We start from the raw sequence: 230,686 nt of genomic DNA, 5'->3' as shown, positions 1-230,686 counted from the left end.
CGGTCTCGATGACCCGCATCGACGGCCAACGCGCCGCGACCATCACCGCAAAGCCGACGGGCGACAACACGGGCGCGGTGAGCACGAAGCTGCAGTCCAAGATCAAGACCCTGAAGCTCCCGGCGGGCGCCAAGGCGGAGATCGGAGGCGTCACGTCCGACCAGGACAGCGCATTCAAGAACCTGGGCCTGGCAATGCTGGCGGCGATCGCGATCGTCTTCATGCTCCTGGTGGCGACCTTCCGCTCCCTGGCTCAGCCCCTGATCCTCCTCGTCTCCATCCCCTTCGCGGCAACGGGCGCGATCGGCCTCCTGGTCGCCACCGGCACCCCGATGGGCGTCCCCGCGATGATCGGCATGCTGATGCTGATCGGCATCGTGGTGACGAACGCGATCGTGCTGATCGATCTGATCAACCAGTACCGGAAGCAGGGTTACGGCGTCGTGGAGGCCGTGGTGGAAGGAGGCCGCCACCGGTTGCGGCCGATCTTGATGACGGCGCTGGCGACGATCTTCGCCCTCCTCCCCATGGCGCTGGGCGTCACAGGCGAGGGCGGCTTCATCGCCCAGCCCCTGGCGGTGGTCGTGATCGGCGGCCTGATCACCTCGACCCTCCTGACCCTCCTCCTGGTCCCGACGCTGTACGCGATGCTGGAACTCCGCAAGGAGCGGCGGGCTGAGAAGCGGGCGGCGAAGCGGGGGTCCCAGCAGTCCGAGGAGGCAGAGGTGCTGGAACCCGCAGGGGTGTAGTCAGCGCAGCGGGCCGGCCCGCACGATCGTGTGAGCCGGCCCGCTGCGACGAAGTCAGAGGAAGTCCGTGGTGTCCAGTTCGAAGGCGAACGGTTCCGGGAGGGCGAGGGGCTTGCCGAAGGCGAGGGTGCAGCGCTGCTGGTAGTCGCTGTTCTCCGGGTCGCTGAACAGGGTGACCTCGGAGGTGCCGCGGTCGACAAGCAGATAGAGGGGGATGCCGCCACGGGCGTAGCAGCGACGTTTGGCCTCGCGGTCGGTCTTGGGTTTGCTGGAAGTCACCTCCAGCACCATGGCAACGCCCTGGCAGGGCATCCACGGGTCCGCGCCTCGGTAGAGTCGCAGCTCGAGGGGGGCGAACGTGCCGTCAGGGATGACGTGGTCCTGCGGTTGACCCTCTGCTTTCTCCAGCCTCAGTCCCTTGTTTCCGGAGAACTGCATGTCGGTCCGGGACCGCCTGATCACCTGGCTCACGATGAGGCTGATGTAGTCCTCGTGGTCCCCGTCCGGCGGCGGTGTCACGACGAGCTCTCCCTCGATCAGCTCGGCCTGGAAGCCCTCTGGGGTCTCCAGGGCGAGAAACCACTCCAGCAGGAGCTCCTGCGTGATCGGTTCCTGTGCCACGGCAGTCATGTCACGCCCCTCCTTCGGTCGCTCGCCAGACTGAGCCATCGGAAGATCACCTGTTCACGAGATCGGGAACCGTTCCCTCGATCGTGGCACAAGATGACGGTCGGGGGACGACGCCGGGGAGGCTTTCGGCGATTTCGACCAATCGCCCCCGTTGGCATTGCTGTAACTGCTCCGGCGCCACCGGACAGAGCTCAGCTCGGTCCTCGTGGAGGTGGCTGACCTCGATGCCCTCCTCGTAGGCCACGGTGGAGCTGTTGGGTGCACAGTTTGAACATGAAGTCCCTGCTGCCGACCGGTCGCCGCAGCACGGATTCGTCAAACCTATCGACGGATTGTCAATTCCGACGTCGGTGAGGAATTCAATTCGTCATTGGTCTGCCCGACCTGAACCCGGACGCCTTGAACGATTTCTCAACTCTCTCGCCAGTTTAGCGAATGCACTGCCGAGATATCCCCCCGGGACAGTTTCAAGAGAACGTCGATGACGCCTTGCCAGGAGCCAAGTGTGAGTTCACGTGGCCGAGTCGCATCATCGTTGACGTTTTCCCAGATCAGTGCCTTGTCCGGGTAGACGCTCAGGGACCATCCAGATTCATGGACGAGAGATACATCAAAGTGCTCATTGTCAGCCTCCTGTAGTTCTGTTAGAACTTCGCGAATTCTCGCTTCGTTGGGTTCATCAATTGATTCTCCCATGGTGTTGTTCATGAAGTAAGACATGTTTCATCCTCTACGATTGGGTGGTGCACCGTTAGGCACTGCCCACTCAGCGTACCCTCCTGCATTCCCAGGATGCAGAACATCCCACCATGGAGAGCCGGGGGAATGTTGGTACGTGGGAACCAGGCGCATTACTCCCTGATGTCCACCCGCGTTCGCCGATGGCTCGTGCTGCCATGTGTGGCCGATAGGGTTCCTTCGACCTCCGACCTCACTCACTTGATCAGCGATCCCGGGAGAGAATCGATCCAAATACTTACCTAGATCAGGGTCGGCCTTTATGGCTTCATCGAGCGCGGCGTTGGCTCGATTAAAATGTACGCTGCGACTTCTTCCGAAATCTGATGGGTCGAGCTGCATTTCAAAAAGTGATGAGTACCCCCTGGGATTAATTGCCTGGCCCGTTTGAGAGCAAATCCCGGGTGCCAGGCCAAGTGGGTCGCTCCAGACAACCGGATTGGGTACGTACGTTCCTGGGTTGGGTGCGGGTGCGAGGCCGAGCGGGTCGGGGGTTGTGTAGCGGGCGGTTTCGGGGTCGTAGTGGCGGAAGTAGTTGTAGTGGAGACCCGTTTCGGGGTCGTGGTACTGGCCGGGGAAGCGCAGGGGGGTGTAGGCGGCGGCGGTGCGGTTCCAGGTGGTGGTGCCCCAGAGGGTGGTGCGGGTTCGCCAGGCGATGTCGCCGTGTTCGTCGACGAGTTCGGCCGGGGTGCCGATGAGGTCGGTGACGATGGCGTAGAAGCGGGAGTCGATCTCTTCCTGGGGCGCGTCGGCCAGAGTCTTGCGCTCGGTCTGGGTCAGGGGGTGCAGGCCGTTGTGGTCCCAGGTGAGGGTGACAGCGGGCTGGGTGGTGCCGGGAGTGTGCGTGGTTTGTTCGCACAGGGTGGTGCCGTCCCAGGTGAAGTCCACCTGTTCCAGGACCGTTTCGCTGTCTGTGGCGAGGCGTTGTTTGGCGATGCGGCGGCCCAGGGGGTCGTAGCGGTAGCGCCAGGTGGTGTTGTCCGGGGTGACCACGGACGTGAGGCGGTCTTCGGCGTCCCAGGTGTAGCGCCAGGTGTCCGGTTTGCGGGACAGGCGGGTTTTCTGGCGCAGGGTGATGCGGCCCGCTTCGTCGTGTTCGTAGCGGACGTTGCCCGCGCGGGTGATGCGGGTGCCTGTGTAGGTGCGGTCGCCGGTTGCCTCCTGGCCCGGCATGGAGGTCGGCCAGGTGGCCTGGGTCTGGTTGCCTGCCGTGTCGTAGGCGTACGACTCCGTCCAGTTGTTGGCCTGGACCGCGGTGACCCGGCCTGCTGCGTCCAGTTCGAAGCGGCGAGGACCGTTGAGGTGGTCGTCGATGCCGGTCAGGTTGCCGTCCGCGCGGTACGTATAGGCGCGGTGCTGGAGGTGTCTGCCGGCCGGGCCGGTGAGTTCCTGTTTCGTCAGGCGGCCCACGGGGTCGAAGGCGTTGGTGAGGGTCAGGTTCTCGCTGATGTGCCGGGTGGTTTCGCGGCCCGCCGCATCGTGGGTGAAGGCGAGGGTGTGGCCGCACGTGGTCAGTTCGGTGCGGTTGCCTGCCGGGTCGTAGGCCCAGGTGCTGGTTGCACCGGTCGGTGTGGTGCGGCCGATGCGGCGGCCCAGGACGTCGTAGGTGTAGGTGAGCGTGCGGCCTTTGACCGTCTCGGATATCAGGCGGCCCGTCTCGTCCCGCTGTAGCTCCAGGACTGCGTCCGGGCTGGTTGCCCGGGACAGGCCGCCCGTCGTGTCGTACGCGTACGTCGTGACCGTTCCGGCCGCGTTCTTCTGCACCACACGGCCCAGGACGTCCCGTTCGAAGCGGATGGTCTGGCCGGAGGCCGTCGTGCTGGCGGTCAGTTGACCGGCCGTGTCGTGCTCGTAGGTCACCGCGCGGTCGTCGAAGTCCGTCTCCGCGATCAGACGGCCCGTCGCGTCGTACTCGTAACTCCAGGTCAGGCCCTGTGGGTTGGTGACCCTGGTCAGGTGGAGTTCCGTGTCGTGATCGAAGGTGTAGCGCACGCCGTCCGGGCCGGTGCGGGCCGACATCAGGTCGAAGTGCGTGTATTCGTAGCGGGAGACGGCGCCCATGGCGTCGGTGTGGGTGGTGCAATTGCCCTCACCGTCGTACGTCCAGGATTCGGTGGTGCCGTCGGCGGCGGTACGGCGGGCCGGGCGGCCCTCGACCGTCCACTCCAGGCGGGTCACCGCACCGGTCGGGTCCGTGATCGTGACAGGGCGGCCGAAAGTGTCACGTTCGTAGCGGGTCACGGCGCCCAGGGGGTCCGTGATCTCCAGGGGGAGGCCCGCGGGATTGCAGCGGACTGCCGTCGTCGCGCCCGTTGCGTCCGTTACCGCCGACAGGTGGCCGAGGGCGTCGTAGGCGAAACGGGTCGTCGCCCCGGAGGAGTCGGTCACCTGCGTGCGGTTGCCGAATTCGTCGAACTGCTGGCTGGTACGCGTGCCGTCGGCGCCCGCCATGGAGATCGGCAGGCCCCGGTCGTCGTAGCCGATGCTGGTGTAGCGGCCGTCCGGGCGGACGGCCATCACCATGCGGCCCGCCCCGTCGTAGGCGTGGCTCAGTGTCCGGCCCAGGGGGTCGGTGACTGTCAGGGGGCGGTCGTAGCGGTCGTACGTGGTGCGTGTGACCGCTCCGTCCGGGCCCGTCTCAGCGACCACCTGCAGTTCGCCGTTGACCTGGTAACGCGTGCTGTGGCCCAGGGAGTTGGTCGCCGTGATGATGCGATGGCCGGTCTCCGGGTCCACCTCGCCGTAGGCGAACGTGTTGCGCAGGTGGCCTGCTTCGCCCGACTGGGACGTGCAGCGGCCCTCGTCGTCGTAGACGTAGCCGTACGACGAGTTGTTCGTGTCCGTCCAGGCGGTGATGCGGCCGGCGGAGTCGTTGGTGAAACGGGTCGGGATGCCGGACGAGTTCGTGACCGCCGCCAGGTGGCCGTGCTCGTCGTAGCCGAAGCGGACCAGTTCGACGTCACCGCCCTCTGCGTCGGCGTCGGCCAGGTGCAGGGCCGTGATCCGCTTGCCGGACGTCTCGATCTTGAGGTGGTAGCCGGCCGAGTGCACGATCCCGGTGGGGGCGGCCTCGTCGTCATAGTCGAAGGCGAGCCACTGGCCCGAGCGGTCGGTGATCTGTGCCAGGAGCGCGATGCCGTTGCCGTCGCCGCCCGGGCCTGCGAAGTACCAGGTGCGGCCGGAGTCGGGGTCGGTGACGGTGTAGTCGCCGTATGCGTCGACGGTCAGGGGGTGGCGGCCGCCCTCCAGGGGCAGCGTCGGCACGCCGGGCGCCGGGTGCGGGTAGGCCAGCAGTGAGCCGTTGTCGCGGATGAAGATGACGCCCTCGGCGTCGATCTCCAGGCGCTGGTCGGCGGTGGACGTCCAGCTCGGGCCGAACCAGCGGCCCGCCCGGTACCAGGACTCGAACTGCCGGGTGAAGACCAGGGGCAGCTTGGCGGGCAGGGTCACGTCCGTCTGCGGGAGCACCATGCGGCCCGTGGCCATGTCGACGGGGTCGCCGAACAGCTTGCACCGGACCTGCCTGGCGAAGCCCTTGAGCTGCTCGCCGACGCTCCGGCGCGCCCCTTGCTCCACGGCGTCCTTCGCAGCCGCTCGCGCCGCATCGCGCACCGCCACGCGAGCGGCATCACCGGCCGCCGCCCGGGCCATCCCGCCCGCGCCCTTGCCGCCGACCAGATTCGAGGCGAGGTACCCGAGCGCGTCGCCCGGATCGCTCTTCCAGCCGGTGCCCAGCAACGACATGGGCAGGCGTTCGGGATGGGCGGCGGTGCCCACCAGCCCGGCCAGCACCATGTTGGAGTTCTTCAGCCACTCGCCGGGGTGGGTGAGGTTGTAGACGTCCAGCGGGTTGACCGTGCGGGCCAGCTTCAGCACGTCCGCGCCGCCTCTGAGGAAACCGCCCGCGAAATGGACCGAGTTCAGCTGCATGCCCACGAAGGCGTCCTTGGCGTCCGCGCCGAGGCGGTCGGTGAACTCCGGCTTCGGCGGGGCCAGTTCGAGGGCGTCGGCGATACGGCGCTGTGCATCGCGGGCGGCTTCGGTGCGCTGGCGGCGCGCGTGGTCCAGGATGTCCTCCGCCTCCTCCCGGCCCGTTGTCCCCGGGTCGGTGAAGGCGCCCGGCTCGGCCGGTTTCGGGCCGGGGTCCTGGCCCACCAGGAGCTTCGCGTTGTACTGCTCGGCCGCCCGGCCGTACGCCTGCACCCTGGCTTCGTGCTCATCCGCGGCCCGCCTGCTGACCTCCTGCGCATGGCGGTAGGCGTCGATCGCCAGCTGCGCCTGCTCCTGCGCCCAGCGCACCATGCCCGCGTACGCGTCCAGCGCCTTGGCCGCCTCCTCGCACGCATCGGCCGCCGTCAGCCACTGCTTGGGATGCACCTCGAACTTCGCCCGGAAGGCGTCCCCGGCCTCGCCCTGCCACTCACCGGCATCCAGCGACCGCATCCCCTGGCCGACGTTCTCGAACGCCTGGGAGAACTTCTGCAGATGCCTGGCCCGTGCCTCCAGCGCCCCCGCACTGCCGTGCACCAGCTCCCTGGGATCCTCGCTCTCGCCCAGCGCCCGCTCGGCGACCTCGCCGCCCAGCCGGTTGTTCACACCCTCACCGAAGTCGCGCACGTCCTCGGCCACACCGTCCGCGCCGACCGCCGACAGGACGTCCGCTCCCTGGTCCGCAGTCCAGTTGACGGCCTTGCCGACGCCCTTGTTCACGCTCTTGGCAGCGTTCTCCAGGCCGTCACCGGCCTTGTCGACCCAATCCCCCAGACCCATCAGCGCTCAGCCTCGCCGGACGTGTCGGCCTTGGGCTGGAACGATTCGCTCCTGGGTTGCGGCGGGCCGCCCCACTGCCAGTCCGTACGCGGATCGAACAGCGCGTCCGGGGTCACCGTCGACGTCTCCACGTCCTCCTCCGCCTGCGCCCAGGCCTGCCCGATCTCCTCCCCGCCCGAAGTGAACGACCCCGCGCTGTAATCCGCGCCCGCGACCTGGGAGACCGCGTTGTCCCTGAACGTCTCCGACCAGGAGCGCTGCTCGGCCTGCTCCGGGGACAGGCCGGGGTTGCCCATCGCCGCCGTCCACACCCCCTTCAGCGTGTTCGACGCGTACTGCTCCTGCTCGTGGTACAGCCCCGCCGACAGATTCAGCCGCTCCGCGAACCCGTTGGCGTCCTGCATCAGCGAGCGCACCCCCCAGCCCCACCGCTCGCAGAAGCCGGCGAAGACCTGATGCAGACCCGCATCCCCGACCTCCAGGCCCTCCAGCTGCAGACCGCCGAAACCGCGGCCCAGATTCGCCTCGATGTCGAAGCCGAAGTCCTTCAGCTCGTCCATCGCCTGGTTGATGCCCTTGGTTATCCGGGCCAGCGCCTCCGGATCGACCTGGTAGCCGCCGCCACTCATGAGGCCGCCCCCGCCGCATCCACGGCCACCGCGTCCGGCACGATCCCCGTCACCGGAGGCAGCACCAGACCCGCCGAACTGCCTGCATCCACCGCGATCCCGACCGGCCCGCCCACCCCCGGCACCACCTGATCCAGCAGCAGCGCCCCATACACGGCCACCCGCTCGGGCACCGCCTCACCGCGTGCCTCCGCGAACCGCGCCAGCGCCGCGTCGTCCGTGAACACGAACAGCCACCGGATGCCGCCCGCCTCGGCCGACAGCAGCGAGCCGTCCACCACCGGCACCAGCACCTCACTGCGCCGGAACTCGCCGACCAGCGCCCGGAGTTCGCCCTGCCCGGTCGCCGCCAGATTCGCCAGTCGCAGCCGCAAGGCTTCGGCGTTCACTCCAGCCCCTTCGTAGATTTCGTGGAGGTCGCAGATTTTCATTGCTCATCGCACAAGTGAACGATCATGCTATGCGGGCGAGTTCAAGGGGTGCCAGCAGTGGCGTGTCGGCCACGACGGGCTGGACCGGGCCGCGCAGGCGTCCCACCCGCCGCGGCCGTCCCCCTACGTATCCTGTGGGCTCGAACTGCTCTGCAGCGGAAGGGAATCCGGGCGGTGCCACTGCACAAGGACGACCCGAAATCGGTCGGCGGGTACAAGCTGGTCGACCGGCTCGGCTCCGGAGGCATGGGCGTCGTCTACTGGGGCAGATCCCGCTCCGGGCGTGACGTCGCCGTCAAAGTGGTGCACGCCCAGTACGCGGAGGACAAGGTCTTCCGCGCCCGCTTCCGGCAGGAGATCGAGTCCGTCCGCAAGGTCAGCGGCGCGTTCACCGCGCCCGTGGTGGACGCCGACCCGGAGGCGATACGGCCCTGGATGGCGACCCAGTACGTCCCGGGCAGCTCCCTCGCCGAACGGATCCGCGACCACGGCGCCCTCAAGGGCACCGAACTGCGCCGGCTGGCCCTGGGGTTGGTGGAGGCGCTGCAGGATATCCACCGGGCCGGAGTGGTGCACCGGGACCTCAAGCCCGCCAACGTCCTGATGGCCGAGGACGGTCCCCGCGTCATCGACTTCGGCATATCCCGCGCCGCCGAGAACCACCAGACCCTCACCGAGACCGGCCAGATGATCGGCACCCCGCCCTTCATGTCACCGGAACAGTTCACCGACGCCCGCACGGTCGGACCCGCCTCGGACGTCTTCTCGCTCGCCGCGCTCCTGGTCTTCTCGGCCACCGGACGCGGCCCCTTCGACGCCGACAGCCCGTACCTGACCGCCTTCCGGGTCGTCCACGAGCAGCCAGGACTGGACGGCGTACCGGGGCCGTTGCGCGCGGTCCTGGAGCGCTGTCTGGTCAAGGACGCCGCCGACCGGCCCCAACTGGACGTACTGGCCAAGGAGTTCGCCGAGGCCCTGCCCGAGTCCGACCCCATGGACCCGGACACCACGACTCTCCGCGTGGCCGACCTGAGGACCTTTGAGGAGACCTACGCCGGGACCGGCCACGCGGGGCCCGGAAAGGTCACTCGGTCCGGGCGCATGCGAGGCCGCAGGGTCCGCCCATGGCTGGCGGTCGCCTGCACGTTGGGCGTACTGGTCCTGGGGACGGGGTGGTACATGCGGTTCGGGCCCGGCTTCCCGGACGGTGCCCCGGCGGCCGGTTCCGCCGCGCCCGCGAACTCCCGCTGGGCGGCGCTGCCCACCGGCTGGCAGCCCTGGCAGACGACGGCGTTCAAGACGGCACAGCGGGGCGAGGTCAAGCCGCTGCAGGGGGAGCAGAGCGGCGACCCGGGCGACGCCACCTGCCAGAGGTACGAGGACGCGGTCTACTGCGCGGGCAGCGGCATCCTTCCGGTACGCCTTGACGGCCGTACCGGCAAGACCGTCTGGCGCTCCTCCCTCGCGTCCACCTACTCCGGAGAGACAGGGCTGAAGGCCTTCTCGCTCCTCGGCGTGCGGGACGGCGCGGTGCTCGTCCGTCAGGCCGTCTACAAGGGCGCCGCGAACGGCCCGGTCAGCATCGTCGCCCTGGACGCGGAGAGCGGCGAGCAGCTGTGGACCCGCAAGGTGAACGACACGAGCGTCGACCTGAGCCTGTCCGGCGACCTCGTCCTGACCACCGACACCAGCGGCCGGCTGCTGACGGCCCGTTCCCCGCGCACCGGCACCGACCGCTGGACCGTGCAGCTGCCCGTCGGCGACTACTGCCAGTTCATGACGGTCGGCTCCCGCCTGTACGAGCACTGCTTCCCGGACGACGAGACGCAGCCCGCCGTGGCCGTGGAGCTGAAGCGGATCGACGGGTCGGTGGTCCGGCGTCTGAAGACCCCGAACATGAGCGGCCTGCTCGGCGCCGTCGGCGGCCGGCCGGCCTTTGTGGTCGGGGGCGACGGCAGCGGCCCGGCGCGCCCCGAGGACCTGACCTTCGGCAAGATCTTCCTGGCCGACCCGGACACCGGTCGCGGCACCACGACGAAGCTGGCGAAGACCTACGAGGGCTCGGTGACGCTGGCCGCCGACACTCTGTGGATCACCGGGGCCGACGGCCAGGTGACCGCGGTGTCCCCGCTGACCGGCAGACAGCTGTGGCAGACCCGGACCAGCGTCGAGGGCTCGGGCCGGCCCACCTACGACGCCCGCACCCGCACCCTGTACCTGGCCAGCCCCAGCGGCCGGGTCGCGGCCCTCGACGCACGCAAGGGCACGCTGCTGTGGGAGACGGGAACGCACGCCGAGCGGCTCGTGGCCGCCGACACGGTCAGGTCCGAGGTGCTGCCGTACGGCGGCGCACTGATCGCGTCCACCCCGGACGGCACCGTCTTCTCCCTCGACCCCGCCCACCCCGACCGGAAGTCCGCCGCGGGGTGAGCAAAGGTCGCACGGGCCCTACGGCAGCGCCAGCATCCGCTCCAGCGCCAGCTTCGCGAACGCCTCGGTCTCCTTGTCGACCTCGATCCGGTTGACCAGGTTCCCCTCGGCCAGCGACTCCAGGGCCCAGACCAGGTGGGGCAGGTCGATGCGGTTCATGGTCGAGCAGAAGCAGACCGTCTTGTCGAGGAAGACGATCTCCTTGCCCTCGGGCGCGAAACGGTTCGCGAGGCGGCGTACGAGATTGAGCTCCGTACCGATGGCCCACTTGGAGCCCGCCGGAGCCGCCTCCAGGGCCTTGATGATGTACTCCGTCGAGCCGACGTAGTCGGCCGCGGCGACGACCTCGTGCTTGCACTCGGGGTGGACCAGCACGTTCACACCGGGGATCCGGGCGCGCACGTCCTCCACCGACTCCAGGCTGAAGCGGCCGTGCACCGAGCAGTGACCGCGCCAAAGGATCATCTTCGCGGCGCGCAGCTGGTCGGCGGTCAGCCCGCCGTTCGGCTTGTGCGGGTTGTAGACGACGCAGTCCTCCAGGGACATGCCCATGTCGCGGACGGCGGTGTTGCGGCCCAGGTGCTGGTCCGGCAGGAACAGCACCTTTGTTGAATTGGGCTCGCCCTGCTCGAAGGCCCACTCCAGGGCCTTCTGGGCATTCGACGACGTACAGATCGTGCCGCCGTGCTTGCCCGTGAACGCCTTGATGTCCGCGGAGGAGTTCATGTACGAGACCGGTACGACCTGCTCGGCGATCCCGGCCTCGGTCAGCACGTCCCAGCACTCGGCGACCTGCTCGGCGGTGGCCATGTCGGCCATCGAGCATCCGGCCGCCAGGTCCGGCAGGACCACCTTCTGGTCGTCGGACGTCAGGATGTCCGCGGACTCCGCCATGAAGTGCACACCGCAGAACACGATGTACTCGGCCTCCGGACGCGCCGCCGCGTCCCGGGCCAGCTTGAAGGAGTCACCCGTGACGTCGGCGAACTGGATGACCTCGTCGCGCTGGTAGTGGTGGCCGAGCACGAAGACCTTGTCGCCGAGCTTCTCCTTGGCCGCACGGGCGCGGGCCACCAGGTCCGGGTCGGACGGCGAGGGCAGGTCACCGGGACACTCGACGCCCCGCTCGCTCTTCGGGTCGGCCTCGCGGCCGAGCAGCAGCAGGGCGAGCGGAGTCGGCTGTACGTCGAGCTCCGTGGTCTGGGCGGTGGTCACGACACGCACCCTTTCTGTTCTGCGGATATTCTCTGCGGGAGTGCTTTTCGTCGAACTGACGCTATCTATCATAACCCGCTTCACGTCACTTTGACGATGGTCATAGCGTCGATGTGACATGAATCCCGGTGCCGCACCGGCCGGGGACCTTTGGGCCGCTGTTCGCTGCGCCTCGCATGTGCGAGCATGAAAGAACAGGCGAAAAGACAAGTTGCCCGGCCCGGAATGAATCCGCGGCCCCGACGGTTGCAACCGTCGGCAAGCAGTCTCCGTACAACCCGGGAGAGATGTAGATGTCCGTATCGGACGAGACCAGCACCGTCACCGACGGCATCATCCTGTCCGACGCCGCCGCGGCGAAGGTCAAGGCCCTGCTCGACCAGGAAGGCCGTGACGACCTGGCCCTGCGCGTCGCCGTTCAGCCCGGCGGCTGCTCCGGCCTGCGCTACCAGCTCTTCTTCGACGAGCGCTCCCTCGACGGAGACGTGGTCAAGGACTTCGGCGGCGTCAAGGTCGTCACCGACCGTATGAGCGCCCCGTACCTGGGCGGCGCCTCGATCGACTTCGTCGACACGATCGAGAAGCAGGGCTTCACGATCGACAACCCGAACGCGACGGGCTCCTGCGCCTGCGGCGACTCCTTCAGCTGAGCCCCCGGCTTGCTGAACAACTGAACAAGCCGAAGGCGGCGGCCCCCTCCGACAGGGCCGCCGCCTTCGTGTATCCGCCGGACAGGCCCTACTGCACCCCGGCCGTGGTCCGCGGCAGCCGCGCCCCCGGGTGCGGCTGCGTGATCTCCTTGCCGTCCGAGCCCACGACCGTGCGGTCACCGAGCGGCTTGTCCAGGTGCACGGTCCGCGTCATCTCCTTGGCGATCATGACGCAGATCTTGCCCTTCCACGGCGTCTCGGTCACCGTGACGGTCACCTTGTCGGCGCTCTCGCTCGCCTTCGCGGCGTAGTCGCCGCACACCCCGCCGGTGAAGGTCACGGTCAGATCCGTGCCGTCGGCCGTGTAGCTGTCCACCTTGATGTCACGGGTGGTCGGCGCCGTGGTCGGCCGGCCGCTCGGCGCGCTCGCCGAAGGGGTGGGCGCCCCGGAGGGCGAGTTCGACGCCAGGTACTTCGGGTCGACGGCCGGATACGTCACCGTGAAGCCGTTCTGCGCGCCCGCGCCCTTCACCTGGAACAGCCATGACGGCACCAGCGCCTGCCGCCCGTTCACCGAATGCACGGCCAGCCCGAAGACCGCGCCCCCGACGGTGACGGTCTCCCTCGCCGGCTGCTTCTGCGGCGACCCGCTCGCCCCCGACGTGGACTGCCCGCACGGCGCCTCCAGCCGGTCCTTCAGCGGTACGGCGCTGGCGCAGCCGCCGATGCCCATGCGGTGGTCGGTCGTGGGTGCCGCGTTCATCAGGTCCAGCGTCTTCTGCGCGCCCAGTACGGGGTACGTGTCGCCCTTCACCGGCGCCTTCAACTGCCCGCTGCCGCCGACCACTTCGCCCTGGGCGCCGACGGTCAGCCCGGTCGTCCAGCCGTATGTGGGCAACCCGCCGACCAGGGGGTTCGCATTCACCACCCGCTGAGCGCCCATGACCTGGCTCGCGTCCACCTTGGCATCGTCCTGGCCGACCGCCTTCAGCACCGGTGCCGCGGCCTTCTTCGCGGCGGCCTCGCTCACCGTGTCGCCGGCCGGGTTCGCGGGATCCTTCGTACACGCGGTGACGCTCTGACAGGCGTCGGTGCCGGCCGCGTACCGATGGAACGTCCATGTCCCGGGCGCCTGCTTGTCCACCACGAGGCTCGGCCCGGAACCGTCCTTGTCCGGCCCGACCTGCCAGGCCTGCCCCTGCGACACCGGCGTCCCGTCCAGCCCGAGGGCCTTCGCCAGCCGCGCCACCTCGTCCTTGCTGACCTCGCCCGTCGCCCGGTACACGGGTGCGGAGCCGGGGCCGTCGGGGACGCTGCCGGCGAGCTTGTACCTCACGCCGTACGGGTTGGGCTCCCCGGGCGCGATCCCGTTCGTACCGCCCTCGGAGTAACCGTCGAGCGCAAGCGGCGGGGGAGTGCTGCCGTCGCCGGACGACCCGGAGTCCGTACGACCTCCTGACCCGCCGGAGGCAGATGCGGCGAGGTACGCCCCGCCGCCTCCCACCAGCAGCACGGCAGCGGCGACGGAGGCGATGAGCACGGGGGAGCGGCGGCGGGACGGACGGGGCTGCTCCGCGTCCGGATCGGGGGTGGCATCGGGAATGTCGGCGTCATCCCCGTCGGCCGTCGGAGCCCCGGTGACCTCGGCCTTCTCGACCACGGGGGTCTTCTCGACCTCGGCACGGATGGCTTCCGCGCCCGCTTCCTCCCCCTGCCCTTCCACGGCACCCTGCTCCTCGGCGGAACCGGCGGCGCCGACGCCACCGTCCTCGTCCGGGGCGTCGTTGTCGGGTCGCTCGGTGTTCACCGCATCGCTCCTTCGGCTGCACAGCTGTCCTGTGACCCTGACCCGGCCCTGTCAAAACGGCCTGCTGGAGGGTCGTATCGCACATCCCCTTCACGGGGGACGGCGATGGGACGCAGCGGGGGAGCGCGCGGTTCCCTTCAAGTGCGCCGACCCGTGTCACCGGGTCGAATGCGCCGGCCCGGGCCACCGGGCCGCACCGGACTACAAACCTCTGCTCAGTCGCCGTAGTCCGACATCGAGTCCAGCAGACGGGCCGACTTCGGCGGCACGGTCACGCCGTGGATGAGTGACGGAGAGACCGGGAGGGAAGTGATGCGGTCGGGAGCGGCCCAGTGGGGGACCATCCGGGCACAGTCGCCACGCAGCGACGCGAGGTCGCCTTCCAGGTCGACCGGGGCCGGGGCATGGACCTTGAGGTTCGTCATAGCGGAACCGTATGCACGCAGAGGCCCGCGAAGAAAGATCTACTATCAGGTAGTTTTGGCCACTTCAGAGCCCGGCTACGACCCGGTAGCGTGAACTGTCAATCCGCCCTCCCGTCTCCCACAGGAGAGTCCCCGCCGTGCGCATCGCAGTCACCGGCTCCATCGCCACCGACCACCTCATGACCTTCCCCGGCCGTTTCGCCGACCAGCTCGTCGCGGACCAGCTGCACACGGTCTCGCTCTCCTTCCTGGTCGACAACCTCGACGTACGCCGGGGCGGCGTCGGCGCCAACATCGCCTTCGGCATGGGTCAGCTCGGCACGACCCCGATCCTGGTCGGCGCCGCCGGCTTCGACTTCGACGAGTACCGCGCCTGGCTGGACCGGCACGGCGTCGACACCGACTCGGTCCGTATCTCCGAGACCCTGCACACCGCCCGCTTCGTGTGCACCACGGACGCCGACCACAACCAGATCGGCTCCTTCTACACGGGCGCGATGAGCGAGGCCCGCCAGATCGAGCTGAAGACCGTCGCGGACCGCGTCGGCGGCCTCGACCTGGTCCTGATCGGCGCCGACGACCCGGAGGCGATGCTCCGCCACACCGAGGAGTGCCGCTCCCGCCAGATCCCCTTCGCCGCCGACTTCTCCCAGCAGATCGCCCGGATGAACGGCGACGAGATCCGGATACTGCTGGAGGGCGCCACCTACCTCTTCTCGAACGAGTACGAGAAGGGCCTCATCGAGTCCAAGACGGGCTGGACGGACACCGAGATCCTCGCCAAGGTCGGCCACCGCGTCACCACCCTCGGCGCCCGCGGCGTCCGTATCGAGCGGGACGGCGAGAACCCGATCGAGGTCGGCTGCGCGGAGGAGGAGCGCAAGGCCGACCCCACGGGTGTCGGCGACGCCTTCCGCGCCGGCTTCCTCTCCGGCCTCGCCTGGGGCGTCTCCCTGGAACGCGCCGCCCAGGTCGGCTGCATGCTCGCCACCCTGGTCATCGAGACGGTCGGCACCCAGGAGTACCAGCTGCGCCGCGCCCACTTCATGGACCGCTTCACCAAGGCGTACGGCGACGAGGCCGCCGCGGAGGTCCAGAAGTACCTGGCGTAACTCTCCGAGGGTCTACGACACCCGGCGGACCGTATAGGCCGAGCCCCGGTCCGCCGGCTCCTCACCGACGTACTCCTGCCCCCGCATCTCGCACCAGGCCGGGATGTCGAGCCGCGCGGCCTCGTCGTCGGACAGGACCCGCACCGTGCCGCCCACCGGCACGTCCCCGATGACCTTGGCGAGTTCGATGACGGGGATCGGGCAGCGCTTGCCGAGGGCGTCGACGACCAGGACGTCGCGCTGCACGGTCGCCGCCACAGCCGGCGCCCCCAGCTTCTCCCGCACCCCCGCCACCGCCCCCGGCAGCACCGCCAGGAACCGCTCGACGTCCTCCTCCGCCGTCCCCATCGGCAGCGAAACCCGCACATTCCCCTCACTCAGCACACCCATCGCCTTCAGCACATGGCTGGGCGTCAGCGTGCTGCTGGTGCAGGACGATCCGGACGAGACGGAGAAACCCTCCCGGTCCAGCTCATGCAGCAGTGTCTCCCCGTCGACATAGAGACAGGAGAAGGTGACGATCCCCGGCAGCCGCCGCTCCGGATCCCCGACCACCTCCACATCCGGCACCGACTGCGGCACCCGCACCCGGATCCGCTCCGTCAGCTCCCGCAGCAGTACCGCCTCTTGCTCCGCCGCGGCCCGCACCGCCCGCAGCGAGGCGGCCGCCGCCACGATGGCGGGCAGATTCTCGAACCCGGCGGCCCGCCCCGACTCCCGCTCGTCCGCGGGTCCTTGCGGCGCAAACCGCACCCCTTTCCGCACAACGAGCAGCCCCACCCCCGAGGGCCCGCCCCATTTGTGCGCACTGGCGGCCAGCACGGACCAGTCCCCTTCGACCGGCCCCCACCCCAACGACTGCGCAGCATCCACGAGCAACGGCACCCCGGCGTCCCGGCACAGGGCGGCCACCTCGGCCACCGGCTGCACGGTCCCCACCTCGTGGTTGGCGGACTGGAGGCAGGCCAGAGCGGTGTCCGGGCGCAGGGCGCCGGCGTACGACTCCGGCGTCACCCTGCCCTTCCGGTCCACCCCGACCTGCGTGACGCTCCCACCCCCGGCCTCATGCGCGTCAGCCGCATGCAGCACCGAGGAATGTTCGACCGCCGACACGATCAGGTGACGCCCAATCCGGTGACGCCCGGCCAACGCCCCCGCGACACCGGTGTGTACGGCCCGCGTGCCGGATGAGGTGAAGACCAGCTCGTCGGGACGGCACCCCACAGCCTCGGCAGCGGCCTCCCGAGCCGCATCCAGGAGCATCCGAGCCCGCCGCCCTTCCCGATACAGGCGTGCAGGGTCAGCCCACCCTTCATCAAGTGAGGCCAACAGCGCCTGACGGGCAACGGGATGGAGAGGAGCAGCAGATGCAGCGTCAAAGTAGGACACACGGCAACCGTAAAACGTGGGGCAGGGCAACAGGCGTTTAGGGGCGCGGGGAACTGCGCGACAAGCCACAACGCACCCGCACCCGCCAATCCAGCGAACCCACGGAGTGACTAGGCACCCCTCCCCGCGAACCCTCGGAGAGCGTCGGCTAGGGTTTGGTCCGCATAAACATCCAAACCCCTGCCCGACGCAGGGCGGCGACCGACCACCGAAGAAGGCAGGCCGCAGCCAATCCGCGCGGGCGAGACTCTCGGGAAGGCGCTACGTGAGTCCCAACGGCTCCGACCGCTCGCCGCGGCGCCCGATGCGGCGGAAGCTGCTGCAGGCAATGACTGCGGGCCTGGTCCTGGCGACAGCCACCGGTTGCTCGTACAACTGGGAAGACTTCCCCCGCCTTGGTATGCCCACCCCGACCACGGAAGAGGCTCCGCGGATCCTCTCCCTCTGGCAGGGCTCCTGGGCTGCCGCGCTGGCCACCGGCGTGCTGGTGTGGGGTCTGATCCTGTGGAGCGCGATGTTCCACAGGCGCAGCCGGACCAAGGTCGAGGTTCCTCCGCAGACCCGGTACAACATGCCGATCGAGGCGCTGTACACGGTGGTTCCGCTCGTCATCGTCTCGGTGCTGTTCTACTTCACGGCCCGCGACGAGTCGAAGCTGCTCAGTCTCACCGACAAGAAGCCCGATGTGACGGTGAACGTCGTCGGCTTCCAGTGGAGCTGGGGCTTCAACTACATCGAGCCCGTCGCCGGGTCCACCGGTAACGCGAAGACCGACACGAACCTGGCCGCCATTCCGGACCGGTTCAAGAAGGAGTTCCCGGCGAACGCCGGCGGTGTCTACGACGTCGGTACGCCGGCCACGAAGAACCCGCAGACCGGCAACCCGGGCCCGACCCTGTGGCTGCCCGAGGGCAAGACGGTCCGCTTCATCCTCACCTCGCGTGACGTCATCCACTCCTTCTGGGTGGTGCCGTTCCTGATGAAGATGGACGTCATCCCGGGCCACACCAATGCCTTCCAGGTGACCCCCAACAAGGAGGGCACCTTCCTGGGCAAGTGCGCCGAGCTCTGCGGCGTCGACCACTCCCGGATGCTCTTCAACGTGAAGGTCGTCTCCCCGGACCGGTACGAGAAGCACCTCCAGGAACTCGCCAAGAAGGGGCAGACCGGTTACGTTCCCGCCGGCATCGCGCAGACGAGCCACGAGAAGAACCGGGAGACGAACAACCTGTGAGCATCCTCAACGAACCCCAGGGTGCCGGGGCAGCGGAGACGCACTACGCGGATGAGCTGCCGGTAAGGCGCAAGCAGCCGGGCAACGTCGTGATCAAGTGGCTGACGACCACTGACCACAAGACGATCGGAACGCTGTACCTCGTCACGTCGTTCGCGTTCTTCCTGATCGGCGGCGTGATGGCGCTGCTGATGCGCGCCGAGCTCGCCAGGCCCGGTCTGCAGATCATGTCGAACGAGCAGTTCAACCAGGCGTTCACGATGCACGGCACGATCATGCTGCTGATGTTCGCGACGCCGCTGTTCGCCGGTTTCACGAACTGGATCGTGCCGTTGCAGATCGGCGCGCCCGACGTGGCGTTCCCGCGGCTGAACATGTTCGCCTACTGGCTCTACCTGTTCGGCTCGACGATCGCGGTGGGCGGCTTCCTCACCCCGTCGGGCGCGGCCGACTTCGGCTGGTTCGCGTACTCGCCGCTGTCGAGCGCGGTCAATTCGCCGGGTGTCGGCGCCGACCTGTGGATCATGGGTCTGGCCTTCTCCGGCTTCGGCACCATCCTCGGCTCGGTCAACTTCATCACCACGATCATCTGCATGCGCGCCCCCGGCATGACGATGTTCCGCATGCCGATCTTCTGCTGGAACGTGCTGCTGACCGCGGTGCTGGTCCTGCTCGCCTTCCCGGTCCTCGCGGCTGCGCTGTTCGCCCTGGAGGCGGACCGTAAATTCGGTGCGCATGTCTTCGACGCGGCCAATGGCGGCGCCTTGCTGTGGCAACACCTCTTCTGGTTCTTCGGCCATCCAGAGGTGTACATCATCGCGCTGCCGTTCTTCGGAATCATTTCCGAGGTCATCCCGGTGTTCTCCCGCAAGCCGATGTTCGGCTACATGGGCCTCATCGGCGCGACGATCGCCATCGCGGGTCTGTCCGTGACCGTGTGGGCCCACCACATGTACGTCACCGGCGGTGTACTGCTCCCGTTCTTCTCCTTCATGACGTTCCTCATCGCCGTACCGACCGGCGTGAAGTTCTTCAACTGGATCGGAACGATGTGGAAGGGGTCCCTGTCCTTCGAGACCCCGATGCTCTGGGCGACCGGCTTCCTGGTCACCTTCACCTTCGGCGGTCTGACCGGTGTCATCCTGGCCTCGCCGCCGATGGACTTCCACGTCTCGGACTCGTACTTCGTGGTGGCGCACTTCCACTACGTCGTCTTCGGCACCGTCGTCTTCGCGATGTTCTCCGGCTTCCACTTCTGGTGGCCGAAGATGACCGGCAAGATGCTCGACGAGCGCCTCGGCAAGATCACCTTCTGGACGCTTTTCGTCGGCTTCCACGGCACCTTCCTGGTGCAGCACTGGCTGGGCGCCGAGGGCATGCCGCGTCGTTACGCGGACTACCTCGCGGCCGACGGCTTCACCGCCCTGAACACGATCTCGACGATCAGCTCGTTCCTGCTCGGCATGTCGATCCTGCCGTTCCTCTACAACGTGTGGAAGACGGCCAAGTACGGCAAGAAGGTCGAGGTCGACGACCCGTGGGGCTACGGCCGCTCGCTCGAGTGGGCGACGTCCTGCCCGCCGCCGCGGCACAACTTCCTCACCCTGCCGCGGATTCGCAGCGAATCCCCGGCGTTCGACCTGCACCACCCTGAGATCGCGGCCCTCGACATGCTCGAGAACGCGCCTCACGGTGAAAAGGCTCTGGCTGGTGGCAAGGAGGCCGGCAAGTGAAGGTTCAGGGCAAGATGTTCATGTGGCTGAGCGTCTTCGTCCTCGCCATGGCGGTTGTCTATGGCGTGTGGTCGAAGGAGCCGGCCGGTACCACGGCGCTCTTCCTGGCCTTCGGTCTGTGCATCATGGTCGGCTTCTACCTGGGCTTCACGGCCAAGCGGGTCGACGCGGGCGCGATGGACAACAAGGAGGCCGACGTTGCGGACGAAGCCGGCGAGGTCGGGTTCTTCAGCCCGCACAGCTGGCAGCCGCTCGCCCTCGGGGTCGGCGGTGCGCTCGCCTTCCTGTCGATCGCGATCGGCTGGTGGCTGCTGTACTTCTCGGCACCGATCATCATGATCGGCCTGTACGGCTGGGTCTTCGAGTACTACCGCGGTGAGAACCGCACCCAGTAGCACGCGCTGAGCGCACTGGAGCCCGGACACTCCGACAGGAGCGTCCGGGCTCCTGCTTTTGCCGCAATGACGTTCCCTCGTACGAGTCACCCGGCGCGCCGTCCTTGACGAACGTCCATAGCGTCGGGGACATGAACCACTCTCCGCGCACCCGCACCGTCGTCAGCTGCACGCTGCTGGTGATCGCCCTCGGCGTGGGCGGCACCGCTTGCAGCGGCGGCGGCAACCCGCTGACCGCCAAGCCGTACGACGCGACGGACCAGCTCTCCTTCAACGGCGTCACGGGCGGCGGGAAGAAGGCCGACCCGGACAAGCCCCTGGAGGTCACCGCCGAGGACGGCGACCACATCACGGACGTCACGGCCACGGACGCCACAGGCCGCTTCGTGGCGGGCGAACTCTCCGCCGACGGCACCCGCTGGCACAGCACCTCCCCGCTGGCCGCCAACGCGCACTACACGGTGCGGGTGAGCACGGAGGACGGGGACGGGGCGCCGGGCCGCAAGGTCCTCGCCTTCGACACCAGCAACCCCACCGCCAAGAAGCGCCTGAGCGTGAAGTTCGGGCCCGACTCCGGCGATTACGGCGTCGGCCAGCCCGTCACCGCCGAACTGGACCGGCCCGTCAAGGACAGGGCGCAGCGCGCCATCGTCGAACGGGCGCTGCGGGTGGACTCCGTACCTGCCGTGCAGGGCGCCTGGCACTGGGTGGACGACAAGGAACTCCACTACCGTCCCAAGGACTACTGGCCCGCCCACGCCGTCGTCCAGGTGCACAGCAACCTGGACGGCATCAAGGTCGGCGACCGCCTGTGGGGCACGAAGAGCAAGCCGCTGAAGCTCACCATCGGCGACAGCATCGTCGCCGTCACCGATGCGTCAGCGCACTCCATGACGGTCTACCGGAACGGCGAGGACATCAGGGACCTCCCCGTCACCACCGGCAAGCCCGGCTTCGAGACCCGCAACGGTGTCAAGGTCGTACTGGGCAAGCAGTACTTCGTACGCATGCGCAGTGCCACGGTCGGCATCGCCGAAGGCAGTTCGGACGCCTACGACCTGCCCGTCTACTACGCCACCCGCCTCACCTGGAGCGGCGAGTACGTGCACGCCGCCCCCTGGTCCGTGGGCTCCCAGGGCTACGCCAACGTCAGCCACGGCTGCACCGGCATGAGCACCGGCAACGCCGAGTGGTTCTTCAACACCGTCCACGAGGGCGACGTGGTGAAGGTCGTCAACTCCAACGGCGACACCATGGAGTCCTTCGGCAACGGCTTCGGCGACTGGAACCTCACCTGGAAGAACTGGCGCACAGGCAGCGCCCTGGTAGGCGGCACACCTGACGGACCGAGCCCGGACGACGCGGCGCGCCTGCGCCCAACGGCGGTGTAGCGCCCCTTAAGGGGCGCGGGGAACTGCGCGACAAGCCACAACGGACCCGCAGTCGCCGAAAGACCCGCACCCCCGGGCCACTAGGCGCTCTGCTGAAGCGCCTTCTGCCGCAACAAGGAGGCCAGGGCAGCGGCGAACTCCACGGGTTCCACAGGCAACGTCACAGCGGCGTCTGCCCGACTCCACGTGGCCAGCCACGCATCCTGAGGCCGCCCAATCAGCACAAGCACCGGCGGGCAGTTGAAAATCTCGTCCTTGATCTGCCGGCAGACACCCATGCCCCCCATGGGCACGGCCTCCCCGTCCAGGACGACGACGTCGATGCCACCCTTGTCGAGCTCCCGCAGAACCGCCGGAGGCGTCGCACACTCCAGGAACTCGACGACAGGAACGTCGGGAGCGGGCCGGCGCCCGGTCGCGAGCCGCACCTGCTCGCGGGTGTTGGAGTCGTCGCTGTAGACCAGCACCGTGGCGGTCGGCTGCATTGTTCCTCCGATACGCAAGGACGTGTGTCGTCGTACGGAAAGGCCCGATGGGGCGGATGTTACTCCGTTCAACACCACGTCAACACCGGTATGGACGGCAGCAACACTCCGAACGGCACCCCCCGGAGTGAGGGCGGGATAAGCGACCGACATAATGTCGGTCGTGGCGACAGCAACGACAGTAGAAACCGGGCACGCGCACCCGTCGGTCAACCGGCCGAACCTCACCAGCGTCGGAACCATCATCTGGCTGAGTTCCGAGCTGATGTTCTTCGCGGCCCTCTTCGCGATGTACTTCACCCTGCGATCGGTGACCGGTCCGGACCACTGGAAGGAGATGGCCAGCCATCTCAACATTCCGTTCTCCGCGACCAACACCACGATCCTGGTGCTCTCCTCCCTCACCTGCCAGCTCGGCGTCTTCGCCGCCGAGCGCGGGGACGTGAAGAAGCTCCGGGGCTGGTTCATCATCACGTTCGTGATGGGTGCGATCTTCATCGGCGGTCAGATCTTCGAGTACACGGAGCTGGTGAAGAAGGACGGCATCTCGCTGTCCTCCGACCCGTACGGCTCGGTGTTCTACCTGACCACCGGGTTCCACGGCATGCACGTGACGGGCGGCCTCATCGCCTTCCTGTTCGTCCTCGGCCGTACCTACGCGGCGAAGAGGTTCACCCACGAGCAGGCGACCGCGGCCATCGTCGTGTCCTACTACTGGCACTTCGTCGATGTCGTGTGGATCGGCCTCTTCGCCACGATCTACCTGATCAAGTAGCCGGGCCAGTCCCGCGTGCGCCCCGCAGGCGCACATCCCAAGCATCGACGCAGAAGATCCTGACACCGGGGTAATCCGTGAAAAAGCTCTCCGCACGACGACGCCATCCCATGGCGGCGCTCGTCGTCCTACTCCTCGCGCTGGCATGCACCGGGGGGCTGTACGCCGTGTTCGCGCCCGCGAGCAAGGCGCAGGCCGATGACACCGCCCAGTCCCTCGCCATCGACGAGGGCAAGAAGCTCTACTCCGTGGGCTGCGCCAGCTGCCACGGAACCGGCGGTCAGGGCACCACCGACGGCCCGAGCCTCGTGGGCGTGGGCGCCTCGGCCGTCGACTTCCAGGTCGGCACCGGCCGTATGCCGGCCCAGCAGCCGGGCGCGCAGGTCCCGAAGAAGAAGGTCATCTACACGCAGGCCGAGATCGACCAGCTCGCCGCGTACATCTCGTCCCTCGGCGCCGGCCCGGCCGTCCCGAGCAAGGCGCAGTACGGCCCGGACGGTGCCGACATCGCCAAGGGCGGCGAGCTCTTCCGCACCAACTGCGCCCAGTGCCACAATTTCACCGGCAAGGGCGGTGCGCTGACGCACGGCAAGTACGCGCCGAGCCTTGAGGGCGTCGACCCGAAGCACATCTACGAGGCCATGCAGACCGGCCCGCAGAACATGCCGTCGTTCCCCGACACCACGCTGTCGGAGCAGAACAAGAAGGACATCATCGCGTACCTGAACGCGGTCAACGGCGACGAGACCGTGAGCAACGGTGGTCTTGAGCTGGGCGGTCTCGGCCCGGTCTCCGAGGGCCTGTTCGCCTGGATCTTCGGACTCGGCGCGCTGATCGCGGTTGCCGTCTGGGTCGCCGCTCGGACCGCAAAGGCCAAGAAGTCATGAGTAGCCAAGACATTCCAGAAGAGAACCTGCCCGCTGAGCAGGACGCGCACGGCGCCGTAAGCGTCGCGGACGAGAAGAACCCGTTCGCCGACCCCGGTCTGCCGCCCCACGAGCACCGGGTGCAGGACATCGACGAGCGGGCCGCCAAGCGGTCCGAGCGTGTGGTGGCCATGCTGTTCACGGTCTCGATGCTGGCCACGGTCGGCTTCATCGCCTCGTACGTGGCGATCCCGCACGACAAGTCGATCTACGTCTTCCCGATCGGCCACATCAACGCGCTGAACTTCGCGCTGGGCCTGACCCTCGGTCTTGCCCTCTTCGCGATCGGCGCGGGCGCGGTCCACTGGGCCCGCACCCTGATGTCCGACGTGGAGATCGCCGACGAGCGGCACCCGATCGAGGCGTCCCCCGAGGTCAAGGCCAAGGTCATGGCCGACTTCAGGGAGGGTGCCAAGGAGTCCGCGCTCGGCCGTCGCAAGCTGATCCGCAACACGATGTTCGGTGCGCTGGCCCTGTTCCCGCTCTCCGGCGTCATGCTGCTGCGCGACCTGGGACCGCTGCCGGGGACCAAGCTCCGCCACACGCTGTGGTCCAAGGGCAAGCTGCTCGTCAACATGAACACCAACGAGCCGCTGCGCGCCTCCGACGTCGCGGTCGGCTCGCTGACCTTCGCCAAGCCCGAGGGCCTGGAGGAGACCGACGAGGACTTCCAGACCCAGATCGCCAAGGCAGCCCTGATGATCGTCCGGATCCAGCCGGACAACATCAAGGACAAGCGCGAGCTCGCGTGGTCCCACGAGGGCATCGTCGCGTACTCGAAGATCTGCACCCACGTCGGTTGCCCGATCTCCCTGTACGAGCAGCAGACGCACCACGTGCTGTGCCCCTGCCACCAGTCCACCTTCGACCTCTCCGACGGTGCCCGGGTGATCTTCGGCCCCGCCGGTCACGCCCTGCCGCAGCTGCGCATCGGCGTGAACGACCAGGGCTACCTCGAGGCGCTCGGCGACTTCGAAGAGCCCGTCGGTCCTGCATTCTGGGAGCGCGGATGAGCACCAATACCGAAACCGAGGCACGCCGCGGCAAAGCGCCCGCCGGCGAGCGCGTCGCCGACTGGGCCGACGGCCGGCTGGGGATCTACTCCCTGGCCAAGAGCAACATGCGCAAGATCTTCCCCGACCACTGGTCGTTCATGTTGGGCGAAGTGTGCATGTACAGCTTCATCATCATCATCCTCACGGGTGTGTATCTGACGCTGTTCTTCCACCCGTCGATGAACGAGGTGGAGTACCACGGCAGCTACATCCCGCTGCAGGGCCAGCTGATGTCCGAGGCGTTCAACTCGACCCTGCACATCTCCTTCGATGTGCGCGGTGGTCTGCTGATCCGGCAGATCCACCACTGGGCCGCGCTGATCTTCCTCGCGGGCATGTTCGTGCACATGATGCGCGTGTTCTTCACCGGTGCGTTCCGCAAGCCGCGTGAGGTCAACTGGGTGTTCGGCTTCCTGCTGTTCGTCCTGGGCATGTTCACCGGCTTCACCGGTTACTCGCTCCCGGACGACCTGCTCTCCGGCACCGGTGTCCGCTTCATGGAGGGCGCGATCCTGTCCGTGCCGATCGTCGGCACGTACCTGTCGTTCTTCCTCTTCGGCGGCGAGTTCCCGGGCGGCGACTTCGTGGCCCGCTTCTACTCGGTCCACATCCTGCTGCTGCCGGGCATCATGCTCGGCCTGATGGTGGCGCACCTGATCCTGGTCTTCTACCACAAGCACACGCAGTTCGCGGGCCCCGGAAAGACGAACAACAACGTCGTCGGCATGCCCCTGCTGCCCGTGTACATGGCGAAGGCCGGAGGCTTCTTCTTCCTGGTCTTCGGCGTCATCGCGGCCATCGCGGCGATCGCCTCGATCAACCCGATCTGGGCCATGGGCCCCTACCGTCCGGACATGGTGTCCACCGGCGCCCAGCCGGACTGGTACATGGGCTTCTCCGAGGGCCTGATCCGTGTCATGCCGGGCTGGGAGATCAACCTGTGGGGCCACACGCTCGTCCTGGGCGTGTTCATCCCGCTGGTCATCTTCCCGCTGGTCCTGGTCACGATCGCGGTCTACCCGTTCATCGAGTCCTGGGTCACCGGCGACAGGCGCGAGCACCACATCCTGGACCGCCCGCGCAACGCCCCGACGCGTACGGCGTTCGGTGCCGCGTGGATCTCCTGGTACTTCGTGCTGCTGATGGGTGGTGGAAACGACATCTGGGCCACGCACTTCCACCTGTCGATCAACGCGATCACCTGGTTCGTGCGGTGCGCGTTCTTCGTGGTGCCGGTGCTCACCTTCGTCGCCACCAAGCGGATCTGCCTCGGCCTGCAGCGCCGCGACAAGGACAAGGTGCTGCACGGCCGCGAGTCGGGCATCATCAAGCGCCTGCCGCACGGTGAGTTCATCGAGGTGCACGAGCCGCTCAGCCAGGACGCGCTGCACACCCTCACGGCGCACGAGCAGTACAAGCCGGCCGAGATCGGCCCGACGGTCGACGAGAACGGCGTCGAGCGCAAGGTCAAGGGCTCCCAGAAGCTGCGCGCCAAGCTCAGCGAGGCGTACTACGGCGAGGAGTCCCAGATTCCGAAGCCCACCGTCGAGGAGTACAAGGAGATCACGAGCGGCCACGGCCACCACTGATCGCTGCTGATCGCTGCGCTCGCCACGCGCGACAAGAAGGGCCCCGTCCGGTGTTCGGACGGGGCCCTTCTCCATGCCCCTGAGCTGGATAGGGTGGGGTCGGACTCCTCAAGGAGTTTCCACTCTTCTACGACACCCAGGAGCGGCCTTATGAGCGCTGTGACCCCCGCTGGAGGCGACACCGCGGCGGGCCGTTCCTGGCCCGAGGTACTCAACGCCCTGCTGTCCGGCCGTGACCAGAGCGCCGACGCGACGGCCTGGGCGATGGACCGGATCATGCGCGGCGAGGCGACGGACGCCCAGATCGCGGGCTTCGTGGTGGCCCTGCGGGCCAAGGGCGAGACGGTCGAGGAGATCACCGGCGTGGTCCGGGCGATGTACGAGCACGCCAATGTGATCGAGGTGTCGGGCCGTACCGTCGACATCGTCGGTACGGGCGGCGACGGCGCGAAGACGGTGAACATCTCCACGATGTCGTCGATCGTGGTGGCCGGAACCGGCGCCAAGGTCGTCAAGCACGGCAACCGCGCGGCCTCGTCGGCGTCGGGTGCCTCGGACGTCCTGGAGAAGCTGGGCGTCAACCTCGATCTCACGCCCCAGCGGGTGGCCGAGGTCGCGGAGGAGGCGGGCATCACCTTCTGCTTCGCGGTGAAGTTCCACCCGGCGCTGCGTCATGTCGCCGCCGCCCGCGGCCAGTTGGGCATCCGCACGGTCTTCAACGCCCTCGGCCCGCTGACCAACCCGGCGAAGGTCAGGTCCCAGGCGGTCGGCGTGGCCGACCCGCGCATCGCGCCGATGATCGCGGGAGTCCTGGCCGAGCGAGGAAACTCCTCTCTCGTCTTTCGCGGCGACGACGGCCTCGACGAGCTGACGACGACGGCCACCTCACACGTCTGGGTCGTCCGCGACGGCAAGGTCACCGAGGAGACCTTCGACCCCCGCGACGTCGGTATCGAGCTGGTCCCGGTGGAGGCCCTGCGCGGCGGCGACCCGTCGTACAACGCGGAGGTCGCCCGCCGCCTCCTCGACGGCGAGACCGGCCCCGTACGGGACGCCGTACTGCTGAACTCGGCAGCCGCCCTCGTGGCCCTCGACCCGGGCCCCGGGACCCTGGCCGAGCAGATCCGGGCCGGCATGGACAAGGCGGCGGAGTCGATCGACTCCGGTTCGGCCAAGCGGACGCTGGAGCGCTGGGTGGCGGCCAGCAACGCATAGCAGTCACCGTGTGTCGTCCCGCGATCCGGACACGGGTTGCGGGACGACGATCATTTCACGTACGTTTTTGCACCAGGTCATGAGTGACAGTCATGAGGCCCCGGCCGACTGTCCGGCAACCCTCCGTCCGTGGCGGGGTGCCCCGGGTGAAGACCAGGCCGTAGGCACTGACGTCTACGGCAAGCGCGGACCCCTCGCACGCCAGGGGTCCTGGTCTCCGAGGGAGTCTTCCGTGAGCAAGCGAATGCGTTAGGGCGCCGAGCCCCGCCTCCGCACACCCATTTTCACTTTCTTCCTTCCTCTCACGGGAGTTCCCCCATGTCTGTCTCCACCGCTGCCTCCGTCACGCCTATTTGTGCTCCGCTGCCCGTTCTGGGCCGGGATGTCACCGTCCCGCTCGTCACCGGCGGCGAGGTCACCTACGCGGCCCTCGACTACGCGGCCAGCGCCCCGGCACTGCAGCGCGTCTGGGACGACGTGGCGGCGTACGCGCCCTACTACGGCAGTGTCCACCGCGGCGCCGGCTACCTCTCCCAGCTCTCGACCGACCTCTTCGAGAACGCCCGCAGGACGGTCGCCGAGTTCCTCGACTGCCGCGCCGACGACCAGCTGATCTTCACCCGCTCGACCACGGACTCCCTCAACCTCCTGGCGCAGGCCCTCCCGGCGGACTGCCAGGTCTTCGTCTTCGAGACCGAGCACCACGCGAGCCTGCTGCCCTGGAAGGACGCCCGGGTCACGTACCTCAACGCCCCGCGCACCCCGGAGCAGGCGGTCGAGACCCTGGAGCGTGCCTTGGCCGACCGCGACCCGTACGGCCCGGCGCTGGTCTGCGTCACCGGCGCCTCGAACGTCACCGGCGAGCTGTGGCCGGTCCGCGAGCTGGCCGCCGCCGCGCACGCCCACGGCGCCCGGATCGTCCTGGACGCCGCCCAGCTCGCCCCGCACCACCCGGTCTCCGTCCAGGACCTCGACGTCGACTGGGTCGCCTTCTCCGGTCACAAGCTGTACGCGCCCTTCGGCTCCGGCGTACTGGCCGGCCGCGCCGACTGGCTGCAGGCGGCCGACCCGTACCTGGCGGGCGGCGGTGCCAGCCGCAAGGTCACCCGGCGTGAGGACGGGGGAGTGGACGTGGAGTGGCACGACAGCGCGGCCCGCCACGAGGCCGGCTCCCCGAACGTCATCGGTGCCTACTCCATCGCCTCGGCCTGCAAGGCCCTCACCGAGGCCGGCTTCGACACCCTGGTCGCGCGCGAGCAGCAGCTGATCGACACCGTCCGCGCGGGCCTCGCCGAGGTGCCCGAGGTGCGGGTCCTCTCCCTCTTCGGCGACGACGCCCCCCGAGTCGGCGTGATCTCCTTCGTCGTCGAGGGCTGGAACAGCTCGCACTTCGCGGCCGCGCTCTCCGCCGAATACGGCATCGGAGTCCGCGACGGCCTCTTCTGCGCCCACCCGCTGGTCCGCACCCTCCTCGGCAGCGACCCGCAGACCCAGGGCGAATGCGGCGCCCCCGAGGCCGCCCCCGGCGAAAAGTCCCTCAACGCAATCCGCGTCAGCTTCGGAGCAGGAACACCGGACGAGCACGTCGAGCGCTTCGTCAACGCGGTCAAGGAACTGGTGACGGGCGGTGCGAAGTGGCAGTACCGCACGGAGGACGGCCGCTGCGTCCCCGCGGTGTGAGCAGCTGCCTTATAGGGGCGCGGGGAACTGCGCGACCAGCCACAACGAACCGGTAGTCGCAAACGCTCCGCGCCCCGCAGACGAATAGGCGCCGCTCACGAGTCCAACCCAATGGCAAACGCCGCCTCAAGGTCATGCTGTGAGTACGTCCGAAAAGCAACATGCGTATCCGTCGCCTCGACCCCGGGGATCTTGCTGATACTGCCGGGAATCACGTCAGCAAGATCCTCGTGCTCCTTCACCCGCACCATGGCGATCAGGTCATACGTACCGGTGACGGAAAAGACTTCACTCACGCTCTCCAGCGAAGCGATCCGCTCCGCGATCTCGGGGATCCGGTCCACGCTGGTCTTGATGAGGACGATCGCGGTGATCACGGCTGGTTCTCTCCCTCGGGGGCCGGAGCTGGGGCGGACTTCACTCTAGTCGTACGGCCGAACCTCACCCAGGCGTAGACGAAGCCCAGGCCGAAGCCCACCAGGTGGGCCAGATAGGCCACCCCCGGTCCCGTCGGCGCCTGCCCCGCCGCCAGCCACTGCAGGGCCGCCCAGAAGGGCAGCACGATCCATGCGGGGAAGCGCAGGGGGAGGAAGAAGAGGAACGGGAGCAGGCTGGTCACCCTGGCGCCGGGGAACAGGTACAGAAACGCACCCAGTACCGCCGAGATCGCCCCCGAGGCGCCGACCAGGGACTGCTGGGACGCAGAGTTGGCCGCCGCGTACCCCAGCAGGGCGAGATAGCCGCAGCCGAGGTAGAAGAGCGTGAACTGGACGCGGCCCATCCGCTCCTCCGTCATCACCCCGAAGACGTAGAGGAAGAGCAGGTTGCCGAGCAGGTGCACCCAGCTGCCGTGGACGAACAGGGCCGTGGCGGGGGTCAGGGCGGCCCGGGGGGAGCCCTGGAACAGCTCCGCCGGGACCACGCCCCAGCGGTGGAAGTAGGCGCGCTGGGCGGCGAGCAGTGCGTCGCCGGAGCCGTAGGCCGGATTGAGGCCCGCTGCCGGGCCGGTCACGAAGAGCAGACAGCACAGGGTGATCAGCGCGTATGTCACGGGTGCCGAAGGGCGCCGGGTCGCTCTGCTGACGGTCGGGCTCCAGTTGCCGATCATGAACACAGAGCATGACGTAACGGGACGCACTCGCACAGACCGCCTCGCCGCCGTGGACGGGCGGGCGGCGAGTCCCCGCCAGGCCGTAGGGTTACGAGCCACACGCCCCGGGAAGCTGGCGCGTCACGGACAATGGAAGACCTAGCAGGAAAGAGCACAGGCACGATGACGGTTCCCCTGCCGACCGCCACGACGCGGTGGCGCTGCACCCTCTGCGGCAACCTCACGCGTTTCGACGTGACCCGCTCGTCGAAGGTCGTCGAGTACGTCCACCTCGATCTGGCCGGCGAGCCGAAGGTCGAGGAGCGCGAGGTGGTCAGTGAGACCATCGAGTCGGTGCGCTGCCGCTGGTGCAACGCGGTGGATCAGGTGGAACTGGTGGACAGGCCGGGCGCCGACTCCTGAGCGGAGCGGCCCCACAGGTAATGGGGTGTGACGGATGGTGGAGACCACAGGCGGGGGGCCGGGCGACGGCACCGCCGAGGTGCTTGACCGTCCGCTGCCCGACGGAGTGCGCCGCCGGGTCGTCCAGATCGTCTCGGACGGGTTCGGCGGGCTGACCGTCGGTGAACTGCCCGCACAACTCAGGCAGTACGCCCGTTTCGCACCGAACCGGCGGGCCAAGTTCGCCGGCAACGCGATGGCATCCGCGCTGGAGACCGATCCGCTGTTCCGCCAGCGCATCGGAGAGAAGCTGAGAGAGGCCCAGCCGGAACTCACCGGCGCCCTCGACTCCGGCTCGCCGCCCCCGGCCGCGGATCCGCTCGACGTGGCGGCCGCGGCCTATGTTCTGCGGCCCACGGGCTGGGTGAAGCTCGTGACCGCGGCCGGCGAGGAGGCCCAGCGGGCCGATGCCGAGCGCGCCGACGAGGAGAGCCGGGCCGAGCTGGAGCGGCTGCGCGAGGAGCTCGACCGGGCCCGTGAGCAGACCCGGGTCGACACCGAGCGGCTGCGCACCGAGCTGGACGCCGCCAAGAAAGAGGCCGACTCGCTGCACCGGAAGCTGCGTGCGGCCCTCAGTGACGTCAAGCGGGGCGAGGCTGCCCTGCGCAAGATCCAGGGCGAGATCGAGGCCGTACGCGCCGAGAGGCAGGCGCAGGTGTCCGCCGCCGAGAGCGAGTCCCGGCGGCTGAAGTCGCGGCTCGGGGAGGCGGAGGCGGCCCTGGAGGCCACGCGCAGAGCAGCGCGCGAGGGGCGCAGTGTCGAGGACATGCGCGTGCGTCTGCTTCTTGACACCCTCCTGGACGCGACCCAAGGACTGCGCCGGGAGCTGGCGTTGCCGCCCGTGTCCGTACGGCCCGCGGAGACCGTCGATGCGGTCGAACCGGGACGAATGACCCCGAAGGACATTGCCGCGCGTGCATTGTCCGAACACGACCCCGCGATCCTGGACCAGCTGCTGGAGCTGCCGCAGGCGCATCTGGTCGTCGACGGTTACAACGTCACCAAAACGGGTTATCCCCAAATGCCCCTGGAGAAGCAGCGGTTGAGGCTCCTCGGGCAGCTCTCGCAACTCGCCGCACAGACCGGCGCCGAGGTCACCTGTGTCTTCGACGGGGCCGAGCTGGCCGCTCCCGTGCTGCTCGCGCCGCCGCGCGGAGTGCGGGTGCTGTTCTCCAAGCCGGGCGTCACCGCCGACGAGTTGATCCGCCAGCTGGTGCGGGCAGAGCCGCCCGGGAGGCCCGTCATCGTCGCCTCCACGGACCGCGAGGTGGCCGACGGAGTGGCGCGCGCGGGCGCGCGCCCGGTCGCTTCGGCGATGCTCCTGAAGCGCCTGTCCTGAGCCGTTTCCGGGCTGCTGTCCCGAAGGTCAAACTTCCAGGTTTAATGCCCGAATTGGCGCAATCGTCACGCAACGTAGCGTCAACCTGGCGTCACCGCACGTGGGTTATGTGCAAAGAATGCATTGCGTCACTAAGATTTTTCACGCGAGGATTTGATCTGATCACAGGAAGGTCACTAGGGTCTGGCCTCGAACCTCCGAACGGGTGATCACTCACATGAAGGAGCCCGCGTCCGTGGCGTCCCACCGTCGACCGAAGCAGCCGAGCCGGGCTCGAGTGACCGTACTCACCACCGCCGCTGCTGCCGCCGTTGCCCTCAGCGCCCAGGCCGCGAACGCCGCGCCGAGCGAGAAGCCCTCCAAGGACGAGGTCAAGGCGAAGGTCGACAAGCTGTACGAGGAGGCCGAGCAGGCCACCGAGAAGTACAACGGCGCCAAGGAGAAGCAGCAGAAGCTCCAGAAGGAGATCTCCACCATCCAGGACAACGTCGCCCGGGGCCAGGAGGAGCTCAACGGGCTGCGTGACTCGATAGGTCTGGCGGCGGCTGCGCAGTACCGCACCGGCAGCATCGACTCGTCCCTGCAGCTCTTCCTGTCGTCGAACCCGAACGACTACCTGGACAAGGCGTCCACCGCCGACCAGCTCAGCGCCCAGCAGGTGGAGGCGCTGAAGAAGATCCAGGAGAAGCAGCGCGAACTCGCCCAGGAGCGCGCCGAGGCCTCCGACAAGCTCAAGGACCTCGCCTCCACCCGCACCGAACTGGGCAAGAAGAAGAAGGACATCCAGGGCAAGCTCGCCGAGGCGCAGAAGCTCCTCAACTCCCTGACCGCCTCGGAGCGGGCGGCGCTCGCCGCCGCCGACGCCCGCGCCAGCCGCTCGGCCAGCCAGCGGGTGGATCTCGGCAACTCGACCGCTGCCTCCGCCCGGGCGCAGGCGGCCTTCGACGCCGCCAAGACCCAGCTCGGCAAGCCGTACGTCTACGGCGCCACCGGCACCGCCTCCTACGACTGCTCGGGCCTCACCTCCTGGGCCTACGGCCAGGCCGGCGTCTCCATCCCGCGCACCTCGCAGGCGCAGGCCAACGCCGGTACGCGGATCTACTCCGAGAGCCAGCTCCAGGTCGGCGACCTCGTCCTCTTCTACGGCGACCTGCACCACGTCGGCCTCTATGCGGGCAACGGCATGGTGCTGCACGCCCCGCGCACCGGCACCGTCGTGCGCTACGAGTCGATCGGCGACATGCCGTTCCAGTTCGGCGTCCGGATCTGACCCGCGGCCCCGGGCCTCGTTTCAAGATCAGGACACCACACCGCCCGAACGGGCGAATTGCACGAACCCGCACTGACTCCACGCCCCGCCGATGACCTGCGTCAGAGGCGGGGCGTCACGCTGTGTTGCCACCGAGGTCTTTGGCCGGTGCCCCGCCGCGGGGTTACTGTCTGCCGCGTTTCCCTGCTGCGCCGGGGAGACAGTCCTTGTCGCCAGCGGAAGGAGTGCGGCTTCCCGTGGGGTCTCATCGCCGACTTGCACCGACGTCCGGGTTCAACCGGGGCGCCGGCACCGCCCTTTGTGTGTTGTCCGCCGCGGCCTCCGCCCTCGGCGCCGTCCCGGCGAACGCCGCTCCGCACGACCACACCAGGGCCGACGTGGACCGCCTGTACACGGAGGCCGAGCAGGCGACCGAGGCCTACAACAAGGCCGACGAGACCGCCGACACGCTGCGCCGGCAGGTGCGCGACGCCCAGGACCTGATCGCCCGGCAGCAGGAGCGCATCAACACCATGCGGGAGTCGCTCGGTTCGCAGGCCGTCGCCGAGTACCGCTCCGGCGGCATCGACCCGACCCTCGCCCTGCTCTTCTCCGACAACCCCGCCGACTACCTCGACAAGGCCTCCGTGCTCGACCGGATCAACGTCCAGCAGGCCGGCGAGCTCAGGGACCTCCAGTCCGAGATGCGCAACGTCGCCCAGGAGCGCGCCGAGGCGGTCGGCAAGCTCGCCGAGCTGGAGAAGAGCCGCAAGTCCGTCGCAATCCACAAGAAGATCGTCGAGCGGAAACTCGCCCTGGCGCGCCGCCTGCTCAACTCCCTGCCGTACGAGGAGCGCGCCGCCTACGATCGTGCCTCCCGGGACGACCGCGGCGACCTCTTCCCCGACTTCGGCAGCGCGCTGCCGGCCTCGGCCCGTGCGGCCGCCGCGATGGCCGCGGCCCGCTCCGCGCTCGGCATGCCGTATGTCTGGGGCGCCACCGGCCCCTACGGCTTCGACTGTTCGGGCCTGATGCAGTGGTCGTACGCGCAGGCCGGGGTCCAGCTGCCGCGCACCTCGCAGGAGCAGGCGTACGCCGGCCGGCAGATCCCGCTCTCCGAGGCGCGCCCCGGCGACCTGGTCGTCTACCGCTCCGACGCCAGCCATGTCGGGATGTACATGGGCAACGGCCAGGTGATCCACGCGCCCTACCCCGGCGCGCCCGTGCGCTACGACCCGGTGGACATGCTGCCGGTGTCCTCGGTCACCAGGGTCTGACCAACCCGCCCCGTCGGCCTTACGATCGGGAAGTGGCTGGTCGTAGGCGGGCGTCGAGGTCCGCAGTGGTGGCGCTCGTGCTGCTGCTCGTCTCTCTGGTGGCGTGCGGCGGGCAGCCCACCGGCGGCAGCGCCAGGACCGCTCTGCAGCGCGTCCTCGACCGTCGGTCCACCGCCGTCCTCGACCGCGACCGGGCGGCCTTCCTGAAGACGGGCGCGCTGAGCTGGTTCGAGAACCTGCGCGGGGTGCCGCTGGCGGCCTGGTCGTACCGCGTGACCGCCCTGCACCGCACCGGCGACGAGGCCACCGCCGACGCCGAACTGCGCTACCGCATCGAGGGATACGACAACGCACCGGTCACCGTCGGCCGCACCCTGACCCTCTCCCGGGAGACCGACGGGCAGTGGCACGTGGACGCGGACACGCCCGCCAAGAAGTCCGCCCAGCAGCTGTGGGACCAGGGCGAGGTGACCGTCGTGCGCGGCAGTCACAGTCTCGTTCTCGGCACCGGGCAGTCCAGTGAGGCGCTGCACTCGTACGCGGACCTCGCGGACCATGCGGTGCCGGCCGTGTCCGGGGCCTGGGGCAGCGACTGGACCGGGCATGTGGTGATGCTCGTACCGGGGTCGGTGGAGGGCATGGCGGGGCTGCTCGGCTCGCCCGCCTCCCAGTACCGCGGGATCGCGGCGGTCACCACGGGCGAGGTGGGCGGCCCGCCGAACGCGCCCGCGGACCGGATCATCGTCAACCCGGACGCGTACGCCCTCCTCGGCCCCGTGGGCAAGCAGGTGGTACTCACCCACGAGGTCACCCACGTCGCGACCCGCGCCCACACCGACGCGGCCACCCCGCTGTGGCTGTCCGAGGGATACGCCGACTGGATCGGCTACCTCGGCACCGGCCGCACCCCGGGCGAGGCGGCGCCGGAGCTTGGGCGCGCGGTGACCGAGGGGCGGGCGCCGCGGAACCTGCCCACCGACAAGGACTTCGGCTTCAGCGGCGACGCGACGAAGCTCGCGCAGGCCTACGAGGGCGGCTGGATGGCCTGCCGGCTGATCGCGCAGCAGTGGGGTCCGGAGCGGCTCGGGCAGTTCTACCGCGCCGTCGGCGACCACAAGGAGCGGGCGGGCTCGGTCGAGGACGCGATGAAGAAGGTGCTCGGCACGACGCCGGAGAAGTTCCGGGTCCGATGGCAGGACTATCTCCGGGATCAGCTCGGCTGATCCGGCTCAGCGCTCAACTCCCCTGATCCAGAAGGTCGATGGCTTCCCTGAGCCAGGCTCGCTCCGCCGCGCCCGTGGCCCGCGCGACCCGCAGCATGCCCTGCCGGAACAGGTCGTCCGTCTCCTCCGCGCGTACGGGTTTTCCGTCGTCGTAGAAGAAGCTGGAGGCCGTCTGAAGGAACTCCAGGCGGCGGCGCAGGACGGCCGCCTGCTCCTGCCGGTCCGGCAGGTGGCGCAGGAACGCCAGGACCGTGTTGAAGCGGACGTGGTCGGTGATCTCCGCCTGTTTCGGATGACGCAGGCGCTGCAGCAGGTCCTCGCGGCCCTTGTCCGTGAGGGAGAGCATGCGGCGGGGGGCTGCGCTTGCGCCGGGTTCGGTGTGCTGGTCGAGCTTGCCGGCGGTGACGAGACGGGTGAGGGCGGGGTAGAGGGCGCCGTCGCTGACCGGGCGGACGTGGCCGCTCAGCGCCTTGATGCGCTCCTTCAACTCGTAGCCGTGCAGCGGTTCTTCGGCCAGGAAGCCGAGGATCGACAGCTCCAGCATGGTTCTCCCTTGCGGTGAATGACCCCGCCATGCTAACTCTTTTCGAGCTACCTCGAATCGAGCTACATCGAAAAGAGAGGATCCTGGCGTGAACGCCCACCGCAGGCAGCTCATCGCCCTCGCCCACCCCGTCTACTTCTCCCTCCTCGCCTCTGTCGCCGCCGGGATCATCAACACCGTCTGGGTCTCACGGCTCGGCGGAGCCGCCGTTGCGGCCGTCGCCGTGGCGACGAACACCGAGAACGTGCTGCTCGGTGTCGCCCTGGTCTTCGCCTCCGGTACGACCGTGCTGGTGGCGCACGCCAGGGGGGCGCGCTCGCCGGGGAGTGTGCGGGCGGCCGTGCGCGGGGGCTGGGCGCTGTGCGCCGTCGTGACACCCGTGGTCGTCGTCGGCGGTTTCCTGTTGCGCGAGCCGCTCGCCCGCCTGGTCCTCGGCGGCGACGAGAGCGCCGCGCTGCCGCTCGCCGTGGCCTACTTCGCGATCTCCCTGCCGGGCATCGCCGTCTTCTACGTCCAGCAGCTCGTCGACGGCATCCTCAAGGGCACCGGCGACACCAGGACTCCGCTGCGCCTGGCCCTCCTCGCCAACGGGCTGATCCTCGTCTGCGACCCCTTCCTCATCCACCTTTACGGCGTCCGGGGCGCCGCCGCCTCGACCGTGCTGTGCCGCTGCGTGGCCCTCGCCCTCGGGCTGCGTGCCCTGCGTCGCAACGAGCTGCTGCGGGCGTCGGCGCGGGTCCGGACCGCCGAGGGGACCGGCTCCGCGCTCCGCCGCACCCTCACCACCGGGCTGCCCATGTCCGCCGACTTCACCGTGCGGCAGGGCGGTGCGCTGGTCCTGGTCGCGATCGTGGCGAGGCTCGGGGTGACGGCCGTGGCCGCGTACTCGATCGCCTACAAGGTCATGTACGTGGCGACCATGGCCTTCTACTCGGTACGCCAGGCCGCCTCCATCCACACCGCCCACACCCGGGGCGCCGGGCGGGACGAGCGACGGGCCATCGGGCGGCAGGCGGTGCTCGTGTCCGGGACGGTCGGGCTCGGGGCGGCCGCGGCCCTGTTCGGCACCGCCCCCTGGATCATGGCCGCCTTCGGTGCGGGCCCCGGCGTCGCTCACGCCGGTGTGCTGTTCCTGCGCTGCATCGGGCCCTACCTGCTGCTGATGGCCTGCTTCATCGCGCTCGGCGGGGTCTTCGAGGGGAGCGGGGGAGCGCCGGTGCTGCTGCGGGTGACCGTGCTCGGCACCGCGGTCCAACTTCCGCTGGCGTACGGCCTGTCGGGGCTCGGCCTGCCGGGAGTGTGCCTGGCGGTGGCGCTCGCCATGGCGGTGCAGTGCGTGGTCGTGGCGGTGCTGTTCGCGCGCACCCGGCGTCAGGAGGAGGCCGAGGTCTCCCTGGTGCGGGTCGCCTGAGTGGGCAGGGGTGGGACGGGCTCGCGGGAGACCGTCGACTGCCACAGTTCCACCGCACCGAGCAGGGCGGCGATCACCAGCAGGCCGTTGCGGACGAAGAGGAGCGCAACGCCGAGGGTGTCGCTCATGACGACGTGCACGAACCAGATGGGGAACTCCAGCACCGTCACGAAGGCGGCCGCGAGGACCAGAGCCACCGGCACTCCCATCCGGCTGCTCCGGAAACACATGCAGACGGCCGCCAGAGCGACCAGCCACACCATGTACTGCGGGCTGATCACCCGGCTGGTGGCCGTGAACATCAGCACCGCAACGAAGGCCGCCTCGGCCAGCGTGTTCGGCAGGAACCGCGTCGCCATCAGCCGCCACAGCAGCAGCCAGCCGAAGGCCACGCCGGTCAGGAACAGGGCCGCCGAGCTGATGGTGTTCACCCAGGGGCCGACGAACTCGATCGAGCCGTAGTTCAGCAGCACCTGGCCGTCCCAGCCGAACTGGCGGGCGACATGGATGACCAGGGAACCCAGCGACTCCACCTCGGTGCCGCGATTGCGCTGGAAGGTCAGGAAGGCGAACGCACCGGGCATCGTCACCGCGAACAGCGCCGCCAGCGCGGCCACGGTCGCCACCGCCCAGGCCCAGGCGCCGCGCTTTCGGGCGCCGAGCAGCAGCAGTGCCGGCCACACCTTCAGCATCGCCCCGAAGCCCACGAGGATGCCCATCACCCGCGGATGCCGGGCGCCCGCCAGCAGCCCGGCCACGGCCACCGCGGTGACCATCACGTCGTAGCGTGCGTACACGGTCGGCCCGAGCAGCGGTACGCCCAGCACCCACACCCAGGCGCCGCGCACGGTCTTGCCGGGGCGCAGGCCCGCGTACAGGAGCAGGGTCAGGACGACCAGGTCCGCCAGGAACGCGAGGACGAAGAAGGCGGTCGCATAGTCGAGGAAGCCCAGCAGCGCGGGGGAGAGTATCGGGAGCGCGGCGGCCGGCGGGTACTGCCAGGTGACGTCGTCCAGCGGGAAGGTGCCGTGGCGCAGGGTCTCGTACCAGCCCTGGTAGATCACGGACACATCGCTCGTGACGTCCGGGCCCGGGAAGACGAACACCTTGAGGACGAACAACAGCAGCACGAGCCTGGTCAGCCCCCAGGTCACCAGCAGTCCCGTGAGGGAGCGCCTTCCACCCGCAATGTCCACCGGAGCCCCGTTTCAGTCCGCTTCCCGTTCCGGTCTTGAGGGGAACATGATGTCCTGCGCAGCTGTGTGCTTGCCATAAACGTGGCCGTGCCGAGCTGTGCGCGCCCGTTGGATAAGGTCGGCGGCGATGCACAAGACCCTGATCGTGACGAACGACTTCCCGCCCCGCCCCGGCGGTATCCAGGCGTTCCTGCACAACATGGCGCTGCGCCTCGACCCCGAGCGGCTCGTCGTCTACGCGTCCACCTGGAAACGCAGCCGGGAGGGCATCGAGGCCACCGCTGCCTTCGACGCCGAGCAGCCCTTCACGGTCGTACGCGACGCCACGACGATGCTGCTGCCCACGCCGGGCGCGACCCGGCGGGCCGTCGGGCTGCTGCGCGAGCACGGGTGTTCGTCGGTGTGGTTCGGCGCGGCGGCGCCGCTCGGTCTGATGGCGCCGGCCCTGCGGAAGGCGGGCGCGGAGCGGCTGGTGGCCACGACCCACGGCCACGAGGCGGGCTGGGCCCAGCTGCCCGCCGCGCGGCAGCTGCTGCGCCGCATCGGGGACTCGACGGACACGATCACCTACCTCGGCGAGTACACGCGCTCGCGGATCGCCACCGCCCTGACACCAGAGGCGGCGGGGCGGATGGTGCAGCTGCCGCCGGGCGTCGACGAGAAGACCTTCCATCCGGAGTCGGGCGGTGATGTGGTCCGGGCGCGGCTCGGGCTGACGGACCGGCCGGTGGTCGTATGCGTGTCCCGGCTGGTGCCGCGCAAGGGCCAGGACACCCTCATCCTCGCCATGCCCCGCATCCTGGCCGCCGAGCCGGACGCGGTACTGCTGATCGTCGGCGGCGGCCCGTACGAGAAGGACCTGCGCAAGCTGGCCCAGGAAACCGGCGTCGCCGACTCCGTGCGCTTCACGGGCGCGGTGCCTTGGTCCGAGCTGGCCGCCCACTACGGCGCCGGAGACGTCTTCGCAATGCCGTGCCGCACGCGCCGCGGCGGGCTGGATGTGGAGGGGCTGGGGATCGTGTACCTGGAGGCGTCGGCGACCGGGCTGCCGGTCGTGGCGGGCGACTCGGGAGGCGCGCCCGATGCGGTGCTGGATGGGGAGACCGGGTGGGTGGTGCGGGGCGGCTCCGCCGAGGAGGCAGCCGACCGCATCGTCGTGCTCCTGGGCGACGCTGAATTGCGGCGCCGGATGGGGGAGCGGGGCAGGGAGTGGGTCGAGGAAAAGTGGCGGTGGGACTTGCTCGCCGAGCAACTGAAGCGGCTTTTCTAGGGGCGCGGGGAACTGCGCGACAAGCCACAGACGGCCCGCAGTCGCCCGACTGAGCACCCCGCACCCCGGATGGCGTCCCAAAACCCGCACAACCCCTAGGCGGAACAGGAAAATCCGCACATGCTGCGCGCATGACAGCAAACCTGATGCAACGTCAGCTGACGAGACGTCAAATCCTGGGCATGGTAGCCCTGCAGACGGCCGCCGCGGCCGGCCTCACCCGTATCGGCCTGACCTCGGCCCAGGCCGCCGAGGAAGCCGCCGCCGTCGACAACTCCCCCGCCATCGTGGTCGGTTCCGGCTACGGCGGCGCAGTCGCCGCCCTCCGCCTCGGCCAGGCCGGCATCCGCACCCTCGTCCTGGAGATGGGCCGCCTCTGGAACACCGCCGGCTCCGACGGCAAGGTCTTCTGCAACACCGCCAACCCGGACCAGCGCTCCATGTGGTTCCGCAGCCGCACCGAGGCCCCGCTGGCCACGTTCCTGTGGCTGGACGTCGTCAACAAGGCCATCAGCCCGTATCCCGGGGTCCTGGACCGCGTGCACTACGACAACATGTCCGTGTACGTGGGACGGGGCGTCGGCGGCGGCTCCCTGGTCAACGGCGGCATGGCGGTCACCCCGCTCCAGTCGTACTTCGCCGAGCAGTTCCCGACCGTGGACGCGAGCGAGATGTACAACACGTACTTCCCGCGCGCCCGTTCCATGCTGGGAGTCAACACCGTCGACCCCACGTGGTTCGAGTCGACCGAGTGGTACCAGTTCACCCGGACCTCCCGTAAGGCCGCGGCCAACACCGGCCTGAAGACCACCTTCGTGCCCAACGTCTACGACTTCGACTACATGCAGCGCGAGGCGGCCGGTACGGCGACCAAGTCCGCGCTTGCGCAGGAGGTCATCTACGGCAACAACTACGGCAAGCGGAGCCTCGACAAGACGTATCTGGCCTCCGCGCTCGGCACCGGGAACGTCACCATCAACACCATGGAGCGGGTGAAGGCCGTCAGCAGGGCGAGCGACGGGAGCTGGACCCTGACCGCGGACCGGATCGACAACACGGGCGCGGTCGTCGAGACCAAGCAGTACAGCTGCACGTACCTCTTCCTCGGCGGCGGCAGCCTCGGCACCACCGAACTCCTCGTCCGCGCACGGGACACGGGCGCCCTGCCCGCGCTGAACTCCAGCGTCGGCGCCGGCTGGGGCACCAACGGCAACACCATGCTCGGCCGCGCCAACCACATCTGGGACACCACCGGCGCCAACCAGTCGACCATGCCGGTCATGGGCATCGACGACTGGGCCAACACCGCCAACCCGGTCTTTGCGGAGATCGCCCCGCTGCCCATCGGGTTCGAGACCTGGGTCAGCCTCTATCTGGCGATCACCAAGAACCCGGAGCGGGCGAGCTTCACGTACGACTCCTCGACCGGCGGGGTCAAGCTCGGCTGGAGTGCCGCGCAGAGCGCCGTCTCGGTCGCCATGGCCAAGAAGCTGTTCGACCGAATCAACTCGGCCAACGCGACCATCTACCGCTACGACCTCTTCGGCTCGTCCAACAAGGTCTTCGCCGACGACTTCTGCTACCACCCCCTGGGCGGCTGCGTCCTCGGCAAGGCGACCGACAACTACGGCCGGGTGAAGGGGTATTCGAAGCTGTACGTCACCGACGGATCGCTCGTGCCCGGGTCGATCGGCGTGAACCCGTTCGTGACGATCACCGCGCTCGCCGAACGGACGATGGCGCGGGTCCTCGCCGAGGACACCGCGCCATGAGCCGTCGTACGGCCTGAAAATACGGCCTCAAAAAGGGGCGTACTACTTCTGGTAGATCGCCTCGATCTCGTCCGCGTAGTCCTTCGCCACCACATTGCGCTTGAGCTTCAGCGACGGCGTCAGGTGGCCCGACTCCTCCGTGAACTGGGAGGCCAGAATGCGGAACTTCCGCACCGATTCCGCCTTCGACACCGCGGCGTTGCCGTCGTCGATTGCCGACTGGATCGCGGCCTGCAGGTCCGCGTCCTCGCGCAGCGACGCCGCGGTGGAGCCCGCCGGCTTGCCGTGCTCGTCGGCCCAGCGGCCCAGGAACTCCTCGTCGATGGTGACCAGCGCGCCCACGAACGGCCGCCCGTCGCCCACCACCATGCACTCCGCGACCAGGGCGTGCGCCCGAATGCGGTCCTCGATCACGGCCGGGGCGACGTTCTTGCCGCCCGCGGTGACGATGATCTCCTTCTTGCGACCGGTGATCCTGAGGTAGCCGTCCTCGTCGAGGGTGCCGATGTCACCGGTGTGGAACCAGCCGTCGGCCAGCGCCTCCGCGGTCGCCGGCTCGTTGTTCCAGTACCCCTTGAACAGGTGCTCGCCGTGCAGCAGCACCTCGCCGTCGTCCGCGATACGGATCACCGAGCCGGGCAGCGGCTGGCCGACCGTGCCGATCTTCTGGCGGTCCCAGGGGTTGAAGGCGGTGGCCGCGCAGGACTCGGTCAGGCCGTAGCCCTCCAGGACCGAGAAGCCGATGCCACGGAAGAAGTGCCCCAGGCGCTCGCCCAGCGGGGCGCCGCCGGAAATGGCGTACTCGCCCCGGCCGCCCAGGACCGCCCGCAGCTTGCTGTAGACGAGCTTGTCGAACGTCTTGTACTTGATCTTCAGACCGAGCGACGGGCCGGACGGCGTGTCCAGCGCGCGGCTGTAGGCGATCGCAGTGTCCGCGGCCTTGTCGAAGATCTTGCCCTTGCCGTCGGCCTGCGCCTTGGCGCGCGCCGAGTTGTAGACCTTCTCGAAGACGCGCGGGACGCCGAGGATCAGCGTCGGGCGGAAGGCCGCCAGCTCGTCGGTGAGGTGCTTGATGTCCGGGACGCAGCCCAGCTTGATCGGCGCCATCATCGGCGCGATCTGCACCAGCCGGCCGAAAACATGCGCAAGTGGCAGGAAGAGCAGGACCGAACACTCGCCGGTGCGGAACAGCGGACGCAGCCGCTCCACGATGTTCCCGCACTCGGCGAAGAAGCTGCGGTGGGTGAGCACACAGCCCTTGGGGCGGCCGGTGGTGCCGGACGTGTAGACGATGGTCGCCGGGTCGTCGGCCCTCGCCAGCGAGCTGCGGTCCTCGACCATCGCATCGGTGACGTCCTTGCCGAGACGGCCCAGCTCCTCGACCCCGCCGCCCTCGATCTGCCACACGCTCTTGAGCGCGGGCAGCGATGCGCGCACCGACTCGACGGCGGCCGAGTGCCCGTCCAGCTCCACGATGCAGGCGGTCGCGCCCGAGTCGGACAGGATCCACTGCACCTGCTCCGGCGAACTGGTCTCGTACACCGGCACCGTGACCGCGCCCGCGCTCCAGATCGCAAAGTCCAGCAGCGTCCACTCGTAACGCGTGCGGGACATCAGGCCGACCCGGTCGCCCGGCTGGACACCGGAGGCGATGAGCCCCTTGGCGGCCGCATGCACCTCGGCCAGGAAGGCCGTGGCGGTCACGTCCTGCCACTCGCCGCCCACCTTGCGGGCGATCACGGCGACGTCGGGATGCTGCGCGGCGTTTCTACGGACGATGTCGGTCAGATTGCCGTCCGCAGGGACCTCGTACAAAGCCGGAAGGCTGAACTCGCGCAAGACTGCTGCTCCTAATAAGGCGCCGGCGCCACGACGTTGTGTGATGCGACGGTGGGTCCAAGGCTCGGGCAGGTACTCAGGGATCTCAGAGGTTCGGTGGTTGAAATCCTGAGCACGACTGGACTGCCCGGACGTTACCCGCCGGTATGGCTTCTTCGACAGGGGGTCCCGGCGAGATGTTCGCTGCGTCACACAGATTGGTGTTCCTTTGCGTACGGTAGTCCACCGACTAACTGACTAGCCAGTAACCACAGGACCGGCCGCCACTGTTCACGTACACCCCACACGCTTACCCTTGATCGCCATGGCATCCACACCAGCCGGCAACCGCAGGACGCGTGTCCACGTGGTCAGTGACGTACACGGCAACGCCCGTGACCTGGCCACGGCCGGCGAGGGCGCCGACGCCCTGATCTGCCTGGGTGACCTGGTCCTGTTCCTCGACTACGCCGACCACTCGCGCGGAATCTTCCCCGACCTGTTCGGCAAGGAGAACGCCGACCGCATCGTCGAGCTGCGCACCGCCCGCCGTTTCGAGGAGGCACGGCAGCTCGGGGCCAGGCTGTGGGGCGGCATCGGCATGGACCGGGCCGCCGCGATCGAGAGGGCGGTACGCAAGCAATACGCCGAGATGTTCGCCGCGTTCCCGACCCCGACGTACGCCACCTACGGCAATGTCGACATGCCGCCACTTTGGCCGGAGTACGCCGGTCCGGGCACGACCGTGCTGGACGGCGAGCGCGTGGAGATCGGCGGCCGGACCTTCGGCTTCGTCGGCGGCGGCCTCAAGTCCCCCATGCGCACGCCGTACGAGATCAGCGACGAGGAGTATGCGGCGAAGATCGAAGCCGTCGGCGAGGTGGACGTGCTGTGCACCCACATCCCGCCGGAGGTTCCCGAACTCGTCTACGACACGGTGGCGCGCCGTTTCGAACGGGGCAGCCGCGCACTGCTGGACGCGATCCGCCACACCCGGCCCCGGTACGCACTGTTCGGCCACGTCCACCAGCCGCTGGCCCGGCGGATGCGGATCGGGGCCACGGAGTGCGTGAACGTGGGGCACTTCGCGGGGACCGGGAAGCCTTGGGCGCTTGAATGGTGAATGAACGCAGGTGGGGGTGAAGGCGGGTGCTCACGTGCGCGGTAGCCTTCACGCTGCACACACGTGCGCACCACGACCTGAGTACCGGCCCGCATCTGGAGGAGCCATAGCGATGGCGGAACACACCAGCTCGAGCATCACGATCGAGGCGGCACCGGCCGATGTCATGGGGGTGATCGCAGACTTCGCCCGCTACCCGGACTGGACCGGCGAGGTGAAGGAGGCGGAGGTCCTCGAGACGGACGCCCAGGGCCGCGCCGAGCAGGTCCGCCTCGTCATGGACGCCGGCGCGATCAAGGACGACCAGGTGCTGGCGTACACCTGGACCGGCGCGAACGAGGTCTCCTGGACCCTGGTCAAGTCGCAGATGCTGCGGTCGCTCGACGGGTCGTACATCTTGAAGGCGGTGGGGGCGGGGGCGACCGAGGTCACCTACCAGCTGACGGTGGACGTCAAGATCCCGATGCTGGGGATGATCAAGCGGAAGGCCGAGAAGGTCATTATCGACCGGGCGCTGGCCGGGCTGAAGAAGCGGGTGGAGTCGGGGGAGAAGTAGGGGTCTCGCCGTGGGGGTGCTTGCGGGAGTCCGGGTGCGGGTTCGTTGTGGCTGGTCGCGCCCACGCGGCGGAGCCGCACATTGACGCAGCCCCGCGCCCCTGGCGGGGTCTCGGTTACCGTTCAGCCTCATGCGCACCATCCTGATCACCGGGTCCGGTGGGGCCGGTCGTACGACCGTTGCCGCCGCGACCGCCCTGCGGGCTGCCGACAACGGCACCCGCACTCTCGTCCTCAGCGCCGACCGCACCGACACCCTGGGTGCGGCGCTCGGTACGACGATCGGCCCGGCGCCCACCCGCGTCGCCCCGAACCTCACCGCCTGGCGCCCAGACGCGGCCGCCGGGTTCCGGGACGATCTGACCGCCTTCCAGGAACGTGCCGCGGGCGTCCTCGACCTTCTCGGCGCTTCCCGGCTGGACGCCGAGGAGGTCACCCCCCTCCCCGGCGCCGAGGAGCTCACCCTCCTGCGGGCCCTGCGGGACGCGGTCCTCGCGGAGGCTCACGATCTCCTGGTCGTCGACCTCCCGCCGACCCCGCAGGCACTGGCCCTCCTCGCCCTGCCCGAAGAGCTGCGGCGCTATCTGCGCCGGCTGCTCCCGCCCGAGCGGCAGGCGGCCCGCGCCCTGCGCCCTGTTCTCGGGCGGCTGGCCGGGGTCCCCATGCCCTCGGAATGGCTGTACGAGACGGCCGCCCGCTGGGACACGGAACTCGGTGCCGTCGAGGCGGTCCTCGCCGACCGTGACACCGTCGTACGGCTGGTCGCCGAACCCGGCCCGGCGGGCGCCGAAGCCGTGCGCTCCGCCGGCCTCGCCCTCGCTCTGCGCGGCCTGCGCCCCGACGCCCTGGTCGCCAACCGGGTGCTGCCCGAGGCCTCCGGCGGCTGGCTCTCCGGGCTCGTCGCCCAGCAGCGCAAGGTCCTGGAGGAGTGGCAGGAGTCGTACGACATCCGGCCGGTCGCCCATTTCGGCCGCGACCCGCGCGGCACGGACGACCTCGCCGCGCTCGCCGTCCCCGGTGCCCTGCGCGTCAACGACACGACCTCCACCGTCGAGTGGCCCGTCACCGACCGGCTCGCCGACGACGGCGTGCTCGTCTGGCACATCCCCCTGCCCGGCGCCATACGCGACGATCTGGACCTCATCAGGCGCGGCGACGAACTCGTCGTCGCGGCAGGGCAGTTCCGGCGTATCGTCCCGCTTCCGTCCGTCCTGCGCCGTTGCACCGTCGACGGGGCCGCGCTGCGCGAGGGCGAGCTGCGCATCCGGTTCGTGCCCGACCCGGATCTGTGGCCCGACAGGCCGTGAACCACGTACGCCCATTCGGGTAACGTCGTAGAGACGAACCGTAGTCAGGAGGTCGTCATGAGCGAAGAGCTCCCCCCGTCCGACGCCGGTCAGCACGAGGTGATCGACGAGGTGCGGGCGACCGACGCCGATGCCTGGGAGAAGGCGTGCGCCGAGGACCTCGCGGCGGAGAAGGCCCGCCGTCGCGCCGAGTACGGCCAGCCGCCGATCTCGGCCGGTGAGGAACTTCGCAAGCTCGTCGACGCCGTCTCGGAGAAGCTGTCGTCGATCCAGTCGCCGCTGCTCGGCTCCGTCGCCGGACCCGCCGCCCAGCAGGTGGTGAAGCAGGTCGTCCAGCAGGCGAAGGCCGCGGTCGAGCCCGTCATCGAACGCAATCCGGACGTCTTCGACCACCTGGCAGCCGCGGGCAACGAACTGCTCGCCGCCTACCGCTCCGCGGTCCAGGCCCAGGAACAGCGCTGGACGACCCGTACGACGGACCTGCACAAGGACCTGGACGACCGCCGCGAGGGCGGCGAGGGGACCGGCCCCGGAGAACGCATCGACTTGGACTGACCCCCCGCGGATCCCTTCCCTCGGACCCCGTCCTCGGGCCCGCCGTCCGGTTCCCGGCTGCCCGGCCAATGGACGCCGAGGCCTTGGCGCGCGGGCCTCGGGTACGGTTGGCCGTAGCGGGGCTCGACCGAAACTGAGGGATTCATGGGACTCACCATCGGCGTCGATATCGGCGGTACCAAGATCGCGGCCGGTGTGGTCGACGAGGACGGCAACATCCTCTCGACCCACAAGGTGCCGACCCCGGGCACGCCCGAGGCGATCGTGGACGCCATCGCCTCCGCCGTGGAGGGCGCACGCGCCGGGCACGAGATCGTCGGCGTGGGTATCGGTGCGGCCGGTTACGTCAACCGCCAGCGCTCGGAGGTGTACTTCGCGCCCAACATCGACTGGCGCAACGAGCCGCTGAAGGAGAAGGTCGAGGCCCGCGTTGGCCTGCCGGTCGTCGTGGAGAACGACGCCAATGCGGCCGCGTGGGGCGAGTACAAGTTCGGCGCGGGCAAGGGCCACCGCAACGTCATCTGCATCACCCTCGGCACCGGCCTCGGCGGCGGCATCATCATCGGCAACAAGCTGCGTCGCGGGCACTACGGCGTAGCTGCCGAGTTCGGCCACATCCGCATGGTGCCGGACGGCCTGCTGTGCGGCTGCGGCAGCCAGGGCTGCTGGGAGCAGTACGCCTCCGGGCGCGCCCTCGTCAGATACGCCAAGCAGCGCGCCAACGCGACCCCCGAGGCCGCCGACATCCTTCTCGGCCTCGGTGACGGCAGCCCCGAAGGCATCGAGGGCAAGCACATCTCCATGGCCGCCCGCCAGGGCGACCCGGTCGCCGTCGACTCCTACCGCGAGCTCGCCCGCTGGGCCGGCGCGGGCCTCGCCGACCTGGCCTCGCTCTTCGACCCCTCCGCCTTCATCGTCGGCGGCGGCCTCTCGGACGAAGGCGAACTGGTCCTCGACCCGATCCGCAAGTCCTACAAGCGCTGGCTGGTCGGCGGCAACTGGCGCCCGGTGGCCGAGGTCATCGCCGCCCAGCTGGGCAACAAGGCGGGGCTGGTCGGGGCAGCGGACCTGGCCCGTGAGCCGGACCCCATCATGTGACGTTCGCCTTTTCGCGGTGCGGTAGGTCCACGTCTTTTCAGGGGCGCGGGGAACTGCGCGACCAGCCACATACGACCGGTAGTCGCCCACAGACCTCGCGCCCCCACCCCTTGGGCGTACATTGATCCACATGGAGCTGTTGCCCAACTCCCACACGGAACCAGACGGTTCAGCCGTCATCCGAGTCCTCAGCTACAACATCCGCTCAATGCGGGACGACACGCAGGCCCTGGCCAGGGTGATCACCGCCTGCGCCGCCGACCTGGTCCTCATCCAGGAAGCCCCCCGCTTCTTCCGCTGGCGCAAGAAACTCTCCCGCCTGGCGGCGGCCTCCGGCCAAGTGATCCTCACCGGCGGCGCCACAGCCGCGGGCCCGGCGATCCTCTGCACCCTCCGCGCAACCGTCGAGCGGGCGGAGGACGTCCTCCTCCCGCTCACCCCCGGCCTGCACCGCCGCGGCTTCGCCACCGCAGTGGTCCGTTTCGGCGGCGCCCGCCTCGGCGTGCTCAGCTGCCACCTCTCCCTGCAGGCGGACGAGCGGTACGAGCAGGGCGGCATGCTCCTCGACCGCCTGGCCGGCCTCGGGGTGGCGCACGCGATCGCGGGCGGCGACCTCAACGACCGCCCCACCGGCCGCACCTTCAGCCGCCTCGCCGACGGCCTGCAGGACTGCTGGGCCACGGCCCCCTGGGGCAGCGAGTACACCTGGACGCCCCCGAACCCGTTTCAGCGGATCGACGCGATCTTCGCCACCAAGGGCATCGAGGTGCTCGGCTGCGGTGTCCCGGTGGGGTATCCCGGGGTGACGGAGGCAGACCTGAGGGCGGCCACGGACCACTTTCCGGTCCTGGCCGCCCTCAAGATCCCTGCCGGCGATGTCCCCGCCGGCGATATCCCTGCCGGTTAGACGACGGCTCCGCGCCCCGGATCGCCGTCGTCCTCGTCGTCCGTCTTCATCCGCATCACCAGCGTGGCGAAACCGCCCAGGAAGCCGCCGATGCCGAGGGTGGCCAGCCACCAGGTCATGTCCCAGCTGAGCAGCACGGCCAGCAGAAGCAGGATCGGACCGCCGATCACCCCGAGCCAGGCGAACTTCGCGGTCGTGTCGGCGGTGGGCAGCGGCGGCGGCTCCGGCGGTACGAAGTGGCCCTCGTCGTCCTCGTCGAAGTCGTCCTCGGACGGCTCGGCGGCCGAGTAGTCGCGCGGGCCGACGCCGGGCGCGAAGGAGACGGAGCCGCCCAGGGGCCCCTTGGGCTTCTCCTGCTTCGGCGCGTCGCCCTCGTCGTCGTCGTTGGTCTCCGGCTCCAACAGCGCCAGGTCCTCGACCGACTTGAAGGGCTTGGTGCCCGGCGGGTCCTTCGGCTCGTCGCCGTAACCGGCGACGATCGCGGCCCAAGCGGCGTCCTCGTCGAAGGGGACGCCCTGCTCCTCCGGCTCGCGGTCCTCGCGGTCCGAGTCGTGCTCAGCCACCTGCGGCCGTCCCTTCCTTGCCGACACTGGGTGCGAGCCGGCCGATGAACGCGAGGCTCTCTTCGAAAATCCGGTCCGCATCGTGGTCCAACGTCGCCACGTGGTAGCTCTGTTCCAGCAGGACCTCCGTCACATCCCTGGACGAGACCCGGCCGAGGATCCGCGCCGAGTCGGCCGCCGGCACCACATGGTCCTGCGGGCTGCGCAGGACCAGCAGCGGCTGCGTGACCTGCGGCAACTCGCCGTCGACCAGCCGGAAGAAGTTCCGCAGGGAGTGCGCCGCGTGCAGCGGCACCCGGTCGTACCCCAGCTCGGCGCTGCCCTCCTTGGCGATGTCGCTGGCGATCCCCTTCGTCGTCCGCACGAGGTGGCGGGCCACCGGAAGGGCGTACGGGGAAAAGCCGTGCATGTGGTTCGCCGGGTTGACGACCACCACGCCGGCGACCGCCTCCCCGTGCTTGGCCGCCAGGCGCAGCGCCAGGGTGCCGCCCATGGACAGACCGGCGACGAACACCTCGCCGCAGCGCTCGCGCAGGGACCTCAGCTCGCGGTCCACCTCGGCGTACCAGTCCTGCCAGCCGGTGAGCTGCAGGTCCTCCCAGCGGGTGCCGTGCCCGGGCAGCAGCGGCAGCGAGACCGTGAGGCCGCGGTCGGCGAGATACTCGGCCCAGGGGCGCAGCGACTGGGGGGAACCGGTGAAACCGTGGCAGAGGAGGACGCCGACCTCCCCGCCCTCATGGCGGTACGGCTCGGCTCCAGGAAGGACCGGCACCTTCGGTCTCCTGTTCATGAGAGTGACTGTTCATGAGAGTGACGTGAAGTCCAGGTGCCTCACCGTACGCGACCGCACTGACACCGACCAGGGTCGTCGGCGCCTTTGACAGTGCTCCGGGTTAAGGTCTCATCGACGGAAACAGGAGGCACTCGGTTGTTGTACGGCACGATGAAGGTAGCCATCGGGGGACCGCTGAAGGTCGCCTTCAGGCCCTGGGTGGAAGGCCTCGAGAACATTCCCGCCGAGGGTGCCGCCATCCTGGCGAGCAATCATCTCTCCTTCTCCGACTCGTTCTTCCTGCCCGCGGTGCTCGACCGCAAGGTCACCTTCATCGCCAAGGCCGAGTACTTCACCACGCCCGGCGTGAAGGGCAAGCTGACGGCCGCCTTCTTCAAGGGTGTCGGCCAGCTCCCGGTGGACCGCTCCGGCGCGCGCGGCGCGGGCGAGGCGGCGATCAAGAGCGGCATAGAGGTCCTGGAGCGCGGTGAGCTGTTCGGCATCTACCCGGAGGGCACGCGCTCGCCCGACGGCCGCCTCTACCGGGGCAAGCCCGGCGGCCTCGCGCGCGTGGCGCTCGCCAGCGGTGCACCGGTCATCCCGGTCGCGATGATCGACACGGAGAAGATCCAGCCGCCGGGAAAGGTCATGCCCAAGCTGATGCGCCCCGGCATCCGCATCGGAAAGCCCCTCGACTTCGGCCGCTACCAGGGCATGGAGCACGACCGTTTCGTGCTCCGCGCGGTCACCGACGAGGTCATGTACGAGATCATGAAGCTCTCCGGCCAGGAGTACGTCGACATCTACGCGACCGCGGCCAAGCGGCAGATCGCGGAGGCGGCGAAGGCCGAGAAGGAACAGGCCAAGGAGCTGGCCAAGGAGCAGGCGAAGGAACTCGCCAAGAAGGAGAAGTCCGGGGCCTAGGCTCTCGGTCGAGGGGGGTGGGGGACATGCCCAAGCGCGAGCGTGTCATGAGGATGTCGGTCGAGCAGCCGCTCTGGCGTGCGCTCACCGCCTACCGGGTGCTCACGATGCTGTACGCGGTCGGCCTGTTCGCCACCGCCTACGACGAGTACGACCACGCGAGTGTCGCCATCGTCTACTACGTCGTCCTGTTCGTCTGGACGCTGGCCACCCTGCCGCGCGTGCAGAGCGCGGTCGCCTGCACCAAGCGCTTCCTCGCCGTCGACCTCGCCATCGCGCTCACCGGCATCCTCCTCACCCCGCTCGCGGTCAACAGCCAGCACGTCCAGAGCGGCGGCCCCACCCTGCCGTCGATATGGACCGCCGGCTCGGTCCTGGCGTACGCCATCAAGGGCGGCTGGCGCTGGGCCGCGTTCGCCTCCACGCCGGTCGCCGCCGCCAACCTGATCGAGCGCGGCTCCCCCGCCCGCGACACCGTCCACAACGTGATCCTCGTCTGGGTCGCCTCCATCGCCATCGGCTACGTCGTCGAGGTCGCCCGCGCCTCCGAGCGCACCCTCGCCCGCGCCCTGGAGATCGAGGCCGCGACGAGGGAGCGGGAGCGGCTCGCCCGTGACATCCACGACGGTGTGCTGCAGGTGCTGGCCATGGTGCAGCGTCGGGGCGCGGTCATCGGCGGGGAGGCGGCGGAGCTCGGACAGATGGCCGGTGAACAGGAGGTCGCGCTGCGCACCCTGGTCCTGGGCGGGCTGGTTCCCGTCTCCCGGGCGTCGGAGGACGCCGCCGAGGGAGCGGTCGTACGGGCCGTGGAGGAACCGTCGTACGACGAGGACGGGCCGGTGGACCTGCGAGCGTTCCTGGCGCCCTATGCCGCCGCGAAGGTCAGCTTCGCCGAACCCGGAGCCGCCGTTCTGCTGTCCAAGGCCGCTGCGAAGGAGCTGGCCGCGGCGGTCGGCGCTGCCCTGGACAACGTACGCAGGCACGCCGGCGAGCACGCGCGCGCGTGGATCCTCGTCGAGGACGAGCCCGGCGAGGTCGTGGTCACCGTCAGGGACGACGGCCCCGGCATCCCCGAGGGGCGGCTCGCGCAGGCCGAGGGGGAGGGGCGGCTCGGTGTGGCCCTGTCGATCCGCGGCAGGCTGCGCGAACTCGGCGGCAGTGCCGAGCTGATCTCGGTGCCCGGGCAGGGCACGGAGGTCGAACTGAAAGTACCGAAGGACGCGAAGGACCCACGGGGTAAGGCGGGGCGGCGATGACGGATTCCACCATCGGGCAGCAGGGCCCGATCAAGGTCATGGTGGTCGACGACCACCCCATGTGGCGCGACGCCGTCGCCCGCGACCTGGCCGAGTCCGGCTTCGACGTGGTCGCCACCGCGGGCGACGGCGACCAGGCCGTGCGCCGCGCCAAGGCCGCCGCCCCCGACGTGCTCGTGCTCGACCTGAACCTGCCCGCCAAGCCCGGCGTCCAGGTCTGCAAGGAACTCGTCGGCCACAACCCGGCGCTGCGCGTCCTCGTGCTGTCGGCGAGCGGCGAGCACGCCGACGTCCTGGAGGCCGTGAAGTCGGGCGCGACCGGCTATCTGCTGAAGTCGGCGTCCACGGACGAACTGCTGGACGCGGTGCGCCGCACCGCCGTCGGCGACCCGGTGTTCACGCCCGGCCTGGCCGGACTGGTCCTCGGCGAGTACCGCCGCCTCGCCTCCGAGCCCGCGCCCGCCCCGGACACCGACCAGCCGGGCGCCCCGCAGCTCACCGACCGAGAGACCGAGGTGCTGCGCCTGGTCGCCAAGGGCCTGAGCTACAAGCAGATCGCCGAACGCCTGGTCATCTCCCACCGCACGGTCCAGAACCACGTCCAGAACACCCTGGGCAAGCTCCAGCTGCACAACAGGGTGGAGCTCGTCCGGTACGCGATAGAGCGCGGACTTGACGACGAGTAAACCGACCGCCCGCTGATTCACCGGAATTGCCCTTCCCGCCCATCCCTCTGTGACCTGGATCACCATTAGCGTGGCTGTCACAGGCAACCGCGGCGAAGGGACTTTTCCATGCGGGTCGGAGTACTGACCGGAGGCGGCGACTGCCCCGGACTCAACGCCGTCATCCGGGGCATCGTCCGCAAGGGCGTGCAGGAGTACGGCTACGACTTCGTCGGCTACCGGGACGGCTGGCGCGGACCGCTCGAAGGCGACACCGTGCGCCTCGACATCCCCGCGGTGCGCGGCATCCTGCCCCGCGGTGGCACCATCCTCGGCTCCTCGCGCACCAACCCCCTCAAGCAGGAGAACGGCATCCGCCGCATCAAGGAGAACCTCGCCAAGCAGGAGGTCGAGGCGCTCATCGCGATCGGCGGCGAGGACACCCTGGGCGTGGCGGCCCGCCTCAACGACGAGTACGGCGTCCCCGTCGTCGCCGTACCGAAGACCATCGACAACGACCTGTCGGCCACCGACTACACCTTCGGCTTCGACACCGCGGTCGGCATCGCCACCGAAGCCATCGACCGCCTGCACACCACCGCCGAGTCCCATATGCGCGTCCTTGTCTGCGAGGTGATGGGCCGGCACGCGGGCTGGATCGCCATCCACTCCGGTCTCGCGGGCGGCGCGAATGTCATCCTCATCCCCGAGCAGCGCTTCGACGTCGACCGGGTCTGCGCCTGGATCACCTCGCGCTTCAAGGCGTCGTACGCCCCGATCGTGGTCATCGCGGAGGGCGCCATGCCCAAGGACGGCGACATGGTCCTCAAGGACGAGTCGCTCGACTCCTTCGGGCATGTCCGGCTGTCCGGGGTCGGCGAGTGGCTGGCCAAGGAGATCGAGAAGCGCACCGGCAAGGAGGCCCGCACCACCGTCCTGGGGCACATCCAGCGCGGCGGCACCCCGAGCGCCTTCGACCGCTGGCTCGCCACCCGCTTCGGCCTGCACGCCGTCGACGCCGTCCACGACGGGGACTTCGGCAAGATGGTCGCCCTGCGCGGCACCGACATCGTCCGCGTCCCGATCGCGGAGGCGACGGCGAAGCTGAAGACGGTGGACCCGAAGCTGTACGAGGAGGTCGGGGTCTTCTTCGGCTGAAGGGGCGGCGAGCGTCTGGGGGCCGCGAGCCCCCAGACGGCTACACGGTCGTGTTGCGCAGCTGACCCACCAACTCCCGTACGACAGCTGCCCCGTTCAGCGTCAGGACCGACTCCGGGTGGAACTGCACGCCGGCGAACCCGGGGCCTCGTACGGCATGCACTTCGCCGTTGTCGGCCCGGCTGATCTCGACCCCGTGCGCGGACAACTCCTGAGCCACCTCGTCGTCGCAGCGCGCCACGAAGCTGTTGTAGAAGCCGACGGTCTCGGCCCGCCCGAACAGCTCGATCGCCGTCTGCGCGCCCTGGTACGGCACTTCCTTCCGTACGATCTCCAGCCCCAGCTCGGCCGCGATCAGCTCGTGGCCCAGGCAGACGCCCAGCACACCGTGCCGGTGTCCCCGGATCACCTCGGCGGTCAGGTCCCGCAGGAACCGCATCTTCGGATCGTCCAGGTCGGACGGGTCGCCCGGACCGGGGCCGAGCACCACAGGCCCCTCGTGGGCGAGGACGGCCTCCCTCAGGCCCGGCTCGTCATAGCGCCGGACGGTCACCTCCAGGCCGCTGGAGCGCAGTACGTGCGCGAGCATCGCGGTGAAGGTGTCCTCCCCGTCGACGACCAGGGCGTGTCCGGTGAGCTCCGCACCCTTCTTGGGGGCTTCCTGCATCCGCAGCCAGAAGGGGGCCAGCGAGGTTCGGCGGCCGTCGAGCGCCGCACGCACGCGTGGGTCGTCGGCGAGACGTACGCGCGCGTGCTCCTCGCGGGGCCGTGACGGACGTACCCCCAAGGCCGCCAGCACTCCTGCCGCCTTCGCATGCGTCTCCGCAACCTCGCTCGCCGGGTCCGAGCCACGCACGAGCGTGGCGCCGACCGGCACCCGCAGCTGCCCGTCGGAGGAGATGTCGGCGGTGCGGATGAGGATGGGGGAGTCGAGGGTCTGCGCACCGCCGGAGTCCCGGCCGAGCAGCGCCAGCGCGCCCGCGTAGTAGCCGCGCCCGCCGACCTCGTGCCGCTCGATGACCCGGCAGGCGTTCTGCACGGGCGACCCGGTGACGGTGGCCGCGAACATGGTCTCCTTCAGGACCTCCCGCACATCCAGCGTGGACCTGCCGCGCAACTCGTACTCGGTGTGCGCGAGATGGGCCATCTCCTTCAGCCGCGGGCCGACGACCACCCCGCCCATGTCGCCGACGGTGCACATCATCTTGAGCTCCTCGTCGACGACCATCGACAGCTCCTCGATCTCCTTGCCGTCGGCGAGGAAGTCGAGCAGGTGCTCGGGCGTCGGGCCCTCGGCGGGATATCGGTACGTCCCGCTGATCGGGTTCATGACGACGGTCCCGCCGGACATCCGCACATGCACCTCGGGGCTGGCGCCGACCAGCGTCCGCTCCCCGGTGTGCACGACAAACGTCCAGTACGCGCCCCGCTCGCCCTCCAGCAGCCGCCGAAACAGCGCGAGGGCGTCCTTGCGGGAGAACCCCGGGATCTCACCCTCGTAGGTCCGCCGGATCACGAAGTTCGCACCCTCGCCCTGCCCGATCTCCTCCCGCAGCACCCGCCCGACGATCTCGCCGTACTCCTCGTCGTCGACGTCGAAGCCGCCGCCCTCGACGCGCACGTCGTTCTCCGGGAGCTGCGCGAGGGCCTCGGCGAGCGGGAGCTCGTACGACTCCTCGGGCGTGAGGAAGGTCAGTGGCGTCCCGTCGTCGCGGACGTCGAAGCCGCGTTCGCGGATCTGGCGGAAGGGGACCAGGGCGAGGCCCTCGTCGGGGAGGTCGGCGAGGCGGTCGTACGTGGTGACCGAGCCGATGAGCAGCTCGACCGTCTGCTCGTCGTGGCCGGGGGCGCGGCGGCGGAGCAGGGCGAAAGGGCGGGGGTCGTGCAGGAGCCGTACGAGATCCATGGTTCCTCTTCCGTCGGTGTCGGTGAGGAACGGCTCCGGAAACGCCGAAGGCCGCCCCTCGGGCGGCCTTCGCGAAGTCTTGCGTACGCGCAGTCAGTGGGCCGCCGGATGAGCGGTCCACCACCAGTTCTGGGTCGAGTGCGCGAACATGCGACGCACCCTACCGCACGGCCGGGGCGTCCGGACCGTGATCCCTCCGTCTCACCAGTCGAGCGGAGGGAAAACCAGTCGACACGACCCCGTAATGTTTACGGGGTGACCGTGAACGCTAAGACCAGCGCGAGCGCTGGCAACACCTGGCGAGATCTGCCCGCGGCGCAGCAGCCCGAGTACCCCGACCTTGAGGCTCTGCGCGCAGTCGTTGCGGACCTCGAGTCGTATCCGCCGCTCGTCTTCGCGGGCGAGTGCGACCAGCTGCGCGCCCGGATGGCGGCTGTCGCCAAGGGAGAGGCGTTCCTCCTCCAGGGCGGCGACTGCGCCGAGGCCTTCGACGCGGTGTCCGCCGACCACATCCGCAACAAGCTCAAGACCCTGCTGCAGATGGGCGCCGTGCTGACGTACGCCGCCTCGGTGCCGGTCGTGAAGGTCGGCCGTATCGCCGGCCAGTACTCCAAGCCGCGCTCCAAGGGCACCGAGACCCGCGACGGCGTGACCCTGCCGACCTACCGCGGCGACTCGGTCAACGGCTTCGACTTCAACGAGAAGGCCCGCGTCCCGGACCCCGAGCGCCTGAAGCGGATGTACAACGCCTCCGCCTCCACGCTCAACCTGGTGCGCGCCTTCACCACGGGTGGGTACGCGGACCTGCGCCAGGTGCACGCCTGGAACCAGGACTTCGTGAAGTCGTCCCCGTCCGGCCAGCGCTACGAGCAGCTCGCGCGGGAGATCGACAACGCGCTGAACTTCATGCGGGCCTGCGGCACCGACCCGGAGGAGTTCAAGACCGTCGAGTTCTACTCCTCGCACGAGGCGCTGCTGCTCGACTACGAGTCCGCCCTGACCAGGGTCGACTCCCGCACGGGCAGGCTGTACGACGTCTCCGGGCACATGGTGTGGATCGGTGAGCGCACCCGTCAGCTGGACGGCGCGCACATCGAGTTCGCCTCGAAGATCCGCAACCCGATCGGCATCAAGCTCGGCCCGACGACGACGGCCGAGGACGCGCTTCAGTACATCGAGCGCCTCGACCCGGACCGTGAGCCCGGCCGTCTCACCTTCATCGTGCGGATGGGCGCGGACAAGGTCCGCGACAAGCTGCCCGAGCTGGTGGAGAAGGTCACCGCGTCCGGCGCGACCGTCGCCTGGATCACCGACCCGATGCACGGCAACACCTACGAGGCGGCCTCCGGCCACAAGACCCGCCGCTTCGACGATGTGCTGGACGAGGTCAAGGGCTTCTTCGAGGTCCACAAGGGCCTCGGCACCCACCCGGGCGGCATCCATGTCGAGCTCACCGGTGACGACGTCACCGAGTGCGTGGGCGGCGGCGACGAGATCTTCGTCGACGACCTGCACCAGCGCTACGAGACGGCCTGCGACCCGCGACTCAACCGCAGCCAGTCCCTCGATCTGGCGTTCCTTGTCGCGGAGATGTACCGGGATCAGTAACCGCTGGTCACAGCTATGGGGCGCGGATCACATACGATCCGCGCCCCACTGCACTTTTGCGGGATCTGTGCGACGGGTAAGGTTAGGTTAGCCTCACCGATCAATCGGGACGGCACCACCTATCGATCCCGCCGGGAGGTGAACCGCGTGTTCGTCTGCAGTTGCTTCGGTGTCACTGAGCAGCAGGTCAAGAAGCACGCGGAGGACGGTGCCTGCACCCCCCGCCAGATAGCGTCGGCGTGCAAGGCGGGCACGGACTGCGGTTCGTGCGTACGCCGTATCCAGGCGCTGCTCGGCAGGGACGCGTGCCCACGCCGGGAGCTGGTCGATCAGGGCAAGCCGGTGCTCTCGAAGATCGCTGACCTCGAGGAAGCCGCCTAGGCGACGCCCAGGTGCTGTCCTAGCTCTCGGGCTGCTCGATCAGCTGCGCGATGTAGAGCGCCTCGCCGAGCTTCTCCACCAGTTCCAGCTGGGTGTCGAGGTAGTCGATGTGGTGCTCCTCGTCCTCCAGGATGGACTCGAAGATGTTCGCGGACGTGACGTCGCCCTTCGCGCGCATCACCTCGATGCCGCGCTTGAGCCGGTCGATCGCCTCGACCTCGATCTGCCGGTCGGCCTCGAACATCTCCTTGACGGTCTGTCCCACGCGCACATGGAAGAGCCGCTGGTAGTTCGGCAGCGCCTCCAGGAAGAGGAGCCGGTCGGTGAGCACCTCCGCGTGCTTCATCTCGTCGAACGACTCGTGCCGCGTGTACTTGGCGAGCTTCGTCCAGCCGAAGTTCTCCTGCATCTTCGCGTGCAGAAAGTACTGGTTGATCGCGGTCAGCTCGCCGGTGAGCTGCTCATTGAGGAATTCGATGACCTCGGGGTCGCCCTGCATCGCAGAGGCTCCTTCCAAGCGGGGGGAACTGGCAGGTTGCGCCGCATGATTGCACCGGTGACGAAGATCGTCCAGTAAGTCTTCGCTTAGTAAGTAAGTGCATGCTTAGTGGTAATTGCCCTGGTTTGGCGGGGCTGGTCAAGTGCACCGTCCGAGGTCTGTCAGGATGGAGTCATGGGTCAGCCGGTGGAGCGTGAATCGGGAGAACGCGATTCAGGAGGAGCAGCACAGTCCGAGCTTCCCCCGGGGCAGCGCCTGCAGCGCGGCTGGCCGGTCACGCATTACGGGCCCGTTCCCAAATTCCGCCCGGAGCGCTGGGAGTTCAGGGTTTTCGGCGCCACCGCGGACGGCGAGAAACACTGCTGGAACCACGAGGAGTTCACGGCTCTGCCGTACACCACTGTCGTCGCCGATCTGCACTGCGTCACGAAGTTCAGCATGCTCGGCGCGGAATGGGGCGGTATTCCGGCCCGTACGATCCTTGAGATTGCCCCGCCCGCGCCCGCGGTCACTCATGTGATGGTGTGGGCCGAATACGGATTCAGTTCGAACCTCCGTCTGGCGGATTTCGCGTCCGAGCGGACCATCTTCGCCACCCACAAGGACGGTGAGCTGCTGACGGCGGAACACGGCTTCCCGCTGCGCCTCGTCGTGCCCCATCTGTACGCCTGGAAGGGCCCCAAGTGGGTGCGCGGCGTGGAGTACATGACCGCCGACCGCCGCGGCTTCTGGGAGGAGCGCGGCTATCACAACGTCGGCGACCCGTGGAAGGAACAGCGCTACTCCTACCAGGAGGAGCTCGGGGACGGCCCCGAGCTCTGACTCCCGGCGTCTTTCGTATACGTCCGTATGCGTCAGTGGTACTGGTGCACCACCGCGTGCCCCGCGCCGCGCCCGATCATCCACTTGTTGACGGGTGTCGTCACCGCGAAGGCGAGCACGAGCGAGATCGCGAGTGAGCCCCAGAAGAGCAGGTCGGAGAGTTGGGCGTTCATCGCGTCCGGCCACAGGACGATCACGCCGTTGTCGATCAGCTCCATCACGGCGATGGACAGGGTGTCCGCGGCCAGCGCCACCCGGAAGGCCGTACGGAAGCCGACGCCGGCCCGCAGCACTCCGCGCAGCGTGAGCGAGTAGCCGAAGAAGAACGCCAGGACGATGGCGAGGACCGTCGTCGGGAGGTTTCCCCAGCCGAACGCCGTGCCGATCACCATGCCCAGCACCTCGCCGATGGCGCAGCCGGTGAGGCAGTGGAGGGTGGCCTGGGCGGCCATGCTCCAGGTGGCGGCCGCCGGGTGATGGTGCGCGTGTGCGTGCGTGTGTGCGTCTGCCTGTGCCTCGTGCTGCATGGTTGCCCCCAATGTCAGGTAACGGTTCCTGCATCGAGCAGGAACCGTATACCCCCAGGGGGTATTCCTCAATGCGCTAGGAATCGCGCAGTCTCTTCAGGCGCTCCACGTCCGCCGCGTGCCCCTCCTTGCCGCCTGGCGTCTCGATGATCAGCGGTACGCCCTCGGTCGCGGGGTGGGTCATCAGTGCCCGGAACGGGTCCTCACCGATGTGACCTGCGCCGATGTTCTCGTGCCGGTCCTTGTGCGCGCCGACCACGTCCTTGGAGTCATTGGCGTGGATCAGCTTCAGCCGGCCCTCGCCGACCGTGTCCACCAGCAGATCGAGGGTCTGGCGCATGCCGCTCGGACCGGTCAGGTCGTGGCCCGCCGCGAAGATGTGGCAGGTGTCCAGGCAGACGCCCAGCTTCGGATGGGCGTCCAGCGCCTCGAAGTACGGTCCGAAGTCCCAGGTGCGCGAGCAGAGCGAGGCGCCCTGACCGGCAGTCGACTCCAGCAGCAGGAACGGATCGTCGTCGTGGGTGAGCTCGTCCAGTAGGGGCAGCAAGTGCTCCCGTACCTGCTTGAGGGCCACGGACCGGTCCCGGCCGCCCGTCGCGCTGCCCGTGTGCACAACCACGCCGAGCGCCCCGATCTCCCGCCCGCGCCGCAGGGAGTGCCGCATCGACTCCACGGACTTCTCCACGGTCGCCTCGGTGTGCGAGCCGAAGTTGATCAGGTACGGGGCGTGGACGTACGCCGGGATCGACTCGGCCGCGCACACCTCGCGGAACTCCTCGTCCTGCCGCGGATTGCCAGCGGGCGTGGCCCAGCCGCGCGGATTGGCGACGAAGACCTGCACGCTCTCGGCCTTCAGCTCATGGGCGTAGGACAGGCCGACGGAGCGGAGACCGCCGGCCACGGGGACATGGCCGCCGACGGGGTTGCGGGACAGCTGACTCTTCACCCGTTCAGGGTGTCATGCGGTACGACCCGCTCCGTCACCGGATCTTGATGGTGATCGTCGACCCCTTGGGTGCCGTCTGGCCGCCCTTCACGGACTGGTTCTTGACGGTGTCGCCGAACAGGCCGAGCAGACCGCGGTCCTCGTCGACCTTGAAGCCGGCGCCTTCGAGTGCCTTGTGCGCGTCGTCCACGCTGTCGCCGGTGACGTCCGGGACCTCGATCATCTCCGGGCCCTTGGACAGGGTCAGCGTCACCGTGTCGCCGTCGGCGGCCTGGCTGTCGCCGGCGGGTGTCTGCGCGGCGACCTGGCCCTTGTCGTACTCGGAGTTGATCCGCTCAGAGGCGACCTTCACGGTCAGGCCGGCGTCCTCCAGGTCGGACTTCGCGCTCTCCAGGTCCTCACCCGTGACGTCCGGGACGTCCACCGGACTGCCCTTGCTGACGACCAGCGCGATCGCCGAACCCGCGTGCCGCTTGGTGCCCGCCCCGGGGGTTGTGGAGATCACGGAGCCCTTGGGGATCTCGTCGCTGAACTCCCGGGTGACCATGCCCGGCTCCAGCCCGGCTTTCTTCAGCCGGGCCCTCGCCTCGGCGAGCGGCCGGCCCGGCACGTCGGGCACCTGCACGGTCTCGGGGCCGTCGGAGATGGTGAGCGTCACGGATGCGTTGTCGCGGATACGGGTGCCGGGTGCGGGGTCCGAGGTGATGACCGTGCCCCGCTGCACCGTGTCGCTGTAGGCGTGCTTGACCTTCCCGAGGTCCAGCCCGGCTTCGCTCAGCTGCTTGCGGGCCTGCACCTGGTTCTTCGCCAGCACGTACGGGACCTTGGTGAACTGGCCGGAGTTGATGTACCAGATGCCCGTGCCGACCCCGAGGATCAGCAGCACGGCGACGACGACCGCGAGCGGACCGCGCCGGGAGCGCGCGGCGCGGCGCCGCGAAGGCAGCGGCGGGGGTGTCTCCAGCAGGCTGGTGCGGTGGACCCCGTCCTCGTCCTCGTTCACCGGCAGCGGGCGCTGCACGGTCAGCGCGCGCGGGATCACGCTCGTACGGTCCTCGGAGATGTTCCGGTGGTCCGCGGCGAAGGCCTGCGGCGGCACCGCGTCCAGCTGGTCCTGGCCGAGCGCGGCGCGCACCTCGCGAGCCTGCGCGAGCAGCGCCACCGCGTCCTGCGGACGCATGTCGGGGACGCGCGCGGTCGCCGACGCGACCAGCTGGTCCAGGGGGTACGCCAGCCCCGGCACGGCGGCCGACGGCGGCGGGACGTCCTCGTGGATGTGCTTGTACAGGACGGTGGCCGGGGAGTCCCCGCCGTGCGGCCGGTCGCCGGTCAGCATCTCGTACAGGACGACACCGCACGCGTAGACGTCGACCCGGGGGTCGGCGGTGCCGTGCTCTATCTGCTCGGGAGCGAGGTAGGAGACGGTGCCGAGGACGGTGCCGGTCGTGTTGGTGACCGTGTCCACGGACCGCACCAGCCCGAAGTCGGCGACCTTGACCCGGCCGTCGTCCCCTATCAGCACGTTCTCCGGCTTCATGTCCCGGTGCACGAACCCGGCGCGGTGCGCGGCGCCGAGCGCGGCGAGCACCGGCTCCAGGATGTCCAGGGCGGCGCGCGGCTGCAGCGCCCCGCGCTCGCGCAGTACGTCGCGCAGGGTGCACCCGGCGACGTATTCCATGGCGAGATAGACGTACGACCCGTCGGTGCCCTGGTCGAAGACCTGCACCACGTTCGGGTGCGCGAGCCTTGCGACGGACTTCGCCTCGCGGATGAACCGCTCGACGAAGGTGCTGTCGGCCGCCAGCGTCGGGTGCATCACCTTGAGCGCGAGCACGCGGTCGAGGCGGGTGTCCACGGCCCGGTAGACCGTGGCCATCCCGCCGACCGCGATGCGCGCGTCCACGCGATAGCGCCCGTCGAGCACCTGCCCGACCAGAGGGTCCTGAAGGGTCGTATCCACGCAGGTGAGTGTACGAGCCGCGACTGACAGCGCTGCCGGATCCGTCTGGATCGGGGCGGTACTGCAGCCGAGCTGTGACGGACGTCGCACCGACACTCGGATCTTGTCGAACGCGCGTTCAGAATGCGGGGCGTTCGGGATCCAGGTGTGCACGCCCCTCGTGGGGCGACGACGCCTCCGCGAAATGGCGACGCGGGATGCGGCCCGCCCGGTACGCGAGCCTGCCCGCGTCGACCGCGTGCTTCATGGCCTCGGCCATCAGCTGCGGCTCCTGCGCCCGGGTCACGGCTGAGGCGAGCATCACACCCGCGCATCCCAGTTCCATCGCGAGCGCCGCGTCCGAGGCCGTACCGGCGCCCGCGTCCAGGATCACCGGTACGCGCGCGTGCTCGGTGATCAGCTGGAAGTTGTGCGGGTTGCGGATGCCGAGCCCGGAGCCGATCGGCGAGCCGAGCGGCATGATCGCCGCGCAGCCGACGTCCTCCAGCTTCCGGGCGAGGACGGGGTCGTCGTTGGTGTACGGCAGCACGGTGAAGCCGTCGTCGACCAGGGTCTCGGCCGCGTCGAGCAGTTCGATCGGGTCGGGAAGCAGGGTGCGTTCGTCGGCGATGACCTCAAGTTTGATCAGTTCGGTGCCGAGCGCCTCGCGCGCGAGGCGGGCGGTGAGGACGGCCTCCCCGGCGGTGAAACAGCCGGCCGTGTTCGGCAGCACCTGGATGCCGAGCCTGTCCAGGACGGACAGCACGGAACCGTGCACCGAGGGGTCCACCCGCCGCATCGCGACCGTCGTCAGTTCGGTGCCGGACGCGACCAGCGCCCGCTCCAGGACGTCGAGACTGGGGGCACCGCCGGTGCCCATGATCAGGCGGGACGTGAAGGACGTACCGCCGATGACAAAGGGGTCGTCGGCCATGGTTCAGCCTCCTTGGACGGCGGTGAGGACCTCGACGCGGTCCCCCTCGGAGAGGGATGTCGACGGCCACTGCGCGCGCGGGACGACGGTTTCGTTCAGGGCGGCGGCCACTCCGGAGGGAGCCGGGGTCAGTGCGCGTACGACGGTGTCCAGAGCCGTGCCGGAAGCGAACTCCCGGGGCTCCCCGTTGACGGAGATGTTCATGCGGGCTGCTCCAGGAGCGCGAAACGCTTGGGGGTGAACGGGCGGGCCTCGTCCGGGAGTTCACCGGTGGCCAGGGCGTGCGCCAGCGCGTCGCCGGTGACCGGGGTGAGCAGCACACCATTGCGGTAGTGCCCGGTGGCCAGCAGCAGACCGGGGAGCTGCGTCGGGCCGAGCAGCGGCGCGTTGTCGGGGGAGCCGGGGCGCAGTCCCGCGCGGGTCTCCGTCAGCGGCAGTTCCGTGATCCCGGGGACCAGCTCGTGCGCGTCGCGCAGCAGCTCGTACACCCCGCCCGCGGTGACCGTCGTGTCCCAGCCCAGCTCCTCACTGGTCGCGCCGATGACCAGCTCGCCGCTCTCGCGCGGCACCAGGTAGACATGGCTGCCGCGCACGACCGCGCGCACGGTACGGCTCAGGAACGGCGCGTACCGCTTCGGCACGGTCAGCCGGAGCACCTGCCCCTTCACCGGCCGCACCGGCGGCAGCACCTCGTCCGGGACGCCCGCGAGCCGCCCGCTGAGGCTGCCGCCGGCCAGCACGACCTGCCCGGCGCCCAGCTCGGTGCCGTCCGCCGTCGTGACTCCGGCCGCCCGGTCCCGTACGACCTGGAAGCGCTCGGCCCACGCCCGGTGGAACACGACTCCGGCCCGTTCGCACGCGGCCACGAGCGCGCGTGCCAGCCGCCGGGGATCGATCTGGTGGTCGCCGTCGACCCTCAGCCCCCCGCGCACGCCCGGCGCGAGCATCGGCTCCAGGCGCCGGCACTCGCGCCCCGACAGCCACTCGGACTCCAGGCCGGACTGCCGCTGCAGCGCGTGCAGTTCGCGCAGATGGGCGCGGTCGTCGGCGTCCAGGGCGACGGCGAGCGTGCCGCACTGCCGGTAGCCGAGGTCATGCCCGGTGAGGTCGGTGAGTTCGGCCGCGAAGTCCGGGTAGCGGCGGGCCGAGGCCAGGTTCAGGCCGAGCAGCGTCTGCTCGCCGTAGTGCAGCTCCGTGACCGCGGCCAGCATCCCGGCGGCCACCTGGGCGGCCCCGCCGCCCGGCTCGGGGTCCACGACGGCCGTGGTGAACCCGCGCTGCGCGGCCCGCCAGGCCGTGACCAGGCCGATGATTCCGCCCCCGATGACGAGGACGTCTGACGTACGTGACGACATGGGCGTCCAGCCCCTCCCTTCGCCGGCATGACCCGGATCAGGTTCGTACGGTCGGAGGCCGCCAGCCTCCCTCTCAGCCCGGTGCGTCCGGGCTCCCGCGAGTGCTTGTACGTTGGCCACCCTAGCCCGACCCTTCGCGCCTCTGTAAGGGAGCCTTCCGCCATGCCCCGCTCGCTGGACGGCCTCGTCCTCGCCCCGGTCGCCGACCAGGCCCCAGGTCAGGTGGGTACGCGCACCCGGTTCGCGTACCACGAGAAGGGCGGCGAGATCTGGGCCGAGTACGCGGGCGGCGACGTCGTGCGCGGCCATCTGGTGGGTACTCGGTCAGGTGACCGACTGGACTTCCGGTATGTCCAGCTGGGGCCCGACGGGACGACGTCCTCGGGACACTGCGTGTCGACGGTGGTGGAGCTGCCGGACGGGCGGGTGCGGCTGGAGGAGACGTGGCAGTGGGAGTCGCAGTCCGGCAGCGGAACGAGTGTTGTGGAGCAGGTCACTGAGTGAGCGCGACGGCTGACTGACAAATAGTCAGTTGTCTATGGTGATCAGGTGAGCGAGCAGAGGCAGGAAACGGGCAGGTCGCCACTGCGGCGCGTGGTCGTCGTCGGCGCGGGCATGGCCGGTGTCCAGACCGCGGTCGCCCTGCGCGAACAGGGCTTCACCGGCACCGTGACGCTGATCGGCGCCGAACCCCACCAGCCGTACGACCGGCCGCCGCTGTCCAAGGCCGTCCTGCTCGGCAAGTCCGAGGGCTCCGCCTTCGACGTCGACTTCGAGGCGCTCGGCATCGAACTGCAGCTGGGGCGCGAGGTGCTCGGCGTCCGCCCCGGCGACCACCAGCTGGACACCGAGACCGGACCCGTGGCGTACGACGTCCTGGTCCTCGCGACCGGCGCCGAACCGATCACGCTGCCTGGCACCGAGGGCGTGCCCGGTGTGCATCTGCTGCGCACCCTGGACGACGCCGAGCGGCTGCGGCCCGTGCTCGCCCGGCAGCACGACATCGTGGTCGTCGGCGCGGGCTGGATCGGCGCGGAGTTCGCCACGGCCGCGCGCGAGGCGGGCTGCGCGGTGACCGTCGTCGAGGCCGCGGACCGGCCGCTCGCGGGCGCGCTGCCCGCCGAGGTCGCCGCGCCGATGGCCGCCTGGTACGCCGATGCCGGAGCCGAGCTGCGTACGCACGCACGCGTGGAGCGCATCGAACCCGGCGAGGTCGTCCTCGACGACGGCTCGCGGCTGCCCGCGGGCGCGGTCGTGGTCGGCATCGGCGCGCGCCCCGCCACGGCCTGGCTGGCCGGCTCCGGCATCGAACTCGGAGCGCACCGCGAGGTCGTCGCCGACACCCACCTGCGCACCTCGGCCCCGGACGTCTACGCCGTCGGCGACTGCGCCTCCTTCCCTTCGGGGAGGTATGGCGAGCGCCTGCTGGTCCACCACTGGGACAACGCACTCCAGGGCCCGCGCACGGTGGCAGCGAACATCATCGGCGAAGCCACCGGCGAGCCCCCCGCGGTCTACGACCCGGTCCCGTACTTCTGGTCCGAGCAGTTCGGCCGCTTCGTCCAGTACGCCGGCCACCACGCCTCCGCCGACACGACCCTGTGGCGCGGCGACCCGTCGGGCCCCGCCTGGTCCGTCTGCTGGCTGCGCGAGAGCCGCCTGGTGGGGCTGCTGGCGGTCGGCAGGCCGAGAGACCTGGCGCAGGGCAGACGGCTGATCGAGGCGGGCACCCCGATGGACCCGGAGCTGCTCGCGGATCCGGCGCGCCCCATGAAGGCGGCCACGGCGTAGCACGCCGGACGGTGGTCACGGCGTAATACGCCGCACGGCGGCCATGGCGTAGTGCAAAACCCCAGGTCGGACGGTTCTGGCTTCCGACTGTCAGTGCGGGATGGCAGGCTTGATGCCGTGACCGAGATTGACGCAAAGATCGATGCTCTCGTCCCCGCCTGGCTCACCCTCCCCGACATCGCAGAGATGCTCGATGTCGAGGTGACGCGTGTGCGGCAGCTGGTCAAGGAGGGCCAGCTCATCGCCGTACGCCGAGGTGAGAACCGCGCGCTGCACGTCCCCGCCGCCTTCATCGACGGGGCCGAGCAGAAGGTCGTCAAGGGCCTGACCGGCACCCTGACGCTCCTTCGGGACGACGGCTTCACCGACGAAGAGATGATCGAGTGGCTCTTCACCCCCGACGACAGCCTGCCCGGCACCCCCGCACAGGCCCTGAGTGAGAATCGCGGCACGGAGGTGAAGCGCCGGGCCCAGGCGCTCGCCGTCTGATCCGAACCGGCTGATCCGAACACCGTCCGGCGTACGGGCCGAGGTCCGCGCAGGCAGGGCCGCGGCCGTGGTTCACTGCGGCCCGCAGCAACCAACGGCCACGGCCGGTCTGCAAGCCCGTACGCCGCCGACAAGGAACGACACCCACGGGGGACCCTCGCATGCCCGACACCGCCACCACCGCACGCGCCCGGCTCGCCGACGCCCGCGTCTACCTCTGCACGGATGCCCGCAGACGCCAGGGCGACCTGCCGGAGTTCCTGGACGCCGTCCTGGCGGGCGGTGTCGACATCGTGCAGCTGCGCGACAAGGGCATGGAGGCCGCCGAGGAGCTGGAGCACCTGAAGGTGTTCGCCGACGCCTGCTCCCGCCACGACAAGCTGCTCGCCGTCAACGACCGTGCGGACGTCGCGCACGCCGCCGGCGCCGACGTACTCCACCTGGGCCAGGGCGACCTCCCGGTCCCCGCGGCCCGCGCGATCCTCGGGGACGGTGTCCTCATGGGCCGCTCGACGCACGCGGAGTCCGAGGCCGCCGCTGCTGCCGTCCAGGAGGGCGTCGACTACTTCTGCACCGGCCCCTGCTGGCCGACCCCCACCAAGCCCGGCCGCCACGCCCCCGGCCTCGATCTGGTCCGGTACACCGCCTCCCTGGGCACCGACCGCCCCTGGTTCGCCATCGGCGGCATCGACCTCGGCAACCTCGACGAGGTGCTCACGGCCGGCGCCCGCCGGGTCGTGGTCGTCCGCGCGATCACCGAGGCGGACGACCCGGGCGCGGCGGCTGCGGAGTTCGCCAAGCGGCTGCGGGGCGCGTAGCGGAAACCCGATCAGGTCCTGCCGTTCGACGGATTGTCCGATGGGCGTCCGATGGATTGTCGGATGGGTGTCAGACGGATTGTCCGATGTGGAGTCCGGCAGGTTGTCCGACGAATGTCGGGCGGGTTGTCCGATAGGTGGACAACAAATCGACAAATCAGGCAAATAACCCGCATCCGGTTGGGGGACCGCCGCCCCCTGACTAACCTGCGGGTATGGCCCTCGGAACCGCATCCACCAGGACGGACCACGCGCGCACTGTGCGTGACATGCTCGCGACCGGCAAGACGACGTTCTCGTTCGAGTTCTGGGCCCCGAAGACGGAGAAGGGCGAACGGAACCTCTGGAACGCGCTCCGCAGGGTCGAGGCCGTGGCCCCCAGCTTCGTCTCCGTGACGTACGGGGCGGGCGGCTCCACGCGCGCGGGCACGGTGAAGGCGACCGAGCAGATCGCCGCCGACACCACGCTCACCCCGGTCGCCCACCTCACCGCGGTCAACCACTCCATCGCCGAGCTGCGCAACATCATCGGCCAGTACGCCGACGCCGGGATCCGCAACATGCTCGCCGTGCGCGGCGACCCGCCCGGCGACCCCATGGGCGACTGGGTGCCGCATCCGAAGGGCCTCGCCTACGCAGCCGAACTCGTCCAGCTCATCAAGGAGTCGGGCGACTTCTGTGTGGGCGTCGCGGCCTTCCCGGAGATGCACCCGCGCTCCGACGACTGGGAGGCGGACGTCACCCACTTCGTCGACAAGTGCCGGGCCGGCGCCGACTACGCCATCACACAGATGTTCTTCCAGCCGGAGTCATATCTTCGGCTGCGTGACCGGGTCGCCGCAGCGGGCTGCGACACCCCCGTCATCCCCGAGGTCATGCCGGTGACCAGCGTGAAGATGCTGGAGCGGTTGCCACAGCTCAGCAATGCCGCCATCCCGTCCGCCCTGAAAGAGCGGATCCTCACAGCAAAAGACGATCCGACCGCTGTACGCTCCATTGGCATCGAATTCGCCACGGAGTTCTGCGCGCGGCTGCTGGCCGAGGGAGTGCCCGGACTGCACTTCATCACGCTCAACAACTCCACGGCGACGCTGGAAATCTACGAAAACCTGGGCTTGCACCACCCCCCGCAGGCCTAGACCGGCCGCACGGGTATACGACACACTGCGTAGCGGCGACTCGGAGAGGGGCGTACATGGGCTGGACGGTCCTCTACATCGCGTTCGGAATTGTCGCGCTGTGGCTGCTGGGCGAGGTGCTGCTGCAGTACAAGGCGCGCCTGCGCTGGCGGCTGCTCGCCTTCGCCGGCTTCCTCGGCGTCGTGGTCGGGGTGCTGATCCCCTCCGTGATCGTCATCGGTCTGGGCGCCGCCGCGTTCGCGGTCGGCCAGACCTACGTCACGCTGTCGTTCCGCCGCGGCTTCGCGTCCGGCTGGGCGGTCAGCCGGACGGGCATCGGGGGCGTCAGCAAGCGCCGCGGCGGCGAACCGGACCACCAGGACCCGACCCTGGAGGTCTCCGACCTCGAACCGGGTGACGGTGGACACGGCGACCAGGGCGCCTACAACCGCGACGGCCTGTCCTACGGCAACGAGGACGACTACGACCGCGACGACGTCTTCACGCCCTCGCGCGCCGGCCAGCCCATGCCCGCCGAGACCACCGCGGTCTACGAGCCGCAGCCCCTGCCCGAGGACACCGGCTCCTACGGCATATACAGCGACTCCGCATACGCCGCCGCCGACCAGTCCTACGCCAACACCGGCCAGGCCCAGGACCAGTACGCGACGGCCGCCCAGGGCGCCGACCAGTCCTACGGGTACGACTACTCCGGCTACAACCAGCAGCAGTACGGCTACGACACCACGGGCCAGCAGCAGTACGCCGCCTACTCCGACCCGTACATCGGCACCCAGACCTACGGCGGCGGCTACGACGCCTACGGTCAGTACGGCCAGCAGGGCTACGGCCAGGACCAGTACGCCACCGGTACCTACGGCAGCGAGACCACCCCGGCCGGCGGGGTGTGGGTCCCGCAGCAGCGCACCGACGAGGCCTACGGCGGCGAACTCCCGCAGGAGCAGCCCTACCCCTACCAGGACAACAGCCAGGGACAGGGGCAAGGGCAGCCGCAGGGGAACGGATACGACGAGCAGTACCGCTTCTGAGGTCCCCTCAGACCGGGGCGCTCACTGAGAACCCCGGAACTCCGGCCCCTCCACGATCAGCCCGGCCACCAGCGCGCCCGACATGCCCGCGTGTGGCAGCCCCCCACCGGGGTGCGACCAGCCGCCGACCGTGAACAGGCCCGGTATTGCCGTGACGTTGGACGGGTGCAGAGCTTCCTCGGCGGATGCAAGCGACGGCGGCGGGACGGCGCCGCCCTCGGCCCCGGTCTCCTGCTCGGTGTGCACGGGGGTGCGGACCTCCCGCCACAGCGTCCGCTCCCGCAGCCCCGGTACCGCGCGCTCGGCGGCGGCGACCATCCGGTCCGCGAAGGCGTCGGCGGCGCCCGGCGCGGCCCAGTCGTACCCCGCCCCGGACGGCACCGTCGCGGTCAGCACCACGGACTCGTGCTTCTCGTCTGGGCGCAGAGCCGGGTCGTCCGGGCGGTCGACCCGGACCGTGGGCCGCTCGGGCGTCCTCCCGGGACCGAACAGGGACAGCTCGTCCGCCGCAGCCGGGGCGTGCACCACCGTGCGGTGCACGGCGTCCGGCTCCCGCGCGCCGCGCAGGGCGAGACACACCACCACCCGGCCCGGGCGCAGGCCCTCGGCGCGGGGCTCGACGTCCTTCGCCCCGTACGGCTCCCGCCCCGGCACGAGGCCGCGCAGCCGCCAAGGGCCCGCACCGACGACCGTGTCCGCCTCCGCAACCGCCCCGTCGGCAAGCTCCACGCCCGCCGCGCGGCCGTCCTTCTCCAGCACCCCGGTGACCTCCGCGCCGAAGACGAACTCGACCTTCCGCGCCAGGCACCGCTCGTACACCGCGCGCGCCAACTCCCGTATGCCGCCCCGCACATACCAGGTGCCGAAGGCATGCTCCATGTACGGCAGCACGGCCGCGCTCGCCGGGGCGGTGGCCGGGTCCACTCCGTGCGCGAGGGCGTAGCTCTCCAGCAGTGCCGCGAGGCGCGGGTCGCGCAGCTCCCAGGCCCCGACCTCGGCGAGCGTGGCGGCGCGGCGGGTGCGCAGCAGCCGCTTGTGCGGCACCGCCGGGTACGGCTCGCGGTCGGCCAGCACTGACCAGTCGGTCCACAGGGGCTCCTCCAGCAGCGGCCGGCGGGTGCGGTCCCAGGCCTCGCGGGCCCGCACCAGGAAGTCGCCCCAGCGGCCGCCCGCGCCCGCCCCGAGCGCCTCTTCCAGGGCGGCGACGACACCCGCGCGTGAGGCGTTCGGCAGCGCGACCCCGGTGCCGTCCGCGAAGACGTGCCTCGAGGACGGGTCGACCTGGACCAGCTCGACGCACGCCTCCAGCGGCCCCTTGCCGGTCTTGATGAACAGGTCGCGCCAGACCGCGGGCAGCGTCAGCAGCCCGGGGCCGGTGTCAAAGCCGAACCCGTCCCGCTCGAAGCGGCGCACCGCTCCGCCGTACGTCTGAGCACGCTCGTACACCGTCACCCGGTGGCCCGCGACGGCCAGCCGGGCGGCGGCCGCCATCGCGCCCATCCCGGCGCCGATCACCGCAATCCGTCCCATGCCTGCGACTTTAGAGCCTGGGTCTGACAGTCACGGCACGGGCGGTCCGCCGGACGAACCTCCAGGCCCCCGGTCCGGGGGGAGTACGGACACGGACGCGATCGTGACCAGTCGGCAACGGGGCGTTCTGGGCCTGAGTGCGGAGGTCTGAGTATCCGTACCTAGTGGGTGAGATGAGTACGCGCGCGGATGGGGCTCGACCTGCGCGAACGAGAGAGTGGAGACACGGAAAGGGGCACGGCTCCGGCACCGGCGACACGGGGCGCCGGAACGGAGCCGCCCCGGATCCGCTCCTTCCGCCGGCCGAGGTCGGCGGGAGCGAGGCACGGGGGAACCCGGGGGAACGACCGAAACGGGGGCCCAACGGGGGAAAACCGGGGGAGCACAACGGGGGAGCACGAGGAAGCGCCGGTTCGAGGCGGCCCGCGGGGGACGCGGCCACATCGGACCGGCGCTTTTCGTATGTGCTCGGCTCCCGTGTGGTCAGTTCCCGCTGCGACCGCTGACGCGTCCCTGGAGCAGCCGGGACAGCGCCGCGTGGACGTCGTCCAGGGAGCGCTCCGGCTGGAAGGACTGCCAGTCCAGGGCGGCCACCAGGACCATGCCGACCAGCGCCGACGCCGTCAGCGGTACATCGATCTCGTCGCTGAACTCGCCGCCCGCCACGCCCTCGCGCAGCACGTCCTCGACGACCGCGACCGCCTGCTGCCTGACCACCATCAGCGTGGACTGCCAGGTCCTGTTGGTGCGCCACAGCTCGGCCACGTACAGCTGCGTGAAGGCCGGATAGCGTTCGATGAAGACGAGACCGGCCCGGATCATCGCGTCCAGGGCGTCCACCTTGCTGCCGCCGTCCCTGGCCGTCCGCTCGGCCGCCTCCCGCAGGGAGGCGGCGAGGAGCCCCACGCCATGCCGCAGCAGTTCCTCGAAGAGGACCGACTTGCTCGCGAAGTTGTAGTAGACCGTGCCCTTCGCGACCCCGGCCCGTTCCGCGATCTCGTCCACCGTGGTGGCGGAGAAGCCCTGCTCGGCGATGAGCGTGACGGCCGCCTCGTAGAGCTTCTGCCGGGTGGCCTCGCGCCGGGTGCTGACACCCGACGTGGCGCTGCTGCTTTCCATGGTCCTGATTGTCACAGGAGCCGCGCCCGCAGATGTCACCTGCGGGCTCACAGGCTCAGCTCCGGGTGCAGCCGGTCCAGGGTCCACACCTGCCGGCGGCGGGCCGACAGCGCGGTGAGGGCGAGGGCTCCCGCGGTGAACGCGACGAGCACCACGCACGCGTGCCAGACAGGTCCCAGTCCGCCGCCCGTGATGAGCCTCCTCAGGGCCTCCACGATGTAGCTCATCGGCAGGAAGGGGTGGATCGCGTTGAAGAAGCCCGGACTGGTCTGCACCGGGTACGTGCCGCCCGCGGACGTCAACTGCAGCATCAACAGGGCGAGTACGAGGATCCGGCCCGCCGCCCCGAAGCGCGCGTTCAGCCACTGCACGATCGCCCCGAAGCACGCCGTCACCAGGAACAGGAAGCCGACCGTTCCGGCCGCCCGGGTCATCTGCAGGCCGATCGCCCAGTGCAGCACCGACATCAGGGACACCGTCTGCAGTACGCCGATCGCGACCACCGGGAGCCAGCCCGCCAGGGCGATCCGCCACGCCGGGGCGCCCGTGGCGAGCGCGCGCCGGTTCATCGGCGGGATCAGCATGTACGCCACCATCGCGCCCACCCACAGCGACAGCGGGATGAAGTACGGGGCGAACCCGGTGCCGTAGTTGGGCGCCTTGTGCAGGTCCTTGGAGACCAGCTTGACGGGGTCGGCCATCACGTCCGTGCGCTGGTCGCGATCCTGCTTGTCGTAGTCGGGGATCTTTCCGGCGCCGTCGTGCAGCCCGCCCGCGAGTTTCCCGGAGCCGTCCACGAGCTTGTACATGCCGCCATTGAGGTTTTCGGCGCCGGTCTTGAGCTTGCCCACGCCCTCGTCCAGGTCTCCGACGCTGCTCTTGGCCGTACCGAGCCCCTGGTGCAGCTTCTGGGCGCCGGCGGCGACCTTCCCGGCACCCTCGTTCAGCTTGTTGATCTTGGAGACGGCGTCGTGGAGGTCTTCGGACAGGTGCGGTGCCCGGTCGGCGAGCGCCTGGGCCTGCGTCTGGAGGGTGGCCAGGTTCTTGTCGAGCTTCTTCAGGTCGCCGTGCTGGTCGCCGATCAGGGTGTTCAGGTCGTCGGCGATGGTCGCCACGTCGGCGGCCGCGGTCTTCGCCTTCTTCAGGTCGGAGCAGGCCGGGTCCGGCAGTACGGCGTTCTCACAGCGCGCCCTGTAGACGTCGTTCAGCGCGTCGGACGCCGCGTGGGCGCCCTTGGCGGCGACCGGAGCCGTCCTCACCAGGGTGTCGAGGTTGTCGCGGATCGCCTTCGAGGAGTGGGCGACCAGCCGGGCGGTGTCCCCGATGGTCTTCTCGTTGTCCTTCAGGAACGGGCCCGCCTTCTTGTCGATCCCGTTGACCTTGTCGGCGAGCGTCTGCATGCCCGCCGCGAACTGCTTCGAGCCGTCCTCCAGGTCGCCCGCGCCCGAGTCGAGCTTCGTCAGGCCCCCGGACAGCTTGCCGCTGCCGTCCTTGGCGTCCTTCAGGCCGTCGGCGAGGTCCTTGGAGCCCTGCTCCGCCCTCCCGATGCCGCCGTTGAGCTTGTCGACGCCGTTGGCCGCCTTCACCGTCGCGCCGTGGATGTCGGAGAACGAGATGAAGATCTTGTCCAGGAAGGACCGCGACGCCTTGGTGGACGCGGCCCGGCGCACCTCGCTGAACACCGTCCGGGAGATCTGCCCGACGATGTAGTTGTTCGCGTCGTTCGTACGCACCTGGAGCGCGCCGGTCTCCGGGGAGCTGCCCGCGCTGGACGCGACCCGCTTGCTGAAGTCCGCCGGCATGGTCAGCGACAGGTAGTAGGTGCCGTCCTCCACGCCCGCGCGTGCCTCGTCGGCACTCACCTCGTGCCAGTCGAAGGTGTCGCTCTCGCGCAGCCTCTCGGTGATCGCCTCCCCTGCGGCCATCTTCTTCCCGTCGGCCGTCGCCCCCTTGTCCTCGTTGACGAGCGCCACGGGGATACGGTCCAGACGGCCGTACGGGTCCCAGAACGACCACAGGTACAGGGCGCCGTACAGCAGCGGCAGCACCAGCAGCGCCACCATGGCGGCTCGCGGCAGCTTGCCCCTGCCAAAGCGCCTGAGCTCAAGCGCGGCCAGTTTCGGCGAACGCATCGGCCTTCTCCTTCCCTGTGACGGCTACGGGCTTCTCCGTGGTGGTCACGACGACGGTGTCCTCGGGGGCCTCGCTGCAGACCGCCACGACGGTGGTCCCGGCCTCGGCGATCGACCTCAACAGCGCCCAGACCTCGCCCCGTTCGGCGTCCGAGAGCTTCAGGTCGGTGTCGTCGACGGCGAGCAGCCGGGGCCGTCCGAGCAGGGCGAGCGCGATGGACAGCCGCAGCGCCTCCAGCCGCTCCAGATCGCGTACGGCCGTGCGGGAACCCTTGGGCAGGGCCTCCCGGTCCAGCCCGGCGGCGGCCAGCGCGGTGTCGATGCGCAGCTTCGCCTCGGCCGTGCGCTCGCTGCGCGGCCGCAGCAGCCCGCGCAGCGAGTCGCCGAACCGCCGCTGCAGCAGTGCCCGTTCGAGCAGATGCTCGCCCACGGTCAGGGCCGGCTCGAGGTCGGTGACCCCGGCGACATGCGCGAGCCCGCTGACCCGCCGTACGGCCGGCATCTGCTTGGGCAGCTTCCACTCGCCCACTGCGGCCGCTCCCTCGGTGGGCTTCATCCGCCCCGTGAGCGCAAGCAGCAGGCAGGTGCGGCCGGACCCGGACGGTCCCTCGATCGCGATCAGCGAGCCGGGCTCCGCGTCGAACGTGACGTCGCGGAAGGCCCAGCCGCGAGGGCCCCTGAGTCCGAGGCCGCGGGCCGTGACACCGATTCCGGGCACGGTTCCCCCCCATCCCCTGAAATTGAACTGACTGGTCAGTGCAAAAACTATCCCGAACCTTCGATCGAAGCAAAAGCGCAGGTCGGAACGGATTGTCAGTGGCATACCGCACGATGGGCACATACGGCATCCCGTATCAGGGCATGCCGTCAGCAGACGACAGGAGGTTCGTCATGGCCAGCTATCACGCAGCAGCCGCCCGCCGGCGCCGCGCCACCGGCCCTGCCCCCTCACTGACCGGCCCGGCTAGCGACGTCCACCCGGTGCTCCGCCGGACCACCGCCCCGCCCGCCGCCCTCGACCTGCTCGCCCAGGCCCGCGCCGGACTCGACGAGGCAGCCGTCCTCGAAACCCCCAACGAGCGCTACGCCACCGCCCACCTCGCCGCCCTGCGCACGGCCGCCGCCGTGCTCGCCGCGCGAGGCCGCCCGGAGCCGTCGTCCCGACGCCGGGCCCGCATCAGGAGCGCCTGGGAAGTGCTCCCCGAAATCGCGCCCGAACTGACCGAGTGGAGCGCGCTGTTCGCCTCCGGGGCCCGGCGCCGCGCCCGGGCCGAGGCAGGTATCCAGGGCGCGGCCAGCCGCCGGGACGCCGACGACCTGATACGCGACGTGGCGATGTTCCTGCGCCTCGTCGAGCGGATGCTCGTCCTCCAGCCGGTCCTCCCGCAGCCACGCCAGGACACCGACCATCCGCAGGCCGGCGCGGAGAGCGACCGCGACTTCCCGGACACGGGGTGAGCGAGTCCGCCGTACGAGACGTTCGGCGGGTGCGCCTCCGCAGTGACCAGGTGGGGCAGTGGAGGCAATAGGGTGGAAGGCGCCTGCAGCCTTCCCTCCCGTACCCCGGCCGGGGAGGCACCCCGTTCGCTCCGCCGTGCCATGGGCGGTGCCGCGCCGAGGAGTCAACTGCCGTGTCGGACCCGAGCCGCCCCCGCGCCTCCCTCCGTACCGCCGTGGTCTGGGAGGTCCTCCAGGACGCCCTCGAACGCCGGGTGAAGGCCACCGGCCGGGAGTCGCTGGACGTTCTCGACACCGGGGGCGGCAGCGGCAAGTTCGCGGTGCCCCTCGCCGGCCTCGGCCACAAGGTCACCGTCGTCGACCCCAGCCCCAACGCGCTGTTCGCGCTGGAGCGGCGCACCGCCGAGGCCGGCGTCGCCGACCGTGTGAAGGGCGTCCAGGGCGACGCCCACGGCCTCTTCGACGTGGTCGAGCGCGGCGGCTACGACGTGGTGCTGTGCCACGGCGTTCTGGAGTACGTCGACGACCCGGCCGAGGGCGTGCGCAACGCCGTGGCCGCCCTGCGGTCCGAGGGCGTCCTCAGCGTGCTCGCCGCGGGCCTCGGCGGCGCCGTGCTCGCGCGCGCCCTCGCCGGCCACTTCAAGGAGGCGAGGCAGGCCCTGAACGACCCGAACGGCCGCTGGGGCGCGGGCGACCCCGTGCCGCGCCGCTTCACCGCCCAACAGCTCACCGGGCTGGTCGAGGGCGCGGGCCTGAGGGTCGGCGCCGTGCACGGCGTGCGGGTCTTCGCCGACCTCGTCCCGGGCGTCCTCGTGGACACCGAGCCCGGCGCCCTGGAGGCGCTGCTGAAGCTGGAGGAGGCGGCGGCCGAACTTCCCGCCTTCCACTCCGTGGCGACCCAGCTCCATGTGCTCGGCGAGACGCAGGGTGCCACCGAGGCCTGAGCCGCCTGCTGCGGTGCGGCGCTGATCAGGGACTTGGCCGCACATGGAGTACGCCACAGGCCCCCCGATCGGGCGTTCAGCGCCGTATGATCGAGGGAGACCGCCCGGCATGACGGGTCGGCTGCTGGGGAATGCAAGCTTCAGCGAGCCGGCACGTCCATGGCGGATTCCGGTTGGCCAATTGGCGTAGAGGGGCGGGTTTCACGGGGGCGATTCCCTGCCTATCCTGAAGGGACCCCCCGGGTCGCCCCGGCGACTGCACGATGAGGAGGACTCCGTGCCGCTCTCGGAGCACGAGCAGCGCATGCTCGAGCAGATGGAGCGAGCGCTGTACGCCGAAGATCCCAAGTTCGCGACAGCGCTTGAGGGAAGCGGGCTGCGTACGTACACCCGGCGACGGGTCTACCAGGCGGTCGCGGGCTTCCTCGTGGGTATCGCGCTCCTCATGGCTGGAATGGTGGCCAAGCAGGTCTGGCTCAGCGTGGTGGGCTTCCTGGTCATGCTGGGGTGTGCCGTGCTCGCCGTGACCGGCTGGCGCAAGGCCCCCAAGCCGGGCGAACAGCCCGCGGCCGGTGCGCCGCAAGCGCGCCGTCAGGGACGCCAGAAGCGCTCCATGATGGACCGCATCGAGCAGCGCTGGCAGCGCCGCCGGGACGAGCAGGGCCACTAGCTCCGCTCCCACAGTTCGGCTCCCACAGCTCAGACAGTTCCTCTCAGACGTAGGTGAGGGGGTGACCACCCGCCGGGTGGTCACCCCCTCACACATGCCCCGAAGACCGGACCGGCGTGGCCGGCCGCTCTGCGCCGTCAGCCGCCGCTCTGCTGCCCGGACGGGCGTCGCACCAGCGTCGACCAGCGGTCGGCACAGCGGGCCTTGAAGGCCGTCCAGCGGTCCGTGAGGTCCCAGACCGCGCGGATGGCCGACCGGGGCGCCACGACCGCCCGCACCCGGGTGGTCCAGCTGACCTTGGACCGCAGCGCCATCCGCAGCCTGCGCACATCGTCGGCCAGCCCGGGCACGTCCCGCGGCTGAGGTGCGAACAGCACCTGCTCCACCGCACTCGCCACCCGGTGCACCGACTCGGCCGTCGCCGGGTCCAGCTGCCCCAGCCGCACTATTCGCGCGGCCGCCTTCCGCGGGGTCAGTGCGTCGTCCGGCGCGATGCCGTAGTCCCAGGCCGTGTCGGTGAGTTCGCGCCAGACGGCCAGGACATGGCCCGCGGCCACCTCCGCGGCGTACCGCGCATCCGCCTCGACCGGCAGGGCCGTCACGTCGACGTCGCCGGTGGCCCCCGCGTCCGCAGCCTGCCTCTTGCGGCCTTCCAGAGCCGGTGCCTGGCGGGAGACGGTGTGCTGGGCCGAGGCCAGCCGCACCGAGCGTCGGCGCAGGCGCCACAGCATGGGCAGCAGCGGCACGGCGACCGCCAGCAGCCCCAGCAGGGCCCATCCGGCGATCTTGTACCAGGGGAGACCGCCGTCGCCCGGCTTGGCCGTGTCCAGCGGGAGCGCGCCGGCGCACGCCTGGAGCTTCTTGTCCTGTGCCGAGCAGCTGGTGCTCGCCGACGGCGCCGCCGACGCGGACGAGCCCGCCGACTGCGAGGACCGCGGCACGTCGGGGAGAGTGTTGCCCGGTGTGTCCGTCTGCGTGTACGAGGGGGTCACGCCCCGGTTCGGGGTCGGCTCGAAGCGGGTCCAGCCCACACCCTCGAAGTACAGCTCGGGCCAGGCGTGCGCGTCCTTCAGCCCCACCGACACCGAGCCGTCGGCCTGCGGCGTACCCGGGGCGAAGCCCACCGCGACCCGGGCCGGTATGCCCAGGCTGCGGGCCATCGCCGCCATCGCGAAGGAGAAGTGGACGCAGAAGCCCTGCTTGTCCTTGAGGAACTTGGCGATCGCCTGCGGGCCGCTGCCGACCTGCACCTGGGTGCTGTACTGGAAGCCGCCGTTCAGAGCGAAGTAGTCCTGGAGCTTGACCGCCTGCTCGTAGTGGCTGGTCGCACCGTCGGTGACCTTGCGGGCGGTCCTGGCCACCACCGCGGGCACCGAGTCCGGCAGCTTGGTGTAGTCGCGCTTCAGGGACGCGGGCGGCTCCGGAGCCTCGGCGAGCTGCTCCGCCGTCGGCTGCACATCGAGGCTCTTGACCAGATAGGTCTTCCCGCGGGTGGTCTCGCCGTGGTCGCCGACCAGCGTCATGCCCACCGGCTCGTAGCGCCATTTTCCGCCGACGTCCACGCCGCTGGGCGGGTACGGCATCGGCAGCCAGTCCTGGGCGTACCAGTCGGCGGCCGAGATACGCGTCTCGATCTCCGCCCGCTTGATGTCCCCACCGAGGCCGCTCGGGGTCGGGAACTTGTCCGGTACGCCACCGACGTGCCGCTTGGCTGGTTTCCAGGTGCTGCCGTCGAAGTCGTCCAGGGACACGATCCGCAGATACAGGTTGGAGATGTCGTTGCTGTTGGTCTTCAGGGACATGACCTGGCGGTCCTGGTCCACGTTCAGACTGTCGCGCAGGGACACGAGCGGGTTCACCGCTGAGATCGTGCCCCCGCTGCCGTTGCCGCCGCCCACGCCCGTCCCGGCGGCGTCCAGCAGGCCGCCGTTCATCGCGGGCAGGGCGATCGGCACCACCAGGGCGACGCCCAGCGCGACCACCCCGATCCGGCGCCCGGTGCGGACCGGCGCCACCGCGCCGGGCTCCCCGCCCGGGCCGCGCGCCGCCCCGCCGAAGACCCGGCCCCACTGCGAGAGCCGCTCGCGCCCCTCGGCCAGGAGCAGCATCAGATAGCCGCCCGCGGCCACCAGGAACCACAGCCAGTCGGCCCCGCCGTCGGACAGCCCCGCGGCCACGGAGTACAGCGCGAGCAGCGGCAGTCCGGCCGGAGCCGCGCTGCGGAAGGTCACCGCGAGGGTGTCCACCGCGAGGCCGATCAGCAGGACCCCGCCGAGGATCATCAGCCGGATGCCGCTGGACTCCAGGGGTGCCGGGATCGCATACCGCGCGATGTCGTCGCTCCCCTGCTGCAGCAGGTCGGCGAAGTGCCGGAAGGCCTCAGGGCCGGGAACGATCCCGATGAGGGCCTGCTGCCGGGCGAAGACCAGGGTCAGCATCAGCAGCGTGACCAGTGCCTGCGCCGCCACCGTCAGCGGCCGCGCCAGCGGCACCCGCCGGGTCGCCGCACCCACGCCCGTCTGCACGCCGAGCATGACGGCCACCTGCAGGATCCAGGTCGCCGGCGAGACCAGGGGCAGCAGGGAGCACGACGCCATCAGCGTGGCCGCCCAGGCGCACAGCGCCAGTCGTGCCCGCCCGCTCATGAGCCCGCCCCCTCACCGTTCGTCCCGCTCGTCGCGGCGAGACCCGTGCGCTCGCGGTCCGCCTGACGCCACAACTCGGGCAGAGATGCGGCCCGTGGCACCTTCAGGGCCGTCCAGCCCGCCTCCCGCAGCATCCGCAGCTGTTCCTCGCTCCTGTCCAACGGACCGGGCACATCGCTGAGTTCCCGCACCCAGGCGCTGCTGTCCAGCAGGAAGGCGACCGCGCCTCCGCTGCGCTGCCGCATCCTGGCGACCACCGCCGCCTGCTCCTCGTCGAGGTCGCCGAAGAAGGCCACCAGCAGCCCTTCGTTCCCGCCGCGCAGCACGTCGTACGCCCTCGACAGGCCCGCGCCGTCCGAGTGGTCGACCACCGCGAGGGTGTCCATCATCAGCCCGGCCGCGTCCGCCGACTCCTGGCTCGCGCCGGCGAACCCGTCGGCGCCCTCGCCGGGCACCGAGTTGCCGGTGTCGGTCAACAGCCTTACGGAGAAGCCCCGTTCGAGCATGTGCACCAGGACGGACGCCGTGCCCGAGACCGCCCACTCGAAGGCCGAGTCGGGGCCCGCGCCCTGGAACGCGAGGCCCCGGGTGTCGAGCAGCACCGTGCAGCGGGCGCGCTGGGGCTGCTCCTCGCGGCGCACCATCAGCTCGCCGTAGCGGGCAGTGAGACGCCAGTGGACGCGGCGCAGGTCGTCGCCGTAGCGATAGCCGCGCGGGATCACGTCGTCCTCGCCGGCCAGGGCGAGCGAGCGCTGCCGCCCGTCTCCGTACCCCTTCGACTCCCCGCTCAGGCGCACCGGCGGCAGCGCCTCCACGCGCGGGATCACCGTCAGGGTGTCGTACGAGGAGAAGGACCGGGTCAGTTCGCACATGCCGAACGGGTCGGTCAGGCGCAGCTGCAGCGGGCCCAGCGGATAGCGCCCGCGCAGGTCGGAGCGGACCCGGTAGGACACCTCGCGGCGGCCGCCCGGCTCCACCCGGTCCAGTACGAAGCGGGGGCGCGGGCCGAGCACGTAGGGCACCCGGTCCTGGAGCATCAGCAGGCCCGTGGGCAGCCGCGAGACGTTGTCCATCCGCAGATGGACGCGGGCCTCGCTGCCGGCGGGCACGCGCGCGGGGGAGAGGCGGCGGCTGCCGGCCACCCGGTAGCGCGTGCGGTAGAGGAACAGCGTGCAGATCAGGGGCAGTGCGGCCAGCAGCAGGCCGACCCGCAGCAGATCGCTCTGGCCCAGGACGTAGGAGCAGATGGCGGCCGCGATGCCGGCGGCCAGGAAGGAGCGTCCGCGGGTGGTCAGGCCCGCCAGGGCGGTACGGACGCCGCCCTTCTCGCTGTGGCCGGTGTCCGGGTGCCCCGTCCCCCCGGAGGTCATCACAGCCTCCGCGGCGGCTGCTGGGGGTACGCGGGCGTGCCGTGGCCGAGACCGCCGAAGCCGCTCTGCTGCTGGGGCGCCGCGGGCACCGGGGTGCGCTGCAGGATCTCCTGCACGACCTGCTCCGCCGTACGGCGGTTGAGCTGGGCCTGCGCGGTGGGCAGCAGGCGGTGCGCCAGTACGGCGACGGCGAGCGCCTGCACGTCGTCCGGCAGGGCGTACTCCCGGCCGCTCAGGGCGGCGGACGCCTTTGCCGCGCGCAGCAGGTGCAGCGTCGCGCGCGGAGAGGCACCGAGTCTGAGGTCGGGGTGGTTGCGGGTGGCGGAGACCAGGTCCACCGCGTACCGCCGGACCGTTTCGGCGACGTGGACGCCGCGGACGGCCTCGATCAGCTTCACGATGTCGTGCGCGTGCGCCACCGGCTGCAGGTCCTCCAGCGGGGACACGCCACCGTGCACGTCGAGCATCTGCAGCTCGGCCTCCACGCTGGGGTAGCCCACCGAGACCCGGGCCATGAAGCGGTCGCGCTGGGCCTCGGGCAGCGGGTAGGTGCCCTCCATCTCGACCGGGTTCTGCGTGGCCACCACCATGAAGGGGCTGGGCAGCTCATAGGTCTGCCCGTCGATGGTGACCTGGCGCTCCTCCATCGACTCCAGCAGCGCGGACTGTGTCTTCGGCGAGGCGCGGTTGATCTCGTCGCCGATCACGATCTGCGCGAAGATCGCGCCCGGTTTGAACTCGAAGTCCCGGCGCTGCTGGTCCCAGATGGACACACCCGTGATGTCCGAGGGCAGCAGGTCGGGCGTGAACTGGATACGCCGCACCGAACAGTCGATGGACTTCGCCAGTGTCTTGGCGAGCATGGTCTTGCCCACGCCTGGCACATCCTCGATCAGAAGATGTCCCTCGGCGAGCAGTACGGTCAGCGAAAGCCGCACGACCTCGGGCTTGCCCTCGATCACTCCTTCCACCGAACTGCGGACCCTCTCCACAGTGGCAGTCAGATCTGTAAGGCTCGCTCGATCGTCATAGGTCGTCACCCGGCCCTCCTCGGCCCGTTCTTTCTCCGGGCCGTCGCACTCTGCGATGCGGACCGGCCCACCCCGAAACACGGACACCACGCGTGAATAGTTCCGCGTGACGCCACACCCCGCATTCTTGCTGCCGTTACCGATTCGTGTCACTCGACTGTGGACAACTGGCTGCGGTATGTCGGGTTTTACGACGCTTGGGCTCCAGCATGCGCGGGTTTTGCGAAAAACGAGAAGGGCCGGGCGCCGTTACGCGGGGTCGATCTCGCGCAGCAGACCCGTCTTCACGTCGAAGACGAAGCCTCGCACGTCGTCGGTGTGCACCAGGAACGGGGAGGTGCGCACACGCTGCATGGACTGCCGTACGTCCTGGTCGACGTCCCGGAAGGACTCCACCGCCCAGGCGGGGCGCTGGCCGACCTCGTCCTCCAGCTCGGTGCGGAAGTCCTCGGTGATGGCCTCCAGACCGCAGCCGGTGTGGTGGATGAGGACGATGCTGCGGGTGCCGAGCTTGCGCTGGCTGATGGTGAGCGAGCGGATCACGTCGTCGGTGACGACACCGCCCGCGTTGCGGATGGTGTGGCAGTCGCCGAGCTCCAGGCCGAGCGCGGCATGCAGGTCGAGACGGGCGTCCATGCAGGCCACGACCGCTACGTGCAGTACGGGACGGGCGTCCATCCCGGGGTCGGTGAATGCGGCGGCGTACCGTCCGTTGGCCTCGACGAGGCGGTCGGTGACGGTGCCGCCCCGTATGGCGCCTTCGGACTCGGTGGGAACAGATGCAGAAGTCGTCATACCTATGACGGTACTGGTCACAGCCCATCCGGTCGCGGTGTGAGAGCGGGAGAAGAGCGTCATCACAGTCCTCTTGTGAGGTAACCCACATGGGTGGCGGAGGTGAAGCCGTACGGGTGATTTTCCCGGATATGCCGCTTCGCACTCACACCGGGGCGCGACGCGCAGGCCAGTTGATTGACCGTGAGACACCGTGGACTAAAGTGACGCGAAGCGGGAGGCGAGGCTCTCCCTGCTGGACTGAATTCCCCGGAGACCCCGGCTCATGCGCGTCGGTCTCCCCACGTGCGCGGCGCGTACGTACGGCTCGGCCTCCTCCCGCTCCCGGTCGGCTGACGCTCCTGGCGCCGGCCGACCTCCCCTTCACTGGGGGTCCCCCCAGCTTGCTGGGGGAGGGCGGGGACCCGGCGGTGCGTAGGCCCACGCCGGATCTGAGAGGGCCCCTTGAGCCAGAGTCGACATGTCCCGGTGATGCTCCAGCGGTGCCTGGACCTGTTGGCCCCCGCCCTGCAGCGGCCGGGAGCGGTGGTCGTCGACTGCACCCTGGGCCTCGGCGGCCACAGCGAGGCCCTGCTGACGCAGTTCCCCGAGGCGCGGCTCGTCGCCCTGGACCGCGACAAGGAGGCGCTGCGCCTGTCCGGCGAGCGGCTCGCGCCCTTCGGCGAGCGCGCCACCCTGGTGCACGCCGTCTACGACGAGCTGCCGGACGTCCTGGAACGACTCGGCATCGCGCGCGTGCAGGGCGTTCTGTTCGACCTCGGTGTCTCCTCCATGCAGCTCGACGAGGCCGACCGCGGCTTCGCCTACGCCCAGGACGCCCCCCTCGACATGCGCATGGACCAGACGACCGGCATGAGCGCCGCCGAGGTCCTCAACACCTATCCGGCGGGGGAACTCGTCCGGATCCTGCGCGCGTACGGCGAGGAGAAGCAGGCCAAGCGGATCGTGGCCGCCGTCGTGCGTGAGCGCGAGAAGGAGCCGTTCAGCAACAGCGCGCGGCTCGTCGAGCTGATCCGGGACGCGCTGCCGCAGGCCGCCAAGCGCACCGGCGGCAACCCCGCCAAGCGCACCTTCCAGGCGCTGCGCATCGAGGTCAACGGCGAGCTCTCCGTCCTGGAGCGGGCGATCCCGGCCGCCGTGGAGGCGCTCGACGTGGGCGGACGGATCGCCGTGCTGTCGTACCACTCGCTCGAGGACCGTCTGGTCAAACAGGTGTTCGCGTCCGGCGCCGCCAACACCGCGCCCCCCGGGCTGCCGATCGTCCCCGAGCAGTACCAGCCCCGGCTCAAGCTGCTCACCCGCGGTGCCGAACTTCCCACCGAGGAAGAGGTCGCCGAGAACCGGCGGGCGGCACCGGCGCGGCTGCGCGGAGCCCAGCGCATCAGGGAGTCCATCGAATGAGGGGCGTGAACGAGTTGGCGAGTGAGTGGGTTGGGGAACCGGACTCACTGGAGGCCCGGTGAGCAGGAAACCCGAACTGAGGGGGCGGGCGGCACGTCTCGCCCGTCTCCTCCCTGGACCCGGGAGCCGCGCACAGGCGGCCCGTACCCCCTTCGTCCTGCTCGTCGTGCTCCTCCTGGGCGGCGGCCTGATCGCGCTCCTGGTGCTGAACTCCGCGCTCAGCGAAGGCTCGTTCAAGCTGGACGACCTCCAGAAGGACACCAAGAGCCTCACCGACGAGGAACAGGGGCTGCAGCGGGACATCGACTCCTACTCCGCCCCGGAGGCCCTCCAGGAGCGCGCCCGCGAGCTCGGCATGATCCCCGGCTCGGACCCTGCGTTCCTGAATCCCGACGGCACCGTCAAGGGCGTCCCCTCGGTTGCCGGCCGGCAGGCCGCCGTGCAGTCCGCGGCGCAGCTGCCGCTCGTCCTGCTCCCGCCGCAGCCCGTCGCGCTTCCGGCCGCCGGCGCGCCTCCCACACCGCAAGCCACCCCCGCCCAGACGACCTCGATCCCCGGCAGGTGACGGAAGTGTCCGACAGGGAACCGCCGCGCCGCCGCGTGCCAGGCCCCGCGCGCCCCGACCGCCCCGCCGCCGGCGCCCGGCGCCCGGCCCCCGGCGCCCGCCCCGCCCGCCGCCCGGCCCCGGCTCGCCCCGCAGCCCCGGGCGCCCTCAGGCTGGGCAGCCCCAAACCCCGGCTGCGCATGGTCAGCCTGGCGCTCACCCTGGTGCTGATCGCCTTCGTCGTACGGCTGTTGCAGGTGCAGGCCGTCGACGCCAGTGCGTACGCCGCCAAGGCCGACCAGAACCGCTATGTGGGCCATGTCCTGGCCGCCGAGCGCGGCGGCATCCTCGACCGCAACGGCGTGGCCCTCGCGACGAGCGTGGACGCGTACGACCTGACGGCCGACCCCACGATGTTCACCCGCGACCAGCTGAAGATCGACAACGGGCCGGAGCAGGCGGCCGCGCTCCTCGCGCCGATCCTCGGCCTGGACCAGGACGCGCTCGTCCAGAAGCTCCGGCCCAAGAACAAGAAGCTGCGCTACGTCCTGCTGGCCCGCCGGCAGACCCCGCAGGTCTGGAAGCAGATCAAGGACCTGAAGTCCGCGTTCACCGCGAAGGGCGAGAAGGACAAGTCCACGGTCAACGTCCTCGCCGGTGTCTTCGCCGACCCCAGCAGCAAGCGGATCTATCCCAACGGCAACCTCGCCGCCGGGGTACTGGGCTGGGTCAACGACCAGGGCAAGGGCGGCGGAGGCGTCGAGCAGGAGCTCAACAAGGACCTGGCGGGCAAGGACGGCAAGATCCGCTACGCCCAGTCCGGCGGCCGTCTGGTGCCCACCGCGGGCTCCACCGAGACCCCTGCGGTGCCCGGCAGCGATGTCGAGCTCACCATCGACCGCGACATCCAGTGGGCCGCGCAGAACGCGATCAGCAAGCAGGTGAGGAGGTCCGGGGCGGACCGCGGGTACGTGATAGTGCAGGACACCCGCACCGGCGAGATCCTCGCGATGGCCAACTCGCCCGGCTTCGACCCGGGCGACCTCTCCAAGGCGGACCCCAACGCCCTGCACAACTGGGCCGTCGAGGACGCCTACGAGCCCGGCTCCACCGCCAAGATCATGTCGATGGCTGCCGTGCTGCAGGAGAACGTCGCCACCCCGCTGACGCATGTCGTCGTGCCGAACCGGCTGCACCGCGGCGACCGGCTCTTCAAGGACGACATCGACCACGACACCTGGAACCTCACGCTCAACGGCGTGCTCGCCAAGTCCAGCAACATCGGCACCATCCTGGCCACCGGCCAGCTGGGCAGGACACAGGCGCAGGCCAACAAGGTCCTCTACTCGTATCTGCGCAAGTTCGGCATCGGCAGCTACACCGGACTCGGCCTCCCCGGCGAGACCAAGGGCATCCTCGCGCCGCCCGAGAAGTGGTCGACGTCGCAGCAGTACACGATTCCTTTCGGCCAGGGCGTGTCCGTCAGCGCGCTGCAGGCGGCGTCCGTCTACTCGACCATCGCCAACGGCGGCGTACGCATCCAGCCGACACTCGTGCGCGGCACAAAGGGGCCCGACGGGCGCTTCACCCCGACCGCGAAGCCCAAGAAGACAAGGGTCGTCAGCGAGAAGACGGCGAAGACCCTCGCCCAGATGCTGGAGTCGGTCGTCGACGACCGTGAGGGAACCGGCAACAAGGCGCGCATCCCCGGCTACCGGGTCGCGGGCAAGACGGGTACGGCGAACCGAGTGGATCCGGCCACCGGCCAATACCGCGGCTACACCTCGTCGTTCGCCGGATTCGCACCTGCGGACAATCCCCGCATCACCGTCTACTGCGCCATCCAGAACGCCACGAGCGGGAGTTACTTCGGCGGCCAGATCTGCGGACCCATCTACAAGGAGGTGATGGAGTTCGCACTGAAGACCCTCCAGGTCCCGCCCACGGGGGCCCGGGCCGCGAACCTGCCCGTCACCTTCTGATCAGTGCAACCAGCCAGGAACGCTCCGTGACCATGATCACTCCCGATCCCGGGAACCGCCCCATGCCCGCGCACTCACTTCGCCCGCAAGCGGGTGCGCCCGGTACGCTCACCGCCGTGCCACACGCTGATCAGTCCCAAACCACCCAGAAGGGCGTATCCGTGACATACCCGGGGCCGCCCAGGCCGGTGCAGGTCTCCGCCACACCCCTCGCGGAACTCGCCGATCAGCTGGGTGCCACCGCGCCGGAGGGCGCCGCAGAGGTCACGGGCATCACCCATGACTCGCGCGCCGTCCGCTCCGGCGACCTGTACGCCGCCCTCCCGGGCGCCCGCCTGCACGGCGCCGACTTCGTCACCCAGGCCGCCGGCCTCGGCGCGGTCGCCGTGCTGACCGATCCGACCGGCGCTCAGCGCGCCGCGGCCACCGGGCTCCCGGTCCTGGTCGTCGACGACCCGCGCGCACAGATGGGCGAGCTGGCGGCGACGATCTACGGCCACCCGGGCCGCGATCTGCTGCAGATCGGCATCACCGGCACCTCCGGCAAGACCACCACCGCCTATCTCGTCGAGGGCGGTCTGAAAACCAAGAGCAACACCGGCCTCATCGGCACGGTCGAGATGCGCATCGGCGACGAGCGCATCAAGTCCGAGCGCACCACCCCCGAAGCCACCGATCTGCAGGCCCTGTTCGCGGTGATGCGCGAGCGCGGCGTCGAGGCCGTCGCCATGGAGGTCTCCAGCCATGCGCTGGTCCTCGGCCGGGTCGACGGCTGCGTCTTCGACATCGGCGTCTTCACCAACCTCAGCCCGGAACACATGGAGTTCCACTCCGACATGGAGGACTACTTCCGGGCCAAGGCGCAGTTGTTCACGCCGACACGCAGCAGACTCGGCGTCGTCAACCTCGACGACGAGTACGGCCGCCGGCTGGCCAAGGAGGCCACCGTTGCGGTCGTCACCTTCTCCGCCGAGGGCCACCCCGACGCCGACTGGCGCGCCGCGGACGTCGAAATCGGCTCCATGGACTCGACGTTCACCGTGATCGGCCCCCAGGGCGAGCGGATCGCCGCCAAGTCGCCGATCGCCGGCCCGTTCAACGTGGCCAACACCCTCGCCGCGATCGTCGCCCTGGCCGCCGCGGGCCTAGACCCGCAGACCGCCGCCGACGGCATCGCCGCCGTGCCGGGCGTGCCGGGCCGCCTGGAGCGGGTGGACGCAGGGCAGCCGTATCTCGCGGTCGTCGACTACGCCCACAAGACCGACGCCGTCGAATCGGTCCTGCGCGCCCTGCGGCATGTCACCGAGGGCAAGCTGCACGTCGTGCTCGGCTGCGGCGGCGACCGGGACAAGACCAAGCGGGCGCCGATGGGCGCCGCCGCGGCCCGCCTCGCCGACACCGCCGTACTGACCTCCGACAACCCCCGCTCCGAGGACCCCCTCGCGATCCTTGCAACCATGCTCGAGGGCGCGGCGTCCGTACCAGCACACGAGCGCGGTGAGGTCCAGGTCTTCGAGGACCGGGCCGCCGCGATCGCCGCAGCCGTCGCCCGAGCACGGCCCGGGGACACCGTGCTGGTCGCGGGCAAGGGTCATGAGCAGGGCCAGGACATCGCCGGGGTGGTCCGTCCCTTCGACGACCGCCAGGTGCTTCGCGAAGCTATCCAGAAGACCCAGGGATGAACTTGTGATCGCCCTCTCTCTCGCCGAGATCGCAGCAGTCGTCGGCGGGCAGACGCATGACATACCGGATCCGTCCGTCCAGGTCACGGCTCCGGTCGTCCGGGACTCCCGCGAGGTGCAGCCAGGCAGCCTCTTCGTCGCCTTCGTCGGCGAACGCGTGGACGGCCACGACTTCGCCGCACAGGTCGTCGAAGCGGGCGCGGTCGCCGTACTGGCGTCGCGCCCCGTCGGCGTGCCCGCGATCGTCGTCGAGGACGTCCAAAGCGCCCTCGGCGCCCTCGCCCGCCATGTCGTACGACGCCTCGGCACGACCCTCGTGGCCCTCACCGGCTCCGCGGGCAAGACCAGCACCAAGGACCTGATCGCCCAGGTCCTGCAGCGCAAGGCGCCGACGGTGTTCACGCCGGGCTCGCTCAACAACGAGATCGGGCTGCCGCTCACCGCGCTCACCGCCACCGAGGAGACGAAGTTCCTCGTGCTGGAGATGGGCGCCCGCGGCATCGGCCACATCCGCTACCTCACGGATCTGACGCCCCCGAAGATCGGCCTCGTCCTCAACGTCGGCACCGCCCACATCGGCGAGTTCGGCGGCCGCGAGCAGATCGCGCAGGCCAAGGGCGAACTCGTGGAAGCCCTTCCGGAGGACGGTGCCGCGATCCTCAACGCGGACGACCCCCTCGTACGGGCCATGGCATCCCGTACGAAGGCGAAGGTGATCCTTTTCGGCGAGGCCGACGAAGCGGACGTACGCGCCGAGAACGTACGACTCACGGACAGCGGACAGCCCTCCTTCATGCTTCGCACACCCTCCGGTGCAAGCGACGTGACCATGCGCCTGTACGGTGAGCACCACGTGTCGAACGCGCTCGCCGCGGCCGCCGTCGCCCATGAGCTGGGCATGTCCGCGGAAGAGATCGCCACCGCGCTCTCCGAGGCGGGCTCCCTCTCCCGCTGGCGCATGGAGGTCACCGAGCGGCCGGACGGCGTGACCATCGTCAACGACGCCTACAACGCCAACCCCGAGTCCATGCGAGCCGCCCTGCGCGCGCTCGCGGCCATGGGCCGGGGGCGGCGGACCTGGGCGGTGCTCGGCAAGATGGCCGAGCTCGGGGACGAGGCGCTCGCCGAGCACGACGCGGTCGGACGGCTCGCCGTCCGGCTCAATGTCGGCAAGCTCGTCGCGGTCGGGGGCAGGGAAGCGTCCTGGCTGCAACTGGGCGCATATAACGAGGGTTCGTGGGGTGAGGAGTCGGTGCACGTGTCCGACGCACAGGCGGCGGTCGACCTGTTGCGCAGCGAGTTGCGCCCGGGGGACGTCGTACTCGTGAAGGCGTCCCGTTCGGTCGGCCTCGAGAGCGTCGCCCAGGCGCTGCTTGAGACCGGTGCCGAGGGTGAGGTTGCCGCCCGATGATGAAGCAGATCCTGTTCTCGGGAGTCATTGGCCTCTTCCTGACGCTGGTCGGCACCCCGCTGCTGATCAAGCTGCTGGCCCGCAAGGGCTACGGCCAGTACATCCGGGACGACGGCCCGCGCGAGCACGCCAGCAAGCGCGGTACGCCCACGATGGGCGGTATCGCCTTCATCCTGGCGACGGTCGCCGCCTACTTCCTGTCCAAGGTGATCACCGGCTACGCCCCGACCTACTCGGGCGTGCTGGTGCTCGGCCTGATGGTCGGCATGGGCCTGGTCGGCTTCCTCGACGACTACATCAAGATCGTCAAGCGGCGTTCACTGGGCCTCAGGGCCAAGGCGAAGATGGCCGGCCAGCTGATCGTCGGCATCAGCTTCGCGGTGCTCGCCCTGCAGTTCCAGGACGCCCGCGGCAACACACCCGGCTCGACGAAGCTGTCGTTCATCACGGACTTCGGCTGGTCGATCGGCCCGGTGCTGTTCGTGGTCTGGGCGCTGTTCATGATCCTCGCGATGTCGAACGGCGTGAACCTCACCGATGGTCTGGACGGCCTCGCCACCGGCGCCTCGGTGCTGGTCTTCGGCGCATACACGTTCATCGGTGTCTGGCAGTTCCAGGAGTCCTGCGCCAACGCGCAGACCCTGACCAACCCGAACGCCTGCTACGAGGTGCGCGACCCGCTCGACCTCGCGGTCATCGCCTCCGCGCTGATGGGTGCCTGCCTGGGCTTCCTGTGGTGGAACACCTCGCCCGCCAAGATCTTCATGGGTGACACCGGTTCGCTCGCCCTCGGCGGTGTCCTCACGGGCCTGGCCATCCTCTCCCGCACGGAGCTGCTGGTGGCCATCATGGGCGGCCTGTTCGTGCTCATCACCATGTCGGTGGTCATCCAGGTCGGCTCCTTCCGCCTCACCGGCAGGCGCGTCTTCCGGATGGCGCCACTCCAGCACCACTTCGAACTCAAGGGCTGGTCCGAAGTCCTGGTCGTGGTCCGTTTCTGGATCATTCAGGGCATCTGCGTGATCGTAGGACTGGGGCTCTTCTACGCGGGATGGGCAGCGGACAAGTGACCGACTGGCAGGGCAAGCACGTCACCGTCGCCGGGCTCGGCGTCTCCGGTATCCCGGCGGCCAAGGTGCTGCACGCGCGCGGGGCTGTCGTCACGGTCGTCAACGACGGCGACGACGCACGCGCGCGTGAGCAGGCCGCCGAACTGGAGGCGCTGGGCATCACGGTGCGACTCGGTGACGGCGCGACCCTGCCCGCGGGCACCGAGCTGATCGTCACCACCCCCGGCTGGAAGCCGGACAAGCCGCTGTTCACGGCGGCCCGCGAGGCCGGCCTGGAGATCTGGGGCGACGTAGAGCTCGCCTGGCGGCTCCGGGGCCCCGACGCGGCCCCCTGGCTGGCCGTCACCGGCACCAACGGCAAGACCACCACCGTCCAGATGCTGGCATCGATCCTGCGGGCCGCGGGGCTCAAGACCGCCGCTGTCGGCAACATCGGCGTCTCGCTCCTCGATGTCGTACTCGGCGATGAGCAGTACGACGTCCTGGCCGTGGAGTTGTCCAGCTACCAGCTGCACTGGGCGCCCTCCCTGCGCGCCCACTCGGCCGCCGTCCTGAACCTGGCGCCCGACCACCTCGACTGGCACGGCTCCATGGAGGCGTACGCCGCCGACAAGGGCCGTATCTACGAGGGCAATCGCGTCGCCTGCGTCTACAACGCCGCCGACAAGGCCACCGAGGACCTGGTGCGTGAGGCGGACGTCGAGGAGGGCTGCCGGGCCGTCGGCTTCACCCTCTCCGCCCCGGGCCCGTCCCAACTCGGCGTCGTGGACGGAATCCTGGTCGACCGCGCCTTCGTGGAGAACCGGCAGCAGAACGCCCAGGAGCTCGCCGAGGTCTCCGACGTCAACCCGCCGGCCCCGCACAACATCGCCAACGCCCTTGCGGCGGCGGCCCTCGCGCGCGCCTTCGGGGTGCCCGCCGCGGCCGTCCGCGACGGCCTTCGCAACTTCACCCCGGACGCGCACCGCATCGCGCATGTGGCCGATGTGGCCGGGGTCGCCTACATCGACGACTCCAAGGCCACCAACACGCACGCGGCTCAGGCCTCGTTGGCGGCGTACGAGTCCATCGTGTGGATCGCGGGCGGGCTTGCCAAGGGTGCGACCTTCGACGAGCTGGTCGCCAAGTCGGCAAAGCGGCTCCGCGGTGTCGTGCTCATCGGCAAGGACCGCGCCCTCATCCGTGAAGCCCTTGTGCGACACGCGCCCGAAGTACCCGTCGTCGACCTCGACCGGACCGACACTGGGGCGATGCTCGCGGCTGTCCAGGAGGCCCAGCGGCTCGCGGCCGCAGGCGACACGGTGCTGCTGGCCCCGGCCTGCGCCTCGATGGACATGTTCGCCAACTACAACAAGCGCGGTGACGCGTTCGCAGCAGCGGTCCGCGGACTCGGCGCCTGACCCGGCCGCCTGCAGCCGGGCGACCTTGGGAGGGACGCGTGGGATCGTCGCCGACGTACAGCGGAGGACCCGATGCCCGGTAGCCGTACCGGACGTCCGCCCGTGCAGGGGGCCGTCAGACGGCCCGCCGGGGCCAGGCCGGCCCGCGACAACTCCCTGCGTCGTATGTATCTCAACGCCAAGCGCGCCTGGGACCGGCCGCTGACCGCGTACTACCTGATCATGGGCGGCAGCCTGCTGATCACCGTGCTCGGTCTGGTGATGGTCTACTCGGCCTCCCAGATCACGGCGCTGCAGATGTCCCTGCCGGGCTCGTACTTCTTCCGCAAACAGCTCCTCGCCGCCGTCATCGGAGGTGTCCTGCTGCTGATCGCCTCGCTGATGCCGGTGAAGCTGCACCGGGCACTGGCCTACCCGATCCTCGCGGGCGCCGTCTTCCTGATGGCGCTGGTGCAGGTGCCGGGGATAGGGATGTCGGTCAACGGCAACCAGAACTGGATCTCGCTCGGCGGCTCCTTCCAGATCCAGCCCAGCGAGTTCGGCAAGCTGGCGCTGGTGCTGTGGGGCGCGGACCTGCTGGCCCGCAAGCAGGACAAGAGGCTGCTCAACCAGTGGAAGCACATGCTGGTGCCGCTCGTTCCGGTCGCGTTCATGCTGCTCGGGCTGATCATGCTCGGCGGCGACATGGGTACGGCGATCATCCTGACGGCGATCCTTTTCGGACTGCTGTGGCTGGCCGGGGCACCCACCCGGCTGTTCGTCGGCGTGCTGTCGGTCGCATCCGCAATCGGTGTGATCCTCATCAAGACCAGCCCGAACCGCATGGCCCGGCTCGCCTGCATCGGCGCCACCGAGCCGAAGTCCGGGGTCGCCGACTGCTGGCAGGCCGTGCACGGGATCTATGCGCTCGCATCAGGCGGAATCTTCGGATCCGGGCTCGGTGCGAGTGTGGAAAAATGGGGCCAACTCCCAGAAGCGCACACGGACTTCATCTTCGCCGTCACCGGTGAGGAACTGGGCCTGGCCGGGACGCTGTCGGTGCTCGCCCTCTTCGCGGCTCTAGGCTATGCGGGTATCCGCGTGGCCGGACGTACGGAGGACCCCTTCGTCAGGTATGCCGCGGGAGGCGTGACCACCTGGATCACGGCCCAGGCCGTGATCAACATCGGTGCGGTGCTAGGCCTGCTGCCGATCGCCGGTGTCCCCCTCCCGCTGTTCTCCTACGGAGGATCCGCCCTGCTGCCGACCATGTTCGCCATCGGGCTGATGATCGCGTTCGCGCGTGACGAGCCCGCTGCGCGGGCGGCGCTTTCCCTGCGGCAACCCCGCTTTGGTAGAAAGCGGGCGGGAGGCGCCGTGCGGGACCGGGGGCCTCGGAGATGGAACACGATGCGACGGCGTGCCTCGGCGGCGCGCTCGTCCGGAGAGCGGTGAATTTCGGTGCATGTCGTACTCGCCGGTGGGGGGACCGCCGGCCACATCGAGCCCGCGCTCGCCCTCGCGGACGCCCTGCGCAGGCAGGACCCCACCGTGGGGATCACGGCCCTGGGCACGGAGCGGGGCCTTGAGACCACGCTCGTTCCGCAGCGGGGCTACGAGCTCGCGCTGATCCCCGCCGTACCGCTGCCGCGCAAGCCGACGCCCGAACTGATCACCGTCCCGGGCCGGCTGCGCGGCACGATCAAGGCGACCGAGCAGATCCTGGAGCGCACCAAGGCGGACGCCGTCGTCGGTTTCGGCGGCTATGTCGCCCTGCCCGGCTATCTCGCCGCCAAGCGCCTCGGCGTGCCGATCATCATCCACGAGGCCAACGCCCGCCCCGGCCTCGCCAACAAGATCGGCTCGCGCTACGCCGCCAAGGTCGCCGTCTCCACCCCGGACAGCAAGCTGCGCGACGCCCGCTACATCGGCATCCCGCTGCGCCGCACCATCGCCACCCTCGACCGGGCCGCGGCCCGCCCCGAGGCCCGCGCGATGTTCGGCCTCGACCCCAACCTGCCCACGCTGCTGGTCTCGGGCGGCTCGCAGGGCGCCCGCCGCCTCAACGAGGTCGTCCAGCAGGTCGCACCCTGGCTCCAGCAGGCCGGTATCCAGATCCTGCACGCGGTCGGCCCGAAGAACGAACTGCCGCATGTGCAGCAGATGCCGGGAATGCCCCCGTACATCCCGGTAAGTTACCTGGACCGGATGGACCTCGCGTACGCCGCGGCCGACATGATGCTCTGCCGCGCGGGCGCGATGACCGTCGCCGAACTCTCCGCCGTCGGACTCCCGGCCGCCTACGTCCCGCTGCCCATCGGCAACGGCGAACAGCGGCTGAACGCCCAGCCGGTGGTCAAGGCCGGCGGCGGACTGCTGGTCGACGACGCGGAACTGACGCCCGACTGGGTACGGGGCAACGTCCTGCCCGTGCTCGCCGACCCGCACCGGCTGTACGAGATGTCGCGCGCTGCCGCCGAGTTCGGCCGCCGGGACGCCGACGACCTGCTCGTCGGCATGGTGTACGAGGCGATCGCCGCCAGGCGTGCACACCACTAGGACCGTATGAACGAAGGGGCTGGAAGCGTGGCCGGACCGACCACCGCCGAACGCGGTGAACGCCAGCAGGAGTCGTCCGGCCCGCCTCCGGCGCGGAGGTCTGGGCGGCTCCGCCTTCGTCTGATCATCATCCTTGTCGGCCTGCTCGCCCTTCTCGGGGCGGGCGCAGTCTGGGTGTTGTACGGCTCGCAGTGGGTGCGCGTGGAGCGCGTGTCGGTCTCGGGTACCCGGGTGCTGACCCCGGCGCAGGTGCGCGAGGCCGCCCAAGTCCCGGTCGGGGCCCCGCTGATTTCCGTTCACACCGATGTGATTGAGACGCGGCTGCGGCGGAAACTGCCCCGAATTGACACGGTTGACGTGGTCCGTTCCTGGCCCCATGGAATCGGGCTGAAAGTGAGCGAGCGCACTCCGGTTCTGGTTGTGCAAAAGGGCGGAAACGTCGTCGAAGTGGACCGCAAAGGTGTCCGTTTCGCCACGGTTTCCCAAGCCCCGAAAGGCATTCCCGCGCTGGAATTCTCCCTGTCCTCCTCGGGCTCGTCGGCGGCGAGCCTGCGGCGCTTCGGCGAGGACCGGTTGGTGCGGGCGGCGGCGCTCGTCGCCCGTGCCATTCCGGCCGCCGTCGCGCGCGACACCGAGACCGTCAAGGTCCGTTCCTACGACGACATCTCACTGGAGTTGGGTGACGGCCGGACCGTCTCCTGGGGGAGCAGTGAGAAGGGCGCAGCGAAGGCCCGTACGCTCACCGCACTCATGAAAGCGGCGCCGGATGCGCGGTACTTCGACGTCTCGGTTCCCACCGCCCCTGCGTCATCAGGGAGTTGACGCACATCCGCGCAGGCCAGCACCCTGGTTGGGCAGCGCTACGGCTGATCACATAGGGTGAAAAGAAAAACGGGAGGTTCGGCGTGTTCGTTGAACGTGCGCCACTTGTCGACTTAGTGTCCTGTTCGGAAGAGTCCAGCGAACAGTCACACTGGTAACCCTAAACTTCAACGTTAGGGTTCGGGTCGGCGTTATGGACCGTCCCAATCGGCATCAGTCGTCGGATCGCATCCCAAGCGAGGCGGCGACACGTAACTCGAGGCGAGAGGCCTTCGACGTGGCAGCACCGCAGAACTACCTCGCAGTCATCAAAGTCATCGGTGTCGGCGGCGGTGGTGTCAATGCCATCAACCGGATGATCGAGGTCGGTCTCAAGGGCGTCGAGTTCATCGCCATCAACACCGACGCGCAGGCGCTGTTGATGAGCGACGCCGACGTCAAGCTCGACGTCGGCCGCGAACTCACCCGCGGACTCGGCGCCGGAGCCAACCCGGCCGTCGGCCGCAAGGCCGCCGAGGACCACCGCGAGGAGATCGAAGAGGTCCTCAAGGGGGCCGACATGGTCTTCGTGACGGCCGGTGAAGGCGGCGGCACCGGCACCGGCGGCGCGCCCGTCGTGGCCAACATCGCCCGCTCCCTGGGCGCCCTCACCATCGGCGTGGTCACGCGCCCGTTCACCTTCGAGGGACGGCGCCGCGCCAACCAGGCAGAGGACGGCATCGCCGAACTCCGCGAAGAGGTCGACACCCTCATCGTCATCCCGAACGACCGGCTGCTGTCCATCTCGGACCGCCAGGTCTCGGTGCTCGACGCCTTCAAGTCGGCCGACCAGGTCCTGCTCTCCGGTGTCCAGGGCATCACCGACCTCATCACCACCCCGGGTCTGATCAACCTCGACTTCGCCGACGTCAAGTCCGTCATGTCCGAGGCCGGTTCGGCCCTCATGGGCATCGGCTCGGCCCGCGGCGACGACCGCGCCGTGGCCGCGGCAGAGATGGCGATCTCCTCGCCGCTCCTGGAGGCGTCCATCGACGGCGCCCGGGGCGTCCTGCTCTCCATCTCCGGCGGCTCCGACCTCGGCCTGTTCGAGATCAACGAGGCCGCCCAGCTGGTCAGCGAGGCCGCCCACCCCGAGGCCAACATCATCTTCGGCGCGGTCATCGACGACGCCCTCGGCGACGAGGTGCGGGTCACCGTCATCGCCGCGGGCTTCGACGGCGGCCAGCCGCCGGCCCGCCGGGACAACGTCATCGGCACCTCCTCGACCTCGGCCGCCCGCCGCGACGAGCCCACTCCGGTACGGCAGTCCGAGAGCCGCCCGTCCTTCGGCTCGCTCGGCAGCGTCACGCCGAAGGAGGACCCGGAGCCCGCACCGGAGCCGGCCAACGACCTTTCGGCCACCCCGCCGGTCCCGCCGTCGCGGTCCTACTCGGACAGCGCGGCCGAGGAGCTGGACGTGCCGGACTTCCTGAAGTGATAGGACAGCGCTCCCGAACGAGCACAGTGAACGGCGCGCACTTCGCCTTCACCGACCGGTGGGGCGGGGTGAGCGCCGTTCCGTACGAGGAGCTCAACCTCGGCGGAGCGGTCGGCGACGACCCCGGCGCCGTACGGACAAATCGTGACCTGACCGCCAAGTCCCTTGGGCTGGACCCGGCTCGGGTGGTCTGGATGAACCAGGTGCACGGGGCGGACGTGGCGGTGGTCGACGGGCCGTGGGGCGATCGTCCGGTGCCCGAGGTCGACGCCGTCGTCACGGTGCAGCGGGGTCTCGCGCTCGCCGTCCTCACCGCCGACTGCACGCCCGTTCTGCTCGCCGACCCGGTCGCCGGAGTGGTCGCCGCGGCCCATGCGGGGCGGCCCGGCATGGTTGCCGGGATCGTCCCCGCCGCCGTACGGGCCATGACCGAACTCGGCGCCGAGCCGGGCCGGATCGTCGCCCGCACCGGACCCGCCGTCTGCGGCCGGTGCTACGAAGTGCCGGACGCGATGCGGGCCGACGTGGCCGCCGTCGAGCCGGCGGCGTACGCCGAGACGAGTTGGGGCACTCCGGCGGTCGATGTGACCGCGGGGGTGCACGCGCAGCTCGAGCGGCTGGGGGTGCACGACCGGGAGCAGTCGCCGGTGTGCACGATCGAGTCGGGCGACCACTTCTCGTACCGCCGCGATCGAACCACGGGGCGACTCGCGGGATATGTCTGGCTGGACTGAGGGACATGAGGGACCGTAAGGACGAACTCGCCGAAAACCTGGCGAAGGTGGAGCGTCGTATCACTGCCGCCTGCCTGGCCGCCGGGCGCAAGCGCGAGGAGGTGACCCTGATCGTGGTCACCAAGACCTATCCGGCGAGCGATGTGCGGATTCTGTCGGGACTCGGTGTGCGACACGTGGCCGAGAACCGCGACCAGGACGCGGCACCCAAGGCCGCGGCCTGCTCGGATCTGCCCCTGACTTGGCATTTTGTGGGTCAATTGCAGACCAACAAGGTGCGTTCCGTGGTCGGTTATGCCGGCCTGGTGCAGTCCGTGGACCGCGCCCGGCTTGTCACGGCGCTCTCGAAGGAGGCGGTGCGACAGGAGCGCGAGCTCGGCTGTCTGGTCCAGGTCGCGCTCGACGCCGACGAGAGCGGCCGCGGGGAGCGCGGGGGCGTCGGGCCCGGCGGAATCGAAGAGTTGGGTGAGCTGGTCGCGCGGGCACCGGGTCTGCGGCTGGACGGTCTGATGACCGTCGCGCCGCTCACCGGCCCCTACGCGGGGCGCGAACTGGCGGCATTCGAGCGGTTGATGGATTTGTCGACGGACCTGCGCCGAGCTCATCCGGCTGCGAACATGGTCTCGGCAGGAATGAGTGCGGACCTCGAACAGGCCGTGGCCGCCGGGGCGACACATGTACGCGTCGGTACCGCGGTACTCGGAGTCCGCCCCAGGCTCGGGTAACGTCGCCAGGAAGTCGGACCACAGCAGAAAATATGGTCAGTGCCACCGAAGGCGGGCGCAACGACCTCGTGGATCGCGGGCACTTGGCAGTCGTCAGCCGATCCACCACAGAGCGGAGGACTCAGAGCATGGCCGGCGCGATGCGCAAGATGGCGGTCTACCTCGGCCTCGTGGAGGACGATGGGTACGACGGCCGGGGATTCGACCCCGATGACGACTTCGAGCCCGAGCTGGACCCCGAGCCCGAACGGGACCATCGGAGGCACGAACCGTCCCACCAGTCCCACGTAGCACATCAGTCCCAAAGGGACGAAGAAGTGCGAATCGTACAACCGCCCGCGTCACGCGAACCGGTGGCCCGTTCCGCTTCGCTACCCGCGGAATCCAGCCGTCCGGCGCGCATCGCGCCCGTGGCGTCCATCACACAAGAACGCGCAAGCCTGGAGAAGAACGCACCGGTGATCATGCCCAAGGTCGTGTCGGAACGAGAGCCTTACCGGATCACCACGCTTCACCCGCGGACCTACAACGAGGCCCGTACCATCGGGGAACACTTCCGTGAGGGCACCCCGGTGATCATGAATCTGACTGAGATGGATGACACAGACGCGAAGCGACTTGTCGACTTTGCGGCAGGATTGGTGTTTGGTCTTCACGGCAGCATCGAGCGGGTGACGCAGAAGGTGTTCCTGTTGTCGCCTGCTAACGTCGATGTCACGGCGGAGGACAAGGCCCGTATCGCAGAGGGCGGGTTCTTCAACCAGAGCTGAGACGCACGACCGGAAAAAGCAGTACAAGTAGTAACCAGCAGCACGGAAACAGGGGAGAGGGAAGCACCAGCAATGAGCGTGGTCCTGGATGTCATCTACATCGCGCTGATGTGCTTTCTCATCGTGCTCATCTTCCGGTTGGTCATGGACTACGTCTTCCAGTTCGCCCGCTCATGGCAACCCGGCAAGGCGATGGTGGTCGTTCTGGAGGCCACCTACACTGTCACCGACCCACCGCTCAAGCTTCTGCGGCGGTTCATTCCGCCGCTGCGCCTCGGGGGCGTGGCGCTCGACCTGTCCTTCTTCGTACTGATGATCATCGTCTACATCCTGATCTCGATCGTGAGCCGGCTGTGACCGATGTGACCTACCGTCTTGCCGATTGCCGACGACTACGTTGAGGTGAAGAGATGCCGTTGACCCCCGAGGACGTGCGGAACAAGCAGTTCACGACCGTCCGCCTCCGAGAAGGCTATGACGAGGACGAGGTCGATGCCTTCCTCGATGAGGTCGAAGCCGAACTGACCCGCCTGCTCCGCGAGAACGAGGACCTGCGGGCCAAACTGGCCGCGGCCACGCGCGCTGCTGCCCAGAACCAGCAGAACATGCGCAAGCCCCCGGAGGGCCCCGGCGGCCCCGGTCCGCAGGATCAGGGGCAGGGCATGCCTCAGCAGGGGATGCGCGGTCCGGGTGCTCCCGTACCCGCCGGCATATCGGGCCCGCCGCAGCAGCAGATGGGTGGCCCCATGGGTGGTCCGCCCCAGCTGCCGAGCGGTGCCCCGCAGCTGCCCGCCGGTCCCGGCGGTGGTCAGGGTGGTCCCCAGGGTCCCGGTCCGATGGGCCAGGGTCCGATGGGCCAGGGTCCGATGGGTCAAGGTCCGATGGGTCAAGGTCCGATGGGGCAGGGCCCCATGGGTCAGGGCCCGATGGGCGGCCAGCCTCCCATGCAGCAGCAGATGGGTGGTCCGATGGGCGGCCCCATGGGCGGTCCGATGGGCGGCCCCGGTCAGGGCCCTGGTGGCGACAGCGCCGCCCGTGTCCTCTCGCTGGCCCAGCAGACCGCCGACCAGGCGATCGCCGAGGCCCGCTCCGAAGCCAACAAGATCGTCGGCGAGGCCCGCAGCCGTGCCGAGGGTCTCGAGCGTGACGCCCGTGCCAAGGCCGACGCGCTGGAGCGGGACGCGCAGGAGAAGCACCGCGTCGCGATGGGCTCCCTGGAGTCCGCCCGCGCCACGCTGGAGCGCAAGGTCGAGGACCTGCGCGGCTTCGAGCGCGAGTACCGTACGCGCCTGAAGTCGTACCTCGAGTCCCAGCTCCGTCAGCTGGAGACCCAGGCCGACGACTCGCTGGCTCCGCCGCGTACCCCGGCGGCCGCGTCGCTTCCGCCGTCCCCGGCGCCTTCCATGGCACCGGCCGGCGCGAGCGCCCCGTCGTACGGCGGCAACCCGACCATGGGCGGCGCCCCGGCTCCGGCTGCTCCGTCCTACGGCGGCCAGCAGCAGATGTCCCCGGCGATGACCCAGCCCATGGCTCCGGTCCGTCCCCAGGGTCCGTCGCCGATGGGCCAGGCTCCCTCGCCGATGCGTGGGTTCCTGATCGACGAGGACGACAACTGACGGCCGGCCACGGCCACTAGTACGCCGTAGGCGTCGGCAGCGTTCAACAGGGCGGGGCCCCGGATTTCGATCCGGGGCCCCGCCCTGTTTACGCGTGTTGCAGATGACGGGGAGGGATTCGGCGAGCGGTACGTCACGGGCCCGGCACTCCCGCTCAGGGAGTGCCGGGCCCGTCGGTGCTCGCTCAGGCCTTGCGCAGGCGGAACGTCAGGGACAGGCCCTCGTCGGTGAACGGGTCGCCGTACGTGTCGTCCGCCTCTCCTTGTGCCCTGTGCTCATTCAAGAAGGCCGTCGCCAGGACCTCGTCGGCGATCAGGGGCGCGTGCTCGGTGAGGGCCGCGATGACCGCCGGGTCCGTGGACGTCCAGCGCAGGGCGATACGGTCGGCCACGTCGAGGCCGCTGTTCTTGCGGGCCTCCTGGATCAGGCGGATCGCGTCACGGGCGAGGCCCGCCTGGCGCAGCTCCTCGGTGATCTCCAGGTCCAGGGCGACCGTGGCACCCGAGTCGGAGGCCACCGACCAGCCCTCGCGCGGCGTCTCTGTGATGATCACCTCATCCGGGGCGAGGGTGATCGTTTCGCCGTCGACCTCGACCGACGCCGTGCCCTCGCGCAGGGCCAGGGACAGCCCGGCAGCGTCCGCGCCCGCGACGGCCTTCGCCACGTCCTGGACGCGCTTGCCGAACCGCTTGCCCAGGGCGCGGAAGTTGGCCTTCGCGGTCGTGTCGACGAGGCTGCCGCCGACCTCGCTGAGCGACGCGAGGGATGTGACGTTCAGCTCCTCCGTGATCTGCGAGTGCAGCTCGCGGTCGAGGGCGTCGAAGCCGGTCGCGGCGATGAGCGCACGGGACAGCGGCTGGCGGGTCTTCACGCCCGACTCCGCGCGCGTGGCACGGCCCAGCTCCACGAGACGGCGGACGAGGACCATCTGCTTCGACAGCTCGGGGTCGATCGCCGTCAGGTCCGCCTCGGGCCAGGACGCCAGGTGCACCGACTCCGGGGCTCCCGGGGCGACCGGCACGACCAGGTCCTGCCAGACCCGCTCGGTGATGAACGGGGTCAGCGGGGCCATCAGCTTGGTGACCGTCTCGACGACCTCGTGCAGGGTGCGCAGCGCCGCCTTGTCGCCCTGCCAGAAGCGGCGGCGCGAGCGGCGGACGTACCAGTTGGAGAGATCGTCGACGAACGCCGACAGGAGCTTGCCGGCGCGCTGGGTGTCGTAGGCCTCCAGAGCCTGTGTCACCTGGTCGGTGAGCGCGTGGAGTTCGGACAGCAGCCAGCGGTCCAGGAGCGGACGGTCCGCCGGGGCCGGATCGGCCTCGCTGGGCGCCCAGTTGGAGGTGCGCGCGTACAGGGCCTGGAAGGCGACCGTGTTCCAGTACGTCAGGAGCGTCTTGCGGACGACCTCCTGGATGGTGCCGTGGCCCACGCGGCGTGCCGCCCACGGGGAGCCGCCGGCCGCCATGAACCAGCGCACCGCGTCCGCGCCGTGCTGGTCCATCAGCGGGATCGGCTGCAGGATGTTGCCCAGGTGCTTGGACATCTTGCGGCCGTCCTCGGCGAGGATGTGGCCCAGGCAGACCACGTTCTCGTACGAGGACTTGTCGAAGACCAGCGTGCCGACGGCCATGAGCGTGTAGAACCAGCCGCGGGTCTGGTCGATCGCCTCGGAGATGAACTGCGCCGGGTAGCGGCTCTCGAACAACTCCTTGTTCTTGTACGGGTATCCCCACTGCGCGAACGGCATCGAACCCGAGTCGTACCAGGCGTCGATGACCTCCGGCACGCGCGTGGCCGTCTTGTGGCACTTGGGGCAGGCGAGCGTGACGTCGTCGATGTACGGGCGGTGCGGGTCCAGTTCGGACTGGTCGGTGCCGGTCAGCTCGGTGAGCTCCGCGCGCGAGCCGACGACGGTGAGGTGGTCGTCCTCGCAGCGCCAGATCGGCAGCGGGGTGCCCCAGTAGCGGTTGCGGGACAGCGCCCAGTCGATGTTGTTGTTCAGCCAGTCGCCGTACCGGCCGTGCTTGACCGTGTCGGGGAACCAGTTGGTGTTCTCGTTCTCCTGGAGGAGGCGGTCCTTGACGGCCGTGGTGCGGATGTACCAGGACGGCTGCGCGTAGTAGAGGAGCGCGGTGTGGCAGCGCCAGCAGTGCGGGTAGCTGTGCTCGTACGGGATGTGCCTGAAGAGGAGGCCGCGCTGCTGGAGGTCCTCGGTGAGCTGTTCGTCCGCCTTCTTGAAGAAGACACCGCCGACCAGCGGGACGTCCTCCTCGAAGGTGCCGTCCGGGCGGACCGGGTTCACGACGGGCAGGCCGTAGGCGCGGCAGACCTTGAGGTCGTCCTCACCGAAGGCGGGGGACTGGTGGACCAGGCCCGTACCGTCCTCGGTCGTGACGTACTCGGCGTTGACGACAAAATGCGCCTCGGCCGGGAACTCCACCAGCTCGAACGGTCGTTGATAGGTCCAGCGCTCCATTTCGGCGCCGGTGAAGGACTGACCGGTGGTCTCCCAGCCCTCGCCGAGTGCCTTGGCGACGAGCGGCTCGGCGACGACGAGCTTCTCCTCGCCGTCGGTCGCGACGACGTAGGTGACCTCGGGGTGCGCGGCGACGGCCGTGTTGGAGACCAGCGTCCAGGGGGTCGTCGTCCAGACCAGGAGCGCGGCTTCGCCGGCGAGCGGACCGGAGGTGAGGGGGAAACGGACGTACACGGACGGGTCGACGACCGTCTCGTAGCCCTGCGCCAGCTCGTGGTCCGACAGGCCGGTGCCGCAGCGGGGGCACCAGGGGGCGACGCGGTGGTCCTGGACCAGCAGGCCCTTGTTGAAGATCTCCTTGAGCGACCACCAGACGGACTCGATGTACTCCGGGTCCATCGTGCGGTAGGGGTCGTTGAGGTCGGTCCAGTAACCCATGCGGGTCGTGAGGGCCTCGAAGGCGTCGGTGTGGCGGGTCACGGACTCGCGGCACTTGGCGTTGAACTCGGCGATGCCGTACGCCTCGATGTCCTTCTTGCCGCTGAAGCCGAGCTCCTTCTCGACGGCCAGCTCCACCGGGAGGCCATGGCAGTCCCAGCCGGCCTTGCGGGCCACGTGGTAGCCGCGCATGGTGCGGAAGCGGGGGAAGACGTCCTTGAAGACGCGCGCCTCGATGTGGTGGGCGCCCGGCATGCCGTTGGCGGTGGGCGGGCCCTCGTAGAAGACCCACTCGGGGCGGCCCTCGGACTGCTCCAGGGTCTTGGCGAAGATCTTCTGCTCGCGCCAGAAGTCGAGCACGGCGTGCTCGAGCGCGGGCAGGTCGACCTGGGCGGGCACCTGGCGGTACGTCGGCGTTGTCATCAGCGAGCTTCCTCCGGCGGACTTGCTGCCTTCCGTCCGGAGGGACGAGAGCTGTCTTCTGTACGCCGGTTTCGGCGCGCTCCCGCGGTACCACCCTCCTTGGCTCCCCGGTGCATCCCGCGCTCCGGTGAGCCCCCTCATTGGGGTCGCGATGCCGGTTCTACCGGCCGCTGCTTTTCGGCTGCGGCTTTCTTCCGGCGGCTCCGGGGTGATCTTCACGTCGCGCTCGCCCCCGGGCTTCCACCGTCCCCGGGTCGCTCTGGGCTGCGTACGTCGCTACTCGTCCCCATCCACGCTTTTCGCTCCGCCCAGTGTACGGCGCCGCGCGGACAGCGGCCGACCGGTTTTCGCGCTCCGGGGGCGGGGGCGCCGTACGGACGGAGATGACCCGAATGGAGCGGTACGCGTGTTCGGATTCTGGGACGGACGGTCCAGCGGATTACCCCGCGGGGAGCTGGGCACAACGCATGCAGGCTTGCGGAGCGGCATGCGCGAGCCGGGCGAATCGGGCGGTGTGCCCCGTTGCCGCGGGACTGAAGTCGATTTATCGTCCCAGCACGATTCGCGTGCAAGATCACAATATGTGAAGGGGCCGCGGCCATGGTGGCGAAGAAGACCGCCGTACAGCAGTCGGCGTCCGACGGGTCCACACCGGCCTCCGGCGGAGCGGCCAAGGATGTGAGCGGCAAGAAGAGCACGCGGGGAGGAGCTGCGGCGCATGCGGCCACCGCGGCTGCGGCAGGGAAGACCGCGCGGCCGGTGAAGACGGTTCGGGGGGCCGCGGGCGGGGAAGGACCGGGCGCAGCCAGGGAGACGGCTCCGGCGAAGAAGAGCGGCACCAAGAAGGCGACCGTCGCCGAGACGGCTCCTCAGGGGGCGACCGCGGAGGAGGGGCCCGAGAGACCTGCTGGGACGCGGAGCGTGGGGGGCGGCAAGGAGGCGGCCGGCAGGGACGACGCAGAGAAGAAGGCGGCCACGACGAAGGCTGCGGCGAAGAAGGCCGAGGCGAGGAAGACAGTCGCAAAGAAGGCGGCTGCCGGGAAAGCGGCGGCCGACAAGGCGGGGGCCGGTAAGTCAGCCGTTCCCGAAGGGGGCGCTGAGCCGGTCGGCGCCAAGAAGGAGGCGGTGGCGAAGAAGGCGGCCGCCAAGAAGGGCGCAGCCAAGAAGGCCGTGACCGGGAAGACCGCCGCCACAGAGGGCGCCGACGAAGCGCGCGGTTCTGAGCAGCGTTCCGGCGGGAAGGACGTCGTCGGTAGGGCCGCGGCGGAGAAGTCCGCGGGCAGAAAGGCCGAGGCCAGGACAGGCACGACCACGAAGAGCGCGGGCACGGAGCGGGGGGCCGACAAGGCCGCGGAGGCGAAGAGCGGCGCCTCCAAGCGGGCGGTCGGCAAGGCCGTGGGCGCGAAACGTGTGGGCAGGAAGAGTACGGCCAAGAAAGCGGGCGCGGCCAAGGCCGCGGAGCAGACGGGAGCCACGACGGTGGTTGCGAAGAAGACTCCTGGCACGGCCACGGCGGCCAAGACCGCCGTACCCAAGGCACGCGTCGCCGCGGCGGAGCCGGGCGAGCTTGCGGTGCGCCCCGGTGAGGACCCCTGGACCCCGGAGGAGGTCGAGGAGGCCCGTGCCGAGCTGCTGTCCGAGGTGCAGCGGCTGCGCGACGAGATCACCACGTCAGAGAACGCTGTCGCCGGCCTGATGCGGGACTCCGGGGACGGTGCGGGCGACGACCAGGCGGACACCGGCACCAAGAACATCACGCGCGAGCACGAGCTGGCTCTCGCGGCCAACGCGCGCGAGATGCTCACGCAGACCGAGCGCGCCCTGGTGCGGCTGGATGCCGGTACCTACGGTCTCTGCGAGAACTGCGGCAATCCCATCGGCAAGGCCCGGATGCAGGCGTTCCCGCGGGCCACCCTGTGCGTGGAGTGCAAGCAGAAGCAGGAACGCCGGTACTGAGGGACCACGGAGGCGTGTCGTACCCTCGTCCCGAGGCAGGTATCTAGGTTGAGGGACTCACGTGGCAGAGGCGGAGCGCATCATCGGTACGCCGGATACCCCAGAGGCGGCGGGGGCCGAGGCGGAGCAGGGCGAGACCGCGCGCCCCAGGGGCAAGCGCCGTATCGCCGTGCTGTTCGCGGTCGCCGCGTTCGCGTACGCCCTCGACCTGGTCAGCAAGATGATCGTGGTCGCCAAGCTGGAGCACCACGCGCCGATCCAGATCATCGGGGACTGGCTGCAGTTCGAGGCGATCCGCAACGCGGGCGCGGCCTTCGGCTTCGGCGAGGCCTTCACCGTGATCTTCACGGTGATCGCGGCGGCCGTGATCGTGGTGATCGCCCGGCTCGCCCGCAAGCTCTACAGCCTGCCCTGGGCGATCGCGCTCGGCCTGCTGCTCGGCGGCGCGCTCGGCAACCTCACCGACCGGATCTTCCGCTCGCCCGGCGTCTTCGAGGGCGCGGTCGTCGACTTCATCTCGCCCAAGGGCTTCGCCGTCTTCAACCTGGCCGACTCGGCGATCGTCTGCGGCGGCATCCTGATCGTGCTGCTGTCCTTCAAGGGGCTCGACCCGGACGGGACCGTCCACAAGGACTGAGCCCGGGTTTTCCACAGGCTCGGTCGGGGCCGTCGGCGGTGTCCTGCATACTCGACGGGTGAGCACGATTCCCGAGATCCGTACCCTGCCCGTGCCCGACGGCCTGGAGGGCGAGCGCGTAGACGCCGCCATCTCCCGCATGTTCGGCTTCTCCCGTACCAAGGCCGCGGAGCTTGCCGCGGCGGGGAAGGTCACGGTCGACGGCTCGGTGGTCGGAAAGTCCGAGCGGGTGCACGGCGGGGCCTGGCTCGAGGTCGAGATGCCGTCGGCACCCGCGCCCGTGCAGATCGTCGCGGAGCCGGTCGAGGGCATGGAGATCGTGTACGACGACGATGACGTGGTCGTGATCGTCAAGCCGGTCGGTGTCGCCGCGCATCCGAGTCCCGGCTGGACCGGACCGACCGTCATCGGTGGGCTCGCTGCCGCCGGCTACCGCATCTCCACCTCCGGCGCCGCCGAGCGCCAGGGCATCGTGCACCGCCTCGACGTCGGCACCTCGGGCCTGATGGCCGTGGCCAAGTCGGAGCGCGCGTACACCTCGCTCAAGCGCCAGTTCAAGGAGCGCACGGTCGACAAGCGCTACCACACGCTCGTGCAGGGCCACCCCGACCCGACCAGCGGCACCATCGACGCGCCGATCGGCCGCCACCCCAACCACGACTACAAGTGGGCGGTCACGGCCGACGGAAAGCCGTCCGTCACGCACTACGACCTCATCGAGGCCTTCCGTGCCGCCTCGCTCCTCGACGTCAAGCTCGAGACCGGGCGCACCCACCAGATCCGTGTCCACATGGCCGCCCACCGGCACCCGTGCGTCGGCGATCTGACGTACGGCGCCGACCCGACGCTCGCCAAGCGGCTGCAGCTGAGCCGCCAGTGGCTGCACGCCGTGCGGCTCGGCTTCGAGCACCCCGGGGACGGGCAGTGGGTGGAGTTCGAGAGCGACTACCCCGCCGATCTGCAGAAGGCCCTGGACCAGGTCCGTGAGGAGACCTACGGATGAGCGGCACGCACGCGTACGTGGTGCGCGTCGCCGTGGACCCTGCCGACCTGGAGGCGTGCTTCTCAGTGCGCAAGGAGGTCTTCGTCGGCGATCAGGGCGTGCCGGAGGATCTTGAGTACGACGCGTACGACGCCGTAGCCGTGCATGTGCTGGCCGTGCGGGAGGACGGGGTGTCGCTCGGCACCGGGCGGCTGCTGCACGGGGAGGCGGCCGCGGCGAAGGTCGACGGGGATCTGACGGTGGGCTCGCTCGGGCGGCTCGCTGTCGCCAAGGAGGCCCGCGGACTGGGTGTCGGCGTCGCCCTCGTGCGGGCCATCGAGGACGCGGCACGCGCGCGTGGGCTCGCGGCCGTGGATCTGCATGCGCAGACGCATGCGCTCGGGTTCTACGAGCGGCTGGGATACGAGGCGTACGGGCCGGAGTACCCGGAGGCGGGCATCCCGCACCGGGCGATGCGGCGCGCTCTGTAGCCGAGGGGCCGAAAACGCTGGTGGGGAAGGCGGCGTGGCAGGCTTGAGCACTGCTGCCCGTACGTCGACCTTCCCGGAGCGCTGACCGTGGATCAGTTGGCCCTGTTGTTCGTGCTGTTGCTCGGGGCCCTGGTGAGCGTCCCGGTCGGGGACCGGTTCGGGCTGCCGGCGCCGGTGCTGATGACGCTCCTCGGGATCGTGCTCGCCGTACTCGACTTTGTGCCGAACGTCGACGTTCCGCCGGAGCTGATCCTGCCTCTGCTGCTCCCGCCGCTGCTGTACGCGGCGGTGCGGCGCACGTCCTGGCGGCAGTTCGCGGCCAATCGGCGGCCGATCTTCCTGCTGGCGGTGGCGCTCGTGTTCGTCACCACCGTGTGCGTGGCCCTGGTGGCACACGCGATCGTGCCGGGGCTGTCCGTCGCCGCCGCGGTGGCGCTCGGTGCGCTCGTCGCGCCGCCCGACCCGGTCGCCGCGACCGCGGTCGCCGGGCAACTGGGGTTGCCGCGCAGGCTGGTGTCCATCCTGGAGGGCGAGGGCCTGTTCAACGACGTCACGGCGATCGTGCTGTACCACGTGGCGATCGCCGCAGCCGTCAGCGGCACCTTCGCACCGGGGCGCGCCGCGCTCGACCTGGTGCTCTCCGCCGTGGTGGCCGTGGCGGTCGGGCTCGCCCTCGGCTGGGGCGCCAACAAGCTCATGGATCTGCTGGGCGACCCGACCCTGCAGATCGGGATGACACTGCTCGTGCCGTACGCGTCGTATGTGCTTGCCGAGGAACTGCACGGGTCCGGGGTGCTCGCCGTCCTCACGACCGCGCTGTTCCTCGCCGAGTACGCCACCGACGCCGACGATGTGATGACACGGCTGACCGGGCATGCGTTCTGGGACATCGTCGACACGCTCGTCACGGGCGTCGCCTTCGGGCTGATCGGCCTCGAACTGCACAACGCCGTGCGGACGGCGTCCGGGCGATGGGGCGAGATGCTCGGCTGGGCGGGCGTGATCGTGGCCGTGGTGGTCGTCGTACGGCTGGTGTACCTGCTGCCGGCGACCTGGCTCACCAAGCGGCTGCACGCGAAACGGGACTACGACGAGGACATCCCGATGAGCTTGCGGGAGACCGTCGTCATGTGGTGGTCGGGGATGCGGGGCGTGGCCTCGGTGGCGCTGGCGCTGGCGATTCCGCTGACCACCGACGACGGTTCGGCCTTCCCCGACCGGGACGAGATCGTGTTCATCGCGTTCGGGGTGATCATGGGGACGCTGGTGCTCCAGGGGCTGACCCTGCCGTGGCTGGTGAAGCGGCTGGGGGTGCAGGCCGACACGGAGCGGGAGAAGGACTTCGAGAAGGCCCTCGCCGTCCGGGCGGCCAGGGCGGCCAAGCGGCGGCTGAAGGAGATCGAGCAGGTCGAGGAGCTTCCGGAGGAGCTGTCCGAGCAGATGCTGCGGCGGGCCTTCGACATCGGGGTGCGGATCAGCCCGGACATGGGGGACGAGGAGCGGCGGGAGGCGCATGAACACCGGGTGCGCCGGCTGAAGCGGGTGCGGCGGATCCAGGGCGAAATGCTGAGCGCGGCACGGCACGAGGTGCTCGCGGCGCGCAGCGAGCCCGGGGCGGATCCGGAGATCGTGGACCGGGTGCTTCGCCATCTCGACGTGCGCAGTCTGCGGTGAGCGGGACGCTGTTCATGATCTGCGCATGGCGGGCGTGTAAAAGCAGCGACCCGTCCGCGTGCGGTGCGTAGGGTCGGATCATGGCTCGCAATGTCGTCATCAGCGGTGGTGGTACGGGGATCGGACTTGCCGCGGCGCAGGTCTTCGCGGCGGACGGGGATCGGGTCCTGCTGCTCGGGCGCCGGGTGGAGGTGCTGGAGAAGGCCGGGGTGCCGGGGGCGCTGTCGTATGCGGGGGATCTGAGTGATCCACGCGCCGTGCGTGGGGTCGCCGGCCTTGTGGAACGGGAGTTCGGGACCGTGGACGTGCTGATCCACAGTGCCGGTGGCGCCGGGCATCTGGAGCCCGGGTCGGAGAGCGAGGATCCCCTCGACCGGGTCGCGCACAACTGGACCGTGAACTTCCGTATCAACACCCTGACCGCGGCCCTGCTGACCGAGGCCCTGAAGGACCGGCTCGCCACTCCTGGCGGACGGGTGCTGTTCGTCAGCTCCATCGCCGCCTACCGGGGGTCCGGCAGCGGGGCGTACGCGGGAGCCAAGGCCGCGCTGCACCCGTACGCCCATGACCTCGCCCGGGAGCTGGGGCCGCGCGGGATCACCGCCAACGTGGTCGCGCCCGGGTACATCGAGGACACCGAGTTCTTCGGGCCGCGGATCGACCCCGCGCGGCGCGAACGGCTCGTCGACGACACCCTGAACAAGCGCGCCGGCACCCCCGGCGACGTGGCCGCGACCCTGCACTGGCTCGCCTCTCCGGGTGCCGGGCATGTCACCTCGCAGGTTGTGCAGGTCAACGGGGGTGCGGAGCGCGGCCACTGAGGCCGTGCACAGGTTTTCAGCCGCGGCCCGTCCTCGGCGGCTCGTGCGTATGGCGTGTCGCGCCGTCGGGGGAGCGCCGGCTCGACGGCAGGGCCGCGTCCGACATGTTGACCCGGGGCAGGGCGTACGGGTGCTGCTCGCACAGCCAGCGGACCATCTGCTCGCGGACCGTGACCCGTACCGTCCATATGTCGTTCGCGTCCTTGGCCGTCACCAGGGCCCGCACCTGCATGGTGTTCGGGGTGGTGTCCGTGACGGCCAGGCCGTAGTCGCGGCCGTCCCAGGCGGGGCACTCGCGCAGGATGTCGCGGAGCTTCTCGCGCATCAGCTCCACCGGCGCCGAGTGGTCGAGGTGCCAGAAGACGATGCCCGTCATCTCGGTGCCGCCGCGGGACCAGTTCTCGAAGGGCTTCGAGGTGAAGTACGAGACCGGCATCGTGATCCGGCGCTCGTCCCACGTCCGCACGGTCAGGAACGTCAGCGTGATCTCCTCGACCGTGCCCCACTCGCCGTCCACGACGACCGTGTCGCCGAGGCGCACCATGTCGCCGAAGGCGATCTGCAGCCCCGCGAACAGGTTGCTGAGCGTCGACTGGGCGGCGACACCGGCGACGATGCCGAGGATGCCGGCCGAGGCCAGCAGCGAGGCACCCGCCGCGCGCATCGCCGGGAACGTCAGCAGCATCGAGGCCGCGGCCACCACACCCACGACCGCGGAGACCACCCGCATGATCAGCGACACCTGGGTACGCACGCGCCGCACCCGGGCCGGATCGCGGTGGACGCGGGCGTAACGGCTGTAGGACGTTTCCACGACGGCCGCCGCGATACGGATCACCAGCCAGGCCGTCGACCCGATCAGCACCAGGGTCAGCGTCCGCCCGACGCCGACCTTGTGCTCCTGCAGCAGTTGCGCCTGGTCGTAGGAGCCTCTGAGCATGGCCGAGCACAGCACCAGCTGGTAGGGGATGCGACCGCGGCGCAGCAGCCCCCACAGCGGGGTCTCGCCGTGCCGCTCGTCGGCCTTGCGCAGCAGCAGGTCGGTGGCCCAGCCGATGAGCAGCGTGAGCACGACCGAGCCACCGATCACGATCAGCGGGCGCAGTACGTTCTCCATGCCTGCGAACCTAACCGGACCCGGGGGGTCATGAACATGTGAGTTCAGGTTCGGAGGGGACACGGCCGCCGGGCGGCGTTGTCAGTCCCGGCTGGCACCATGGCTTCATGAACATCTTGCTCTTTCACTCGACCTTCGGTCCGAGGCCCGCGGTGCGCGAGGCCGCGGACCGGCTGCGCGGCGCCGGGCACGAGGTGTGGACACCGGACCTCTTCGACGGGCGTACGTTCGAGACGGTCGAGGAGGGCATGGCCTTCAAGGACGAGATCGGCAAGGAAGAGCTGCTCAAGAGAGCCGTGCTGGCCGCCGCGGCCTACTCGGAGCGGGGGCTTGTGTACGCCGGGTTCTCGCTCGGCGCCTCCATCGCGCAGACCCTCGCGCTCGGCGACGAGAAGGCCCGCGGGCTGCTCCTCCTGCACGGCACGTCGGACATCGCGCCCAATGCGTCCGTAGACGACCTGCCGGTACAGCTGCATGTCGCCGAGCCGGACCCGTTCGAGACGGACGACTGGCTGAGCGCCTGGTATCTGCAGATGGGCAGAGCGGGCGCGGACGTGGAGATCTACAGATACGCCGGAGCCGGGCACCTCTACACCGACCCCGGGCTGCCGGACTACGACGAGGAGGCGGCCGAGGCCACCTGGCGGGTGGCGCTCGGCTTCCTCGACACCCTCTAGGAAACCTCTATACGGGGTCGTACGTCCGCTCGACCTTCTGCGTGCCGGTGCGCGTGCGGTACGAACGCTCCCAGGAGGAGGTCGCGCCCGCATCCGTGCGGTCCGACAGGACGTAGTAGTCCATCTGCGCCCGGTCGGCGGTGATGTCCAGGACGCCGTAGCCGTGGCGGTCGGTGTCGACCCAGTGGACGTGCCGGTTGGCCGCCTTGATGATCGGCGCGGCGATCGCGGAGACCGTGCCCTCGGGGACCTTCACGATGTCGTCGAGGTTGTCGGAGGTCACCGAGGTGATGACGAACTCGGTGGCGGCCGACGGCGACAGCGGGTAGGTGCCTGCGTCGATCGGCACGTCATTGGCCCACGACATGTGGATGTCGCCGGTCAGGAAGACGGTGTTGCCGATGTTGTTCGAGTGCAGGAGATCCAGCAGCTCGCGCCGGTCGTGGGTGTAGCCGTCCCACTGGTCGGTATTGACGCCGATGCCGTCCTGCGGCAGGTCGAGCAGCTTGGCCAGCGGCTTCAGCAGGTCGGCGGTGAGCGAGCCGATGACGAAGGGGGCGATCATCACCGAGTTGCCGACCAGCCGCCAGGTGGTGTCGGAGGCCTTCAAGTTGGCCTTCAGCCAGTCGAGTTGGGCGCGCCCGGTGATCGTACGGTTCGGGTCGTCGACCGAGCCGCTGCCCGAGGAGGCCTGCTGCGAGCGGAAGGAGCGCAGGTCGAGCAGGGACAGGTCGGCGAGCTTGCCGAACCGCAGCCGGCGGTAGGTGGTGCCCGCGATCGCCGGGCGGACCGGCATCCACTCGAAGTAGGCCTGTTTGGCGGCGGCCTTGCGGTCGGTCCAGGCGCCCTCGGCGCCCTCGGTGTGGTTGACCGCACCGCCGGACCACGCGTTGTCGGCGAACTCGTGGTCGTCCCAGATCGCGACGACGGGCGCCTTGTGGTGCAGGGCCTGCAGATCGGGGTCGGTCTTGTACTTGCCGTGCCGGGTGCGGTAGTCGGCGAGCGTGATGATCTCGTTCGTCGGCGCGTGCGGGCGGACGACCGTGCCGCGCGCCGCGTACTCGCCGGACTTGTACTCGTAGATGTAGTCGCCGAGGTGCAGCCAGGCGTCCAGGTCGTTGCGGGCCGCGAGATGGCGGTACGAGGCGAAGTAGCCGGCCTCCCAGTTGGCGCAGGTGACCACGCCGAAGCGCAGGCCCGGCACGGCGGCGTCGGCGGCGGGCGCCGTGCGGGTGCGGGCGACCGGGGAGTCGGTGCCGCCGGCGGAGAAGCGGAACCAGTAGTCGGTGGCCGGCGCCAGGCCCCGTATGTCCGCCTTGACGGTGTGGTCGGAGGCGGCACTCGCGGTGGTCGAACCCTTCGCGACGACGTTCGTCAGGGCCTTGTCCCTGGCGACGATCCAGCTGACCTCGGTGTCCGGGCCGAGCCCGGACCCGGGTATCGCCTCGGCGGTGGGCGTCACCCGGGTCCACAGCAGGATGCCGTCGGGCAGCGGGTCCCCGGAGGCGACGCCGTGCAGGAAGGCGGGGGCGTCCGCGGCGGCGCGGGCGGGGAGCGCGGCGGCGAGCGGGCCGGCCAGGACAGCAGTGGCCGCCGCGGCCTTGACGACCGTACGGCGGCGCGGGGAAAGCGAGTTGGCGGCCTCGGACGGCGAGGCGGCGTGCGCGGGTGCTCTGTATCGACTGGTCACGAGCGATCAGGTTACTGAGCGGTATTAACGAGAGCGGGCGAACTCGTAAAAGTTCGCCCGCTCTTCATGCGGAGGCTGGATTCCCCATCGGCGTCAGCCCTTTCGGCGTCAGCCCTTGAGGGCCGCCCCCACCACCCTGTTGAAGTCGGCCACCGTCAGGAGCGGCGTGCTCTTGCCGTCGGCGAAGAGCTGCTTGCCGTCCATGACGAAGCCCGGCGTACCGGTCACGCCGTCCTTGTTGTTGTCGAAGGTCTTCGACATGGCCATCGCCCAGGCGTCGTAGGTGCCCTTCTTGACCGCGTTCTGGAACTGCGTGTTGTCCTTCAGCGTGGGGACGGTCTGGGCGACCTTGATGAGGTAGCTGTCGTCCTTGAACTTGTCGGTGGTCTCGTCCGGGTGCCACTTCGCCGAGTACAGCGCGGCCTTGTAGTCGAGGAACGCCTGGTCGCTGACGTTCAGCGCGGCGCCCAGGGCGCTCAGCGCGTTCTTGGAGCCCTCGCCGTTGTCCTTGTTGTCGATGAAGGTGGCGCCGACGTACTGGAACTTGTACTTGCCGGAGTCGAGGTCCTTCTTGAAGGTCGAGCCGACGGTCTGCTCGAACTGGGCGCAGACGGGACAGCGCGGGTCTTCGTAGATCTTGAGGGTCTTCTTGGCGGTGCTCTTGCCTATGACCACGGTGGTGCCCTTGGCGCCCGTGGTGTTGGCGGGAGCCGTGACCTTGGCGTCCTTCAGGCCCTCCCAGTAGCTGGGCTTGTTGGCCTGGACGACGGCGTAGCCTATGCCGCCGGCCGCCGCCAGTACGGCCACGATCGAACCGGCCACTATGGCCTGCCGCTTGACCTTGGCCTTCTTGGCCTGCCGCTCGCGCTCCTGCCGCAGCCGCTCTCGGGCCGCCGTCTTCGAAGCCTGGCTGTTCCGCTTGCTCATGTCGGTGTTCTCCATGTGGGACGCGCACATTCCGTACGCGGGATACGTGTGGGGGACTGGTCGTGCTCAGGTGCTGTGCGAAGCGACGGTGCGTGTGGTGGCGCACCAGGTGCCGCTCAGGCGAAGACGACCGAGCACGGCGGTCCACGCCGTCCCAGGGAGTGCACGAGGAGCCGCTCGCGGGCGGCGGCCACGGGGCGGCCGGTGTGCCGTACGCGCCGCACCGGCGCGGCCGGCCGGACGGTCACCGCGGCGACGGCCAGCAGCAGCGGACGGAACGTGGTCGCGGTCACCGCGCGGACCAGCTGGGCCAGCGCCCGCTCGCCGCGGCGCAGCCAGGCGGCGGCCAGCAGACCGACGCCGACATGAGCGGCCAGCAGCAGCCAGGCGGTCGCCGGGTCGGCGTGGGAGAGCAGGGCGGCGAGCCGGTCGGTGCCGGCGCCGGTCACGCGGGTCAGCGGGGCAGTTGCCCCGGTGCCGATACCGGTGCCGTTGCCGCACAGCACGTCGAAGCCGAAGGAGCGCAGCGGCCCGGCGACGGGGCCGCCCGCGCGGCCGTAGCAGACATGCTGGCCGGTAGTGAAGACCGTGTCGGCGGCCAGCTCCAGCGGGACCAGCAGGACGGCGATCCGCGCGAAACCGCGCTCGCGCCCGGCCAGGGCGTAGGCGACCACGAACACGGTGGCGGCGACCGCGGCCACCGTGTTCAAGGGCAGCGGGACCCGCGACAGCAGCACGTGCGACGCGGTGCTGAGCGTCACGACGAGTGCCGTGAACAGCGCCGCGCGCACGGCTCGTAGCTGGGTCCCGGATATGTCCATAGCGTGGAGAGTCTGTCATGCGGTCCGGTAAGGGACCCCTAAAAGCTCCCTGTGAGATTACGGACTGTCAGAGACCCGGGATCCGCCCGTTGCGGAACAGGTCCACGAAGATCTGGTGGTCGGCACGCGCGCGTGCGCCGTAGGAGTGCGCGAAGTCGGTCAGTACGCCCGCGAAGCCGTCCTCGTCGGCGGCGATCGCCGCGTCGATGGCCCGCTCGGTGGAGAACGGCACCAGGGACTCGCCGGAGGTGTCGTCCGCCGCCGCGTGCATGGTGGCCGTGGCCCGGCCGAGGTCGGCGACGACGGCCGCGATCTCCTCCGGGTCGTCGATGTCGCCCCAGTCCAGGTCGACGGCGTACGGCGACACCTCGGCGACCAGCTGCCCCGCGCCATCCAGCTCGGTCCAGCCCAGCCACGGGTCGGCGTGCGCCTGCAGGGCGCGCTGGGAGATCACCGTGCGGTGCCCCTCGTGCTGGAAGTAGTCGCGGATCGCCGGGTCGGTGATGTGCCGGGAGACGGCCGGGGTCTGGGCCTGCTTGATGTAGATCACCACATCGTTCTCCAGGGCGTCGCTGTGGCCCTCCAGGAGAATGTTGTACGACGGCAGACCGGCCGACCCGATACCGATGCCCCGGCGGCCGACCACGTCCTTCACCCGGTACGAGTCCGGGCGGGCCAGTGAGGAGTCCGGCAGCGTCTCCAGATAGCCGTCGAAGGCGGCGAGGACCTTGTAACGGGTCGCCGCGTCCAGCTCGATCGAGCCGCCGCCGGGCGCGAAGCGGCGCTCGAAGTCGCGGATCTCCGTCATGGAGTCCAGCAGCTCGAAGCGGGTCAGCGAGCGGGCGGCGCGCAGGGCGCCGAGCAGCGGGCCCTCGGCGGTGTCCAGCGTGAACGGCGGCACCTCGTCGCTCTTCGCGCCGGTGGCCAGGGCGTGGATGCGCTCGCGGTACGCGCCCGCGTACACCTGCACCAGCTCGGTGATCTGCTCGTCGCTGAGCGCCTTCGCGTACCCGATGAGGGCGATGGAGGCGGAGAAACGCTTCAGGTCCCAGGTGAAGGGGCCGACGTACGCCTCGTCGAAGTCGTTGACGTTGAAGATCAGGCGGCCGTTCGCGTCCATGTACGTGCCGAAGTTCTCCGCGTGCAGGTCGCCGTGGATCCACACGCGCGAGGTGCGCTCGTCGAGGTACGGGCCGCCCCGCTTCTCGGCATCCAGGTCGTGGTAGAAGAGGCCCGCCGTACCCCGGTAGAACGCGAAGGCCGAGGCCGCCATCTTCCGGAACTTCACGCGGAACGCGGCCGGGTCGGCGGCCAGGAGCCGGCCGAAGGCGGTGTCGAAGACGGCGAGGATCTCCTCGCCGCGCTGCTCGTCGTTGAGCTGGGGAACCGGCATCGCGGGGTGCCTCCTGGTGCATGGATGTGTACGACGGCGTTTCTGTTGTTTCCAACGGCCGAGGGTGCGCGGAAGTGCCCGCCATCCTCGCAGTGAAGGTACGCGGGGCAGCCCTCGGATTGTCAGTCCCGAGGCATAGACTTCGACGCTGACCCCAGGACTGTCCGCCAGCCCTTCGTCCAGTGTTTCCCTTGGAGGCCCGACCGTGTCAAAGCCGCCGTTCACGCACCTGCACGTCCACACCCAGTACTCGCTGCTGGACGGTGCCGCGCGGCTGAAGGACATGTTCAACGCGTGCAACGAGATGGGCATGACCCATATCGCCATGTCCGACCACGGCAACCTCCATGGGGCGTACGACTTCTTCCACACCGCGAAGAAGTCCGGGGTCACCCCGATCATCGGCATCGAGGCGTATGTCGCACCCGAGTCGCGGCGCAACAAGCGCAAGATCCAGTGGGGCCAGCCGCACCAGAAGCGCGACGACGTGTCCGGTTCGGGTGGTTACACCCACAAGACGATCTGGGCGGCCAACGCGACCGGTCTGCACAACCTCTTCCGCCTCTCCTCGGACGCGTACGCCGAGGGCTGGCTGCAGAAGTGGCCCCGGATGGACAAGGAGACCATCTCCCAGTGGTCCGAGGGCCTGATCGCCTCCACCGGCTGCCCCTCCGGCGAGCTCCAGACCCGGCTGCGTCTCGGCCAGTACGACGAGGCCCTGAAGTCCGCCGCCGAGTACCAGGACATCTTCGGCAAGGACCGCTACTTCCTGGAGCTGATGGACCACGGCATCGACATCGAGCACCGGGTCCGCGACGGCCTCCTCGACATCGGCAAGAAGCTCGGCATCCCGCCGCTGGTGACGAACGACTCGCACTACACGTATGCGCACGAGGCGACCGCCCACGACGCCCTGCTGTGCATCCAGACCGGCAAGAACCTCTCCGACCCGGACCGCTTCAAGTTCGACGGCACCGGCTACTACCTGAAGTCCACGGACGAGATGTACGCCGTCGACTCCTCGGACGCCTGGCAGGAGGGCTGCCGCAACACCCTCCTGGTGGCCGAACAGATCGACACCAGCGGCATGTTCGAGGCCAAGAACCTCATGCCGAAGTTCGACATCCCCGAGGGTTACACCGAGGTCACCTGGTTCAAGGAGGAGGTCCGCCTCGGCATGGAGCGCCGCTTCCCCGGCGGCGTCCCCGAGGACCGCCAGAAGCAGGTCGAGTACGAGATGGACGTCATCATCCAGATGGGGTTCCCGGGCTACTTCCTCGTCGTCGCCGACTTCATCATGTGGGCCAAGAACAACGGCATCGCGGTCGGCCCCGGCCGAGGCTCCGCGGCCGGTTCGATCGTCGCGTACGCCATGGGCATCACCGACCTCGACCCGATCCCGCACGGCCTGATCTTCGAGCGGTTCCTCAACCCCGAGCGCGTCTCCATGCCCGACGTCGACATCGACTTCGACGAGCGCAGGCGCGTCGAAGTGATCAGGTATGTGACGGAGAAGTACGGCTCCGACAAGGTCGCCATGATCGGCACCTACGGCAAGATCAAGGCCAAGAACGCGATCAAGGACTCCGCGCGCGTGCTGGGCTACCCGTACGCGATGGGTGACCGCCTCACCAAGGCCATGCCCGCCGACGTCCTCGGCAAGGGCATCGACCTGGACGGCATCACCAACCCCTCGCACCCGCGCTACAGCGAGGCGGGCGAGATCCGCGGGATGTACGAGAACGAGCCGGACGTCAAGAAGGTCATCGACACCGCGAAGGGCGTCGAGGGCCTGGTGCGGCAGATGGGCGTGCACGCCGCCGGCGTGATCATGTCCAGCGAGCCGATCGTCGACCACGCCCCCATCTGGGTGCGGCACACGGACGGCGTGACCATCACGCAGTGGGACTACCCGCAGTGCGAGTCGCTCGGCCTGCTGAAGATGGACTTCCTCGGCCTGCGCAACCTGACGATCATGGACGACGCCGTCAAGATGGTGAAGTCCAACAAGGGCATCGACCTCGACCTGCTGGCCCTGCCGCTCGACGATCCGAAGACCTTCGAACTGCTCCAGCGCGGTGAGACCCTCGGCGTCTTCCAGTTCGACGGCGGCCCCATGCGCTCGCTGCTGCGTCTGATGAAGCCCGACAACTTCGAAGACATCTCCGCCGTCTCGGCGCTCTACCGTCCGGGCCCGATGGGCATGGACTCGCACACCAACTACGCGCTCCGCAAGAACAAGCTCCAGGAGATCACTCCGATCCACAAGGAGCTGGAGGAGCCCCTCGAAGAGGTCCTCGCCGTCACCTACGGCCTGATCGTCTACCAGGAGCAGGTGCAGAAGGCTGCCCAGATCATCGCGGGCTACTCGCTCGGTGAGGCCGACATCCTCCGCCGTGTGATGGGCAAGAAGAAGCCCGACGAGCTGGCGAAGAACTTCACCATCTTCCAGGCCGGCGCCCAGAAGAACGGCTACAGCGACGAGGCCATCCAGGCCCTGTGGGACGTGCTGGTCCCCTTCGCCGGCTACGCGTTCAACAAGGCGCACTCGGCCGCGTACGGCCTGGTCTCGTACTGGACCGCCTACCTCAAGGCGAACCACCCCGCCGAGTACATGGCCGGGCTGCTGACCTCGGTCAAGGACGACAAGGACAAGTCCGCCGTCTATCTGAACGAGTGCCGGCGCATGGGCATCAAGGTGCTCCCGCCGAACGTCAACGAGTCGGTGCACAACTTCGCCGCGCAGGGCGACGACGTGATCCTCTTCGGCCTCGAGGCCGTGCGCAACGTCGGTACGAACGTCGTCGAGTCGATCATCAAGTCCCGCAAGGCGAAGGGGAAGTACGCCTCCTTCCCCGACTACCTCGACAAGGTCGAGGCGGTCGCCTGCAACAAGCGCACCACGGAATCGCTGATCAAGGCGGGCGCCTTCGACACGATGGGGCACACCCGCAAGGGCCTCACCGCGCACTTCGAGCCGATGATCGACAACGTCGTACAGGTCAAGCGCAAGGAGGCCGAGGGCCAGTTCGACCTCTTCGGCGGCATGGGCGAGGAGGAGAGCGACGAGCCCGGCTTCGGACTCGACGTCGAGTTCACCACCGATGAGTGGGAGAAGTCGTATCTGCTCGCCCAGGAGCGGGAGATGCTCGGTCTCTACGTCTCCGACCACCCGCTCTTCGGCCTGGAGCATGTGCTGTCCGACAAGGCCGACGCGGGCATCTCCCAGCTCACCGGGGGCGAGCACGCGGACGGCGCGGTCGTCACCATCGGCGGCATCATCTCGGGCCTGCAGCGCAAGATGACCAAGCAGGGCAACGCCTGGGCGATCGCCACCGTCGAGGACCTCGCGGGCTCCATCGAGTGCATGTTCTTCCCGGCGACCTACCAGCTGGTGTCGACCCAACTCGTCGAGGACGCCGTCGTGTTCGTCAAGGGCCGCCTCGACAAGCGCGAGGACGTGCCGCGGCTGGTGGCGATGGAACTCCAGGTCCCGGACCTGTCCAACGCGGGCACCAACGCGCCCGTGATCCTGACCATCCCGGCCACCCGGGTCACCCCGCCGATGGTCAGCCGCCTCGGCGAGATCCTCAGCCACCACAAGGGCGACAGCGAGGTCCGGATCAAGCTCCAGGGTCCGACGAAGACCACGGTGCTGCGCCTCGACCGGCACCGTGTGAAGCCGGATCCAGCGCTCTTCGGCGACCTGAAGGTGCTGCTCGGACCGTCCTGCCTGGCCGGCTGAGCGACGTACCTGCGCGAGGGGCGCACCCGGTACCGGGTGCGCCCCTCTGTGTGCCTGGGTTTCAACAACCCGTTATTCAGATGTCAGTTGTGACCGAAGCGCTTCTGCTTGCCCTTGCGCGCCATGTCGCCAGGCGTCACCTGGCTCGTGCGGTGCTCGGCCTGCGACTCCATCGAGGACTGCTGGGCCGCCTGCTGACCGCGCTCGGACTGCGGCTGCTTTCGCTCACGGTTCTTGTTCTTGGCCATGGTTCTGCCTCCTGCGGGGGATCTAGGGGCCAGGGCCGCGACCAGATTCACATAGGCTGACAACGAGCGCATTTCGGATAATTACCGTCTGTGACAGGGTTTCTCGGGGCGCGAGGACGCGGGGCGCGGCCCGAAACGCCACGCCGAAGATCGAGTTCGGGCCGTTAACCCTCGCGCAGTCGGGCAGACTCGAAGGAAGCCCGAAGCAAACCTCCCGGAAAGAGGGTGGATCGCGTGGACCGCTGCATCGTCCTGGTGGACGCCGGGTATCTGCTGGGGGCCGCCGCCAGTCTCCTCGCCGGGGAGCCCTCACGCTCCCGCATCACCGTCGATCATGCCGCCCTCATCCAGGCCCTGCGAGAACGCGCCGAGTCCGACACGGAACGGCCGCTGCTGCGCATCTACTGGTTCGACGGCGCCCCCGACCGCGTCCCCCAGCCCGAGCACCGCAGGCTGCGCGTGATGCCCCGGGTCACCGTCCGCCTCGGCGCCCTGACCCGCAGCGACGGACGCTGGGCGCAAAAAGGCGTCGACGCCGCCATGCACGCCGAGCTCACCGAGCTGGCCAGAAACCGCGCCTGCTCGGATGTGGTGCTGGTGACGGGTGACGGCGATCTGCTGCCGGGCATGATGGCCGCCAAGGAGCACGGCGTCGCCGTACACCTTTGGGCCGTGCAGGCCGCCGACGGGGACTACAACCAGTCCGAGGACCTGGTCGCCGAGGCGGACGAGCGGCGTGTGCTCGACCGCACCTGGATCACCAAGGCGGTACGGGCCAAGGAGCTCGGCGGGATCTGCGCGCCGCCGCCGGTGCCCCGGCCCGAGATCGCCGCGATCCTCTCCGCGCCGCTGCCGGAGTCCGCGCTCGCCGCCGCGGCCGAGCGGACCGTCGAGGAGGGCGAGCACATGCCCGCGGCGGCCGGCTCCGAGAACGGCACGCAGGAGCGGGTGCCCGCGCCCAAGGGCGTGCCCACTCCGAAGGACCTGGCCGCGCTGCGCGCCCCCGGAGTGCAGCCCGCCCAGCACCCGGCGAACGCGACCCTGCGCTGGTCCTCCGACAAGGGCTGGGTCGACCGGCCCGCCGCCGAGTCGCCCGAGGTCGCCTCCATGCCGACGCTGGCGCAGCTGACCACCGCGGAGCAGCGGTGGGCCGACCGCGAGGAGGACATCACCACGGTCGGCGGCGATCCGTACGAGGTCGGGCAGGTGTTCGCGCGGCGGTGGATGGAGCGGCTGGGCGACCAGAGCCATCTGCAGAAGCTGTCCGGGATGTACCCGCGGGTCCCGCACCGCATCGACGGGGAGCTGCTGCGCTACGCCGCCCGCTTCGGGCTGCTCGCCCACAAGGACGACCAGATCGACGAGCACGACCGGTATGCGATCCGGGCCGGGTTCTGGCGGGAGATCGATGTGCGGACGGCCGCCGAGCATGCTCCCGCTGGTGAGTAGTTCTTCACCGGTGTTCTCACCTGTGTTCTTTACCGGTGGATGTGCCGTTATGGACCAACCCGAGAGCGGACGGGGCCTGCGGACCCCGTACCCTCGTCCTTTGTGAGTACGCGCGCGGCACAGGCACTTCGGCACGGTGGGGACGTCGTGTGCGCGGTGCGCGGACTGACCAAGACCTATCCGGCGGTGCGCGGGCGGCGGGGTGCGCCGGGGACGCCCGCGGTGCGGGCCACCGACGACGTACGGCTGGACATCCGGCGCGGTGAGATCTTCGGGCTGCTCGGGCCGAACGGTGCAGGCAAGTCCACCCTCGTACGGCAGCTGACCGGGCTGATGCGGCCGGACGCCGGGCGCGTCGAGATCCTCGGGCACGACATCGTGCGGCACCCGGAGAGGGCCGCGCGGATCCTCGCCTACCTGGGGCAGGAGTCGACCGCCCTCGACGAACTGACCGTGTCGCTCGCCGCCGAGACGACCGGGCGGCTGCGTGGCCTTGAGGCGCGGCAGGCGCGGGCCGAGCGGGACGCCGTACTGGAGGAGCTGGGGCTCACGCCCATCGCAGGGCGGCCGTTGAAGAAGCTGTCCGGCGGGCAGCGGCGGCTGGCGTGTCTCGCCGCCGCTCTGGTCGGGGAGCGGCCACTGCTGGTGCTCGACGAGCCGACCACCGGGATGGATCCGGTGGCCCGGCGGGCCGTGTGGGCGGCCGTGGACCGGCGGCGGGCCGAGCGCGGGGCGACCGTGCTGCTCGTCACCCACAACGTCATCGAGGCCGAGACCGTCCTGGACCGGGTCGCCGTACTCGACCAGGGGCGGGTGATCGCCTGCGACACCCCCGCCGGGCTCAAGGAGCAGGTCGCCGGGGAGGTCCGGGTCGAGCTGGTGTGGCGCGAGAGTGCGCCGCTGCACGTTCCCGAGGTCGCCGCGCTGCGCGAGCGGGCCACCGAGTCCGGGCGCCGCTGGACGCTCCGGCTCGCCCCCGAGGAGGCCCGCGCGGTCGTCGCCACCGTCACCGGCGGCAGCGCCTTCGCCGCGCTCGACGACTTCACGCTGGCCACGCCCAGCCTGGAGGACGTGTACCTGGCGCTGGGGGGCGCCGCGCAGCAGGGGTTGGTGAAGGCATGAGTGATGTCGTCGTGAGTGCGCGGCGCGCCGCGGCCGTATGGTCCCTACGGGAGAGGGCGTTCACCTCAGAGGGCCTGAGCTCGGTGAGTCCGAGCTCGGTGAGTCCGAGTTCAGTGGGCCCCAGCGAGAAGGGGAGCAGCGCGACGTGAGTGTCGTACCCGCCGATGTCCTGCCGGGCGGTGCCCTGGCCGTGGAGGAGGCCGACCGCGGTGCGGCCGAGCTCGGTCCGCGGGCGCGGATGTGGCCGGCCCTCGTCGCCGTGTACCGGGCGCAGCTGTCCCGCGCGCGCGTGGCCCGGATTCCGCTGCTGTTCGTGGCGACCTTCCAGTCGATCGGGATCATGATCCTGATGCGGGGGGTCGTGGACGGCGGCGGTGAGGCCCAGTCGGTGGTGGCCGGGGCGGCGGTGCTCGTGGTGGCGTTCGTGGCGCTGAACCTGCTCGCGCAGTACTTCGGGCAGCTGCGGGCCAGCGGCGGGCTCGACCACTACGCGACGCTGCCGGTGCCGCCCGCGGCCGTGGTGCTGGGGGCGGCGGGGGCGTATGCCTCCTTCACCGTGCCGGGGACCGTGGTCACGGCGGTGTTCGGGTGTGTGCTGTTCGGGCTGCCGCTGGCGCATCTGTGGGTGCTCGGAGCGGTGATTCCGCTGGCGGGGGCGGCGCTCGCGGGGTTGGGTGCGGCGCTGGGGCTGCTGGCTCCGCGGCCCGAACTGGCCACTCTGCTGGGCCAGTTGGGCATGTCCGCGGCGCTGCTGCTCGGGGTGCTGCCGGCCGACCGGATGCCGGAGGCCGTGCGGTTCGCGCGGGATCTGCTGCCGTCGACATACGGCGTCGAGGCCTTTGCGCGGACCTTCGGGGCGCATCCCGACTGGGCCTTCGTGGTCGGGGACCTCGCCGTGTGTGCCGGTGTGGGTGTCGTCTCGCTGGCCGTCGCCACCTGGGCGTACCGTCGGGCGGCCGTCCGGTGACGCGCCGCACAGGCGGGCCTGGCACGATGTCAGGGTGACCGCACCGTTGACTCCGCCTCCGCCGCCGCATGAACAGTCCCCTGAACAGTCCTCGCAGAATCCGTGGCAGCCTCCCGCTGCCGGGTATGCGGCTCCTGCGGCGCAGGACGCCGTATGGGACGGCATGTACGGACAGGACGGGCCCGGAATGAAGACCGAAGTGCGGGAGGCCGCCGTGGTCACGGTGGCGGTTGCGGTCGCGGGCGTGCTGCTCGGGGTGCTGTGGTGGTGGCTGGCGCCGCATGTGCCGCTGGTCGGGGACGTGGTCGACAAGAGCTGGGTCGTCTATCTCTCCGACAGCGAGGGGGAGCAGGCGATCGGAGTGGACGGAACGTTCACGCTGCTTGCTGTGGCCTTTGGTGCGGTGAGTGCGCTCGGGGTGTTTTTCTGGCGGCGGCGTGGGGGTGTGCCGTTGGTGGTGGCGCTGGGGGTCGGGGGGCTGCTCGGGTCGTTGCTGGCCTGGAAGGTCGGGGTGTGGCTCGGGCCGATGCAGGATGTGATCGCCCATGCGAAGTCTGTGGGCAAGGGGGTCACGTTCTCCGCGCCGCTGAAGCTTGGGGCGAAGGGGGCGTTGTTGGCGTGGTCGTTGGCTGCGCTGGTGGTGCATCTTGGGTTGACGGCGTTGTTCGGGCCTCGGGATCCTGAGCCGCCGTATCAGGAGCAGGGGGCTGTTCCCAAGGATCCTTATGGGGCGCCGATGGGGTAGGTGCGGCGCCGTTGGGGTTGCGATATTTTTCGCCCCCGCCGCCCCTACCCGTCCCGTCCCCAGGGGCGCTGCCCCTTCGACCCCGGCCAGGGGGCTCCGCCCCCTGGACCCCCGATCGGCCTGAACGGCCTCGTCCTCAAACGCCGGACGGGCTGAAAATCTCGAACGCCGGACGGGTTGAAAAGCTCAAACGCCGGACGGGCTGGAAAACTCGAACGCCGGACGGGCTGGAAGGCGCCGACCGGCGTTGAGGATGTAAGGCTCTCTTACGCCGGGCGGTGGCCGTGGTTGGAGCGGCCCTTCTTGGTGCGCCACTTGCGTTTTCGTGTTTTCTTCGACATGTCCCTCGTAATTAGTGCAGGGAGGGGCAGTCGTCGAGGGGTCATGCACGCCCGATCGGGGCCACTACCGCCTGGGTGAGCTTGGTGAGGTCGTCGGGGGAGAGTTCGACCTCCAGGCCGCGGCGGCCCGCCGAGATGCAGATCGTGGGGTGGGCGGCGGCCGAGGCGTCCAGAACCGTGGGGAGCTTTTTGCGCTGGCCCAGGGGGGAGATGCCGCCGCGGACGTAGCCCGTGGTGCGTTCGGCGAGGGCGGGGTCCGCCATTGCGGCTCGTTTGCCGCCGACCGCAGAGGCCAGGGACTTCAGGTCCAGCTGGCCCGCCACGGGGACGACGGCCACCGTGAGGGTGCCGTCCACGTCCGCTACCAGGGTCTTGAACACGCGGTCCGGGGAGACGCCCATCGCCTCCGCCGCCTCCTCGCCGTAGGAGGGGTGGGACGGGTCGTGGTCGTAGGCGTGGATCGTGTACGGCACCCCGGCGGACGTCAGGGCCACCGTCGCCGGCGTGCCGCCCTGCTGTTGCTGCTTCTTGGACTTCTTCGCCATCCTCGGCCCGTTTCAGTTGAGGCTTGTGCGGCCGCGTGTCAGGTCCGACGCCGGCAGGGACGGCAGGCTACGGATGATCGCCGTCTCGGAGCGAAGGAGTTTCAGTTCGTCGCGCAGCCGGGACGCGGTGTCCGGGGCCTGGAGCAGGCGCTGTTTGGTGGGGATGTCCAGCATCATCGCCGCCGCCACCAGGTAGGAGACCACGGACGGCTCGTCAGGGAGGTCGGCGCCGGTCGACAGTGAGCGTTCGCGCGCGCCTGCCAGGCGCTTCTGGTACTGGCGGAACGCGCGTAGCACGCCCTCCGCCAGCGCGCCCGCTTCGTCGCCCGGGTCCTCCGGGAGTTCTTCCAGGTCCGCCGTCAGGAAAGGGCCCGACGCGTCCACGGACACCAGGCGTGCCCGGGTCGTGCCCGTGGCCAGGACCTCGAAGGTGCCGTCGGCGCGCTCGCGGATCGTCGCCGCGTCCGCCACACAGCCCGTCGCGTGGAACGACTTCGCCGGCTCGGCGCCGAAGCCGGCCGCGGGCCCGAGTTCGGGCAGGGCCGTGGGGTCCGGCATGCCGGGCGCGCTCGGTGCCACCTCGTGGCCGTCGCGGATCGCCACGACGGCGAACCGGCGCGGTTCGTCCTCGGGTGTCTTGAGCAGATCGCGCATCATGGCGCGATAGCGCTCCTCGAAGACGTTCAGGGGAAGTACCAGCCCTGGGAACAGCACCGAGTTCAGAGGGAAGAGCGGGAGACGGACGGTGGTCACGACGCAAGAGCCTAGTGGTCGCCGGAGCGGGCGCGTCCGGCGCGCTCACTCCGTGGATGCCGGGGAGGGGGCACGAGGCCTGCCGTACAGGCGAGGATGTCGCTGCGCACCTTGAGGAAGAGAGCCAGCGGGTCGTCCGACAACCGGTCCCAGGGGAAGGACGTGGCGTACGGGCCGATCTGGTGCAGCTCGGTGAGGGACTCCTGCCAGCGGTCCAGTCGTACGAGGACGTACATCAGCTTGTTGCGGATCTCGGCCGGCCACGGGTCGGCCGCCGGGAAGCGGGCGGAGAGCGCGATCGCCCGGTCGGCCGCCGCGTCCAGCCGGGCGCGCGGCACCTCGGCGCCGGTGCCGTCGGTCAGACAGGCGAAGGCCGCCCGCGACGGCAGTGCCTGGAGGAGGGAGCCCGGCGGGGCGTCCTGCGCCGCCAGGTCGGCGAAGTCGAGGCACTCGCGGTGGGAGCCCTGCCAGGACGCGGCCAGATAGCGCAGGGCCGCCACATGGCAGCCGTAGTGGTGGGGGGCCCGGCGCAGCGCCGCCTCCCAGAGCTCGCCGAAGTACTTGGGGCCGGCGCCGGTGCCGCGCGCGTGGTCCAGCGCGAGCCGCCACGGCACCGGGTCGCGGTCGTCGCCGCGCGCGGCCGACGTGATCAGGGGGCTCACCTCGCGCAACAGCTCCGCGCGGGCCGGGGAACGCCAGGCGTCGTCCACCGCGAGCTGGGCCCTGAGCAGGAGCACATCCGCGTCGTGCGGGGTGGTGGCGGACCACGCCTGCAGCCATTCCGGGCGGGCGTGCGCGAAGGCCGCAAGCCGTCTCGTGTACCGGTCGCGGTTCTCCCAGTCGCCGCGCGTGCGCGTGGCGGCCAGCAGCGCGGAGGCGGGGCCGTGCTCGCCGCGCGCGGCCGCGACCAGCGCGGGGCCCAGGCGGTCGTCGGGCGCGTCGAGCAGCACCTCGTCGTCGGCGGGGAGTCCGTCGGTGGGGCGCGGAGCGGTCCGGGGGATCCGGGCCGTGCGGCTGAACGGATGCAGCAGAGCCATGGTGTCGACCATTGAAAGGCCGCAGGTCAACCCCGCGCCAGGGCCTAAGGGCAACTCGTGGAAAGTTGTACGCGGATCGGTCAAGTGCAGGTAAAGGGTGACTGTTCGGCAAGTGTGGTGACTGTTCGACAGCTGTTGGGTTGTTGTGTGCGAAAACCCCGCTGTTCCCAGGACCGCTGTTCCCAGGACTTCAGTTCCGCCGCAGCAACCGTGTCGCCCCCGCCGCCACCGTCGTCGCCAGGATCCAGCCCAGCAGGACCATCGCCGCCGCCAGCCACTGCCAGCCGCCGCTCAGCTGCCAGACGCCGACCTGGCCCAGGTCGATGACCGGGAGCAGCAGGTCCAGGGCGAACAGGGCCGGGTTCCACGGCGGGTGCACCCCGGGCTGCACCGGCGGATGACTCGCGTGCGCGAAGGCCAGCGAGCCCGCCGCCCACAGCACCGCCATCCATACGGCGGCCCGGCCCGGTCGGTACCCGTAGGCCACCGTCCAGTCCTGCGCATACCCCCACAGCTTGGCGGCGATCGGCAGGCTCTGGCGGCGCCGGCGCTGCTTGGCGAGGAGCACCTCGCGGGCGTCCTCGTCCTCGCCGCCGGACCGCAGCACGGAGGCCAGTCGCTCGTACGGCTCCGGGTTGTACTCGGCGGTCGCGGCCGACACCCAGTCCAGCCGCTCGGTCAGCGGGAAGGGGCCCTGCGGCACCAGGTTCTCGTACGAGAAACCGCCCATGTGGAGGTTGCCAGGCCCGGGCCAGGCGGTCGACCGGTCCACCAGGTTGACGACCCGAGCGCCCGACAGGACGACCTTGCCGCGCTGCGGCCGCTCCCCGAGGAAGCGCAGCTCGGGCGTCTGTACCCGGCGCAGCGAGAGCTCCTGGTCGTCGGTGAAGGTGAACCGGGCCCGCTCCAGGTCGACCGCGTCCTCGAACCGCCCGTCGTCCAGGCGCACACCGCCCTGGCACTCGAACCGCTGGATCCGTGTCCCGCGCGCGGGCGTCGCACCGCTTCGCATCGAGGCGCCGACGCCCGCCGGGGTCAGGTACAGGGTGCGTCCCACGGTCAGCTGGGGTGCGTTCAGCGCGAGCCGGGTGTACGGGTTGGACAGGCGGGCGCCGCGCAGGCTCAGCGAGACGCCGATCTTGGCGCTGCGCAGGCTCAACTCGCCGTGCGACTCCAGCAGTTCGGCCTGCAGGTCCTGGCCCACCGTCATACCGTCGGCGGCGATCGAGCGGCCGCTGCGGTCGCGGTAGACGATCGCCTGGTTGAGCAGCAGATCCGTGCCGATGTGTGCGTCGGTCAGCCGGATGCCGTTGTGGAAGCGGCAGCGCGGGAGATGCAGGTCGCCCTCCGTGCGCACACGGGCGGCCTCCAGGCGGGGCACCGAGCAGTCCACCATGCGCATGGTCGTGAAGTGGGCCTCCGGCAGCAGCACGTCCCGCTCGAAGCGGCAGCCGCGCATCTCGACGTACGGCGTGACCGTGCCGCCCGCGAGGTCCAGGGAGCCGCTGATCTGCACCCCGCGCAGCTTCAGCGAGGACACCCGGCCCGCGAGCGCGGGCGGGCCGTCGAGCAGCACCCAGGCCACTATGCGCGCCCGCACGGTCCGCTCGGGCCCCCAGGGGTGCCCGCCGTGCGGGTCGTCGACGACGGTGTCCCCGCTGCTCAGGTCGTACACACTGCCGTTGCGGAAGGCCTGCCACATGCCTGCCTCGGCGGCGGTCAGATCGTCCGGCAGGTCTCCGGCGAGAATGCCGGCCCCTTCGGTCACTGCGCTTTCATCCCCCTGGCCCTCGTAGCTGTCGCACAACCGTTCATGCCCGCTGTGTGACGTCCCGAACGCTAGACGTGAAGGCGATCTTCCGGGTTCCGCCGGGGATCTGTATCAGCCATTGGAACGCGCGAACGGCGCCCGACCTCGGTCTGAGAGAATTGAGCCCGTGCTGCAATATTCCTTCTTGGCCCGAATCGATCTGCGCGGCGACGCCCTCCCCGAGGGTCCCGCCCTGCGCGACCTGCTGCCCCGAGCCGACTTCGACGTTCAGGCCGCCCTGGAGAAGGTGCGTCCGATCTGCGAAGCCGTGCATCATCGGGGCGACGCGGCGCTGATCGACTTCGCGGAGAAGTTCGACGGGGTGAAGCTGGAGCAGGTCCGGGTGCCCGCCGAGGCGATCGAAAAGGCTCTCGAAGAGCTCGACCCCGCCGTGCGCGCGGCCCTGGAGGAGTCCATCCGGCGCGCCCGTCTTGTCCACCGCGAGCAGCGCCGTACGACGCACACGACCCAGGTCGTGCCGGGCGGCTCGGTCACCGAGAAGTGGGTGCCGGTCGAGCGCGTCGGGCTGTACGCGCCCGGCGGCCGGTCCGTGTACCCGTCGTCCGTGATCATGAACGTCGTGCCCGCCCAGGAGGCCGGCGTCGAGTCCATCGCGCTCGCCTCGCCCGCGCAGGCCGAGTTCGGGGGGCTGCCCCACCCGACCATCCTCGCCGCGTGCGCGCTGCTCGGCGTCCACGAGGTGTACGCGGCCGGTGGCGCAACGGCCGTCGCGATGTTCGCGCACGGCACCGAGTCCTGCGCCCCGGCCAACATGGTCACCGGCCCCGGCAACATCTGGGTTGCCGCCGCCAAGCGCTACTTCACCGGCAAGATCGGCATCGACGCCGAGGCCGGCCCGACCGAGATCGCGGTCCTCGCGGACGACACGGCCGACCCGGTGCATGTCGCCGCCGACCTGATCAGCCAGGCCGAGCACGACCCGCTCGCCGCCGCCGTCCTGGTCACCGACTCCGTCGCGCTCGCGGACGCGGTCGAGAAGGAGCTGGAGCCGCAGGTCGCGGCCACCAAGCACATCGAGGACCGGATCCGCCCGGCGCTCGCCGGCCGGCAGTCCGCGATCGTCCTCGTGGACGGCATCGACGAGGGCCTCAGGGTCGTCGACGCATACGGCGCCGAGCACCTGGAGATCCAGACGGCGGATGCCGCGGCGGTCGCGGACCGGGTCCGCAATGCCGGCGCGATCTTCATCGGGCCCTGGGCGCCGGTCTCGCTCGGCGACTACGCGGCCGGCTCCAACCACGTGCTCCCCACCGGTGGTTGCGCCTGCCACTCCTCGGGCCTGTCCGTCCAGTCCTTCCTGCGCGGCATCCACATCGTCGACTACACCAAGGACGCGCTGGCCGACGTGGCGCATCACGTGGTCACGCTGGCCGAGGCGGAGGATCTGCCGGCGCACGGCGCGGCGATCAAGGCGAGGTTCGGATGGAAGGTACCGACGAGCAAGTGAACTTCGGCATCGACGATCTCCCCGTACGGGACGAGCTGCGCGGCAAGTCCCCTTACGGCGCGCCCCAGTTGGACGTCCCCGTACGGCTGAACACCAACGAGAACCCGTACCAGCTGCCCGAGCCGCTGGTCGAGCGCATCGCCGAGCGCGTCCGCGAGGCCGCCCGCGACCTCAACCGCTACCCGGACCGCGACGCGGTCGAGCTGCGCACCCAGCTCGCCAAGTACCTGACGGACACGTCCGGCCATGAGGTCGGCCTCGCCAACGTCTGGGCCGCCAACGGCTCCAACGAGGTCATCCAGCAGCTGCTGCAGACCTTCGGCGGTCCGGGTCGTACGGCCATCGGCTTCGAGCCGTCGTACTCGATGCATGCGCTCATCGCGCGCGGTACGGGCACGGGCTGGATCTCCGGTCCCCGCAACGCGGACTTCACGGTCGACGTCGAGGCCGCCGTGCAGGCCATCTCCGAGAACCAGCCGGACGTCGTCTTCATCACCACCCCCAACAACCCCACGGGCAACGCGGTCCCGCCCGAGACGGTCCTCGCGCTCTACGAGGCGGCGCAGGCGGCCAAGCCCTCGATGGTCGTCGTCGACGAGGCGTACATCGAGTTCAGCCACGGCGACTCGCTGCTGCCGCTCATCGAAGGTCGGCCGAATCTCGTCGTCTCCCGGACGATGTCGAAGGCCTTCGGGGCCGCAGGCCTCCGCCTCGGCTATCTCGCCGCGCACCCGGCCGTCGTCGACGCCGTCCAGCTGGTACGGCTGCCGTACCACCTCTCCGCGGTCACCCAGGCGACCGCGCTGGCCGCCCTGGAGCACACCGACACGCTGCTGAAGTACGTCGAGCAGCTGAAGTCGGAGCGCGACCGGCTGGTGAGCGAGCTGCGGGCGGCCGGTTACGAGGTCGTGGAGTCCGACGCGAACTTCGTGCAGTTCGGGCGGTTCGAGGACTCCCACACGGCCTGGCAGGCGATCCTCGACCGGGGCGTCCTGGTCCGGGACAACGGCATCCCGGGGTGGCTGCGGGTGTCCGCCGGAACCCCGGGGGAGAACGACGCGTTCCTCGACGCGGTACGTGACATCAAGAAGGAGCAGAGCGCATGAGCCGCGTAGGACGCGTGGAGCGGGTCACCAAGGAGACGTCGGTGCTCGTCGAGATCGATCTCGACGGCAGCGGCAAGGTCGATGTGTCGACAGGTGTCGGCTTCTACGACCACATGCTCGACCAGCTCGGCCGGCACGGTCTGTTCGACCTGACCGTGAAGACCGAGGGCGATCTGCACATCGACTCGCACCACACCATCGAGGACACCGCCCTCGCGCTCGGTGCCGCCTTCAAGCAGGCGCTCGGCGACAAGGTGGGGATTTATCGATTCGGCAACTGCACGGTTCCCCTGGACGAGTCGCTGGCCCAGGTGACGGTGGACCTGAGCGGCCGCCCGTATCTCGTGCACACCGAGCCCGAGAAGATGGCGCCGATGATCGGCGAGTACGACACCACGATGACCCGGCACATCCTGGAGTCCTTCGTCGCCCAGGCCCAGATCGCGCTGCACGTGCACGTGCCGTACGGGCGCAATGCGCACCACATTGTGGAGTGCCAGTTCAAGGCGCTGGCGCGGGCCCTGCGCTACGCCTCCGAGCGCGACCCGCGCGCGACCGGCATCCTCCCGTCCACGAAGGGCGCGCTGTAAAGCCATGAACGGACTGTCGACCGTCCTGATCGTCGTCGGCCTCTTCCTGGTCGGCGGCATCATCTCCTTCGTCAAGCAGCAGATGCCGAAGAGCCTGATAGTGCTGCTCTCCGTCAGCGCCGCGATGTGCCTGGTCGCGGGTGTCCTGAGGCTGGAGGTGTGGAATTGAGCAACTCCAAGAAGGTCGTGGTCTTCGACTACGGCTTCGGGAACGTCCGTTCCGCCGAACGTGCCCTCGCGCGCACGGGAGCGGACGTCGAGATCACGCGTGACTTCGACCGGGCCATGAACGCGGACGGCCTGCTGGTGCCTGGCGTCGGCGCCTTCGCCGCCTGTATGCAGGGACTGAAGGAGGCGCGCGGCGACTGGATCATCGACCGCCGACTGTCCGGCGGGCGCCCGGTCATGGGCATCTGCGTCGGCATGCAGATCCTCTTCGCGCGCGGCATCGAGCACGGCGTGGAGACCGAGGGCCTGGACGAGTGGCCCGGCTCGGTCGAGCCGCTGCAGGCCGAGATCGTGCCCCACATGGGCTGGAACACCGTGGACGTGCCCCCCGGCTCCGAGCTGTTCGCCGGCCTGGACGCGGACGCGCGCTTCTACTTCGTGCACTCCTACGCCGTCCACGACTGGACCCTGGAGACCGCGAACCCGGCGATGAAGGCCCCGCTGGTCACTTGGACGACGCATGGCAAGCCCTTCGTGGCCGCCGTCGAGAACGGCGCCCTGTGGGCCACCCAGTTCCACCCCGAGAAGTCCGGCGACGCCGGAGCGCAGCTGCTCACCAACTGGATCGGAACCCTGTAGACCATGGCCAAGCTCGAACTCCTCCCCGCCGTCGACGTCCGCGACGGCCAGGCCGTCCGTCTCGTGCACGGCGAGTCCGGCACGGAGACCTCGTACGGCTCTCCGCTGGAGGCCGCCCTCGCCTGGCAGCGGTCGGGCGCCGAGTGGCTGCACCTGGTCGACCTGGACGCGGCGTTCGGCACGGGTGACAACCGCGCCCTGATCGCCGAGGTCGCGAAGGCGATGGACATCAAGGTGGAGCTGTCCGGCGGCATCCGCGACGACGCCTCTCTGGCGGCCGCCCTCGCCACCGGCTGCACCCGGGTGAACCTCGGCACCGCCGCCCTGGAGACCCCGGAGTGGGTCGCCAAGGTCATCGCCGAGCACGGCGACAAGATCGCGGTGGGCCTGGACGTACGCGGTACGACCCTGCGCGGCCGCGGCTGGACCCGCGACGGCGGCGACCTCTACGAGACGCTGGAGCGCCTCAACAAGGAGGGCTGCGCGCGGTACGTCGTCACCGACATCGCCAAGGACGGCACGCTCCAGGGCCCCAACCTGGAGCTGCTGCGCAACGTCTGCGCGGCGACCGACCGCCCGGTCGTGGCGTCCGGCGGCGTGTCGTCCCTCGACGACCTGCGCGCCATCGCCGAGCTGGTACCCCTCGGTGTCGAGGGCTCCATCGTCGGGAAGGCCCTGTACGCGAAGGCGTTCACCCTGGAAGAGGCCTTGGAGGCGGTAGCCCAGTGAGCGACGTACGGCGTGTCACGACCGGAGCGCCCTGGGAGGACGCCTTCGGCTACTCCCGCGCGGTGGAGTTGCCCAACGGCCTGGTGCTGGTCGCCGGTTGCACCTCGATAGTGGACGGCCAGATCGCCGGAGGCGGTCCGTACGAACAGACGGTCAACGCCTTCAACGTCGCGTTCGCGGCGCTGGAGCAGCTGGGGCTCGGTCGTGACGACGTCGTGCGTACGCGCATGTACATCACCCATGCCCGGGACGTGGACGACGTCGGACGCGCTCACAAGGAGCTGTTCGACTCCGTCCGGCCCGCCGCATCCATGATCATCGTCTCCGGCTTCGTGGACCCCAGCCTGGTCGTCGAGGTCGAGGTGGAGGCGTTCCGAGGAGAAATCGCAGCATGACGCTTGCCGTACGAGTCATCCCCTGCCTGGACGTGGACAACGGCCGGGTCGTCAAGGGCGTCAACTTCCAGAACCTGCGCGACGCGGGCGATCCCGTCGAGATGGCCAAGGTGTACGACGCCGAGGGCGCCGACGAGCTGACGTTCCTGGACATCACCGCGTCGTCGGGCAACCGCGAAACGACGTACGACGTGGTGCGCCGTACGGCCGAGCAGGTGTTCATCCCGCTGACGGTCGGCGGCGGTGTGCGCACGGCCGAGGACGTGGACAAGCTGCTGCGGGCCGGTGCGGACAAGGTCGGTGTGAACACCGCCGCGATCGCCCGTCCTGAGCTCATCCGTGAGATCGCGGAGCGCTTCGGCCGCCAGGTGCTGGTCCTGTCGGTGGATGCGCGCCGCACTCCCGAGGGCACCTTCGAGGTGACCACCCACGGCGGCCGTCGCGGCACCGGCATCGACGCCGTCGAGTGGGCGCACCGCGCCGCCGAACTGGGGGCGGGCGAGATCCTGCTCAACTCGATGGACGCGGACGGCACGAAGGACGGCTACGACCTGGAGATGATCGCCGCGGTTCGGGGGCACGTGACGGTCCCGGTGATCGCGTCGGGCGGCGCGGGCAAGCTGGCGGACTTCCCGCCGGCCATCGGGGCGGGCGCGGATGCGGTGCTGGCGGCGTCCGTCTTCCACTTCGGGGATCTACGGATCGGGGAAGTGAAGCAGGCGTTGAAGGAAGCGGGACACCCGGTTCGGTGACGTCCCAGAGGTGCTGTAGCCCCGGTCGCCTGGCGGTCGGGGCTTACTTGTGGGCAGATGTCAAAGGGAAGTTGCGCAAAATATGTTGTGCAATTTTTATTTCGTATCTACGGTTGGAGGCATGGCAAGCAAGGAGAACCGCCGGATCACAGACGTGGGCACGCTGAAGGCGCTCGCGCATCCGCTGCGGGCGAACCTGTACCGGGCCCTGTCATTGGCCGGAGTCGCGACGGCCTCGCAGCTCGCAGAGCAGGTCGACGAGGCCGTGTCGCTGGTCAGCTACCACCTGCGCAAGCTCGCCGACCACGGGTTGATCGAGGAGGCCGAGCCGCAGAGCAAGGACGGCCGGGAACGCTGGTGGCAACCGTCGTCCGACGGCGTGAGCATCAAGAACGCGGACTTCCGGGACGCCCCGGAGAAGGTGGCCGTACACATGGCGGCGACACGTCTCTTCCATGACCAGCGTGCCGACCTCTACCACCGCTACCTGGACCAGCGCGCCGCCTGGAGCCCCGACTGGAACACAGCCGCCCAGGACAGCGAGTCCTGGCTGCGGCTGACCCCGGCCGAACTGACCGCGCTCGGCGAGGAGTTGCTCGCGGTGGTCCGGAAGTACGACGAGAAAGGCCGGTCCGGCGACCCCGAAGGACGCGAGAACGTCGCGCTGCACATGTACGGATTCCCGTTCCGCCCCTGAGCCCCCGAGAGGACCCACTCCCGTGACCGCCACGCTCATAGCCCCGCCCGCCCCCGAGCGCCCCGCCCACCGCGACGGCAACGTCCTGCGCTGGCTCGGCGCCTACACCTCGTCGATGGTCGGCGACAGCGTCTACTACATCGCCCTGTCCTGGGCCGCCGTACAGGCGGGTTCGCCCTCGCAGGCAGGCCTCGTGATGGCGGTCAGCGCCGTGCCCCGCGCCCTGCTGATGCTGGGCGGGGGAGTGGTCGCCGACCGGCTGGGTCCGCGGCGGGTGGTCATCGGGAGCGACGCCGTGCGCTGTGCGGCCGTCCTCGCGGTGGCCGCGCTGCTGTTCCTCACCAGCCCCGGCCTGTGGCCGCTGGCCCTGCTCGCCGTGGTCTTCGGCACCGTGGACGCCGTGTTCATGCCCGCCGTGGGCGCCCTCCCCGCGCGCGTGACGAGCCGTGACCAGCTCGCGCGCGTGCAGGGCATGCGGGGGCTGGCGATCCGCTTCGCGAGTGTCGTCGGGGCGCCGCTCGGCGGGCTGGGTGTGGCGGTCGGGGGCGCGGCGGCGGCGTTCGGGCTCGCCGGGCTGCTCATCGCAGTTTCGGTGCCGCTGCTGATGTCCGTACGGATGCGTGAGCTGCCCGCCGACGACAAGGCCGACGCCCGCCGTACGTCGGCCTGGAGCGACCTCCGGGACGGCCTGCGCTACATCCGCGGCCACCGCGTCCTCGCCCCGCTCATGCTCGCCATCGCCCTCGGCGACCTCGGCTTTGTCGGGCCGCTCAACGTGGGCCTGACCCTGCTTGCCGACGAGCGCGGCTGGGGAGCCTCGGGCATGGGCTGGGTGCTCGCCGGGTTCGGGACCGGCGCCGGTGCCGCCTCCCTGCTGCTGACCGTGCGGGGACGGCTGCCGCACGCCGGACGGGTCGCCGGCGGCGCGATCATCGTCGGCTCAGTCGCCATCGGCGCCCTGGCCTATGTCCCGAGCGTCCTCGCGGCCGTCGGGGTCGCCCTCCTTGTCGGGCTGCTGGCCGGGCTCAGCGGGGCCATGTGCGGCGCCCTGCTGCAGACCCAGGCCGACCCCGCCTACCTGGGCCGCGTCACCGCCGTCTCCAGCCTGGTCAGCCTTGGGTTCGCCCCGCTCAGCATGCCGCTGTCGGCCGCGGCGATCGGGGCGTGGGGCACCGGCCCGGTGTTCGTTGTCAGCGCGGTGGTCTGCGGGCTCGGCGGAGTCGTCGCCCTGTGCGTCCGCGACCTGCGCCGCGCCGAACTGCCCCGCTGACCTCAGCCCTTGGGCTGCGCCAGCTGGATCAGGTTGCCGACCGTGTCGTCCAGTACGGCCGCGATCACCGGCCCCTGTTCCTGCGGGGCCCGCGTGAAGTGCACGCCGAGCCCCTGCAACCGTGCGTACTCGGCCTCGATGTCGTCCACGGAGAAGACGATGCAGGGCAGCCCCGCCTCGTACACCGCCTTGCGGTACGGCTCCGCGATGGGGCCCTGGCCGGGCTCCAGCAGCAGCTGGAGGTCCTGCTGGGCCCCCTCGGGCGCGCCCACGGTGACGAACAGCGTGCCGCCGCCCAGATCCATGTGCGTCCGGGTCTCGAATCCGAGCACGTCCGTGTAGAACGCGTGCGCCTTCGTGACGTCGTCGACGTACACGCTCGTCATGGCGACCTTGATCATCGCGAGCCTCTCAGATGCCCAGTTGTTTCGCGTCGTGCAGCTTGGCGATCGCGTCCTCGTCGCCGTCCAGCTCGACCTTGGCGGCGCTCTGCCGGCCCATGGTGAACAACAGCAGCTCGGACGGCTCCCCGGTCGCCGTCACGACGGGCGTGCCGCGGTGCGCGACCGCCGTCTGCCCGTCCGGGCGGCGCAGCACCAGCCCGGTGGGGACAGCGCGGCCCATCAGCCGGGCGGTGCGCTCCAGGCGCGACCACAGGGCGTCCTGGAAGACCTGGTCGAGCTCGCGCCGAGTCCAGTCCGGTCGGGCCCGGCGGACGTCCTCCGTGTGGACGTAGAACTCCACCGTGTTCGACATCTCGTCGACCTGCTTGAGCTGGAACGGTGAGAAGCGCGGTGGCCCGGTGCGGATGAGCTGGATGAGCTCCTCGTACGGCTTCGCGGCGAACTCGGCCTGCACTCGCTCCAGGCGCGGCGCGAGCTGCTTGATCAGAAGGCCGCCGGCGGCATCTGGGCGGCGCTCGCGCACCACCACGTGCGCGGCGAGGTCACGGGTGAGCCAGCCCTCGCAGAGGGTCGGGGCGTCCGGGCCCTCCGCCTCCAACAGGTCGGCCAGAAGAAGTCGTTCACGCTTGGCGAAAGTCGACATGGAGTCAGCCTACGGCCACGTATCAGGTCCGCCCACCCGTCTCCCGACCACCACCCCTCACCGAGGCGCTGCGCGCCACCCTTTTCCAATCAGTGGACACCCTCCGATCACTGTCAGTGGCGCGCGGCACAATGGCACCCATGACCAGCACGCCCTCGCCCAGCAGCCTCGATCCCGAGATCGCCGCACGCCTCAAGCGCAGCGCCGACGGTCTCGTCCCCGCCATCGCCCAGCAGTACGACACCGGAGAGGTGCTGATGCTCGGCTGGATGGACGACGAGGCGCTGCACCGCACCCTCACCACCGGCCGCTGCACGTACTGGTCGCGCAGCCGCCAGGAGTACTGGGTGAAGGGCGACACCTCCGGCCACTTCCAGTGGGTCAAGTCGGTCGCCCTGGACTGCGACGCCGACACCGTGCTGGTCAAGGTCGACCAGGTCGGTGCCGCCTGCCACACCGGCGCGCGCACCTGCTTCGACGTCGATGTGCTCCTCAAGGACGGCGTCGGTTCCGGCACCGCCCCCTCGGATCAGTAAGGTCAGCCGCCATGGACCTTGAGACGTTCCGCAAGCTGGCTACCGACCGCCGTGTCATCCCCGTCACGCGCAAGCTCCTGGCCGACGGCGACACCCCGGTCGCCCTCTACCGCAAGCTCGCCGCCGAGCGCCCCGGCACCTTCCTGCTGGAGTCCGCGGAGAACGGCCGCTCCTGGTCCCGCTACTCCTTCGTGGGAGTCCGTTCCGCCGCCACGCTCACCGCGCGCGACGGCCAGGCCCACTGGCTCGGCGTCCCGCCCGTCGGCGTCCCCGTCGACGGCGACCCCCTTGCTGCCCTGCGCGCCACCATCGAGGCCCTGCACACCCCCCACCAGGAGGGCATGCCGCCCTTCACCGGCGGCATGGTCGGCTATCTCGGCTACGACATCGTGCGCCGCCTGGAGAAGATCGGCCCCGGCGAGCGCGACGACCTGAAGCTGCCCGAGCTGACCATGCTCCTCACCAGTGACCTCGCCGTCATGGACCACTGGGAGGGCTCGGTCCTGCTGATCGCCAACGCGATCAACCACAACGACCTCGACACGGGCGTCGACGAGGCCCACGCGGACGCGGTCGCCCGCCTCGACGCCATGGAGGCCGACCTCTCCCGCGCGGTCGCCCAGCCGCCCGCCGTCCTCCCGCCCTCCGAACTCCCGGAGTACACCGCGCTCTGGGGCGGCCCCGACTTCCAGGAGGCCGTGGAAGACGTCAAGGAGCGCATCCGGGCGGGCGAGGCCTTCCAGGTCGTACCGTCGCAGCGCTTCGAAACCCCTTGTACAGCAAGCGCGTTGGACGTCTACCGGGTCCTCAGGGCGACGAACCCCTCGCCGTACATGTACCTGTTCCGCTTCGACGGCTTCGATGTCGTCGGGTCGTCCCCCGAGGCCCTCGTCAAGGTCGAGGACGGTCAGGCGATGGTCCACCCCATCGCGGGGACGCGACACCGCGGCGCCACCCCGCAGGAGGACCAGGCCCTCGCCGACGAGCTGCTCGCCGACCCCAAGGAGCGCGCCGAGCACCTCATGCTCGTCGACCTCGGCCGCAACGACCTGGGGCGGGTCTGCGAGCCCGGCTCGGTCGAGGTCGTCGACTTCATGTCCATCGAGCGGTACTCGCACGTGATGCACATCGTCTCCACGGTCACCGGCAAGGTCGCCGAGGGCCGCACCGCCTTCGACGTCCTGACGGCCTGCTTCCCGGCCGGCACCCTCTCCGGCGCCCCCAAGCCCCGCGCGATGCAGATCATCGACGAACTGGAGCCTTCCCGCCGCGGGTTGTACGGCGGCTGCGTCGGCTACCTCGACTTCGCGGGCGACTCCGACACCGCCATCGCCATCCGCACCGCCCTGCTGCGGGGCGGCACGGCGTACGTCCAGGCGGGCGCCGGCATCGTCGCCGACTCCGACCCGGTCGCCGAGGACCAGGAGTGCCGCAACAAGGCGGCGGCCGTGCTGCGGGCGGTCCACACGGCCAACCGGCTGGGCAAGTAGGGCTCTTCCCCCGGCAAGTGGGGTGAAGTGGGGTGCTTCTCACTGAACCCCGGGTGACGGTTCGCCCGGGGTTCGGGTGATAGTGGGGTACGTGACTGCTGTTCCTCATCCCCGTTCCGAAGCCGACGGACCCGCGCGGTCCGGTCGCCGGAGTCTCGCCCTTGCCCTGCTGTGCGGTGCGCTCGGCGCGGCCGTGGCGTTGCTGGCCACCCGTCAGCGCTGGTCGGAAGGGACCGCGACGGTGGCCGGCGGCGCCTTCCCGCTGACCGCCAAGGGCAGCGACGTCACGGGCGTACCCGCGGCGCTCGCCATAGTGGGCCTCGCCGCGCTCGTCGCCGTCTTCGCCGTCCGCAAGGCGGGCCGCCTGCTGGTCTCGGCCCTGCTCGCGCTCTCCGGCGCCGGCACCGTCGCCGCGTCCCTGCTGGGCGTCTCCGACAGCTCCGCGCTTGACGAGAAGGCCGCACAGGCCGCAGGCGACACCTCGGCCACCGTGGACGCCCTCTCCCATACCGCCTGGCCGTACGTCGCGGCCGTGGGCGGCGCCCTGCTCCTGGTCGCAGGCCTCCTCGCCCTGCGCTACGGGCGGAACTGGCCCGCGATGTCCGGCCGCTACGAGCGCGACGGTGCGGCCAGGCTCCGCCGTACAGCTGTGACGGTGGATCCCGATCGCCCCGAGGACATGTGGAAGGCGCTCGACCGGGGTGAAGATCCGACCGGTGCGTAGCGCTCCGCGGGGGGTCGCTTGAATCTGCGGGTCCGTTGTGGCTGGTCGCGCAGTTCCCCGCGCCCCTTGGGGGGCTGCCCTTCTCCGGCGTCGACGCGCTGGGGGCGACCCCCGAGCGTCCCGTACGCGCGCGTACGGGACAATGTCCGTGAGCATCCGGCTCAGACACGTACACAGCAACGAGGAGCAAGTCATGGCGGGCAGCAGCCACGGTCACACCCCGGCCGCCTGGACCGGTGTCACTATCGCCTTCATCGGTTTCTGCGTCTCGGGTGCCTTCATGGTGATGGCCGAGCCCGTGGGCTTCTGGGCCGGCATGGCGATCGTGGTCGTCGGCGGCATCGTCGGCTGGATCATGAGCGCGATGGGCATGGGCCAGCCGAAGGACGCGCACCAGACGTTCCAGGACGCGCTGGCGAAGAGCGAAGCGGCCGTGAGCGCGAAGAGCTGACTCACGTACTCACTCACGCCGAGGGGCGATCCGGCACCGGATCGCCCCTCACGCGTGCGTGGCCACCGTCCGGGGGGAGAATGCGACACGTGAACCCCGAGAGCCAGTACGTGACGCCGTCCGACGCCGAATCCACGGTGACGGCCCGGCTCGCCGTACCCGCCGGGGTGCTGGCGGCCGTAGCCGGGGCCTTCGCGTACGTGGGGACCGTGAACCCGTACCAGCCCGGCCACTACCCCGTCTGCCCCCTCTACCGGCTCACCGGCATCTACTGCCCCGGCTGCGGCGGCCTGCGCAGCGCGCACTCCTTCATCCACGGGGACTTCCTCGCGGCACTCCAGGACAACGCCCTCGCCGTAGTCGGCTATCTGGGTTTCGCCGTGCTGTGGACCGTATGGGTGGTGCGCGCGGTGCGCGGACGACCGGTGCGCATCGAGCTCGGGAGGGGGCAGCTGTGGCTGCTGGGGACGTTGTCGCTGGTCTTCACGGTTGTCCGGAACCTGCCGCTCGGTGGCTGGCTGCATCCTTGATCAATTGGTGAATGTCCAGGTAGTGGGACCGGCGTCAACCGGATGTGAGGCCTACGCCTCCCTCCGGATACCATCGCAGTGACCATCTGTTTTTCCCTTGGGTCAGCTTGGCTCAACCGCTTGAACAGTCAACCGTCTGGAAGGGGGCCGCTCGCGTGAGTGTGCTCGACGAGATCATCGACGGAGTCCGTGCCGACCTCGCGGAGCGGCAGGCGCGCGTCAGCCTCGACGAGCTCAAGGAGCGCGCGGCGAAGGCTCCCGCGGCCAAGGACGGCCTGGCCGCACTGCGCGGCGACGGCGTCAAGGTCATCTGTGAGGTCAAGCGCTCCAGCCCCTCCAAGGGCGCGCTGGCCGCGATCGCCGACCCGGCGGGCCTCGCCGCGGACTACGAGGCGGGCGGCGCCGCCGTCATCTCCGTCCTGACCGAGCAGCGCCGCTTCGGCGGCTCGCTGGCCGACCTGGAGGCGGTCCGCGCCCGCGTGGACATCCCCGTCCTGCGCAAGGACTTCATCGTCACCTCGTACCAGCTGTGGGAGGCCCGCGCGTACGGCGCCGACCTCGCCCTCCTGATCGTGGCCGCCCTCGACCAGCCGGCCCTGGAGTCGCTGATCGAGCGCGCCGTCTCCATCGGCCTCACCCCCATCGTCGAGGTGCACGACGAGGACGAGGTCGAGCGCGCCGTCGACGCGGGCGCCAAGGTCATCGGCGTCAACGCGCGCAACCTGAAGACCCTGGAGGTCGACCGCGGGACCTTCGAGCGCGTCGCGCCCGAGATCCCCGAGGGCATCGTCAAGATCGCCGAGTCCGGCGTCCGCGGCCCCCACGACCTCATCGCCTACGCCAACGCCGGCGCCGACGCGGTCCTGGTCGGCGAGTCCCTGGTCACGGGCAAGGATCCGAAGACGGCGGTCTCCGACCTGGTGGCAGCGGGCGAGCACCCGGCGCTCCGGCACGGACGCAGCTGATCACCCGGTAGAGTGACGCCGATGACTCTCACCGTGACAACCGTGGACCGGTACGCCCGCCTCGCGCGCGGCTGCCGCCCCCGAGGCTGCCGAGCCCCGGCACGCCGCGTGCACGGCCGCAGGGTCAGGTACGTCATCGGAGACGAGCCGGGACAGGTGAACGGACGTCGATGGCAGCAGGCCTTTAGGGGCGCGGGGAACTGCGCGACCAGCCCCAACGGGCCCGCAGCCAACTGACAACCCCCCGCCCCACGGCGATTAGTGTCATTCCAAACACTCACCGTGAGGTTTCCGCATGCCCAGCGAGTTCTTCATTCCCGACCCGGAGGGTCAAGTCCCAAGCCCCGAAGGCTACTTCGGCGCATTCGGCGGCAAGTTCATCCCGGAGGCCCTCGTCGCCGCCGTGGACGAGGTGGCCGTCGAGTACGACAAGGCCAAGCACGACCCCGAGTTCGCCCGCGAGCTCGACGACCTGCTGGTCCACTACACCGGCCGCCCCAGCTCCCTCACCGAGGTGCCGAGGTTCGCCGAACACGCCGGTGGCGCACGGATCTTCCTGAAGCGGGAAGACCTCAACCACACCGGCTCCCACAAGATCAACAACGTCCTCGGCCAGGCCCTGCTCACCAAGCGCATGGGCAAGACCCGGGTCATCGCCGAGACCGGCGCCGGCCAGCACGGCGTCGCCACGGCGACGGCCTGCGCGCTGTTCGGCCTCGAGTGCACGATCTACATGGGCGAGATCGACACCAAGCGCCAGGCCCTGAACGTGGCCCGGATGCGCATGCTCGGTGCCGAGGTCGTCGCGGTGAAGTCCGGCAGCCGTACGCTCAAGGACGCCATCAACGAGGCCTTCCGCGACTGGGTCGCCAACGTCGACCACACCCACTACCTGTTCGGTACGGTCGCCGGCCCGCACCCCTTCCCGGCCATGGTCCGCGACTTCCACCGCGTGATCGGCGTCGAGGCCCGCCGCCAGCTGCTGGAGCAGGCCGGACGCCTGCCCGACGCGGCCGTCGCCTGCGTCGGCGGCGGCTCCAACGCCATCGGCCTCTTCCACGCCTTCATCCCCGACACCGGCGTACGCCTCATCGGCTGCGAGCCCGCGGGCCACGGTGTCGAGACCGGCGAGCACGCGGCCACGCTGACCGCGGGCGAGCCCGGCATCCTGCACGGCTCCCGGTCCTACGTCCTGCAGGACGAGGAGGGCCAGATCACCGAGCCGTACTCGATCTCGGCCGGTCTGGACTACCCGGGCATCGGCCCCGAGCACTCCTACCTCAAGGACAGCGGCCGCGGCGAGTACCGCGCGGTCACCGACGACGCGGCGATGCAGGCCCTGCGCCTGCTGTCGCGCACCGAGGGCATCATCCCGGCGATCGAGAGCGCCCACGCGCTGGCCGGAGCCCTGGAGGTCGGCAAGGAGCTGGGCAAGGACGGTCTGATCGTCGTCAACCTGTCCGGCCGCGGCGACAAGGACATGGACACGGCCGCCCGTTACTTCGGCCTGTACGACACCGACGCCGATGCCGAGGTCGCGGCCAACGCCGCCGACATCGCCGAGATCGAGGGGGACGCCAAGTGAGCGGGAACATCCAGCTGTTGACGGACACCCTCGCCGGTGCCAAGGCCGAGGGCCGGTCCGCGCTCATCGCCTACCTCCCGGCCGGGTTCCCGACCGTGGACGGCGGCATCGAGGCGATCAAGGCCGTCTTCGACGGCGGCGCGGACGTCGTCGAGGTCGGACTGCCGCACAGCGACCCCGTCCTCGACGGCCCCGTCATCCAGACCGCGGACGACATCGCCCTGCGCGGCGGAGTCAAGATCGCGGACGTCATGCGTACGGTCCGGGAGGCGTACGAGGCCACCGGGAAGCCGGTGCTCGTGATGACGTACTGGAACCCGATCGACCGCTACGGCGTCGAGCGCTTCACCGCCGAGCTCGCGGAGGCGGGCGGCGCGGGCTGCATCCTGCCCGACCTGCCGGTGCAGGAGTCGGCGCTGTGGAGGGAGCACGCGGAGAAGCACGGGCTCGCCACGGTCTTCGTGGTCGCGCCCAGCAGCAAGGACGCGCGGCTCGCGCAGATCACCGCGGCGGGCAGCGGATTCGTCTACGCCGCCTCGCTGATGGGTGTCACCGGCACCCGTGAGTCGGTGGGCGCACAGGCCCAGGACCTGGTGGAGCGCACCCGGGCCACCGGCTCCGGCCTGCCCGTCTGCGTAGGGCTCGGCGTCTCCAACGCACAGCAGGCCGCCGAGGTGGCCGGCTTCGCCGACGGAGTGATCGTCGGCTCGGCCTTCGTCAAGCGGATGCTGGACGCGCCGGACGACGCGGCCGGCGTCGAGGCGGTCCGCGAACTCGCCGGTAAACTGGCGAAGGGCGTGCGCGGACAGGCGTAAGCAGGCAGTTCAATTTCTTGTGGGTCCTCCGAACGGGTGGATCTGGGACCGGGGAGGCGCATTGCGCCTCCCCGGTTCGTTCTGGGGGTGTGAGCGAGAAGAACCGTGACGGAAAGCGCACCGCCCGGGAGCGGCTGGCGGTCGAGCGTGAGAAGCAGAAGGCCGCGGACAAGCGACGGCGGACGCTGATCGTGGGCGCGAGCGTCGTCTGCGTCCTGGGCCTCGCGGCGGTGATCGGCGTGGTCGCCGCGAACTCGGGCAAGGACAAGGACAAGAGCTCGGGCCCGGTCGTGGCACCTTCCGGGGCGCAGGGCAAGGACAGCCTCGCGATCGCCGTGGGCAAGGACGCCGCCAAGCCGACGCTCACGATCTGGGAGGACTTCCGCTGCCCGGCCTGCCAGTCCTTCGAGACGGCTTATCGCCCGACGCTCCATGAGCTGACCGACTCCGGCAAGCTCAGAATCGAGTACCACCTGGTCAGGCTCATCGACGGCAACCTCGCCGGCACCGGCTCCCTCCGCGCCGGCAATGCCGCCGCCTGCGCCCAGGACGCCGCAAAGTTCCGCGACTACCACGATGTGCTCTACGAGAACCAGCCCAAGGAAACCGTCGACACCTACGGGAACAACGCCAAGCTGATCGAGCTGGCGGGCAAGGTCGGCGGCCTCGACACGGCGGCCTTCCGCAAGTGCGTCAACGACGGCAGGCACGACGGCTGGGTCGACAAGTCGAACGGCGCCTTCAAGTCCGGCGGCTTCAGCGGAACGCCGACCGTGCTGCTCGATGGCAAGAACATCTACCAGGACCAGACGATGACACCCGCAAAGCTGAAGCAGCTGGTGCTGGCGGCGAACAAGGGGTAAGAGTTTCAGGCCCGCCTGTTATGGACCCGTAGCCGGGCCGCCTGCCGTCGGCCCGGCCCGGCACGGTAGCGTCGACCTTGCCATGGAACTTGCCTACATTCCCAGCCCGTCGCGCGGGGTGCTGTACCTCGGCCCCATTCCGCTGCGCGGCTACGCGTTCTGCATCATCATCGGCGTCTTCGTCGCGGTCTGGCTCGGCAACAAGCGCTGGATCGCCCGCGGCGGGCGGGCCGGCACGGTCGCCGACATCGCTGTCTGGGCGGTGCCCTTCGGCCTGGTCGGCGGCCGCCTCTACCACGTGATCACGGACTATGAGCTGTACTTCAGCGCGGGCCGTGACTGGGTGGACGCCTTCAAGGTGTGGCAGGGCGGCCTCGGTATCTGGGGCGCGATCGCGCTCGGCGCGGTCGGCGCCTGGATCGGCTGCCGGCGCCGGGGCATCCCGCTGCCCGCCTACGCCGACGCCATCGCCCCCGGCATCGCCTTCGCGCAGGCGATCGGCCGCTGGGGCAACTGGTTCAACCAGGAGCTGTACGGCAAGGAGACCCACCTTCCCTGGGCGCTGCACATCACGTCCTCGGCGGACGGCCGCGTGCCCGGGTACTACCACCCGACGTTCCTCTATGAGTCCCTGTGGTGCGTAGGCGTCGCCCTGCTGGTCATCTGGGCCGACCGCCGCTTCAAGCTGGGACACGGGCGGGCGTTCGCGCTGTATGTCGCCGCGTACTGCGTGGGCCGGGCGTGGATCGAGTACATGCGCGTCGACGACGCCCACCACATCCTGGGCCTGCGGCTGAACGACTGGACCGCGCTGATCGTGTTCCTGCTCGCGGTGACGTACATCGTGGTGTCGGCGAAGAAGCGGCCGGGCAGGGAAGAGGTCGTCGAGCCGGGGGCCCTGGAGGACGCGGCCGAGGCGGATGCCGATGGCGGGGCCGCCGAGAAGGACGAGACGGACGCCTCGGAGCCGAAGCCGGCCGCGGAGAGTTCCGCGGAGGAACAAGCGGACGCCGAGGAAGAGGAACAGGCGGACGAAAAGGAAAAGGCGGGGGACGAGGCGAAGGACGAGGCCGAGTCGGCCAAGAAGAGCTGACGGCTGGTCGAATGTCACCGAGGGCGCCCGGGCCGCAAGGTCCGGGCGCCCTCGTCTTCCGTTTCAGTTCCGGCGGGCGAGTGACAGTGTGCGTTGTGCTGCCGCCACCACCGCCGCGTCGATGAATCGTCCGTCCGGGAGGGCCTGGGCGCCCTGCTGCGTCGTAGCGGCCTTGACGACTGTCTCGGCCTCCTCGACCTCCCGCTCCGTGGGGAGGTAGGCCCGTTCGATGATCGGGAGCTGGCGGGGGTGGATGGCGGCGCGGCCGAGGAAGCCGAGGGTGCGGCCGTGGGCGCAGGAGGCTGCCAGGCCCTCCAGGTCGCGAATGTCCGGGTGGACCGACTGGGGGGACGGGGGCAGGCCCGCCGCCCGGGCGGCGACGACGACCCGGGAGCGGGACCAGTCGAGGCCCGCGTCCTCGCGTACCCCCAGGTCGGCCCGTAGATCCGCCTCGCCGAGGGCGATACCGCGCAGGGCGGGGTGGGCGGAGGCGATGGCATAGGCGTGCTCGACGGCCAGGGCGGTCTCCAGGAGGGCGTACAGCGCGGGGGCGCCCGTGGTGGAGGCTGCGGAGTGCTCCGCGGTGCGGATGATCTGCTCGGGAGAGGTGACCTTCGGAAGGCGCAGGCCCGAGAGCCCGGGCAGGGCGGCCACCGCCTTCAGGTCCCGTGGCGCCAGCGGGCCGTCCAGGGCGTTCACGCGGACGTGGACCGGGACCGGCTGCGGGGCGGAGAGGAGTTCGGCGGTGGCCGCGCGGGCGTACTCCTTGCGGTCCGGGGCGACCGCGTCCTCCAGGTCGATCACGACGACGTCGGCGCCGGCGACCAGGGCCTTGGCGACGACGTGCGGGCGGTCGCCGGGGGCGTAGAGCCAGGTCAGCGGGGGTGCTGTCATACGGCGCCCGCCTCCCGCAGGGTCGTCAGTTCGGCCGGGGTCAGGCCCAGCCCGGTGAGGACCGCCTCCGTGTCCGCGCCGTGCGGGCGGCCCGCCCAGCGGATCGCGCCGGGGGTGGCGGAGAGGCGGAAGAGGACGTTCTGCATGCGCAGCGGCCCCAGATCGGGGTCGTCGAGGGTGGTGATCGTGTCCAGGGCCGCGTACTGCGGGTCGGTCATCACATCCCGTACGTCCTGGACGGGGGCCACCGCCGCTTCCGCCTTCTCGAAGGCCGCGAGGACCTCGTCGCGGGTGCGCTCGGCGATCCAGGTGCCGACCGCCTCGTCCAGGACGTCGGCGTGCCGGGCGCGGTCGGCGCCCGTCGCGAACCATGGCTCGTCGATCAGCTCCGGGCGGCCCACCAGGCGCAGCACGCGTTCCGCGACCGACTGGGCGGAGGTCGAGACGGCGACCCAGGTGCCGTCGGCGGTGCGGTAGGTGCCGCGCGGGGCGTTGTTCTGGGAGCGGTTGCCGGTGCGCGGCTGGACATGGCCGAGCTGGTCGTACCAGATCGGCTGGGGGCCGAGGACGGTCAGGATCGGCTCGATGATCGCCATGTCGACGACCTGGCCCTCGCCGGTGCGGTCGCGGGCGGACAGCGCGGTCATGACGGCGTAGGCCGTGGCCAGGCCCGCGATGGAGTCGGCGAGGCCGAAGGGCGGGAGCGTCGGGGGTGTGTCCGGCTCGCCGGTGATCGCGGCGAAGCCGCTCATCGCCTCGGCGAGGGTGCCGAAGCCGGGGCGATGCGCGTACGGGCCGAACTGGCCGAAGGCAGTGACCCGGGTGAGGATCAGGCGGGGGTTGACGGCGGAGAGCTCCTCCCAGCCCAGGTCCCACTTCTCCAGGGTGCCGGGGCGGAAGTTCTCGATGACGACGTCCGCGGTGGCGGCGAGGCGGAGGAGGGTGGAACGGCCGCCCGGCTTCGACAGGTCCAGGGTGATGGTCCGCTTGTTGCGGCCCAGGAGCTTCCACCAGAGGCCGATGCCGTCCTTCGAGGGGCCGTGGCCGCGGGAGGGATCGGGTTTCGCCGGATGTTCGACCTTGATGACCTCCGCGCCGAAGTCGCCGAGCATCGTGGCGGCGAGCGGGCCCGCGAAGAGGGTGGCGAGGTCGAGGATGCGCAGGCCGGTGAGAGGAGCTTGGTTCATGACGTGAACTGCGCTTCGGTCTGCGGGACGTTCTCGGCGTGGGCGACGAGGTCCGTGTTCGTGCTGCCCGCTACGGCGATGTGGGTCATGGGCGGTATGCCTCCCGGTGGGTGAGGTGGGCCAGGGTGTCGAAGCCGATGCCGTTGAAGTCGCCGACGGAGGTGGCCAGTCGGTTCTTGAGGGGGGTGGTCCAGTGGTCGGGGAGCGCGAGGGGGGAGCTGGTGAGGAGAGCGGCGATGCTGCCTGCCGCGGCGCCGTTGGAGTCGGTGTCCCAACCTCCCGACACGGCACGGCAGATGGAGCCGGTGAAGTCGCCGTTCGCGTGGGTGAGGGCGGCGGCGATGAGGGCCGTGTTGGGGACGGCGTGGACCCAGTGGTGGGTGTCGGCGTGGGTGGCGTGGAGTTCGTCCACGACCGTGTCGAAGTCGGCGTGTTCTTCGGCGAGTTGGACGGCCTGGCGGATGGCCCGGGCCAGGCGGGAGCGAGGCGGGACCACGGTCAGGCCGGTGCGGAGGCAGGCGTGGATGTCGTGGGTGCCGGTGGCTGCCTGCGCGATGGTGGCCGCCGTGAACATCGCCGCGTAGACGCCGTTGGCGGTATGGGTGAGGGTGGCGTCGCGGTGGGCCTGTTCCGCTGCGGCGGCCGGGTCGCCGGGGTTGGTCCAGCCGTGGACGTCGGCTCGGATGAGGGCGCCGATCCATTCGCGGAAGGGGTTGCGGTGGCGGGCCGTGTGGGGTGGTTCCAGGCCGAGGAGGAGGTTGCGGTAGGCGATGCGTTCGGCGGTGAAGGTGCGGCCTGCGGGGAGTTCGGAGAGCCAGAGGGCGGCTACGTCGGTGGGGGTGAAGTGTCTGCCGTGGCGTTGGAGCAGGAGGAGGTTGAGGAGGGGGTAGTTGAGGTCGTCGTCCTCGGGCATGCCGTCGATGTTCTCGGCGAGGGAGTTGTTTGCTGAGCGGCGGTTCCAGGGGTGTTCTGCGGTGAGCGCCTCGGGGACGCCGCGGGCTGTGAAGTAGGTGTTCAGGGGCCAGTTGCCGGTGGATTTGGCCAGTTGGCGGATGGCTTCGAGGGGGAGTTTTTCTACGGGTTTGCCGAGGAGGCAGCCGACGGCTCGGCCTAGCCAGGCGGCTTCGAGGCGGGGCTGGGTGGGGGTGCTGTGGGGGGTGGGGGCGCTTGCCCGCGCTTGCGGGGTGCCGCTCTCTTTGGGACGGGAGCCGCCCCAGCGGCACGACTGCCCGCAGCTACGCGGGTGGTTGGTGCGCGGCCAGTCTGGGCACAGGGTTTTGATCTGCGCCAGGTCAGTCGGCTCCTCGTCTGCCAACCTGCTTGGCAGGTCTGCCAGTTCGTCCAGCAAGTCCCTTGCCAGCAGGCGCAGATAGCGTGACGCCGGCTTGGGGGATGCGCCTGCGCGCAGAGGGGCATCCGTGCCGCCCGCTGCTTTCCATCTTGCTGCGATCGCCGAAGGTTCCCTGCCGTCCAGTGCCGCCTGCCGCAGCTCGTGGCCGATCAGGTCCTCCGGCTGGACCCAGGTCAGTCGGAGCATCTCAGGGCTCCGATGTCCGTGAACGCCGCCTCGTGGGCCCTGCGGCGGTGTACGTCTCGTTCGAAGATCTCCCGGGTTACGTCGGTGAGGGTCGTCGCCGGTTCCCACAGGTCCAGGCGGCTGGCCTCCGACACCTGTTTCGACCAGTCCTCCGGGACCGGGGAACCCAGAGCCCCGGCGAGCGCGCCCGCCATCGTCGCGATCGAGTCGCAGTCGCGGCCGTAGTTCACCGCGCCCAGGACCGCGTGGCGGTAGTCGCCGCGGGAGAGCAGCAACATGCCCAGGGCGACGGGGAGTTCCTCGATCGAATGGAGACGCGACGGACGGCGGGCCCCGAGGGAAGGGGCGCGGTAGTCCGGGCCCACCGTGTCGTAGGGGGCGACTGCCTGCCGTAGCGGAACCAGGGCCGATTCGAAGTCGGTGTGGTGGGACGCCGTTTCGCAGACCTTCTCGATCGCCGTGCGCGTGCCGTCCTTCGCGACGGAGAGGGCCGTGGTGACGATCGAGTCCGGGGTTGCTCCCGGGGTGGCTGCCGCGGCCACCGCCGCTGCGAAGACGCCTGCCGCCTCGCGGCCGTACGACGACTGATGGGCACCCGCGATGTCGATCGCCTCGGTGTACGCGGCCGTGGGGTTGGCCGCGTTCACCAGGCCCACCGGGGCCATGTACATCGCCGCACCGCAGTTGACGATGTTGCCGACGCCGGCCTCGCGGGGGTCGACATGGCCGTAGTGGAGGCGGGCCACCAGCCATTTCTCCGCAAGGAAGATGCGGTGCAGGGGGATGGTCTCCTGCTCCAGTTCCGGGATCCAGCGCGGGTTCGTCATCAGGTCGGGGACCAGGTGGTCCGCGATCGCGTAGGCGTCGAGGTGGTCGCGGACCTGTGCATAGACCCGGATCAGCGCATGCGTCATCAAGGTGTCGTCGGTGACGTGTCCGTCGCCCTTGTGGTACGGCGCGATGGGGCGCGCCGTGCGCCAGGCGTCGCCGTTCCAGGGGCCGACGATGCCATGGACGCGGCCGCTGTGGCGTTCGAGGATCTGGTCGGGGGAGTAGCCCTCGACGGGGCCGCCGAGGGCGTCGCCCACCGCCGCGCCCACGAGGGCCCCGATGATCCGGTCCTCGAGGCTGGTTTTGGGGTTTTTGGGCCTCATGGCCCGAATCATCCTCCTGGTGGGGCCGGTTGTGTGGCTTCCAGGAGTTCGGCGAGTTCCACCAGGTCCGTGCCGGTGAGGCGGGGGAGTGCGCAGCCGGAGAGGGTGCGGCAGGCCTCTCGCCAGGACGGCGGGATCGATCCGCCGCCGCCCAGCGTGCCGGTGAGGGCGCCGACGAGGGCCGGGGCCGAGTCGGCGACTCGGGAGAGACAGGCCGCGGCCGGTACCGCTTCGGCGATACGGCCGTTCGATGCGGCGGTCAGGGCCAGGGCCACCGGGACCGTCTCGGCCGCCGCGATGCCGTAGCTGTAGACGTGGTCGACGATCTGGTGTTCCAGGAGGGGGATCAGGGTGAAGGCGGTCTCGGCGTCGGCCGCCAGCTTGAGTGCGTGGCGGGCGTTGCGGCCGATCTCCGTGGTCTCGGGGAGTTCGGTGAGAGCCGCAGTCACGCAGGTTCTGACGTCCGCGCCGGTCAGTGCCAGAGCGAGTGCCGCCGCCATGGCCCGGGCGCCGTGCACTCCGTCGCCGTCCTGGGTGTAGCGGGCGTCGAACTCGGCCAGGTCGGCGGCGAGTCGGGGGTCGCCGGGGTGGGCGACGGCGAGCACACAGGCCCGTACGCAGGCCGCGTCGTCGAAGTAGTGGGGGTTGTCGTGGCCGGTCGCGGGCGGGCGCAGGCCGGTGGCGAGGTTGCCGAGGCCGGCACGCACGGAGATACGGGCGCGGAGGGGGAGGACGGCGGACTCGACCTCCGGTGCGCGGTCCGCTGCCGCGGCGACCTCGCTGGCCAGGGCGTTCCAGGTCAGGTCGATGGCGGCTCTTGCGCGGCGTTCGCGGGTGAGGTCGCCCAGGGCGGTGTCGTCGCCGGCGCGGAGCAGTGCCTCCGCTGCGAATGCCGCCCACTCGGCGTCGTCCGAGGGGCCGAGGCGGAGTGGTTCGGGGGGCTGGTTCAGGGCGATGGGGACGGGGAGGGTGGTGGTGGCGTTCTGTTCGGCGAAGGTGTCGAGTTCGCGGGTGAGGCGGCGGGTCCATTCCGGCATACGGGCGGCTCGGTGGCGGGCGGCGGGCCAGCCGGCGGCGTCGCCTGCGGCCAGGCCGAGCAGGAGGCCTTCGATACGGCGGCTATGGGTGCGGGACGGCTCGGCCTCGGCTGCGCGTCCCTGCGCGGGCGGTGCGGGGTGAACGGCCTCGGCTGCGCGGCCCTGCGGGGGCGGTGCGGGGTGAACGGCCTCGGCTGCGCGGCCCTGCGGAGGCGGTGCGGGGTGAACGGCCTCGGCTGCGCCATCGGCCTTCGTGTTCCCACCCGCACCGCCCGTGCGGCTTTCGTCGTCGGGTGCGGGTGGCCCCTGTGGGGTGTTCTCGCCGTTGGCGGCTGCGGGTTGGTTCGGCTCCGCCGTGCTGCCCGTGCGCCCTTCGTCGGCGGGTGCGGGTTCGTTCGGGTCCGACGGTCCCTGGTCCCAGGGCGCGGGCGGGCTCATCGGGTCGGCTCCGGCTCGGCGTTTGCGGCCAGGGTGAAGGTGGTCGGGTCCGGTAGCGGGAAGTCCTCGGGTGCGAGCACGGCCGGTGCGAGGTCCTGTGCGGTCGTTGCCTCGCCCGGCACCAGCAGGTCCGCCACGTCCAGTACGTGGTGGCCCGACATGGCCGGCAGGCAGCTGCCCCGGGCCGGGCCGATCGCCGCCGCCCACTCCGCCGGGATGGCCGAGGCACCCTGCGTCGCACCTGCCAGTGCGCCCGCCACCGCGGCCGTGGTGTCCGCGTCGCGGCCCATGTTGACCGCCGTGAGGACGGCCTGCTCGAAGTCGCCGTCGGCCGCCGCATATGCCCCGAAGGCCAGGGCTACCGCCTCCGGTGCCAGGTCGGTCCAGGGGTAGCCGCCGATCACGACCGCCGAGCGGACCGCCCGCTCGCCGCGGTGGGCCACCGCCACGGCCCGGCGCAGCGAACGGGCCGTCCACGAGTCGTCCGGAATGACGGCCAGTGCGGAGGCCACCACGGCGATCGTCGGAGCCCCGGCCATCGCTGCCGCCACGCCCGCCGCGACCGCCTGGCCGCCGTAGATGCCCTCGCCGTCGTGGCTCACCGAGCCGTCGATCGCCGCCAGCCGGGCCGCCTCGGCGGGGCGGCCCGAGGCGAAGACGCCGAAGGGGGCCGCGCGCATCGCCAGGCCGTCGCTCCAGGCGTGGCGGTGCTGGGCCGAGATGGGGGCGGCGAGGCCGCGGCGGAGGTTCTCCAGGGTGCCGCGTTCGCTGAAGCCCGCACCGCGGAACGGGCCCTCGTCGCGGTCCGCGATCCACTCGTGCCACGCCGCCTCCACATGCGCCGGGGTGAGCGCCGAGCCGTGCCGGGCCAGCAGCAGGCCGGAGAAGATCGCGTACTCCGTGTCGTCCGTGCCCGCCGGGCTCTCGGACACATAGCCCGTGATGCGGCCCCAGCGTGCGCGGATCTCCGACGGCTTCATGTTTTCCGCCGGGGCCCCCAAGGCGTCGCCCACGGCCAGGCCCAGTAGCGCGCCGCGGGCCCGTTCGCGGAGTTCGGCGGTTTTCCCGGGCGACGGGACCGAGGGAATGCAGGCGATCGATGCCATACGCGGCCTCTCCGGGAGGGGGATCGCACAGGGCGCGAACCCTTTGCCCATGTGTCCCACCATCGGCGGTTGACCTGAGCCAAGGACGGAGCCATGTCACCCGGTCGACATTTGTGCAGGGCTCCGCACGTGTGAGCGTCAAGAGGTAAAAGTGCTGGTTAGCCCAGCCTTTCCTTGCTGGCGGGAGTGGAATGCGGGGCGTAGGTTCTGTGTTGTCGAAGAGTAGAACTTGTCCAAAGTTAGCTTTGGCTTAGCTTCCCTGGGGGACCCCCGCAATGGCGATCATCGAGACCGAGGCCGCGCTGCACGTGGCGCACCGCGACAACCACACCCATCGGGATGTGAACGGCGGCTGGCTGCGGCCTGCTGTTTTCGGTGCGATGGACGGGCTTGTCTCCAACCTCGCGTTGATGACCGGTGTCGCCGGTGGTGCCGTGGGTCAGCAGACCATCGTGCTGACCGGGCTCGCGGGTCTCGCCGCCGGTGCCTTCTCGATGGCGGCCGGGGAGTACACCTCCGTCGCCTCGCAGCGTGAGCTCGTCGAGGCCGAGCTGGCTGTGGAGCGGAGGGAACTGCGGAAGCATCCGCAGGACGAGGAGGCCGAGCTTGCGGCGCTCTACGAGGCCCGGGGTGTCGAGCCCGAGTTGGCGCGAGAGGTCGCCCGGCAGCTTTCGCAGGACCCCGAGCAGGCCCTGGAGATACATGCCCGTGAGGAGCTCGGTATCGACCCCGGGGACCTTCCCTCGCCGCTCGTCGCCGCCGTGTCCTCCTTCGGGTCGTTCGCGCTGGGTGCCCTGCTGCCCGTACTGCCGTATCTGCTCGGTGCGACCGTGCTGTGGCCGGCTCTGCTGCTCGCGTTCTTCGGGCTGTTCGCCTGTGGTGCGGTGGTGGCCAGGGTGACGGCGCGGAGCTGGTGGTTCAGCGGTCTCAGGCAGCTGGCTCTGGGTGGCGCTGCGGCCGGTGTGACGTACGCCCTGGGCATCCTGTTCGGAACGGCCGTAGGATAGGGCGGCTACAAGTTATGCGTTGGGCCGCATAAGTAGCCGTTACTCGCTGGTTTCGAATGCTTAACCACCGGGCATGAGCCGTAAGCGCTGTGGGCAATGAGGCCTGCCGCGCACCCGCGGGGTGGCGACGACGCTCCCCTCGCTCACGGGCCGATGGACATCGATCTGTCCGCATCGGTCCCCATAACTTCCGCCGCCGAGTGCGGTACCTCGCCGCTACCCCGCGGCGTCCGCATGTTGGAACGGACTATCCCGGTTCCCGAGATCCGCTCCATCATGTAACCTGCACGAAATTTTGCACTCCGCAGAGGGCCAGCGTCGTCCCTCGGCAACGCGAATATGCCACTTGAGACGACGACGGGAGAGCCGATGCGTACGCCGCGCCAGCCGTCCCAGCACTCCGCGAATGGCCAGAACTGGTCCTTCATGGATGCTCGCCCTGCTGCGCAGGGTATGTACGACCCCCGCAATGAACACGACGCGTGCGGCGTCGGCTTCGTGGCCAACCTCACCGGCGAGGCGTCCCACACCCTGGTCGAGCAGGCCCTGACGGTGCTGCGCAACCTCGAGCACCGCGGCGCCACCGGCTCCGAGCCCGACTCGGGTGACGGCGCCGGCATCCTCTCCCAGGTTCCCGACACCTTCTTCCGCGAGGTGGCCGGATTCGAGCTGCCGCAGGCGGGTGCCTACGCCGTCGGTATCGCCTTCCTCCCGGAGGACTCCACCGAGGACGCCGTCTCACAGATCGAGACGATCGCCGCGGACGAGGGCCTCACGGTGCTCGGCTGGCGCGAGGTCCCGGTCGCGCCCGAACTGCTCGGTGCCACCGCCCGTTCGACGATGCCGGCCTTCCGGCAGATCTTCGTCACCGACGGCATCTCGGAGGGCATCGCCCTCGACCGCAAGGCCTTTGTGCTGCGCAAGCGCGCCGAGCGCGAGGCCGGTGTCTACTTCCCGTCGCTCTCCGCCCGCACCATCGTCTACAAGGGCATGCTGACCACCGGTCAGCTGGAGCCGTTCTTCCCGGACCTCTCCGACCGACGCTTCGGCTCGGCCGTCGCCCTGGTCCACTCGCGCTTCTCCACGAACACCTTCCCGTCGTGGCCGCTTGCGCACCCCTACCGCTTCGTCGCGCACAACGGTGAGATCAACACCGTCAAGGGCAACCGCAACTGGATGGCCGCCCGCGAGTCGCAGCTCGTCTCCGACCTCTTCGGCGACAAGGGTCTGGAGCGCGTCTTCCCCATCTGTACGCCCGACGCCTCCGACTCGGCGTCCTTCGACGAGGTGCTCGAACTTCTGCACCTGGGCGGGCGTTCGCTGCCGCACTCCGTGCTGATGATGATCCCGGAGGCGTGGGAGAACCACGACTCCATGGACCCGGCCCGCCGCGCCTTCTACAACTTCCACTCCACGATGATGGAGCCCTGGGACGGCCCGGCCTGCGTCACCTTCACCGACGGCAAGCAGGTCGGCGCGGTCCTCGACCGCAACGGCCTTCGCCCCGGCCGCTACTGGGTGACCGACGAGGGCCTCGTCGTCCTCGGCTCCGAGGTCGGCGTCCTCGACATCGACCCCTCCAAGGTCGTCCGCAAGGGCCGGCTGCAGCCCGGCAGGATGTTCCTCGTCGACACGGTCGAGCACCGCATCATCGAGGACGACGAGATCAAGGCGACCCTCGCCGCCGAACAGCCGTACGCCGAGTGGATCGAGGCCGGCGAGATCGAGCTGGGCGATCTGCCCGAGCGCGAGCACATCGTCCACACCCACGCCTCGGTCACCCGCCGCCAGCAGACCTTCGGTTACACCGAGGAGGAGCTGCGCGTCATCCTGGCGCCGATGGCCAAGGCCGGTGCCGAGCCGATCGGTTCGATGGGTACGGACAGCCCGATCGCGGCTCTCTCCGAGCGTCCGCGACTGCTCTTCGACTACTTCACCCAGCTGTTCGCGCAGGTCACCAACCCGCCGCTGGACGCGATCCGGGAAGAGCTGGTCACCAGTCTGCGCTCGTCCCTCGGCCCCGCGAGCAACCTCCTGGAGCCGACGGCCGCTTCGTGTCGTAGCGTCACCCTGCCCTTCCCGGTGATCGACAACGACGAGCTGGCCAAGCTCATCCACATCAACGCCGACGGCGACATGCCCGGCTTCAAGGCCGCGACCCTCTCCGGCCTGTACCGGGTCTCCGGCGGCGGCGACTCCCTCGCCGCGCGCATCGACGAGATCTGCGCCGAGGCCGACGCCGCCATCGAGAACGGCGCCCGGCTGATCGTCCTGTCGGACCGCCACTCGGACGCCGAGCACGCACCGATCCCGTCGCTGCTGCTCACCGCGGCCGTCCACCACCACCTCATCCGCACCAAGCAGCGCACCCATGTGGGCCTGCTGGTCGAGGCCGGTGACGTCCGCGAGGTCCACCATGTCGCCCTGCTCATCGGCTTCGGCGCCGCGGCCGTCAACCCGTACCTGGCGATGGAGTCCGTCGAGGACCTGGTCCGCGCGGGCACCTTCCTCTCGGACATCGAGGCCGAGCAGGCCATCCGCAACCTGATCTACGCCCTCGGCAAGGGCGTTCTGAAGGTCATGTCCAAGATGGGCATCTCGACCGTCGCCTCCTACCGCGGCGCCCAGGTCTTCGAGGCCGTCGGTCTCGCCGAGGCCTTCGTCGAGAAGTACTTCAACGGTACGGCCACCAAGATCGGCGGCGTCGGCATCGACGTCATCGCCAAGGAGGTCGCCGCCCGCCACGCGAAGGCGTACCCGGCTTCCGGCATCGCGCCGGCCCACCGTGCCCTCGACATAGGCGGCGAGTACCAGTGGCGCCGCGAGGGCGAGCCGCACCTGTTCGACCCGGAGACGGTCTTCCGTCTGCAGCACTCCACGCGCACGGGCCGCTACGACGTCTTCAAGAAGTACACCGAGCGCGTCAACGAGCAGTCCGAGCGGCTGATGACGCTCCGCGGGCTCTTCGGCTTCAAGTCGGACCGCGAGCCGATCTCCATCGACGAGGTCGAGCCGGTCTCCGAGATCGTCAAGCGCTTCTCCACCGGCGCCATGTCGTACGGCTCCATCTCGCGCGAGGCGCACGAGACGCTCGCCATCGCCATGAACCAGTTGGGCGGCAAGTCCAACACCGGTGAGGGCGGCGAGGACGCGGACCGTCTGTACGACCCGGCCCGGCGCAGCGCCATCAAGCAGGTGGCCTCCGGCCGCTTCGGTGTGACGAGCGAGTACCTGGTCAACGCGGACGACATCCAGATCAAGATGGCCCAGGGCGCCAAGCCCGGCGAGGGCGGCCAGCTGCCCGGCCACAAGGTGTACCCCTGGGTCGCCAAGACCCGGCACAGCACCCCGGGTGTCGGTCTGATCTCCCCGCCGCCGCACCACGACATCTACTCCATCGAGGACCTGGCCCAGCTGATCCACGACCTCAAGAACGCGAACCCGCAGGCGCGGATTCACGTCAAGCTGGTGTCGGAGGTCGGTGTCGGTACCGTCGCCGCGGGTGTCTCCAAGGCCCACGCGGACGTGGTGCTCATCTCCGGCCACGACGGCGGTACGGGTGCCTCCCCGCTGACCTCGCTCAAGCACGCCGGCGGTCCCTGGGAGCTCGGCCTCGCCGAGACCCAGCAGACCCTGCTGCTCAACGGTCTGCGCGACCGCATCGTCGTGCAGACCGACGGCCAGCTGAAGACCGGCCGTGACGTCGTCATCGCCGCGCTGCTCGGCGCCGAGGAGTTCGGTTTCGCGACCGCGCCGCTCGTCGTCTCCGGCTGCGTCATGATGCGCGTCTGCCACCTGGACACCTGCCCGGTCGGCATCGCCACCCAGAACCCGACCCTCCGGGACCGGTTCTCCGGCAAGGCCGAGTACGTCGTCAACTTCTTCCAGTACATCGCCGAAGAGGTCCGCGAGATCCTCGCCGAGCTGGGCTTCCGCACCATCGAGGAGGCCGTCGGCCACGCCGAGGCGCTCGACGTGACCCGCGCGGTGAACCACTGGAAGGCGCAGGGCCTGAACCTGGCCCCGCTGTTCCATGTGCCCGAGCTGCCCGAGGGCGCGGTGCTCCACCAGGTCATCGAGCAGGACCACGGCCTGGAGAAGGCGCTCGACAACGAGCTGATCAAGCTCGCCGCCGACGCCCTGGCCGCCGACTCCGCGACCGACGCCCAGCCGGTGCGCGCCCAGGTCGCGATCCGCAACATCAACCGTACGGTCGGCACGATGCTCGGCCACGAGGTGACGAAGAAGTTCGGCGGGGCGGGCCTGCCCGACGACACCATCGACATCACCTTCACCGGCTCCGCGGGCCAGTCCTTCGGCGCCTTCCTGCCGCGCGGTGTCACGCTGCGCCTGGAGGGCGACGCCAACGACTACGTCGGCAAGGGCCTCTCCGGCGGCCGGGTGATCGTCCGCCCGGACCGGGGTGCCGACCACCTCGCCGAGTACTCGACGATCGCGGGCAACACCATCGCCTACGGCGCGACCGGCGGCGAGCTGTTCCTGCGCGGTCGTACGGGCGAGCGGTTCTGTGTCCGCAACTCCGGTGCGACGGTCGTCTCCGAGGGCGTGGGCGACCACGGCTGTGAGTACATGACCGGCGGTCGCGCGGTGGTCCTCGGCGAGACGGGCCGCAACTTCGCGGCCGGTATGTCGGGCGGCATCGCCTACGTCATCGATCTGAACGTCGACAACGTCAACGTCGGCAACGTCAGCGCCGTGGAGGCTCTCGACGACACCGACAAGCAGTGGCTGCACGACGTGGTGCGCCGCCACCAGGAGGAGACGGGCTCCACGGTCGCCGAGAAGCTGCTCGCCGAGTGGGACACCGCGGTCGAGCGCTTCAGCAAGATCATCCCCAGCACGTACAAGGCAGTGCTCGCCGCCAAGGACGCCGCCGAGCAGGCGGGACTCTCCGAGTCCGAGATCACTGAGAAGATGATGGAGGCGGCGATCAATGGCTGACCCGAAGGGCTTCCTGAACCACGGCCGTGAGGTCGCCAAGTCCCGCCCGGTCGACGTGCGTCTGAAGGACTGGAACGAGGTCTACGTCCCCGGTTCGCTGCTGCCGATCATCAGCAAGCAGGCCAGCCGGTGCATGGACTGCGGCATCCCCTTCTGCCACAACGGCTGTCCGCTGGGCAACCTCATCCCCGAGTGGAACGACTACGCCTACCGCGAGGACTGGTCGGCCGCGTCGGAGCGTCTGCACGCGACGAACAACTTCCCGGAGTTCACGGGCCGGCTGTGCCCCGCCCCGTGCGAGTCGGCTTGTGTGCTGGGCATCAACCAGCCGGCTGTGACCATCAAGAACGTCGAGGTCTCGATCATCGACAAGGCGTGGGAGACCGGTGATGTCGCCCCGCAGATCCCCGAGCGCCTCTCGGGCAAGACGGTCGCCGTCATCGGCTCGGGCCCCGCGGGCCTGGCCGCCGCCCAGCAGCTGACCCGGGCGGGCCACACCGTCGCCGTCTACGAGCGCGCGGACCGCATCGGAGGCCTTCTCCGGTACGGCATCCCCGAGTTCAAGATGGAGAAGCGGCACATCAACCGCCGTATCGAGCAGATGCGCGCGGAGGGCACCCGCTTCCGTACCGGCATCGAGATCGGCCGCGACCTCAAGGCGACCGACCTGAAGAAGCGGTACGACGCGGTCGTCATCGCCGCCGGTGCGACGACCGCCCGTGATCTCCCGGTCCCCGGGCGGGAGTTGAAGGGCATCTACCAGGCGATGGAGTACCTGCCCCTGTCGAACAAGGTCCAGGAGGGCGACTACGTCACCTCTCCGATCTCGGCCGAGGGCAAGCACGTCGTGGTCATCGGCGGCGGCGACACCGGCGCGGACTGCGTGGGCACCGCCCACCGCCAGGGCGCGGCCTCCGTCACGCAGCTGGAGATCATGCCCCGCCCGGGCGACGAGCGGAACACGGTCTCCCAGCCCTGGCCGACCTTCCCCATGCTCTACAAGGTGACGAGTGCGCACGAGGAGGGCGGCGAGCGGGTCTACTCCGTCTCCACCACCCACTTCGAGGGCGACGAGGACGGCAACGTCCAGTGGCTGCACCTCACGGAGGTCGAGTTCATCGACGGCAGGCTGACCCCGAAGCCGGGCACGGAGCGCAAGATCCCCGCCCAGCTGGTCACCCTCGCCATGGGCTTCACGGGCACCGACCGCGACAACGGCCTGGTCGAGCAGTTCGGCCTGGACCTCGACGAGCGCGGCAACATCGCCCGCGACGCCGACTTCCAGACCAACGTCCCCGGTGTCTTCGTCGCCGGTGACGCGGGCCGCGGCCAGTCCCTGATCGTGTGGGCGATCGCGGAGGGCCGCTCGGCCGCCCGCGGCACCGACCGCTTCCTGACCGGAGCCAGCGACCTGCCGGCCCCGATCCGCCCGACGGACCGGGCCCTGATGGCCTGACGGTCCCTCATATACGTCCCGTACAAAGGCGTACGGGCGGGTTATCTGGGGGGATACCCCCCAGGCCCCCCAAGCGCGGCGCTTGCCCTGTCCCCGACCGGACGATGGCAGGCGCCGTCGCGTTTCCTCAACCCGTCACCCCGAACTCGCCGTGAGGCTCTCGAACTTCACCGTCGCGTCCTCGGTGTACGCACCCACCCTGCCCTGCAGATAAGGCCGTTCGACGTCGGTGAAGGTCACCAGCGGCTTTCCGCCCACCGACACCGAGAGCACCGCGTCCCGCTGCTGCACCCGCACGTCGAACCAGGCACCGACCGGGTACTTCGTCTTCCCGGTCGCGAGGAAGCGCTGCCCGCCCGGATAGGCGGGGTCCCGCTTGCCCAGTTCCCAGCCGTTCGGCTTCAGGGTGACGTAGTAGAAGTGCTCCGGATCGGTGTACGCCCAGACCAGCCACGGCACTTCCCAGGGGTTGGGCTTCGGTGACCGCAGCTGTTTCACCGCCCGCATCCGTGCCTCGTACCGCACGTTCGTGTAGGAGGCCGTGCTGACCACCAGCCCCGCGTGGGTGGTGCCGGGGTCTTCGGCGGCCAGGGGGGAGAGCGAAAGGGACGTGTCGTCACCCAGGTTGGTCCCCATGCCGTTGAACACCGACAGCCAGCGGCCGTGGGTGGTGCCGTCGATCCAGGGCTTGGATGGTGGGGACCCGTTGCCCTGGCACTGGTACACGGTGATCGCGAGGATCGCGGTCAGAGTGAGAACCAGTGCCAGCTTGGTGACGGTACGTCCCCTGCGTGTCATGCCGTCGAGTATGGCCCGGATGCGGTGAGCCCGACCGGGACATCGGCGGCGAAGTCCTCGGCCAGCTGGGCCAGGATGCGTGCCGCCGCGCGGCCGTCGCCGAACGGGTTGCCCGCGCTCGCCATCTTCCGGTACTCGACCGGGTCGTCGAGGAGCTGTTCCGCGCTGCTCACGATGGCCTCCGGGTCGGTGCCGATCAGCCGGGCCGCGCCGGCCTCGACCGCCTCGGGCCGCTCGGTGGTCGTCCGCAGCACGAGCGCGGGCTTGCTCAGGCTCGGGGCCTCCTCCTGGATGCCGCCGGAGTCGGTGAGCACCAGGTCGCACTCGGCGAGGGTGGCCGCGAAGTCCAGATAGCCGAGGGGCTCGACGAGTGTGATGCCCCGGTGTCCTTCGAGTTCGGGCAGCAGTACGTCCCGTACGGCCGGGCTCTTGTGCAGCGGCAGCACGATCTCCACGTCCCCGCGCGCCGCGAGCCGGGTCAGCGCCCGCCCCATGCCGCGCATGCGCTCGCCCTGGTTCTCCCGGCGGTGCAGGGTGACCAGGATGCGCTTGGCGGCAGTGCGGAACACGGAGCTGCCGGTGCCCTCGGCCAGTACCCACAGCAGGTTGTCGATGACCGTGTTGCCGGTGGTGAACACCTGCTCCTCGGCGACGCCCTCGTCGGTCAGGTGCCGGGCCGCGGTCGCCGTCGGTGCGAAGTGCCAGCGGGCGATGCGCCCTATCAGGGTGCGGTTGAGCTCCTCCGGGAAGGGGTTGTCCATGACGCCCGTGCGCAGGCCCGCCTCGACATGGGCTACCGGGATCTTCTCGTAGAAGGCGGCCAGCGCGCCGGCCAGCGCGGTCGTGGTGTCCCCCTGCACCACGACCAGGTCCGGCCGCTGCGCCCGCAGGACCTCGCCGAGCTCCCGCACGAGCCGGGCGGTCAGGTCGGACAGCCGCTGCCGGCTGCGCATCACGTCGAGCGCGATGCGGACGTCGATGCCGAGCATGCCGAGCATCTGGTGGAGCATCTCGCGGTGCTGGCCGGTGGTGACGACGACCGGCTCGAACTGTGTGCCGGCGGCCATCGCCCGTGCCAGCGGCGCCAGTTTGATCGCTTCCGGGCGGGTGCCGAGCACCAGCATGGCGCGTACGGGCATGGTTGAAGCGTCTGTGGACATGGGTGCCCCCCTTGGGCATGCGCGATCGACGCAGCGACCGCGTGAGGGTGATGAGAGGTACTGCGGGATGAAGAGCGGTTGAGAGCAGAGGACTCGCGCGGGGACTTGGCGCGGCCTGAACGTCCTCAGGTGTCGAGCGGTCGAGCCGTCCTCAGGTACGAGCGGTCTTCAGCCAGCCCCGCTGGCCGGTGAGCATCCGCCAGAAACCCCACCAGCCGGCGGCGAACCAGATGTAGCCGTAGAAGACGAAGAGGTGGGCGAGCAGCACCGAGCGCACCAGGCCCAGCTCGCGCTCGCGCTTGGCGTACACGAAGCCGTATGCGTAGGCGGCCGTGAACGACAGCAGGTACGGGCCGAGCAGCCACATGGGCGAGACGAGCGGGTGTCCGACCTGGACGGAGGCCACGGTGGTGGCGCCCAGCGCGACGAGGAAGGACAGCGGCAGCAGCGAGGTGAGCAGGATCAACACCGGGCTGGAGAGGTGGTAGAGCAGATCGAGTGCCGCCCGGGTCGGCACGTCCCTGAGGATGAGCGGGACGAGTCCGGCCGACTGCAAGTGGCCCTGGAACCAGCGGGATCGCTGGCGGATCAGACGTCTGAGGCTGAGCACGGCCTGCTGGGAGACGGCGGCGGCGGTGCAGTGCTGGTTGGTCCAGCCCTTGGCGATCAGCCGCACCCCGAGGTCGAGGTCCTCGGTGAGGCTGTCGCTCCAAGGCCCGTCCCCGTCAAGGGTGTTGAGCGCCGACAGCCGCATGAACTGCCCGTTGCCGCCCATGCCCACACTGCCGATGGATCGGCGTGCGCTCTGGAAGACGTCGCCGTAGACGACGAACTCCATGTCCTGCATGCGGGCGAGCAGTCCCGACCGCCGGTTGTACATCCGCACGCAGACCTGGACCGCGCCCGTCTTCGGATCGTCGAAGTACGGGTCGACCGACTGCACGACGTGCGGGTCGAGCCGGCCGTCCGCGTCGACCACACAGAGGACCACGTCCGCGGGGTCGTGGCCGGCGAGCAGGCCGGACTCCCGCAGGTGACGCACTCCGTCGTTGAGTGCGGCGCCCTTCCCCTTGCGTGCGTTCGGCGGGGTGCGCCGATGCAGCCGGACAAGGTCCGGATCCGCGGCCAGGGCGATCTCGGAGGTACGGTCGTCGGAGCCGTCGTCGATCACCAACGCCATGAAATTCCGGGCGGGCAGCGAGGTGATGCGCGCGAGGCTTTCGGAAAGCACCTTTTCTTCGTTGAGGCAGGCGACGAGGAATACGTACAACCGTTCTTTTCGGTCTGATCGGGAGCGCCGAATTCTGCGTCTCGACAGCAGAAACAGGCTCGTGTTGTAGCAGCCGGCCATTACGATCAAAGTGATGCTCGCCCATAGGAGCAGTTCAGTGATCATGGCCGCTCCCGGTGTCGGCCTGCACTCTGTGCGCCTGTCGGCGCAGTCGTATCCGGGCCAGCAGAATCAGACAGGCCGTCAGGCAATAGAGCAGGAATCCCGCCCCGGCCGCAGCCTGTAAGGCTTTGGCCAGAGGCAGCCCCGGTATTGCCTCGGGTGCCGCCATCGCCCCTGCCAGGGGTAACAGTGTCCCCAAAGCGGGTCGTCCGTACATCTTCCCCCCATTTTTCACAGCGCGTCCCCATCGCGCGAAAGTGAACGTAGCAGACGTCCCGACCGAGTCGGGAGAGTATGAGGAAAAAGGACATGTCCTATCTTCTGATGGAGTCGTATACCACTCCAGGAATTCACCTTTCGACCCATTGACACCCTTCTTGATCGCGCACAAGAATCGGTGACTTCCTATTCGGAAAAACCTTTGCCAATGATTGGCAAAGTGGGGGGAAAGATCGTGAGATCAATGATCCGTCCTCGGGGACGAGGACTCTCGAAGATTTCCGTGGTTCTTCTGCTGCTCGCCGCCCTGCTGAGCGGCACTTTTCTGGCCGCGAACGCCCAGGCCGTCGGCCACGGACACGGGCACGGCCATGAAGCCGTCGGCGGCAAATCCGGAATGAGCCATGTCGACCTCAAGGGCTGGGCGAAGGTCCAGCTCAAGGCCGACGAGGCGCGCCATGCCAAGCCGCACTCGAAGGGCTCGGCGCTGTCGGCCGCGGCCGGCTTACCGGTCCGCACCGCCACGGCGCTCACCCGGCAGGCGGCCCTGCTGCGGCCCGCGCCCGTCGCCGCCGCGGCCGACCCGACCACCCTCGTCCTCTACGACACCGCAGGACCCTATGGCCAGTTGGGCGAGCTGTACGCCATGGCCACGGCCAATCTCGCAGGTCACTTCGGCACCGTGACGGCCAAGCCCGTCCAGCAGTACACCGCCGGAATGATCAACTCCTACTCGGCCGTGATCTACCTCGGCTCGACCTACTACGGCGGCGACATCCCGGACGCGATCCCGGCCGCGTTCTACGCCGACGCCGCGGCGAGCACCAAGCCGGTGATCTGGGTGGGCGACAACATCTGGAACATGGCGAACTCCACGGGCGTAACCGCCTTCACCCAGAAGTACGGCTGGGACCCGACGACGTCGTACTACGAGGACGGCGGTTCGATCGGCACCGTGACGCAGGTGACGTACAAGAACCAGGCCCTCACCCGGAACATCCCGGCAGGTCAGGACGGCGGCGTGCTGCGCCCCAATGTCCTCACGGGCACCGGATATCCCGCGGTCACCAGGCTCGCGGAGGGACTGGACACCTCGAACGGGCACACCTTCGGGTGGGCGATCCGCTCCTCCAACCTCACCTACATCGGTGAGATCCCCTTCGCGTACGTCTCCGAGAGCGACCGCGTCATCGTCATCGAGGACCTCATGTTCGACGCCCTCGCGCCGGCCACGACCGAACGGCACCGCGCGGTCGTACGACTGGAGGACATCAGCCCCGACTCGGATCCCACCGAACTCCGGACGACGGCCGACTACCTCAAGTCGCAGAACATCCCCTACGGCATCAACGTGATCCCCACCTACACGGACCCGAACGGCTACTACAACAACGGCGTCCCGCAGACGATCACGCTCGCCCAGCGCCCGCAGGTGGTCAGCGCCCTGAAGTACATGCTGGCCAGGGGCGCGGTCCTGATGGACCACGGCTACACGCACCAGTACAGCAACATCGCCAACCCCTACGACGGCGTCACCGGCGACGACTTCGAGTTCTACCGGGCGCACGTCGACGCGGCGAACAACGTCGTCTACGACGGCCCGGTCGCCGAGGACTCCACCGTCTGGGCGCAGAGCCGGATCACCAGCGCGCTGGCCCAGTTCACCGCTGCCGGGCTGCCGAAGCCGACGCTGTGGACCACCCCGCACTACGCGGGTTCCGCCGCCGACTACAAGGTGTTCAGCTCCAACTTCTCGGCGCGCCTGGAGCGTTCGCTGTACTTCTCGGGCACGCTCAGCGGCAACTCCGCAGGTCCCAACGTGTTCATCGGGCAGTTCTTCCCGTACGTGGTGAAGGACGTGTACGGGACCAAGGTGCTGCCGGAGGACATCGGGAACTACGAGCCGGTGGCCTACAACAACCACCCGCCGCGGCTGCCCGCCGACCTCATCGCCGCGGCCAAGGCCAACCTGGCCGTCCGCGACGGATTCGCCAGCTTCTTCTACCACCCCTACTACCCGACCCAGCCGCTCAAGGACACGATCGACGGCATCAAGGCGCTGGGCTACACCTTCGTCAGCCCGAGCAGCCTGTGAGGGCACACACCAGGAGGAGGACCGTCGCCTGTGTGGCGGCGGTCCTCCTCGCCGCGACGGGGTGTACGACCGACAGCGCGGCCAAGGACACGGACACCGGCGGACCCGGCAAGGAGAGTCCGGCCATGCGCGGCATCGCCCTGCCCTCCTGGTACCGCACCGACTACGACAGCCCGGCCGCCGACCGCTATCTGCGCGGCATCCGGGCCACCGGCGCCCGCTGGGTCACCTTCACCCCGACCTGGTACCAGAAGCGCCGCACCGACTCCGGCATGCACACCACCCAGGAGACCGCGAGCGACACCAGCCTGCGCGACATCGTGCGCCGGGCGCACGCACTCGGCCTCAAGGTGATGATCAAGCCGCACATCGACCTGCCCGGCGACGCCGACCGCGCCGAGATCCGTCCCCGCGACCGCGCCGCCTGGTTCACCTCGTACCGCCGCTTCATCACCCACTACGCCGACCTCGCCGCGGACACCGGGGCCGAGCAGTTCGCGGTCGGCACCGAACTCGCCGGAGTCTCCGGCGACTCGACCGACTGGCGGGACGTCATCAAGGACGTCCGTGACCACTACGACGGCCCCCTGACCTACGCCGCCAACTACGACGAGTACAAGAAGATCCGCTTCTGGAAGGACCTCGACCTGATCGGCATCGACGCCTACTGGCCGCTGTCCGACCACCCCACCGCCGACACCGGCCGGCTGCGCCGCGCCTGGGAGCCGATCAGGAAGGAACTCGCGGCGTACGCCGGGCACCAGGGCCGCCGCATCCTGTTCACCGAGGCCGGTTACGTCAGCCAGCGCGGCTCCACGACCGCCCCGTACTCCTGGACCGTCAGCGGGCACACAGCCCCCGCCGAACAGGCCGCCGCCTACCGGGCGTTGCTGGATTCCTTCACCGGCCGACGCTGGTGGGTCGGCGTGTGCTGGTGGATGTGGGACGACTGGCCCGACAGCGGCGAGACGCCCGTGCGGCTGGCGTACACCCCGCACGGGAAACCGGCGGAGGAGGTGCTGCGGGAGAAGTGGGGCGGAGGCTAGGCGGCCTTGTTCCCGGCACCGGCCACGAAGCCCTGGGCGGTGCCGGGGCCGCTCAGGCGGTCAGTTGCGTGACCTTGGCGACCGTCAGGATCACCAGCAGCGCCAGCAGGGCGACGCAGGCGCCCGCCTGGATCAGGGAGCGGCGGCCGTCGCGGGGTGCATAGGCGTACGAGAGTGTCACCACGCCGCCCGCCAGCAGGCCGCCGAGGTGGCCCTGCCAGGACGTGACGAACGCGGAGAGCACCAGCCACAGCAGCAGGCCCGACATAAAACGGTTGACCTGGCTCATGTCGGCGCCGAGGCGGCGGGCCAACACGTAGTACGCCGCCCCGAGGCCGAAGATCGCGCCGGACGCGCCGAGCGTGGGGGTGTCCGGCGCGATCAGCAGGACCAGGACCGAGCCGCCGAGCGCGGACAGCAGGTAGAGCGTGATGTAGCGGATCCGGCCCAGCTGGGACTCCACCACCCGGCCGATGTTCCACAGCGACACCATGTTCATCACGATGTGCATGATCCCGAACGTCCCCTCGGCGACCGGCAGATGCAGGAACGCGCCGGTCAGCAGGCGGTACCACTCCCCGGCGACGAGCCCTTCGGCGTGGTAGTCCGAGGGGTGGTTGGCCGCCCACATGTAGTGGCCGCCGTCCGGCCCGACCAGCCCGCGGCCCAGCATCTCGAACTTGTCCACGATCGACGGCCGCACCAACTCGCCCAGGTAAGCGAGCACATTGAGCCCGATCAGGACGTACGTCACCAGGGGCGCCGTCGTGATCCGGCCGCCGAACGCCGTACGCGCCTGCCGCACCGACCGCGCACCCTCCTTCACGCACTCCACGCACTGGTGGCCGACGGCCGCCTCCCGCATGCAGTCCGGGCAGATGTACCGGTCGCAGCGGGTGCACCGGACGTGGGACTCCACCTTGGGATGGCGGTAGCAGGTGGTGACGGTGGACTCGGATTCCACAGCCGGCTCCTCGGAGGGGTGGGACGGGCGGCGAGCCGGTGGGGACGGCGGCGAACAAAATAGCGAACACCTGTGGCCGGAGGGTGGGGTGGGGTCGGAGTGACGTAACCTCGGCAGCTGGTTTTGGTGATCGAGGGGGAGTCGTATGGCGGCGATCAGTCTTCGCAAGGTGGAGGAGACGGCACCCGCGCTGGTCAGCCTGTACAAGAGTGCCGGAGTGTCGCTGCAGAAGCACGGGCTGGACGGGCTGCGGGCCGCGGTGTACCTCGTCGTCGACTACTCCGGGTCGATGAAGCCGTACTACCAGGACGGCAGTGTGCAGGCCCTTGCCGACCGGGTGCTGGGGCTGTCGGCGCATCTCGACGACGACGGGACCGTGCCCGTCGTGTTCTTCTCGACGGACGTCGACGCTGTGTCGGACATCGACCTCGCCGGACACCGGGGACGGATCGAGAAGATCGCGGCCGGGCTCGGACACATGGGCAGGACCAGCTACCACCTGGCGATGGACGCCGTGATCGACCACTACCTCGACAGCGGCTCCACGGCCCCCGCGCTGGTCGTCTTCCAGACCGACGGCGGCCCGATCAACAAGCTCGCCGCGGAACGCTATCTGTGCAAGGCGGCCGGGCTGCCGCTGTTCTGGCAGTTCGTGGGCTTCGGAGACCCTGGCAGCAAGCAGTTCGACTTCCTGCGCAAGCTCGACGAGCTGGCGGTGCCGCACAAGCGGGTCGTCGACAACGCCGGGTTCTTCCACGCCGGGTCGGATCCGGGGCAGGTGTCCGACGCGGAGCTGTACGACCGGCTGGTCGGGGAGTTCCCGATGTGGCTGGCGGCGGCGCGGGCGCAGGGGATCGTGCGGCCGGCCTGAGGCCGGTGCCCGGCGGCAGTCACTCGTACGGCTGCTCTCACCGTTGGCTTACCCGGGACGCCGTGCCACCCTGAGGATGATCCTACGGGGAGGCGACGAACATATGGACGGCGCACGATCGGGGAACGAGGCGGCCGGCTCCGCGCGCAGGGAGCCGGCGGGCGCGGGCGAGAAGCTCGCGGACTGGGCCGACGGGCGGCTCGGGCTGTACGGGCTGGCCAAAGCCAATATGCGCAAGGTCTTCCCGGACCACCCGTCCTTCATGCTGGGGGAGATCTGCCTCTACAGCTTCATCATCCTGATCCTCACCGGCATCTATCTCACCCTGTTCTTCGAGCCGAGCGGCGTCGAGGTGATCTACCACGGCACGTACACCCCGCTCAACGGCATCCCGATGACCCGGGCCTACGAGTCCACGCTCGACATCAGCTTCGATGTGCGCGGCGGGCTGCTGATCCGGCAGATCCACCACTGGGCCGCCGTGGTCTTCATCGCCGGCATGCTGATCCACATGATGCGGGTGTTCTTCACCGGAGCCTTCCGCAAACCGCGCGAGATCAACTGGCTGTTCGGCTGGACCCTGCTGATGCTCGGCATCATCACCGGCCTGACCGGCTACTCGCTCCCCGACGACCTGCTGTCCGGCACCGGAATCCGCTTCGCCGACGGCGCGATCCTGTCGATCCCGATCGTCGGGACGTATCTGTCGATGTTCCTGTTCGGCGGGGAGTTCCCGGGGCACGACATCATCTCGCGGCTCTTCCCGATCCATGTCCTGCTGCTGCCGGGGATCATGCTGGGCCTGGTCGTAGCCCATCTGATCCTGGTCTTCTACCACAAGCACACGCAGTACCCGGGGCCCGGACGGGACCAGAAGTCCGTGATCGGGATGCCCTTCCTGCCGGTCTACATGGCCAAGGCGGGCGGCTTCTTCTTCCTCGTCTTCGGTGTGCTGGCGTTCATGGGCGGCATCGCCAGCATCAACCCCGTGTGGGCCTTCGGCCCCTACCGGCCGGATCTGGTGACCACCGGCGCCCAGCCCGACTGGTATCTGGGCTTCTCCGAGGGCCTGATCCGGGTGATGCCGGGATGGGAGCTCAACTTCTGGGGCCACACGCTGGAGCCCGGCGTCTTCATCCCCTTCTCGCTCTTCCCGCTGATCCTGCTCGCCCTCGGTGTGTATCCCTTCGTCGAGGCGTGGATCACCGGCGACAAACGCGAGCACCACATCCTGGACCGGCCGCGCAACGCGCCCGTCCGCACCGGTCTGGGCGCGGCCTGGCTGAGCGTGTACGCGGTGCTGCTGATCGGCGGCGGCAACGACATCGTGGCCACACATCTGCATCTGTCCATCAACGCGATCACCTGGTTCGTACGTATCTCCTTCTTCCTGGCGCCGGTCGTCACGTTCCTCGTCACCAAGCGGATCTGTATGGGTCTGCAGCGCCGGGACCGGGACAAGGTGCTGCACGGCAGGGAGAGCGGCACCATCAAACGGCTGCCGCACGGCGAGTTCGTCGAGGTCCACGAACCCCTGGAGCAGGACCAGCTGTTCACCCTCACCCAGCACGAGCAGAACCCGCCCTACGAGATCGGCCCGCTCGTCGACGCGAACGGCGTGCGGCGGCCGGTCAAGCCCAGGCAGCGGGTGCGGGCCCGGCTGGCCCGGGTCATGTTCGGGTCCGAGTCGCACATCCCGAAGCCGACGGCGGAGGAGTACAAGGAACTCACCAGCGGCGATCACCACCACTGAGAACCAGGTCCCGGCACTCCTGCGGTCCGCCCCACGCGGTGCGCAGAGCGCGAGCCTTGGCCAGCCACAGGGACAGGTCGTACTCCGCCGTGTAGCCGATCGCGCCATGCAGCTGCAGGGCCGTACGCGCGGTGGCGTACGCCGCCTCGCACGCGGTGACCTTGGCGGCGGCGACGTCTGCGGGGGTCATGGTGAGCGCGGCGCCGAACAGCAGGGGGCGCGCGAACTCCAACGCGATCTTCGCGTCGGCCAGGCGGTGCTTGACCGCCTGGAACGAACCTATGGGGACGCCGAACTGGGTGCGCTGCCTGACGTACGCGACGGTCCTGTCGAGGAGCGCGATCCCGACGCCGAGGGCCTGGGCGGCGGTGGCGAGGCGCGCGTGGGTGAGGGCGTGCTCGACGGGCGGCGCGGCGGTGAGGAGCTCGCCGCCGGGTGCCAGGGGGAAGAGCCGGCGGGCAGGGTCGAGAGAGGGCCGCACCGGGCCGTGGCCGGGGGTGAGCCGGGGACCGTCGGGTGTCAGGGAGATCCGGGTGGTCGCCACGTCCGCATCCAGCGCGTACGCACCTTCGTACGCGAGTGTCGCCATCGCCTCGCCCGACGCCAGCGGTGGGAGCAGACGCCCCGCGGCCGGGCTCGGCTCGGTGAACAACGCGGCCGCCGCGACCGTCTCCACCAGCGGACCCGGCACCGCGTGCCGCCCCAACTCGACGAAGGCAACGGCGAGTTCGACGGGACGGGGGCCCAGGCCGCCGTACTCCTCGGGGACCGCCAGTGCGAAGACGCCCGCGTCCGCTATACGGGACCACAGCGCGCGGCCGCTCGTGTGGTCGCCGCGGCTCCAGTCCCGTACGACCGAAGGCGTGTCCGCGGCCGTAAGCATCGCGTTCAGCGAAGCGGCGAAGGCCAGTTGCTCCGCGTCGAGGAGGAAACGCATCAGCGACGCCCCTTCGGCAGGCCGAGCAGGCGCTCGGCGATGATGTCGCGCTGGATCTCGTTCGTGCCCGCGTAAATGGGGCCCGCGAGCGAGAAGACGTACCCCTCGGACCAGGCCGTGTCCGCCAACTCGCCCTCCCCGTCGAGCAGATCGAGCGCCGTCTCGTGCAGGGCGAGGTCCAGCTCGGACCAGAAGACCTTGTTCAGGCTGGACTTCGGGCCGATGGACTCGCCCTCCAGGAAGCGGGACGCCGCCGCGTACGCGAAGAGCTGGTACGCGCGGGCGCCGATCAGGGTGTCGGCCACCCGGTCGTGGGTGTGCTGCGGGCTGTCCTCTCGCCGCCAGAGCTGCCGCAGGCGTTCCGCGGACGCCAGGAAACGGCCGGGGGAGCGGAGCATCAGCCCCCGTTCGTTGCCCGCCGTCGACATCGCGATCCGCCAGCCCTCGCCGGGCTTGCCGATCACGTCGTCGTCCGGCACGAACACCTCGTCCAGGAACAGCTCCGCGAACGCCGGTTTCCCGTCGAGCCGGCCGATCGGGCGGACCGTGACGCCGGGCGCGTGCAGGTCGAACATCAGGTAGGTCAGACCCTGGTGGGGCTTCGGGGCGTCCGGGTCGCTGCGGAACAGGCCGAAGGCGCGGTCGGCGAAGGCGGCCCGCGACGACCACGTCTTGTGCCCGCTCAGCAGCCAGCCGCCGTCCGTGCGCACCGCCCTCGACCGCAGGGACGCCAGGTCCGAACCCGCCTCCGGCTCCGACCACGCCTGCGCCCAGACCACCTCGCCGGTGGCCATGGGCGGCAGCACGCGGGCTCTCTGCTCCTCGGTGCCCTGGTCGAAGAGGGTCGGGGCGAGCAGACTGATCCCGTTCTGGCCGACCCGGCCCGGGGCGCCCGCCGCCCAGTACTCCTCCTCGAAGAGCAGCCACCGGATCAGGCCGGAGTCCCTCCCGCCGTACTCCCTCGGCCAGTTGACGACCGACCAGCGGTCCGCGGCCAGTTCGGCCTCCCACGCACGGTGGGCCGCGAAGCCCTCCGCGGTCTCCAGGGACGGCAGGGGAGCGCGCGGCACCCGGTCCATGAGCCAGGCCCGGGCCTCGGCACGGAAGGCCTCCTCGTCCTGCGTGAAGGCGAGATCCATCGGCTGCCATCCTTCCCTAACAAGTGTTTGGTAGGTTAGCGTGGGGCTATGACAGTCGTCGAGAGTCCCGAGTACGAGCCGGGGCACGGGCTGCTGAAGGGGCGCACCGCCGTCATCACCGCGGCGGCCGGAGCGGGCATCGGCGGCGCGACCGCGCGGCGCTTCCTGGAGGAGGGCGCGCGTGTGCTGATCGGCGACGCGCATGTGCGGCGCCTCAAGGAGTACGAGGCCGAGCTCGCCGGCGAGTTCGGGGCCTCGTCGGTCGCCGCCCTGCCGTGCGACGTCACCGACGAGGGCCAGGTGCAGGCGCTGTTCGAGGCCGCGGTGCGGGAGCACGGACGGCTGGACGTCGTCGTCAACAACGCCGGTCTGGGCGGCACTTCGGACCTTGTCGAGATGAGCGACGAGATGTGGTCGAAGGTGCTGGACGTGACGTTGAACGGCACGTTCCGGTGCACACGGGCGGCGTTGCGGCTGATGCGGGCGGACGGGCGGGGCGGCGTGATCGTCAACAACGCCTCCGTCGTCGGCTGGCGCGCCCAGGCCGGGCAGGCGCACTACGCGGCCGCGAAGGCGGGGGTGATGGCGCTGACCCGGTGCGCGGCGCTGGAAGCCGCCGAGTACGGCGTGCGGGTCAACGCCGTCTCGCCGAGCCTCGCCATGCACCCGCACCTGGTGAAGGTGACGACGCCGGAACTGCTGGAGGAACTGACCGCACGCGAGGCCTTCGGGCGGTACGCGCAGCCCTGGGAGGTGGCCAACGTGATTGTGTTCCTGGCGTCGGGCTACTCCTCGTACATGACGGGGGAAGTCGTCTCCGTCAGCAGCCAGCATGCGTAGGACGCCTTATGCGTAGGACGACAATGGAACCGTGCCGACCAAGAAGAAGCCCCAGGTGACCGCCGCGCCCGCCCGCCGCCGCGAACTCCTCGACACCGCCGCCGAGGTCTTCGCCGAGCAGGGCTACAACGCCACCACCGTACGCAAGATCGCGGACCATGCGGGCATGCTCGCGGGCAGCCTCTACTACCACTTCGACTCCAAGGAATCGATGCTGGAGGAGATCCTGCGTACCTTCCTCGACGAGCTCTGGGGCGGCTACGACACCGTCCTGGACGCCGAGCTGGGACCGCGGGAGACCCTGGAGGCCCTGGTCACAGAGTCGTTCCGGGAGATCGACCGGCATCGCGCCGCCGTCGCGATCTACCAGAAGGAGAGCAAGCAGCTGCTCGCGCAGGAGCGGTTCGGGTTCCTGGCCGAGTCGCAGCGCAAGTTCGAGAAGGCGTGGCTGTCCACGCTGGAGCGCGGGGTCGCCGCCCGGGTCTTCCGGGCCGACCTCGACGTCCGGCTCACCTACCGCTTTGTGCGCGACACCGTGTGGGTGGCCGCGTCCTGGTACCGGCCCGGCGGACAGCACAGCCCGGAGGAGATCGCCCGGCAGTACCTGTCGATGGTGCTGGACGGGATCGCCGTACGCATGTAACTCACTGGAAAGCCCGCGGAGTCTGGGAAGGCTGGGAAGTTGTCATGGCCGAGGCCTACATCGTCGAAGCGGTCCGTACGCCCGTCGGGCGGCGCGGGGGCGGACTGAGCGGGGTCCACCCGGCGGACCTGGGCGCGCATGTGCTGAAGGAGTTGGTCGCGCGCTCCGGCGTGGACCCGGCGGCCGTCGAGGACGTCGTGTTCGGCTGTCTGGACACGGTGGGGCCGCAGGCCGGGGACATCGCGCGGACCTGCTGGCTGGCGGCAGGGCTGCCCGAGGAGGTGCCGGGCGTGACGATCGACCGGCAGTGCGGCTCCTCGCAGCAGGCCGTGCACTTCGCGGCGCAGGCCGTGCTGTCCGGCACACAGGACCTGGTGGTCGCGGGCGGCGTGCAGAACATGTCCCAGATCCCGATCGCCTTCGCGACCCGCCAGGCAGCCGAGCCCCTGGGGTTCACCGAGGGGCCCTTCGCGGGCAGCGAGGGCTGGCGCGCGCGGTACGGGGACCAGCCGGTGAACCAGTTCGTCGGGGCCGAGATGATCGCCGCGAAGTGGGGGATCAGCCGCCGGGACCAGGAGGAGTTCGCGCTCAGGTCCCACCAGCGGGCGCTGCGGGCCATCGACGAAGGCCGCTTCGACCGCGAGACCGTCGCCCACGGCCCGGTCGCCGTCGACGAGGGCCCCCGCCGGGACACCTCCCTGGAGAAGATGGCCGGGCTCAAGCCGGTCCTCGACGGCGGCACCATCACCGCCGCCTGCTCCTCGCAGGTCTCCGACGGCGCGGCCGCGATGCTGCTGGCCTCGGAGCGGGCGGTACGCGAGCACGGGCTGACGCCACGCGCGCGCGTGCACCACCTCTCCGTACGCGGCGAGGACCCGATCCGGATGCTCTCGGCCCCCATCCCGGCCACCGCCCACGCCCTGAAGAAGACCGGGCTGCCGATCGACGCCATCGACCTCGTCGAGATCAACGAGGCCTTCGCGCCGGTAGTCCTGGCCTGGCTGAAGGAAACCGGCGCCGACCCGGACAAGGTCAACGTCAACGGCGGCGCCATAGCCCTCGGCCACCCCCTCGGCGCGACGGGCGTCAAGCTCATGACGACCCTGCTGCACGAACTGGAGCGCACCGGCGGCCGGTTCGGACTGCAGACGATGTGCGAGGGCGGGGGGCAGGCGAACGTGACGATCATCGAGCGGCTGTGACGGCGACGACGGCGCGTTCGCCCCACTCGACGGACGGAGTCCGGCGCAGGTTCCCGAAGCCTGGGAGACCCCCCAGGGGTCGAGCGGTGCGAGGGGGCCGTTGGGGGTGGTGTCGATGTGCGAGGGCGGGGGGCAGGCGAACGTGACGATCATCGAGCGGATCTGAGCGACTCCAGGTGCTTGAGGGTCTCGTCCGCCTCCTTGACGATCCGCTCCACCAGTTCCCCACAGGAGGGCAGGTCCTCGATCACCCCGGCGACCTGTCCGGAAGCCATCACCCCGAGGTCCGTACGACCGTCCACCATCGCCGACTTCAGCAGCATCGGGGTGTTGGCGGCGAGCAGGACCTGACTCCAGGAGAGTTCCTTGCCGTGCTTCAGGGCGAGGCCGTCGTGCAGCATCTGCCGCCAGGTCAGGCCGGACAGCTTCCGGAAGCCCGTCGCCCGGCGGACGGCGTGCAGCAGAGCCCGCGCACGGCCGGATCTCTCCAGGGAGTCCACCAGTTCCGTGCGCAGCATCCGGTGCGGCAGGCCGTCGACTGCCGTGGTCACGGTGATGTCCCGGACCGTTGCTGCCAGGTATCTCGCCTTCACCGCGTCCGGCACCGTCGAGTCGGAGGTGAGCAGGAAGCGTGTGCCCATCGCGATCCCCGCCGCCCCGTACGCCAGCGCCGCGACCAGCCCCCGTCCGTCGAAGAAGCCGCCCGCCGCCACGACCGGTATCCGTACCGCATCCACTACCTGCGGCAGCAGGACGGTCGTCGCGACCTCGCCGGTGTGCCCGCCGCCCTCGCCGCCCTGCACGATCACGGCGTCGGCGCCCCAGGCCGCGACCTTCTCGGCGTGCCGGCGGGCGCCTATGGAGGGGATGACGACCACGCCCGCCTCCTTCAGCTCCGCGATCAGTTCGGCGGAGGGGGCGAGGGCGAACGAGGCGACCCGGACGCCCTCCTCGATCAGGATCCGCACCCGGTCGCCGGCATCCGAGGCATCGGCCCGGAGATTGACCCCGAAGGGCGCCCCGGTACGGGACTTCACCTCCCGTATCGCCTCGCGCAGCCGGTCGACGGTCATGGTCGCGGAGGCCAGGATGCCCAGCGCGCCCGCATTCGCCGACGCGGAGACCAGGCGCGGGCCCGCCACCCAGCCCATGCCGGTCTGCACGATCGGATGCCGGACCCCGACCAGCCGGGTGAGGGCCGTCTCCATCATGAGGCGACCTCCCTGGTCCGGGCATCGGCCGGGTCGATCACCTCGCGGATCAGCCGCAGCTCCTCGGCGGTCGGCTCGCGGGTCGGCGGCACCTCGTCCGGGACGGCCAGGTCGAAGCCGGTTGCCTCCCTGACCTGTTCCACCGTGACCCCCGGGTGCAGCGCGGCGAGTCGCATCGAGTGGTCGGGGGTGGCGAAGTCGAAGACTCCCAGATCGGAGACGACACACGGGATGCGGTGGAAGCGGGCCGTGTCCGGATGCGCGGCCGCGTGGTCGTATCCGACTCCGCACACCATGTCGACCTTTTCGACGAAGACGCGCCGGGAGTGCCTCGGTACCCAGTAACTGGTCGGATTGTTGAGGGTGTTGACCGGTGCGCCGCGCACCCCGAGCAGCTGGCGCTTCGGCTTCTCCCAGTCACCGATGCACGAGATGTTCTGGTTCCCGAACCGGTCGATCTGACTCGCGCCCATCATCACGTGCCGACGGCCGCTGCTGACCAGGGTCAGGTGCTGTCGGTAGGGCAGCCAGCCCTCGGTGGTCCCGTCCGGGCGGACCAGCATGGCCTCGCCGTCGGTCAGCAGCAGGTCGGGGGAGAAGGTGAGCTGGGCGAGACGGGCGCCGATGGACGGGATCAGCCCCATGGGGCTTGCGAGCACCTCGCCGTTGCCCCGCCAGGCCTCGGCGCAGGCGATCACGCAGTACTCGGCGCGGGTGGGTGGGAGAAGAGGGGTGCGGGTGGGTGGGAGAAGAGGGGCGCGGGTGATCTCGTTCATGCCCCGGCCTCCTCGACTGCCGACCGGTAGGCCTGTTCGTCCCCGGCGAGGAAGCGTGCGGCGAACTCCGGCCAGGGCGTGGACGCGTACTGCTTCTGGAAGGCCTCGTCCCGTCCGTAATCGGGCGCGCAGGACGTGAAGTGGGCGCCGTTCGGTGCCTCGACGACCCCGGTCACCGTATGGCGTTTGACGAGCAAGGTCTGCGGTGCCGCCTCCTTCGTCAGCTCGGCCGTGTCGACGATCCGCTCGCAGGAGATGTACGCCGCGTCCGCCGCTTCGCAGAACAGGTCGTCGAAGTACGGGTCGGGGCCCAGATACTGCCCGTTGCCCAGCGGGTCGGCGCGGCTCACATGAACCAGCGCCGCGTCCATCCGCAGGGCGGGCATCGCCACGAACGTCTCCCCGTCGGCGTACGGCGAAGTCACCGTCCGCAGGCCCGGGTTGACCCGCATCACGTCCGAGCCGATCCCGGCCCGCACCGGCAGGAACGGCAGCCGGTTCGCCGCCGCGTGCAGCCCCCACATGAACATCGCCTCGTCGATCTCCATCAGCTCGAAGGCACCGCGCTCGCGGGCCGCGCGGTAGTGCGGTTCGAGCGGGATGGAGTCGAGGGTGACGAAGGCGGCGACCAGTTTCCGGATGCGTCCTGCCGCTGCCAGCATGCCGACGTCCGGGCCGCCGTACGAGATGACCGTGAGGTCGCGGACATCGGACCGCAGCAGTGCTCTCACCAGGGCCATCGGCTTGCGCCGTGAACCCCAGCCGCCGATGCCGAGGGTCATGCCGCTCTCCAGGCGGGAGACGACCTGCTCGGCGGTCATCGTCTTGTCACTCACACCTACGCACCCTCCTTCTCCTTGCCGAAGGTGTCGCGGACCCGGTCGGCCACGCCGACCGTGCTCGCCTCGAATGTGAAGCCCTGCTCGAAGCGGTAGCTGCGGCGCACGTCGACCGGGTCGATGCCGTTGATGGCGGCCTTGGCCAGGCGCAGCAGCTCGCCGTCCTTGGCGGCTATCTCGCGCGCCAACTCCAGGGCGGCGGCGCGCAGTTCGTCGCGCGGCACCACGCGCCACACCGAGCCGTGCGCATGCAGCTCGGCCGCGCTCGCGGTGCGGGAGGTGTAGTACAGCGCGCGCATCAGGTGCTGTGGGACCAGGCGGGCCAGATGCGTGGCCGCGCCCAGGGCGCCCCGGTCCAGCTCGGGCAGCCCGAAGACGGCGTCCTCGCTCGCCACGATCACGTCCGCGTTCCCCACCAGCCCGATCCCGCCGCCCAGGCAGAAGCCCTGCACCGCCGCCACCACCGGCACCGCGCACTCGTACACCGCCGCGAACGCCTCGAAGCAGCCGCGGTTGGCGCCGACCAGCGCGCTGGAGCCTTGCGCCTGTATCTCCTTGATGTCCACGCCCGCGTTGAACCCCCGCCCCTCCGCGGCCAGCACCACGCACCGCACCTGCGGGTCGCGGCCCGCCGTGCGCACGGCGTCGGCCAGGGCGAACCAGCCGTCCACCGGCACCGCGTTCACCGGCGGGAAGTCGACCGTCACGACGGCGATTCCATTTTTTTCGGGCCCCTTTTCCGGGGACGAGGTGGAGACACCCATGGGCACATCAGCTACCTTTCCAACCAACGCCTTTCCACCAAACATTTGTTAGGTGCGAGGCTTCGAAGCTAGCAGCCCTCGGATCGGAGCGGGAAGGCCTGTGGATAACTTCCGCCAACCGCAGCTGAGCGGCAGGACCGTCGTCGTCACCGGCGGAACCCGCGGCGTCGGGGCCGGGATCGCGAAGGCGTTCGTGCAGGCCGGTGCGCAGGTCGTCGCCTGTGCACGCAGGCCGCCCGAAGTGCCCGTCGAGGGAGTCGAGTTCGCCTCGCTGGACCTGCGCGACCCGCCCGCCGTCCGTGCCTTCTTCGCCGCCCTGCCCCGGCTCGACGTCCTCGTCAACAACGCGGGCGGCGGGCCCTACCGGCGGCTGGCCGACGCGGACGCCGAACGGCACGCGCGCGTCGTCGAGCTGAACCTCCTCGCCCCGCTGACGGCCTCCCTCGCCGCGTACGAGCACCTCAGGCGGGCGAAGGGCGCCGTCGTGATGATCGGCAGCGTCAGCGGGAGCAGGCCCTCGCCCGGTTCCGCGGCGTACGGGGCGGCCAAAGCCGGCCTGGAGAACCTCGCCCGCTCGATGGCCGTGGAGTGGGCACCCGAGGTGCGCGTCAACACCCTCGTCGTCGGCATGGTCCGTACCGAACTGGCTCACCTCCACTACGGCGGCGAGGACGGCGTCGACGCGGTCTCCCGCACGGTGCCTCTCGGCCGCCTCGCCACGCCCGCCGACGTCGGGGCGGCCGCCGTCTTCCTCGCCTCCGACGCGGCCGCCTACATCAGCGGGGCGAGCCTGCTCGTGCACGGAGGAGGGGAGCGACCCGCCTTCCTCGACGCCGCAACTGCCAACAAGGAGATGTGAGATGAGCGGAATCTGCGACGGGCGGGTCGTGGTCGTCACCGGTGCCGGCCGCGGACTCGGGCGAGCGCACGCGCGCGCGTTCGCGGCGGAGGGGGCGCGGCTCGTCGTCAACGACCTGGGCGTGGGACTGGACGGGGCACCGGGCCCCGACAGCCCGGCCCGGCGGGTCGTCGACGAGATCCGCGCGGCGGGCGGCGAGGCGGTCGCCCACGGCGGCGACATCGCCACCACCGAAGGGGCGTCCTCCCTGGTCGCGACCGCCCTGGAGGTGTACGGCCGGCTCGACACCCTCGTCAACAACGCCGGCTTCCTGCGCGACCGGATGCTCGTCAACCTCGACGAGGACGACTGGGACGCCGTCCTGCGCGTCCACCTCAAGGGCCACTTCCTGCCGTTGAAGCACGCGGCCGCGCACTGGCGCGCGGAAGCCAAGGCGGGCCGTATGCCGGTGGCCAGGATCGTCAACACCAGCAGTGGAGCAGGGCTGTTGGGGTCGGTCGGGCAGGGCAACTACAGTGCCGCGAAGGCCGGCATCGTCGGCCTGACACTCGTCGCCGCGGCCGAACTCGCCCGGTACGGCGTCCAGGTCAATGCGATCGCCCCCGCGGCCCGGACCCGCATGACGGAACGCACCTTCGCCGAGACGATGACGGCGCCCGCGGGCGGCTTCGACGCGATGGCACCCGAGAACGTGTCGCCGTTGGTCGTCTGGCTCGGTTCTGCGGCGAGTGCGGGCGTGACGGGCCGCGTCTTCGAGGCGGAGGGCGGCCGGATCACGGTCATGGAGGGCTGGCGGCCGGGTCCGAGCGCCGACAAGGGGGCGCGCTGGAGCCCGGGGGAGGCGGGGGAGACGGCGCTGAAACTGCTGGCGGAGGCGGCGGAGCCGGGCACGGTGTACGGCGCCTGAGCGCTCAGGCGCCGAGACGGGCGGCTGCCTTGCGCTGCTCCTCCGTCATCACCTGCAGGAAGCGGATCACGGTGTCCAGCTCGTCCGTGCTGAACTCCTCGCACGCCGCGGCGATTTCGCGCGCCCACTCCTCGAAGAACGCGAAGAGGTGGGCGATCTTCTCCCGGTTCAGCTCGACGAGCACCCGCCGCTTGTCCGTCGGGTGCTTGACCCGGCGTACAAATCCCTTGCCCGCAAGGCGGTCGACCAGGCCGGTGACGGAGGCGGGGGCCAGACCGGTCCGCTCGGCGAGATCCTTCGCGGTGAGCGGACCGTGCCGCTCCAGGAGGTCGAGGGCCTTCTCCTCGGTCGGGTTCAGGCCCTGCTTGGCGGCCACCGCGGAATGGAACATCACCGTGCTCCCGCTGTTCTCCCGGCCCACGGCGAACAGCCGCAACAGCGTCTCGGCCCGCCGCTTGTCGTCCCAGGGGACGGCCGCCTCAAGATTCGGCACCTGGCTCATGGCGTCAGCGTAGCAAATATTTCGTTCGGTCGAACTAAGTACTTGCGATCACGGAAGCACCGGTGCAAGTCTTTCGTTAGTCCGAACGAAATAAATCCGAAGCCAACGGAAGCCAACGGGAGACGCCATGACCACAACCCTTGCCACAGCCCCGCCCACCGAGGCGGATCCGTATCCGCGCCGCTGGGCCGCCGCCGTCGTGATGATGATCGCGGCGCTGATGGACCTGCTGGACGTGACGATCGTGAACGTCGCGATCCCGTCCATCGGCCGTGACCTGCACGCCTCGCAGAGTGATCTGCAGTGGCTGGTCTCCGCCTATCTGCTGGCCTTCGGCGCCACACTGATCGTCTCCGGACATCTCGGGGACCGCTTCGGGCGCCGGGGGCTGTTCCTCGCCGGCACCGCAGGGTTCGGGCTGGCGAGCCTGGGATGCGGTCTCGCCCAATCGCCCGGGCAGCTGATCGCCGCGCGGGCCGTGCAGGGCGTGCTGGCGGCGGTGCTCGTGCCGCAGGTGCTCGGCTCGTTCCGCACGCTGTTCCGGGGCAAGGAGCGCGGTGCGGCCTTCGGGGTGTACGGGGCCGTCGCCGGGTTCGCCTCGGCGGTGGGGCTGCTGCTCGGCGGGCTGCTGACCGATGCCGATCTCTTCGGCTGGGGCTGGCGCTCGGTGTTCCTGGTGAACGTGCCGGTGGCGGTGGCGACGCTGGCTGCGGGGCTGGTGCTGGTGCCGTCCACGAAGGAGCGGTCGGCCGGGCGGCCGGACGTGCTCGGGAGCCTGGTGCTGGCGGCGGGATTGGTGGCGATCGTGCTGCCGCTGGTGCAGGGCCGGGAGAACGGGTGGCCGCTGTGGGGCTGGGTCTGCCTGGCCGCGGGTGTCTGCGCCGTCGCCGGACTCGGGGTGTTCGAGGCGCGGCGGCGTGCGGCGGGGACGGTGCCGCTGCTGCCGGCGCGGGCGTTCCGGTTGCCCGCGTTCTCGGTGGGTGTGCTGGTGCAGTTGCTGTTCTCGGTCGGCATGCAGGGGTTCTTCCTGGTCTTCGCGCTCTGGCTGCAGGGCGGCGAGCGCTACACGCCGATGCAGGCCGGAGTGGTGACCGTGGCCTTCTCGGTCGGCGGTTTCCTCACGGCACCTGCCGCGGACGGACTCGCGGTGCGGTTCGGACGTCTGGTGCTCGGAGCCGGTGCGCTGATGATGGCGGGCGGCTGCGGCTGGGTGTGGGCGGCGGTCACCGGCGCGTCCACCACACACACCGGGGCGTGGCCGCTCGTGCCCGGGCTGGTGATCGCGGGGGCGGGGCTGGGATGCCTGGTGGTGCCCCTGGTGAACGTGGTGCTGTCCGCCGTCCCGGGGGACTTGGCGGGCGGCGCGTCCGGGATCTTCTCCACGGCACAGCAGTTCGGGGGTGCGCTGGGCGCGGCGGTCGTCGGGACGGTGTTCTTCGACCACGCCGGGACCGGCCTGACGGACGCCTTGACGGCGGCGATGCCGTGGGTGACCGGGACGTTCGTGGTGTGCGCGGTGTTGTGTGCCGCGCTGCCGCGCCGGGCGATGTCTTCCAGCCCGGCCGGGGCATGAGGTCTTTCAGCCCGTCCGGCGTTTGAGGACGAGGCCGTTCAGGCCGAAGCGGGGGTCTGGGGGCGGAGCACCCAGAGGGCTAGGTGTCGCACTCCAGCACAGTCCGGCACAGCCCGCACCGCGCACGGACGTGCCCCCGTACCGGTACCCTGATGCGCTGATGGCAGGTCGGGCAGGGGAACGACACCCGGAGGGGACCCCGCCCGTCGGGAGTGAACGTGTACGGCACCCCGGGGCGCGACGCGGCGTGGGTGTCCTGGGCGTGCCGCCGGTCGCGGGCATAGCGGCGGCGCCCCGCCCAGCCGGCCGCCGTCAGCGGGGGCTGCTGCTCGTCGTGCCGGGCCTTTGCCATGCCCCGGGAGTAGGCCTCGTAGGCCTGGGGGCTGGTGAACCAGATCGACGGGTCCTCGCCGAAGACCAGCGCGCGTTTCGCCAGGACGTAGCCGAACTCCTCGGGGGTGAGATAGCCGAGCTTCTGGGAGGACGCCGAGTCCTCCCGGTAGGCGTCCAGCAGCAGCCAGCCCGCGCCCAGGTACGTCGTCGCCGTGTCCGTGAGGATCTCGTTGTCGCGGGTGCCCTGGAAGGACAGGTCCAGGCGGTGCAGATAGACGTGCATGACCTCGTGGGCCAGGGCGGCGCCGATGTCGCGGCGGTGGGTGCGGAAGCGGTCGTTCAGCTCGACGAAGTACTCGGGGCCCGCGGCGAGTTCGACGTTCGCGGCGTGCTGCATCTCGCGGAAGCCGACGACCAGCCGGGCGTCCGGCAGACGGTAGTGGCGCACCAGCTCGCGGGCCACCCGCTGGGCGCCCAGATAGAGGTCGTCCGTGTCGCAGAAGGCCACATCGGCGGGCAGGACGCTGCTGGAGAAGGTCTGGATGGTGTCGTACGACAACCGTTTGTAGAGCGCGGTGATGGCGGCCCGCACCGTCTCCAGGTGTGGGTAGCCGTGCTCGACCGGTCCGCCGTTCGCCACGCCTGAACCCCCAAGACGCCCTGAACCCGATTCCACTCTACGGTTAGGTGAGCGGATTGCCCCTGGCCGGGTTCCATGGTGCGGGCGTGACATCCGCCCTTGTCATGCACGCCTCCTCCGTGGTCGCCGGTGCCGTAGTCCTCGCCGTCGCGAGCCTGCAGCCCCTCGCCGCGCAGGCCACGCAGACGACGCGCGCGCCCGTCGTCGGAGGAACGCCCGCCGCGCAGAACGAGTTCCCGTTCATGGTCCGCCTCTCCATGGGCTGCGGCCCGACACCTGCTCCGGCGACTCCGGCGGCCCCGTGTTCCGCAAGGACGACACCGGCCACTGGATCGAGGCCGGCATCACCAGCTGGGGCAACGGCTGCGCACGCCCGGGCGTGCCCGGCATCTACACGCAGGTCAGCACCTTCGCGAGCGCCGTGGCCCAGGCGGCGGACGCACTCTAGGCAGTACGCAGAAGAACGCTTTCCGTGCCTTCCGGGGCCGACTCCTCCAGCTCCAGCAGCCACACCTCGTTCTCGCCCTCGCGCAGCACGGGGCCGGGCACATACAGCGACCGCTGCGGGCCTGCCGACCAGTAGCGCCCCAGGTTGAACCCGTTGACCCAGGCGAACCCCCGGGTCCAGCCCGGCAGTTCGAGCTGCGCGTCCCCGGCGCCCCGCACCGTCACGGTGCCCCGGTACAGCCCCCGGGCGCCGTCCCCCGCCATCGGTTCGAAGGCGACGTCCCCGATGTCGTCCAGTGCGTCCAGCCGCAGCCCACGCGCGCGTACGTCGTGCAGATACTGCCGCTCGTGCAGCACACCCCCGGTGATGCCCTTGGGCTCACCGCTGCGCGGCCCGTAGTTGACCCGCCCCAAGGACTCCACCCACAACTCCACGCGCGCGTGCCCGGCGACGGGCTCCTTGAGCTGCTCGTCGCCCTCGGCGAGCACACCGGCCCGCTCGCCGTCGACGTACACGACCGCCAGGTCCCGCAGTCCGCGGGCGACGAGAGGGTACGGCTGCCGGGGTCCGGGGACTGTCACCTCGTACCGTACGAGGCCCCGGTCCACGTCCAGTTCCTCGAAGGTGGGCGGGACGGGCGCCGACGTCTCCGGGCCGCCGAGCCTGTCCAGTACGGCGCCCAGGGGCGCCCGGCCGGTCAGCAGCACCGCGGCCTCCGTGCCCAACCGCGGGGGAGCGGGCGGCAGTTCGGGCAGCGGGCCCTGCGCGTACTCGGCCAGCACCTCCCGGAAGCGCCAGAACTTGTCCGTCGGATTTCCGGACTCGTCGATCGGGGCGTCGTAGTCGTACGAGGTCACATCCGGCTCCAGCGGCCCCTCGTGCAGCGCGCCGCCACCCCTGTTGGCGCCCGCCCAGCCGGCGAAGCTGGTGCCGCCGTGCGCCATGTACAGGTTGACCGACGCCCCGCACTCCAGGATCTCCCGCAGGGCGGCCGCCGCGTCCTGGGCGTCGCGCGTGATGTGCTCGCCGCCCCAGTGGTCGAACCAGCCGCACCAGAACTCCATGCACATCAGCGGCCCTTCGGGGCGGTGCCGGCGCAGCGTCTCGAAGCCCGCGCGCGCGTGGGAGCCGAAGTTCACCGTGGCGAGCACACCCGGGATCGAACCGCTGCTGAGCATGTGGTCCTCCGGGCCGTCCGAGGTGACCAGCGGGACCGTGACACCCTGCGCCCGCAGCAGACCGGCGAGGCGGCGCAGATACTCGGCGTCCGAGCCGTAGCTGCCGTACTCGTTCTCCACCTGCACCATGATCACCGGGCCGCCGCGGTCGATCTGCCGGTCCACGATCCCGGGCAGCAGCGCACCGAACCAGCGCTCCAGGTGTCCCAGGAACCGCTCGTCACGCGTACGCACGCGCGTGCCCAGCTCGCCCGTCAGCCAGTGCGGCAGACCACCGTTCTCCCACTCGGCGCAGATGTACGGTCCGGGCCGCACGATCGCCCATAGCCCCGCCTCCCGGGCCGCGTCCAGGAAACGGCCCAGGGCCTGCACGTCCTCGAAGCGGCCCGGCCGCGGCTCATGCAGGTTCCACGGCACATACGTCTCCACGCAGTTGAGGCCCATCGCCCGCAGCATCGCCAGCCGGTGACCCCAGTGCGCCTCGTGCACCCGGAAGTAGTGCAGCGCGCCGGACAGCAGCCGCACCGGCCGCCCGTCCAGCAGGAAGTCCGTCTCACCCACGGTGAACTCGCTCATGCACCCAGCCTCACCCCTGGCGTCGATCACCGTCCATGGACAAAGATCAGCGCTGCTTGGACGAAAAGACGACAGCCGGACGACGGCCCGAACAACGGCCTGAACGGCAACCTGAACCACGGCCCGAACGACGCCGGGAGGAGCGCGCAGATGTACCACACCTGGATGCGGTTCTTCACGCCCGGACCCGCCCACCACCGGCTCGGCCTCGTCTGCCTCGGCGTCGGCCTGCAGTACGGCGCGCTGCCCGCCGTCGGCCCCCGCACCCTCGACCACCACGTCGCCGTCGTCATCAACACCGGCGCAGGCTGGTACCTCGCCCCGGACGGCCGCCGCACCACCGTCACCGCACCCGCCCTGCTGTGGCTCACCCCCGGCATACCCCACCACTACGGGCCCGACCCCGACTCCGGCTGGGACGAGGGCTTCGCCGTCTTCGCCGGGCCCGCCACCACCACATACACCGAACTCGGCTACATCGAACCGGACCGCCCCGTCGTGCCCCTCTCGGACGCCGCAGGCCCACGCGCCGTCATCGGCCGCATCGCGCGCGCCGCCCGCCGCGGCAACCCCCTCCTGGAGGTGGAGACCGGCGCCGCCGTCCACGAACTCCTCGTCGCCCTGCGCCGCGCCCGCGCCGACCTCGCCCCCGACGGCGACCCCGTCCTCAAGGCCCTCGCCCGCGACGCCTGCCTGCCCCTGGCGGTCGCCGAGCACGCCGCCCGGCACGGCATGACCCCCGCCGAACTGCGCACCGCCGTGCGCCGCGGCGCCGGCTGCAGCCCCAAGGACTACCTGCTCGGCATCCGCCTCGGCCGCGCCAAGGAACTCCTCGCCGCCACCGAGCTGCCCGTCGCCGCCGTCGCCCGCCGCGTCGGCTACGACGATCCGGCCTATTTCTCCCGCCTGTTCACCCGCCGCGTCGGCATGCCGCCCGTCCGCTTCCGCGCCCAGCAGTACCGCGCCGTCCCCGGCGGCTGGAGCAACCAGGTCCCCGACCCCGACGATCCACCGATGATCGAACCCTCGCCCGCCGGGCAGGGATGATCGGCCCTGCGGACGCCACGTAGGCTGGGCGCCCATGACCACCAGCAACACCGGCACCCGCGACGTCGACCCCGCCGTCCGCGAGGAACTCGCCCGGCTGCGCGACAGCATCGACAACATCGACGCGGCCGTCATCCACATGCTCGCCGAACGCTTCAAGGCCACCCAGCAGGTCGGCCACCTCAAGGCCGCCCACCAGCTGCCGCCCGCCGACCCGGCCCGCGAGGCCCGCCAGATCGAGCGACTGCGCGCCCTCGCCGAAAGCGCCAAGCTGGACCCGGCATTCGCTGAGAAGTTCCTGAATTTCATCATCGCCGAAGTGATCCGCCACCACGAACGCATCGCGGACGACGCTGTCAACGGCTCCGCAAAAACGGCGAATTGACCTCGGTGAATGCCACAGAGGGCGTGACAGGAGGGCCCGCGAAGGGCATGCTGCGCTGTGCACTCCTTGTCAGCTGACGGCCACGGCACGTCAGCACCTCGGACATAAGCTGGTTGTCTCGCGGGAGGGACGACGGGCCATGCCTGAATCCAAGATCCTCATCGTGGACGACCACGAGGACACCCTGTACGCCCTGGAGAGCGCCCTGGCCCCGCTGGGCTATCAGCTGGGCCGCGCCACCAACGGCGACGAGGCCCTCAAGCAGGTGCTCCGCGGGCACGTCGGCCTCCTCCTGCTCGACGTCCGCATGCCCGGCGTCAGCGGCCTGGACGTGGTGCGCTACATGCGCCGCGTGGAACAGACCCAGCACATCCCGGTCATCCTCCTCACCGGCTTCGGCCAGGACCAGTTACTGACCGCCACCGCCTTCGCCCTCGGCGTCGCCGACCTCGTCATGAAACCCATCGACCCCTGGTCGCTGCGCACCAAGGTCCGCTACCTCTACGACGCCCACCGCCGCCACCTCGCCCTGGAACAGGAAGTCCGCGAACTGCGCGCCCTCGTCAAGGACCACACCGAGGCCGACGAACCCGCCCCCCGCGCAGCCGCCCTGCCCCACCCGGACCCCCGCGTCCCCGCCCAGCGCCTCAGCCAGGCGCTCGGCGGGGAGCTCGAAGGGGAGCGGACATAGACCGTGTACCGGTCCGCCCCTGTGCCTTGTCAGTGCCATCGGGCAGCATTACCTGCATGTCCGTACTGACGCGCGACGAAGCGCAGACCCGTGCCACACTCCTCGACGTCCACCGCTACACGATCGACCTCGATCTGACCACCGGCGACGAGACCTTCGACTCCCGCACCGTCATCCGCTTCACCGCGCGCACGGACGCGAACACCTTCGTCGAGCTCAAGCCCGCCCGGCTGCGCTCCGTCACCCTCGACGGACAGCCCCTCGACCCGGACACCCTCGACGGCAGCAGACTGCCCCTGAAAAACCTCACCGCCGGCGAACACGAGCTGCACATCGACGCGAGCATGCGCTACTCCCGCACCGGCGAGGGCATGCACCGCTTCACCGACCCCACCGACGGCGAGACCTACGTCTACACCCAGCTGTTCATGGAGGACGTCCAGCGCGTCTTCGCCGCCTTCGACCAGCCCGACCTCAAGTCCGTCTTCGAGCTGACCGTCACCGCCCCCGAAGGCTGGACCGTCCTCGCCAACGGCATCACCGAACACCTCGGCGAGGGCCGCTGGCAGGCCGCCCCCACCCCCCTGATCTCCACCTACCTCGTCGCCGTCGCCGCCGGCCCCTGGCACTCCGTGCACACCGAACACCGCGACCTGCCCTTCGGCCTCCACTGCCGCCGCTCCCTCGCCCCCCACCTGGACGCGGACGCCGACGAGCTCTTCGAGATCACCAAGCAGGTCTACGACCGCTACCACGAGAAGTTCGAGGAGCCGTACCCCTTCGACTCCTACGACCAGGCCTTCGTCCCCGAGTTCAACGCCGGCGCCATGGAGAACCCCGGCCTGGTCACCTTCCGCGACGAGTTCGTCTACCGCTCCGCCGTCACCGACACCGAGCGCCAGACCCGCGCCATGGTCATCGCCCACGAGATGGCCCACATGTGGTTCGGCGACCTCGTCACCCTGCGCTGGTGGGACGACATCTGGCTGAACGAGTCCTTCGCCGAATACATGGGCTACCAGACCCTCACCGAAGCGACCCGCTTCACCGACACCTGGACCGACTTCGGAGTCGCCCGCAAGGCCTGGGGCTACGACGCCGACCAGCGCCCGTCCACCCACCCCGTAGCCCCCGAGAACGTCGACGACACGGCCTCCGCCCTCCTCAACTTCGACGGCATCTCCTACGCCAAGGGCGCCTCCGCACTACGCCAACTCGTCGCCTGGCTCGGCGAGAAGGACTTCCTCGCCGGCATCAACACCCACTTCGCCCGCCACAAGTTCGCCAACGCCACCCTCGCCGACTTCATCGACTCCCTCGCCTCCGCCACCGAACGCGACGTCCACGCCTGGGCCGACGCCTGGCTGCGCACCACCGGCGTCGACACCCTCACCCCGCAGGTCACCCCCGGCGACGAAGGCACCTGCACCCTGCACATCGAACACACCGGCAGCCGCCCGCACCGCATCGCCGTCGGCCTCTACGACCAGGACGTCACCGACGAAGGCCGCCACCTCATCCTGCGCGACCGCCTCGACCTCGACATCCCGCACACCGCACCCGAGCCCCTCGGCAAACGCCCCGCCCTGCTCCTCCTCAACGACGGCGACCTCACCTACGCCAAGATCCGCTTCGACACCGACTCCTTCGAAGCCGTCCGCACCAGCCTCTCCGGCCTGCCCGACCCCCTCACCCGCGCGGTCGTCTGGAACGCCCTGCGCGACGCCGTCCGCGACGGCCAACTCCCGCCCACCGCCTACCTGGAGACCGCCCGCACCCACCTCCCGCACGAAACCGACCTCGCCCTCGTCCAGGGCGTCCTCGCCTTCGCCACCACCCACATCGCCGACCGCTACCTCACCCCCGAGCAGCGCCCCGCAGCCCTCACCACCCTCTCCTCCCTCTGCCGCGACCTCATCCGCCGCACCGAGGACGGCGACAACCCCGGCCTGCGCCTGATCGCCGTACGCCACTTCACCGACGTCGCCGCCCACCCCGACACCATCGCCGCCTGGCTCGCCGACGGCACCGTCCCCGGCGGCCCCGAACTGGACCCCGAACTGCGCTGGCGCGTCCTCGCCCGCCTCGCCGTCCTCGGCGCCACCGACGAAGCCGCCATCGCCGCCGAACTCGACCGCGACCCCTCCGCCACCGGCCAGGAAGGCGCCGCCCGCTGCCGCGCCGCCCTCCCCGACACCGACGCCAAGGCCAAAGCCTGGGAGGCGATGTTCGGCAGCGACGACCTCTCCAACTACCTCTTCACCGCCACCGCCCAGGGCTTCTGGCAACCCGAACAGGCCGACCTGGTAGGGGAATACGTGCCCCGCTACTTCCAGGACGCGGTCACCCTCGCCGCCCGCCGCGGCCCCGCCATCGCCGAAGCCGCCGGCCGCTGGGCCTTCCCGGCCCACGCCGTCACCCCGGACACCCTCGCCGCGGGCGAGACCTGCCTGAACGAGGCCAACCCGATCCCGGCCCTGCGGCGCAAACTGGTGGACCAACTGGACGACTTGGCACGGGCGTTGCGCGTGCGGGGGACTGCCGGCCCGTCCGGCGCGTGAGGACGAGGCCCCTTCAGGGCCGAAGCGGAAGTCTGGGGGCGGCAGCCCCCAGAAAACCCGTTCCCACTTTCGGGTTCTGTTCGTTGAACTTTTCGGGCACGCGCATACATCCACCTACAAGCTGTAACTCCCTCAGCCGCGCGCCCGGGAGAAACCCGCATGAGCACACCGAGCCTCGCCTCGGGCCCCCAAGGCCCCCACGCCCTACGGCCGTTGCTCGACACCGTGCTCGACGCGCTCCACGAAGGCGCACACGCACGCGGAGGCCCCCTGCCCGCCGGCGGACCGCACGCCGTCGCCGCACGCCTACGGGCCGCCGCCGGCGACATACTCCCGCAGCACGGCGACCCCGACGCCCTGCGCACCCTCGTACACGCCCTCGCCGAAGGTGCCGCCGACCCCGCCGACCCACTGTGCGCCGCCCACCTGCACTGCCCACCCCTCGCCGTCGCCACCGCCGCCGACCTCGCCGCCAGTGCCCTCAACCCGTCCCTCGACTCCTGGGACCAGGCCCCGGCCGCCACCGAACTCGAAACCCTCGTCACCCGCGCACTGGCCAAGGAGGCCGGCGCCTCCGACGCCCTCGTCACCACCGGCGGCACCGAATCCAACCAACTCGCCCTCCTCCTCGCCCGCGAGACCCTCGGCGCCGGCCTCCGCCTGATCTGCGGCGCCAACGCCCACCACTCCCTCCCACGCGCCGCCTGGCTCCTCGGCCTGCCCGACCCCGTGACAGTCCCCGCCCCCACCGGCACCCTCGACCCCGCCGCCCTCGACGAGGCCCTCACCACCCTCCCCGGCCCCCACCTCGTCGCAGCCACCGCCGGCACCACCGACGCCGGACTCATCGACCCGCTCCCCGAGATCGCCGCCGTCTGCCGAACCCACGGCGCCCGACTCCACATCGACGCCGCGTACGGCGGAGGCCTCCTCTTCAGCGACCGGCACCGCGACAAACTCACCGGTCTACACGCCGCCGGCACCGTCACCCTCGACCTGCACAAACTCGGCTGGCAACCCATCGCCGCAGGCCTCCTCGCCGTACGCGACCCGCACGACCTCACCGCCCTCCACCAGCACGCCGACTACCTCAACGCCGACGACGACACCGAAGCCGGCCTCCCCGACCTCCTCGGCCGCTCCCTGCGCACCACCCGCCGCCCCGACATCCTCAAGATCGCCGTCACCCTCAAAACCCTCGGCCGCACCGGCCTCGGCGCCCTCGTCGACCAAGTCTGCGACCGGGCACGGCAGTTCGCCGCCCTCGTCGAAGACCACCCCGCCTTCGAGCTCTACGACCGGCCCACCATCAGCACGGTCCTGTTCCGGCCCGCACACACCACCGACGACGCCATCGCCGCCGTACGCCGAAAACTCCTCCACCAGGGCCGCGCCGTCCTCGGCCGCGCCCGCCTCGACGGCCGCCTCTGGCTCAAAGCCACCCTGCTCAACCCCTGCACCCGCCCAGACGACCTGGCCGCCCTCCTCGCCCTCGTCGAAAAGGCCGCCGAAGAACCCGCCGAAGACCCGTGGAAGGAAACACCCCGATGAGCACGCCCTCGCACCCACACCCCCCACACCACGAGCCCGACGCACCCCGCGACCTCGTCGGCATCGGCATCGGCCCCTTTAACCTCTCCCTCGCCGCCCTCGCCCACCCCCTCACCGAACTCGACACCGTCTTCTACGACCAACGCCCCGCCTTCACCTGGCACCCCGGCCTCCTCATCGACGGCGCCCGCATCCAAGTCCCCTTCCTCGCCGACCTGGTCACCCTCGCCGACCCCGCCAGCCCCTGGACCTTCCTCAACCACCTCAAGGCCCACGACCGCCTCTTCCCCTTCTACTTCGCCGAGCGCTTCCACATCCAGCGCACCGAATACGACACCTACTGCCGCTGGGTCGCAGACAACGTCCCCGGACTCCACTTCGGCCACCAGATCGACGCCGTCCGCTGGAACCCCGAACGCGACATCTTCGAAGTCGACTTCACCCAACTCGACACCGACGGAGAAGCAGCGGCCCTCGGCCGCACGCACACCCGCAACATCGTCCTCGGCATCGGCACCGAGCCCCACATCCCCGAACCCCTCAAAACCCTCGTCGAGGCCCCCGGCGTACCCGTCATCCACTCCGCCGACTACCTCACCCACCGCGACACCCTCCGCACCGCCGACCACGTCACCGTCATCGGATCAGGACAGTCCGGCGCCGAAATCTTCCTCGACCTGCTCCGCGCCCGCCCCACCGGCCGCGAAAAACTCCACTGGCTCGGCCGCACCGAAGCCTTCGCCCCCATGGAGTACTCCAAACTCGGCCTCGAACACTTCACCCCCGACTACACCCGCTACTTCCACGCCCTCCCCGAAGCCGTCCGCGACCGCCTCGTCGCCGGCCAATGGCAGCTCCACAAAGGCATCGACGCCGACACCATCGCCGCCATCCACAACGAGCTCTACGACCGCACCCTGCACGGCGGCTGGCCCGACGTCGTCCTCACCCCCGGCGTCCGCGTTCGCACCGCAGGCCGCCTCGCCACCACCAAAGTCGAACTCCACCTCGAACACCTCCAGCAGGACTCCCGCTCCCGCCTCACCACCGACGCCGTAGTCCTCGCCACCGGCTACCGCGAACGCCCCCTCGACACCCTCCTCGCCGGCCTCGACCCCTACCTCCGCCGCGACAGCCGCCACCGCCCCCGCATCGACGAAAAATTCCGCCTCGCCCTCGACCCCTCCATCACCGCCTCCAACAGCCACATCTACGTACAGAACGCCGAACGCCACACCCACGGCGTCGGCACACCCGACCTCGGCCTCGCCGCCTGGCGCTCCGCCACCATCCTCAACTCCCTCACCGGAAAAGAGACTTACCCCCTCCCCACCCGAACCGCCTTCACCACCTTCGGACTCGACGGGCACCGGCAACCCCAGATCCCACGCGCACGACAGCCCCACACGCTCACCCCACTCACCCCACTCACCGACGGAAGATAAGAACCCACAAAGGGCAGGAAGAACTCCGGCGACGGCGGTGTTGGGGCAAGCCATGACCACCACCTGGATCGCAGCCCACCGCACCGCCGTCATCAACCCCCACGAAAACTTCCACCTCTTCGAACCCCGCTCCTTCACCGACCAGACCGTCAGGCAGACCCTCCGACTCGCCGGAGGAGGCGAAGCCCTACGCGTACGGCTCAGCAACCGCTACGGCAAAGAACCCCTCCACATCGGCGGCGCCCACCTCGCCGTACGCACCCACGGCAGCGGCATCGACCCCACCAGCGACACACCCCTGCACTTCTCCGGCACCGACACCGTCACCATCCCCGTCGGCGAAGAAACCGTCAGCGACCCGATCGAACTGCCCGTGAGCGCCGGAGAAGAACTCACGGTCACCCTCCACCTCCCCGGCGACACCGGACCGACCACATACAGCGCCGTGCCCTACGACATCGGATACGCCGCCCCCGGCAACCAACTCTCCGCCGAACACCTCGAAAACGCCGAAGAGTTGCCGACCGGCCACTTCCTCACCGGCATCGACGTCCTAGCCCCCCTCGGCACCCGCATCGCCGTCGCCTTCGGCGACTCCTGGATCGAAGGCGCCTTCACCACCCCCGGCACCGACAACAGCTTCCCCGCCCGGCTCAGCCGCCGCCTCACCCACGGCTGGATCGTCAACCAGGGCATCTCCGGCAACCGCCTGCTCACCGACGAGGTCGGCGAACACCTCCTGGCCCGCCTCGACCACGACGCCCTCGCCGTCCCCGGCGCCAGCCACATCCTGATCCACATCGGCCTCAACGACATCGGCCTGCCCAGCGCCCAGTCCTACCCCGAACCCCCGACCGACAGGCCCACCGCCGACGACCTCATCACCGGCCTCACCACCCTCGCCGACCGCATCCACACCGCCGGACTCATCGCCATCGGCTCCACCCTCGGCCCCTACGAAGGCACCATCTACGACGGCGTCGACACCCCCGAAGGCCAGACCGTACGCCGCCAGGTCAACAACTGGCTCCTCGGCCCCGACCACCCCTTCGACGCCATCGTCGACATCGCCACCGCCGTCGCCGACCCCACCCAACCCACCCGGATCCGCCCCGAGTTCAACGCAGGCGACGGCCTCCACGTCAACGACGGCGGCGCAAAAGCCATCGCCGACGCCGTGGACGTAACCCTCCTGGACCTCTAGAAGACGGGCGTTCCGCCGCGGGTCAGCTTCCAGTCCACCGACGCGAAGTCCTTCGGATCCAGCACACCCTTCGCCGTCACCCACTCCGCGATCCGCGTCCGGATCTCCGTCGACTCCGACCACAACTCGGCCGCCGACGCCACATGCGGAAACGCACCGCCACCATTCGCACGGTAGTTGTTCACCGCAAACACAAACTGCTGCGCGTCATCCAGCGCGGCACCCTTGTAGGTGAGGTTCTTGATCCGCGCACCGGCCGCCTGAGCGATGTCGATCTCATACGACAGCCCCGACACGTAGTCGTAGTTGTAGTCCGGGCGGCCGTTCGCATTGGTCAGCTTCTCCACGTCGACCACCGCGTCCGCAGCCGTCTGCACGAAATACGCCGCCGAGTACTCCAGATACGCCCGCAGCTGCCCACCCGTCAGCAACTTCGCAACCAGCGTGTTGTCGTACACATACAGACCGGACAGGTCCCGGATCGTCACATCGCCAGCCGGGATCTCGGACGTCCGCGAGAACGGCGAGGCCTGCGCGATCACCGGCAGCGAGGCATACGACGTACCCGCCAGAGCCGCCTTGACGACGTCCTCCTGCACCTTCGTGATCAGATCGATGATCGGCGCATCCTTATAGCGCGCCTCGACCGTCGTCAGCGTCCGAGTCGCCGTACCGACCACCTGGTTGACGTACTCGACAACCTTCGCGTGCTCGTCGCCGAGCAGCTTGGTGATCTTCGGGTCATCGGCGACGGTATTGGAATTGAGCACCTTCGACGACACGGACTCGACACTCCAGCGGCCCTTTGCGAAGACCAGCTCGATGTCGAAGAGGGACAGCCGCTCCGCGTACGCCAACGGCTCCGACAACACCACCGTCTTCCCGGTCTTGGTGTTGGTGACCTTCAACTCCGGAATCTCCACATGCGCGTGCCCGACCAGAATCGCGTCGATGTCGGGCACCTGCTGCGCCACCAGCGCCGCCGAATTCTCCACATACGGCAACTGATCACCGTACGACGACGTCCCCGAGGAACCGCTGTGCGCGGACACCACCACCACATCCGCACCCATCGACTTCAGCCTCGGCACCCACTTCGCGGCCTGCTCCTCCAGACCCGGGAACTCCAACTTCCCCTGCACATAAGCCTTGTCCCAGATCGCGATACCGGGATTCGTCAGCCCGAGGACCGCAACCTTCACCGGCGGCAGACCCGGCACCCGGAACCTCTTGATGAAGTACGGCGCGAACGCCGGCCTCTGCGTCTTCGCATCCAACGCATTGGCACCCAGCAGCGGGAAGCGCAGCTGCGACTCGAACTTCCGCAGCGTCTCGATGCCGTAGTTGAACTCGTGGTTGCCCAGCGCCGCCGCGTCATACCCGATCGCGTTCATCGCCTGCGCCATCGGATGCACCGGACCACCCTCGGCGGTGATCGGATCCACCTTCGCGTAGTAGTACGTCAGCGGGGTCCCCTGAATCGTGTCGCCCGCGTCCAGCAGCAGCGTGTTGCAACGCCCCTTCTCCGCACGCACCTGATTCACCAGCGTCGAGATACGGGACAGCCCCTGCGCATTGCCGGCCTTGTCGGAGTACTCCGCGTCCTTGAAGTAGTCCCAGTTGAAGACGTGCCCGTGCAGGTCGGTCGTACCCATGACGGTGAGCGAGTACCGCTTGGCGGGCTTCTTCGCCACCGTTGTTTCCGCAGCCTGCGCCGCCGGAGCCGCCACCGCACCCGCGATCGCCACCCCCGCTCCGGTCGCGGCCGACTGCTTCAGGAACTTCCGACGGTTAAAGGGCATGTCTCGATCTCCTCGGCAAATGGTCAACAACGCGCGTAGATTCTGACCCGCACATGGCAACCGGCAACAGGTCTGGCAGGTTTCGATCTGATGACCCAACCTGCCCATCCCAGGCCCGTAACCAGCCAAGACATGCCACAGTGGGACGTATGACCACCCCCGCCACGGACGACAGCCACCCCGCCGTTCCCTACGGCACCCCCGACGCACCCCGCATCGCCGTCCGCGGCGAAGCCCACCTCGAAGTCGACCCCGAAATCGCGCGCATCGGCATCACCGTCGCCTCCCGAGGCCGAGACCGCCGCGCCGCCCTCGACGACCTCACCCGCCGCAACACCAGCGCGCTGGACCTGATCAAGACATACGGCGAGGCGGTCGAGCGGTTGGAGACGGGCGCCTTCTCCATCAGCCCGGAGCTGAAGGACAAGGGCCGCGGCGAACGCATCCACGCCTACCACGGCCGAGTCCACATCACCGCCGAACTCACCGACTTCACAGCCCTCGGCGAACTCACCACCCACCTCGCCGACCTGGACCTCACCCGGGTCGACGGCCCCTGGTGGGCCCTGCGCCCCGACTCACCCGCCCACCGCAAAGCCCGACAGCAAGCAGTGAAGGAAGCGGTGCAGCGGGCAAGGGAGTACGCCGAAGCACTCGGCACATCACTCGCGGCACTCGTCGAACTCGCCGACATCGGAGCGGAAAACGCCCAGCCCTACCCACCGGCCCCCGGCGGCCGCATGCGCTCCATGGCCTACGGCGCAGCCGCCGAAGACACCGCCGCACCACTCGACCTCGAACCCCAACGCCAAAACGTCTACGCAGCCGTCAACGCCCGATTCACCATGGCCCCGCCCCACCTGTAAAAAAGCTCATCGGAGCACCGCCCCGCACAATTCAATACTTGTCAACAACCCTTCACCCAAAGGTTGTTGAGCAGTCACGCACACCCAATTCTCTACCCACCGGTAAGGCCTAGGGTCAAACCATGCGCCGAGCAAAAATCGTCTGCACCCTGGGCCCCGCCACCGACTCCTACGACCAGATCAAAGCCCTCGTAGAAGCCGGAATGGACGTCGCCCGCTTCAACCTCAGCCACGGCACCCACGCCGAACACGACGACCGCTACCAGCGCGTACGCAAGGCCGCCGACGAGACCGGCCGCAGCGTCGGCCTCCTCGCCGACCTTCAAGGCCCGAAGATCCGACTCGGCGAGTTCGCCGAAGGCCCCGTACTCCTTGAACGCGGCGACACCTTCACCATCACGGTCGAGGACGGCATCGAAGGCGACCGCCACACCTGCGGCACGACATACCCCGGCCTCGCCACCGACGTCACCCCCGGCGAACGCATCCTCGTCGACGACGGCAAGGTCTGCCTCGAAGTCACCACCGTCGACGGCCCCCGCATCCACACCAGGGTCGTCGAAGGCGGCATGGTCTCCGACCACAAGGGGCTCAACCTGCCGGGCGTCGCGGTCTCGGTCCCCGCCCTCTCGTCCAAGGACGAAGACGACCTGCGCTGGGCCCTGCGGGCGGGCTTCGACGTCATCGCCCTCTCCTTCGTCCGCAGCGGACGCGACATCGAAGACGTCCACCGCATCATGGACGAAGAGGGCCGCCGACTGCCCGTCATCGCCAAGGTGGAGAAACCGCAGGCGGTGGACGCGATCGACGACATCGTGGCCGCCTTCGACGGCATCATGGTCGCGCGCGGAGACCTGGGCGTGGAGATGCCCCTGGAACAGGTCCCGATCGTCCAGAAGCGAGCCATCAAACTGGCGAAGCGCAACGCCAAGCCGGTCATCGTGGCCACGCAGATGCTCGACTCGATGATCGACAACTCGCGCCCGACGCGCGCGGAGGCGAGCGATGTCGCGAACGCGGTGATCGACGGCACGGACGCGGTGATGCTGTCCGGCGAGACGAGCGTCGGCAAGTACCCCATCGAGACGGTCAGGACGATGGCGAAGATCGTCGAAGCGGCGGAGGAGGACATCCTCGCCAAGGGTCTCCCGCCCCTGACCGAACGCAACAAGCCCCGCACCCAGGGCGGCGCGGTCGCCCGCGCGGCGGCGGAGATGGGCGACTTCCTGGGAGCCAAGTTCCTGGTGGCCTTCACCCAGTCCGGCGACACGGCCCGCCGTCTGTCCCGCTACCGCTCGCCGATCCCGCTGTTGGCCTTCACGCCGGAGCCGGCGACGCGGTCGCAGCTGAGCCTGACGTGGGGTGCGGAGACGTTCCTGGGCCCGCATGTGGACTCGACGGATGCGATGGTCGACCAGGTGGATGAGTTGCTTTTGAAGTACGGCCGCTGCGAGAAGGGGGACGTGGTGGTGATTACGGCGGGGTCGCCGCCCGGGGTGCCCGGGTCCACGAACCTGGTCCGTGTGCATCACATCGGCGAGGACGACAGTCCCAAGTAGGTTGCTGCGGTGGGGAGTTAGTGCTTGGGGCCGACGTGGGTGTCGAGGAGGGCGACTGAAGCCTTTTTGGCGACGGAGATGTTGAACCCGGTTCCATCGCGCTTGCATTGGGTCCACTCGACGCCGAGCTTGTCGAGGGTGTCCGTGTAGAGCCGGCGAATGTCGGCGGACACGTTGGTGAAGAAGTACCTGGGATATTCGTAGCGCTTGCGTCCACCGGCGACGAGGCGGGTCGTCCAGTTGGTGATGCGGCAGCCGTCGGAGTGGATGAGGCCGCGGATGAATTCCCAGGGGTGGGCGTCGACGATTTCCTGTTGCCAGGGGGCGAGGGCGATGGTGCGCTCGTGTTTCTTGCCGGGGCCGTGCTGAGGGAACAAGTGGGGCCACTGCCGGGAGTAACTGGTCACCGCTGCGCAGCCTTGCTTCTGGAGCGTGTAGACACCGATGCCGGGGAGGACTTGCATGATGGCTTCGCGGCACTCTTGGAGGAGACCCGGCCACGCGTCGGCACACGCGATCCTGAGGTAGTACCCGGTGCCACGTGGATGTGCGCTGATACAGCCGTCGCCGAGGTAGAGGCCCAACAGGTAGGCATACGCGACTTCATCGGCGGGGCCTTCAGGTGCCGGAGCTGTCATGCGAGGCAGAGGTTCAAGTCGGTCTTGCCAGGCGCGGATTGCGGCGCGCGAGATTCCCGTCTCCTTGCTTACGGAGTTCAGGCTGCGCCCTTGGGAGACCAGTGCCAGTGCTCGCTTGCGCGTGCTGATGTCGTACATACGAATACTCTGTGAGAGTGATCGCGGCGACGCGCAGCAAAAAGCGGATGTTCACGAGAACGGGAACATCCGCTTCTTTATGGCAACCTTGGAATCCAAGGAAAAGTGCCCCGAGTCGGATTCGAACCGACGCTGTATGGGTTTTGAATCCATGGCCTCTACCGCTGGGCTACCGGGGCCCCTTCAAAAAGAAGGTCAGCGGTCACCCGCCGTGCACCCACCTTACCGCAGCTAGGTACGCTCTTGTCAGCAGTACCCCTGCCCCTGAACGAGGAGCCCCCGTGACCGCCCCCGAGTCGCCCCAGCCCGTAGACGCGCCCGACGACGACAAGTCGCACGTGCCTCCGCTGACGACCCGTGTCGTCATCGCCGAGGACGAGGCCCTGATCCGGCTCGACCTCAAAGAGATGCTGGAGGAAGAGGGCTACAGCGTCGTCGGCGAGGCCGGTGACGGTGAGCAGGCCATCGAGCTCGCCCGTGAGCACCAGCCGGACCTCGTCATCCTCGACGTGAAGATGCCCAAGCTGGACGGTATCTCGGCGGCCGAGAAGATCGCCGAGGAGCGCATCGCCCCCGTCCTGATGCTCACTGCCTTCTCGCAGCGGGACCTCGTGGAGCGTGCCCGTGACGCGGGTGCGATGGCGTACCTCGTGAAGCCCTTCAGCAAGAGCGATGTGGTGCCCGCCATTGAGATGGCGGTTTCCCGGTTCACCGAGCTCAAGGAGCTGGAGAAGGAGGTCGCCGACCTCACCCTCCGTCTTGAGACCCGCAAGCTCGTCGACCGGGCCAAGTCGATCCTGCAGACCGAGTACGGGCTGACGGAGCCGGCTGCGTTCCGGTGGATTCAGAAGACGTCGATGGACCGTCGGATGTCCATGCAGCAGGTGGCGGAGGCAGTCATCCAGGACGCCGACGAGAAGAAGGCTTCCAAGGGCTGACCCGAAGCGCCCAAGCAAGCAAGACCGAGGCCCGCGTCCCTGAGTCAGGGACGCGGGCCTCGGTCGTACTACAGAGGAAAACGGAACCTCAGTCCTCGCCGAGGTACGCCTTGCGTACGGACTCGTCGTGCAGCAGATCCTGTCCCGTTCCGGAGAGGACGATGTTGCCGACCTCCATGACGTGGCCCTGGTCGGCGAGGGAGAGCGCCGCTTGGGCGTTCTGCTCGACGAGCAGGATGGTTGTGCCCTGGGACTTCAGCTCGACGATGGTCGACATGATCTTCTGCATCATGATCGGGGAGAGGCCCATGGAGGGCTCGTCGAGCATGAGGAGCTTCGGCTGGGACATGAGGGCGCGCCCCATGGCCAGCATCTGCTGTTCGCCGCCGGAGAGGGTGCCTGCGGCCTGCTTGCGTCGTTCGCCCAGGATGGGGAAGAGGTCGTAGGCGCGCTGGATGTCCTTTTCGATGCCTTCTTTGTCTTTCCTGAGGAAGGCGCCGAGGTGGAGGTTTTCCTCGATGGTGAGGCGGGGGAAGATGTGTCGGCCTTCGGGGGAGTGGGCGAGGCCGAGGGCGACGATCTTGTGGGCGGCGACGCCGTTGAGGGGCTGGCCGTCGAACATGATCTTGCCGGAGCTGGGCTTCAGGAGACCCGAGAGCGTGCGCAGGGTTGTCGTCTTGCCGGCGCCGTTGGTGCCGATGAGGGTGACGACCTGGCCGGCTTCGACGGTGAAGGAGATGCCTTTGACGGCTTCGATTTTGCCGTAGGCGACCCTGAGGTCTTCGACCTCTAGCAGTGCGGTCACTGGGCTTCTCCCTTGGTGTTGCTGGTGGTGCTCTCGGCGGCGGCGACTTCTGCCGCTTCCGCTTCTCCGGGGGCGCCTTCGAAGGGTTCGCCGAGGTATGCGGCGACGACGCGTTCGTCGGCCTGGACGACCTCGGAGGTTCCTTCGACGAGTTTTTCGCCTTGGACGAGGACGGCGACGCGGTCGCAGAGGTTGAAGATGAAGCGCATGTCGTGCTCGATGACGAGGACGGCGATGCCCATGTCGCGGATGGCGAAGACGAGTTCTTCGGTGGTCCGTGTTTCCTGGGGGTTCATGCCGGCTGTCGGCTCGTCGAGCAGGAGCAGGCCGGGCTCGCTTGCCAGCGCTCGTGCGATTTCGAGCTTGCGCTGTTCGCCGTACGGGAGGTTCCGTGCGAGGTGGTCGCGCTTGTGGGCGAGGCCTATGAACTCCAGGAGTTCCATGGCTCGGTCTTCGCTGGCCTTTTCCGCCTTCTTGAAGCCGGGGCCGCGGAGGAGGGCCGACCAGAGGCCTTCTTTGGTGCGTGTGTGGCGGCCGACGAGGACGTTTTCGAGGACTGTCATGTTGGCGAAGAGGCGGATGTTCTGGAACGTGCGGGCGATGCCCGCCTGGGTCACCAGGTGCGGCTTCGGGGGAAGCACTGTTCCCTTGTAGGAGACCGTGCCCTCTGTCGGGATGTAGAGGCCCGTCAGGCAGTTGAAGAAGGTGGTCTTTCCGGCGCCGTTGGGGCCGATGAGGCCGACGATCTCTCCGGAGTTCACCGTGAAGTCCACCGACCGTACGGCGGTGAGTCCGCCGAAGCGCATGGTGACGTCGCGGGCTTCGAGTACAGGTGTCGTCATGGTTCTTTACGCCCCTGCCTTGGTGACGGCCGGTTCGTCGGTGAGTGTGGTGGTTTCTGGTACGTCGAGTTGGCCGGTCTCGTGGAATTCGAGTTGGCGGCGGCGGTTGGCGATGATGCCTTCGGGGCGGAAGCGCATGAGGAGGATGAGTGCGATGCCGAAGGCGAGGAGTGATTTGTTCTGGAGGAAGTCGAGTTTCTCCGGGAGGAGGTAGAGCAGTGCGGCGCCGAGGATGGGGCCTGCGACTGTGCCCATGCCGCCGAGGACGACTGCGGCGAGCAGGAAGGCCGAGTTGGGCGGGGTGGATCCGGCGAACTGGTAGGGGTTCGGGACCACGCTGTATGTCACGTGGGCGCTGACCGTTCCGGCGAGGCCGGCGAGCGAGGCACCCAGTGCGAAGGCGATGAGTTTGACGCGGAAGCCGTTGATTCCCATGGCGGTTGCGGCAGTTTCGTCTTCGCGGATGGCGATCCAGGAGCGGCCGATACGGGAGTCTGCGGCGCGGGTGTAGACCGTGACCACGATGGCCATGATCAGGACCATCAGCAGGTAGTAGTTGGCGAAGCGGCCGAGGGTGAATCCGGCGATGTCGTGTGGTTGCCCGAGGTTGAATCCGAGGATGTTCAGGTCGGGGATGGCCGGGATGCCGTTGGGGCCGTTGGTGAGGTCGGGGCCGGAGTCGCCGTCCATGTTGTTGACGGCGATGCGGAAGATTTCTCCGAAGCCGAGGGTGACGATGGCGAGGTAGTCGCCGCGCAGTCGCAGGGTGGGTGCGCCGATGAGGACGCCGAAGATGAGTGAGGCGGCTGCGCCGGTGAGTGCGGCGGCCCAGAAGGGGAATTGGACGCCGGAGAATTTGGAGAATTCGGAGCCGGAGACGAGGGCGGCGGTGTAGGCGCCGACGCCGAGGAAGGCGACGTATCCGAGGTCGAGGAGGCCGGCGAGGCCGACGACGATGTTGAGGCCGAGGGCGACGGTTCCGAAGATGAGGATGTTGACGCCGATGTTGGCGTAGTGGTCGTCGTTCTGGGTGAAGGGGAATGCGATGGCCACGAGGAAGCCCATGGCGAGCGTGAAGCTGCGGTTGGCGGCGACCATGTGGGAGAACCGGTCGAGGAGGCCGGCGGTGTGCAGGGCCCAGACGGCGAAGACGACGACGATGAGGAAGCCGATGAAGAGTTCGCCGTATTCGGTGTCGATGCCGTAGGTGAAGACGGCGAGGCCGATGATGCTGGCGATGGTGATCACGGCCCGCTGGGCCCAGGGGGAGATGGGCTGGGGTGCGGGGATGCGGTCGGGTTTGGCGATGTAGGCCTTGAGGGTGTCCTTGGTGGTTTCGCCGGCCGTCTGGGGGAGGGCGAAGGCGCCGAGGACGGGGATGAGTGAGGCGATGACGGCGATGTAGGTGCCGGGTTCCCAGTTGGCGAGGCCGCCGAGTTTGGCGGCGATCTCGATGGCGGTGAACCAGGTGACGGCGAAGGCGCCGAGGGCGGTGAGGACGAGGGGTGCGTTGTTGCGGGCGGGTATGAGCCAGCCGAGTCCGCGGGTGCCGTAGGAGGCGAGGGCGAATATGGCGGTGAGGGCGCCTGCGATGAAGGTCAGCCATTGGAGGCCGCCGGGGTAGCCGGTGACGGTGAGGTCGCCGGGGAAGTCGCTGGTCCAGGTCCAGGCGAGGAAGGTGGAGGCGGCGGTGGCGATGCCTCCGGTGAGGAGGAGGGCGCGGGCGGCTGCGAGGGGCAGTGGGATGAGGCCGCGCGGTGTGGGTGCGGGGGTGGCGTCTGCGGGCGGGGTGGCGGGGGTTTTGGTCGTCTCGGTCATGTGATCACGCCCTGTCCGCGACGCGCTCGCCGAGCAGGCCTTGTGGCCTGAACAGGAGCACCAGGATGAGGAGTACGAAGGCCCAGACGTTGGCCCAGCTCTGGCCGCCGAGCTGTTGCATGCCGGGGATGTTGTTGATGTAGGCGGAGGCGAGGGTTTCGGCGATGCCGAGGACGAGGCCGCCGAGCATGGCGCCGTAGATGTTGCCGATGCCGCCGAGGACTGCCGCGGTGAAGGCCTTGAGGCCCATGAGGAAGCCCATGCGGTAGTCGATGTTGCCGTATTTGAGGCCGTAGGAGAGGGCGGCGACGGCGGCGAAGAAGCCGCCGATGGCGAAGGCGATGACGATGATGCGGTTGGTGTCGATGCCCATGAGCTGTGCGGTGTCGGGGTCCTGCGCGGTGGCCTGCATGGCGCGGCCGGTGCGGCTTTTGCGGACGAACCAGGCGAGGCCGGACATGCAGATGATGGCAGCGGCGATGAGGAAGATGTCGGCGTCCTTGATGGTGACGGAGCCGATGTCGTGGGTGGTGTCGAGGCCGGGGAAGGCGAGGGCCTTGTCGGCGCCGGGGTAGAAGTTGCGGACGACTTCCTGGAGTGCCAGGGAGAGACCGATGGCGGTGATGAGGGGTGCCAGGCGTGGTGCTCCGCGCAGGGGCCGGTAGGCGAACCGTTCCGCTCCGACTGCTATGAGGACGGAGACGATGGCGCCGCCGAGGAGCATGAGGGGGATGGCGGCTGCCATGGGGGTGCCGTCGGGCAGGATGTAGAGGTAGACCGTGAGGGCTCCGAACCCTCCGGTCATGAAGATCTCGCCGTGCGCGAAGTTGATGAGCTGGACGATGCCGTACACCATCGTGTAGCCGATGGCGATCAGCCCGTACATCGAGCCTAGGAGCAGCCCGTTGGCCAGCTGCTGCGGCAGAGTGTGCACCGCGTGGCCTCCATGTCGCTGGTTGTGTGCACAGAGTCTTGGGTGTGTGCACTGGTCGTGAGCAAGGTCTGGGTGTGGCAACGGGCCGCGCGGTCGGGGTCCTCCTTCCGCGCGGCCCGTGGTGCGGTTGTGCTGTGCTGAGGGGTCAGCTGGCGGTGCCGGTCTTGACGGCCTTCCACTCGCCGTTGACGACCTGGTAGACGGTGAGCTGCTTGTTGCCGGTGTCGCCGTACTGGTCGAAGGAGACCTTGCCGGTGATGCCCTGGAAGTCGGACTTGCCGACCTCGTCGACGATCTTGGAGCGGAGGTCGTTGATGTCGCTGGGGAGCTTGCCGCCGTTGGCGTCCTTGACGGCCTTCACTGCCTTGATGATGGCGGTGGTGGCGTCGTAGGCGTAGGCGCCGTAGCCGCGGTAGTCGCCCTTGTAGCCCTTGGCCTTGTACGTCGAGATGAACGTCTTGGCGGCGGGGAGGGTGTCGGCGGGGACACCGATGGCGGTGGCGAGGTCGCCTTCGGCCTGCTTGCCTGCGACGTCGGTGTAGGCGGTGGCGTACATGCCGTCGCCGCCGAACAGCGGGATCTTGACGCCGGCGTCCTTGAGCTGCTTGGTGATCAGCGCGGACTCGTCGTACTGGCCGCCGTAGTAGAGGAGGTCGGCGCCGGAGTTCTTGATCTTGGTGACGAGGGAGCCGAAGTCCTTGTCGCCGGCGTTGACGTGGTCGGTCTGGACGACCTTGCCGCCGGCGGCCGTGAACTTCTCGTTGAAGATCTTGGCGAGGCCGGCGCCGTAGGTCTGCTTGTCGTCGACGACGAAGGCCTTCTTCTTCTTGAGGCCGTTGTAGGCGTAGTCGGCGGCGAAGCTGCCCTGCAGTTCGTCGGTGGTGGCGGTACGGAAGTACGTCTTGTACGGCCGCGACTTGGCCGTCTGCCAGTTCTTGCCCTGGGTCAGCTGGGGGTTGGTGTTCGAGGGGGAGATCTCGACCATGTTGGCGGAGGCGAACACCTGCTGCATCGACTGGGCGACGCCGGAGTTCAGCGGGCCGACGGCGCCGATGGCGGTTTTGTCGCCGGTGATCGACGTGGCGTTGGACTGGCCGGTGGCGGGCTGGGCCTTGTCGTCGTAGGCCTTCAGCTTGAACTTGACGCCGGGGACCCAGTTGTTCTTGTTGGCGTCGTCGACGGCGATCTGGGAGCCGTACTGGATGCCCAGGCCCGTGTTGGAGTTCTCGCCGGACAGCGGGGCGTCGACACCGATGGTGAAGGTGCTGCTGGAGCCGCTGTCGCCGCTCTTGCCGCTGCTGTTGTCGCGGGAGCCGCAGGCGGTGAGAGTCAGAGCTCCGGTCGCAAGAACGGAGGTAAGTATCACCAAGGAACGCTGTCGCACAATCAGTCCTTTCAGCAGTCACGTCGTCCCCTGTGGGGGGCGGTGGTGCCGGGCTGGTACCGAACTCCCGATGGAGCGGTGACTGGCCGTGACTCTAAGCCCGGTGTGCTGGCAGGGGCATCGCCGTGAGCTGGCTTGTGACTTTCTTGTTATGACGTGATGGAGGACGGGCTGGTGGGGAGAGGGGTCTCGGCCGTTTTGGCGGAATTTCCGTTCAGTCCGCATTCTGAGAACGTGCACTTCCGGTTGGCCGTGGGTGCTGCGCGGGGGTTCGGGTGCGGCAGGCCCGGTGGAGCAGCTTGGAAAGGTCCCTGGAGTAGGCGCCGTCGAAGATGAAACTGTGGTGCTGTATTGCGCGCGTGTTACGCAGCGTTACGTCAAGAAAGGGTAGGTCGGCTTTCAGGGGGAGTCCTGAACAGTCGGATACGGAAATCTCGACGGTGATGCGGCGGCTGGTGCCGGCGAGGACGGTGAAGTCGGGTTCGGGTGTGGCGTGTGCGGTGAGTCCGGCGAAGGCGGCGTCGGCGACGGTGAGCGTGACGGGGGGTCCGTTGTCGACCGACACCTCGAAGTCGAAAAGGCCGCTGGTGGCATGGGAGTTGAGGGGTGCGGCGGTGCCGAGGTAGCGCCATTCGGTGACGTTGGCGGGCCAGGGCATGGGGGTGTAGGGGTCGGCGTGGTCGGGGCTGCCGGCGGTCGGGGCGAGCAGGATGGCGATGGTGCTGAGGGTGATCACGGCGGTGGCGAGGGCTGTTCGGCGGGTCCGCGCCGGCAGGGTGTGCCAGCGGGCGGTGAGCCGGTCGGCGAGGCGTGGGGCATCGGCGCCGATGATGTCGTAACTGTCGTCCGTCTCGGCCGTGTTGACGGGTTCGACGGGGCCGATGCCACTCATGACCGCAGCCTCATGAGGAAACGGTAGGTGAGGGGGGTGGGCCGGGAAAGGTGCCGGTGGTGAGTGAGTGGCTCGGCGGCTGCTTCGGGCGGGTGGGTCAGCCGGCGGCGCCGATGTGTGCTCCGTCGCCGGGCCGGACGTCGCGCAGCAGGCAGGTCAGCCGTGCGCTGCAGACGCGCCGTCCGTCCTCGTCGCTGATGACGATCTCGTACGTGGCGGTCGAGCGGCCGCGGTGCACGGGTGTGGCCACGCCGGTGACCAGGCCGGAGCGTACGCCGCGGTGGTGGGTGCAGTTCAGGTCGACGCCGACTGCGATTTTTGAGCTGCCGCCGTGCAGCATCGAGCCGACGGAGCCGAGGGTCTCGGCCAGGACGGCGGAGGCGCCGCCGTGCAGGAGTCCGTAGGGCTGGGTGTTGCCCTCGACGGGCATGGTGCCGACGACGCGGTCCGCGGAGGCTTCTAGGATCTCCACGCCCATGCGGGTGCCGAGGTGTCCGGCGGAGAACAGGGCCGGGAGGTCGACGCCGAGTGCGGCGTACTCGTCGATGACCTTCTGCGGGAACTTCACGTACTGCTGCTCACCCATGGGCCCGGCTCCGTTCGTCCTGATCACTCGTCCAGCCTGCCTGAGCAAACGCTCAGTCGGTTGCCGATTGTTCCAGACGTACGACGACGGACTTGCTGGCCGGGGTGTTGCTGGTGTCCGCGGTGGAGTCCAGGGGGACCAGGACGTTGGTCTCGGGGTAGTACGCGGCCGCGCAGCCGCGTGCCGTCGGGTAGTGCACGACGCGGAAGCCGGGCGCTCTGCGCTCCACGCCGTCCTTCCATTCGCCGACCAGGTCGACGTACGACCCGTCGGCCACTCCGAGCGCCCGTGCGTCCTCGGGGTTGACCAGGACGACCCGGCGGCCGTTCTTGATGCCGCGGTAGCGGTCGTCGAGGCCGTAGATGGTGGTGTTGTACTGGTCGTGCGAGCGCAGCGTCTGCAGGAGCAGACGGCCCTCGGGGAGCTTGGGGTACTCGACGGGCGCCGCGGTGAAGTTCGCCTTCCCCGTCGCCGTCGGGAAGCGGCGCTCGTCGCGCGGGGCGTGGGGGAGGGTGAAGCCGCCGGGGTGGGCCACGCGCGCGTTGAAGTCGTCGAAACCGGGGACCACGCGCGCGATGCGGTCGCGGATGGTGGCGTAGTCCTTCTCGAACTCCTCCCACGGCACGGTGCTGTCCTCGCCGAGCACACGGCGTGCCAGGCGGCAGACGATGGCCGGTTCGGACAGCAGATGGGTGCTCGCGGGCTCCAGGCGGCCTCGGGAGGCGTGCACCATGCCCATGGAGTCCTCGACGGTGACGAACTGCTCGCCACTGCCCTGCAGATCGCGCTCGGTGCGGCCCAGGGTGGGCAGGATGAGGGCACGCGCGCCCGTGACGGCGTGCGAGCGGTTGAGCTTCGTCGACACGTGCACGGTGAGGCGGGCGCGCCGCATGGCTGCCTCGGTGACGTCGGTGTCGGGGGAGGCGGAGACGAAGTTGCCGCCCATCGCGAAGAACACCTTCGCCTTGCCGTCGCGCAGGGCGCGGATGGCCTGGACGACGTCGTAGCCGTGCTCGCGCGGCGGGGCGAAGCCGAACTCCTTCTCCAGGGCGTCCAGGAAGGCGGGTGCGGGGCGCTCGAAGATGCCCATGGTGCGGTCGCCCTGCACGTTCGAGTGGCCGCGCACCGGGCACACGCCCGCGCCCGGGCGGCCGATGTTGCCGCGCAGGAGAAGGAAGTTGACGACCTCGCGAATGGTGGGCACGGAGTGCTTGTGCTGGGTGAGGCCCATCGCCCAGCACACGATGGTGCGCTTCGAGGCGAGGATCATCTTCAGGGCGCGGTCGATCTCCGCGCGCGTGAGACCGGTCGCGGCGAGGGTCTCGTCCCAGTCGGCGGCCTTGGCGGCTGCCGCGAACTCCTCATAGCCGTGGGTGTGTTCGCCCACGAATTCCTCGTCGACCGCGCCATCGGTCTCCAGGATGAGCTTGTTGAGGAGACGGAAGAGGGCCTGGTCGCCGCCGATGCGGATCTGCAGGAACAGGTCGTTGAGTGCCGCGCCCTTGAGCATGCCCTGCGGGGTCTGCGGGTTCTTGAACCGCTCCAGGCCGGCCTCGGGCAGCGGGTTGACGCTGATGATCTTCGCGCCGTTCGCCTTGGCCTTCTCCAGGGCGGAGAGCATGCGCGGATGGTTCGTCCCCGGGTTCTGGCCGGCGACGATGATCAGGTCGGCCTTGTAGAGGTCCTCCAACAGGACGCTGCCCTTGCCGATGCCGATCGTCTCGCTCAGTGCCGAACCGGACGACTCGTGGCACATGTTGGAGCAGTCGGGCAGGTTGTTCGTGCCGAGCTGCCGGGCGAACAGCTGGTACAGGAAGGCTGCTTCGTTGCTGGTGCGGCCCGAGGTGTAGAAGAGGGCCTCGTCGGGGGAGCCGAGGGCGGCGAGCTCCTCGGCGACGATGTCGAAGGCGCGCTCCCAGCTCACCGGCTCGTAGTGGGTGCCCCCTTCGGGGAGATGCATGGGGTGGGTGAGGCGCCCCTGCTGGCCCAGCCAGTAGCCGCTGCGGCCGGCGAGGTCGGCGACGGAGTGCGCGGCGAAGAACTCCGGGGTGACCCGGCGCAGGGTGGCCTCCTCGGCGACCGCCTTCGCGCCGTTCTCACAGAACTCCGCCTTGTGCCGGTGGTCCGGCTCCGGCCAGGCGCAGCCCGGGCAGTCGAAGCCGTCCTTCTGGTTGACGCGCAGCAGCGTCAGCGCGGTCCGCTTCACGCCCATCTGCTGCTGGGCGATGCGCAGGGTGTGCCCGATGGCCGGCAGCCCCGCCGCGGCGTGCTTGGGCTCGGCGACCTGCGGCGCGTCCTGGACCGGATCACCCTTGGGCGGCTTCGTCGCCATCGCGCACTCTCCTTCACAGACACGTGCGAGCTACCACTTCGATCCTCGCACGCGCCGGTGACAGCGAGGGTGCCAGGGCGTGCGGAGAGGGGGCGTCGGGGTGTGCGGAGCGAGGGCGTGGGGGCGTGCGGAGGTCTGAGTGTCAGTGGCTCGTGGCAGGATCGGGTTCGTGGCAGAGACAGCATCGAAGAAGACCGAGACGACCTCCGGCGGCAACCGGCCCCGCCTCATGCTCATGGACGGGCACTCCCTGGCCTACCGCGCGTTCTTCGCGCTGCCCGCGGAGAACTTCACGACCGCGACGGGCCAGCCGACGAACGCGATCTACGGCTTCGCGTCGATGCTCGCCAACACCCTGCGTGACGAGGAGCCCACCCACTTCGCGGTGGCCTTCGACGTCTCCCGGAAGACCTGGCGCTCCGAGGAGTTCACGGAGTACAAGGCGAACCGCTCGAAGACCCCGGACGAGTTCAAGGGGCAGGTCGAGCTGATCGGCGAGCTCCTCGACACGATGCACGCCGCGCGGTTCGCGGTCGACGGCTTCGAGGCGGACGACATCATCGCCACCCTCGCCACCCAGGCCGAGGCCGAGGGCTTCGAGGTGCTGATCGTCACCGGCGACCGCGACTCCTTCCAGCTGGTCAGCGAGCACACGACGGTGCTGTACCCGACGAAGGGCGTCTCCGAGCTGACCCGGTTCACTCCGGAGAAGGTCTTCGAGAAGTACGGGCTGACGCCCGCGCAGTACCCCGACTTCGCGGCCCTGCGCGGCGACCCGTCCGACAACCTGCCGGGCATCCCCGGGGTCGGCGAGAAGACCGCCGCGAAGTGGATCAACCAGTTCGGTTCGTTCGCGGAGCTGGTCGAGCGCGTCGAGGAGGTCAAGGGCAAGGCCGGGCAGAACCTGCGCGACCACCTGGAGGCCGTCAAGCTCAACCGCCGCCTGACCGAGATGGTGCGCACCGTCGAACTGCCCAAGGCGGTCGCCGACCTGGAGCGCGCTCCGTACGACCGCACGGCCCTCGCGATGGTCCTGGACACGCTGGAGATCAGGAACCCCTCGCTGCGTGAGCGGCTGCTCGCCGTGGACCCGGGCGGCGAGGAGGCCGGGGCGACGCCGGTGGCCGCCGCCGGCGTGGAGCTGGACGGGACGGTGCTGGGCACGGGCGAGCTGGCCGGCTGGCTCGCCGAGCACGGCGGCGAGACGCTCGGCGTGGCCACGGTCGACACCTGGGCGCTGGGCACCGGCTCGGTCGCCGAGGTCGCGCTCGCCACCGCCGGGGGACCGGCCGCCTGGTTCGACCCGTCCCAGCTGGACGAGGCCGACGAGACGGCGTGGGCGGCCTGGCTGGCCGCCGGGGACCGCCCCAAGGTCCTGCACAACGCCAAGCGCGCCATGCGTGTCTTCGCCGAGCACGGCTGGTCCGTCACCGGTGTCCGGATGGACACCGCGCTGGCCGCCTACCTGGTCAAGCCGGGCCGCCGCTCCTTCGACCTGGACGCGCTGTCCCTGGAGTACCTGGGCCGTGAGCTGGCCCCCGCCGCCGCGGCCGACGGCCAGCTCGCCTTCGGTGCCGACGACGGCGCGGAGGCCGAGGCCCTCATGGTGCAGGCCCGCGCCATCCTCGACCTCGGCGAGGCCTTCCGGGGCCGGCTGGAGGAGGTCGGCGCCGCGGACCTGCTGCGCGACATGGAGCTGCCCACCTCCGTCCTCCTCGCCTGCCTGGAGCGGCACGGCATCGCGGCGGACCGGGCCCACCTGGAGGCCATGGAGCAGATGTTCGCGGGCGCCGTGCAGCAGGCGGTGAAGGAGGCGCACGCGGCGGCGGGCCACGAGTTCAACCTCGGCTCGCCCAAGCAGCTCCAGGAGGTCCTCTTCGGCGAGCTGGGCCTGCCGAAGACGAAGAAGACCAAGACCGGCTACACCACGGACGCCGACGCCCTGGCCTGGCTCGCCACCCAGACGGACAACGAACTGCCGGTTGTCATGCTCCGCCACCGCGAGCAGGCGAAACTGCGGGTCACCGTCGAGGGCCTGATCAAGACGATCGCGACGGACGGCCGCATCCACACCACCTTCAACCAGACGGTCGCCGCGACGGGCCGACTGTCGTCGACGGACCCGAACCTGCAGAACATCCCGGTCCGCACGGACGAGGGTCGCGCGATCCGCCGCGGCTTCGTCGTCGGCGAGGGCTTCGAGTCCCTGATGACCGCCGACTACAGCCAGATCGAGCTGCGCGTGATGGCCCACCTCTCCGAGGACGAGGGCCTGATCGAGGCGTTCGCCTCCGGCGAGGACCTGCACAACACGGTGGCCGCGCAGGTCTTCGGGGTCGACCGGGAGCACGTCGACGCGGAGATGCGCCGCAAGATCAAGGCCATGTCGTACGGCCTGGCGTACGGCCTTTCCGCCTTCGGTCTGTCGGGGCAGCTGAACATCGATCCGGCCGAGGCCCGCGTCCTGATGGACACCTACTTCGAGCGCTTCGGCGGTGTGCAGGACTATCTGCGCCGGGTCGTCGACGAGGCGCGGGCCACGGGCTACACGGCCACGCTCTTCGGCCGCCGCCGCTACCTCCCCGACCTCAACAGCGACAACCGTCAGCGCCGCGAGGCGGCCGAGCGCATGGCTCTGAACGCGCCCATCCAGGGCACCGCGGCGGACATCGTCAAGATCGCCATGCTCAAGGTGGACGACGCGCTGCGGGGGGCGGGCCTCACGTCCCGCATGCTTCTTCAGGTCCACGATGAAATCGTCCTGGAAGTCGCTCCGGGGGAGCGCGCCGCGGTGGAGGAGATCGTCCGCCGGGAGATGGCCGACGCTGTGCATCTGAGCGTCCCGCTCGGCGTCTCGGTGGGTGTGGGCACGGACTGGGAGTCGGCGGCGCATTAGCCTCCGGTGGTGGGGCGGCTTTCGTCTGCGGCCATCTTTGTGGCTGGTCGCGCAGTTCCCCGCGCCCCTTTGGGGCGCTGGGGGGGGCGTCACTCAGGTGGCCCCCGCGGAAAGGCCCCCACCGCCTTTGTCCCGTAAGGATGCGGGCATGGGTATACGCATGCTCAACCGCCGGCCGGCGAGAGCGCAGGCGGGTGCCGAGACGGCGTCCGCTGTGCCCGCCCTGCTGGTGCCGGCCTTCGCCGCCCGCGCAAGCACCGCCCGCATCCCCACCGACCTCGCCGTCGTCCTGCGCCGTACGGCGGCGGACCTCCGGCGCCGACTGCACCGGCCCCGGACGGGCCCCACGGAGCCGCCCACCTGGCGGCTGTGGGCCGGCCTGGGCCGCAGCTATCTGGCCGGACTCGTCGTCCGCGTCCGCCGCTCCCGCTCCGCCCGCACCTTCACCGTGTTCATCGTGACCGCAGGCACCCTCACCGACCGGCCGGACGGCCCTGCTCCACGCTGACCCGCTCCGGTTCCCCGGCGGCCGGCACCGGGCGCCACACCCGCACCCCGGCCACGTACAGCAGCAGCCCAAGCACCAGCCCCGCGCCCGCCCCGAAGCACACCGCAGGAATCAGCTCCCAGGGCTTGGCCGTCGCGCCCCAATACGCCCACCACCGCGCCGCCCGCTCCACGGCCACGGCCCCTGCACACCCGCAGATGACCACACAGGCCCACCACCGGTCCCGTACCGACAACACTGGGACCGCACGCGAAACCGGGTCCGCCGGCACCCGCCGCAGCGCCCGCGTCACCCACACCGCGATCACCACCGCGCCCACCACCGAACTCACGTACTGCAGGTACGAGTACAGGGGAGACCCTCGCAGCTCCCGTCCCAGCACGGGAAACAGCCTTGTGCCCCACCCGTGGTGATGCGTGAACGCGTCCCACACGACGTGTGTCAGTGCGCCGAGTGCCGCGGACACGTACCACCACGCGACCAGGGACGGCCGTACACGCGCGTGTGGTGCCTCGCAGTGCAGCAGGGCCGCCGGGCGCGGCTGCCAGGTCCGCGGCAGCAGTGCCACCAGCGGCTCGCGCACCAGCAGCCACAGCCCGACCAGCGCCCAGGTCGCCAGCACGTCGACAGTGAAGACGCCCGGGAAGGAGTGCGTGACGTCCCCGAACTCCATCGCCCCGGGCACCGCACTCGCCGCGTAGTAGGTCATGTCGGGCGCGAACGAACCGGCCACGAGCAGGGCCGGAATCAGCCGACCTCGGCCGGTTCCGTCGAAGCGCACGGCGGGCAGTACGGCGGCCGCATGGCTCAGGGTGAACGGCAACTGGGCTCCTCACACGGGACGTTGCCCGGGCGGGCAGTCCAGGCGATCACTTCGGTCCAGTATGCGTACCGCAACTCTGCCCGAATCGAACGCGGCCAACTGGTGAATATCGGGCGCGAACGGGTCCCCGTGGAAAGCAAGTTGTCGTAGGGTCGCCTGGGTCACCGCGCCGGGCAGCTCGGTCGAACAGATGAACAGAGCGACCCGACAGGGACAAGAGAGCGATACGAGGGCAACCCGAACGCCGGGTCGATCGTCACAACAGGGCGGGCGCAGCACGCGCCCGGGAGACGAAGACGGACGTAGGTGCGTCCACGGGAGGGGTTCACTCTATGGCGGCGCAATTCGGCAGAAGGCTGGCCAAAGGAGCGGCAACCACAGCCGTGGCAGCGGCCGCGGTCGCTGCCCTGTCCGCGTCCCAGGCTCCGGGTGTCACGGCCGACGACCACGGCAGACAGACCGCCTCGGAAGCGCAGCCCTCACCCGATGCGACCGCCGACGACGGCGCCGCGACCGGCAACTCGCCGTACTACACCGATCTTCCGCCGCTCAACAGTCCGAGCCCCTCGCCGACCACAGGCGCCACAGGCACCCCCGTGGCGCAGGGCGCGGCCGAGGCGGGTATACCGGCCACCGTCCTCGACGCCTACAAGAAGGCCGAGACCGAGCTGCGCTCCTCCAAGCCCGGCTGCAACCTGCCCTGGCAACTGCTCGCCGCGATCGGCAAGGTGGAGTCGGGCCAGGCCCGCGGCGGCCGCGTCAGCGCGGACGGCACCACGCTCTCCCCGATCCTCGGCCCGCAGCTCGACGGCAACGGCTTCGCGCTGATCAAGGACACCGACGGCGGCAAGTACGACGGCAACAGCTCCTACGACCAGGCCGTCGGCCCCATGCAGTTCATCCCGTCCACCTGGGCATGGGCGGGCCGCGACGGCAACGGCGACGGGGTCAAGGACCCCAACAACGTCTACGACGCCGCCCTCGCCGCCGGCCACTACCTGTGCCGAAACAACCTGGACCTGTCCGTCCCGGCCGACCTCAACCGCGCGATCCTCAGCTACAACAACTCGCAGGACTATCTGAACCTCGTCCTGTCGTGGCTGGAGTACTACCGCAAGGGCACCCACGAGATCCCGGACGGCACCGGCAAGGTCCCCTCGGGCCGTAGCGACGACCATCAGAAGGCCAATCCCAAGCCGTCGCCCACGCCGCCCTCGAAGACGCCGACGACTCCCGGCTCCCCGAGCCCCAGTACACCGCCGTCGAGCACGCCCGGCACCCCGTCGACGCCGAGCAGCCCGTCGCCCACGCCCACCGACACGGTGGACCACCTGGCGGACGCGGGCACCGCGAAGCTCACCGCGATGGCCGGCGACGCGTTCACCAAGAAGATCAGCACCAAGGCCGTGACCAAGGCCGGCAAGGCCGTCGGCAAGGTCAGGGTCCGCTTCACCGTCGTCGGCGACACCGACACCACCTTCACCGGCGGCGAGAGCGTCGCCACGGTCGTCACCAACAGCTCCGGCGTGGCCGTCGCCCCCACCCTGCAGGCGGGGGAGACGACCGGCGACTTCACCGTCCGCGCCACCGTCGTGGGGCGTGCGGTCACCGGCCTCGACTACCCGGCCACCGTCACCGAGCGCGTCGCCGACAGCCTCGTCCGCACCAGCGACACCGCGCTGACCTGCACCCCGGGCGGCGAGTTCGCCGACCAGGCCGAGGTGAAGGCCAGCTACAAGGGCGCCGTCGCCGACAAGGTCGCGGTCACCGCCACCCTGATCAAGTCGGTGCTCGACCCGACCGAGAACGACAAGGGCCCCTACTTCAAGGACGCCGACGGCAAGACCGTCCGCACCCTGACCGGCCTGAAGACGGACGCCAAGGGCCTGCTGACGCTGCCGAAGCTGTACGCCGACGACAACACCGGCACCTTCCTGCTCCGCATCACCACCGCGGGCGGCGCCACCCTCGACGTCCAGCTGACCGTGGCCGCGGCCGACTCCTCGGCGAGCCCCAGCCCGTCGCCCAGTCCCTCCGCGTAATTCGCCGTCGTTGTGTGCAACGTGTTCTCATCTCGCCCACCCGTTGCTACGGTGCCGGACCTGACGATGTATCAGTTCCAGTCCGTGTTCCAGTCCGTCGGGAGGCAGGCATGCGCGCCCTGATCGCCGCCGCGACCGGTCTCGCCGTCGCGTTCGCGCTGATCCTCACGATCACCGCGATGGGGACACCGACGGGCAGCACATCCCCGAAGCCGCTGCTGACGACGGTGCCCGCACACCCGTAACCGCCCGTGAGGGAGGCCGAGATGCGCCGCAAGGCCAGTCTGGTCCTGCTCGCCTTCGCCGTGTTCTTCGCGGCACTGTCCCCGCTGCTGCGCTGGTACGCCTTCCCGCGCCTGGCCAAGATCCCGGCCAACCAGTACCAGGACATGGTCCTGGAGGCGAAGAACGCGACCCTCCTCGACTACGGCACGATGAAGGCCCGCACGGTCCCCAAGGTCACCATCGTGCAGACCCTCAAGGGCAACGTGGAGGCCGCCAAGCAGATCGAGAAGACGGCAGGCCGGGACGTCGTCGTCTGGGACGGCCTCTCCTACGTCCAGGGCCCCGACGGCAAGATGGTCTCCAAGATCCCCGAGCGCTACATCTTCGACGCCCACAGCCAGGCCCCGGTCCACGCCACCGGCGAGATGGTCGACGGCGACCCCGTCAGGCGTGACGGCATCGAGTTCAAGTGGCCCTTCCTGACCCAGAAACGGGACTACGAGTACTTCGACGCCCAGACCCGCACCACCCATCCCATCCACTACAAGGGCACCCGGAACTTCCGCGGCCTGACGGTCTACTACTTCGAGCAGACCATCCCCTGGACCAAGGTCCACTTCCCCAAGGCCATGCCCGTCAAGGGCATCACCCAGGCATCGCTGGCCAAGACCGGAACGGCCATCTGGTACACCACCGTGCGCAGGTTCTGGGTCGAGCCCGTCACCGGCGCACCCGTCTACGGCGAAGAGCTCCACAAGGAGGAGCTCCGCGGCGGCACCCTGCTCGGCGACCGCGACAAGGTGACCGCGTTCGCCGGCGACGTGAAGATGCGCGAGGACTACATCAAGCACACGGTCGCCCTGGTCAAGTCCAACCGCACCCTGGTCCTGCTGATGACGTCCTACCTGCCCTGGGGCTTCCTGATCCTCGGCGTCCTGCTGCTCGCCCTGTCGCTGTGGCTGGAGGCCCGCAGCCGCCGCCCGGCCGACCCGGAACCGGCCGAGTCCTCGGCTCCGGAACCGGTCACCGCCTGAGCCGCGCGTTGGTGTGCCGCGTCGGCTCGGCGCTCGCGGGATCCTCGGGCCACGGATGCTTCGGATACCGTCCGCGCAGCTCCGCCCGTACGCCCTTGTAGCCGTCCTTCCAGAAGGAGGCGAGGTCGGCCGTGACGGCGGCGGGCCGACCGGCGGGGGAGAGCAGATGCACGAGCAACGGCACCCCCGCGACGGCGGGCGACTCGTGCAGCCCGAACATCTCCTGCAACTTCACGGCGAGCACGGGCTGTTCGGGGTTGCCGTAGTCGATCCGGATCCTGGACCCACTGGGTACGGCGATCCGCTCCGGGGCCAGCCCGTCGAGCCGCCCGGCCTCCCCGGACGCCCAAGGCAACAGGCGGTTGAGTGCCTGGCCCGCGTCGATCCGCGCGAGGTCGGCCCGCCGCCGGGCCCGGCTCAGCTCGGGCTCCAGCCATTCGTCCACGCGCGCGTGCAGCGCATCACCGGACACGTCGGGCCACGGCTCCCCCAGATGCAGACGCAGGAACGCCAGCCGCTGCCGCAGCACCAGCGCATCCGGTGACCACCGCAGCAGCCCGAACCCCTCCTGCCGCAGCCCTTCGAGGAGCGCAGTGCGTACGAGTACGGGGTCGGCGTCCGCCAGGGGCCGCACCGCGAGCTCGATCGCCCCCAGCCGCTCGACGCGTCGCGCGACGACATCCCCGTCGGCCCAGTGCACCTCGTCCACCTGCTCCAGCAGAGCACCCGCCGCGAGCCGGGCGACCTCCTCGTCGATGACCGCCCCGAGCTGCACACGCGCGTGCCCGCGCCCGACGGGCCGATCGGCGACGGCGACGGCGATCCAGGGCGCGCCACGGAGCGCGGTGCCCTCGGCGACCTCGGCGCGGGTGCCCGAGACCATGAGGTGGGAACCGCCGTCGGCTCTGGCGACACGCTCGGGGAAAGCGAGGGCGGCGACGAGGCCGACGAGGCCTTCATCGCCCAGGGCACTCCGCGAAGCCGCGACGGTCACGACTTCCGCAGGGCGGTGCCGGGTGGGCGGGTGGGCAGACTCCCCCGAGACGGCCCGCAGCCGCCGAACCTCGGCCCGCCACCGTCCTGCATAGGCGTCACCCCCGCGCCGAGCAGCCCTCAACGCACCGGCGAGATCATCCCCGTACCCCCGCGGTGCCTCTTCGCTGAGCAGAGCGACAACCTCCGCAGCCCGATCGGGACCGGCATCCAGCAACGCCCGCCCCAGCCGGGGGTGCAGTCCCATCCGGGCCAGCTGCAACCCCCTCTCGGTGGCCCGACCGACGGAGTCCACCGCCCCGATGGCCATCAGTACGGCCCGTGCCGCCGCCATCGCCCCGCCCGGCGGTGGATCCAGCAGCGCCAGCCCCGACGCGTCCGGATCGCCCCAGCACGCCGCCTGCAGGGCGAACGTCGTCAGGTCGGCCAGCTTGATCTCCGGCGACGGGAAACGCGGCAGACGGGCGTCCTCGGCCTCCGTCCAGCACCGGTACACCGCCCCCGGCGCCTCCCGCCCGGCCCGCCCCGCCCGCTGCCGCCCGGCCGCCTGCGAGGCCCGTACCGTCGTCAGCGCACTCAGCCCACGCGCGTGATCGACCCGCGGCTCCCGCGCCAGCCCGGAGTCGACGACCACCCGCACCCCCGGAACCGTCAGCGAAGACTCGGCCACCGAGGTCGTCAGCACCACCCGGCGCCGGGCGCCGGGGGACAACACCGCGTCCTGTACGGCGGCCGGTGCGCGCCCATGCACCTGGAGCACCTCGACATCACCCAGGTCCCCCAACTGCCCCGCCACGCGCGCGATCTCGCCCACACCCGGCAGAAAACACAGCACGTCCCCGTCCCGTTCGGCCAGCGCCCGCCGCACCACCGACGCCACATGCGTCAGCAGCGCCGGATCGACCCGCATGCCGTGCGGCGGCCGCACGGGCCGCACCGGAGGCGCCCACACCACCTCCACCGGATACGAGACACCGTCCGCCTCGACCACCGGCGCCCCGCCCAGCAGCCGCGCCCACCCCTGCGCGTCCGTGGTCGCCGACGCGGCCACCAGCCGCAGCTCCGGCCGCAGCGTCTCCCGCACGTCCCACAGGAAGGCCGCCGCGGTGTCCGCATCCAGATGCCGCTCATGGCACTCGTCGAGCACCACCACGTCCACGCCCGCCAGCTCCTGATCGCGCTGCAGCCGCTGCAGCAGCACACCGGTCGTCATGACCTCCACGCGCGCGCGTGGCCCGACGACCCGCTCGCCGCGCACGGTGTACCCGACGCTCTCGCCGGCCTTCTCGCCCAGCAGCCACGCCATCCGCCGCGCCGCCGCCCGCGCCGCGATCCGCCGCGGCTCGGCCACCACCACCCGCCGCGCCGGCCCGCCGTCCAGCAGCCCCGCCAGCGCCAACGGCACCAGCGTCGTCTTGCCGGTGCCGGGCGGCGCCACCAGAACGGCGGTCCCGTGCCCCTCCAACGCGTCATTCAGGGCGGGCAGCGCACCGCGCACCGGCAGCGCGTCCAGGGCGTCGTAACGGATCACGCACTCAGTCTCGTACGCACACGAAGACGGCGGTCCCCGGGATCAGACTCCCGCGGAGCGGCGACCAGCCGCCCCACTCGGACGTGTTCCAGGCCGGCCACTCCGGCTCGACCAGGTCCACCAGCCGGAAACCCGACGCGACGATGTCCCGGACCCGGTCGCCGAGCGTCCTGTGGTGCTCGACGTAGACCGCACGGCCGACTCCGTTCTCGATGTACTGCTCGACGTAAGGCGTGCGGTCGAAGTAGGAGGCGGAGACGGACAGCCCCTCGGGGCCCGGCTCGTCGGGGAACGCCCAGCGGATGGGGTGCGTGACCGAGAAGACGAAACGCCCGCCCGGGCGCAGCACCCGCCGCACCTCCGTGAGGACCCGTACCGGGTCGGCGACGAACGGCAGCGCCCCGTACGCCGAGCACGCCAGGTCGAAGGAACCGTCCGCGAAGGGCAGCGCACCCGCGTCGGCGCACACCAGAGGGAACGTTCCGCCGATGCGCAGCGCGTGCTGCAGCTGGCGGTGGGAGATGTCCAGGGCGACCGGGCGGGCACCCTGGGCGGCCAGCCAGCGCGCGCACTGGGCCGCACCGGCGCCGATCTCCAGGACGTCCCTGCCCTTCAGCTCCTCCGGCGGGCCGAGCAGCTCCGCCTCCACCTCGTCGAGGCCCTCGGGACCCCACACGAAACGGTCGTCGCCGAGGAACGTGCCGTGCTCGACTTGGTACTCGTCCGCGTTCCGGTCCCACCAGCCCCGGTTGGCGCGGGCGCTCTCCGTGACGTCGGACGCGCGCCGGGCGGCTTCCGGCTCGAACGCGGAATCGGAAGAAGTGGGCTCTTGGATGATCGGCTCCCTCGTCGTACTCTTCCGTCACCCTTATGACGCAGTCGGCCTTTCGACGGTGTCACGGAAGAGGTCTCTCAGGCCTGCGTGGCCTCCGGAGACAGTTCTTGTGCCGGGTATGCGGCGATCCGCCCCGGGTGTGCGCGTTCGCGCATTGACCCTGTCCGGCTGCCCCCGTATGCTACAAGTTGCGCTGCGAGCCTGCGCACCTCAGACGTAGCAGGCTGCGCTCGCATCTGTTGTATGTCCCCTCGGTTGTCGAGGCGCCATCACCAGTATCTGGTTCTCCAGTTATCTGTTGGGGCGCTTCCTTGGCTGTCCGGCTTCTTCAGAGCGATACGGGCTCCCGGCGTAGCAGTACCTACGACTCAATGTCCGTACCGGAGCCCTTTCCCACATGACGAGCAGCACCGAGACCACCGCCACCACCCCGCAGGTTGCGGTCAACGACATCGGTAACGAGGAAGCCTTCCTCGCCGCGATCGACGAGACGATCAAGTACTTCAACGACGGCGACATCGTCGACGGCGTCATCGTGAAGGTCGACCGGGACGAGGTCCTGCTCGACATCGGTTACAAGACCGAAGGTGTCATCCCGAGCCGCGAGCTCTCGATCAAGCACGACGTCGACCCGAACGAGGTCGTCGCCGTCGGTGACGAGATCGAAGCCCTTGTTCTCCAGAAGGAGGACAAGGAAGGCCGCCTGATCCTCTCGAAGAAGCGCGCCCAGTACGAGCGTGCCTGGGGCACCATCGAGAAGATCAAGGAAGAGGACGGCATCGTCACCGGTACCGTCATCGAGGTCGTCAAGGGTGGTCTCATCCTCGACATCGGCCTCCGTGGCTTCCTCCCGGCCTCCCTGGTCGAGATGCGCCGCGTCCGCGACCTCCAGCCCTACGTGGGCAAGGAGCTCGAGGCCAAGATCATCGAGCTGGACAAGAACCGCAACAACGTGGTCCTGTCCCGCCGTGCCTGGCTGGAGCAGACCCAGTCCGAGGTCCGCCAGACGTTCCTCACGACCCTGCAGAAGGGTCAGGTCCGCTCCGGTGTGGTCTCCTCGATCGTCAACTTCGGTGCCTTCGTGGACCTGGGTGGCGTCGACGGTCTGGTCCACGTCTCCGAGCTCTCCTGGAAGCACATCGACCACCCCTCCGAGGTTGTCGAGGTCGGCCAGGAGGTCACCGTCGAGGTCCTCGACGTCGACATGGACCGCGAGCGTGTCTCCCTGTCGCTGAAGGCGACCCAGGAAGACCCGTGGCAGCAGTTCGCCCGGACCCACCAGATCGGTCAGGTCGTCCCGGGTAAGGTCACCAAGCTGGTTCCGTTCGGTGCGTTCGTCCGCGTGGACGAGGGCATCGAGGGTCTGGTCCACATCTCCGAGCTGGCCGAGCGCCACGTGGAGATCCCGGAGCAGGTCGTCCAGGTCAACGACGAGATCTTCGTCAAGGTCATCGACATCGACCTCGAGCGCCGCCGCATCAGCCTCTCGCTGAAGCAGGCCAACGAGGCCTTCGGTGCCGACCCGGCGACGGTCGAGTTCGACCCGACCCTGTACGGCATGGCCGCGTCGTACGACGACCAGGGCAACTACATCTACCCCGAGGGCTTCGACCCCGAGACCAACGACTGGCTCGAGGGCTACGAGACCCAGCGCGAGGCGTGGGAGCACCAGTACGCCGAGGCGCAGCAGCGCTTCGAGCAGCACCAGCAGCAGGTCATCAAGAGCCGCGAGGCCGACGCTGCGGCTGCCGCCGAGGGCGGGGACGCTGCGGGTGCGGCTCCGGCCGCGGCCGGTGGCGGCTCGTACTCCTCCGAGGGTGCGGACACCTCCGGTGCGCTGGCGTCCGACGAGGCGCTTGCCGCTCTGCGGGAGAAGCTGGCCGGCGGCCAGAGCTGAACGCTCACTGAGCAGTAGCTCCTGACTGAGGGGCCGTACCTTTCGAGGTGCGGCCCCTCAGTGCTGCCCTGGGTTGTCTTTCGGCTGCGGGTCTGTGGGGGCTTGTCGCGCAGTTCCCCGCGCCCCTTAAAGGGTGGTTGCCCGCCCCCTTGGTGATGAGGAAGACGTAAGCCCCTGGCCATGAGAAGGGCGTAAGAGATGGCTGATCACGGGTCCGGGTGGGAATGCCCCTGGTCCAGGGGGCGTTGGAACGTACGAACACGAGGAGGAGCGGTCACAGTGCTTGATCCGCAGGGTTTGTACGCATGGGAGCCGAAGGGCCTGGCCGTCGTCGACATGGCGCTCGCCCAGGAGTCGGCAGGCCTTGTCATGCTCTACCACTTCGACGGATACATCGACGCGGGCGAGACCGGCGACCAGATCGTCGACCGGCTGCTCGACTCGCAGCCCCACCAGGTCGTCGCCCGCTTCGACCACGACCGGCTCGTCGACTATCGCGCCCGCCGCCCGCTGCTGACCTTCAAGCGTGACCGGTGGACCGAGTACGAGGAGCCCACTATCGACGTGCGGCTCGTCCAGGACGCCACCGGGGCGCCCTTCCTGCTGCTGTCCGGACCCGAGCCGGACGTGGAGTGGGAGCGGTTCGCCGCGGCCGTCCAGCAGATCGTGGAGCGGCTGGGTGTGCGTCTGTCGGTGAACTTCCACGGCATCCCGATGGGCGTCCCGCACACCCGCCCGGTGGGCCTGACCCCGCACGGCAACCGCAACGACCTGGTCCCGGGCCACCGCAGCCCCTTCGACGAGGCGCAGGTCCCCGGCAGCGCCGAGTCCCTGGTCGAGTACCGCCTCATGGAGGCCGGGTTCGACGTTCTCGGAGTCGCCGCGCACGTCCCGCACTACATCGCCCGGTCCCCGTATCCGGACGCGGCCCTGACCGTCCTGGAAGCCATCACGGCGGCCACCGGTCTGGTGCTCCCCGGCATCGCGCACTCCCTGCGCACGGACGCCCTCCGCACCCAGACGGAGATCGACCGGCAGATCCAGGAGGGCGACGAGGAGCTCACCAGCCTCGTCTCGGGCCTGGAGAACCAGTACGACGCCGTCGCGGGCGCCGAGACCAGGGGCAACATGCTCGCCGAGCCCGTCGACATCCCGTCGGCGGACGAGATCGGCCTCGAGTTCGAGCGCTTCCTGGCGGAGCGCGAGGGCGACAACTGACCTCCGGCGGCTCCGCTGTCGGTGGCAGGCCCTAAGCTTCCCGTCATGCTGACAGTGGGCCTGACCGGCGGGATCGGTGCCGGCAAGAGTGAGGTGTCGCGGCTGCTCGTCCAGTGCGGTGCCGTGCTGATCGACGCCGACCGCATCGCGCGCGAGGTCGTCGCGCCGGGGACGGCCGGGCTGGCCGCGGTTGTCGATGCCTTCGGGAAGGACGTGCTCGCCCCGGACGGCAGCCTCGACCGGCCCAGGCTGGGTTCGGTCGTCTTCGCCGACCCCGAGAAGCTGGCCGTGCTGAACTCGATCGTGCACCCGCTGGTCGGCGCGCGGTCCCGCGAGCTGGAGGCGGCCGCCGCCGGGGACGCGGTCGTCGTCCACGACGTGCCGCTCCTCGCGGAGAACAGCCTCGCCCCGCTGTACGACGTCGTGATCGTCGTCGACGCGAGCACCGAGACCCAGCTCGACCGGCTCGTACGGCTGCGCGGCATGACCGAGGAGGACGCACGGGCGCGTATGGCCGCCCAGGCGACCCGTGAGAAGCGCCGGGAGATCGCAAACGTCGTGATCGACAACGACGTACCGCTGGAGGAGCTGGAGCGCCGGGTGAAGGACGTCTGGGCGGACCTCGTACGAAGAGCGCAGTCGGCGTCCGAATCATCCGGTACACATCAATCGGCCCAGGAATAACGGTTCCTGTGCGGGGCGTTGAAACCCTCGAGTGAGGGAAGGACTTTGCCGTGCCCGAGACCAGCGGTTCGACCGGACGTACTCCGGAGACGCATGTCATCGACTTCCGTGCCGCGGAGCAGCTGCTCAACGCACGGGACCCGCGGGGCGCGGTGAAGCTGCTCGACTCAGTGATCGCCGCGCACCCGGAGAACACCGCCGCCCGGCTGCTGCGGGCGCGTGCCTTCTTCGCCGCCGCACAACTGCGGCCCGCCGAGCTGGAGTTCACGATCGTCCTGGAGCGCGAGCCGGACAACGCGTTCGCGCACTTCGCGCTCGCCCGGACCTATGAGCGCCGCGGGGAGACCGAGCAGGCCAAGCGCCATTTCAGACTTGCGGCCGCGCTGGACCCCAACCCGCAGTACCTGAAGGCGGCGCGGTTCGAGTCGTGAGCACGGGTCCGTGAGCACGGGGCGGAGCTTGTTCACAGGCTGTCAGCGGGGCCGGCTCTCCGGCGGCCGGTACGGGGGGACGTCCCGGCCCGGCTGGTAGTGCGGGCCCTCGCGGATGTGCTTGAGGATGACGGTCATGTCGACCGTGATCACCAGCCACAGCACACCGCAGGCGGCCGCCCACCCGGGGCGCCCCACCAGGGCGAACGCGGCCGTGCCGAAGATCGCCCAGACCAGCCCCCACACGCTCAGCCAGAAACGCGCCCGCAGTGCACTGCGCGCGGTCGTCGGCTCACTGCCTGTACGCATCGGGATCACCGCTCCTGTTTGCAACGTACTCTTCGGGACGGACGTTCACCAAGGGGAACGGGACTAGGGGGTCGCCGCATGCTGCCGCATGCCGATGAGCTGGCCGAGGTGCTGCTGGACCTCGCCGTACCGCACGAGGACATCAACCAACTCGTACGGATGGGC

General features: G+C 69.8%; 206 protein-coding genes, 1 tRNA gene, 1 pseudogene and 2 riboswitches (2 of these 210 cut by a window edge). Of the genes and pseudogenes, 127 read left to right on the top strand and 81 right to left on the bottom strand.

The window, feature by feature from the left end:
- Positions 1-749: the final stretch of an efflux RND transporter permease subunit gene (locus P2Q00_RS09875; protein ID WP_275771537.1), read on the top strand. The gene continues 2,377 nt to the left of window position 1, outside the view; only the last 749 of its 3,126 coding nucleotides appear in the window; the start codon falls outside the window, past its left edge; its stop codon occupies positions 747-749.
- 54 nt (positions 750-803) lie between these two features.
- Here P2Q00_RS09875 and P2Q00_RS09870 read toward each other — a convergent pair whose 3' ends face one another.
- The 5 genes from P2Q00_RS09870 to P2Q00_RS09850 all read right to left on the bottom strand — a co-directional run bounded on the left by P2Q00_RS09870 (position 804) and on the right by P2Q00_RS09850 (position 7,905).
- Positions 804-1,379 carry a Uma2 family endonuclease gene (locus P2Q00_RS09870; RefSeq protein ID WP_275771535.1) on the bottom strand — a complete coding sequence of 192 codons (576 nt, stop codon included), beginning with the start codon at positions 1,377-1,379 and terminating at the stop codon, positions 804-806.
- 411 nt (positions 1,380-1,790) lie between these two features.
- Positions 1,791-2,099: a hypothetical protein gene (locus tag P2Q00_RS09865; RefSeq protein WP_275771534.1), complete on the bottom strand. Its 309-nt coding sequence runs from the start codon at positions 2,097-2,099 to the stop codon at positions 1,791-1,793.
- 3 nt (positions 2,100-2,102) lie between these two features.
- Positions 2,103-6,887, bottom strand: a complete 4,785-nt coding sequence (locus P2Q00_RS09860) for a putative T7SS-secreted protein (protein WP_275771532.1) — start codon at positions 6,885-6,887, stop codon at positions 2,103-2,105.
- Positions 6,887-7,516 (bottom strand): hypothetical protein, encoded by a 630-nt coding sequence (locus tag P2Q00_RS09855; protein WP_275771530.1) that lies wholly within the window; start codon positions 7,514-7,516, stop codon positions 6,887-6,889. The genes P2Q00_RS09860 and P2Q00_RS09855 overlap by 1 nt, the downstream gene beginning before the upstream one ends.
- Complete coding sequence (locus P2Q00_RS09850) at positions 7,513-7,905, bottom strand: SseB family protein (RefSeq protein WP_275771527.1); 393 nt, start codon at positions 7,903-7,905, stop codon at positions 7,513-7,515. The genes P2Q00_RS09855 and P2Q00_RS09850 overlap by 4 nt, the downstream gene beginning before the upstream one ends.
- 216 nt (positions 7,906-8,121) lie before the next feature.
- Here P2Q00_RS09850 and P2Q00_RS09845 point away from each other — a divergent pair, with 216 nt between their 5' ends.
- Positions 8,122-10,377: a serine/threonine-protein kinase gene (locus P2Q00_RS09845; RefSeq protein ID WP_275771526.1), complete on the top strand. Its 2,256-nt coding sequence runs from the start codon at positions 8,122-8,124 to the stop codon at positions 10,375-10,377.
- An 18-nt stretch (positions 10,378-10,395) separates the two neighbouring features.
- Here the strand turns inward: P2Q00_RS09845 and nadA are convergent, their stop codons facing one another.
- Positions 10,396-11,592, bottom strand: a complete 1,197-nt coding sequence (nadA, locus tag P2Q00_RS09840) for a quinolinate synthase NadA (protein WP_275771524.1) — start codon at positions 11,590-11,592, stop codon at positions 10,396-10,398.
- 293 nt (positions 11,593-11,885) lie between these two features.
- On the opposite strand from nadA, the gene P2Q00_RS09835 reads away from it, so the two are divergent.
- Positions 11,886-12,242: an iron-sulfur cluster assembly accessory protein gene (locus tag P2Q00_RS09835; protein WP_030582488.1), complete on the top strand. Its 357-nt coding sequence runs from the start codon at positions 11,886-11,888 to the stop codon at positions 12,240-12,242.
- Positions 12,243-12,330: 88 nt separating this feature from the next.
- Here P2Q00_RS09835 and P2Q00_RS09830 read toward each other — a convergent pair whose 3' ends face one another.
- Both P2Q00_RS09830 and P2Q00_RS09825 read right to left on the bottom strand, forming a co-directional pair.
- The gene (locus P2Q00_RS09830; protein WP_275771515.1) at positions 12,331-14,049 is read right to left on the bottom strand and encodes a hypothetical protein; all 1,719 of its coding nucleotides are present in this window, start codon (positions 14,047-14,049) and stop codon (positions 12,331-12,333) included.
- A gap of 215 nt (positions 14,050-14,264) precedes the next feature.
- Positions 14,265-14,474 (bottom strand): hypothetical protein, encoded by a 210-nt coding sequence (locus P2Q00_RS09825; RefSeq protein WP_275771512.1) that lies wholly within the window; start codon positions 14,472-14,474, stop codon positions 14,265-14,267.
- A gap of 137 nt (positions 14,475-14,611) precedes the next feature.
- Between P2Q00_RS09825 and P2Q00_RS09820 the strand changes: the two genes are divergently transcribed.
- Entirely contained in the window at positions 14,612-15,586 is a 975-nt protein-coding gene (locus P2Q00_RS09820; protein WP_275771511.1) for a carbohydrate kinase family protein, read from the top strand.
- A gap of 12 nt (positions 15,587-15,598) precedes the next feature.
- Here P2Q00_RS09820 and P2Q00_RS09815 read toward each other — a convergent pair whose 3' ends face one another.
- Entirely contained in the window at positions 15,599-16,975 is a 1,377-nt protein-coding gene (locus P2Q00_RS09815) for a cysteine desulfurase/sulfurtransferase TusA family protein (protein ID WP_275771510.1), read from the bottom strand.
- Positions 16,976-17,240: 265 nt separating this feature from the next.
- Between P2Q00_RS09815 and ctaC the strand changes: the two genes are divergently transcribed.
- The 4 genes from ctaC (at position 17,241) to P2Q00_RS09795 (ending at position 21,728) form a co-directional block, all read left to right on the top strand.
- Entirely contained in the window at positions 17,241-18,209 is a 969-nt protein-coding gene (gene ctaC / locus P2Q00_RS09810; RefSeq protein ID WP_275771508.1) for an aa3-type cytochrome oxidase subunit II, read from the top strand.
- The gene (gene ctaD, locus P2Q00_RS09805) at positions 18,206-19,942 is read left to right on the top strand and encodes an aa3-type cytochrome oxidase subunit I (protein WP_275771506.1); all 1,737 of its coding nucleotides are present in this window, start codon (positions 18,206-18,208) and stop codon (positions 19,940-19,942) included. Before ctaC ends, ctaD begins: the two co-directional genes overlap by 4 nt.
- Complete coding sequence (locus P2Q00_RS09800; RefSeq protein ID WP_275771504.1) at positions 19,939-20,337, top strand: cytochrome c oxidase subunit 4; 399 nt, start codon at positions 19,939-19,941, stop codon at positions 20,335-20,337. Before ctaD ends, P2Q00_RS09800 begins: the two co-directional genes overlap by 4 nt.
- A 131-nt stretch (positions 20,338-20,468) precedes the next feature.
- Positions 20,469-21,728 (top strand): L,D-transpeptidase, encoded by a 1,260-nt coding sequence (locus P2Q00_RS09795; RefSeq protein ID WP_275771502.1) that lies wholly within the window; start codon positions 20,469-20,471, stop codon positions 21,726-21,728.
- Positions 21,729-21,808: 80 nt separating this feature from the next.
- Here P2Q00_RS09795 and P2Q00_RS09790 read toward each other — a convergent pair whose 3' ends face one another.
- A complete protein-coding gene (locus P2Q00_RS09790; protein WP_275771501.1) occupies positions 21,809-22,213 on the bottom strand; it encodes a response regulator in 405 nt (134 codons plus the stop codon).
- A gap of 154 nt (positions 22,214-22,367) precedes the next feature.
- On the opposite strand from P2Q00_RS09790, the gene ctaE reads away from it, so the two are divergent.
- The 6 genes from ctaE to P2Q00_RS09760 all read left to right on the top strand — a co-directional run bounded on the left by ctaE (position 22,368) and on the right by P2Q00_RS09760 (position 29,453).
- Entirely contained in the window at positions 22,368-22,988 is a 621-nt protein-coding gene (gene ctaE / locus P2Q00_RS09785) for an aa3-type cytochrome oxidase subunit III (RefSeq protein WP_019062389.1), read from the top strand.
- A gap of 77 nt (positions 22,989-23,065) precedes the next feature.
- Positions 23,066-23,875 (top strand): cytochrome bc1 complex diheme cytochrome c subunit, encoded by an 810-nt coding sequence (gene qcrC, locus P2Q00_RS09780; protein WP_275771499.1) that lies wholly within the window; start codon positions 23,066-23,068, stop codon positions 23,873-23,875.
- Positions 23,872-24,927 (top strand): cytochrome bc1 complex Rieske iron-sulfur subunit, encoded by a 1,056-nt coding sequence (qcrA, locus tag P2Q00_RS09775; protein ID WP_275771498.1) that lies wholly within the window; start codon positions 23,872-23,874, stop codon positions 24,925-24,927. Before qcrC ends, qcrA begins: the two co-directional genes overlap by 4 nt.
- Positions 24,924-26,558, top strand: a complete 1,635-nt coding sequence (qcrB, locus tag P2Q00_RS09770; protein ID WP_275771496.1) for a cytochrome bc1 complex cytochrome b subunit — start codon at positions 24,924-24,926, stop codon at positions 26,556-26,558. Before qcrA ends, qcrB (P2Q00_RS09770) begins: the two co-directional genes overlap by 4 nt.
- Positions 26,559-26,708: 150 nt before the next feature.
- Positions 26,709-27,773 carry an anthranilate phosphoribosyltransferase gene (gene trpD / locus P2Q00_RS09765; RefSeq protein WP_275771495.1) on the top strand — a complete coding sequence of 355 codons (1,065 nt, stop codon included), beginning with the start codon at positions 26,709-26,711 and terminating at the stop codon, positions 27,771-27,773.
- A gap of 75 nt (positions 27,774-27,848) precedes the next feature.
- Positions 27,849-27,965: riboswitch (SAM riboswitch) on the top strand.
- 126 nt (positions 27,966-28,091) lie between these two features.
- Positions 28,092-29,453, top strand: a complete 1,362-nt coding sequence (locus P2Q00_RS09760) for an aminotransferase class V-fold PLP-dependent enzyme (protein WP_275771493.1) — start codon at positions 28,092-28,094, stop codon at positions 29,451-29,453.
- A gap of 95 nt (positions 29,454-29,548) precedes the next feature.
- Here P2Q00_RS09760 and P2Q00_RS09755 read toward each other — a convergent pair whose 3' ends face one another.
- Positions 29,549-29,830, bottom strand: a complete 282-nt coding sequence (locus P2Q00_RS09755; protein ID WP_115908619.1) for an Lrp/AsnC family transcriptional regulator — start codon at positions 29,828-29,830, stop codon at positions 29,549-29,551.
- Positions 29,827-30,561: a rhomboid family intramembrane serine protease gene (locus tag P2Q00_RS09750; RefSeq protein ID WP_275771490.1), complete on the bottom strand. Its 735-nt coding sequence runs from the start codon at positions 30,559-30,561 to the stop codon at positions 29,827-29,829. Before P2Q00_RS09750 ends, P2Q00_RS09755 begins: the two co-directional genes overlap by 4 nt.
- 165 nt (positions 30,562-30,726) lie before the next feature.
- Between P2Q00_RS09750 and P2Q00_RS09745 the strand changes: the two genes are divergently transcribed.
- From P2Q00_RS09745 to P2Q00_RS09725, 5 genes are all read left to right on the top strand, one after another.
- Complete coding sequence (locus P2Q00_RS09745; protein ID WP_009309707.1) at positions 30,727-30,966, top strand: hypothetical protein; 240 nt, start codon at positions 30,727-30,729, stop codon at positions 30,964-30,966.
- 34 nt (positions 30,967-31,000) lie between these two features.
- Positions 31,001-32,344 (top strand): NYN domain-containing protein, encoded by a 1,344-nt coding sequence (locus P2Q00_RS09740; RefSeq protein WP_275771488.1) that lies wholly within the window; start codon positions 31,001-31,003, stop codon positions 32,342-32,344.
- 235 nt (positions 32,345-32,579) lie between these two features.
- Complete coding sequence (locus P2Q00_RS09735; RefSeq protein WP_275771487.1) at positions 32,580-33,614, top strand: C40 family peptidase; 1,035 nt, start codon at positions 32,580-32,582, stop codon at positions 33,612-33,614.
- 236 nt (positions 33,615-33,850) lie between these two features.
- Complete coding sequence (locus tag P2Q00_RS09730; protein ID WP_275771486.1) at positions 33,851-34,870, top strand: C40 family peptidase; 1,020 nt, start codon at positions 33,851-33,853, stop codon at positions 34,868-34,870.
- A 32-nt stretch (positions 34,871-34,902) separates the two neighbouring features.
- Positions 34,903-36,093 carry a hypothetical protein gene (locus P2Q00_RS09725; RefSeq protein ID WP_275771485.1) on the top strand — a complete coding sequence of 397 codons (1,191 nt, stop codon included), beginning with the start codon at positions 34,903-34,905 and terminating at the stop codon, positions 36,091-36,093.
- Positions 36,094-36,106: 13 nt separating this feature from the next.
- On the opposite strand, the gene P2Q00_RS09720 is transcribed toward P2Q00_RS09725, so the two are convergent.
- Positions 36,107-36,637, bottom strand: a complete 531-nt coding sequence (locus P2Q00_RS09720) for a PadR family transcriptional regulator (protein WP_275771484.1) — start codon at positions 36,635-36,637, stop codon at positions 36,107-36,109.
- 88 nt (positions 36,638-36,725) lie between these two features.
- Between P2Q00_RS09720 and P2Q00_RS09715 the strand changes: the two genes are divergently transcribed.
- Positions 36,726-38,048, top strand: a complete 1,323-nt coding sequence (locus P2Q00_RS09715) for an MATE family efflux transporter (protein ID WP_275771483.1) — start codon at positions 36,726-36,728, stop codon at positions 38,046-38,048.
- Here the strand turns inward: P2Q00_RS09715 and P2Q00_RS09710 are convergent.
- Complete coding sequence (locus P2Q00_RS09710; RefSeq protein ID WP_275771482.1) at positions 38,009-39,244, bottom strand: glycosyltransferase 87 family protein; 1,236 nt, start codon at positions 39,242-39,244, stop codon at positions 38,009-38,011. The two genes, P2Q00_RS09715 and P2Q00_RS09710, sit on opposite strands and share 40 nt — an antisense overlap.
- Positions 39,245-39,371: 127 nt before the next feature.
- Between P2Q00_RS09710 and P2Q00_RS09705 the strand changes: the two genes are divergently transcribed.
- Both P2Q00_RS09705 and P2Q00_RS09700 read left to right on the top strand, forming a co-directional pair.
- The gene (locus P2Q00_RS09705) at positions 39,372-40,514 is read left to right on the top strand and encodes a glycosyltransferase family 4 protein (RefSeq protein WP_275771481.1); all 1,143 of its coding nucleotides are present in this window, start codon (positions 39,372-39,374) and stop codon (positions 40,512-40,514) included.
- A gap of 146 nt (positions 40,515-40,660) precedes the next feature.
- Positions 40,661-42,286, top strand: coding sequence for a GMC oxidoreductase (locus P2Q00_RS09700; RefSeq protein ID WP_500692011.1), 1,626 nt, complete (start codon positions 40,661-40,663; stop codon positions 42,284-42,286).
- A 42-nt stretch (positions 42,287-42,328) separates the two neighbouring features.
- Here P2Q00_RS09700 and P2Q00_RS09695 read toward each other — a convergent pair whose 3' ends face one another.
- Positions 42,329-44,125 carry an AMP-dependent synthetase/ligase gene (locus tag P2Q00_RS09695; RefSeq protein ID WP_275771479.1) on the bottom strand — a complete coding sequence of 599 codons (1,797 nt, stop codon included), beginning with the start codon at positions 44,123-44,125 and terminating at the stop codon, positions 42,329-42,331.
- A 346-nt stretch (positions 44,126-44,471) separates the two neighbouring features.
- Between P2Q00_RS09695 and P2Q00_RS09690 the strand changes: the two genes are divergently transcribed.
- From P2Q00_RS09690 to P2Q00_RS09665, 6 genes are all read left to right on the top strand, one after another.
- The gene (locus P2Q00_RS09690; RefSeq protein WP_275771876.1) at positions 44,472-45,227 is read left to right on the top strand and encodes a metallophosphoesterase family protein; all 756 of its coding nucleotides are present in this window, start codon (positions 44,472-44,474) and stop codon (positions 45,225-45,227) included.
- 112 nt (positions 45,228-45,339) lie between these two features.
- Positions 45,340-45,783: an SRPBCC family protein gene (locus P2Q00_RS09685; protein ID WP_275771478.1), complete on the top strand. Its 444-nt coding sequence runs from the start codon at positions 45,340-45,342 to the stop codon at positions 45,781-45,783.
- A gap of 130 nt (positions 45,784-45,913) precedes the next feature.
- The gene (locus P2Q00_RS09680) at positions 45,914-47,089 is read left to right on the top strand and encodes an ArsA family ATPase (protein ID WP_275771476.1); all 1,176 of its coding nucleotides are present in this window, start codon (positions 45,914-45,916) and stop codon (positions 47,087-47,089) included.
- 57 nt (positions 47,090-47,146) lie between these two features.
- Positions 47,147-47,644: a DUF5304 domain-containing protein gene (locus P2Q00_RS09675; protein ID WP_275771474.1), complete on the top strand. Its 498-nt coding sequence runs from the start codon at positions 47,147-47,149 to the stop codon at positions 47,642-47,644.
- 144 nt (positions 47,645-47,788) lie between these two features.
- Entirely contained in the window at positions 47,789-48,742 is a 954-nt protein-coding gene (locus P2Q00_RS09670) for an ROK family glucokinase (protein ID WP_275771472.1), read from the top strand.
- A gap of 130 nt (positions 48,743-48,872) precedes the next feature.
- Positions 48,873-49,649 carry an endonuclease/exonuclease/phosphatase family protein gene (locus P2Q00_RS09665; protein WP_275771471.1) on the top strand — a complete coding sequence of 259 codons (777 nt, stop codon included), beginning with the start codon at positions 48,873-48,875 and terminating at the stop codon, positions 49,647-49,649.
- On the opposite strand, the gene P2Q00_RS09660 is transcribed toward P2Q00_RS09665, so the two are convergent.
- Positions 49,646-50,212 carry a hypothetical protein gene (locus tag P2Q00_RS09660; RefSeq protein ID WP_275771469.1) on the bottom strand — a complete coding sequence of 189 codons (567 nt, stop codon included), beginning with the start codon at positions 50,210-50,212 and terminating at the stop codon, positions 49,646-49,648. The genes P2Q00_RS09665 and P2Q00_RS09660 overlap by 4 nt on opposite strands.
- Entirely contained in the window at positions 50,205-50,984 is a 780-nt protein-coding gene (locus P2Q00_RS09655; RefSeq protein WP_275771874.1) for an alpha/beta hydrolase, read from the bottom strand. The genes P2Q00_RS09660 and P2Q00_RS09655 overlap by 8 nt, the downstream gene beginning before the upstream one ends.
- Positions 50,985-51,140: 156 nt before the next feature.
- Here P2Q00_RS09655 and P2Q00_RS09650 point away from each other — a divergent pair, with 156 nt between their 5' ends.
- The 4 genes from P2Q00_RS09650 to P2Q00_RS09635 all read left to right on the top strand — a co-directional run bounded on the left by P2Q00_RS09650 (position 51,141) and on the right by P2Q00_RS09635 (position 54,987).
- Positions 51,141-51,908: a lysophospholipid acyltransferase family protein gene (locus P2Q00_RS09650; protein ID WP_275771467.1), complete on the top strand. Its 768-nt coding sequence runs from the start codon at positions 51,141-51,143 to the stop codon at positions 51,906-51,908.
- A gap of 26 nt (positions 51,909-51,934) precedes the next feature.
- Positions 51,935-53,164 carry a MacS family sensor histidine kinase gene (macS, locus tag P2Q00_RS09645; protein ID WP_275771465.1) on the top strand — a complete coding sequence of 410 codons (1,230 nt, stop codon included), beginning with the start codon at positions 51,935-51,937 and terminating at the stop codon, positions 53,162-53,164.
- Positions 53,161-53,850 carry a response regulator gene (locus P2Q00_RS09640; RefSeq protein ID WP_275771463.1) on the top strand — a complete coding sequence of 230 codons (690 nt, stop codon included), beginning with the start codon at positions 53,161-53,163 and terminating at the stop codon, positions 53,848-53,850. The genes macS and P2Q00_RS09640 overlap by 4 nt, the downstream gene beginning before the upstream one ends.
- Before the next feature lie 108 nt (positions 53,851-53,958).
- On the top strand, positions 53,959-54,987 hold the full coding sequence (locus tag P2Q00_RS09635) for a 6-phosphofructokinase (protein ID WP_275771461.1): 1,029 nt from the start codon (positions 53,959-53,961) through the stop codon (positions 54,985-54,987).
- Between the two features lie 40 nt (positions 54,988-55,027).
- Here the strand turns inward: P2Q00_RS09635 and P2Q00_RS09630 are convergent, their stop codons facing one another.
- Positions 55,028-56,893 carry an anthranilate synthase family protein gene (locus P2Q00_RS09630; RefSeq protein ID WP_275771460.1) on the bottom strand — a complete coding sequence of 622 codons (1,866 nt, stop codon included), beginning with the start codon at positions 56,891-56,893 and terminating at the stop codon, positions 55,028-55,030.
- 93 nt (positions 56,894-56,986) lie between these two features.
- On the bottom strand, positions 56,987-57,043 hold the full coding sequence (locus tag P2Q00_RS50930) for a trp operon leader peptide (RefSeq protein ID WP_071528813.1): 57 nt from the start codon (positions 57,041-57,043) through the stop codon (positions 56,987-56,989).
- Between the two features lie 105 nt (positions 57,044-57,148).
- Between P2Q00_RS50930 and P2Q00_RS09625 the strand changes: the two genes are divergently transcribed.
- Together P2Q00_RS09625 and P2Q00_RS09620 are read left to right on the top strand one after the other, a co-directional pair.
- Positions 57,149-58,501, top strand: a complete 1,353-nt coding sequence (locus P2Q00_RS09625; protein ID WP_275771459.1) for a class II 3-deoxy-7-phosphoheptulonate synthase — start codon at positions 57,149-57,151, stop codon at positions 58,499-58,501.
- Positions 58,502-58,639: 138 nt separating this feature from the next.
- Positions 58,640-58,882, top strand: coding sequence for a (2Fe-2S)-binding protein (locus tag P2Q00_RS09620; protein WP_275771458.1), 243 nt, complete (start codon positions 58,640-58,642; stop codon positions 58,880-58,882).
- 19 nt (positions 58,883-58,901) lie between these two features.
- On the opposite strand, the gene bfr is transcribed toward P2Q00_RS09620, so the two are convergent.
- The gene (gene bfr / locus P2Q00_RS09615; protein WP_275771457.1) at positions 58,902-59,381 is read right to left on the bottom strand and encodes a bacterioferritin; all 480 of its coding nucleotides are present in this window, start codon (positions 59,379-59,381) and stop codon (positions 58,902-58,904) included.
- A 174-nt stretch (positions 59,382-59,555) separates the two neighbouring features.
- On the opposite strand from bfr, the gene P2Q00_RS09610 reads away from it, so the two are divergent.
- Positions 59,556-60,203 (top strand): sulfite oxidase-like oxidoreductase, encoded by a 648-nt coding sequence (locus P2Q00_RS09610; protein ID WP_275771456.1) that lies wholly within the window; start codon positions 59,556-59,558, stop codon positions 60,201-60,203.
- Positions 60,204-60,235: 32 nt separating this feature from the next.
- On the opposite strand, the gene P2Q00_RS09605 is transcribed toward P2Q00_RS09610, so the two are convergent.
- The 6 genes from P2Q00_RS09605 to thiO all read right to left on the bottom strand — a co-directional run bounded on the left by P2Q00_RS09605 (position 60,236) and on the right by thiO (position 65,904).
- Positions 60,236-60,730: a DUF4396 domain-containing protein gene (locus P2Q00_RS09605; RefSeq protein ID WP_275771455.1), complete on the bottom strand. Its 495-nt coding sequence runs from the start codon at positions 60,728-60,730 to the stop codon at positions 60,236-60,238.
- 76 nt (positions 60,731-60,806) lie between these two features.
- The gene (locus P2Q00_RS09600; protein ID WP_275771452.1) at positions 60,807-61,676 is read right to left on the bottom strand and encodes a deoxyribonuclease IV; all 870 of its coding nucleotides are present in this window, start codon (positions 61,674-61,676) and stop codon (positions 60,807-60,809) included.
- A 34-nt stretch (positions 61,677-61,710) separates the two neighbouring features.
- Positions 61,711-63,636, bottom strand: coding sequence for a Stk1 family PASTA domain-containing Ser/Thr kinase (pknB, locus tag P2Q00_RS09595; RefSeq protein ID WP_275771450.1), 1,926 nt, complete (start codon positions 63,634-63,636; stop codon positions 61,711-61,713).
- Between the two features lie 118 nt (positions 63,637-63,754).
- Positions 63,755-64,549 (bottom strand): thiazole synthase, encoded by a 795-nt coding sequence (locus P2Q00_RS09590; protein WP_275771449.1) that lies wholly within the window; start codon positions 64,547-64,549, stop codon positions 63,755-63,757.
- Positions 64,550-64,552: 3 nt separating this feature from the next.
- Positions 64,553-64,753 (bottom strand): sulfur carrier protein ThiS, encoded by a 201-nt coding sequence (gene thiS, locus P2Q00_RS09585; protein WP_266380722.1) that lies wholly within the window; start codon positions 64,751-64,753, stop codon positions 64,553-64,555.
- Complete coding sequence (gene thiO / locus P2Q00_RS09580) at positions 64,750-65,904, bottom strand: glycine oxidase ThiO (RefSeq protein WP_275771446.1); 1,155 nt, start codon at positions 65,902-65,904, stop codon at positions 64,750-64,752. The genes thiS and thiO overlap by 4 nt, the downstream gene beginning before the upstream one ends.
- Positions 65,902-66,013: riboswitch (TPP riboswitch) on the bottom strand. It overlaps the preceding gene by 3 nt.
- Before the next feature lie 53 nt (positions 66,014-66,066).
- Between thiO and P2Q00_RS09575 the strand changes: the two genes are divergently transcribed.
- The 6 genes from P2Q00_RS09575 (at position 66,067) to P2Q00_RS09550 (ending at position 71,169) form a co-directional block, all read left to right on the top strand.
- Positions 66,067-66,408, top strand: a complete 342-nt coding sequence (locus tag P2Q00_RS09575; RefSeq protein ID WP_275771445.1) for an avidin-fold protein — start codon at positions 66,067-66,069, stop codon at positions 66,406-66,408.
- A gap of 45 nt (positions 66,409-66,453) precedes the next feature.
- The gene (locus P2Q00_RS09570; RefSeq protein ID WP_275771444.1) at positions 66,454-67,695 is read left to right on the top strand and encodes an NAD(P)/FAD-dependent oxidoreductase; all 1,242 of its coding nucleotides are present in this window, start codon (positions 66,454-66,456) and stop codon (positions 67,693-67,695) included.
- Between the two features lie 117 nt (positions 67,696-67,812).
- The gene (locus P2Q00_RS09565; RefSeq protein ID WP_275771441.1) at positions 67,813-68,184 is read left to right on the top strand and encodes an Rv2175c family DNA-binding protein; all 372 of its coding nucleotides are present in this window, start codon (positions 67,813-67,815) and stop codon (positions 68,182-68,184) included.
- A 161-nt stretch (positions 68,185-68,345) separates the two neighbouring features.
- Positions 68,346-69,002 (top strand): thiamine phosphate synthase, encoded by a 657-nt coding sequence (gene thiE, locus P2Q00_RS09560; protein WP_275771440.1) that lies wholly within the window; start codon positions 68,346-68,348, stop codon positions 69,000-69,002.
- A gap of 215 nt (positions 69,003-69,217) precedes the next feature.
- Entirely contained in the window at positions 69,218-70,141 is a 924-nt protein-coding gene (gene metF, locus P2Q00_RS09555) for a methylenetetrahydrofolate reductase [NAD(P)H] (protein WP_275771439.1), read from the top strand.
- 56 nt (positions 70,142-70,197) lie between these two features.
- Positions 70,198-71,169, top strand: a complete 972-nt coding sequence (locus P2Q00_RS09550; protein WP_275771438.1) for an SCO2102 family sporulation regulator — start codon at positions 70,198-70,200, stop codon at positions 71,167-71,169.
- Positions 71,170-71,190: 21 nt separating this feature from the next.
- Here P2Q00_RS09550 and P2Q00_RS09545 read toward each other — a convergent pair whose 3' ends face one another.
- From P2Q00_RS09545 to P2Q00_RS09530, 4 genes are all read right to left on the bottom strand, one after another.
- Positions 71,191-72,699, bottom strand: coding sequence for a phytoene desaturase family protein (locus tag P2Q00_RS09545; protein WP_275771437.1), 1,509 nt, complete (start codon positions 72,697-72,699; stop codon positions 71,191-71,193).
- 483 nt (positions 72,700-73,182) lie between these two features.
- Positions 73,183-73,818, bottom strand: coding sequence for a TetR/AcrR family transcriptional regulator (locus P2Q00_RS09540; RefSeq protein ID WP_275771435.1), 636 nt, complete (start codon positions 73,816-73,818; stop codon positions 73,183-73,185).
- 47 nt (positions 73,819-73,865) lie between these two features.
- A complete protein-coding gene (locus P2Q00_RS09535) occupies positions 73,866-75,950 on the bottom strand; it encodes a YhgE/Pip domain-containing protein (RefSeq protein WP_275771432.1) in 2,085 nt (694 codons plus the stop codon).
- Positions 75,922-76,668, bottom strand: a complete 747-nt coding sequence (locus P2Q00_RS09530) for an ATP-binding cassette domain-containing protein (RefSeq protein ID WP_275771430.1) — start codon at positions 76,666-76,668, stop codon at positions 75,922-75,924. The genes P2Q00_RS09535 and P2Q00_RS09530 overlap by 29 nt, the downstream gene beginning before the upstream one ends.
- A 173-nt stretch (positions 76,669-76,841) precedes the next feature.
- On the opposite strand from P2Q00_RS09530, the gene P2Q00_RS09525 reads away from it, so the two are divergent.
- The 3 genes from P2Q00_RS09525 to P2Q00_RS09515 all read left to right on the top strand — a co-directional run bounded on the left by P2Q00_RS09525 (position 76,842) and on the right by P2Q00_RS09515 (position 79,022).
- A complete protein-coding gene (locus tag P2Q00_RS09525; RefSeq protein WP_275771429.1) occupies positions 76,842-77,408 on the top strand; it encodes an SAV_6107 family HEPN domain-containing protein in 567 nt (188 codons plus the stop codon).
- Positions 77,409-77,581: 173 nt separating this feature from the next.
- Positions 77,582-78,352, top strand: a complete 771-nt coding sequence (locus P2Q00_RS09520; RefSeq protein WP_275771427.1) for a class I SAM-dependent methyltransferase — start codon at positions 77,582-77,584, stop codon at positions 78,350-78,352.
- Positions 78,353-78,629: 277 nt separating this feature from the next.
- Entirely contained in the window at positions 78,630-79,022 is a 393-nt protein-coding gene (locus tag P2Q00_RS09515; protein WP_275771426.1) for a spore wall synthesis complex protein, read from the top strand.
- Between the two features lie 137 nt (positions 79,023-79,159).
- On the opposite strand, the gene P2Q00_RS09510 is transcribed toward P2Q00_RS09515, so the two are convergent.
- From P2Q00_RS09510 to P2Q00_RS09495, 4 genes are all read right to left on the bottom strand, one after another.
- Positions 79,160-81,667, bottom strand: a complete 2,508-nt coding sequence (locus tag P2Q00_RS09510; RefSeq protein WP_275771425.1) for a transglutaminase TgpA family protein — start codon at positions 81,665-81,667, stop codon at positions 79,160-79,162.
- Positions 81,664-83,037, bottom strand: coding sequence for a DUF58 domain-containing protein (locus tag P2Q00_RS09505; RefSeq protein ID WP_275771424.1), 1,374 nt, complete (start codon positions 83,035-83,037; stop codon positions 81,664-81,666). The genes P2Q00_RS09510 and P2Q00_RS09505 overlap by 4 nt, the downstream gene beginning before the upstream one ends.
- Entirely contained in the window at positions 83,037-84,077 is a 1,041-nt protein-coding gene (locus P2Q00_RS09500; RefSeq protein ID WP_275771423.1) for an AAA family ATPase, read from the bottom strand. The genes P2Q00_RS09505 and P2Q00_RS09500 overlap by 1 nt, the downstream gene beginning before the upstream one ends.
- Before the next feature lie 240 nt (positions 84,078-84,317).
- The gene (locus P2Q00_RS09495; RefSeq protein WP_425579529.1) at positions 84,318-84,926 is read right to left on the bottom strand and encodes a beta-class carbonic anhydrase; all 609 of its coding nucleotides are present in this window, start codon (positions 84,924-84,926) and stop codon (positions 84,318-84,320) included.
- Between the two features lie 381 nt (positions 84,927-85,307).
- Between P2Q00_RS09495 and rsmH the strand changes: the two genes are divergently transcribed.
- The 16 genes from rsmH (at position 85,308) to P2Q00_RS09415 (ending at position 103,035) form a co-directional block, all read left to right on the top strand.
- On the top strand, positions 85,308-86,264 hold the full coding sequence (gene rsmH, locus P2Q00_RS09490; protein ID WP_275771419.1) for a 16S rRNA (cytosine(1402)-N(4))-methyltransferase RsmH: 957 nt from the start codon (positions 85,308-85,310) through the stop codon (positions 86,262-86,264).
- 58 nt (positions 86,265-86,322) lie between these two features.
- On the top strand, positions 86,323-86,829 hold the full coding sequence (ftsL, locus tag P2Q00_RS09485) for a cell division protein FtsL (RefSeq protein ID WP_275771418.1): 507 nt from the start codon (positions 86,323-86,325) through the stop codon (positions 86,827-86,829).
- A gap of 5 nt (positions 86,830-86,834) precedes the next feature.
- Complete coding sequence (locus tag P2Q00_RS09480) at positions 86,835-88,790, top strand: peptidoglycan D,D-transpeptidase FtsI family protein (RefSeq protein WP_275771417.1); 1,956 nt, start codon at positions 86,835-86,837, stop codon at positions 88,788-88,790.
- Between the two features lie 161 nt (positions 88,791-88,951).
- On the top strand, positions 88,952-90,472 hold the full coding sequence (locus tag P2Q00_RS09475) for a UDP-N-acetylmuramoyl-L-alanyl-D-glutamate--2,6-diaminopimelate ligase (RefSeq protein ID WP_275771415.1): 1,521 nt from the start codon (positions 88,952-88,954) through the stop codon (positions 90,470-90,472).
- Between the two features lie 4 nt (positions 90,473-90,476).
- Entirely contained in the window at positions 90,477-91,883 is a 1,407-nt protein-coding gene (locus tag P2Q00_RS09470; RefSeq protein WP_275771412.1) for a UDP-N-acetylmuramoyl-tripeptide--D-alanyl-D-alanine ligase, read from the top strand.
- Entirely contained in the window at positions 91,883-92,953 is a 1,071-nt protein-coding gene (gene mraY / locus P2Q00_RS09465) for a phospho-N-acetylmuramoyl-pentapeptide-transferase (RefSeq protein WP_275771872.1), read from the top strand. Before P2Q00_RS09470 ends, mraY begins: the two co-directional genes overlap by 1 nt.
- Positions 92,935-94,353 (top strand): UDP-N-acetylmuramoyl-L-alanine--D-glutamate ligase, encoded by a 1,419-nt coding sequence (gene murD, locus P2Q00_RS09460; protein ID WP_275771409.1) that lies wholly within the window; start codon positions 92,935-92,937, stop codon positions 94,351-94,353. The genes mraY and murD overlap by 19 nt, the downstream gene beginning before the upstream one ends.
- 72 nt (positions 94,354-94,425) lie before the next feature.
- Positions 94,426-95,787, top strand: coding sequence for a putative lipid II flippase FtsW (gene ftsW / locus P2Q00_RS09455; protein WP_275771407.1), 1,362 nt, complete (start codon positions 94,426-94,428; stop codon positions 95,785-95,787).
- 6 nt (positions 95,788-95,793) lie between these two features.
- On the top strand, positions 95,794-96,891 hold the full coding sequence (gene murG / locus P2Q00_RS09450) for an undecaprenyldiphospho-muramoylpentapeptide beta-N-acetylglucosaminyltransferase (RefSeq protein WP_275771405.1): 1,098 nt from the start codon (positions 95,794-95,796) through the stop codon (positions 96,889-96,891).
- 27 nt (positions 96,892-96,918) lie between these two features.
- Positions 96,919-97,713 carry a cell division protein FtsQ/DivIB gene (locus tag P2Q00_RS09445; RefSeq protein ID WP_275771403.1) on the top strand — a complete coding sequence of 265 codons (795 nt, stop codon included), beginning with the start codon at positions 96,919-96,921 and terminating at the stop codon, positions 97,711-97,713.
- 277 nt (positions 97,714-97,990) lie between these two features.
- Positions 97,991-99,190: a cell division protein FtsZ gene (gene ftsZ / locus P2Q00_RS09440; RefSeq protein WP_275771401.1), complete on the top strand. Its 1,200-nt coding sequence runs from the start codon at positions 97,991-97,993 to the stop codon at positions 99,188-99,190.
- On the top strand, positions 99,187-99,924 hold the full coding sequence (gene pgeF, locus P2Q00_RS09435; protein ID WP_275771399.1) for a peptidoglycan editing factor PgeF: 738 nt from the start codon (positions 99,187-99,189) through the stop codon (positions 99,922-99,924). The genes ftsZ and pgeF overlap by 4 nt, the downstream gene beginning before the upstream one ends.
- Positions 99,925-99,929: 5 nt before the next feature.
- A complete protein-coding gene (locus tag P2Q00_RS09430; RefSeq protein ID WP_275771397.1) occupies positions 99,930-100,649 on the top strand; it encodes a YggS family pyridoxal phosphate-dependent enzyme in 720 nt (239 codons plus the stop codon).
- A gap of 128 nt (positions 100,650-100,777) precedes the next feature.
- On the top strand, positions 100,778-101,419 hold the full coding sequence (locus tag P2Q00_RS09425; RefSeq protein WP_275771396.1) for a cell division protein SepF: 642 nt from the start codon (positions 100,778-100,780) through the stop codon (positions 101,417-101,419).
- Between the two features lie 72 nt (positions 101,420-101,491).
- Positions 101,492-101,776, top strand: a complete 285-nt coding sequence (locus P2Q00_RS09420) for a YggT family protein (RefSeq protein ID WP_016435858.1) — start codon at positions 101,492-101,494, stop codon at positions 101,774-101,776.
- A gap of 53 nt (positions 101,777-101,829) precedes the next feature.
- Positions 101,830-103,035: a DivIVA domain-containing protein gene (locus P2Q00_RS09415; protein ID WP_275771392.1), complete on the top strand. Its 1,206-nt coding sequence runs from the start codon at positions 101,830-101,832 to the stop codon at positions 103,033-103,035.
- A 184-nt stretch (positions 103,036-103,219) separates the two neighbouring features.
- Here P2Q00_RS09415 and ileS read toward each other — a convergent pair whose 3' ends face one another.
- On the bottom strand, positions 103,220-106,372 hold the full coding sequence (gene ileS, locus P2Q00_RS09410) for an isoleucine--tRNA ligase (RefSeq protein ID WP_275771391.1): 3,153 nt from the start codon (positions 106,370-106,372) through the stop codon (positions 103,220-103,222).
- Positions 106,373-106,972: 600 nt separating this feature from the next.
- On the opposite strand from ileS, the gene P2Q00_RS09405 reads away from it, so the two are divergent.
- The 6 genes from P2Q00_RS09405 (at position 106,973) to P2Q00_RS09380 (ending at position 112,933) form a co-directional block, all read left to right on the top strand.
- On the top strand, positions 106,973-108,328 hold the full coding sequence (locus P2Q00_RS09405) for a TraR/DksA family transcriptional regulator (RefSeq protein ID WP_275771389.1): 1,356 nt from the start codon (positions 106,973-106,975) through the stop codon (positions 108,326-108,328).
- 61 nt (positions 108,329-108,389) lie between these two features.
- Complete coding sequence (lspA, locus tag P2Q00_RS09400; protein WP_275771388.1) at positions 108,390-108,965, top strand: signal peptidase II; 576 nt, start codon at positions 108,390-108,392, stop codon at positions 108,963-108,965.
- Between the two features lie 58 nt (positions 108,966-109,023).
- Positions 109,024-109,968 carry an RluA family pseudouridine synthase gene (locus P2Q00_RS09395; RefSeq protein ID WP_275771387.1) on the top strand — a complete coding sequence of 315 codons (945 nt, stop codon included), beginning with the start codon at positions 109,024-109,026 and terminating at the stop codon, positions 109,966-109,968.
- On the top strand, positions 109,965-110,438 hold the full coding sequence (locus P2Q00_RS09390) for a GNAT family N-acetyltransferase (RefSeq protein ID WP_275771385.1): 474 nt from the start codon (positions 109,965-109,967) through the stop codon (positions 110,436-110,438). Before P2Q00_RS09395 ends, P2Q00_RS09390 begins: the two co-directional genes overlap by 4 nt.
- 87 nt (positions 110,439-110,525) lie before the next feature.
- A complete protein-coding gene (locus tag P2Q00_RS09385) occupies positions 110,526-112,112 on the top strand; it encodes a Na+/H+ antiporter (protein WP_275771384.1) in 1,587 nt (528 codons plus the stop codon).
- An 80-nt stretch (positions 112,113-112,192) separates the two neighbouring features.
- Entirely contained in the window at positions 112,193-112,933 is a 741-nt protein-coding gene (locus P2Q00_RS09380) for an SDR family NAD(P)-dependent oxidoreductase (RefSeq protein WP_275771383.1), read from the top strand.
- A 16-nt stretch (positions 112,934-112,949) separates the two neighbouring features.
- Here P2Q00_RS09380 and P2Q00_RS09375 read toward each other — a convergent pair whose 3' ends face one another.
- Complete coding sequence (locus tag P2Q00_RS09375) at positions 112,950-114,050, bottom strand: mechanosensitive ion channel family protein (protein WP_275771381.1); 1,101 nt, start codon at positions 114,048-114,050, stop codon at positions 112,950-112,952.
- Between the two features lie 107 nt (positions 114,051-114,157).
- Here P2Q00_RS09375 and P2Q00_RS09370 point away from each other — a divergent pair, with 107 nt between their 5' ends.
- Positions 114,158-114,727, top strand: coding sequence for a dienelactone hydrolase family protein (locus tag P2Q00_RS09370; protein ID WP_275771380.1), 570 nt, complete (start codon positions 114,158-114,160; stop codon positions 114,725-114,727).
- A 7-nt stretch (positions 114,728-114,734) separates the two neighbouring features.
- On the opposite strand, the gene P2Q00_RS09365 is transcribed toward P2Q00_RS09370, so the two are convergent.
- The 4 genes from P2Q00_RS09365 to P2Q00_RS09350 all read right to left on the bottom strand — a co-directional run bounded on the left by P2Q00_RS09365 (position 114,735) and on the right by P2Q00_RS09350 (position 119,558).
- Positions 114,735-116,417, bottom strand: coding sequence for an alkaline phosphatase D family protein (locus P2Q00_RS09365; RefSeq protein WP_275771378.1), 1,683 nt, complete (start codon positions 116,415-116,417; stop codon positions 114,735-114,737).
- Positions 116,418-116,525: 108 nt separating this feature from the next.
- Positions 116,526-117,344, bottom strand: a complete 819-nt coding sequence (locus P2Q00_RS09360; RefSeq protein ID WP_275771376.1) for a thioredoxin domain-containing protein — start codon at positions 117,342-117,344, stop codon at positions 116,526-116,528.
- A 116-nt stretch (positions 117,345-117,460) separates the two neighbouring features.
- Positions 117,461-118,165 (bottom strand): hypothetical protein, encoded by a 705-nt coding sequence (locus P2Q00_RS09355; protein WP_275771374.1) that lies wholly within the window; start codon positions 118,163-118,165, stop codon positions 117,461-117,463.
- A 67-nt stretch (positions 118,166-118,232) separates the two neighbouring features.
- Positions 118,233-119,558 carry a DUF2252 domain-containing protein gene (locus P2Q00_RS09350; RefSeq protein WP_338059303.1) on the bottom strand — a complete coding sequence of 442 codons (1,326 nt, stop codon included), beginning with the start codon at positions 119,556-119,558 and terminating at the stop codon, positions 118,233-118,235.
- Between the two features lie 205 nt (positions 119,559-119,763).
- On the opposite strand from P2Q00_RS09350, the gene dnaE reads away from it, so the two are divergent.
- Positions 119,764-123,303 carry a DNA polymerase III subunit alpha gene (gene dnaE, locus P2Q00_RS09345; RefSeq protein ID WP_275771369.1) on the top strand — a complete coding sequence of 1,180 codons (3,540 nt, stop codon included), beginning with the start codon at positions 119,764-119,766 and terminating at the stop codon, positions 123,301-123,303.
- Positions 123,304-123,386: 83 nt separating this feature from the next.
- Here the strand turns inward: dnaE and P2Q00_RS09340 are convergent, their stop codons facing one another.
- A complete protein-coding gene (locus P2Q00_RS09340) occupies positions 123,387-123,551 on the bottom strand; it encodes a hypothetical protein (RefSeq protein ID WP_275771367.1) in 165 nt (54 codons plus the stop codon).
- Between the two features lie 234 nt (positions 123,552-123,785).
- On the opposite strand from P2Q00_RS09340, the gene P2Q00_RS09335 reads away from it, so the two are divergent.
- From P2Q00_RS09335 to P2Q00_RS09320, 4 genes are all read left to right on the top strand, one after another.
- Positions 123,786-125,000: an NYN domain-containing protein gene (locus P2Q00_RS09335; RefSeq protein WP_275771366.1), complete on the top strand. Its 1,215-nt coding sequence runs from the start codon at positions 123,786-123,788 to the stop codon at positions 124,998-125,000.
- A gap of 147 nt (positions 125,001-125,147) precedes the next feature.
- Entirely contained in the window at positions 125,148-126,122 is a 975-nt protein-coding gene (locus P2Q00_RS09330; protein WP_275771870.1) for an ABC transporter ATP-binding protein, read from the top strand.
- Positions 126,123-126,267: 145 nt separating this feature from the next.
- On the top strand, positions 126,268-127,089 hold the full coding sequence (locus tag P2Q00_RS09325) for an ABC transporter permease (protein ID WP_275771364.1): 822 nt from the start codon (positions 126,268-126,270) through the stop codon (positions 127,087-127,089).
- 34 nt (positions 127,090-127,123) lie between these two features.
- Entirely contained in the window at positions 127,124-127,834 is a 711-nt protein-coding gene (locus tag P2Q00_RS09320) for an AAA family ATPase (protein ID WP_275771362.1), read from the top strand.
- 382 nt (positions 127,835-128,216) lie between these two features.
- Here the strand turns inward: P2Q00_RS09320 and ybaK are convergent, their stop codons facing one another.
- The 4 genes from ybaK to P2Q00_RS09300 form a co-directional block, all read right to left on the bottom strand.
- Positions 128,217-128,720, bottom strand: a complete 504-nt coding sequence (gene ybaK / locus P2Q00_RS09315) for a Cys-tRNA(Pro) deacylase (RefSeq protein WP_275771360.1) — start codon at positions 128,718-128,720, stop codon at positions 128,217-128,219.
- Between the two features lie 12 nt (positions 128,721-128,732).
- Positions 128,733-129,473: an LON peptidase substrate-binding domain-containing protein gene (locus tag P2Q00_RS09310; RefSeq protein WP_275771358.1), complete on the bottom strand. Its 741-nt coding sequence runs from the start codon at positions 129,471-129,473 to the stop codon at positions 128,733-128,735.
- An 11-nt stretch (positions 129,474-129,484) separates the two neighbouring features.
- Positions 129,485-130,522 (bottom strand): hypothetical protein, encoded by a 1,038-nt coding sequence (locus P2Q00_RS09305; protein WP_275771357.1) that lies wholly within the window; start codon positions 130,520-130,522, stop codon positions 129,485-129,487.
- A 178-nt stretch (positions 130,523-130,700) separates the two neighbouring features.
- Entirely contained in the window at positions 130,701-132,278 is a 1,578-nt protein-coding gene (locus P2Q00_RS09300) for an oxidoreductase (RefSeq protein ID WP_275771355.1), read from the bottom strand.
- A 187-nt stretch (positions 132,279-132,465) separates the two neighbouring features.
- Between P2Q00_RS09300 and hisD the strand changes: the two genes are divergently transcribed.
- The 10 genes from hisD to P2Q00_RS09250 all read left to right on the top strand — a co-directional run bounded on the left by hisD (position 132,466) and on the right by P2Q00_RS09250 (position 140,134).
- Positions 132,466-133,788, top strand: coding sequence for a histidinol dehydrogenase (hisD, locus tag P2Q00_RS09295; protein ID WP_275771353.1), 1,323 nt, complete (start codon positions 132,466-132,468; stop codon positions 133,786-133,788).
- The gene (locus P2Q00_RS09290) at positions 133,764-134,894 is read left to right on the top strand and encodes a histidinol-phosphate transaminase (protein ID WP_275771351.1); all 1,131 of its coding nucleotides are present in this window, start codon (positions 133,764-133,766) and stop codon (positions 134,892-134,894) included. Before hisD ends, P2Q00_RS09290 begins: the two co-directional genes overlap by 25 nt.
- Positions 134,891-135,484: an imidazoleglycerol-phosphate dehydratase HisB gene (gene hisB, locus P2Q00_RS09285; RefSeq protein ID WP_275771350.1), complete on the top strand. Its 594-nt coding sequence runs from the start codon at positions 134,891-134,893 to the stop codon at positions 135,482-135,484. Before P2Q00_RS09290 ends, hisB begins: the two co-directional genes overlap by 4 nt.
- 4 nt (positions 135,485-135,488) lie before the next feature.
- Entirely contained in the window at positions 135,489-135,653 is a 165-nt protein-coding gene (locus P2Q00_RS09280; protein WP_030932891.1) for a CG2302 family histidine operon protein, read from the top strand.
- Positions 135,644-136,291 carry an imidazole glycerol phosphate synthase subunit HisH gene (gene hisH / locus P2Q00_RS09275; RefSeq protein ID WP_275771348.1) on the top strand — a complete coding sequence of 216 codons (648 nt, stop codon included), beginning with the start codon at positions 135,644-135,646 and terminating at the stop codon, positions 136,289-136,291. Before P2Q00_RS09280 ends, hisH begins: the two co-directional genes overlap by 10 nt.
- A gap of 3 nt (positions 136,292-136,294) precedes the next feature.
- Positions 136,295-137,020, top strand: coding sequence for a bifunctional 1-(5-phosphoribosyl)-5-((5-phosphoribosylamino)methylideneamino)imidazole-4-carboxamide isomerase/phosphoribosylanthranilate isomerase PriA (gene priA, locus P2Q00_RS09270; RefSeq protein WP_275771346.1), 726 nt, complete (start codon positions 136,295-136,297; stop codon positions 137,018-137,020).
- On the top strand, positions 137,017-137,415 hold the full coding sequence (locus P2Q00_RS09265; protein WP_275771345.1) for a RidA family protein: 399 nt from the start codon (positions 137,017-137,019) through the stop codon (positions 137,413-137,415). Before priA ends, P2Q00_RS09265 begins: the two co-directional genes overlap by 4 nt.
- The gene (hisF, locus tag P2Q00_RS09260) at positions 137,412-138,167 is read left to right on the top strand and encodes an imidazole glycerol phosphate synthase subunit HisF (protein WP_275771343.1); all 756 of its coding nucleotides are present in this window, start codon (positions 137,412-137,414) and stop codon (positions 138,165-138,167) included. Before P2Q00_RS09265 ends, hisF begins: the two co-directional genes overlap by 4 nt.
- Positions 138,168-138,288: 121 nt before the next feature.
- Positions 138,289-138,864, top strand: a complete 576-nt coding sequence (locus P2Q00_RS09255) for an ArsR/SmtB family transcription factor (protein ID WP_275771342.1) — start codon at positions 138,289-138,291, stop codon at positions 138,862-138,864.
- Between the two features lie 22 nt (positions 138,865-138,886).
- Entirely contained in the window at positions 138,887-140,134 is a 1,248-nt protein-coding gene (locus P2Q00_RS09250; protein WP_275771339.1) for an MFS transporter, read from the top strand.
- Between the two features lie 2 nt (positions 140,135-140,136).
- Here P2Q00_RS09250 and P2Q00_RS09245 read toward each other — a convergent pair whose 3' ends face one another.
- Both P2Q00_RS09245 and P2Q00_RS09240 read right to left on the bottom strand, forming a co-directional pair.
- Positions 140,137-140,535: a VOC family protein gene (locus P2Q00_RS09245; RefSeq protein ID WP_275771337.1), complete on the bottom strand. Its 399-nt coding sequence runs from the start codon at positions 140,533-140,535 to the stop codon at positions 140,137-140,139.
- A 10-nt stretch (positions 140,536-140,545) separates the two neighbouring features.
- Positions 140,546-141,181: a TIGR03085 family metal-binding protein gene (locus P2Q00_RS09240; protein ID WP_275771334.1), complete on the bottom strand. Its 636-nt coding sequence runs from the start codon at positions 141,179-141,181 to the stop codon at positions 140,546-140,548.
- 140 nt (positions 141,182-141,321) lie between these two features.
- Between P2Q00_RS09240 and hisI the strand changes: the two genes are divergently transcribed.
- From hisI to lgt, 11 genes are all read left to right on the top strand, one after another.
- On the top strand, positions 141,322-141,717 hold the full coding sequence (gene hisI / locus P2Q00_RS09235; RefSeq protein WP_275771332.1) for a phosphoribosyl-AMP cyclohydrolase: 396 nt from the start codon (positions 141,322-141,324) through the stop codon (positions 141,715-141,717).
- Positions 141,718-141,728: 11 nt separating this feature from the next.
- A complete protein-coding gene (locus P2Q00_RS09230) occupies positions 141,729-143,207 on the top strand; it encodes an anthranilate synthase component I (protein ID WP_275771330.1) in 1,479 nt (492 codons plus the stop codon).
- A gap of 82 nt (positions 143,208-143,289) precedes the next feature.
- The gene (locus P2Q00_RS09225) at positions 143,290-143,931 is read left to right on the top strand and encodes a TIGR02234 family membrane protein (protein ID WP_275771328.1); all 642 of its coding nucleotides are present in this window, start codon (positions 143,290-143,292) and stop codon (positions 143,929-143,931) included.
- Between the two features lie 193 nt (positions 143,932-144,124).
- Positions 144,125-144,382 (top strand): HGxxPAAW family protein, encoded by a 258-nt coding sequence (locus tag P2Q00_RS09220; RefSeq protein WP_275771326.1) that lies wholly within the window; start codon positions 144,125-144,127, stop codon positions 144,380-144,382.
- Positions 144,383-144,462: 80 nt separating this feature from the next.
- A complete protein-coding gene (locus P2Q00_RS09215) occupies positions 144,463-144,912 on the top strand; it encodes a DUF2752 domain-containing protein (protein WP_275771324.1) in 450 nt (149 codons plus the stop codon).
- A 155-nt stretch (positions 144,913-145,067) separates the two neighbouring features.
- The gene (gene trpC, locus P2Q00_RS09210) at positions 145,068-145,877 is read left to right on the top strand and encodes an indole-3-glycerol phosphate synthase TrpC (RefSeq protein ID WP_275771322.1); all 810 of its coding nucleotides are present in this window, start codon (positions 145,068-145,070) and stop codon (positions 145,875-145,877) included.
- Between the two features lie 21 nt (positions 145,878-145,898).
- Positions 145,899-146,114, top strand: a complete 216-nt coding sequence (trpM, locus tag P2Q00_RS50925) for a tryptophan biosynthesis modulator TrpM (RefSeq protein ID WP_369293667.1) — start codon at positions 145,899-145,901, stop codon at positions 146,112-146,114.
- A gap of 58 nt (positions 146,115-146,172) precedes the next feature.
- On the top strand, positions 146,173-147,462 hold the full coding sequence (gene trpB, locus P2Q00_RS09205; protein ID WP_275771320.1) for a tryptophan synthase subunit beta: 1,290 nt from the start codon (positions 146,173-146,175) through the stop codon (positions 147,460-147,462).
- The gene (gene trpA, locus P2Q00_RS09200; RefSeq protein ID WP_275771318.1) at positions 147,459-148,277 is read left to right on the top strand and encodes a tryptophan synthase subunit alpha; all 819 of its coding nucleotides are present in this window, start codon (positions 147,459-147,461) and stop codon (positions 148,275-148,277) included. Before trpB ends, trpA begins: the two co-directional genes overlap by 4 nt.
- 89 nt (positions 148,278-148,366) lie before the next feature.
- The gene (locus P2Q00_RS09195) at positions 148,367-149,140 is read left to right on the top strand and encodes a DsbA family protein (RefSeq protein ID WP_275771317.1); all 774 of its coding nucleotides are present in this window, start codon (positions 148,367-148,369) and stop codon (positions 149,138-149,140) included.
- 82 nt (positions 149,141-149,222) lie between these two features.
- On the top strand, positions 149,223-150,233 hold the full coding sequence (lgt, locus tag P2Q00_RS09190; protein ID WP_275771316.1) for a prolipoprotein diacylglyceryl transferase: 1,011 nt from the start codon (positions 149,223-149,225) through the stop codon (positions 150,231-150,233).
- A 63-nt stretch (positions 150,234-150,296) separates the two neighbouring features.
- Here lgt and P2Q00_RS09185 read toward each other — a convergent pair whose 3' ends face one another.
- The 6 genes from P2Q00_RS09185 to P2Q00_RS09160 all read right to left on the bottom strand — a co-directional run bounded on the left by P2Q00_RS09185 (position 150,297) and on the right by P2Q00_RS09160 (position 157,586).
- On the bottom strand, positions 150,297-151,127 hold the full coding sequence (locus P2Q00_RS09185) for an HpcH/HpaI aldolase/citrate lyase family protein (RefSeq protein WP_275771315.1): 831 nt from the start codon (positions 151,125-151,127) through the stop codon (positions 150,297-150,299).
- Complete coding sequence (locus P2Q00_RS09180) at positions 151,124-152,314, bottom strand: CaiB/BaiF CoA transferase family protein (protein WP_275771313.1); 1,191 nt, start codon at positions 152,312-152,314, stop codon at positions 151,124-151,126. The genes P2Q00_RS09185 and P2Q00_RS09180 overlap by 4 nt, the downstream gene beginning before the upstream one ends.
- An 85-nt stretch (positions 152,315-152,399) precedes the next feature.
- A complete protein-coding gene (locus P2Q00_RS09175; RefSeq protein WP_275771312.1) occupies positions 152,400-153,851 on the bottom strand; it encodes an ADP-ribosylglycohydrolase family protein in 1,452 nt (483 codons plus the stop codon).
- Positions 153,839-155,005 (bottom strand): ADP-ribosylglycohydrolase family protein, encoded by a 1,167-nt coding sequence (locus P2Q00_RS09170; RefSeq protein WP_275771311.1) that lies wholly within the window; start codon positions 155,003-155,005, stop codon positions 153,839-153,841. Before P2Q00_RS09170 ends, P2Q00_RS09175 begins: the two co-directional genes overlap by 13 nt.
- An 8-nt stretch (positions 155,006-155,013) precedes the next feature.
- A complete protein-coding gene (locus P2Q00_RS09165) occupies positions 155,014-156,480 on the bottom strand; it encodes an ADP-ribosylglycohydrolase family protein (protein ID WP_275771309.1) in 1,467 nt (488 codons plus the stop codon).
- Positions 156,477-157,586, bottom strand: coding sequence for an ADP-ribosylglycohydrolase family protein (locus P2Q00_RS09160; RefSeq protein WP_275771308.1), 1,110 nt, complete (start codon positions 157,584-157,586; stop codon positions 156,477-156,479). Before P2Q00_RS09160 ends, P2Q00_RS09165 begins: the two co-directional genes overlap by 4 nt.
- Positions 157,587-157,861: 275 nt before the next feature.
- On the opposite strand from P2Q00_RS09160, the gene P2Q00_RS09155 reads away from it, so the two are divergent.
- From P2Q00_RS09155 to P2Q00_RS09145, 3 genes are all read left to right on the top strand, one after another.
- Positions 157,862-158,593, top strand: a complete 732-nt coding sequence (locus P2Q00_RS09155; protein WP_275771306.1) for a VIT1/CCC1 transporter family protein — start codon at positions 157,862-157,864, stop codon at positions 158,591-158,593.
- A gap of 369 nt (positions 158,594-158,962) precedes the next feature.
- On the top strand, positions 158,963-163,555 hold the full coding sequence (gltB, locus tag P2Q00_RS09150; protein ID WP_275771304.1) for a glutamate synthase large subunit: 4,593 nt from the start codon (positions 158,963-158,965) through the stop codon (positions 163,553-163,555).
- On the top strand, positions 163,548-165,011 hold the full coding sequence (locus P2Q00_RS09145; RefSeq protein ID WP_275771303.1) for a glutamate synthase subunit beta: 1,464 nt from the start codon (positions 163,548-163,550) through the stop codon (positions 165,009-165,011). Before gltB ends, P2Q00_RS09145 begins: the two co-directional genes overlap by 8 nt.
- A gap of 135 nt (positions 165,012-165,146) precedes the next feature.
- Here the strand turns inward: P2Q00_RS09145 and P2Q00_RS09140 are convergent, their stop codons facing one another.
- From P2Q00_RS09140 to P2Q00_RS09130, 3 genes are all read right to left on the bottom strand, one after another.
- Positions 165,147-165,809: a LamG domain-containing protein gene (locus P2Q00_RS09140; RefSeq protein ID WP_275771302.1), complete on the bottom strand. Its 663-nt coding sequence runs from the start codon at positions 165,807-165,809 to the stop codon at positions 165,147-165,149.
- Positions 165,806-166,948: a non-hydrolyzing UDP-N-acetylglucosamine 2-epimerase gene (wecB, locus tag P2Q00_RS09135; protein WP_275771301.1), complete on the bottom strand. Its 1,143-nt coding sequence runs from the start codon at positions 166,946-166,948 to the stop codon at positions 165,806-165,808. Before wecB ends, P2Q00_RS09140 begins: the two co-directional genes overlap by 4 nt.
- A gap of 172 nt (positions 166,949-167,120) precedes the next feature.
- Positions 167,121-168,320 carry a glycosyltransferase family 2 protein gene (locus P2Q00_RS09130; RefSeq protein WP_275771868.1) on the bottom strand — a complete coding sequence of 400 codons (1,200 nt, stop codon included), beginning with the start codon at positions 168,318-168,320 and terminating at the stop codon, positions 167,121-167,123.
- Positions 168,321-168,864: 544 nt separating this feature from the next.
- Here P2Q00_RS09130 and P2Q00_RS09125 point away from each other — a divergent pair.
- Complete coding sequence (locus P2Q00_RS09125; RefSeq protein ID WP_275771300.1) at positions 168,865-170,676, top strand: DUF2334 domain-containing protein; 1,812 nt, start codon at positions 168,865-168,867, stop codon at positions 170,674-170,676.
- Positions 170,677-170,708: 32 nt separating this feature from the next.
- Complete coding sequence (locus tag P2Q00_RS09120; protein WP_275771299.1) at positions 170,709-171,722, top strand: glycoside hydrolase family 113; 1,014 nt, start codon at positions 170,709-170,711, stop codon at positions 171,720-171,722.
- 52 nt (positions 171,723-171,774) lie between these two features.
- Here P2Q00_RS09120 and P2Q00_RS09115 read toward each other — a convergent pair whose 3' ends face one another.
- On the bottom strand, positions 171,775-172,686 hold the full coding sequence (locus P2Q00_RS09115; RefSeq protein WP_275771297.1) for a rhomboid family intramembrane serine protease: 912 nt from the start codon (positions 172,684-172,686) through the stop codon (positions 171,775-171,777).
- A 145-nt stretch (positions 172,687-172,831) separates the two neighbouring features.
- Here P2Q00_RS09115 and P2Q00_RS09110 point away from each other — a divergent pair, with 145 nt between their 5' ends.
- On the top strand, positions 172,832-173,557 hold the full coding sequence (locus P2Q00_RS09110) for a vWA domain-containing protein (RefSeq protein WP_275771295.1): 726 nt from the start codon (positions 172,832-172,834) through the stop codon (positions 173,555-173,557).
- Between the two features lie 103 nt (positions 173,558-173,660).
- A complete protein-coding gene (qcrB, locus tag P2Q00_RS09105) occupies positions 173,661-175,310 on the top strand; it encodes a cytochrome bc1 complex cytochrome b subunit (protein WP_275771293.1) in 1,650 nt (549 codons plus the stop codon).
- On the opposite strand, the gene P2Q00_RS09100 is transcribed toward qcrB (P2Q00_RS09105), so the two are convergent.
- Both P2Q00_RS09100 and P2Q00_RS09095 read right to left on the bottom strand, forming a co-directional pair.
- The gene (locus P2Q00_RS09100; protein ID WP_275771291.1) at positions 175,285-176,247 is read right to left on the bottom strand and encodes an acyl-CoA dehydrogenase family protein; all 963 of its coding nucleotides are present in this window, start codon (positions 176,245-176,247) and stop codon (positions 175,285-175,287) included. The two genes, qcrB (P2Q00_RS09105) and P2Q00_RS09100, sit on opposite strands and share 26 nt — an antisense overlap.
- A complete protein-coding gene (locus P2Q00_RS09095; RefSeq protein WP_275771288.1) occupies positions 176,247-177,386 on the bottom strand; it encodes an acyl-CoA dehydrogenase family protein in 1,140 nt (379 codons plus the stop codon). The genes P2Q00_RS09100 and P2Q00_RS09095 overlap by 1 nt, the downstream gene beginning before the upstream one ends.
- Positions 177,387-177,434: 48 nt before the next feature.
- Between P2Q00_RS09095 and P2Q00_RS09090 the strand changes: the two genes are divergently transcribed.
- Genes P2Q00_RS09090 through P2Q00_RS09080 form a run of 3 tightly spaced genes read left to right on the top strand, consistent with a single transcriptional unit; the run spans position 177,435 to position 180,071 of the window.
- The gene (locus tag P2Q00_RS09090) at positions 177,435-178,226 is read left to right on the top strand and encodes an SDR family oxidoreductase (protein ID WP_275771286.1); all 792 of its coding nucleotides are present in this window, start codon (positions 177,435-177,437) and stop codon (positions 178,224-178,226) included.
- 31 nt (positions 178,227-178,257) lie between these two features.
- Positions 178,258-178,869 (top strand): TetR/AcrR family transcriptional regulator, encoded by a 612-nt coding sequence (locus tag P2Q00_RS09085; protein ID WP_275771285.1) that lies wholly within the window; start codon positions 178,258-178,260, stop codon positions 178,867-178,869.
- A 44-nt stretch (positions 178,870-178,913) separates the two neighbouring features.
- Positions 178,914-180,071, top strand: coding sequence for an acetyl-CoA C-acetyltransferase (locus tag P2Q00_RS09080; protein WP_275771283.1), 1,158 nt, complete (start codon positions 178,914-178,916; stop codon positions 180,069-180,071).
- A gap of 149 nt (positions 180,072-180,220) precedes the next feature.
- Here P2Q00_RS09080 and P2Q00_RS09075 read toward each other — a convergent pair whose 3' ends face one another.
- From P2Q00_RS09075 to P2Q00_RS09060, 4 genes are read right to left on the bottom strand one after another with little or no spacing between them, the layout of a single operon-like run.
- Complete coding sequence (locus P2Q00_RS09075) at positions 180,221-181,279, bottom strand: NAD(P)H-dependent flavin oxidoreductase (protein WP_275771866.1); 1,059 nt, start codon at positions 181,277-181,279, stop codon at positions 180,221-180,223.
- On the bottom strand, positions 181,279-182,058 hold the full coding sequence (locus P2Q00_RS09070) for a CoA-transferase subunit beta (protein WP_275771281.1): 780 nt from the start codon (positions 182,056-182,058) through the stop codon (positions 181,279-181,281). Before P2Q00_RS09070 ends, P2Q00_RS09075 begins: the two co-directional genes overlap by 1 nt.
- Positions 182,055-182,894, bottom strand: coding sequence for a CoA transferase subunit A (locus tag P2Q00_RS09065; protein WP_275771279.1), 840 nt, complete (start codon positions 182,892-182,894; stop codon positions 182,055-182,057). The genes P2Q00_RS09070 and P2Q00_RS09065 overlap by 4 nt, the downstream gene beginning before the upstream one ends.
- Before the next feature lie 2 nt (positions 182,895-182,896).
- On the bottom strand, positions 182,897-183,661 hold the full coding sequence (locus P2Q00_RS09060) for an enoyl-CoA hydratase family protein (protein ID WP_275771277.1): 765 nt from the start codon (positions 183,659-183,661) through the stop codon (positions 182,897-182,899).
- 100 nt (positions 183,662-183,761) lie between these two features.
- On the opposite strand from P2Q00_RS09060, the gene P2Q00_RS09055 reads away from it, so the two are divergent.
- Together P2Q00_RS09055 and P2Q00_RS09050 are read left to right on the top strand one after the other, a co-directional pair.
- The gene (locus P2Q00_RS09055; RefSeq protein WP_275771275.1) at positions 183,762-184,520 is read left to right on the top strand and encodes an SDR family oxidoreductase; all 759 of its coding nucleotides are present in this window, start codon (positions 183,762-183,764) and stop codon (positions 184,518-184,520) included.
- A gap of 1 nt (position 184,521) precedes the next feature.
- Positions 184,522-185,427, top strand: a complete 906-nt coding sequence (locus P2Q00_RS09050; RefSeq protein ID WP_275771274.1) for an SDR family oxidoreductase — start codon at positions 184,522-184,524, stop codon at positions 185,425-185,427.
- A gap of 4 nt (positions 185,428-185,431) precedes the next feature.
- Here the strand turns inward: P2Q00_RS09050 and P2Q00_RS09045 are convergent, their stop codons facing one another.
- Positions 185,432-185,929 carry a MarR family winged helix-turn-helix transcriptional regulator gene (locus P2Q00_RS09045; RefSeq protein ID WP_275771273.1) on the bottom strand — a complete coding sequence of 166 codons (498 nt, stop codon included), beginning with the start codon at positions 185,927-185,929 and terminating at the stop codon, positions 185,432-185,434.
- 127 nt (positions 185,930-186,056) lie between these two features.
- Here P2Q00_RS09045 and P2Q00_RS09040 point away from each other — a divergent pair, with 127 nt between their 5' ends.
- Positions 186,057-187,502, top strand: a complete 1,446-nt coding sequence (locus tag P2Q00_RS09040; RefSeq protein ID WP_275771271.1) for an MFS transporter — start codon at positions 186,057-186,059, stop codon at positions 187,500-187,502.
- Positions 187,503-187,581: 79 nt separating this feature from the next.
- Here the strand turns inward: P2Q00_RS09040 and P2Q00_RS09035 are convergent, their stop codons facing one another.
- Positions 187,582-188,475 carry a hypothetical protein gene (locus tag P2Q00_RS09035; protein WP_275771270.1) on the bottom strand — a complete coding sequence of 298 codons (894 nt, stop codon included), beginning with the start codon at positions 188,473-188,475 and terminating at the stop codon, positions 187,582-187,584.
- Positions 188,476-188,746: 271 nt separating this feature from the next.
- On the opposite strand from P2Q00_RS09035, the pseudogene P2Q00_RS51085 reads away from it, so the two are divergent.
- Positions 188,747-188,923: pseudogene (locus P2Q00_RS51085) on the top strand (trypsin-like serine protease); the annotation flags it as partial.
- Here P2Q00_RS51085 and P2Q00_RS09025 read toward each other — a convergent pair.
- Positions 188,920-190,677, bottom strand: coding sequence for a glycoside hydrolase family 35 protein (locus P2Q00_RS09025; protein WP_275771268.1), 1,758 nt, complete (start codon positions 190,675-190,677; stop codon positions 188,920-188,922). The pseudogene P2Q00_RS51085 and the gene P2Q00_RS09025 overlap by 4 nt on opposite strands.
- 150 nt (positions 190,678-190,827) lie before the next feature.
- Here P2Q00_RS09025 and P2Q00_RS09020 point away from each other — a divergent pair, with 150 nt between their 5' ends.
- The 7 genes from P2Q00_RS09020 to P2Q00_RS08990 all read left to right on the top strand — a co-directional run bounded on the left by P2Q00_RS09020 (position 190,828) and on the right by P2Q00_RS08990 (position 199,561).
- Entirely contained in the window at positions 190,828-191,724 is an 897-nt protein-coding gene (locus tag P2Q00_RS09020; protein ID WP_275771266.1) for a helix-turn-helix domain-containing protein, read from the top strand.
- Positions 191,725-191,758: 34 nt separating this feature from the next.
- On the top strand, positions 191,759-192,109 hold the full coding sequence (locus P2Q00_RS09015; protein ID WP_275771264.1) for a chorismate mutase: 351 nt from the start codon (positions 191,759-191,761) through the stop codon (positions 192,107-192,109).
- A gap of 139 nt (positions 192,110-192,248) precedes the next feature.
- On the top strand, positions 192,249-192,800 hold the full coding sequence (locus P2Q00_RS09010) for a response regulator (RefSeq protein WP_275771263.1): 552 nt from the start codon (positions 192,249-192,251) through the stop codon (positions 192,798-192,800).
- 56 nt (positions 192,801-192,856) lie between these two features.
- Entirely contained in the window at positions 192,857-195,361 is a 2,505-nt protein-coding gene (gene pepN, locus P2Q00_RS09005; RefSeq protein ID WP_275771261.1) for an aminopeptidase N, read from the top strand.
- A 159-nt stretch (positions 195,362-195,520) separates the two neighbouring features.
- Complete coding sequence (locus P2Q00_RS09000; RefSeq protein WP_275771259.1) at positions 195,521-196,912, top strand: pyridoxal phosphate-dependent decarboxylase family protein; 1,392 nt, start codon at positions 195,521-195,523, stop codon at positions 196,910-196,912.
- Positions 196,909-198,357, top strand: a complete 1,449-nt coding sequence (locus P2Q00_RS08995) for a lysine N(6)-hydroxylase/L-ornithine N(5)-oxygenase family protein (RefSeq protein WP_275771258.1) — start codon at positions 196,909-196,911, stop codon at positions 198,355-198,357. Before P2Q00_RS09000 ends, P2Q00_RS08995 begins: the two co-directional genes overlap by 4 nt.
- A 52-nt stretch (positions 198,358-198,409) precedes the next feature.
- Positions 198,410-199,561 carry a GDSL-type esterase/lipase family protein gene (locus P2Q00_RS08990; RefSeq protein WP_275771256.1) on the top strand — a complete coding sequence of 384 codons (1,152 nt, stop codon included), beginning with the start codon at positions 198,410-198,412 and terminating at the stop codon, positions 199,559-199,561.
- On the opposite strand, the gene P2Q00_RS08985 is transcribed toward P2Q00_RS08990, so the two are convergent.
- Positions 199,558-201,363 (bottom strand): bifunctional metallophosphatase/5'-nucleotidase, encoded by a 1,806-nt coding sequence (locus P2Q00_RS08985; RefSeq protein ID WP_275771254.1) that lies wholly within the window; start codon positions 201,361-201,363, stop codon positions 199,558-199,560. The two genes, P2Q00_RS08990 and P2Q00_RS08985, sit on opposite strands and share 4 nt — an antisense overlap.
- A 149-nt stretch (positions 201,364-201,512) precedes the next feature.
- Between P2Q00_RS08985 and P2Q00_RS08980 the strand changes: the two genes are divergently transcribed.
- Together P2Q00_RS08980 and pyk are read left to right on the top strand one after the other, a co-directional pair.
- A complete protein-coding gene (locus P2Q00_RS08980; protein ID WP_275771253.1) occupies positions 201,513-202,229 on the top strand; it encodes an SIMPL domain-containing protein in 717 nt (238 codons plus the stop codon).
- Between the two features lie 122 nt (positions 202,230-202,351).
- On the top strand, positions 202,352-203,788 hold the full coding sequence (gene pyk, locus P2Q00_RS08975) for a pyruvate kinase (protein ID WP_275771251.1): 1,437 nt from the start codon (positions 202,352-202,354) through the stop codon (positions 203,786-203,788).
- A 17-nt stretch (positions 203,789-203,805) separates the two neighbouring features.
- On the opposite strand, the gene P2Q00_RS08970 is transcribed toward pyk, so the two are convergent.
- Together P2Q00_RS08970 and P2Q00_RS08965 are read right to left on the bottom strand one after the other, a co-directional pair.
- On the bottom strand, positions 203,806-204,564 hold the full coding sequence (locus P2Q00_RS08970; RefSeq protein ID WP_275771250.1) for a helix-turn-helix domain-containing protein: 759 nt from the start codon (positions 204,562-204,564) through the stop codon (positions 203,806-203,808).
- Positions 204,565-204,670: 106 nt separating this feature from the next.
- Positions 204,671-204,743, bottom strand: a tRNA-Leu gene (locus P2Q00_RS08965).
- Positions 204,744-204,845: 102 nt separating this feature from the next.
- On the opposite strand from P2Q00_RS08965, the gene P2Q00_RS08960 reads away from it, so the two are divergent.
- Positions 204,846-205,502: an ANTAR domain-containing response regulator gene (locus P2Q00_RS08960; RefSeq protein WP_275771249.1), complete on the top strand. Its 657-nt coding sequence runs from the start codon at positions 204,846-204,848 to the stop codon at positions 205,500-205,502.
- Positions 205,503-205,590: 88 nt separating this feature from the next.
- Here P2Q00_RS08960 and P2Q00_RS08955 read toward each other — a convergent pair whose 3' ends face one another.
- The 8 genes from P2Q00_RS08955 to P2Q00_RS08920 form a co-directional block, all read right to left on the bottom strand.
- Complete coding sequence (locus tag P2Q00_RS08955) at positions 205,591-206,307, bottom strand: ABC transporter ATP-binding protein (RefSeq protein WP_275771247.1); 717 nt, start codon at positions 206,305-206,307, stop codon at positions 205,591-205,593.
- Positions 206,304-207,149 carry an ABC transporter ATP-binding protein gene (locus tag P2Q00_RS08950; RefSeq protein WP_275771245.1) on the bottom strand — a complete coding sequence of 282 codons (846 nt, stop codon included), beginning with the start codon at positions 207,147-207,149 and terminating at the stop codon, positions 206,304-206,306. The genes P2Q00_RS08955 and P2Q00_RS08950 overlap by 4 nt, the downstream gene beginning before the upstream one ends.
- A 6-nt stretch (positions 207,150-207,155) precedes the next feature.
- Entirely contained in the window at positions 207,156-208,967 is a 1,812-nt protein-coding gene (locus tag P2Q00_RS08945) for a branched-chain amino acid ABC transporter permease (protein ID WP_275771243.1), read from the bottom strand.
- Positions 208,968-208,971: 4 nt separating this feature from the next.
- Entirely contained in the window at positions 208,972-209,901 is a 930-nt protein-coding gene (locus P2Q00_RS08940) for a branched-chain amino acid ABC transporter permease (protein WP_275771240.1), read from the bottom strand.
- A gap of 145 nt (positions 209,902-210,046) precedes the next feature.
- The gene (locus P2Q00_RS08935) at positions 210,047-211,270 is read right to left on the bottom strand and encodes a branched-chain amino acid ABC transporter substrate-binding protein (RefSeq protein ID WP_275771865.1); all 1,224 of its coding nucleotides are present in this window, start codon (positions 211,268-211,270) and stop codon (positions 210,047-210,049) included.
- Positions 211,271-211,499: 229 nt separating this feature from the next.
- Positions 211,500-212,177, bottom strand: coding sequence for a hypothetical protein (locus P2Q00_RS08930; RefSeq protein ID WP_275771239.1), 678 nt, complete (start codon positions 212,175-212,177; stop codon positions 211,500-211,502).
- 97 nt (positions 212,178-212,274) lie between these two features.
- Complete coding sequence (locus P2Q00_RS08925) at positions 212,275-212,763, bottom strand: PaaI family thioesterase (RefSeq protein WP_275771238.1); 489 nt, start codon at positions 212,761-212,763, stop codon at positions 212,275-212,277.
- Between the two features lie 52 nt (positions 212,764-212,815).
- Entirely contained in the window at positions 212,816-215,095 is a 2,280-nt protein-coding gene (locus P2Q00_RS08920) for an FdhF/YdeP family oxidoreductase (RefSeq protein ID WP_275771237.1), read from the bottom strand.
- Between the two features lie 169 nt (positions 215,096-215,264).
- Between P2Q00_RS08920 and polA the strand changes: the two genes are divergently transcribed.
- A complete protein-coding gene (gene polA / locus P2Q00_RS08915; protein WP_275771236.1) occupies positions 215,265-217,991 on the top strand; it encodes a DNA polymerase I in 2,727 nt (908 codons plus the stop codon).
- A gap of 148 nt (positions 217,992-218,139) precedes the next feature.
- Complete coding sequence (locus P2Q00_RS08910) at positions 218,140-218,499, top strand: hypothetical protein (protein WP_275771234.1); 360 nt, start codon at positions 218,140-218,142, stop codon at positions 218,497-218,499.
- Here the strand turns inward: P2Q00_RS08910 and P2Q00_RS08905 are convergent.
- Positions 218,465-219,322: a DUF4184 family protein gene (locus P2Q00_RS08905; protein ID WP_275771232.1), complete on the bottom strand. Its 858-nt coding sequence runs from the start codon at positions 219,320-219,322 to the stop codon at positions 218,465-218,467. The genes P2Q00_RS08910 and P2Q00_RS08905 overlap by 35 nt on opposite strands.
- A 332-nt stretch (positions 219,323-219,654) precedes the next feature.
- On the opposite strand from P2Q00_RS08905, the gene P2Q00_RS08900 reads away from it, so the two are divergent.
- From P2Q00_RS08900 to pgfA, 3 genes are all read left to right on the top strand, one after another.
- Positions 219,655-221,364: a lytic transglycosylase domain-containing protein gene (locus P2Q00_RS08900; protein WP_275771228.1), complete on the top strand. Its 1,710-nt coding sequence runs from the start codon at positions 219,655-219,657 to the stop codon at positions 221,362-221,364.
- A 110-nt stretch (positions 221,365-221,474) separates the two neighbouring features.
- Complete coding sequence (locus P2Q00_RS08895; RefSeq protein ID WP_275771226.1) at positions 221,475-221,609, top strand: SPW_0924 family protein; 135 nt, start codon at positions 221,475-221,477, stop codon at positions 221,607-221,609.
- Positions 221,610-221,630: 21 nt separating this feature from the next.
- On the top strand, positions 221,631-222,623 hold the full coding sequence (gene pgfA, locus P2Q00_RS08890) for a cell envelope lipid trafficking protein PgfA (protein ID WP_275771224.1): 993 nt from the start codon (positions 221,631-221,633) through the stop codon (positions 222,621-222,623).
- On the opposite strand, the gene hrpB is transcribed toward pgfA, so the two are convergent.
- Both hrpB and P2Q00_RS08880 read right to left on the bottom strand, forming a co-directional pair.
- Positions 222,613-225,147, bottom strand: coding sequence for an ATP-dependent helicase HrpB (gene hrpB, locus P2Q00_RS08885; protein WP_275771222.1), 2,535 nt, complete (start codon positions 225,145-225,147; stop codon positions 222,613-222,615). The two genes, pgfA and hrpB, sit on opposite strands and share 11 nt — an antisense overlap.
- A 4-nt stretch (positions 225,148-225,151) precedes the next feature.
- A complete protein-coding gene (locus P2Q00_RS08880) occupies positions 225,152-225,982 on the bottom strand; it encodes a class I SAM-dependent methyltransferase (RefSeq protein ID WP_425579537.1) in 831 nt (276 codons plus the stop codon).
- Between the two features lie 397 nt (positions 225,983-226,379).
- Between P2Q00_RS08880 and rpsA the strand changes: the two genes are divergently transcribed.
- The 4 genes from rpsA to P2Q00_RS08860 all read left to right on the top strand — a co-directional run bounded on the left by rpsA (position 226,380) and on the right by P2Q00_RS08860 (position 230,212).
- Positions 226,380-227,879: a 30S ribosomal protein S1 gene (gene rpsA, locus P2Q00_RS08875; RefSeq protein WP_275771221.1), complete on the top strand. Its 1,500-nt coding sequence runs from the start codon at positions 226,380-226,382 to the stop codon at positions 227,877-227,879.
- A 279-nt stretch (positions 227,880-228,158) separates the two neighbouring features.
- On the top strand, positions 228,159-229,097 hold the full coding sequence (locus tag P2Q00_RS08870) for a PAC2 family protein (protein WP_275771220.1): 939 nt from the start codon (positions 228,159-228,161) through the stop codon (positions 229,095-229,097).
- Positions 229,098-229,142: 45 nt separating this feature from the next.
- Positions 229,143-229,781 (top strand): dephospho-CoA kinase, encoded by a 639-nt coding sequence (gene coaE, locus P2Q00_RS08865; RefSeq protein WP_275771219.1) that lies wholly within the window; start codon positions 229,143-229,145, stop codon positions 229,779-229,781.
- A 50-nt stretch (positions 229,782-229,831) separates the two neighbouring features.
- The gene (locus tag P2Q00_RS08860; RefSeq protein WP_275771217.1) at positions 229,832-230,212 is read left to right on the top strand and encodes a tetratricopeptide repeat protein; all 381 of its coding nucleotides are present in this window, start codon (positions 229,832-229,834) and stop codon (positions 230,210-230,212) included.
- A gap of 42 nt (positions 230,213-230,254) precedes the next feature.
- On the opposite strand, the gene P2Q00_RS08855 is transcribed toward P2Q00_RS08860, so the two are convergent.
- Positions 230,255-230,521, bottom strand: coding sequence for a DUF6343 family protein (locus tag P2Q00_RS08855; RefSeq protein ID WP_275771216.1), 267 nt, complete (start codon positions 230,519-230,521; stop codon positions 230,255-230,257).
- A 78-nt stretch (positions 230,522-230,599) separates the two neighbouring features.
- On the opposite strand from P2Q00_RS08855, the gene P2Q00_RS08850 reads away from it, so the two are divergent.
- Positions 230,600-230,686 carry the beginning of an acyltransferase domain-containing protein gene (locus P2Q00_RS08850; protein ID WP_275771214.1) on the top strand. The gene runs 813 nt beyond the window's last position, so 87 of the gene's 900 nt are visible here — the first part of the coding sequence; the start codon lies at positions 230,600-230,602; the stop codon falls past the right edge of the window.

The sequence above is a fragment of the Streptomyces coacervatus genome, assembly GCF_029223485.1.
GTDB lineage: Bacteria > Actinomycetota > Actinomycetes > Streptomycetales > Streptomycetaceae > Streptomyces > Streptomyces coacervatus.
The sequence above is the reverse complement of the archived record's forward strand: the minus strand, read 5'-3'. Positions and strand labels throughout refer to the sequence as shown.

Bases quoted from the DNA above. Each gene is read 5' to 3' on its own strand.
- gltB (WP_275771304.1), top strand. From the start codon at position 158,963: ATGCGTACGCCGCGCCAGCCGTCCCAGCACTCCGCGAATGGCCAGAAC.
- P2Q00_RS09140 (WP_275771302.1), bottom strand. From the start codon at position 165,809: ATGACACGCAGGGGACGTACCGTCACCAAGCTGGCACTGGTTCTCACT.
- P2Q00_RS09605 (WP_275771455.1), bottom strand. From the start codon at position 60,730: ATGCAGCACGAGGCACAGGCAGACGCACACACGCACGCACACGCGCAC.
- P2Q00_RS09680 (WP_275771476.1), top strand. From the start codon at position 45,914: ATGCGCACCATCCTGATCACCGGGTCCGGTGGGGCCGGTCGTACGACC.
- P2Q00_RS09175 (WP_275771312.1), bottom strand. From the start codon at position 153,851: ATGCTCCGACTGACCTGGGTCCAGCCGGAGGACCTGATCGGCCACGAG.
- P2Q00_RS09855 (WP_275771530.1), bottom strand. From the start codon at position 7,516: ATGAGTGGCGGCGGCTACCAGGTCGATCCGGAGGCGCTGGCCCGGATA.
- P2Q00_RS09535 (WP_275771432.1), bottom strand. From the start codon at position 75,950: ATGCGTTCGCCGAAACTGGCCGCGCTTGAGCTCAGGCGCTTTGGCAGG.
- P2Q00_RS09370 (WP_275771380.1), top strand. From the start codon at position 114,158: ATGAACATCTTGCTCTTTCACTCGACCTTCGGTCCGAGGCCCGCGGTG.
- hisB (WP_275771350.1), top strand. From the start codon at position 134,891: ATGAGCCGCGTAGGACGCGTGGAGCGGGTCACCAAGGAGACGTCGGTG.
- P2Q00_RS09075 (WP_275771866.1), bottom strand. From the start codon at position 181,279: ATGGAGACGGCCCTCACCCGGCTGGTCGGGGTCCGGCATCCGATCGTG.
- P2Q00_RS08945 (WP_275771243.1), bottom strand. From the start codon at position 208,967: ATGACCGAGACGACCAAAACCCCCGCCACCCCGCCCGCAGACGCCACC.
- P2Q00_RS09360 (WP_275771376.1), bottom strand. From the start codon at position 117,344: ATGAGCAAGCGGAACAGCCAGGCTTCGAAGACGGCGGCCCGAGAGCGG.
- P2Q00_RS09350 (WP_338059303.1), bottom strand. From the start codon at position 119,558: ATGCCGGTTCCCCAGCTCAACGACGAGCAGCGCGGCGAGGAGATCCTC.
- P2Q00_RS09155 (WP_275771306.1), top strand. From the start codon at position 157,862: ATGGCGATCATCGAGACCGAGGCCGCGCTGCACGTGGCGCACCGCGAC.
- P2Q00_RS09380 (WP_275771383.1), top strand. From the start codon at position 112,193: ATGGCTCGCAATGTCGTCATCAGCGGTGGTGGTACGGGGATCGGACTT.
- P2Q00_RS09245 (WP_275771337.1), bottom strand. From the start codon at position 140,535: ATGATCAAGGTCGCCATGACGAGCGTGTACGTCGACGACGTCACGAAG.
- P2Q00_RS09215 (WP_275771324.1), top strand. From the start codon at position 144,463: ATGCGACACGTGAACCCCGAGAGCCAGTACGTGACGCCGTCCGACGCC.
- P2Q00_RS09790 (WP_275771501.1), bottom strand. From the start codon at position 22,213: ATGCAGCCGACCGCCACGGTGCTGGTCTACAGCGACGACTCCAACACC.
- P2Q00_RS09425 (WP_275771396.1), top strand. From the start codon at position 100,778: ATGGCCGGCGCGATGCGCAAGATGGCGGTCTACCTCGGCCTCGTGGAG.
- P2Q00_RS09090 (WP_275771286.1), top strand. From the start codon at position 177,435: ATGACAGTCGTCGAGAGTCCCGAGTACGAGCCGGGGCACGGGCTGCTG.
- ftsW (WP_275771407.1), top strand. From the start codon at position 94,426: ATGCCCGGTAGCCGTACCGGACGTCCGCCCGTGCAGGGGGCCGTCAGA.
- coaE (WP_275771219.1), top strand. From the start codon at position 229,143: ATGCTGACAGTGGGCCTGACCGGCGGGATCGGTGCCGGCAAGAGTGAG.
- lgt (WP_275771316.1), top strand. From the start codon at position 149,223: ATGGAACTTGCCTACATTCCCAGCCCGTCGCGCGGGGTGCTGTACCTC.
- P2Q00_RS08855 (WP_275771216.1), bottom strand. From the start codon at position 230,521: ATGCGTACAGGCAGTGAGCCGACGACCGCGCGCAGTGCACTGCGGGCG.
- P2Q00_RS09390 (WP_275771385.1), top strand. From the start codon at position 109,965: ATGAGCGGCACGCACGCGTACGTGGTGCGCGTCGCCGTGGACCCTGCC.
- P2Q00_RS09045 (WP_275771273.1), bottom strand. From the start codon at position 185,929: ATGAGCCAGGTGCCGAATCTTGAGGCGGCCGTCCCCTGGGACGACAAG.
- P2Q00_RS09835 (WP_030582488.1), top strand. From the start codon at position 11,886: ATGTCCGTATCGGACGAGACCAGCACCGTCACCGACGGCATCATCCTG.
- P2Q00_RS09670 (WP_275771472.1), top strand. From the start codon at position 47,789: ATGGGACTCACCATCGGCGTCGATATCGGCGGTACCAAGATCGCGGCC.
- P2Q00_RS09100 (WP_275771291.1), bottom strand. From the start codon at position 176,247: ATGCGTTTCCTCCTCGACGCGGAGCAACTGGCCTTCGCCGCTTCGCTG.
- P2Q00_RS09080 (WP_275771283.1), top strand. From the start codon at position 178,914: ATGGCCGAGGCCTACATCGTCGAAGCGGTCCGTACGCCCGTCGGGCGG.
- ybaK (WP_275771360.1), bottom strand. From the start codon at position 128,720: ATGGCGAAGAAGTCCAAGAAGCAGCAACAGCAGGGCGGCACGCCGGCG.
- P2Q00_RS09550 (WP_275771438.1), top strand. From the start codon at position 70,198: ATGGGCTGGACGGTCCTCTACATCGCGTTCGGAATTGTCGCGCTGTGG.
- P2Q00_RS08895 (WP_275771226.1), top strand. From the start codon at position 221,475: ATGCGCGCCCTGATCGCCGCCGCGACCGGTCTCGCCGTCGCGTTCGCG.
- P2Q00_RS09040 (WP_275771271.1), top strand. From the start codon at position 186,057: ATGACCACAACCCTTGCCACAGCCCCGCCCACCGAGGCGGATCCGTAT.
- P2Q00_RS08920 (WP_275771237.1), bottom strand. From the start codon at position 215,095: ATGGCGACGAAGCCGCCCAAGGGTGATCCGGTCCAGGACGCGCCGCAG.
- P2Q00_RS09825 (WP_275771512.1), bottom strand. From the start codon at position 14,474: ATGACGAACCTCAAGGTCCATGCCCCGGCCCCGGTCGACCTGGAAGGC.
- P2Q00_RS09640 (WP_275771463.1), top strand. From the start codon at position 53,161: ATGACGGATTCCACCATCGGGCAGCAGGGCCCGATCAAGGTCATGGTG.
- priA (WP_275771346.1), top strand. From the start codon at position 136,295: ATGGCCAAGCTCGAACTCCTCCCCGCCGTCGACGTCCGCGACGGCCAG.
- qcrA (WP_275771498.1), top strand. From the start codon at position 23,872: ATGAGTAGCCAAGACATTCCAGAAGAGAACCTGCCCGCTGAGCAGGAC.
- P2Q00_RS09060 (WP_275771277.1), bottom strand. From the start codon at position 183,661: ATGGGTGTCTCCACCTCGTCCCCGGAAAAGGGGCCCGAAAAAAATGGA.
- P2Q00_RS08970 (WP_275771250.1), bottom strand. From the start codon at position 204,564: ATGTACGACATCAGCACGCGCAAGCGAGCACTGGCACTGGTCTCCCAA.
- P2Q00_RS09575 (WP_275771445.1), top strand. From the start codon at position 66,067: ATGCCCCGCTCGCTGGACGGCCTCGTCCTCGCCCCGGTCGCCGACCAG.
- P2Q00_RS09860 (WP_275771532.1), bottom strand. From the start codon at position 6,887: ATGGGTCTGGGGGATTGGGTCGACAAGGCCGGTGACGGCCTGGAGAAC.
- murD (WP_275771409.1), top strand. From the start codon at position 92,935: ATGGGCAGCGGACAAGTGACCGACTGGCAGGGCAAGCACGTCACCGTC.
- thiE (WP_275771440.1), top strand. From the start codon at position 68,346: ATGCCCGACACCGCCACCACCGCACGCGCCCGGCTCGCCGACGCCCGC.
- P2Q00_RS09720 (WP_275771484.1), bottom strand. From the start codon at position 36,637: ATGCTGGAGCTGTCGATCCTCGGCTTCCTGGCCGAAGAACCGCTGCAC.
- P2Q00_RS09010 (WP_275771263.1), top strand. From the start codon at position 192,249: ATGCCTGAATCCAAGATCCTCATCGTGGACGACCACGAGGACACCCTG.
- metF (WP_275771439.1), top strand. From the start codon at position 69,218: ATGGCCCTCGGAACCGCATCCACCAGGACGGACCACGCGCGCACTGTG.
- P2Q00_RS09185 (WP_275771315.1), bottom strand. From the start codon at position 151,127: ATGACAGCACCCCCGCTGACCTGGCTCTACGCCCCCGGCGACCGCCCG.
- P2Q00_RS09745 (WP_009309707.1), top strand. From the start codon at position 30,727: ATGACGGTTCCCCTGCCGACCGCCACGACGCGGTGGCGCTGCACCCTC.
- bfr (WP_275771457.1), bottom strand. From the start codon at position 59,381: ATGCAGGGCGACCCCGAGGTCATCGAATTCCTCAATGAGCAGCTCACC.
- P2Q00_RS09180 (WP_275771313.1), bottom strand. From the start codon at position 152,314: ATGAACCAAGCTCCTCTCACCGGCCTGCGCATCCTCGACCTCGCCACC.
- P2Q00_RS08910 (WP_275771234.1), top strand. From the start codon at position 218,140: ATGGGTATACGCATGCTCAACCGCCGGCCGGCGAGAGCGCAGGCGGGT.
- trpD (WP_275771495.1), top strand. From the start codon at position 26,709: ATGAGCGCTGTGACCCCCGCTGGAGGCGACACCGCGGCGGGCCGTTCC.
- P2Q00_RS09415 (WP_275771392.1), top strand. From the start codon at position 101,830: ATGCCGTTGACCCCCGAGGACGTGCGGAACAAGCAGTTCACGACCGTC.
- pgfA (WP_275771224.1), top strand. From the start codon at position 221,631: ATGCGCCGCAAGGCCAGTCTGGTCCTGCTCGCCTTCGCCGTGTTCTTC.
- mraY (WP_275771872.1), top strand. From the start codon at position 91,883: ATGAAGCAGATCCTGTTCTCGGGAGTCATTGGCCTCTTCCTGACGCTG.
- pyk (WP_275771251.1), top strand. From the start codon at position 202,352: ATGCGCCGAGCAAAAATCGTCTGCACCCTGGGCCCCGCCACCGACTCC.
- P2Q00_RS09355 (WP_275771374.1), bottom strand. From the start codon at position 118,165: ATGGACATATCCGGGACCCAGCTACGAGCCGTGCGCGCGGCGCTGTTC.
- P2Q00_RS09000 (WP_275771259.1), top strand. From the start codon at position 195,521: ATGAGCACACCGAGCCTCGCCTCGGGCCCCCAAGGCCCCCACGCCCTA.
- thiS (WP_266380722.1), bottom strand. From the start codon at position 64,753: ATGAACATCTCCGTCAACGGGGAGCCCCGGGAGTTCGCTTCCGGCACG.
- P2Q00_RS09635 (WP_275771461.1), top strand. From the start codon at position 53,959: ATGCGGGTCGGAGTACTGACCGGAGGCGGCGACTGCCCCGGACTCAAC.
- ctaE (WP_019062389.1), top strand. From the start codon at position 22,368: ATGTCGGTCGTGGCGACAGCAACGACAGTAGAAACCGGGCACGCGCAC.
- P2Q00_RS09095 (WP_275771288.1), bottom strand. From the start codon at position 177,386: ATGGATCTCGCCTTCACGCAGGACGAGGAGGCCTTCCGTGCCGAGGCC.
- P2Q00_RS09130 (WP_275771868.1), bottom strand. From the start codon at position 168,320: ATGGCCGGCTGCTACAACACGAGCCTGTTTCTGCTGTCGAGACGCAGA.
- P2Q00_RS08925 (WP_275771238.1), bottom strand. From the start codon at position 212,763: ATGGGTGAGCAGCAGTACGTGAAGTTCCCGCAGAAGGTCATCGACGAG.
- P2Q00_RS09540 (WP_275771435.1), bottom strand. From the start codon at position 73,818: ATGGAAAGCAGCAGCGCCACGTCGGGTGTCAGCACCCGGCGCGAGGCC.
- P2Q00_RS08990 (WP_275771256.1), top strand. From the start codon at position 198,410: ATGACCACCACCTGGATCGCAGCCCACCGCACCGCCGTCATCAACCCC.
- P2Q00_RS09340 (WP_275771367.1), bottom strand. From the start codon at position 123,551: ATGGCCAAGAACAAGAACCGTGAGCGAAAGCAGCCGCAGTCCGAGCGC.
- P2Q00_RS09020 (WP_275771266.1), top strand. From the start codon at position 190,828: ATGTACCACACCTGGATGCGGTTCTTCACGCCCGGACCCGCCCACCAC.
- P2Q00_RS08900 (WP_275771228.1), top strand. From the start codon at position 219,655: ATGGCGGCGCAATTCGGCAGAAGGCTGGCCAAAGGAGCGGCAACCACA.
- P2Q00_RS09870 (WP_275771535.1), bottom strand. From the start codon at position 1,379: ATGACTGCCGTGGCACAGGAACCGATCACGCAGGAGCTCCTGCTGGAG.
- P2Q00_RS09255 (WP_275771342.1), top strand. From the start codon at position 138,289: ATGGCAAGCAAGGAGAACCGCCGGATCACAGACGTGGGCACGCTGAAG.
- thiO (WP_275771446.1), bottom strand. From the start codon at position 65,904: ATGTCGTCACGTACGTCAGACGTCCTCGTCATCGGGGGCGGAATCATC.
- P2Q00_RS09675 (WP_275771474.1), top strand. From the start codon at position 47,147: ATGAGCGAAGAGCTCCCCCCGTCCGACGCCGGTCAGCACGAGGTGATC.
- P2Q00_RS09420 (WP_016435858.1), top strand. From the start codon at position 101,492: ATGAGCGTGGTCCTGGATGTCATCTACATCGCGCTGATGTGCTTTCTC.
- P2Q00_RS08930 (WP_275771239.1), bottom strand. From the start codon at position 212,177: ATGAGTGGCATCGGCCCCGTCGAACCCGTCAACACGGCCGAGACGGAC.
- P2Q00_RS09590 (WP_275771449.1), bottom strand. From the start codon at position 64,549: ATGGCCGACGACCCCTTTGTCATCGGCGGTACGTCCTTCACGTCCCGC.
- hisF (WP_275771343.1), top strand. From the start codon at position 137,412: ATGACGCTTGCCGTACGAGTCATCCCCTGCCTGGACGTGGACAACGGC.
- P2Q00_RS09505 (WP_275771424.1), bottom strand. From the start codon at position 83,037: ATGACCTCCGGGGGGACGGGGCACCCGGACACCGGCCACAGCGAGAAG.
- P2Q00_RS09685 (WP_275771478.1), top strand. From the start codon at position 45,340: ATGGCGGAACACACCAGCTCGAGCATCACGATCGAGGCGGCACCGGCC.
- qcrB (WP_275771496.1), top strand. From the start codon at position 24,924: ATGAGCACCAATACCGAAACCGAGGCACGCCGCGGCAAAGCGCCCGCC.
- P2Q00_RS09705 (WP_275771481.1), top strand. From the start codon at position 39,372: ATGCACAAGACCCTGATCGTGACGAACGACTTCCCGCCCCGCCCCGGC.
- P2Q00_RS08950 (WP_275771245.1), bottom strand. From the start codon at position 207,149: ATGACGACACCTGTACTCGAAGCCCGCGACGTCACCATGCGCTTCGGC.
- P2Q00_RS09230 (WP_275771330.1), top strand. From the start codon at position 141,729: ATGGACCTTGAGACGTTCCGCAAGCTGGCTACCGACCGCCGTGTCATC.
- P2Q00_RS09740 (WP_275771488.1), top strand. From the start codon at position 31,001: ATGGTGGAGACCACAGGCGGGGGGCCGGGCGACGGCACCGCCGAGGTG.
- trpM (WP_369293667.1), top strand. From the start codon at position 145,899: ATGACTCTCACCGTGACAACCGTGGACCGGTACGCCCGCCTCGCGCGC.
- P2Q00_RS08980 (WP_275771253.1), top strand. From the start codon at position 201,513: ATGACCACCCCCGCCACGGACGACAGCCACCCCGCCGTTCCCTACGGC.
- pepN (WP_275771261.1), top strand. From the start codon at position 192,857: ATGTCCGTACTGACGCGCGACGAAGCGCAGACCCGTGCCACACTCCTC.
- P2Q00_RS09170 (WP_275771311.1), bottom strand. From the start codon at position 155,005: ATGAGGCCCAAAAACCCCAAAACCAGCCTCGAGGACCGGATCATCGGG.
- P2Q00_RS09430 (WP_275771397.1), top strand. From the start codon at position 99,930: ATGAGGGACCGTAAGGACGAACTCGCCGAAAACCTGGCGAAGGTGGAG.
- P2Q00_RS09160 (WP_275771308.1), bottom strand. From the start codon at position 157,586: ATGGCATCGATCGCCTGCATTCCCTCGGTCCCGTCGCCCGGGAAAACC.
- macS (WP_275771465.1), top strand. From the start codon at position 51,935: ATGCCCAAGCGCGAGCGTGTCATGAGGATGTCGGTCGAGCAGCCGCTC.
- P2Q00_RS09865 (WP_275771534.1), bottom strand. From the start codon at position 2,099: ATGTCTTACTTCATGAACAACACCATGGGAGAATCAATTGATGAACCC.
- P2Q00_RS09220 (WP_275771326.1), top strand. From the start codon at position 144,125: ATGGCGGGCAGCAGCCACGGTCACACCCCGGCCGCCTGGACCGGTGTC.
- P2Q00_RS09015 (WP_275771264.1), top strand. From the start codon at position 191,759: ATGACCACCAGCAACACCGGCACCCGCGACGTCGACCCCGCCGTCCGC.
- P2Q00_RS09750 (WP_275771490.1), bottom strand. From the start codon at position 30,561: ATGATCGGCAACTGGAGCCCGACCGTCAGCAGAGCGACCCGGCGCCCT.
- P2Q00_RS09240 (WP_275771334.1), bottom strand. From the start codon at position 141,181: ATGTCGACTTTCGCCAAGCGTGAACGACTTCTTCTGGCCGACCTGTTG.
- rpsA (WP_275771221.1), top strand. From the start codon at position 226,380: ATGACGAGCAGCACCGAGACCACCGCCACCACCCCGCAGGTTGCGGTC.
- P2Q00_RS09630 (WP_275771460.1), bottom strand. From the start codon at position 56,893: ATGGATCTCGTACGGCTCCTGCACGACCCCCGCCCTTTCGCCCTGCTC.
- ileS (WP_275771391.1), bottom strand. From the start codon at position 106,372: ATGACAACGCCGACGTACCGCCAGGTGCCCGCCCAGGTCGACCTGCCC.
- P2Q00_RS09610 (WP_275771456.1), top strand. From the start codon at position 59,556: ATGGGTCAGCCGGTGGAGCGTGAATCGGGAGAACGCGATTCAGGAGGA.
- P2Q00_RS09760 (WP_275771493.1), top strand. From the start codon at position 28,092: ATGTCTGTCTCCACCGCTGCCTCCGTCACGCCTATTTGTGCTCCGCTG.
- P2Q00_RS09525 (WP_275771429.1), top strand. From the start codon at position 76,842: ATGGCCAGCTATCACGCAGCAGCCGCCCGCCGGCGCCGCGCCACCGGC.
- P2Q00_RS09375 (WP_275771381.1), bottom strand. From the start codon at position 114,050: ATGGAGAACGTACTGCGCCCGCTGATCGTGATCGGTGGCTCGGTCGTG.
- P2Q00_RS09510 (WP_275771425.1), bottom strand. From the start codon at position 81,667: ATGAGCGGGCGGGCACGACTGGCGCTGTGCGCCTGGGCGGCCACGCTG.
- P2Q00_RS09305 (WP_275771357.1), bottom strand. From the start codon at position 130,522: ATGGTCGACACCATGGCTCTGCTGCATCCGTTCAGCCGCACGGCCCGG.
- P2Q00_RS09495 (WP_425579529.1), bottom strand. From the start codon at position 84,926: ATGACGCTCTTCTCCCGCTCTCACACCGCGACCGGATGGGCTGTGACC.
- hisI (WP_275771332.1), top strand. From the start codon at position 141,322: ATGACCAGCACGCCCTCGCCCAGCAGCCTCGATCCCGAGATCGCCGCA.
- P2Q00_RS08995 (WP_275771258.1), top strand. From the start codon at position 196,909: ATGAGCACGCCCTCGCACCCACACCCCCCACACCACGAGCCCGACGCA.
- P2Q00_RS09545 (WP_275771437.1), bottom strand. From the start codon at position 72,699: ATGGGACGGATTGCGGTGATCGGCGCCGGGATGGGCGCGATGGCGGCC.
- P2Q00_RS09795 (WP_275771502.1), top strand. From the start codon at position 20,469: ATGAACCACTCTCCGCGCACCCGCACCGTCGTCAGCTGCACGCTGCTG.
- P2Q00_RS08985 (WP_275771254.1), bottom strand. From the start codon at position 201,363: ATGCCCTTTAACCGTCGGAAGTTCCTGAAGCAGTCGGCCGCGACCGGA.
- P2Q00_RS09050 (WP_275771274.1), top strand. From the start codon at position 184,522: ATGAGCGGAATCTGCGACGGGCGGGTCGTGGTCGTCACCGGTGCCGGC.
- P2Q00_RS09280 (WP_030932891.1), top strand. From the start codon at position 135,489: ATGAACGGACTGTCGACCGTCCTGATCGTCGTCGGCCTCTTCCTGGTC.
- P2Q00_RS09070 (WP_275771281.1), bottom strand. From the start codon at position 182,058: ATGAACGAGATCACCCGCGCCCCTCTTCTCCCACCCACCCGCACCCCT.
- P2Q00_RS09290 (WP_275771351.1), top strand. From the start codon at position 133,764: ATGGAAGGTACCGACGAGCAAGTGAACTTCGGCATCGACGATCTCCCC.
- P2Q00_RS09665 (WP_275771471.1), top strand. From the start codon at position 48,873: ATGGAGCTGTTGCCCAACTCCCACACGGAACCAGACGGTTCAGCCGTC.
- P2Q00_RS09145 (WP_275771303.1), top strand. From the start codon at position 163,548: ATGGCTGACCCGAAGGGCTTCCTGAACCACGGCCGTGAGGTCGCCAAG.
- trpB (WP_275771320.1), top strand. From the start codon at position 146,173: ATGCCCAGCGAGTTCTTCATTCCCGACCCGGAGGGTCAAGTCCCAAGC.
- P2Q00_RS09025 (WP_275771268.1), bottom strand. From the start codon at position 190,677: ATGAGCGAGTTCACCGTGGGTGAGACGGACTTCCTGCTGGACGGGCGG.
- P2Q00_RS09165 (WP_275771309.1), bottom strand. From the start codon at position 156,480: ATGAGCCCGCCCGCGCCCTGGGACCAGGGACCGTCGGACCCGAACGAA.
- P2Q00_RS09405 (WP_275771389.1), top strand. From the start codon at position 106,973: ATGGTGGCGAAGAAGACCGCCGTACAGCAGTCGGCGTCCGACGGGTCC.
- qcrB (WP_275771293.1), top strand. From the start codon at position 173,661: ATGGACGGCGCACGATCGGGGAACGAGGCGGCCGGCTCCGCGCGCAGG.
- P2Q00_RS09700 (WP_500692011.1), top strand. From the start codon at position 40,661: ATGCAACGTCAGCTGACGAGACGTCAAATCCTGGGCATGGTAGCCCTG.
- wecB (WP_275771301.1), bottom strand. From the start codon at position 166,948: ATGCCCGTACGCGCCATGCTGGTGCTCGGCACCCGCCCGGAAGCGATC.
- P2Q00_RS09110 (WP_275771295.1), top strand. From the start codon at position 172,832: ATGGCGGCGATCAGTCTTCGCAAGGTGGAGGAGACGGCACCCGCGCTG.